The 224,184-nt window shown below is 69.5% G+C and carries 224 protein-coding genes, 1 tRNA gene and 1 riboswitch (2 of these 226 cut by a window edge); of the genes, 95 read left to right on the forward strand and 130 right to left on the reverse strand.

Features of this window, described 5'->3' with window-relative positions; translation table 11 throughout:
• Positions 1–3,128, reverse strand: the 5' portion of a protein-coding gene (locus WDU93_RS01385; protein ID WP_337316591.1) for a proline dehydrogenase family protein. 709 nt of this gene lie to the left of the window's left edge; the window shows 3,128 of its 3,837 coding nt (coding positions 1–3,128); the start codon lies at positions 3,126–3,128; its stop codon lies beyond the left edge, outside the window.
• Between the two features lie 70 nt (positions 3,129–3,198).
• On the opposite strand from WDU93_RS01385, the gene WDU93_RS01390 reads away from it, so the two are divergent.
• The 3 genes from WDU93_RS01390 to WDU93_RS01400 are packed head-to-tail and all read left to right on the forward strand — an operon-like array spanning position 3,199 to position 4,951.
• Positions 3,199–3,858 (forward strand): hypothetical protein, encoded by a 660-nt coding sequence (locus WDU93_RS01390; RefSeq protein ID WP_337316594.1) that lies wholly within the window; start codon positions 3,199–3,201, stop codon positions 3,856–3,858.
• Complete coding sequence (locus WDU93_RS01395; RefSeq protein WP_337316596.1) at positions 3,855–4,412, forward strand: hypothetical protein; 558 nt, start codon at positions 3,855–3,857, stop codon at positions 4,410–4,412. The genes WDU93_RS01390 and WDU93_RS01395 overlap by 4 nt, the downstream gene beginning before the upstream one ends.
• Complete coding sequence (locus WDU93_RS01400) at positions 4,412–4,951, forward strand: hypothetical protein (protein ID WP_337316598.1); 540 nt, start codon at positions 4,412–4,414, stop codon at positions 4,949–4,951. Before WDU93_RS01395 ends, WDU93_RS01400 begins: the two co-directional genes overlap by 1 nt.
• On the opposite strand, the gene WDU93_RS01405 is transcribed toward WDU93_RS01400, so the two are convergent.
• Both WDU93_RS01405 and WDU93_RS01410 read right to left on the reverse strand, forming a co-directional pair.
• Positions 4,846–6,276, reverse strand: a complete 1,431-nt coding sequence (locus WDU93_RS01405) for a hypothetical protein (RefSeq protein WP_337316600.1) — start codon at positions 6,274–6,276, stop codon at positions 4,846–4,848. The genes WDU93_RS01400 and WDU93_RS01405 overlap by 106 nt on opposite strands.
• Before the next feature lie 33 nt (positions 6,277–6,309).
• Positions 6,310–6,870, reverse strand: a complete 561-nt coding sequence (locus WDU93_RS01410; protein WP_337316602.1) for an acyl-CoA thioesterase — start codon at positions 6,868–6,870, stop codon at positions 6,310–6,312.
• A 119-nt stretch (positions 6,871–6,989) separates the two neighbouring features.
• Between WDU93_RS01410 and WDU93_RS01415 the strand changes: the two genes are divergently transcribed.
• Positions 6,990–7,496 (forward strand): GNAT family N-acetyltransferase, encoded by a 507-nt coding sequence (locus tag WDU93_RS01415; protein WP_337316603.1) that lies wholly within the window; start codon positions 6,990–6,992, stop codon positions 7,494–7,496.
• 232 nt (positions 7,497–7,728) lie between these two features.
• On the opposite strand, the gene WDU93_RS01420 is transcribed toward WDU93_RS01415, so the two are convergent.
• The 5 genes from WDU93_RS01420 to WDU93_RS01440 all read right to left on the reverse strand — a co-directional run bounded on the left by WDU93_RS01420 (position 7,729) and on the right by WDU93_RS01440 (position 12,736).
• Positions 7,729–8,217 (reverse strand): DUF695 domain-containing protein, encoded by a 489-nt coding sequence (locus tag WDU93_RS01420; RefSeq protein ID WP_337316605.1) that lies wholly within the window; start codon positions 8,215–8,217, stop codon positions 7,729–7,731.
• Positions 8,218–8,497: 280 nt separating this feature from the next.
• Complete coding sequence (gene pntB, locus WDU93_RS01425) at positions 8,498–9,898, reverse strand: Re/Si-specific NAD(P)(+) transhydrogenase subunit beta (protein WP_337316607.1); 1,401 nt, start codon at positions 9,896–9,898, stop codon at positions 8,498–8,500.
• Positions 9,895–11,436: a Re/Si-specific NAD(P)(+) transhydrogenase subunit alpha gene (locus tag WDU93_RS01430; protein WP_337316609.1), complete on the reverse strand. Its 1,542-nt coding sequence runs from the start codon at positions 11,434–11,436 to the stop codon at positions 9,895–9,897. Before WDU93_RS01430 ends, pntB begins: the two co-directional genes overlap by 4 nt.
• Before the next feature lie 165 nt (positions 11,437–11,601).
• Positions 11,602–12,111: a DUF695 domain-containing protein gene (locus WDU93_RS01435; RefSeq protein ID WP_337316611.1), complete on the reverse strand. Its 510-nt coding sequence runs from the start codon at positions 12,109–12,111 to the stop codon at positions 11,602–11,604.
• Positions 12,112–12,139: 28 nt separating this feature from the next.
• The gene (locus WDU93_RS01440; RefSeq protein ID WP_337316613.1) at positions 12,140–12,736 is read right to left on the reverse strand and encodes a TetR/AcrR family transcriptional regulator; all 597 of its coding nucleotides are present in this window, start codon (positions 12,734–12,736) and stop codon (positions 12,140–12,142) included.
• Between the two features lie 92 nt (positions 12,737–12,828).
• Here WDU93_RS01440 and WDU93_RS01445 point away from each other — a divergent pair, with 92 nt between their 5' ends.
• Positions 12,829–13,587, forward strand: coding sequence for an SDR family oxidoreductase (locus WDU93_RS01445; RefSeq protein WP_337316615.1), 759 nt, complete (start codon positions 12,829–12,831; stop codon positions 13,585–13,587).
• Positions 13,588–13,604: 17 nt separating this feature from the next.
• Positions 13,605–13,757: a hypothetical protein gene (locus WDU93_RS01450; protein ID WP_337316618.1), complete on the forward strand. Its 153-nt coding sequence runs from the start codon at positions 13,605–13,607 to the stop codon at positions 13,755–13,757.
• 91 nt (positions 13,758–13,848) lie between these two features.
• Here the strand turns inward: WDU93_RS01450 and WDU93_RS01455 are convergent, their stop codons facing one another.
• Genes WDU93_RS01455 through WDU93_RS01465 form a run of 3 tightly spaced genes read right to left on the reverse strand, consistent with a single transcriptional unit; the run spans position 13,849 to position 17,266 of the window.
• Positions 13,849–15,513: a cytochrome b/b6 domain-containing protein gene (locus WDU93_RS01455; protein ID WP_337316620.1), complete on the reverse strand. Its 1,665-nt coding sequence runs from the start codon at positions 15,511–15,513 to the stop codon at positions 13,849–13,851.
• Positions 15,514–15,519: 6 nt separating this feature from the next.
• Positions 15,520–16,488 (reverse strand): electron transfer flavoprotein subunit alpha/FixB family protein, encoded by a 969-nt coding sequence (locus WDU93_RS01460; RefSeq protein ID WP_337316622.1) that lies wholly within the window; start codon positions 16,486–16,488, stop codon positions 15,520–15,522.
• 1 nt (position 16,489) lies between these two features.
• Positions 16,490–17,266: an electron transfer flavoprotein subunit beta/FixA family protein gene (locus WDU93_RS01465; RefSeq protein ID WP_337316624.1), complete on the reverse strand. Its 777-nt coding sequence runs from the start codon at positions 17,264–17,266 to the stop codon at positions 16,490–16,492.
• A 114-nt stretch (positions 17,267–17,380) separates the two neighbouring features.
• Between WDU93_RS01465 and WDU93_RS01470 the strand changes: the two genes are divergently transcribed.
• Both WDU93_RS01470 and WDU93_RS01475 read left to right on the forward strand, forming a co-directional pair.
• A complete protein-coding gene (locus WDU93_RS01470; protein WP_337316626.1) occupies positions 17,381–17,917 on the forward strand; it encodes a MarR family winged helix-turn-helix transcriptional regulator in 537 nt (178 codons plus the stop codon).
• Positions 17,918–18,122: 205 nt separating this feature from the next.
• Entirely contained in the window at positions 18,123–18,566 is a 444-nt protein-coding gene (locus tag WDU93_RS01475) for a YdeI/OmpD-associated family protein (protein ID WP_337316628.1), read from the forward strand.
• Positions 18,567–18,826: 260 nt separating this feature from the next.
• Here WDU93_RS01475 and WDU93_RS01480 read toward each other — a convergent pair whose 3' ends face one another.
• The 6 genes from WDU93_RS01480 to WDU93_RS01505 all read right to left on the reverse strand — a co-directional run bounded on the left by WDU93_RS01480 (position 18,827) and on the right by WDU93_RS01505 (position 25,390).
• Positions 18,827–19,276, reverse strand: a complete 450-nt coding sequence (locus WDU93_RS01480; RefSeq protein ID WP_337316629.1) for a putative immunity protein — start codon at positions 19,274–19,276, stop codon at positions 18,827–18,829.
• A complete protein-coding gene (locus WDU93_RS01485) occupies positions 19,273–20,049 on the reverse strand; it encodes an enoyl-CoA hydratase-related protein (protein ID WP_337316631.1) in 777 nt (258 codons plus the stop codon). Before WDU93_RS01485 ends, WDU93_RS01480 begins: the two co-directional genes overlap by 4 nt.
• Before the next feature lie 224 nt (positions 20,050–20,273).
• On the reverse strand, positions 20,274–21,161 hold the full coding sequence (gene mmsB, locus WDU93_RS01490) for a 3-hydroxyisobutyrate dehydrogenase (protein ID WP_337316633.1): 888 nt from the start codon (positions 21,159–21,161) through the stop codon (positions 20,274–20,276).
• Entirely contained in the window at positions 21,158–22,372 is a 1,215-nt protein-coding gene (locus WDU93_RS01495) for an acyl-CoA dehydrogenase family protein (protein WP_337316635.1), read from the reverse strand. The genes mmsB and WDU93_RS01495 overlap by 4 nt, the downstream gene beginning before the upstream one ends.
• Positions 22,373–22,401: 29 nt before the next feature.
• Positions 22,402–23,922: a CoA-acylating methylmalonate-semialdehyde dehydrogenase gene (locus tag WDU93_RS01500; RefSeq protein ID WP_337316637.1), complete on the reverse strand. Its 1,521-nt coding sequence runs from the start codon at positions 23,920–23,922 to the stop codon at positions 22,402–22,404.
• Positions 23,923–24,211: 289 nt separating this feature from the next.
• The gene (locus tag WDU93_RS01505; protein ID WP_337316638.1) at positions 24,212–25,390 is read right to left on the reverse strand and encodes a thiolase family protein; all 1,179 of its coding nucleotides are present in this window, start codon (positions 25,388–25,390) and stop codon (positions 24,212–24,214) included.
• 122 nt (positions 25,391–25,512) lie between these two features.
• Between WDU93_RS01505 and WDU93_RS01510 the strand changes: the two genes are divergently transcribed.
• Positions 25,513–26,100, forward strand: coding sequence for an antibiotic biosynthesis monooxygenase (locus tag WDU93_RS01510; protein ID WP_337316640.1), 588 nt, complete (start codon positions 25,513–25,515; stop codon positions 26,098–26,100).
• Between the two features lie 21 nt (positions 26,101–26,121).
• On the opposite strand, the gene WDU93_RS01515 is transcribed toward WDU93_RS01510, so the two are convergent.
• The 9 genes from WDU93_RS01515 to WDU93_RS01555 all read right to left on the reverse strand — a co-directional run bounded on the left by WDU93_RS01515 (position 26,122) and on the right by WDU93_RS01555 (position 34,031).
• Entirely contained in the window at positions 26,122–27,252 is a 1,131-nt protein-coding gene (locus tag WDU93_RS01515; RefSeq protein WP_337316642.1) for a bifunctional 2-methylcitrate synthase/citrate synthase, read from the reverse strand.
• A gap of 2 nt (positions 27,253–27,254) precedes the next feature.
• Positions 27,255–28,157, reverse strand: coding sequence for a methylisocitrate lyase (prpB, locus tag WDU93_RS01520; RefSeq protein WP_337316644.1), 903 nt, complete (start codon positions 28,155–28,157; stop codon positions 27,255–27,257).
• Between the two features lie 10 nt (positions 28,158–28,167).
• Positions 28,168–29,700, reverse strand: a complete 1,533-nt coding sequence (locus WDU93_RS01525) for an MmgE/PrpD family protein (RefSeq protein WP_337316646.1) — start codon at positions 29,698–29,700, stop codon at positions 28,168–28,170.
• On the reverse strand, positions 29,697–30,377 hold the full coding sequence (locus WDU93_RS01530) for a GntR family transcriptional regulator (RefSeq protein WP_337316648.1): 681 nt from the start codon (positions 30,375–30,377) through the stop codon (positions 29,697–29,699). Before WDU93_RS01530 ends, WDU93_RS01525 begins: the two co-directional genes overlap by 4 nt.
• Positions 30,378–30,460: 83 nt before the next feature.
• The gene (locus WDU93_RS01535) at positions 30,461–31,303 is read right to left on the reverse strand and encodes a hypothetical protein (RefSeq protein ID WP_337316650.1); all 843 of its coding nucleotides are present in this window, start codon (positions 31,301–31,303) and stop codon (positions 30,461–30,463) included.
• On the reverse strand, positions 31,300–31,860 hold the full coding sequence (locus WDU93_RS01540) for a hypothetical protein (protein WP_337316652.1): 561 nt from the start codon (positions 31,858–31,860) through the stop codon (positions 31,300–31,302). Before WDU93_RS01540 ends, WDU93_RS01535 begins: the two co-directional genes overlap by 4 nt.
• A complete protein-coding gene (locus tag WDU93_RS01545) occupies positions 31,853–32,461 on the reverse strand; it encodes a hypothetical protein (protein ID WP_337316654.1) in 609 nt (202 codons plus the stop codon). Before WDU93_RS01545 ends, WDU93_RS01540 begins: the two co-directional genes overlap by 8 nt.
• Before the next feature lie 53 nt (positions 32,462–32,514).
• Positions 32,515–33,726, reverse strand: a complete 1,212-nt coding sequence (locus WDU93_RS01550; protein WP_337316656.1) for a hypothetical protein — start codon at positions 33,724–33,726, stop codon at positions 32,515–32,517.
• A complete protein-coding gene (locus WDU93_RS01555) occupies positions 33,723–34,031 on the reverse strand; it encodes a hypothetical protein (RefSeq protein ID WP_337316658.1) in 309 nt (102 codons plus the stop codon). The genes WDU93_RS01550 and WDU93_RS01555 overlap by 4 nt, the downstream gene beginning before the upstream one ends.
• A gap of 147 nt (positions 34,032–34,178) precedes the next feature.
• On the opposite strand from WDU93_RS01555, the gene WDU93_RS01560 reads away from it, so the two are divergent.
• Positions 34,179–34,526 (forward strand): PadR family transcriptional regulator, encoded by a 348-nt coding sequence (locus WDU93_RS01560; protein WP_337316660.1) that lies wholly within the window; start codon positions 34,179–34,181, stop codon positions 34,524–34,526.
• Position 34,527: 1 nt separating this feature from the next.
• The gene (locus WDU93_RS01565) at positions 34,528–34,896 is read left to right on the forward strand and encodes a DUF1048 domain-containing protein (protein WP_337316662.1); all 369 of its coding nucleotides are present in this window, start codon (positions 34,528–34,530) and stop codon (positions 34,894–34,896) included.
• Between the two features lie 82 nt (positions 34,897–34,978).
• Here the strand turns inward: WDU93_RS01565 and WDU93_RS01570 are convergent, their stop codons facing one another.
• On the reverse strand, positions 34,979–35,947 hold the full coding sequence (locus tag WDU93_RS01570) for an EamA family transporter (RefSeq protein WP_337316664.1): 969 nt from the start codon (positions 35,945–35,947) through the stop codon (positions 34,979–34,981).
• A 48-nt stretch (positions 35,948–35,995) separates the two neighbouring features.
• Here WDU93_RS01570 and WDU93_RS01575 point away from each other — a divergent pair, with 48 nt between their 5' ends.
• From WDU93_RS01575 to WDU93_RS01600, 6 genes are all read left to right on the forward strand, one after another.
• Complete coding sequence (locus WDU93_RS01575) at positions 35,996–36,532, forward strand: CGNR zinc finger domain-containing protein (RefSeq protein WP_337316666.1); 537 nt, start codon at positions 35,996–35,998, stop codon at positions 36,530–36,532.
• A 210-nt stretch (positions 36,533–36,742) separates the two neighbouring features.
• A complete protein-coding gene (locus WDU93_RS01580; protein ID WP_337316668.1) occupies positions 36,743–37,291 on the forward strand; it encodes an alternate-type signal peptide domain-containing protein in 549 nt (182 codons plus the stop codon).
• A 14-nt stretch (positions 37,292–37,305) separates the two neighbouring features.
• On the forward strand, positions 37,306–37,890 hold the full coding sequence (locus WDU93_RS01585) for a signal peptidase I (RefSeq protein WP_337316670.1): 585 nt from the start codon (positions 37,306–37,308) through the stop codon (positions 37,888–37,890).
• Between the two features lie 35 nt (positions 37,891–37,925).
• The gene (locus WDU93_RS01590; protein WP_337316672.1) at positions 37,926–38,549 is read left to right on the forward strand and encodes a hypothetical protein; all 624 of its coding nucleotides are present in this window, start codon (positions 37,926–37,928) and stop codon (positions 38,547–38,549) included.
• Positions 38,542–39,207, forward strand: coding sequence for a SipW-dependent-type signal peptide-containing protein (locus WDU93_RS01595; protein WP_337316674.1), 666 nt, complete (start codon positions 38,542–38,544; stop codon positions 39,205–39,207). Before WDU93_RS01590 ends, WDU93_RS01595 begins: the two co-directional genes overlap by 8 nt.
• Entirely contained in the window at positions 39,204–40,646 is a 1,443-nt protein-coding gene (locus WDU93_RS01600; protein WP_337316676.1) for a LamG-like jellyroll fold domain-containing protein, read from the forward strand. The genes WDU93_RS01595 and WDU93_RS01600 overlap by 4 nt, the downstream gene beginning before the upstream one ends.
• Positions 40,647–40,662: 16 nt before the next feature.
• Here the strand turns inward: WDU93_RS01600 and WDU93_RS01605 are convergent, their stop codons facing one another.
• A complete protein-coding gene (locus WDU93_RS01605) occupies positions 40,663–41,595 on the reverse strand; it encodes an AraC family transcriptional regulator (protein ID WP_337316678.1) in 933 nt (310 codons plus the stop codon).
• Positions 41,596–41,659: 64 nt separating this feature from the next.
• On the opposite strand from WDU93_RS01605, the gene WDU93_RS01610 reads away from it, so the two are divergent.
• Positions 41,660–42,358, forward strand: coding sequence for an alpha/beta hydrolase (locus tag WDU93_RS01610; RefSeq protein WP_337316680.1), 699 nt, complete (start codon positions 41,660–41,662; stop codon positions 42,356–42,358).
• Between the two features lie 88 nt (positions 42,359–42,446).
• Here WDU93_RS01610 and WDU93_RS01615 read toward each other — a convergent pair whose 3' ends face one another.
• A complete protein-coding gene (locus WDU93_RS01615; protein WP_337316682.1) occupies positions 42,447–42,809 on the reverse strand; it encodes a VOC family protein in 363 nt (120 codons plus the stop codon).
• A 197-nt stretch (positions 42,810–43,006) separates the two neighbouring features.
• On the opposite strand from WDU93_RS01615, the gene WDU93_RS01620 reads away from it, so the two are divergent.
• From WDU93_RS01620 to WDU93_RS01645, 6 genes are read left to right on the forward strand one after another with little or no spacing between them, the layout of a single operon-like run.
• Positions 43,007–43,582 (forward strand): glucose-6-phosphate isomerase family protein, encoded by a 576-nt coding sequence (locus WDU93_RS01620; RefSeq protein WP_337316684.1) that lies wholly within the window; start codon positions 43,007–43,009, stop codon positions 43,580–43,582.
• A 7-nt stretch (positions 43,583–43,589) separates the two neighbouring features.
• Entirely contained in the window at positions 43,590–45,080 is a 1,491-nt protein-coding gene (gene xylB, locus WDU93_RS01625; RefSeq protein ID WP_337316685.1) for a xylulokinase, read from the forward strand.
• Positions 45,080–46,030 (forward strand): phosphoglycerate dehydrogenase, encoded by a 951-nt coding sequence (locus WDU93_RS01630; protein WP_337316686.1) that lies wholly within the window; start codon positions 45,080–45,082, stop codon positions 46,028–46,030. Before xylB ends, WDU93_RS01630 begins: the two co-directional genes overlap by 1 nt.
• A 22-nt stretch (positions 46,031–46,052) precedes the next feature.
• Positions 46,053–46,973: a shikimate dehydrogenase family protein gene (locus tag WDU93_RS01635; RefSeq protein ID WP_337316688.1), complete on the forward strand. Its 921-nt coding sequence runs from the start codon at positions 46,053–46,055 to the stop codon at positions 46,971–46,973.
• On the forward strand, positions 46,973–47,935 hold the full coding sequence (locus WDU93_RS01640) for a phosphotriesterase family protein (protein WP_337316690.1): 963 nt from the start codon (positions 46,973–46,975) through the stop codon (positions 47,933–47,935). The genes WDU93_RS01635 and WDU93_RS01640 overlap by 1 nt, the downstream gene beginning before the upstream one ends.
• Before the next feature lie 53 nt (positions 47,936–47,988).
• Positions 47,989–48,285 (forward strand): putative quinol monooxygenase, encoded by a 297-nt coding sequence (locus WDU93_RS01645; protein WP_337316692.1) that lies wholly within the window; start codon positions 47,989–47,991, stop codon positions 48,283–48,285.
• Between the two features lie 280 nt (positions 48,286–48,565).
• On the opposite strand, the gene WDU93_RS01650 is transcribed toward WDU93_RS01645, so the two are convergent.
• The 5 genes from WDU93_RS01650 to WDU93_RS01670 form a co-directional block, all read right to left on the reverse strand.
• Complete coding sequence (locus WDU93_RS01650) at positions 48,566–48,730, reverse strand: hypothetical protein (RefSeq protein ID WP_337316694.1); 165 nt, start codon at positions 48,728–48,730, stop codon at positions 48,566–48,568.
• A 239-nt stretch (positions 48,731–48,969) separates the two neighbouring features.
• The gene (locus tag WDU93_RS01655) at positions 48,970–49,968 is read right to left on the reverse strand and encodes an ABC transporter substrate-binding protein (RefSeq protein WP_337316696.1); all 999 of its coding nucleotides are present in this window, start codon (positions 49,966–49,968) and stop codon (positions 48,970–48,972) included.
• A gap of 160 nt (positions 49,969–50,128) precedes the next feature.
• Entirely contained in the window at positions 50,129–51,169 is a 1,041-nt protein-coding gene (locus WDU93_RS01660; RefSeq protein WP_337316698.1) for an ABC transporter permease, read from the reverse strand.
• On the reverse strand, positions 51,169–52,671 hold the full coding sequence (locus WDU93_RS01665) for a sugar ABC transporter ATP-binding protein (protein WP_337316700.1): 1,503 nt from the start codon (positions 52,669–52,671) through the stop codon (positions 51,169–51,171). Before WDU93_RS01665 ends, WDU93_RS01660 begins: the two co-directional genes overlap by 1 nt.
• A 179-nt stretch (positions 52,672–52,850) precedes the next feature.
• A complete protein-coding gene (locus WDU93_RS01670; protein WP_337316702.1) occupies positions 52,851–53,720 on the reverse strand; it encodes a sugar phosphate isomerase/epimerase family protein in 870 nt (289 codons plus the stop codon).
• A 207-nt stretch (positions 53,721–53,927) separates the two neighbouring features.
• On the opposite strand from WDU93_RS01670, the gene WDU93_RS01675 reads away from it, so the two are divergent.
• Positions 53,928–54,926 (forward strand): LacI family DNA-binding transcriptional regulator, encoded by a 999-nt coding sequence (locus tag WDU93_RS01675; RefSeq protein ID WP_337316704.1) that lies wholly within the window; start codon positions 53,928–53,930, stop codon positions 54,924–54,926.
• Between the two features lie 28 nt (positions 54,927–54,954).
• Here the strand turns inward: WDU93_RS01675 and WDU93_RS01680 are convergent, their stop codons facing one another.
• Positions 54,955–55,914 (reverse strand): aldo/keto reductase, encoded by a 960-nt coding sequence (locus tag WDU93_RS01680; RefSeq protein ID WP_337316706.1) that lies wholly within the window; start codon positions 55,912–55,914, stop codon positions 54,955–54,957.
• On the reverse strand, positions 55,901–57,196 hold the full coding sequence (locus WDU93_RS01685; protein WP_337316708.1) for an L-fuconate dehydratase: 1,296 nt from the start codon (positions 57,194–57,196) through the stop codon (positions 55,901–55,903). Before WDU93_RS01685 ends, WDU93_RS01680 begins: the two co-directional genes overlap by 14 nt.
• Before the next feature lie 123 nt (positions 57,197–57,319).
• On the opposite strand from WDU93_RS01685, the gene WDU93_RS01690 reads away from it, so the two are divergent.
• Both WDU93_RS01690 and WDU93_RS01695 read left to right on the forward strand, forming a co-directional pair.
• On the forward strand, positions 57,320–58,180 hold the full coding sequence (locus tag WDU93_RS01690) for a fumarylacetoacetate hydrolase family protein (protein WP_337316710.1): 861 nt from the start codon (positions 57,320–57,322) through the stop codon (positions 58,178–58,180).
• Entirely contained in the window at positions 58,177–58,929 is a 753-nt protein-coding gene (locus WDU93_RS01695) for an SDR family NAD(P)-dependent oxidoreductase (protein ID WP_337316712.1), read from the forward strand. The genes WDU93_RS01690 and WDU93_RS01695 overlap by 4 nt, the downstream gene beginning before the upstream one ends.
• Positions 58,930–58,950: 21 nt before the next feature.
• Here WDU93_RS01695 and WDU93_RS01700 read toward each other — a convergent pair whose 3' ends face one another.
• Together WDU93_RS01700 and WDU93_RS01705 are read right to left on the reverse strand one after the other, a co-directional pair.
• Positions 58,951–60,483 carry an arylsulfatase gene (locus WDU93_RS01700; protein ID WP_337316714.1) on the reverse strand — a complete coding sequence of 511 codons (1,533 nt, stop codon included), beginning with the start codon at positions 60,481–60,483 and terminating at the stop codon, positions 58,951–58,953.
• Between the two features lie 18 nt (positions 60,484–60,501).
• A complete protein-coding gene (locus WDU93_RS01705) occupies positions 60,502–61,365 on the reverse strand; it encodes an amidohydrolase family protein (protein WP_337316716.1) in 864 nt (287 codons plus the stop codon).
• 46 nt (positions 61,366–61,411) lie between these two features.
• Here WDU93_RS01705 and WDU93_RS01710 point away from each other — a divergent pair, with 46 nt between their 5' ends.
• Positions 61,412–62,089, forward strand: a complete 678-nt coding sequence (locus tag WDU93_RS01710) for a FadR/GntR family transcriptional regulator (RefSeq protein ID WP_337316718.1) — start codon at positions 61,412–61,414, stop codon at positions 62,087–62,089.
• A gap of 12 nt (positions 62,090–62,101) precedes the next feature.
• Here WDU93_RS01710 and WDU93_RS01715 read toward each other — a convergent pair whose 3' ends face one another.
• Positions 62,102–62,758 (reverse strand): transaldolase family protein, encoded by a 657-nt coding sequence (locus WDU93_RS01715; protein ID WP_337316720.1) that lies wholly within the window; start codon positions 62,756–62,758, stop codon positions 62,102–62,104.
• Between the two features lie 90 nt (positions 62,759–62,848).
• Here WDU93_RS01715 and WDU93_RS01720 point away from each other — a divergent pair, with 90 nt between their 5' ends.
• The 5 genes from WDU93_RS01720 to WDU93_RS01740 are packed head-to-tail and all read left to right on the forward strand — an operon-like array spanning position 62,849 to position 66,708.
• Positions 62,849–63,793, forward strand: a complete 945-nt coding sequence (locus tag WDU93_RS01720) for a ribokinase (RefSeq protein WP_337316722.1) — start codon at positions 62,849–62,851, stop codon at positions 63,791–63,793.
• Between the two features lie 15 nt (positions 63,794–63,808).
• A complete protein-coding gene (gene rbsD, locus WDU93_RS01725) occupies positions 63,809–64,207 on the forward strand; it encodes a D-ribose pyranase (RefSeq protein WP_337316724.1) in 399 nt (132 codons plus the stop codon).
• Position 64,208: 1 nt separating this feature from the next.
• Positions 64,209–65,060: a GntR family transcriptional regulator gene (locus WDU93_RS01730; protein ID WP_337316726.1), complete on the forward strand. Its 852-nt coding sequence runs from the start codon at positions 64,209–64,211 to the stop codon at positions 65,058–65,060.
• Positions 65,061–65,092: 32 nt separating this feature from the next.
• The gene (cds1, locus tag WDU93_RS01735) at positions 65,093–66,151 is read left to right on the forward strand and encodes an L-cysteine desulfhydrase Cds1 (protein WP_337316728.1); all 1,059 of its coding nucleotides are present in this window, start codon (positions 65,093–65,095) and stop codon (positions 66,149–66,151) included.
• Positions 66,152–66,198: 47 nt separating this feature from the next.
• The gene (locus tag WDU93_RS01740) at positions 66,199–66,708 is read left to right on the forward strand and encodes a glycine cleavage system transcriptional repressor (RefSeq protein ID WP_337316730.1); all 510 of its coding nucleotides are present in this window, start codon (positions 66,199–66,201) and stop codon (positions 66,706–66,708) included.
• A gap of 396 nt (positions 66,709–67,104) precedes the next feature.
• On the opposite strand, the gene WDU93_RS01745 is transcribed toward WDU93_RS01740, so the two are convergent.
• The 4 genes from WDU93_RS01745 to rlmN all read right to left on the reverse strand — a co-directional run bounded on the left by WDU93_RS01745 (position 67,105) and on the right by rlmN (position 72,400).
• A complete protein-coding gene (locus WDU93_RS01745; protein WP_337316732.1) occupies positions 67,105–68,118 on the reverse strand; it encodes an aldo/keto reductase family protein in 1,014 nt (337 codons plus the stop codon).
• 48 nt (positions 68,119–68,166) lie between these two features.
• Positions 68,167–69,801, reverse strand: coding sequence for a DUF4407 domain-containing protein (locus WDU93_RS01750; RefSeq protein ID WP_337316733.1), 1,635 nt, complete (start codon positions 69,799–69,801; stop codon positions 68,167–68,169).
• Between the two features lie 72 nt (positions 69,802–69,873).
• Entirely contained in the window at positions 69,874–70,935 is a 1,062-nt protein-coding gene (locus WDU93_RS01755; protein WP_337316735.1) for an alpha/beta hydrolase, read from the reverse strand.
• 202 nt (positions 70,936–71,137) lie between these two features.
• Positions 71,138–72,400, reverse strand: a complete 1,263-nt coding sequence (rlmN, locus tag WDU93_RS01760) for a dual-specificity RNA methyltransferase RlmN (RefSeq protein ID WP_337316737.1) — start codon at positions 72,398–72,400, stop codon at positions 71,138–71,140.
• Between the two features lie 114 nt (positions 72,401–72,514).
• Between rlmN and WDU93_RS01765 the strand changes: the two genes are divergently transcribed.
• A complete protein-coding gene (locus tag WDU93_RS01765) occupies positions 72,515–73,150 on the forward strand; it encodes a bifunctional 4-hydroxy-2-oxoglutarate aldolase/2-dehydro-3-deoxy-phosphogluconate aldolase (protein ID WP_337316739.1) in 636 nt (211 codons plus the stop codon).
• A 29-nt stretch (positions 73,151–73,179) separates the two neighbouring features.
• Here the strand turns inward: WDU93_RS01765 and WDU93_RS01770 are convergent, their stop codons facing one another.
• Together WDU93_RS01770 and WDU93_RS01775 are read right to left on the reverse strand one after the other, a co-directional pair.
• Positions 73,180–74,010, reverse strand: a complete 831-nt coding sequence (locus tag WDU93_RS01770) for an SDR family oxidoreductase (protein ID WP_337316741.1) — start codon at positions 74,008–74,010, stop codon at positions 73,180–73,182.
• A 9-nt stretch (positions 74,011–74,019) separates the two neighbouring features.
• Entirely contained in the window at positions 74,020–74,781 is a 762-nt protein-coding gene (locus tag WDU93_RS01775; RefSeq protein ID WP_337316743.1) for an SDR family NAD(P)-dependent oxidoreductase, read from the reverse strand.
• Positions 74,782–74,911: 130 nt separating this feature from the next.
• Here WDU93_RS01775 and WDU93_RS01780 point away from each other — a divergent pair, with 130 nt between their 5' ends.
• On the forward strand, positions 74,912–75,274 hold the full coding sequence (locus WDU93_RS01780) for a DUF488 domain-containing protein (RefSeq protein WP_337316745.1): 363 nt from the start codon (positions 74,912–74,914) through the stop codon (positions 75,272–75,274).
• 10 nt (positions 75,275–75,284) lie between these two features.
• Here the strand turns inward: WDU93_RS01780 and WDU93_RS01785 are convergent, their stop codons facing one another.
• From WDU93_RS01785 to WDU93_RS01795, 3 genes are all read right to left on the reverse strand, one after another.
• Complete coding sequence (locus WDU93_RS01785) at positions 75,285–76,073, reverse strand: energy-coupling factor transporter transmembrane component T family protein (protein WP_337316747.1); 789 nt, start codon at positions 76,071–76,073, stop codon at positions 75,285–75,287.
• Positions 76,070–77,524 (reverse strand): ABC transporter ATP-binding protein, encoded by a 1,455-nt coding sequence (locus WDU93_RS01790; RefSeq protein ID WP_337316749.1) that lies wholly within the window; start codon positions 77,522–77,524, stop codon positions 76,070–76,072. Before WDU93_RS01790 ends, WDU93_RS01785 begins: the two co-directional genes overlap by 4 nt.
• Before the next feature lie 8 nt (positions 77,525–77,532).
• The gene (locus WDU93_RS01795) at positions 77,533–78,171 is read right to left on the reverse strand and encodes an ECF transporter S component (RefSeq protein ID WP_337316751.1); all 639 of its coding nucleotides are present in this window, start codon (positions 78,169–78,171) and stop codon (positions 77,533–77,535) included.
• A riboswitch (TPP riboswitch) is annotated at positions 78,162–78,273 on the reverse strand. (Overlaps the previous gene by 10 nt.)
• A 32-nt stretch (positions 78,274–78,305) precedes the next feature.
• Between WDU93_RS01795 and WDU93_RS01800 the strand changes: the two genes are divergently transcribed.
• A complete protein-coding gene (locus tag WDU93_RS01800; protein ID WP_337316752.1) occupies positions 78,306–80,030 on the forward strand; it encodes a D-alanyl-D-alanine carboxypeptidase family protein in 1,725 nt (574 codons plus the stop codon).
• Positions 80,031–80,119: 89 nt separating this feature from the next.
• On the opposite strand, the gene WDU93_RS01805 is transcribed toward WDU93_RS01800, so the two are convergent.
• Together WDU93_RS01805 and WDU93_RS01810 are read right to left on the reverse strand one after the other, a co-directional pair.
• Positions 80,120–82,273 carry an ABC transporter ATP-binding protein gene (locus WDU93_RS01805; RefSeq protein ID WP_337316754.1) on the reverse strand — a complete coding sequence of 718 codons (2,154 nt, stop codon included), beginning with the start codon at positions 82,271–82,273 and terminating at the stop codon, positions 80,120–80,122.
• Positions 82,270–83,997 carry an ABC transporter ATP-binding protein gene (locus WDU93_RS01810; protein ID WP_337316757.1) on the reverse strand — a complete coding sequence of 576 codons (1,728 nt, stop codon included), beginning with the start codon at positions 83,995–83,997 and terminating at the stop codon, positions 82,270–82,272. The genes WDU93_RS01805 and WDU93_RS01810 overlap by 4 nt, the downstream gene beginning before the upstream one ends.
• Before the next feature lie 219 nt (positions 83,998–84,216).
• On the opposite strand from WDU93_RS01810, the gene WDU93_RS01815 reads away from it, so the two are divergent.
• Entirely contained in the window at positions 84,217–85,395 is a 1,179-nt protein-coding gene (locus tag WDU93_RS01815) for a glycosyltransferase family 4 protein (RefSeq protein WP_337316759.1), read from the forward strand.
• A gap of 22 nt (positions 85,396–85,417) precedes the next feature.
• Here WDU93_RS01815 and WDU93_RS01820 read toward each other — a convergent pair whose 3' ends face one another.
• A complete protein-coding gene (locus WDU93_RS01820) occupies positions 85,418–86,482 on the reverse strand; it encodes an enoyl-CoA hydratase/isomerase family protein (protein WP_337316762.1) in 1,065 nt (354 codons plus the stop codon).
• 118 nt (positions 86,483–86,600) lie between these two features.
• On the opposite strand from WDU93_RS01820, the gene WDU93_RS01825 reads away from it, so the two are divergent.
• Entirely contained in the window at positions 86,601–89,132 is a 2,532-nt protein-coding gene (locus WDU93_RS01825) for an ABC transporter ATP-binding protein (RefSeq protein ID WP_337316764.1), read from the forward strand.
• Positions 89,133–89,201: 69 nt separating this feature from the next.
• On the opposite strand, the gene WDU93_RS01830 is transcribed toward WDU93_RS01825, so the two are convergent.
• The 11 genes from WDU93_RS01830 to hemE form a co-directional block, all read right to left on the reverse strand.
• Positions 89,202–89,654, reverse strand: coding sequence for a hypothetical protein (locus WDU93_RS01830; RefSeq protein WP_337316766.1), 453 nt, complete (start codon positions 89,652–89,654; stop codon positions 89,202–89,204).
• A gap of 91 nt (positions 89,655–89,745) precedes the next feature.
• Positions 89,746–91,068: a glutamate-1-semialdehyde 2,1-aminomutase gene (gene hemL, locus WDU93_RS01835; RefSeq protein ID WP_337316768.1), complete on the reverse strand. Its 1,323-nt coding sequence runs from the start codon at positions 91,066–91,068 to the stop codon at positions 89,746–89,748.
• 152 nt (positions 91,069–91,220) lie between these two features.
• Complete coding sequence (gene hemB, locus WDU93_RS01840) at positions 91,221–92,201, reverse strand: porphobilinogen synthase (RefSeq protein WP_337316770.1); 981 nt, start codon at positions 92,199–92,201, stop codon at positions 91,221–91,223.
• On the reverse strand, positions 92,198–92,995 hold the full coding sequence (locus tag WDU93_RS01845; RefSeq protein ID WP_337316772.1) for a uroporphyrinogen-III synthase: 798 nt from the start codon (positions 92,993–92,995) through the stop codon (positions 92,198–92,200). Before WDU93_RS01845 ends, hemB begins: the two co-directional genes overlap by 4 nt.
• 5 nt (positions 92,996–93,000) lie before the next feature.
• Positions 93,001–93,993, reverse strand: a complete 993-nt coding sequence (gene hemC, locus WDU93_RS01850; protein ID WP_337316774.1) for a hydroxymethylbilane synthase — start codon at positions 93,991–93,993, stop codon at positions 93,001–93,003.
• An 11-nt stretch (positions 93,994–94,004) separates the two neighbouring features.
• On the reverse strand, positions 94,005–94,682 hold the full coding sequence (hemQ, locus tag WDU93_RS01855) for a hydrogen peroxide-dependent heme synthase (RefSeq protein ID WP_337316776.1): 678 nt from the start codon (positions 94,680–94,682) through the stop codon (positions 94,005–94,007).
• 61 nt (positions 94,683–94,743) lie between these two features.
• Positions 94,744–95,037 (reverse strand): hypothetical protein, encoded by a 294-nt coding sequence (locus WDU93_RS01860; RefSeq protein ID WP_337316778.1) that lies wholly within the window; start codon positions 95,035–95,037, stop codon positions 94,744–94,746.
• Entirely contained in the window at positions 95,024–95,431 is a 408-nt protein-coding gene (locus tag WDU93_RS01865; RefSeq protein ID WP_337316780.1) for a phage holin family protein, read from the reverse strand. The genes WDU93_RS01860 and WDU93_RS01865 overlap by 14 nt, the downstream gene beginning before the upstream one ends.
• A 1-nt stretch (position 95,432) precedes the next feature.
• The gene (locus tag WDU93_RS01870) at positions 95,433–95,873 is read right to left on the reverse strand and encodes a hypothetical protein (protein WP_337316782.1); all 441 of its coding nucleotides are present in this window, start codon (positions 95,871–95,873) and stop codon (positions 95,433–95,435) included.
• Between the two features lie 95 nt (positions 95,874–95,968).
• The gene (locus tag WDU93_RS01875) at positions 95,969–97,459 is read right to left on the reverse strand and encodes a protoporphyrinogen/coproporphyrinogen oxidase (RefSeq protein WP_337316784.1); all 1,491 of its coding nucleotides are present in this window, start codon (positions 97,457–97,459) and stop codon (positions 95,969–95,971) included.
• Positions 97,459–98,472: a uroporphyrinogen decarboxylase gene (hemE, locus tag WDU93_RS01880; protein ID WP_337316786.1), complete on the reverse strand. Its 1,014-nt coding sequence runs from the start codon at positions 98,470–98,472 to the stop codon at positions 97,459–97,461. The genes WDU93_RS01875 and hemE overlap by 1 nt, the downstream gene beginning before the upstream one ends.
• A 132-nt stretch (positions 98,473–98,604) precedes the next feature.
• Here hemE and WDU93_RS01885 point away from each other — a divergent pair, with 132 nt between their 5' ends.
• From WDU93_RS01885 to WDU93_RS01895, 3 genes are all read left to right on the forward strand, one after another.
• A complete protein-coding gene (locus tag WDU93_RS01885; protein WP_337316788.1) occupies positions 98,605–99,897 on the forward strand; it encodes a glutamyl-tRNA reductase in 1,293 nt (430 codons plus the stop codon).
• A 170-nt stretch (positions 99,898–100,067) separates the two neighbouring features.
• Positions 100,068–100,655, forward strand: a complete 588-nt coding sequence (locus tag WDU93_RS01890) for an HhH-GPD-type base excision DNA repair protein (RefSeq protein WP_337316789.1) — start codon at positions 100,068–100,070, stop codon at positions 100,653–100,655.
• Positions 100,652–101,077, forward strand: a complete 426-nt coding sequence (locus WDU93_RS01895; protein ID WP_337316791.1) for a DUF1801 domain-containing protein — start codon at positions 100,652–100,654, stop codon at positions 101,075–101,077. The genes WDU93_RS01890 and WDU93_RS01895 overlap by 4 nt, the downstream gene beginning before the upstream one ends.
• On the opposite strand, the gene WDU93_RS01900 is transcribed toward WDU93_RS01895, so the two are convergent.
• The 4 genes from WDU93_RS01900 to WDU93_RS01915 all read right to left on the reverse strand — a co-directional run bounded on the left by WDU93_RS01900 (position 101,067) and on the right by WDU93_RS01915 (position 104,797).
• Positions 101,067–101,747: a hypothetical protein gene (locus WDU93_RS01900; RefSeq protein WP_337316793.1), complete on the reverse strand. Its 681-nt coding sequence runs from the start codon at positions 101,745–101,747 to the stop codon at positions 101,067–101,069. The genes WDU93_RS01895 and WDU93_RS01900 overlap by 11 nt on opposite strands.
• Before the next feature lie 385 nt (positions 101,748–102,132).
• On the reverse strand, positions 102,133–102,624 hold the full coding sequence (locus WDU93_RS01905) for an adenylyltransferase/cytidyltransferase family protein (RefSeq protein ID WP_337316795.1): 492 nt from the start codon (positions 102,622–102,624) through the stop codon (positions 102,133–102,135).
• Positions 102,621–104,006: a glycine--tRNA ligase gene (locus WDU93_RS01910; protein WP_337317272.1), complete on the reverse strand. Its 1,386-nt coding sequence runs from the start codon at positions 104,004–104,006 to the stop codon at positions 102,621–102,623. The genes WDU93_RS01905 and WDU93_RS01910 overlap by 4 nt, the downstream gene beginning before the upstream one ends.
• Before the next feature lie 101 nt (positions 104,007–104,107).
• A complete protein-coding gene (locus tag WDU93_RS01915) occupies positions 104,108–104,797 on the reverse strand; it encodes a GNAT family N-acetyltransferase (RefSeq protein ID WP_337316797.1) in 690 nt (229 codons plus the stop codon).
• Positions 104,798–104,863: 66 nt separating this feature from the next.
• Here WDU93_RS01915 and WDU93_RS01920 point away from each other — a divergent pair, with 66 nt between their 5' ends.
• Entirely contained in the window at positions 104,864–106,333 is a 1,470-nt protein-coding gene (locus WDU93_RS01920; protein WP_337316799.1) for a peptide MFS transporter, read from the forward strand.
• A gap of 64 nt (positions 106,334–106,397) precedes the next feature.
• Entirely contained in the window at positions 106,398–106,901 is a 504-nt protein-coding gene (locus WDU93_RS01925) for a hypothetical protein (RefSeq protein ID WP_337316800.1), read from the forward strand.
• Between the two features lie 29 nt (positions 106,902–106,930).
• On the opposite strand, the gene WDU93_RS01930 is transcribed toward WDU93_RS01925, so the two are convergent.
• Complete coding sequence (locus WDU93_RS01930; RefSeq protein WP_337316801.1) at positions 106,931–107,602, reverse strand: NADPH-dependent F420 reductase; 672 nt, start codon at positions 107,600–107,602, stop codon at positions 106,931–106,933.
• A gap of 85 nt (positions 107,603–107,687) precedes the next feature.
• On the opposite strand from WDU93_RS01930, the gene WDU93_RS01935 reads away from it, so the two are divergent.
• The gene (locus tag WDU93_RS01935; protein WP_337316803.1) at positions 107,688–108,128 is read left to right on the forward strand and encodes a MarR family winged helix-turn-helix transcriptional regulator; all 441 of its coding nucleotides are present in this window, start codon (positions 107,688–107,690) and stop codon (positions 108,126–108,128) included.
• Between the two features lie 67 nt (positions 108,129–108,195).
• On the opposite strand, the gene WDU93_RS01940 is transcribed toward WDU93_RS01935, so the two are convergent.
• The 3 genes from WDU93_RS01940 to WDU93_RS01950 form a co-directional block, all read right to left on the reverse strand.
• Complete coding sequence (locus WDU93_RS01940) at positions 108,196–109,149, reverse strand: serine hydrolase (RefSeq protein ID WP_337316805.1); 954 nt, start codon at positions 109,147–109,149, stop codon at positions 108,196–108,198.
• Positions 109,150–109,270: 121 nt separating this feature from the next.
• Positions 109,271–111,280 (reverse strand): M13 family metallopeptidase, encoded by a 2,010-nt coding sequence (locus tag WDU93_RS01945; RefSeq protein ID WP_337316807.1) that lies wholly within the window; start codon positions 111,278–111,280, stop codon positions 109,271–109,273.
• 38 nt (positions 111,281–111,318) lie between these two features.
• Positions 111,319–111,843, reverse strand: coding sequence for a DnaJ family domain-containing protein (locus WDU93_RS01950; protein ID WP_337316809.1), 525 nt, complete (start codon positions 111,841–111,843; stop codon positions 111,319–111,321).
• A gap of 76 nt (positions 111,844–111,919) precedes the next feature.
• Between WDU93_RS01950 and WDU93_RS01955 the strand changes: the two genes are divergently transcribed.
• Entirely contained in the window at positions 111,920–113,491 is a 1,572-nt protein-coding gene (locus WDU93_RS01955) for an HNH endonuclease signature motif containing protein (protein WP_337316811.1), read from the forward strand.
• Positions 113,492–113,526: 35 nt separating this feature from the next.
• The gene (locus tag WDU93_RS01960; RefSeq protein ID WP_337316812.1) at positions 113,527–114,876 is read left to right on the forward strand and encodes an MATE family efflux transporter; all 1,350 of its coding nucleotides are present in this window, start codon (positions 113,527–113,529) and stop codon (positions 114,874–114,876) included.
• Positions 114,877–114,885: 9 nt separating this feature from the next.
• Here WDU93_RS01960 and WDU93_RS01965 read toward each other — a convergent pair whose 3' ends face one another.
• Positions 114,886–115,590: a TrmH family RNA methyltransferase gene (locus tag WDU93_RS01965; protein WP_337316814.1), complete on the reverse strand. Its 705-nt coding sequence runs from the start codon at positions 115,588–115,590 to the stop codon at positions 114,886–114,888.
• A 63-nt stretch (positions 115,591–115,653) separates the two neighbouring features.
• Between WDU93_RS01965 and WDU93_RS01970 the strand changes: the two genes are divergently transcribed.
• The 6 genes from WDU93_RS01970 to WDU93_RS01995 are packed head-to-tail and all read left to right on the forward strand — an operon-like array spanning position 115,654 to position 119,490.
• Positions 115,654–116,922 (forward strand): Nramp family divalent metal transporter, encoded by a 1,269-nt coding sequence (locus tag WDU93_RS01970; RefSeq protein WP_420064028.1) that lies wholly within the window; start codon positions 115,654–115,656, stop codon positions 116,920–116,922.
• A 38-nt stretch (positions 116,923–116,960) separates the two neighbouring features.
• On the forward strand, positions 116,961–117,278 hold the full coding sequence (locus WDU93_RS01975) for a hypothetical protein (RefSeq protein ID WP_337316816.1): 318 nt from the start codon (positions 116,961–116,963) through the stop codon (positions 117,276–117,278).
• Positions 117,278–117,910 carry a metal-dependent transcriptional regulator gene (locus tag WDU93_RS01980; protein ID WP_337316817.1) on the forward strand — a complete coding sequence of 211 codons (633 nt, stop codon included), beginning with the start codon at positions 117,278–117,280 and terminating at the stop codon, positions 117,908–117,910. The genes WDU93_RS01975 and WDU93_RS01980 overlap by 1 nt, the downstream gene beginning before the upstream one ends.
• 59 nt (positions 117,911–117,969) lie before the next feature.
• A complete protein-coding gene (locus WDU93_RS01985) occupies positions 117,970–118,761 on the forward strand; it encodes an HAD-IIA family hydrolase (protein WP_337316819.1) in 792 nt (263 codons plus the stop codon).
• Between the two features lies 1 nt (position 118,762).
• Complete coding sequence (locus WDU93_RS01990) at positions 118,763–119,332, forward strand: YdeI/OmpD-associated family protein (protein WP_337316821.1); 570 nt, start codon at positions 118,763–118,765, stop codon at positions 119,330–119,332.
• Positions 119,329–119,490: a hypothetical protein gene (locus tag WDU93_RS01995; RefSeq protein WP_337316824.1), complete on the forward strand. Its 162-nt coding sequence runs from the start codon at positions 119,329–119,331 to the stop codon at positions 119,488–119,490. Before WDU93_RS01990 ends, WDU93_RS01995 begins: the two co-directional genes overlap by 4 nt.
• 24 nt (positions 119,491–119,514) lie before the next feature.
• Here the strand turns inward: WDU93_RS01995 and WDU93_RS02000 are convergent, their stop codons facing one another.
• Both WDU93_RS02000 and pyrE read right to left on the reverse strand, forming a co-directional pair.
• Positions 119,515–120,417: an ROK family protein gene (locus WDU93_RS02000; RefSeq protein WP_337316826.1), complete on the reverse strand. Its 903-nt coding sequence runs from the start codon at positions 120,415–120,417 to the stop codon at positions 119,515–119,517.
• On the reverse strand, positions 120,414–120,968 hold the full coding sequence (gene pyrE / locus WDU93_RS02005) for an orotate phosphoribosyltransferase (protein WP_337316827.1): 555 nt from the start codon (positions 120,966–120,968) through the stop codon (positions 120,414–120,416). The genes WDU93_RS02000 and pyrE overlap by 4 nt, the downstream gene beginning before the upstream one ends.
• A 75-nt stretch (positions 120,969–121,043) precedes the next feature.
• Between pyrE and WDU93_RS02010 the strand changes: the two genes are divergently transcribed.
• Complete coding sequence (locus tag WDU93_RS02010) at positions 121,044–121,580, forward strand: YbhB/YbcL family Raf kinase inhibitor-like protein (protein ID WP_337316829.1); 537 nt, start codon at positions 121,044–121,046, stop codon at positions 121,578–121,580.
• A gap of 9 nt (positions 121,581–121,589) precedes the next feature.
• Here WDU93_RS02010 and WDU93_RS02015 read toward each other — a convergent pair whose 3' ends face one another.
• Positions 121,590–122,330 (reverse strand): IclR family transcriptional regulator, encoded by a 741-nt coding sequence (locus WDU93_RS02015; RefSeq protein ID WP_337316831.1) that lies wholly within the window; start codon positions 122,328–122,330, stop codon positions 121,590–121,592.
• 59 nt (positions 122,331–122,389) lie between these two features.
• Between WDU93_RS02015 and WDU93_RS02020 the strand changes: the two genes are divergently transcribed.
• Genes WDU93_RS02020 through WDU93_RS02030 form a run of 3 tightly spaced genes read left to right on the forward strand, consistent with a single transcriptional unit; the run spans position 122,390 to position 126,282 of the window.
• A complete protein-coding gene (locus WDU93_RS02020; RefSeq protein ID WP_337316832.1) occupies positions 122,390–124,591 on the forward strand; it encodes a malate synthase G in 2,202 nt (733 codons plus the stop codon).
• Between the two features lie 9 nt (positions 124,592–124,600).
• Entirely contained in the window at positions 124,601–125,446 is an 846-nt protein-coding gene (locus WDU93_RS02025) for an exodeoxyribonuclease III (protein WP_337316833.1), read from the forward strand.
• A gap of 8 nt (positions 125,447–125,454) precedes the next feature.
• The gene (locus WDU93_RS02030; RefSeq protein ID WP_337316834.1) at positions 125,455–126,282 is read left to right on the forward strand and encodes an HAD family hydrolase; all 828 of its coding nucleotides are present in this window, start codon (positions 125,455–125,457) and stop codon (positions 126,280–126,282) included.
• A gap of 24 nt (positions 126,283–126,306) precedes the next feature.
• On the opposite strand, the gene WDU93_RS02035 is transcribed toward WDU93_RS02030, so the two are convergent.
• Together WDU93_RS02035 and WDU93_RS02040 are read right to left on the reverse strand one after the other, a co-directional pair.
• On the reverse strand, positions 126,307–126,738 hold the full coding sequence (locus WDU93_RS02035; RefSeq protein WP_420064029.1) for a VOC family protein: 432 nt from the start codon (positions 126,736–126,738) through the stop codon (positions 126,307–126,309).
• 31 nt (positions 126,739–126,769) lie between these two features.
• Positions 126,770–127,936: an MFS transporter gene (locus tag WDU93_RS02040; protein WP_337316837.1), complete on the reverse strand. Its 1,167-nt coding sequence runs from the start codon at positions 127,934–127,936 to the stop codon at positions 126,770–126,772.
• Between the two features lie 79 nt (positions 127,937–128,015).
• Between WDU93_RS02040 and WDU93_RS02045 the strand changes: the two genes are divergently transcribed.
• The 7 genes from WDU93_RS02045 to WDU93_RS02075 all read left to right on the forward strand — a co-directional run bounded on the left by WDU93_RS02045 (position 128,016) and on the right by WDU93_RS02075 (position 135,287).
• Positions 128,016–129,293: a sensor histidine kinase gene (locus WDU93_RS02045; RefSeq protein WP_337316839.1), complete on the forward strand. Its 1,278-nt coding sequence runs from the start codon at positions 128,016–128,018 to the stop codon at positions 129,291–129,293.
• Positions 129,290–129,967 (forward strand): response regulator transcription factor, encoded by a 678-nt coding sequence (locus tag WDU93_RS02050; protein ID WP_337316841.1) that lies wholly within the window; start codon positions 129,290–129,292, stop codon positions 129,965–129,967. Before WDU93_RS02045 ends, WDU93_RS02050 begins: the two co-directional genes overlap by 4 nt.
• A gap of 19 nt (positions 129,968–129,986) precedes the next feature.
• Positions 129,987–131,141 carry a benzoate/H(+) symporter BenE family transporter gene (locus tag WDU93_RS02055; protein WP_337316843.1) on the forward strand — a complete coding sequence of 385 codons (1,155 nt, stop codon included), beginning with the start codon at positions 129,987–129,989 and terminating at the stop codon, positions 131,139–131,141.
• A gap of 96 nt (positions 131,142–131,237) precedes the next feature.
• The gene (locus WDU93_RS02060) at positions 131,238–132,122 is read left to right on the forward strand and encodes an ABC transporter ATP-binding protein (RefSeq protein WP_337317276.1); all 885 of its coding nucleotides are present in this window, start codon (positions 131,238–131,240) and stop codon (positions 132,120–132,122) included.
• 2 nt (positions 132,123–132,124) lie between these two features.
• Entirely contained in the window at positions 132,125–133,207 is a 1,083-nt protein-coding gene (locus WDU93_RS02065; RefSeq protein ID WP_337316845.1) for an ABC transporter permease, read from the forward strand.
• Between the two features lie 99 nt (positions 133,208–133,306).
• Positions 133,307–133,894 carry a nitroreductase family protein gene (locus WDU93_RS02070; protein WP_337316847.1) on the forward strand — a complete coding sequence of 196 codons (588 nt, stop codon included), beginning with the start codon at positions 133,307–133,309 and terminating at the stop codon, positions 133,892–133,894.
• A gap of 34 nt (positions 133,895–133,928) precedes the next feature.
• The gene (locus WDU93_RS02075) at positions 133,929–135,287 is read left to right on the forward strand and encodes a glucose-6-phosphate dehydrogenase (protein ID WP_337316849.1); all 1,359 of its coding nucleotides are present in this window, start codon (positions 133,929–133,931) and stop codon (positions 135,285–135,287) included.
• Between the two features lie 6 nt (positions 135,288–135,293).
• Here the strand turns inward: WDU93_RS02075 and WDU93_RS02080 are convergent, their stop codons facing one another.
• The 3 genes from WDU93_RS02080 to coaBC form a co-directional block, all read right to left on the reverse strand.
• Positions 135,294–136,175 (reverse strand): hypothetical protein, encoded by an 882-nt coding sequence (locus WDU93_RS02080; RefSeq protein ID WP_337316851.1) that lies wholly within the window; start codon positions 136,173–136,175, stop codon positions 135,294–135,296.
• A 113-nt stretch (positions 136,176–136,288) separates the two neighbouring features.
• The gene (locus tag WDU93_RS02085) at positions 136,289–138,493 is read right to left on the reverse strand and encodes an ATP-dependent Clp protease ATP-binding subunit (protein ID WP_337316854.1); all 2,205 of its coding nucleotides are present in this window, start codon (positions 138,491–138,493) and stop codon (positions 136,289–136,291) included.
• Positions 138,494–138,592: 99 nt separating this feature from the next.
• Positions 138,593–139,834 carry a bifunctional phosphopantothenoylcysteine decarboxylase/phosphopantothenate--cysteine ligase CoaBC gene (coaBC, locus tag WDU93_RS02090; RefSeq protein ID WP_337316856.1) on the reverse strand — a complete coding sequence of 414 codons (1,242 nt, stop codon included), beginning with the start codon at positions 139,832–139,834 and terminating at the stop codon, positions 138,593–138,595.
• Positions 139,835–139,884: 50 nt separating this feature from the next.
• On the opposite strand from coaBC, the gene WDU93_RS02095 reads away from it, so the two are divergent.
• Positions 139,885–140,580: an NRDE family protein gene (locus tag WDU93_RS02095; RefSeq protein ID WP_337316858.1), complete on the forward strand. Its 696-nt coding sequence runs from the start codon at positions 139,885–139,887 to the stop codon at positions 140,578–140,580.
• A 37-nt stretch (positions 140,581–140,617) separates the two neighbouring features.
• On the opposite strand, the gene WDU93_RS02100 is transcribed toward WDU93_RS02095, so the two are convergent.
• Positions 140,618–141,790: a hypothetical protein gene (locus tag WDU93_RS02100; protein WP_337316860.1), complete on the reverse strand. Its 1,173-nt coding sequence runs from the start codon at positions 141,788–141,790 to the stop codon at positions 140,618–140,620.
• An 80-nt stretch (positions 141,791–141,870) separates the two neighbouring features.
• Complete coding sequence (locus tag WDU93_RS02105) at positions 141,871–142,836, reverse strand: GlxA family transcriptional regulator (RefSeq protein WP_337316861.1); 966 nt, start codon at positions 142,834–142,836, stop codon at positions 141,871–141,873.
• A 73-nt stretch (positions 142,837–142,909) separates the two neighbouring features.
• On the opposite strand from WDU93_RS02105, the gene WDU93_RS02110 reads away from it, so the two are divergent.
• Together WDU93_RS02110 and WDU93_RS02115 are read left to right on the forward strand one after the other, a co-directional pair.
• A complete protein-coding gene (locus WDU93_RS02110; RefSeq protein WP_337316862.1) occupies positions 142,910–143,041 on the forward strand; it encodes a hypothetical protein in 132 nt (43 codons plus the stop codon).
• Positions 143,038–143,451: a hypothetical protein gene (locus tag WDU93_RS02115; RefSeq protein WP_337316864.1), complete on the forward strand. Its 414-nt coding sequence runs from the start codon at positions 143,038–143,040 to the stop codon at positions 143,449–143,451. The genes WDU93_RS02110 and WDU93_RS02115 overlap by 4 nt, the downstream gene beginning before the upstream one ends.
• An 18-nt stretch (positions 143,452–143,469) precedes the next feature.
• Here WDU93_RS02115 and WDU93_RS02120 read toward each other — a convergent pair whose 3' ends face one another.
• Positions 143,470–144,687, reverse strand: coding sequence for a glycosyltransferase (locus WDU93_RS02120; RefSeq protein WP_337316866.1), 1,218 nt, complete (start codon positions 144,685–144,687; stop codon positions 143,470–143,472).
• Positions 144,688–144,824: 137 nt separating this feature from the next.
• On the opposite strand from WDU93_RS02120, the gene WDU93_RS02125 reads away from it, so the two are divergent.
• Complete coding sequence (locus tag WDU93_RS02125; RefSeq protein WP_337316868.1) at positions 144,825–145,403, forward strand: hypothetical protein; 579 nt, start codon at positions 144,825–144,827, stop codon at positions 145,401–145,403.
• A gap of 59 nt (positions 145,404–145,462) precedes the next feature.
• On the opposite strand, the gene WDU93_RS02130 is transcribed toward WDU93_RS02125, so the two are convergent.
• Positions 145,463–146,338: a formylglycine-generating enzyme family protein gene (locus WDU93_RS02130; protein ID WP_337316870.1), complete on the reverse strand. Its 876-nt coding sequence runs from the start codon at positions 146,336–146,338 to the stop codon at positions 145,463–145,465.
• Between the two features lie 123 nt (positions 146,339–146,461).
• Here WDU93_RS02130 and WDU93_RS02135 point away from each other — a divergent pair, with 123 nt between their 5' ends.
• Entirely contained in the window at positions 146,462–147,829 is a 1,368-nt protein-coding gene (locus tag WDU93_RS02135; protein ID WP_337316872.1) for a DUF2252 domain-containing protein, read from the forward strand.
• 3 nt (positions 147,830–147,832) lie between these two features.
• Here WDU93_RS02135 and WDU93_RS02140 read toward each other — a convergent pair whose 3' ends face one another.
• Positions 147,833–150,826, reverse strand: coding sequence for an alpha-mannosidase (locus tag WDU93_RS02140; RefSeq protein ID WP_337316874.1), 2,994 nt, complete (start codon positions 150,824–150,826; stop codon positions 147,833–147,835).
• 90 nt (positions 150,827–150,916) lie between these two features.
• On the opposite strand from WDU93_RS02140, the gene WDU93_RS02145 reads away from it, so the two are divergent.
• On the forward strand, positions 150,917–152,215 hold the full coding sequence (locus WDU93_RS02145) for a glycoside hydrolase 5 family protein (RefSeq protein ID WP_337316876.1): 1,299 nt from the start codon (positions 150,917–150,919) through the stop codon (positions 152,213–152,215).
• 49 nt (positions 152,216–152,264) lie between these two features.
• Here the strand turns inward: WDU93_RS02145 and WDU93_RS02150 are convergent, their stop codons facing one another.
• The 9 genes from WDU93_RS02150 to dnaK all read right to left on the reverse strand — a co-directional run bounded on the left by WDU93_RS02150 (position 152,265) and on the right by dnaK (position 162,921).
• Positions 152,265–153,296, reverse strand: a complete 1,032-nt coding sequence (locus tag WDU93_RS02150; protein WP_337316877.1) for a LacI family DNA-binding transcriptional regulator — start codon at positions 153,294–153,296, stop codon at positions 152,265–152,267.
• A 71-nt stretch (positions 153,297–153,367) separates the two neighbouring features.
• On the reverse strand, positions 153,368–154,693 hold the full coding sequence (locus tag WDU93_RS02155) for a sulfatase family protein (RefSeq protein WP_337316878.1): 1,326 nt from the start codon (positions 154,691–154,693) through the stop codon (positions 153,368–153,370).
• Between the two features lie 17 nt (positions 154,694–154,710).
• Complete coding sequence (locus tag WDU93_RS02160) at positions 154,711–156,342, reverse strand: fucose isomerase (protein ID WP_337316879.1); 1,632 nt, start codon at positions 156,340–156,342, stop codon at positions 154,711–154,713.
• A gap of 25 nt (positions 156,343–156,367) precedes the next feature.
• Entirely contained in the window at positions 156,368–157,852 is a 1,485-nt protein-coding gene (locus WDU93_RS02165; RefSeq protein ID WP_337316880.1) for an FGGY-family carbohydrate kinase, read from the reverse strand.
• A gap of 106 nt (positions 157,853–157,958) precedes the next feature.
• Positions 157,959–158,930 carry a LacI family DNA-binding transcriptional regulator gene (locus WDU93_RS02170; protein ID WP_337316881.1) on the reverse strand — a complete coding sequence of 324 codons (972 nt, stop codon included), beginning with the start codon at positions 158,928–158,930 and terminating at the stop codon, positions 157,959–157,961.
• A 67-nt stretch (positions 158,931–158,997) separates the two neighbouring features.
• Positions 158,998–159,474, reverse strand: a complete 477-nt coding sequence (locus WDU93_RS02175) for a heat shock protein transcriptional repressor HspR (protein WP_337316883.1) — start codon at positions 159,472–159,474, stop codon at positions 158,998–159,000.
• A 3-nt stretch (positions 159,475–159,477) separates the two neighbouring features.
• Positions 159,478–160,458 carry a DnaJ C-terminal domain-containing protein gene (locus WDU93_RS02180; protein ID WP_337316885.1) on the reverse strand — a complete coding sequence of 327 codons (981 nt, stop codon included), beginning with the start codon at positions 160,456–160,458 and terminating at the stop codon, positions 159,478–159,480.
• 7 nt (positions 160,459–160,465) lie between these two features.
• Positions 160,466–161,062, reverse strand: a complete 597-nt coding sequence (locus WDU93_RS02185) for a nucleotide exchange factor GrpE (RefSeq protein WP_337316887.1) — start codon at positions 161,060–161,062, stop codon at positions 160,466–160,468.
• A complete protein-coding gene (gene dnaK / locus WDU93_RS02190) occupies positions 161,062–162,921 on the reverse strand; it encodes a molecular chaperone DnaK (protein WP_337316888.1) in 1,860 nt (619 codons plus the stop codon). Before dnaK ends, WDU93_RS02185 begins: the two co-directional genes overlap by 1 nt.
• Positions 162,922–163,145: 224 nt before the next feature.
• Here dnaK and WDU93_RS02195 point away from each other — a divergent pair, with 224 nt between their 5' ends.
• From WDU93_RS02195 to WDU93_RS02210, 4 genes are all read left to right on the forward strand, one after another.
• Positions 163,146–163,685, forward strand: a complete 540-nt coding sequence (locus tag WDU93_RS02195; RefSeq protein WP_337316890.1) for a hypothetical protein — start codon at positions 163,146–163,148, stop codon at positions 163,683–163,685.
• A gap of 73 nt (positions 163,686–163,758) precedes the next feature.
• Positions 163,759–164,439, forward strand: coding sequence for a sirohydrochlorin chelatase (locus WDU93_RS02200; protein WP_337316892.1), 681 nt, complete (start codon positions 163,759–163,761; stop codon positions 164,437–164,439).
• A 123-nt stretch (positions 164,440–164,562) separates the two neighbouring features.
• On the forward strand, positions 164,563–165,537 hold the full coding sequence (locus WDU93_RS02205; protein WP_337316895.1) for an ornithine cyclodeaminase family protein: 975 nt from the start codon (positions 164,563–164,565) through the stop codon (positions 165,535–165,537).
• A gap of 8 nt (positions 165,538–165,545) precedes the next feature.
• Positions 165,546–165,917 (forward strand): RidA family protein, encoded by a 372-nt coding sequence (locus tag WDU93_RS02210; RefSeq protein ID WP_337316897.1) that lies wholly within the window; start codon positions 165,546–165,548, stop codon positions 165,915–165,917.
• Here WDU93_RS02210 and WDU93_RS02215 read toward each other — a convergent pair.
• The 11 genes from WDU93_RS02215 to WDU93_RS02265 form a co-directional block, all read right to left on the reverse strand.
• On the reverse strand, positions 165,875–167,287 hold the full coding sequence (locus WDU93_RS02215) for a M17 family metallopeptidase (protein ID WP_337316899.1): 1,413 nt from the start codon (positions 167,285–167,287) through the stop codon (positions 165,875–165,877). The two genes, WDU93_RS02210 and WDU93_RS02215, sit on opposite strands and share 43 nt — an antisense overlap.
• The gene (locus tag WDU93_RS02220) at positions 167,284–168,504 is read right to left on the reverse strand and encodes a metal-dependent hydrolase family protein (RefSeq protein ID WP_337316901.1); all 1,221 of its coding nucleotides are present in this window, start codon (positions 168,502–168,504) and stop codon (positions 167,284–167,286) included. The genes WDU93_RS02215 and WDU93_RS02220 overlap by 4 nt, the downstream gene beginning before the upstream one ends.
• Complete coding sequence (locus WDU93_RS02225; protein ID WP_337316903.1) at positions 168,501–168,965, reverse strand: GAF domain-containing protein; 465 nt, start codon at positions 168,963–168,965, stop codon at positions 168,501–168,503. Before WDU93_RS02225 ends, WDU93_RS02220 begins: the two co-directional genes overlap by 4 nt.
• A 13-nt stretch (positions 168,966–168,978) precedes the next feature.
• Complete coding sequence (locus tag WDU93_RS02230) at positions 168,979–170,463, reverse strand: helix-turn-helix domain-containing protein (protein WP_337316905.1); 1,485 nt, start codon at positions 170,461–170,463, stop codon at positions 168,979–168,981.
• Entirely contained in the window at positions 170,460–171,548 is a 1,089-nt protein-coding gene (locus tag WDU93_RS02235) for a DUF917 domain-containing protein (protein ID WP_337316907.1), read from the reverse strand. The genes WDU93_RS02230 and WDU93_RS02235 overlap by 4 nt, the downstream gene beginning before the upstream one ends.
• On the reverse strand, positions 171,545–172,852 hold the full coding sequence (locus WDU93_RS02240; protein WP_337316909.1) for a hydantoinase/oxoprolinase family protein: 1,308 nt from the start codon (positions 172,850–172,852) through the stop codon (positions 171,545–171,547). The genes WDU93_RS02235 and WDU93_RS02240 overlap by 4 nt, the downstream gene beginning before the upstream one ends.
• Positions 172,853–172,879: 27 nt before the next feature.
• Positions 172,880–173,890 carry an ABC transporter permease gene (locus WDU93_RS02245; protein WP_337316911.1) on the reverse strand — a complete coding sequence of 337 codons (1,011 nt, stop codon included), beginning with the start codon at positions 173,888–173,890 and terminating at the stop codon, positions 172,880–172,882.
• Positions 173,891–173,900: 10 nt separating this feature from the next.
• A complete protein-coding gene (locus WDU93_RS02250; protein WP_337316913.1) occupies positions 173,901–175,406 on the reverse strand; it encodes a sugar ABC transporter ATP-binding protein in 1,506 nt (501 codons plus the stop codon).
• A 72-nt stretch (positions 175,407–175,478) separates the two neighbouring features.
• Entirely contained in the window at positions 175,479–176,489 is a 1,011-nt protein-coding gene (locus WDU93_RS02255) for a sugar ABC transporter substrate-binding protein (RefSeq protein WP_337316916.1), read from the reverse strand.
• 43 nt (positions 176,490–176,532) lie between these two features.
• Positions 176,533–178,242, reverse strand: coding sequence for a hydantoinase B/oxoprolinase family protein (locus WDU93_RS02260; protein ID WP_337316918.1), 1,710 nt, complete (start codon positions 178,240–178,242; stop codon positions 176,533–176,535).
• Between the two features lie 2 nt (positions 178,243–178,244).
• A complete protein-coding gene (locus WDU93_RS02265; RefSeq protein ID WP_337316920.1) occupies positions 178,245–180,299 on the reverse strand; it encodes a hydantoinase/oxoprolinase family protein in 2,055 nt (684 codons plus the stop codon).
• Between the two features lie 292 nt (positions 180,300–180,591).
• Between WDU93_RS02265 and WDU93_RS02270 the strand changes: the two genes are divergently transcribed.
• The 14 genes from WDU93_RS02270 (at position 180,592) to WDU93_RS02335 (ending at position 194,802) form a co-directional block, all read left to right on the forward strand.
• The gene (locus WDU93_RS02270; protein WP_337316923.1) at positions 180,592–182,310 is read left to right on the forward strand and encodes a nitrite/sulfite reductase; all 1,719 of its coding nucleotides are present in this window, start codon (positions 180,592–180,594) and stop codon (positions 182,308–182,310) included.
• Positions 182,307–183,071, forward strand: a complete 765-nt coding sequence (locus WDU93_RS02275) for a phosphoadenylyl-sulfate reductase (protein WP_420064030.1) — start codon at positions 182,307–182,309, stop codon at positions 183,069–183,071. Before WDU93_RS02270 ends, WDU93_RS02275 begins: the two co-directional genes overlap by 4 nt.
• On the forward strand, positions 183,068–184,021 hold the full coding sequence (gene cysD, locus WDU93_RS02280) for a sulfate adenylyltransferase subunit CysD (RefSeq protein ID WP_337316924.1): 954 nt from the start codon (positions 183,068–183,070) through the stop codon (positions 184,019–184,021). Before WDU93_RS02275 ends, cysD begins: the two co-directional genes overlap by 4 nt.
• Entirely contained in the window at positions 184,021–185,310 is a 1,290-nt protein-coding gene (locus WDU93_RS02285) for a sulfate adenylyltransferase subunit 1 (protein ID WP_337316926.1), read from the forward strand. The genes cysD and WDU93_RS02285 overlap by 1 nt, the downstream gene beginning before the upstream one ends.
• 36 nt (positions 185,311–185,346) lie before the next feature.
• On the forward strand, positions 185,347–186,408 hold the full coding sequence (locus WDU93_RS02290) for an ABC transporter substrate-binding protein (protein ID WP_337316928.1): 1,062 nt from the start codon (positions 185,347–185,349) through the stop codon (positions 186,406–186,408).
• Complete coding sequence (locus WDU93_RS02295) at positions 186,408–187,268, forward strand: ABC transporter ATP-binding protein (RefSeq protein ID WP_337316930.1); 861 nt, start codon at positions 186,408–186,410, stop codon at positions 187,266–187,268. The genes WDU93_RS02290 and WDU93_RS02295 overlap by 1 nt, the downstream gene beginning before the upstream one ends.
• Positions 187,258–188,181, forward strand: a complete 924-nt coding sequence (locus WDU93_RS02300) for an ABC transporter permease (RefSeq protein ID WP_337316932.1) — start codon at positions 187,258–187,260, stop codon at positions 188,179–188,181. The genes WDU93_RS02295 and WDU93_RS02300 overlap by 11 nt, the downstream gene beginning before the upstream one ends.
• Positions 188,178–189,140 carry a uroporphyrinogen-III C-methyltransferase gene (gene cobA / locus WDU93_RS02305; RefSeq protein ID WP_337316934.1) on the forward strand — a complete coding sequence of 321 codons (963 nt, stop codon included), beginning with the start codon at positions 188,178–188,180 and terminating at the stop codon, positions 189,138–189,140. The genes WDU93_RS02300 and cobA overlap by 4 nt, the downstream gene beginning before the upstream one ends.
• A 49-nt stretch (positions 189,141–189,189) precedes the next feature.
• Positions 189,190–190,581 carry an FAD-dependent oxidoreductase gene (locus WDU93_RS02310; protein WP_337316937.1) on the forward strand — a complete coding sequence of 464 codons (1,392 nt, stop codon included), beginning with the start codon at positions 189,190–189,192 and terminating at the stop codon, positions 190,579–190,581.
• The gene (fdxA, locus tag WDU93_RS02315; RefSeq protein ID WP_337316939.1) at positions 190,578–190,907 is read left to right on the forward strand and encodes a ferredoxin; all 330 of its coding nucleotides are present in this window, start codon (positions 190,578–190,580) and stop codon (positions 190,905–190,907) included. The genes WDU93_RS02310 and fdxA overlap by 4 nt, the downstream gene beginning before the upstream one ends.
• Complete coding sequence (locus WDU93_RS02320; RefSeq protein ID WP_337316942.1) at positions 190,900–191,832, forward strand: NAD(P)/FAD-dependent oxidoreductase; 933 nt, start codon at positions 190,900–190,902, stop codon at positions 191,830–191,832. Before fdxA ends, WDU93_RS02320 begins: the two co-directional genes overlap by 8 nt.
• 64 nt (positions 191,833–191,896) lie before the next feature.
• Positions 191,897–192,448 (forward strand): hypothetical protein, encoded by a 552-nt coding sequence (locus WDU93_RS02325; protein WP_337316945.1) that lies wholly within the window; start codon positions 191,897–191,899, stop codon positions 192,446–192,448.
• 273 nt (positions 192,449–192,721) lie between these two features.
• On the forward strand, positions 192,722–193,183 hold the full coding sequence (locus WDU93_RS02330; protein WP_337316948.1) for a DUF3817 domain-containing protein: 462 nt from the start codon (positions 192,722–192,724) through the stop codon (positions 193,181–193,183).
• Positions 193,184–193,329: 146 nt separating this feature from the next.
• Positions 193,330–194,802 carry an NPCBM/NEW2 domain-containing protein gene (locus tag WDU93_RS02335; protein WP_337316951.1) on the forward strand — a complete coding sequence of 491 codons (1,473 nt, stop codon included), beginning with the start codon at positions 193,330–193,332 and terminating at the stop codon, positions 194,800–194,802.
• Positions 194,803–194,863: 61 nt separating this feature from the next.
• Here WDU93_RS02335 and WDU93_RS02340 read toward each other — a convergent pair whose 3' ends face one another.
• The gene (locus WDU93_RS02340) at positions 194,864–195,418 is read right to left on the reverse strand and encodes a MarR family winged helix-turn-helix transcriptional regulator (RefSeq protein WP_337316953.1); all 555 of its coding nucleotides are present in this window, start codon (positions 195,416–195,418) and stop codon (positions 194,864–194,866) included.
• A gap of 87 nt (positions 195,419–195,505) precedes the next feature.
• On the opposite strand from WDU93_RS02340, the gene WDU93_RS02345 reads away from it, so the two are divergent.
• Positions 195,506–196,159: a MarR family winged helix-turn-helix transcriptional regulator gene (locus tag WDU93_RS02345; RefSeq protein ID WP_337316955.1), complete on the forward strand. Its 654-nt coding sequence runs from the start codon at positions 195,506–195,508 to the stop codon at positions 196,157–196,159.
• 7 nt (positions 196,160–196,166) lie between these two features.
• Here the strand turns inward: WDU93_RS02345 and dcd are convergent, their stop codons facing one another.
• The 4 genes from dcd to WDU93_RS02365 form a co-directional block, all read right to left on the reverse strand.
• Complete coding sequence (dcd, locus tag WDU93_RS02350; protein ID WP_337316957.1) at positions 196,167–196,772, reverse strand: dCTP deaminase; 606 nt, start codon at positions 196,770–196,772, stop codon at positions 196,167–196,169.
• 9 nt (positions 196,773–196,781) lie between these two features.
• Positions 196,782–197,459, reverse strand: coding sequence for a GAP family protein (locus WDU93_RS02355; protein ID WP_337316959.1), 678 nt, complete (start codon positions 197,457–197,459; stop codon positions 196,782–196,784).
• Positions 197,460–197,561: 102 nt separating this feature from the next.
• On the reverse strand, positions 197,562–198,389 hold the full coding sequence (locus tag WDU93_RS02360; RefSeq protein ID WP_337316962.1) for an ABC transporter permease: 828 nt from the start codon (positions 198,387–198,389) through the stop codon (positions 197,562–197,564).
• A complete protein-coding gene (locus WDU93_RS02365; protein WP_337316964.1) occupies positions 198,386–199,300 on the reverse strand; it encodes an ABC transporter ATP-binding protein in 915 nt (304 codons plus the stop codon). The genes WDU93_RS02360 and WDU93_RS02365 overlap by 4 nt, the downstream gene beginning before the upstream one ends.
• A 127-nt stretch (positions 199,301–199,427) precedes the next feature.
• On the opposite strand from WDU93_RS02365, the gene WDU93_RS02370 reads away from it, so the two are divergent.
• Positions 199,428–199,501, forward strand: a tRNA-Gly gene (locus WDU93_RS02370).
• A 71-nt stretch (positions 199,502–199,572) separates the two neighbouring features.
• Here the strand turns inward: WDU93_RS02370 and WDU93_RS02375 are convergent.
• The 4 genes from WDU93_RS02375 to WDU93_RS02390 form a co-directional block, all read right to left on the reverse strand.
• Positions 199,573–200,214, reverse strand: coding sequence for an MIP/aquaporin family protein (locus WDU93_RS02375; RefSeq protein WP_337316967.1), 642 nt, complete (start codon positions 200,212–200,214; stop codon positions 199,573–199,575).
• 141 nt (positions 200,215–200,355) lie between these two features.
• Positions 200,356–200,724, reverse strand: a complete 369-nt coding sequence (locus WDU93_RS02380) for a nuclear transport factor 2 family protein (protein WP_337316971.1) — start codon at positions 200,722–200,724, stop codon at positions 200,356–200,358.
• Between the two features lie 39 nt (positions 200,725–200,763).
• Positions 200,764–202,191, reverse strand: coding sequence for an alpha-L-fucosidase (locus tag WDU93_RS02385; RefSeq protein ID WP_337316973.1), 1,428 nt, complete (start codon positions 202,189–202,191; stop codon positions 200,764–200,766).
• A gap of 8 nt (positions 202,192–202,199) precedes the next feature.
• Positions 202,200–203,402, reverse strand: a complete 1,203-nt coding sequence (locus WDU93_RS02390) for a MalY/PatB family protein (protein WP_337316975.1) — start codon at positions 203,400–203,402, stop codon at positions 202,200–202,202.
• A gap of 105 nt (positions 203,403–203,507) precedes the next feature.
• Between WDU93_RS02390 and WDU93_RS02395 the strand changes: the two genes are divergently transcribed.
• From WDU93_RS02395 to WDU93_RS02405, 3 genes are read left to right on the forward strand one after another with little or no spacing between them, the layout of a single operon-like run.
• Complete coding sequence (locus WDU93_RS02395) at positions 203,508–203,867, forward strand: YidH family protein (RefSeq protein WP_337316976.1); 360 nt, start codon at positions 203,508–203,510, stop codon at positions 203,865–203,867.
• Positions 203,864–204,202, forward strand: coding sequence for a DUF202 domain-containing protein (locus WDU93_RS02400; RefSeq protein ID WP_337316978.1), 339 nt, complete (start codon positions 203,864–203,866; stop codon positions 204,200–204,202). Before WDU93_RS02395 ends, WDU93_RS02400 begins: the two co-directional genes overlap by 4 nt.
• A 49-nt stretch (positions 204,203–204,251) precedes the next feature.
• Entirely contained in the window at positions 204,252–205,514 is a 1,263-nt protein-coding gene (locus WDU93_RS02405; protein WP_337316980.1) for a hypothetical protein, read from the forward strand.
• Here WDU93_RS02405 and corA read toward each other — a convergent pair.
• The 6 genes from corA to WDU93_RS02435 are packed head-to-tail and all read right to left on the reverse strand — an operon-like array spanning position 205,492 to position 211,392.
• On the reverse strand, positions 205,492–206,505 hold the full coding sequence (gene corA, locus WDU93_RS02410; protein WP_337316982.1) for a magnesium/cobalt transporter CorA: 1,014 nt from the start codon (positions 206,503–206,505) through the stop codon (positions 205,492–205,494). The two genes, WDU93_RS02405 and corA, sit on opposite strands and share 23 nt — an antisense overlap.
• Before the next feature lie 14 nt (positions 206,506–206,519).
• Positions 206,520–207,110 (reverse strand): copper resistance CopC family protein, encoded by a 591-nt coding sequence (locus WDU93_RS02415; RefSeq protein ID WP_337316983.1) that lies wholly within the window; start codon positions 207,108–207,110, stop codon positions 206,520–206,522.
• Positions 207,111–207,164: 54 nt separating this feature from the next.
• On the reverse strand, positions 207,165–207,761 hold the full coding sequence (locus WDU93_RS02420) for a hypothetical protein (RefSeq protein ID WP_337316986.1): 597 nt from the start codon (positions 207,759–207,761) through the stop codon (positions 207,165–207,167).
• A 34-nt stretch (positions 207,762–207,795) separates the two neighbouring features.
• Positions 207,796–208,707, reverse strand: a complete 912-nt coding sequence (locus tag WDU93_RS02425) for an EamA family transporter (protein WP_337316988.1) — start codon at positions 208,705–208,707, stop codon at positions 207,796–207,798.
• A complete protein-coding gene (locus WDU93_RS02430) occupies positions 208,704–209,981 on the reverse strand; it encodes a serine hydrolase domain-containing protein (protein ID WP_337316991.1) in 1,278 nt (425 codons plus the stop codon). Before WDU93_RS02430 ends, WDU93_RS02425 begins: the two co-directional genes overlap by 4 nt.
• A gap of 37 nt (positions 209,982–210,018) precedes the next feature.
• Positions 210,019–211,392 (reverse strand): ATP-dependent DNA helicase, encoded by a 1,374-nt coding sequence (locus WDU93_RS02435; RefSeq protein WP_420064031.1) that lies wholly within the window; start codon positions 211,390–211,392, stop codon positions 210,019–210,021.
• A gap of 68 nt (positions 211,393–211,460) precedes the next feature.
• Between WDU93_RS02435 and WDU93_RS02440 the strand changes: the two genes are divergently transcribed.
• Positions 211,461–212,528 (forward strand): hypothetical protein, encoded by a 1,068-nt coding sequence (locus tag WDU93_RS02440; protein ID WP_337316996.1) that lies wholly within the window; start codon positions 211,461–211,463, stop codon positions 212,526–212,528.
• A 19-nt stretch (positions 212,529–212,547) separates the two neighbouring features.
• Here the strand turns inward: WDU93_RS02440 and WDU93_RS02445 are convergent, their stop codons facing one another.
• The 9 genes from WDU93_RS02445 to WDU93_RS02485 form a co-directional block, all read right to left on the reverse strand.
• The gene (locus tag WDU93_RS02445; RefSeq protein ID WP_337316998.1) at positions 212,548–214,575 is read right to left on the reverse strand and encodes a bifunctional copper resistance protein CopD/cytochrome c oxidase assembly protein; all 2,028 of its coding nucleotides are present in this window, start codon (positions 214,573–214,575) and stop codon (positions 212,548–212,550) included.
• Positions 214,576–214,645: 70 nt separating this feature from the next.
• Positions 214,646–214,933: an HU family DNA-binding protein gene (locus tag WDU93_RS02450; protein ID WP_285638350.1), complete on the reverse strand. Its 288-nt coding sequence runs from the start codon at positions 214,931–214,933 to the stop codon at positions 214,646–214,648.
• Between the two features lie 285 nt (positions 214,934–215,218).
• The gene (locus tag WDU93_RS02455) at positions 215,219–216,043 is read right to left on the reverse strand and encodes a type IV toxin-antitoxin system AbiEi family antitoxin domain-containing protein (protein WP_337317004.1); all 825 of its coding nucleotides are present in this window, start codon (positions 216,041–216,043) and stop codon (positions 215,219–215,221) included.
• 244 nt (positions 216,044–216,287) lie between these two features.
• Entirely contained in the window at positions 216,288–216,593 is a 306-nt protein-coding gene (gene rpsN / locus WDU93_RS02460; protein WP_337317007.1) for a 30S ribosomal protein S14, read from the reverse strand.
• A gap of 2 nt (positions 216,594–216,595) precedes the next feature.
• Positions 216,596–216,766, reverse strand: coding sequence for a 50S ribosomal protein L33 (gene rpmG, locus WDU93_RS02465; RefSeq protein WP_337317011.1), 171 nt, complete (start codon positions 216,764–216,766; stop codon positions 216,596–216,598).
• The gene (gene rpmB / locus WDU93_RS02470; RefSeq protein WP_337317014.1) at positions 216,766–217,002 is read right to left on the reverse strand and encodes a 50S ribosomal protein L28; all 237 of its coding nucleotides are present in this window, start codon (positions 217,000–217,002) and stop codon (positions 216,766–216,768) included. Before rpmB ends, rpmG begins: the two co-directional genes overlap by 1 nt.
• Before the next feature lie 158 nt (positions 217,003–217,160).
• On the reverse strand, positions 217,161–218,000 hold the full coding sequence (locus WDU93_RS02475) for a carbohydrate ABC transporter permease (RefSeq protein WP_337317016.1): 840 nt from the start codon (positions 217,998–218,000) through the stop codon (positions 217,161–217,163).
• On the reverse strand, positions 217,997–218,929 hold the full coding sequence (locus WDU93_RS02480; protein ID WP_337317019.1) for a carbohydrate ABC transporter permease: 933 nt from the start codon (positions 218,927–218,929) through the stop codon (positions 217,997–217,999). The genes WDU93_RS02475 and WDU93_RS02480 overlap by 4 nt, the downstream gene beginning before the upstream one ends.
• Complete coding sequence (locus WDU93_RS02485) at positions 218,926–220,173, reverse strand: ABC transporter substrate-binding protein (protein ID WP_337317022.1); 1,248 nt, start codon at positions 220,171–220,173, stop codon at positions 218,926–218,928. The genes WDU93_RS02480 and WDU93_RS02485 overlap by 4 nt, the downstream gene beginning before the upstream one ends.
• A 212-nt stretch (positions 220,174–220,385) precedes the next feature.
• Here WDU93_RS02485 and WDU93_RS02490 point away from each other — a divergent pair, with 212 nt between their 5' ends.
• Both WDU93_RS02490 and WDU93_RS02495 read left to right on the forward strand, forming a co-directional pair.
• On the forward strand, positions 220,386–221,588 hold the full coding sequence (locus tag WDU93_RS02490; protein WP_337317025.1) for a Gfo/Idh/MocA family protein: 1,203 nt from the start codon (positions 220,386–220,388) through the stop codon (positions 221,586–221,588).
• Positions 221,578–222,585: a LacI family DNA-binding transcriptional regulator gene (locus tag WDU93_RS02495; RefSeq protein WP_337317027.1), complete on the forward strand. Its 1,008-nt coding sequence runs from the start codon at positions 221,578–221,580 to the stop codon at positions 222,583–222,585. The genes WDU93_RS02490 and WDU93_RS02495 overlap by 11 nt, the downstream gene beginning before the upstream one ends.
• Before the next feature lie 16 nt (positions 222,586–222,601).
• Here the strand turns inward: WDU93_RS02495 and WDU93_RS02500 are convergent, their stop codons facing one another.
• Positions 222,602–223,261, reverse strand: a complete 660-nt coding sequence (locus tag WDU93_RS02500) for a DNA-3-methyladenine glycosylase (protein ID WP_337317030.1) — start codon at positions 223,259–223,261, stop codon at positions 222,602–222,604.
• A 26-nt stretch (positions 223,262–223,287) separates the two neighbouring features.
• Positions 223,288–224,184: the 3' portion of an Ig-like domain-containing domain gene (locus tag WDU93_RS02505; RefSeq protein WP_337317032.1), read on the reverse strand. 456 nt of this gene lie beyond the right edge of the window; the window shows 897 of its 1,353 coding nt (coding positions 457–1,353); its start codon lies off the right edge, out of view — the gene reads right to left on this strand; it ends in the stop codon at positions 223,288–223,290.

Genomic DNA, 224,184 nt, shown 5'->3' on the forward strand with positions numbered 1-224,184 from the left:
CGCGACTGCCAGGTGCCGAGCCCGATGAGGTAGTTCGGCCCTCCGGCCTTGGTGCCAGGCCCGACCGATGATCGCTTCCAGCCACCGAACGGCTGGCGCTGCACGATCGCGCCGGTGATGCCGCGGTTCACGTAGAGGTTGCCCGCCTGCACGCGGTCGAGCCACAGCGCCAGGTCGTCGGGGTCTTGCGTGTGCAGGCCGGCCGTCAGACCATAGGCGACCTGGTTCTGCAACTCGATCGCGCGCGCCAGGGTCGGCGCATGCATGATGCCGAGCATGGGTCCGAAGAACTCTTCCAGGTGCGTGCGCGACCCGGGCTGCACACCGACTCGGATGCCCGGAGTCCATAGCCGCCCCGTGTCGTCGCCCGCGACGGGGGCCGGTGTGACCAGCCACTGCTCGTCGCCCTCGAGTTCGCGCAGCGCCCAGGCGAGCTTGCCCTGCGGCTTCTCGATCACCGGGCCGATCTCGGCCCGGGGGTCGTGCGGCCAGGCCACGTGCAGCGAACGCGTGGCATCCACCACCTGTCGCGCGAAGCGCTTGGACCGCCCCACCGGGCCGACGAGGATCGCGAGGGATGCCGCAGAGCACTTCTGACCCGCGTGCCCGAAGGCGCTGCGCACGAGATCAGTGACCGCGAGGTCGAGGTCGGCGGTCGGGGTGACGATGATGGCGTTCTTGCCGCTGGTCTCGGCCAGCAGCGGCAGATCCGGCCGCCAGGAGCGGAACAGCGCCGCCGTGTCCCAGGAGCCGGTGAGGATCACCCTGTCCACATCGGGATGGGTGATCAGTTGCCGACCGAGTTCGCCTTCCTCGATGTCGACGAGCGCGAGCACATCGCGGGGCACACCCGCCTGCCACAGCGCCTCGGCGATCACCGCCGCACAGCGGCGGGCTTGAGGTGCGGGCTTGAAGACGACCCCGGAGCCGGCGGCGAGCGCGGCGAGCACGCCTCCGGCCGGGATCGCCAGCGGGAAGTTCCACGGCGGGGCGATGACGGTGACACCGGCGGGGGTGAAGGTCGCGCCCGAGATCGCATCGAGTTCGCGGGCGGTCGCGGCGTAGTAGCGGGCGAAGTCGACGGCCTCGCTGACTTCGATGTCGGCCTCGGAGAAGACCTTTCCGGTCTCGATCGCGGCGACCTCGATGAGTTCGCCGCGGCGCGACTCCAGGGCCGCCGCGGCGCGGAGCAGCACCTCGGCGCGCTCGGCGGCGGGGCGCGCACCCCAGACGGATGCTGCCGTGCGCACACGCGTCACGACCTTGTCCAGCTGCGCCTCTTCGGTGACCGCCGCTTCGCGCAGGGCCGCCAGGCCCAGGGTCGAGCTTTCGGCGTCCGTGATCCGCGCGAACACCTCGCGCGCCCAGTCGCGGTTCGCCGGGAGCGAGGGGTCGCTGTCGGGGGCGTTCTCGAATCCGGGGGCACCGACCGGATCGGCACCGGCGGACGAGCCGCGAGTCAGCTGCGGTGCGGCCAGTTCCTGACGGGAGTAGACAGCGGTCTCGACGAGCCCGCCACCCTCGGCGTCGTCGGCACCGGCTGCGATGTCGAGCACGACCTGGGTGAGACCGTCCTCGTCGGCGACGGGCGCGGCAACCGGACGAACGGATTCGTGCAGGTCAGCAGTGCGGTCCTGCGTGCGCCGAGGCCCGGTGCGCAACGAGCAGTCGGTGCTGCGCACGAGCGCCCTGCGGAATCGCTGTTCCTCTCGGGTGAACAATGCCGGGTCGTCGGCCAGGTGAAACGCCGCCGAGAGGAAGTTCTCCGACGACGCGTTCTCCTCCAGCCGCCGCACGAGGTAACTGATGGCGACATCGAACTCGTCAGGGCGCACAACGGGCACGTAGAGCAGAACCTCGCCGACCTCGGCAGCGACGGCTTGCACCTGCCCCTGCGCCATGCCGAGCAGCATCTCGAACTCGATGCTCGGGGTCCCTGAGCCTGCGCCTCCCTGGGCCCCTGAGCCTGTCGAAGGGCGCACCCCGCGCTCACCGGCGAGCAGCCAGGCGTAGGCGATGTCGAACAGGTTGTGTCCGGCGACGCCGATCCGCACGGCCTCGATATTGCGCGGCTGCAGGGCCTCGTCCAGGCAGCGCAGGTAGTTGGCGTCGGTGTCGAGCTTCGTGGAGTAAGGAGCCTGCGGCCAGCCGTGCATGACGGCATCCACCTTCTCCATCGCGAGGTTCGCGCCCTTGACCAGGCGCACCTTGATCGGCGCGCCGCCGTACTCGACGCGCTCGCGCGCCCACGCGGTGAGCTCCTGCAGCGCGGGTAGCGCGTCGGGCAGGTAGGTCTGCAACACGATGCCGGCCTCGAGGTTCTTCAGTCGCGGATCCTCGAGGATGCGCGTGAACACCGCGATCGTCAGGTCGAGGTCCTTGTACTCCTCCATGTCGAGGTTGATGAACGTCTGCCGGGCCCCTGAGCCGGCACTCCCCTGGGCCCCTGAGCCGGCACTCCCCTGGGCCCCTGAGCTTGTCGAAGGGCCCGCGGCCGTCAGGTACAGCGGCAGCAGGCGCTCGACCGTGGCATCCACCACTTCGTCGAAACCCCACAGGTTGATGCGGCTGGTGACGGCCGAGACCTTCACCGAGACGTAGTCGACGTCGTCGCGTCGGATGAGGTCGTGGATGCCGTCGAGCCGGCGCTTCGCCTCGGCTTCGCCAAGGACGGCTTCGCCGAGCAGGTTGAGGTTCAGGCGTGCGCCTGTGGCACGGATGCGCTCGATCGCGGCGCCGAGCTTCTCGGGTCGTGCGTCGACGATCAGGTGATCGACCATCTCGCGCAGCACCCGCCGCGCGATCGGCACAGTCGGGGCGGGGAGCACGGGCGCAACGACGCCACCCACACGCACCACGCCACGCAAGTACCAGGGCAGGAAGTCCGGGGCGAGCGGGGCGACGCGCTGCAGATTGGATGCTGCCGCACTCAGGCTCTCCGGTCGCATCACGCCGTCGACGAAACCGAGCGTGAACGGCAGGCCCTTGGGGTCGCGCAGTACTCCCGACAGGCGCTCCGCGGCGGGGTCGACCTCGGCGGCGGCGGCCTCGTTCACCCAACGTCGGGCCAGCTCCACGGCGGCGTCGGCGAGGGAGGACCCGGTGGCGGCGGGCGGGTGCTCTGACATGGCATCCAGCCTAGGCATCCGGCCCCGCCGACGGGTGACCCTCGCCGCAGTCGCGCCCTATGCTGATGGCGTGTCCGCACCGCAGCCTCGTCGAAGCGGCGCTCTGCGTGCACTGAACTGGGCACGCCGCACGTTCGAACTGATCCCCACGCCGTGGCTGATCACGGCCAGCGGGGCAGTGCTCCTGGGTACGACGGCGGCGTTCGGCGGACTGGATGCCGTCGCTGAGCCGCCCCTGCCCGAGCTCGCGATCGGCGATGAATACAGCGGCGCGGACTTCACCTTCACCGTGCGCGCGATCGAACTGCGGGCTGACAACGGCACCACCTTCGTCTTCCCCGATGAGGAGAACGGCGAGCAGGTGCTCGCGGTGGTCGTCGAGGTTGTGAACGACTTCCCCGTTGCGCGCGCACTGAGCACGACGAGCAGACTCTCATCTACAGTCGACGGCATCGCTGTCGAAGGGCTCGATGCAAAGCCCGTCGTCACGCGCGTCGACGGCTCTGCGGCATCCATGCTGCAGCCGGATGTGCCAGCCGAACTGGTGCTGGCCTGGGTCGTTCCGCGGGGCGCGTACGAGGAGGGCGACACGGTGACCCTCAGCCTGCCCGACGCCACCCACTATGTGGGGACCAGCGTGGTCAGCGGCGACTACTGGTGGGATGTCACCGTCGGCGCCACCGTCACCGGCACGATCGTCGAGATCCCCGCACCGGAGGAGCTGCCGTGAGCGCGCGCGACACCGTGCTGCCGTGGGCTCTCACCGCGGTGCTGCTGGCCGGTGCGTGGGGGCTGAACGCGATCACCCTCGATGACGACGCCGCGTTCTCCGACCTCGTCACGCCGGGAACGATCGGCGAACCGGTGACCGCCGACAATCTCGAGATCGTCGTCACCGACGTGCACGCGGCGAGATCGGTGACGGATGCCCGCGGCTGGTCGGCCGAGGGCACCTGGGTCGTCGTCGACCTCGACGTCGCCGCCGTCGATACGCAGGATGGCGCGTCGATCCGGCTGGCCGAGCTGGTGATCGGCGGTCGCACGTTCACGGCCAGCGAGCGGCCGACCAGCGCGCTCCAGGCGATACCGGTCGTGACCGGCGTGCCGCGCTCGGGCAGCCTGGCGTTTGAGCTGCCCCCTGATGCGCTCACCGGCTCCGCGACGCTGCGGCTGGGCCAGACGACCTTCAACGCGCTGCGCCCCGTCGCGGAGATGACCATCGACCTCGACGGACTCGCCGTCGAGCAGCAGGTGCAGCTGGATGAGAACAGGTGGACGCGGTGATGACGATTCCCGAACCGCCGCGCGGCTGGTGGCACCGCAACCGCCTCGCGCTGCTCGTCGTGGCCGTGCTGCTCCCGGTGGTCGGCCTCGGCATCCCCCGCGTCGAGTGGCAGATCGGCTACAGCATGGCTGCCGAACAGACTCCCGTCGAGGTCGCCGACAAGGGCACGCTCGATCTCCACGACGCCACCTGGGGGCCGATCCGCAGTGGCGAGATCGACGATCTGACAGGTCTCGACATGCCGCCGGACACCCGGCTTCTCGCCGCGGCCATCCCCGTCGACCCCGCCGACGGCAGCAAGGTGTACTGCAATTCGCCGCGCCTGGTACAGCAGAGCACCGGACGAGAGTGGAAGCCGGTGCGCTCCGAGATCGGCATCCCCTACGTCGCAGAGGAGCGCGATCTCTGCGACAGCACGACCACCGAGCCGTATCAGATGGTGGTCGCGTTCGTCGTTCCCGACGACGTCTCGGGTCCGTTCTGGGTCGACGTGACCTCTGCCGAAGAGACGTTCGTCAGGTTCTCTATCGATCCCTGACCGGCGATCGTCTGCGCCTCGGCCATGGCGTCCACCTGCCCGGGGAGCAACCCGGCCGCGTCGGCCACCGCGCGCACCTCCGCCTCCTCGGCACTCATGCCTTCGGCATCCGCCGCGGCAGCCTGCCGCCGACGCAACCGGCCCAGCGTCGCATCGTAGGCGCCCGCGATCACGGCGATCCGGAGCGGTTCGATGACCAGCATCGGCGCAAGGGTGATCACACCGTAGGAGATCGCCCAGAACATCGGCTCCTGCGGGCCGATCAGCCGCGTGATGCCCCACCGCAGGTACGACTCCAACGCAGCGACGGCCACGAAGACCAGGGCGTAACTGGCTACGAGCACCGGTCCCGCCCGCCACATCAGCAGCAGCGCGCGGCCGATCGGCCGAAAACGAGAGCTGAGCTGGCCCCCGAGGTCCTTCAGTCGACGCATCAGGGGGTTCGGCACCACGGCGGCATGCTCGCGCAGACGGGTGAGCACCTGCAGTTCCACCTGCAGCTTCTCCGCCACGATGGCCTGCCCGTAGACGACGCCACCGATGGTCAGCCAGGCGAGCGGCGCTAGCAGGATGGGTCCGGCCTCGCCGATCACCCACCCGAGGGCATCCCACAGCCAGCGCAGCGGCGCGACGGCATCCAGGATGTTCTCGCGGACCTGTTCGAGGAAGTGCGTGCCCGCCCTCGTGTCCACCCAGCCCTGCACGCGATCGGTGATGTCGCCGATGACCATCACAGAGAAGAACACCCAGACGATCTCGAAATACGACGCGACCGGCGCCAACCAGCCGGCGAGGTTCTTCGACCATTTGGTCCATGCCCAGCGCGCCGCGAAGGAGGTGACGATGATCAGCGCCGTCCAGACGGTGAGGGGCACGTTGAGCACGCTGTCGACGTTGCTCACCTGCTCACCGTCGGCGAGCCAGACGATGTTGCTGCGCTCGCGCAGGGCGCGGGCGGAGTACGCGTTCACGTCTTCGCGCAGCAGACCTTGCGCCCAGTAGACGGCGACGAAGGGCAGGATGCCCGCCATCAGGGCGCTGGTGAAGCTGCGGCGCCGGTCGGCGGGCGAGTCCGGCAGCGGCGCGATCGCGCCCAGTTCGACAAGTCCATCGCGCAGCACGAGGAACATCGCCACCAGGCTGACCAGGCGCGCGAGGATCGCCAGCGGCAGGATCAGGAAGCCGACCGTTGCCGAGTAGGCGCCGACGAAACCGGCCAGCTGCAGAAACACGTAGTGCACGGCGACGCCGGCGAGATACCACGCCAACAGTGCCGGCCAGTGCCACCACAGGCTCCGGCCGGTCGACACCAGGATCGCCCGCACGCGCTCAGGGTACCGTGGCGGGCGCGCGGAGCATCACTCCCAGATGCTGGGAGCAGGGGCCTTTGTCGGCGGCAGCGCGGAGGCTCCTGCCCACTCGTGGATCCAGTCGTCGACGCCAGGGATGCCCTCGGGCCGGCCGACCGCGGCGAACAGCTCGTCGTGCGGCACGGTGCCCCCGGTGCGGCGCAGCATCCGCGCCCTCACGATCACGCGGGCGTACACCTCGCCGTCGATCACGACCCGGTGCTCCATGAAGAGGGCCTTATCGTCGTGCCCCGTGAAGCGAGATTCGATATCGAAGCGCTGCCACAGCTCCAGCGACTTGCGGAACGTGACCGTCTCGCTGGAGACGACGGCATACCAACCGTTCTTGTTCATCGCATCGAACAGTCCGGTGCGGATGAGCAGATCCCACCGGCCGAGGTCGAACAACGACAGGTAGCGGCCGTTGTTCATGTGCCGCAGGATGTCGATGTCGGTGGGCAGGGTGGTGAGCCGGATGCGCCCCACCTCGGTGGGCTCGAGGGTGTCTCCTCGGCGCACACGGCGTCGCGCCGACCAGATGGTGAGCAGGGTGCGCCAGATCACGTTCACGAGGACTGATAGTAGCCATCGACGATGGTTTGCCCAATTCGATTGGTGGTTCTCTACAGAAGCGTGGGTGGGTTACTGCTCGATTTCACCTGTTGCGCGAGCGCGCGTAGAGTCGCGGCATGAGCGCCGAAGCCCACCCCGACATCATCGTCCGTCCGGTCCGCGATGTGGATGCGGAGGCCCTGGGTCGTGTGCACGCGCAGACGTGGCACGAGACCTACGACCACCTGATCAGCAAGGCGGCGCTGGAGAAGATCTCCCCGCGGCGCATGGCGGAGCTGTGGACGCACTGGGCGTCGCAGGGCCCCGACTTCACGATGCGCGCAGCGCTGGTCGATGGCGAGATCGTCGGTTTCGCCGGCTCCGGCCCCGCCCGCGACAAGGATGCACCGGCATTCCGCGAGCTGTACTTCATCTACCTGCTCGACGCCTGGCACGGCACCGGCATCGGCCAGAAGCTGTTCGACGCCACCGTCGAGAAGGATCAGCCGCTGTACCTGTGGGTCGCCGAGGACAACCCCCGCGCTCACCGCTTCTACACGCGCAACGGCTTCGCCCTCGACGGCGCCAGCCACACCGAGCCGTTCCTGGGCGAGACCCTCACCGAAGTCCGCTTCGTGCGCTGACCCCGCCCTCGCCCTCCCCGGGCATGTCCCACTTTCTGCAGGGCATGTCCCACTTTTCGCAGACCGTGTCCCAATTTCTGCTGTCAAGACCTGCGCTTGACAGCAGAAATTGGGACACGGTTGTGCGTGGGGGGAATGCCGGGGCCGGTGGGGGTGGATGCCTCAGAAGGCGGATGCCGGTAGGTGCGGATGCCGGTAGGTGCGGATGCCGGTGCCAGTGGGGGCCGCGGAGTCAGCGGGCCCGGATGCCGGCGAGCTGCTGGGCGTTGGGGTAGACATCCTCGAAGTAGGTCAGCCAACCGGCATCCTCGTACTCGGTGAATCCGATGCCGGGGGCCCGCGCGCCGAGCCGGACGATCAGGCGATCGGTGAATGACGCCAGGCTGCTCTGCGAGGGCACATACAGCAGGATGTTCCGGTTGCCCTCGGTCGTCACCGTGGCCGCGTGCCGGTGCGGGAGTGTCTCGTCGGCGACCTCGAGCACCACACCCTCAATGCCCGTCAGCCGTTCGAGCTGCTCATCTGTGGGCAGCCCACTCTCGGTCTCGACCTCATACGGCACGTGCAGGGCGAAGCAGTACGGCAGTTTCTTGATCGGGGCGACATCATGCAGCGCCAGGTCGACGATGATCGCCGCGACGGAATCCTGTACCTCCGCCAGATAGACCCCGTAGTCGGGCTCCGCCGGCGGTTCGGGTTTCCTGCGTGAGAACAGTCCCATGCGCACGACCCTAACCGGGCAGCGCCATACACCTCACCCCGTCCACCGATATTCCGGCATCCTCTCCGCCCGCCCCTCTGTCTCGCCGCCGCCCGCCGCCCCGGCCGTCCGCCAGCCAGCCAGCCAGCCACAGCCCCGGCATGTCCCACTTTCTGCTGTTAAACCGGGTGGTTAGCTGCAGAAAGTGGGACATGGTCTGCAGAAGTTGGGACATGGTCTGCAGAAAGTGGGACATGCACAGGCCAGGCAGGCCAGGCAGGCGCGGCAGGCGGGGCAGGGATCAGAGGGCGCGGATGATGTCCTCCACACGCTGCTTGGCGTCGCCGAACAGCATCTGCGCGTTCTCGCGGAAGAACAGCGGATTCTGCACTCCCGCGTATCCGGCGGCCATCGACCGCTTGAACACGATGACGTTCTCCGCCTCCCAGGCCCGCACCACCGGCATCCCGGCGATGGGGCTGCCCGGATCCTCCGCCGCGGCCGGGTTGACCGTGTCATTGGCGCCGATCACAAGCACGACGGACGTGGATGCCAAATCATCGTTGATCTCGTCCATGCTGAGCACGATGTCGTAGGGCACCTTCGCCTCAGCCAGCAGCACGTTCATGTGGCCGGGCAGACGACCCGCGACCGGATGGATGCCGAAACGCACGTCCACCCCGCGCTCGGCCAGCTTCGACACGAGCTCGGCGACGGGGTACTGCGCCTGCGCGACGGCCATGCCGTAGCCGGGCACGATCACGACCGACTCGGCGTCACCGAGCAGCGAAGCGGCAGCATCCGCCGTGATCTCACGATGCTCACCCTGCTCCTCCTCGCCACCCGTCGAGGCGACGATGCCGAACCCGCCGGCGATCACCGACAGGAATGACCGGTTCATCGCCTTGCACATGATGTACGACAGGTACGCACCCGACGAGCCGACCAGCGCGCCCGTCACGATGAGCAGGTCGTTGTTCAGCAGGAAGCCGGCCGCGGCCGCCGCCCACCCCGAGTAGCTGTTGAGCATCGACACGACCACCGGCATGTCACCGCCGCCGATCGAGGCGACCAGGTGCCACCCCAGCGCGAACGCGAGCAGCGTCACCGCGACGAGCAGCCACAGCTGCTGGTCGATCACGAACCACACCGTCAGCACGACGAAAGCCACCAGTGCCAGTACGTTGAGGATGTTCTTGCCCGGCAGCACCAGAGGTCGCGACGAGATCTTCGCCGACAGCTTCAGGTACGCCACGATCGAGCCGGTGAAGGTCACCCCGCCGATGAAGATGCCGATGAACACCTCGGCGTTGTGGATGCCGACGAGCTGGGCGGGGATCGCCGGGTGGGCGAGGTAGCCGTTCCAGCCGACAAGGACTGCCGCGAGGCCGACGAAGCTGTGCAGCAGGGCGATGAGTTCGGGCATCCCGGTCATCTGCACGCGCCGGGCACGCCACAGACCGATCGCGGCACCCACGAGCACGGCGACCCCGAGCAGGATGAGTCCGGTCGTCGATCCGGCGCCGCCCCAGGCGTGCGCGATGGTCAGGGCGAGGGTCGCGCCAAGCGCGATGACCATGCCGGCGATGCCGTAGACGACACCCGCTCGCGCGGATTCGTGGCGGCTGAGCCCGGCGAGGCTGAGGATGAACAGCAGTGCGGCGACCGCGTACGCGGCCCCGGCGATGGCGTCGACGCTCACTTGTGGCCGCCCTTCGTGAACATGGCGAGCATTCGGCGGGTGACGGCGAAACCGCCGAAGATGTTGATGCTCGCCAGCAGCACCGCGACCGCGGCGAGCACCTGAACCACCGGGTTGTGGTCGGTGATCTGCAGCATCGCGCCGACGATGATGACGCCCGAGATGGCGTTGGTGACCGACATCAGCGGGGTGTGCAGGGCATGGTGCACCTTGCCGATGACGTAGAACCCGACGACCACCGACAGCATGAGCACCGTGAAGTGCTGCGGCAGCGGGGCCGGTGCAAACGCGTTGACGAGGAAGAGTGCCGCGATGCCCGCGACGATCAGCCCCACCTTGCGCCCGGTCGACATCCGGTGCGGTTCGGATGCCGCCACCGGCTCTGCCTTCACGGCGGCGGCGGGCGGCGCGGCCGAGACCTGCGCGGCGGGAGGCGGCCAGGTGACCTCTCCGTCACGGACAACGGTGACCGACCGTTGCACGATGTCATCGAAGTCGATCGTGAGCTCGCCGTCCTTGCCGGGGGTCAGCAGCGCGATGAGGTTGGCGACGTTGGTTCCGTATAGCTGCGAGGCCTGGGTGGGCAGGCGCGACGCGAGGTCGGTGTAGCCGAGAATGATCACGCCGTTCTCAGTGACCACGCGTTCACCGGCGACGGAGCCTTCGACGTTGCCGCCCTGCGCGGCCGCCATGTCGACGATCACGCTGCCCGGCTTCATCGTCGCGACGTCGGCAGCCGTGATGAGCCGGGGCGCGGCACGCCCCGGGATGAGCGCCGTGGTGATGATGATGTCGACCTCGGCCGCCTGCTCACTGTAGATCTCGGCGGCGCGGCGGTCGTAGTCGGCGCTGGTCGCCTTCGCGTAGCCGTCGGTCGATTTCTCAACCTCGACGTCAACGGGCAGGTACGTGCCGCCGATCGAGGAGACCTGGTCGGCGACCTCGGGGCGCGGGTCGGTGGCGCGCACGATCGCGCCGAGGCTGGATGCCGCGCCGATGGCGGCGAGACCTGCGACACCGGCTCCCGCGACGAGCACCTTCGCGGGGGGCACCTTTCCTGCTGCGGTCACCTGGCCTGTGAAGAAGCGTCCGAACTCATGGGCGGCTTCCACGACCGCGCGGTAGCCGGTGATGTTCGCCATCGAGCTGAGCACGTCCATCGACTGCGCCCGCGAGATGCGCGGCACGGCATCGAGGGCGATCGCGGTGATGCCGCGCTGGCCGAGCTTCTCGACGAGTTCCGGATGCAGAGCCGGCGCGAGCAGGGCGACGATGGTCGCTCCGTCGTGGAGTCGCGCGATTTCCGCATCCGTGGGGGCAGCGATCTTCACGACGATGTCGCTCGCCCACGCCTCCTCGGCGGGGACGATGCGCGCACCCGCCTCACGGTACTTCTCGTCGGGGAACGCCGCGCGGGCGCCGGCTCCGGATTCGACGACAACCTCGTAGCCGAGGGCTCGCAGAGTCTGCACGGTGGTCGGTGCGGCGGCGACACGCGCCTCGCCCGGCCCTTCCTGAACTATTCCGATCTGAGACACGGAAGTCCTTCCTTCCGACGGCGTCGTCGGCTTCGCTGGTCGCGCCGGGGGTGCACGACCGTAGGGCTCACCCTAGTGACCGCCAGCGAAAGATCCAGCCCAGATTATGATCTGTGACCGAGAAAGATCCGAGGTTCTTACGATCAACGGAAGTCGCGCCGCCGCTCAGCTGCGGCGGACGCCCTTCATCTGCTCGGCATCCGGATACAGGTCGTCAAGGTACGTGCGCCATTCGGCATCCGGATAGACGGCGTAGCCGAAGCCCTCAGCGACCGCAGGGCCGACCTGGGACGACAGCGCGTCGATGAACGGCGTGAGGCTGTCGGGCGACGGCACATAGAAGCAGAGCGTGCGCTTGCCGTTCGTAGTGACGTTGCCGACGAAGTGGTGCTCGAGTGTTGCACTCGCGACGTCCAGCGCCAGGCGCCCGCGCTCGGTGAGTTCGTCGAACTGCGCACTCGTCGGGAAGGCGTTCTCGGTCTCGACGTCGTACGGCAGGTGCAGACCGAAGAAGCAGGGCAACGCGCTGATCGGCGCCCGCGCGTGCACCGAAAGGTCGACCATGAGGGATGCCGGCCGCCCAGCGTCCGTGGTGACATACAGGCCGAATTGGGGCTCACCAGCGGCGCCCTCCGCGTTCTGCTGCGTGGGGCGCTTGCGCGAGAAGATGCCCATAACCCGACCCTAACGCGCCAGCGGATGCCTATGCGATGGGACTCCACGCGGCCAGCGCCACGTCGACGAGGTCGTCGAGTCGGGTCGCCCCGTCAACGGTGCGCGGCTCATGCAGGTGACGCGTGAGCTGCAGCTGCGCGAGGCCGTGCAGCAGGGCCCACAGCACCGTCGCGAGTTCGCATACCGGCTGCGCGGGCAGCAGGGAGGCGGACTGCGCGGCGTCCACGAGGTCGACCACGGCCGCAAAGCCCTCGTCGGCTGCCACGTCGATTGCGGGGTCGACCACGCCGAGTGGCGCGCTTCCGAAGACGAGCAGGTAGTGCTGCGGATGCTGCAGGGCGTAGTCGATGTACCCGCGGCACCCGGCACGCAGACGCTCGCGCGGCGTGGTTGCGGCGGCACCGGCGGTACGGATGGCTGCGCCGAGGTCAGTCAGAGTGCGCAGCGCGACAGCTTCGAGCAGCTCGGCCTTGCCATCGAAATGCCGATACGGGGCCGAGCGGGAGACGCCAGCGGCCGCCCCCACGGCACGGAGCGTGACCGCGTCAGGGCCTCCCGTTTCGAGCAGTCCATCGGCCGCAGCGAGAACCGCCGTGCGGGTGGGCTCCGGGTTGCGTGGCGACATGAGCACGAGTCTAGCGACGTGTGTTGACATTGTCATCTAACGGCGTATGCTGACGCTGTCAACAATCCGAACCGATCTACCGGGAGCATCGCATGGACCTGAATCTGACCGATCGTGTCGCCCTGATCACCGGCGGAGGAGGCGGCATCGGTACCGCTGTCGTCGCCCGCCTTGTCTCCGAGGGCGTGCGGGTCGTCGCCGCGACGCGCCGCGGCGCACCCATCACCGATGACGGTGTCCTCCACATCGCCGCCGACGTGTCGCACCCGCAGGGGTGCGCCGACGCAGTGGCCGCGACGATCGCCGCACACGGTCGCCTGGACATCGTCGTGAACAACGCGGGCGGCGGAGATCGCCTGACGCTCGATCCGTTCCCCGCCCTCGAGCCGGAGGACTGGGACGACGCGTTCGCGGTGAACTTCTTCGCGGCGGTACACACGACTCGGGCGGCGCTGCCCTGGCTGAGCGATCGCGCGGGCGTCGTGGTGAATGTGTCGTCGCTGGGCGCGCACCGCGTCGATGGCCCACCGCTCGCCTACAACGTAGCCAAGGCTGCGCTCACGGCGTTCGGGCAGGGTGTCGCGCCGGAACTCGCCGCACGCGGCATCCGCATCGTGACAGTGACACCGGGCCCGACTCGGAGCGCGATGTGGGATCGCTTCGCCGCCGCTTCCGGCGCTCCGGTCGAGGCCGTGCTCGCCGGCATCCCTGAGCGCATGGGCATGCTCACCGGGCGCATGATCGAGCCAGACGAGGTCGCCGACCTCGTCGCCTTCGCGGCGTCACCGCGCGCGGCATCCGTCGTCGGCGCCGATCTGGTGATCGACGGTGGCGCCCTGCGCGGAGCCTGAGCCCTGCTCGCCGGTGGTTGCTGCTGCCCGGCATCCGGCATCCGGCATCCGGCATCCGGCATCCGGCATCCGGCATCCGGCATCCGGCATCCGGCATCCGGCATCCGGCATCCGGCATCCGGCATCCGGCATCCGGCATCCGGCGCAGCATGTCCCAAAAGCTGCTGTAAAACAGCCCGGATAACCGCAGCTTTTGGGACATGCTCTGCGAAAAGTGGGACAAGCACAGCGAAGAGTGGGACATGCTGCCCCGCCCGGGTCTCAGCGGGCGGTGACCTGACCGAAGAGCTTCGCGATCGGGGCGATCACGAGCGGGCGGGCGGCCCACCAGCCGATCGCGATCACGACGAGGGATGCCACGAACACCCAGAACCCGGTCCAGCCGAGCACATCGGTCGAGGCATACATGTGGCCGAGGTTCGCGAGGAATCCGGTGAACACCACCAGGGCGACGTGCACGATGATGAACGCCACGAAGTAGAGCATCACCGGGAAGTGCACGGCCCGCGCCCACTCGATCGGGTACGCCTTCGACAGGCGCTCCGCCTTCTTCGGCCACAGCCCCGACATCCGGAAACCGGTGACGATCGCCAGCGGGGCGGCGAGGAAGACCGTCGCGAAGTACGCCAGCTGCTGCAGGCTGTTGTAGTTGTTCCAGCCGTTCTCGTGCGGCCAGTCCAGCGACACATACTGCAGGCCGGCCGAGATCGCGTTGGGGATGACCTCCCAGCTCGTCGGCACGATGCGCGCCCAGTGTCCGGTCGCGAACAGCAGCACGACGAAGATCACGCCGTTGATGATCCACAGCAGATCGAGCGCCTGGTGGAACCACAGCGTGAGGCTGATCTTGCCCTTGGCGTTGCCCTTCGGCGTCCAGAACGCCGTCGGACGCTTCTCGCTGCGCACGCGCAGACCGGAACGGATGATGAGGATCATCAGGAACATGTTGAAGAAGTGCTGCCAGCCGATCCAGGGCGCAAAGCCCGGCTCGACGTGCACGGCCGGCTCGTACTCGCCCGGGTAGGCCAGCAGGAAGTCCTGCAGTGCGGGCATGCTGAGCAGTGCGCGCACGAGGGCGACGACGGCGACCGCGATGACGCCCAGGCTCGCCGCGGCGAACAGACCGGCGATGCCCTGCACCCAGGTGGGGCGGGGGCGACCGGTCTGCTGGTCTCCGGCAGGCGGGTCGTGGCGCGGCGCGGTGCCGTTCCAGACCGTGCGGCGGAACGGCAGCGGCGTCGAGACGTCAGGACCCGGCCGCGAGACGACGGTCGTGCCGACGAGTTCCTCGGTGACCGCTCCCGCGGCATCCTCGACGACGATCGCGGCCGCGACCACCTCGGTCACCTCGGCCGGTGCGTTCGCCGATCCCGGAATGCCTTCGGCGGGGGCGGATGCGGCAGCCACGACCCCGGCCGGCGGCCACGGCTCGCCGCCATCGACGCGCGGGAGCCCGCGACGCAGCACGGCGCCGCCGCTGGCCAGTGCGGCGGGGACGGCGGATGCTGCCGGGGCGGAGACCTGGGCGGGTGCAGCGGCCGGAGCGGCCTCGACCGTCGCGGCAACAGCAGGCGCGGGCGCCTCGGCAGCGGCAGCGGCAGGACGGATGCTGTCGCTCGGCGGCCACGGGTCTCCCCCGGCCACCCGCGGCAGACCACGGCGCAACGACGACGCCGCCGCAGCGGCGGGCGCCGCGACCTGGGCCGGCGCGGCGGGCGTGGGCTGCGTGACGGATGCCGGCTCGGCCGGAGCCGTTGCTGCGGGGGCAACCGACTCACGAGCCGTGGTCGCCGGCGCGACAGCATCCGGGATGACCGCCTCGGCGACCTCGATCGTGACACCCTCGGGCCAGGGCTCGCCCCCGCGCACGCGCGGCAGGCCGCGGCGCACCGTGCGTGGTTCCCGAGCGTGGGGAGCGGCGGCCATCAGCGCTTACTTCTTCCGCGCGTCGAGCGCCTCGATGAGCTGCGGCACGACGGTGAACACGTCGCCGACGATGCCGAAGTCGGCGACGTCGAAGATCGGCGCGTCACCGTCCTTGTTGATCGCGACGATCGTCTTCGCCGTCTGCATACCGGCCCGGTGCTGGATTGCGCCCGAGATGCCGAGGGCGATGTACAGCTGCGGCGAGACGGAGACACCGGTCTGCCCGACCTGGTGGGCATAAGGGATGTAGCCGGCGTCGACCGCGGCACGGGAGGCGCCGACAGCGGCGCCGAGAGCATCGGCCAGCTGCTCGACGAGCGCGAACTGCTCCTTGGAGCCCAGCCCGCGGCCACCCGAGACGACGCGGGCGGCGCCGCGCAGCTCCGGCCGCGAAGAGGTCTTCTCGACCGCGGCGATCGCGCCGGCCGTCGCGGCGGCCGCACCCGATGCCGCGACCTCCAGAGCTTCGGTGACGAGCGGAGCCGCCTCGGCGCGGGCATCCACCGCACCCTGACGCACCGTGATGACCGGCGCACCGAAGGTGGGCGCCGAATCGGTGAGGTACGAACCGCCGTAGACGGAGTGGTGTGCGAGCACGCCCTCGTCGTCACGGCTGACGCCGATCGCGTCGACCGAGACGGCGAGCTTCTCCCGCACGGCCAGACGCCCGGCGACATCGCGGCCGACGATCGAGTTCGACACGAGCACGGCATCCGGTCGCACCTGGCGGTACGCGGCCTGCAGGGCGTCGACGAGGGGCACCGTCAGCGCACCGGCGTCGCCGGCGGCCGTCAGCACGACCTGAGCGCCGGCCGCGACAGCTGCCTCGGCAGCAGCATCCGACCCGCCCACGACCAGCGCAACAGGCGCGCCCACGGTCGAGGCGGCGCCGATCAGCGCGGCGGTCGACGAGGCGGCGTCGCCGGCGGGGTCGACGTCGACGAGCACGAGGATCGGGTTCTCGGGGTAGCCCATGTCACACCAGCCTGTTCTGCGCGAGGAACTCGACGAGCTGGGCGGCGGCATCGCCCTCGTCGGTGATCTTGACTCCGGCGGCCCGCGGCGGCTTCTCGGCCACCGTGGTCATCACCGTGTAGGCGGTGGTCGCCGGGTCGACGGTGACGCCGAGGTCGGCGAGGGTGAGCACCTCGAGGGGCTTCTTCTTCGCCGCCATGATGCCCTTGAAGTTGGGGAAGCGGGCCTCGGGGAGGGCCTCGGTGATGGAGATGACGGCGGGGAGCGACGCGGTGATGTCTTGCGTGCCGGCATCCGAGGTGCGCGTGCCGGTGATCTGGCCGTCGCCGATCTCGACGGCGCTGAGCGCAGTGGCCTGCGTGTAGCCCAGGTGCTCGGCGAGCATCGCCGGGATCATGCCGGCGGATCCGTCAGTGGAGAGGTTGCCGGTGATGACCAGGTCGGGCTCGCCCCGGCGGATGGCCGCGGCCAACACCTCGGCGGTGAGCCCCAGGTCGGCTCCGCGCAGCTGTTCGTCGGCGACGTGCACGGCGGAACCGGCACCGATCGCCAGGGCCTTGCGCACCGAGGCGGTCGATGACACCGGCGCCATCGACAGCACGACGACCTCAGTGCCGGCGTTCTTGTCGGCGTAGGACAGCGCCGTCTCGAGCGCCCGCTCGGTGATCTCATCGAGCACGACCTCGCCCGCACCGCGGTCGGCCAGGCCCGTCTGCAGATCGAGCTTGCGGTCACCGTAGGTGTCGGGGACTTCCTTCACCAGGACGTAGATCTTCATCGACATCTCCTCACGCCGTCTTGATTCTATCCAGGAGACGGTGAGACTGAGTCTCCGGTGCGCCGAACCTGCGATTCGCCGGGTTCGCGGGGTCGCTGGCGGTAGCGTAGACGCATGGCGTCGCCCCGTCCCCTGCCGATCGATCCGCTTGCCGAAGCCAAGCGGCAGTGGCTCGCGCACGGGTGGACGGATGCCGCGGACGGCATGGCGGTGGTCACCTCGGTGATGCGCGCCCAGCAGTTGCTGCTGGGACGAGTGGATGCCGCCCTGCGCCCGTTCGGCCTGTCGTTCGCGCGCTACGAGCTGCTGCGTCTGCTCGGTTTCAGCCGGTCAGGGCGGTTGCCACTGTCGAGTGTGGTGGCCCGCCTGCAGGTGCATGCGACGAGCGTGACCAGCACGGCTGAGCGGCTGGTGCGTGACGGGTATGTGATCCGCGAGCCGCATCCGCACGACGGCAGGGCCGCGATGCTCGTGCTCACGACGGCGGGCCGCACCCTGGTCGATCAGGCCACGGCGGCGCTGAACACCGAGGTGTTCACGGATCCGGGCATGAGTGCGGGGGATGCCGCCGAGCTCGTCGGCATCGTCGCGCGGATGCGCAAGAAGGCCGGCGATTTCGCCGATCCGCGGCCCCAGCCCGATCCGCTCTGATGCGCGGCTTGGGTCCCTGAGCCTGTCGAAGGGCCCTGGGTCCCTGAGCCCGTCGAAGGGCCCCTGGGTCCTGAGCCTGTCGAAGGGACCGCCGCGAGGATCGAGACCCGGGTAGTGCGCCGAAACCCGTGCTCACGACACCGGTCTCGACGCAGAACACCGGCTTCGAGACCGGATGCCGGTCTCGGCGCAGTAGTGTCAGCGCATGACTGAACTGCGCCTGCACACCACCCTCGAACCTATGGGCCCCGCCGGAGCGATCGTGCTGACCGATGAGCAGGTGCAAGCCCTGAGCACCGCGAAGGCCTTCCCTGTCGAGGTCGAGATCGGCGAGCGCACAGGACGGCTGCGCCTGGCACGCATGGGCGGCAAGAACCTCATCGGGTTCAGCAAGGCCGCCCGCGCCGAGATGGGCATCGAGCTCGGTGCGTCGTTCGACGTCGTCATCCGGCCGGATGCTGCCGAGCGGACGGTCGAGGTGCCCGAGGCGCTCTCGGCGGCGCTGGCCGCCGACTCCGACGCCCAGGCAGCGTTTGACGCGCTCTCGTACTCCCGACGCAAGGAGATCGCCCGCTCGATCGCGGAGGCGAAGCAGGATGCCACGCGCGAGCGTCGCCTGGCCAAGGCGCTGGAGGAGCTACGCGGCTGACCACCCTTCGACAGGCTCAGGGACCGCCCTTCGACAGGCTCAGGGACCGCCCTTCGACAGGCTCAGGGACCACCCTTCGACAAGCTCAGGGACCACCCTTCGACAAGCTCAGGGACCGCCCTTCGACACGCTCAGGGACCACCCTTCGACACGCTCAGGGACCACCCTTCGACAAGCTCAGGGACCACCCTTCGACAGGCTCAGGGACCGCCCTTCGACTCGGTCGCCTGCGGCGGCCTCGCTCAGGGACCACCGCCGGGTCAGTCTCCGTCGTAGACGTAGTGGTCGAAGCGGGCGGGCACCTGCATGCGCTGCCAGGCCAGTTCCTCGTCGCGGCGCGAGCGGTCACCGGGGAACGCCTTGGCCGTGTAGCGGGGCACCTGGCGGGCGTGTCCTGCCATGTGTGCGACGGCGGCCGCCTGGCCGCACACCCTGGCCGCGGCGATCGCCGACGGATCCTCCGCCGCGCGGGCCGCGGCATGGCAGGCGAATGCACGCTCGCGCACGTCACCGATGCCGAGCTCGCCGCGCATGAACGCCTGAGCAGCATCCAACGCCGCGCGCGGCCGCAGGTCATCCGGCCGCTCGGCGAGGAACAGCGGCAGGAGCCGCTCGGCGCACGCGACCGTCCATTCGACCAACTCCCGACGGTCTGCCTCCGGCAGAGTCAGGTCAGCATCGTCGGGCAGCACGTCGGTCATGGTGCTCATCGGTGCACGAAGTGGGGAGGGCGCTTCTCACGGAAAGCAGCCATCCCCTCCTTCTGGTCTGCGGTGTCGAACAGTTCGGCAAAGGCCACCTTCTCGGCGGCCAGTCCCTCGGCCAGAGGGGTCTCCATCGCGGCATCCAGCGTCGCCTTCGCGGCGTACACCGAGGGCAGCGACTTCGAGGCGATCGTCTCGGCGAGCGCGGTGGCCTCTGCGAGCAGGTCGGCGGCGGGCACGACGCGCGAGACCAGGCCGATGCGCTCCGCCTCGTCGGCACCGATGATGCGGCCAGAGAGCACCAGCTCGGCAGCCTTGTAGTAACCGACCGCGCGGATGAGACGCTGCGTTCCGCCCATCCCCGGAATCACCCCGAGGTTGATTTCGGGCTGGCCGAACTTCGCGCTGTCGGCGGAGAGGATGATGTCGCACATCATCGCCAGCTCGCATCCACCGCCCAGCGCATACCCGGCGACCGCAGCGATCACGGGCGTGCGCACGGCGGCGAATTCGCGCCACGCGCCGAAGTGGTCGGTGCTGAGCATCTCGGCGGAGGTCATGCCCTCCATCTCTTTGATGTCGGCTCCCGCGGCGAAGGCCTTCTCGGATCCGGTCACGACGATCGCGCCGACGCCCTCATCGACGTCGAAGGCGGATGCCGCAGCCGCGACCTCGTCTGCGACCTGGCCGTTCAAGGCGTTCAGCGCCTGCGGACGGTTCAGGGTGATCCACCCCACGCGCCCGCGCTGTTCGACGAGGATCGTCTCGTACTCCGTCATCGTTCCCCCTTCGGCCGCGACTATGCGACCTCTTCAGTATCTCAGCCCTCACCGACACCACTCCCCGTTTCTCCACACCCCACCCACCTCACCCACCGCCGGGTTTGGGGCGGATTCTCGCGTTCGGGGCGCACCAGCACCGCCCCAAGCGCAGGAATCCGCCCCAAACCCGGCAAGAGAGGAAGAGAGGAAGAGAGGAAGAGAGGAGGGAGGGAGGGTGGGGGCTAGACGGTGCCGGCGCGGATGTCGGCGATGATGCCCGAGAAGTCACGGGCGGCCCCGTCGCCGGCGGCGAACGCGGCGTACAACTCCTGCGCCAGGCGGCCCATCTTCGCGTCGGTGTCGGTCTGCTCGATCGCCTGCAGCGCGAGCCCGAGGTCCTTGGCCATCAGGGCCCCGGCGAAACCGGGCTGGTAGTCGCGATTGGCGGGACTCGTGGGCACAGGCCCCGGCACCGGACAGTTCGTCGTGATCGACCAGCACTGGCCGGATGCCTGCGACACGACGTCGAACAGGGCCTGATGCTCGAGCCCGAGGCGCTCCCCGAGCACGAAGGCCTCGGCGACAGCGATCTGCGACACCGCCAGCACCATGTTGTTGCACACCTTCGCGGCCTGACCGAGACCGGGCCCTCCGCAGTGCACGATGCGCTTGCCCATGGCTTCTAGCAGCGGCAGGGCGGCCTCGAAGTCAGCATCCGCACCCCCGACCATGAACGCGAGCGTGCCGTTCTCCGCCCCGACGACACCACCCGAGACGGGCGCGTCGATATTGCGATGGCCCGCCGCGATCGCCAGTTCGTGCGCGGTCCGCGCCTCATCGACGGCGATCGTCGACGACTCGATGAACAGCGTGCCCGGCGCCGCGGCGGCGAGCAGTTCATCCTGGTAGGCGGCGATGACGTGGCGTCCGGCCGGGAACATGGTGATCACGACCTCGGCCTCGCGGACGGCATCCGCTCCGCTCGCCGCGACCGGGATGCCCGCCGCCTGCGCGGCCGCAACAGCAGCCGGCACGAGGTCGAAGCCGTGCACCTCGTGCCCGGCGCGCACGAGGTTGCGGGCCATGGGCAGGCCCATGTGGCCGAGGCCGAGGAAGGCGATGCGGGTCATGATGCGCTCCGCATCGAGGCCGACCCGGCGGGTCGCAGCATCTCTCGTCCGACGATGAGTCGCATGATCTCGTTCGTCCCTTCCAGGATCTGGTGCACCCGCAGGTCGCGGACCACCTTCTCAATCCCGTAGTCCTGCAGGTACCCGTAGCCGCCGTGCAGCTGCAGCGCGCGGTTGGCGACATCAAAGCCGGCATCCGTGGCGAAGCGCTTGGCCATGGCGCAGCGCATCGTGGCATCCGGCGCCTTCTCGTCGACCGCCTGCGCCCCGTCGCGCACCATGAGGCGCGCAGCCTGCAGGTCGGTGCGCATGTCGGCGATCGTGAACAGGATCGACTGCTTCTCCGCGAGCGGCTCACCGAAGGCGACACGCTCGTGCACGTAGCGCACGGCCTGGTCGAGCGCCCACTGGGCACCGCCGATCGAGCATGCCGCGATGTTCAACCGGCCGCCGTTGAGCGCCGACATCGCGATGGCGAAGCCCTGGCCCTCCGAGCCGAGCATGGCGGATGCCGGCACCCGCACACCGTCGAGAATCACCTGACGGGTGGGCTGCGCATGCCAGCCCATCTTCTTCTCCGGCACGCCGAAGCTCAGCCCCGCCGCGTCGCCGGGAACGAGGAACGTCGAGACGCCCTTCGCTCCTCCGCCCACGCCGGTGCCGTCGACGCCGGTGCGCGCCATGACGACGTACACGCCCGCCTCGCCGGCTCCCGAGATGAACTGCTTCACGCCGGTGAGCACGTACTCGTCGCCGTCGCGCACCGCACTGGTCGCCAGTGCTGCGGCATCCGATCCTGCTCCCGGCTCGGTCAGGCAGTACCCGCCGAACGCGGCCATCATCGTCAGGTCGGGCAGCCACCGCTCGCGCTGAGCCTCGGTGCCGTAGGTGTCGATCATCCACGCGACCATGTTGTGGATGGAGATGTAGGCGGCGACCGCGGGATCGGCCTGCGCAAGCACCTCGAAGATCGCGACGGTGTCCACGCGGGACAGCCCGGTGCCGCCTTCGTCCTCGCGCACGTAGATGCCGCCGAGACCGAGCTCACCGGCTCGCTCCAGGGACTCGCGGGGGAAGAGGTGCTTCTCGTCGCGCTCGAGCGCGTACGGGGCCAGCTCGGCGTCGGCGAAGTCGCGGACCGCGCTGAGGATCGCCTCGCGCTCCTCGGCCGAGACGCTGGTGACGGGGGTGACGGGGGTGACTCTGGTCATCGGAGTTCTCGTTTTCCTTGTGGGAAGGGTCAGTGCATGGTGGGGATGACGAAGCTGGCACCCTCACTGGGTGCCTGAGCCTGCCGAAGGGTGCCTGAGGGCCAGCGGCTCGTCACGGTCTTCGTCTTCGTGTAGAAGCGGAACGCGTCGGCGCCGTGCTGGTTCAGGTCGCCGAAGCCGCTCTTCTTCCAGCCGCCGAACGTGTAGTACGCAATCGGCACGGGAATCGGCACGTTGACACCGACCATGCCAACCTGCACCCGGGTGATGAAGTCGCGGGCGGTGTCGCCGTCGCGGGTGAAGATCGCGACGCCGTTGCCGTACTCGTGATCGGATGCCATCGCCAGGGCCTCTTCGTAGTCGGCGGCGCGGGCGATCACGAGCACCGGACCGAAGATCTCCTCGCGGTAGATCGCCATGTCGGTGGTGACGTGGTCGAACAGGGTCGGGCCGAGGTAGAAGCCCTCTTCGTGGCCGGGCACGGTGAAGCCACGACCGTCCGCGAGCAGCACGGCGCCTTCGTCGACGCCCTGCTGGATATAGCCCTCGACGCGCTCGACCGCCGCGCGACTGACCAGTGGGCCGTAGTCGACGTCGTCGGCGAGCGACGGGCCGACCCGCAGCTGGGCCACCCGCTCACTGAGCTTGGCTGCGAGGGCATCCGCCGTCTCCTGCCCGACGGGCACGGCGACCGAGATCGCCATGCAGCGCTCGCCGGCCGAACCGTAGCCCGAGCCGATGAGCGCGTCGGCGACGCCGTCGAGGTCGGCGTCGGGCATGACGATCATATGGTTCTTCGCGCCGCCGAAGCACTGCGCGCGCTTGCCGTGCGCGGCCGCGGTCGAGTAGATGTACTCGGCGATGGGGGTGGATCCGACGAAGCCGACGGCGCGGATGCGGTCGTCGGTGAGCAGCGTGTCGACGGCCTCCTTATCGCCGTGCACGACGTTGAGCACGCCGGCCGGGAGCCCTGCCTCGATGAATAGCTCGGCCAGGCGCACCGGCACGGAGGGGTCTCGTTCGCTGGGCTTGAGCACCACGGCGTTGCCGGCGGCGAGCGCGGGCCCGGCCTTCCAGAGCGGGATCATGGCCGGGAAGTTGAACGGGGTGATCGCGGCGACGACGCCGAGCGGCTGCCGCAGCGAGTACACGTCGATGTCGGATCCGACGCCGGTGGAGAACTCGCCCTTGAGCAGGTGCGGTGCCCCGATGCAGAACTCGATGACCTCGATGCCGCGCTGGATGTCGCCCTTGGCGTCGTCGAAGGTCTTGCCGTGCTCGCGGGAGAGCAGACGTGCGAGGTCGTCCATGTCGCGGTGCACCAGGTCGACGAACCGCAGGAGCACACGCGCGCGCTTCTGCGGGTTGGTCGCCGCCCAGCCGGGCTGCGCCTCTTCGGCGACGTCGATGACGGCGCGCACCTCATCGGCTGTGGCGAGCGGCACGCGGGCCTGCACGGCTCCGGTGCTGGGGTCGAAGACATCCGCGAGTCGTCCGCCGGTGGGTTCCACCGGCGATCCGCCTACGAAATGGGGGACGATACGAGTCATTGTGTGACGCTCCTCTGTGCCTCCTTTGGCACAGTGACAAGGGTAATCGGGAATGCGACGATTTACTAGGGAGTCCTAGTAAATCGTCGTCGCGTTCCGATCAACAGTTTTCGGCATCCGTTCACCTGCTGGCCACCTGCGCCCCGTAGAACGGATGACGCGGGGAGACACGACCGGAAAACGGGCAGTCGTCAGGGGCCTCCGCAGGGTGCCGAGCCGGGCTCGCATCCCTCAGACCCCCGCCGAATCGGGTCGGCGGGGGTCTCTCTCTTCGCAGGGCGGATGCCGCTCAGAGCCGCTCGATGATGAGGGCGTTCGCCATGCCACCGCCCTCGCACATGGTCTGCAGGCCATAGCGGCCACCCGTCTCCTCGAGGTGCGTCAACAGGGTGCCGAGCAAGCGCGTGCCGGACGAGCCGAGCGCATGCCCCAGCGCGATCGCACCACCGCGCGGGTTGAGGCGTTCGGGATCGGCATCCAGGTCGTGCTGCCAGGCCAGCGGCACGGCGGCGAACGCTTCGTTGACCTCGTAGGCATCCATGTCGTCGATCGAGAGTCCGGCGCGAGAGAGGACCCGGCGTGTGGCGGGGATGGGGCCGGTGAGCATGAGCAGCGGATCGGAGCCGACGACGTCCATGGCCACGATGCGGGCACGCGGGGTGAGTCCGAGCGCCTCGGCGCGGGCGGCGCTCATGATCAGCGCCGCCGAGGCGCCATCGCTCAGCGGCGACGAGTTGCCGGGGGTGATCCGCCAGTCGAGTTCGGGAAAGCGCTCGGCGAGCGCGTCCGTGCGGAAGGATGCCGGCAGCCCGGCCAGCTTCTCGGCGGTGGTCCCCGCCCGCACGGTCTCATCGACCCGCGCCTCCGGCGCTTCGGCGACAGAAACGACCGTGCGGTCGAAGAAGCCGGCACCCCAGGCATCCGCCGCTCTCGCGTGCGACCGCGCGGCGTACGCGTCGAGGTCGTCGCGCGAGAGGTTCCAGCGCTGGGCGATGAGTTCGGCCGACACCCCCTGATTGACCAGGCCCTCCGGGTAGCGGGCGCGCATGCGCGGCGACATCGGTGAGGCGCCCGCCAGCGACGAGCCCAGCGGCACCCGACTCATCGACTCCACTCCCCCGGCGATCACGATGTCGTAGGCGCCGGCGGCGATGCCCTGCGCGGCAGCGTGCACGGCCTGCTGGCTCGAACCGCACTGCCGGTCGATGGTCGTGCCGGGCACGCCCTCGTCGAAGCCGGCCGCGAGAACGGCCTGGCGGGCGATGTTCATCGACTGCTCGCCGATCTGACTGACGCAGCCCCACAGCACATCCTCGATCTGCGTCGAGTCGAGGCCGTTGCGCTGCAGGATCTGCCGCAGCACGCCCGCTGCCAGGTCGACCGGATGCACCTCCGAGAGCATCCCGCCTGGTTTGCCCCGGCCGACGGGGGTGCGGATGACATCGACGATCACAGCTTCGTTGCTCATGCACCCGATTCTGCCCCGACCTGTCGCATCCGGGGCCCCTTCTGCTGATCTACACTCGTAGGCGGCCATCCGCCGCCCACCCCCCATCAGCTCAGACCCGAGCGCTGTATCGAGGACCCACCATGTCCGAATCCATCACCGTTTCCATTCGCCGCGAGGTCGACCCCGCGCGCATCGCCGAAGCCACCGCCTGGGTGCAGACCGGCGTGAACATGGCCCAGCGCCACCCCGGGTTCCTGGGGTCAGGGTGGGTGCGCGCCGGTGAGGACTCGAACGTCTGGCACATGCTCTACCGCTTCGCGAGCGAGGCCGACCTGGTCGCCTGGGAGCAGTCGCCGGAGCGCGAGTGGTGGCTGTCGATGGGTGAGGGCTTCGTGCGCAGCGAGCGCACCAAGCGGCGCAGCGGCATCGAGGGGTGGTTCGACGAGCCGACCACCGGCACGATCACCATCCCCAACCCCGACGGTGAGGGCACCACGAACGTCGCCGTCGTGCACACGCCGCCGCGCTGGAAGCAGGCCGTGTCGATCTGGCTCGGCTTCTTCCCGGTGAACCTCGCGTTCGCCTACGCCATCTCCCCCGTGCCCGGCTGGGATGCCGTGCCGCTGTGGCTGCGCACGCTCGGCACGACCGTGGTGCTCACGCCGATCATGACCTACTGGGTGCTGCCGTGGGTCACCCGAATGATCCGCCCCTGGCTCAACCGCTGAGACGTCGGGCGGTGCCGCCCGTCAGCCCTGCACGTGCCGCTCTTCGGGGCCGACATACGCCGACAGCGGGCGGATCAGCGCGTTCGCGCCGGCCTGCTCGATCACATGCGCCGTCCACCCGGTCACCCGGGCCGCCACGAACAGCGGCGTGAAGGTGAGGGTGTCGAAGCCGATGAGGTTGTAGGCCGGACCAGACGGGTAGTCGAGGTTCGGGTAGATGCCCTTGCGCGCGACGAACTCGCTCTCGAGCGCGTCGTACAGCGCGGCGACATCAGGCCGGTCGTAGTGGTCGACGAGAGTGTCGAGCGCGGCCTTCATGGTCGGCACACGCGAGTCGCCGCTCTTGTAGACGCGGTGACCGAAGCCCATGATCTTGCGCTTCTCGGCGAGTGCGGCATCCAGCCACGACACGACGTTCGACGCCTCACCGATCTCGTCGAAGATGTGCAGCACGGCCTCGTTCGCGCCACCGTGCAGTGGGCCCTTCAGCGCGCCGACCGCACCGACAACGGCCGAATACAGGTCACTGAGGGTCGAGGTGATCACACGGGCGGTGAACGTGGAGGCATTGAAGGAGTGCTCCGCGTACAGGATCATCGAGCGGTTGAACGCGTCGACAACGACGGCATCCGGCTCTTCGCCGAAGGTCATCCAGAGGAAGTTCGCCGAGTAGTCCAGGTCGTCGCGCGGGGCGATGAGCTCCTGACCGCGACGACGACGCTGCCCGTACGCGACGATCGCCGGAAGGGCGGCGAAGAGGCGGATGCTGCGCGTGAGGTTCTCCTCGGGGCTCGCGGTGTCGAGCACCGAAGAACCCGCCGCCGTGTCGCTCGCACCGATCACGCTGACGGCGGTGCGCACCTCGTCCATGGGGTGCGCGTCGAGCGGGATGAGGTCGATCGCGGCCTTGACGTTGTCGGCCAGGGCGCGGTGGGCGCGCTCGGTCTCGCGGAAGGATGCCAGCTGCGCGGCATCCGGCAGCTCACCGTTCCACAGCAGATAGGCGACGGCCTCGAACGGCTGGGTGGCCGCCAGCTCCTGCACGGGGTAACCGCGGTAGAGCAGCGAGTTCGTCTCGGGGTTCACCTTCGAGATCGCCGTCGTGTCGACGACGACCCCGGCCAGGCCCTTACGGATGTCGGGATCGGTCATACTCACTCCTTGTCAATCGTGAAGGTGAAGACGCCGGAGTCGAAGTGGTTGTACGACTCGTAGTCGATCAGATCGTAGAGGTCGGCGCGGTGCTGCATCTCGCCGAGCTTCGAGGTGAGGTGCCCCTCGTCGTTCAGAGTATCGAGTGCACGGCCCGCCGCGCCCATCGCGATGCGCAGCAGGGAGACCGGCCAGATCACCATCTTCACGCCCGCGTCGCACAGCTGGTCGACCGAGAAGAGGTCGCTCTTACCGAACTCGGTCATGTTCGCCAGGATCGGCACGTCCAGCGCGTTCGCGACCGCCTCGAACTCGGCCACGCTGGCCATCGCCTCGGGGAAGATCGCATCGGCACCCGCATCCACCAGCGCCTTGGCGCGATCGATCGCGGCATCCAAGCCCTCCACCGCCCGAATGTCGGTGCGCGCCATGAGGAGGAAGTTCGGGTCCCGCCGGGCGTCGGCGGCGGCGCGGATGCGCTTGATCGCGGTGTCCTCGTCGACGACGCTCTTGCCGTCGAGATGTCCGCAGCGCTTGGGGTTGACCTGGTCTTCGATGTGCAGACCGGCCAGGCCCGCGTCTTCGATCTCCTGCACGGTACGGGCGACGTTCATCGGCTCACCGAAGCCGGTGTCGGCGTCGACGATCGCCGGCAGGTCGGTCATCCGCGCGATCTGCTTGGCACGTCCGGCGACCTCGGTGAGCGTGGTCAGCCCGATGTCGGGCAGCCCGAGGTCGGCCGACAGCACGGCCCCCGAGATGTAGACGCCCTCGAAGCCCTTCTGTTCGATGAGCCGGGCGCTGAGCGGATTGAACGCACCGGGGAACCGCAGCAGCTCACCGCTGGCGAGCCGCTCGCGGAATAGCCGCCGCTTCTCGGCGGGGGTGACGGTGGAGTAGAGCATGGGCGGCTCCTCAGAACAGGCCTGGGCGGGCGGCGGCGTCGGTGGATGCCAGCACCCCGGGCGCCGCGATGATCGACAGCTCTTCGACCTCGGCGGCGGTGAGCTCGGGCAGGCGCTGGACGAGCGTGAGGAAGCGCTCGATCTCGGCGGGCTCGAGCACGGGTTCGGCCAGGATGCGGAACTTACGGATGTAGTCCTCGCGGGCGAAGGGCCGCGCACCGAGCGGGTGGGCGTCGGCGACCGCGATCTCGTCGGTGACGGTGGTGCCGTCGGCGAGGGTGATCTCCACCCGGCCGCCGAAGGCCTTCTCCGCCGGATCGGTGGAGTGGTAGCGACGGGTCCACTCCGCATCCTCCGCGGTGGTGACCTTGTGCCACAGCGCGACGGTGTCGGGGCGGGCGGCGCGCTCGGGCGCGTAGGAGTCGACGTGATGCCAGGCGCCGTCCTGCAGGGCGACGGTGAAGATGTACGGCACGGAGTGGTCGAGGGTCTCCCGCGACGCGGTGGGGTCGTACTTCTGGGGGTCGTTCGCGCCCGAACCGATCACGTTGTGGGTGTGGTGACTGGTGTGCAGCACGATCGAGACGATGTTCTCGGGGTCGCGCAGGGCCGGGTTCTCGGTGCCGAGGCGGCGGGCGAGGTCGATGATCGCCTGCGCCTGGTACTCGGCCGAGTGCTCCTTGGTGTAGGTGTCGAGGATGCCGCGCTTGGCCTCGCCGGCGGCGGGCAGCGGCACGTCGTACGAGGCATCCTTGCCGTCGAGCATCCACGCGATCACGCCGTCTTCACCTTCATAGATCGGCGAGGGCGAGGTCTGTCCGCGCATGGCGCGGTCGACGGCCTCGACCGCCATCTTGCCGGCGAACGCGGGGGCGTGCGCCTTCCACGTCGAGATCTCGCCCTTGCGGCTCTGCCGTGTGGCGGTGGTGGTGTGCAGCGCCTGGCCGACCGCCTGGTAGATGGTCTCGACGTCGAGGTCGAGCAGAGTGCCGATGCCGGCCGCGGCCGACGGGCCGAGGTGGGCGACGTGGTCGATCTTGTGCTTGTGCAGGCTGATCGCCTTGACCAGGTCGACCTGGATCTCGTATCCGGTGGCGATGCCGCGCACCAGCGCCTGGCCATCCTTGCCGGTGTGCTGGGCGACGGCGAGAATCGCAGGGATGTTGTCGCCGGGGTGCGAGTACTCGGCGGCGAGGAAGGTGTCGTGGTAGTCGAGTTCGCGCACGGCCACGCCGTTCGCCCAGGCCGCCCATTCGGGGCTGGTGCGCTCGTCGAGCGGGGCGCCGAAGACGGTCGCACCCTGTCCTCCGCGGGAGACGGGGTGGCTGAAGGCCTGCCCGCGGGCGGCGACGATGGGGGCGCGGGTGAGGGATGCCGCTGCGACCGACGCGTTGTCGATGATGCGGTTGATGATCATCTCCACGACCTCGGGCTCCACGGCCACGGGGTCGGCGGCGACCTCGGCGATCTTCCATGCGAGCTGCTCCTCGCGGGGCAGCGGCTCGGAGCTCGGGTAGACGCGGACGTGGTGGCTGACGGTCATGAGGAGTGTCCTTCGCTGTCGGTCGGGAGGTCGGTGAGGGAGTCGAGGATGCTGTCCAGCGCGTTATGCAGGTGCACATGGGTGGCGTGGGCGGCGAGGTCGGCGTCGCCGGATGCCAGGGCACGGGCGATCAGTCGGTGTTCGGCGGCGGATGCCGCGAGTCGCTCGGGCTTGTCGCGGGCCATGCGCCGCACACGCACGAGGTGCGTGCGCACGGTACGCAAGGCAGAGGCGATGTAGTCGTTGCCGACCGCGGCATCCAGTTCGGCGTCGAGCCGGGCGATGAGCGCGTAGTAGGCGTCACGGCCGGCAGCATCCTGCAGGTCGACGACGGCGAACTGGTCGGCGAGAGCGGCGAAGACGCTGCGGTCGCCGCGTGCGGCGGCCAGACGCGCGGACGTCTCTTCCAGCGCCCGGCGAATCTCGAACAACGCACGGATGTCGGCGGCGTCGAGGTCAGCGACCACGGTGACGCGGGGCGACTGCTGCACGACGAGGCCCTCGGCGGCGAGGCGGCGCAAGGCCTCACGCAGGGGGGTGCGGCTGATCCCGAGGCGCGCGGCCTGCTCTACCTCGGCGAGCACGAACCCGGCCGGAAGCGCGCCCGACTGTATGCCGTCGAGCAGTTCCGCGTACGCGCGATCACTTGCAGTGAGGCGTTCCGCGGCGATGCTCATGCCCTCAGTGTATACATAATCGACTCGGCGCTGCACCTCATCCGGCAGAATGACCCTTTAGGTATGCATTCAACCCGCCAGGCTCACGCTCCTTGCTGCGCGTGGGGATTCCAGGTGGACAGCTGTGCGGCGATGATCACGCCCCCGGCCGGCGTCCCCTGCGGGACGGGTTCGAAGACGAGACCTTCGTCGGCGAGATCAGCCAGCGTCACCGTCCGCAGCGACACGATGCGATCCTGATCGGCCTTGCTCAGCTGCGCCAGGACCTCTGACTGCAGCCGCTGGCCGATCGCATCCACTTCGGGCTGCATCTGCTCCGTCGCGATGTTGATCGCATTGTCGATCGCCACTCGCTCCTCCGGCTTCATCGCGCGCACGCTGAACACCACGACCACGCCCGCGACGGCGATCGCGGCGCCGGACAGCACGAACGGTGTGGCGGCGTTCGCCGGCCGCGAGAGCTGGAACGCGGTCGCGGCGAGCAGGGTGACGGCGACGGCGATCTGCATCCGGATCGCCGCCCAGTTCAACGGACGTGGCCCCGCGACGAGCAGAGCCAGGAGGTCTGCGGCCGCGGCCGTGATCACGAGAGCGATGAGGATGCCCACCGTCTGCGTGGGGTCGGTGCGAAATCCACTCGCGACGCCGGCCGCGAAAGCGCCCACCAAGACGGCGGCGAACAGCACGAACGTCAACCACCCGCCGTGCGGGCTCCGAGCGCCGTATCGCGCACGCATCCTCTGACGACAGGTGCGCCATGCCTGCGTCGCCGCATTCCCCGCATCCGTCCAGAGCGCGAGGCCGAGATCACGATGCCCGACCTCGGCGAAGACCACCCGTTCGACCTCCTTGGGGTCGACGTGTGCACGGTTCGGTGGAAGGGCAGAACGCACCCGCGCAGCCTGTGCTGCGTGCTCGTCCGTCACCGTGCATCCTCTTCGACGCCAAAGGTCGCGATGACCTGTTCGGCCAGCACCTGCACCACGGCCGCGGCCAGCGGCGGCAACGATGACAGCGTCGCCACCACGCACCGGCCATCGACCGACATGACGTACACGCTCGAGACCGTCTGCGGCAGGGCCACCTGATCGTCGCCGCCCGCGTCCTGCTCGTCAAGAATCGTGACCCGCCACCCGCGCACACCGTCGAGGTCGAAGGGCAACGCCTCGGCCGGCCACGGCGAGGCCACGAGCGACTCGGCCACCCCGACCGCGCCCGCCGCGGTCTCTGGCGCCGGGACACCATCGAGTGCGGCAATACCGAGCATGGCGTACAGCTCGGCCGGCGGGTCGCACAGCAGCAAGACCTGGCTGAGTTCTGTGTCGAGCCTGGCGCGCAGGGCAAGTGCGGATGCCCCGGCGACGGCCTCGCGCGCGGCCTCTGGAGCGGCCGCGATCTGCCGCTCGTACCAGGCGGCTGCGTCGCTGAGGCCCGGCACGACCTGCCACACCGCAGGGTTCGGCGCCATCACCAGCTCAGCCACGTCGCCACCTGACACTGGCCACGATCGCGTCGCACAGGAGCGCCATGGCTTGCTCGCCTTCGTCGGGCACAACCGCGTCGTCAACGCCGCGCAGGATCTGCGAGCGGAACATGAGCCCCACGGCCGGGTGTCCCGGAACCGGGAGCAGGTAGCCGGAGCCGGTGATCTGCACCTCGCCGCCCTCGATGGTCGCCTTCTCATCCATCGCCCACCGCAGGATCGTCCCACCCGCGTCGAGTGCGGCCGCGCCGCGATGCGCGATGAGTCCGGCCCCGAGATCCTGCAGCGACCCGCCGGCCGGCGCACGCAACCACGAGGCGACAAGGCTGACCGGGATGTAGTCCTCGGGCGCGACAGCGGCGGGCGCGAACATGCGCACCACGTCGGCGCGCGCCGCCTCGGCACGCGCCGTTGCCAGCATCTCCTCGATCCGGGAGCGCAGTACGGCACGTCGGTCGGCGGGAAGCTGATCCAGCGTCGCGTCGAGTTTCGGGCGCATGGTGCTGAACGAGGCATCCGTCGCCTCCCACCCAGCCGGCAGCAGCACGGCGAACGCAGGCATCCCTCCCGCCGCGTCGATGAGTTCGGCGCGCAATGACATGTCAGTCTCCCCGTGTGCCGGTGGCGGATGCCGTGAACGTCGAGCCTAACGGGCTACGCGAACTTCTCATTCGCGTCCTTGAGGATGCCGACGACATCGGTGTACACGTCGACCGTTCCGCCGAGCGCCTCCGCGAGGTTTGTCGGGTTCCCGGCGAGCGCGCGCCAGCCGTCGGCCCAGCCACCCACCCACTTGTTGCCCTGTGCGAGGAAGCTCGGTGTGTAGAGCATGCGCATGAGGTTCTGCGAGTTCAGGCCGTGCGCACCGTCGAAGATTCCCGGAACCTTGCCGCGCACGAAGTCATCAAGCTTGCCGCTGTACTGCGCGAAGTCGTCCCCGGCGATCCGGAACACCGCGGCGATCTTCGGGAACTTGCCGGGGTTGACGAAGGTGGCGAACTTCGCGAGCTTGCCGAAAGGGATGATGCCGACGGCGGCGAGCGCGACACTGCCCCAGTCGCCTCGACCCGCGCTGAGCTTCGCCAGCTCGCCCAGCAGGCTGAGCACGCCGGCGACGGCTGCGAGAACTCCGGCGAGCAGTGCCAGCGGGCCGGTGACGAAGAAGGCCACGACCAGCAGGGCGATGCCGACGTACATCAGCACCACGAGCATGCCCTCGACGAAGGGCATCGTGTTGTCCCAGAAGCCGTCCGAGACACCGTCCTCGTTCACTTTCTCGAGACCGTCGCATGCGCGGTCGTAGGCGTTCTCCCAGGTCTCTGCCGGGGCGTCATAGGCGCTCCAGTAGTACTCCCAGTTCTCGACGGCCGTGTCGAAGGCCGACTGCTCCGCCGCTGTCGTGGGCGCCGTGCCCGTCTGTTCGATGTCCTGACGCTCGTTGCGCTCCCATTCCTCCAGGTCGGAGGATGCTCCGCTGAGCGCCTGGGATGCCGAACGCACGTCTTCCCAGGTGCGCTCCGCGCCGCTGACCCGCCAGCCGGTGCTCGACTGCGCCGTGCTCAACGCGTGCCCATACGCGGCGAGCGCCTCGCCGCTGGGCAGGTAGCGATCAGCGGCCGTGGCGAGGTCGGCGTGCACTTCTTTCGCCTGATCGCGAATGGCTTCGAACGACTTTCCTTTGCCGACGGTTCCGTCCGCGAAGAGCTGCAGTGTGCGTGCCGCGCGCGCCATTTTCTCGCCGAGGCGCTCGATGTCGGCTGCGTGCCGGATGATCGCGTCGGGATTCCCAGCGATCTCGCGCACCTCGCGCCCGCCCGGAGTGTTCGGCATCGTCTCGCGGGAGTACAGATACGAGTTCTCGGTCATTGCTTCGGCTCCAGGCTGCGGGCAAGCTCCAGGTCGGCTTCCTGCCACCCCTCGCGCGCATCGTCGATGCGCTTCTTCATCTCTTCGAGGTCCTGCCGCAGCGTCTCGCGCTTGTCATCCCACGCTGACTCGAACTCATCTGCTGCCCTGCTCAGCCGGGAATCTCCCATCGGGCGGTCGATCGCATCGACCAGTCCGCCGGTGCGCGAGCCCGCCCCCGCCTCGTCGAACTCCGCGATGATGACGCGCAGAGACTCGCTCAGCTCGCTCATCGATTGCAGCGGGATGTCTACCCCATCCGTCATGCGCGATCCCCTCCTTCGGCCCTGCCGGTCAGCCTAGACGCCAGCCGAAAAGCCGGCGATGGGGAGAAAGACCCACCCCTTGCATTCTCAGTACTCAGCGTTACTATGTACTGGTAGTCATTGTCACTGAGTACTGAGGGGGTCCGTATGGGCAGACAGATGACCGAGATGCTCAAAGGCACGCTCGAGGGCATCGTGCTGGCACTGCTGGTGGGCGCGCCGGCCTACGGCTACGAGATCACCGCGCAGCTGCGTGAGCGCGGCTTCACCGAGATCGCGGAGGGCACCGTGTACGCCCTGCTCGTACGGATCGAGCAGAAGGGCCTCGTCGACGTCGAGAAGGTGCCGAGTGAGAAGGGGCCGCCGCGCAAGGTGTACTCACTGAACGCCCAGGGCCGGGTCGAGCTCGCCGAGTTCTGGAAGACCTGGGGCTTCCTCGCCGACCGCATCGGCGAACTGCACACCACAGACACCACCACCGAAGGAGAGAACTGACATGGCCGCCAAGTGGATCGAGGCCCTCACCGGCTCACTCGAGCAGAAGAAGCAGTACCGCGAGGCGAAGGCGCGCCTGGACGCGCTGCCCGAGCCGTACCTCACCGCCGCCAAGGCCGTCACCCGCTACCTCACGTACTACGGCGGGGTGACCGACGGCGAGACGACCGTGCATATGTTCGTCGACATCACCGACCTGTGGGAGCGCGCGGCCGTGGACGGCACCCCGATCGCCGGGATCGTGGGCGATGACCCGGTGGAGTTCGCCGAGACGTTCGCGCAGGCTTACGGCGGAAGCCGCTGGATCGACAAGGAGCGCGCCCGCCTCATCCAGGCCGTGGATGAGGCGACATCGAAGGAGCGACGATGAGCGGCATCCGTCTCCGCGGCATCGAGAAGCCCTTCCGCGATCTGCCCGCGCTGCGCGGCGTCGACCCAGGCACTGACCGCCGCTAGCCGATGCGAGCCGCGGGCACCGGTTCCACCACCGGATCCGCTGCCTGTGCGGGTTCGCCCAGCTTGACCAGCACGACGCCGGCCAGCACGAGCACTCCTCCGATCGCCTGCACGGCGTTCGGCAGCTGCCCGAGCAGCAGCCAGCCGAACAGCAGCGCGGCGACGACTTCCGCGAGTGCGACGAACGACGCCAGGCGGGAGCCCAGCATCCGCGTCGAAGCGATGCCGAGTGTGTAGGCGACGGCCGTGGCGATGACGCCCATCGCGAGCACGGGCACGAACCACGGCACGGTGCCGAAACGGTAGGCGACGTCGGCGGTCGTCCACGCCATCGGAAGGATGCCGGTGAGCCCGGCGACGGTGAAGCCCAGAGCCCCGAGCAGGAGGCCGAGGCCGGCAAGAGCGATCGGCGGCAGGCCGGTGTCGCTCCGGCCGGAGAGCACGAAGTAGGTGGCGGCGCCGATCATGGCGCCGAGCGCCCAGAGGATGCCCCCGAGGTCGACCCGGGCACCGGTGAGGATGTCGAGCATGAGCACGAGTCCGACGAAGGCGATGGCCGCGCCGAGGATGCTGCGCCCGGTCGGCTTCTCGCCCCGGCGCATCCACAACCACAGCACCACGGCGACCGGGGCCGTGTACTCGATGAGCAGCGCCAGGCCGACGTCCATCACCGCGACCGCCTGGAAGTAGAACAGCTGGGTGGCAGCCACGGCGAGCAGCCCGTAGACGGCGATCATGCCGAGGTTGCGGCGTACGAGACCCCACCGGCCGCGGAGCGCGATCAACGTCGGGACGAGCAGCACGAGTGCGGCGACCCAGACGCGGGCGGTGACGGCGGCGCCGGGCGTCCACCCTGCGTCGATGAGTCCGCGAGCCCAGGCGCCTGACATGCCGAACGAGAACGCGGCGGCGAGCGCGACGAGCAGCCCGGCACCGACCCGCGAATGCGGCCTGTCATGAGTCATAGCATCCATTACCGATGACACTAAGGCGCGGCAATGTAAGATGTCAACATGATCTTCACCAGTGACACGGAGGAGGCACTGACCTCGTCAGTCGCGCTCGCGAACACCGCCGAGGATCCCGACTCCCTCGCCACCCGCGCAGATCTCGATGCCTTCCTCCTGGCGCACCCCTATAGCGGGCGCCTCGACCGCGACGATGCCGAGCTCACGGCGCTGCGCGCTCTGCGGCCACGCCTGCGAGCAATGCTGCTCGCGCCGCGCGATGAGATGGCAACGCATGTCAACAGTGCGCTGGCCGACAGTGAGATCCAGCCCCGACTGGCGCGCCACGACGGCCTGGACTGGCACCTGCACGCGGTGACGGATGACCGCCCGCTCGCCGAGAGGATCCTCATCGAGACCGCGATGGCGCTTGTCGACGTGATCCGCATCGACGAGGGCAGCCGCCTCAGCGTGTGCGCCGACGCCGACTGCGAGGCGATCGCCCTCGACCTCTCCCGCAACCGCTCCAAGCGCTACTGCTCCACCACATGTGCGAACCGCAACGCCGTGGCCGCGTATCGGGCGCGTCGCGCGCAGGCCTGATCGCCGCGTCGCGCGCGTACCTGATGGCTCAGCGTCCCTGACGCCCTTCCCCTGTCCAGTATTCCGATATGCAGGAATTCTGGTTACACTTCGACTCGGGATACGGAGATCTGCCTCCGTGCTTGCGTGACCGGTATGGGAGCCGCACGCAGAGTCCGCGTCGTCATGCGCAGATCGATGTGTGTGCGCGCGAAAAATGGGAGGTCAGACATGAAGAAGTCAACCAAGGGCGCCATCGCCGCAGCCGCGGCCGCAGTCCTGCTGCTCGGCGGCGGCACCACGCTCGCCTACTGGACCGCGAGCGTCGACATCGCCGGCGGCACCATCACCGCGGGTGAACTCAAGCTGACCCCCGGCACCTGCACCGACTGGACCTACGCCGGTGGCACCGCCAACTCTGGCACGGTGACCAACTGGGTTCCCGGCGACGTGGTCACGAAGTCCTGCGACTACACCATCGTCGCCAAGGGCGACAACCTCGCCGCCAAGCTCACCGCGCCCGCCACCCTGACCCTCAATGGCACGGCACCGGCCACGGGCCAGGCGACCGTGGACACCACGTACACGGTCGGTACCGCGGCCATCGTGGACGGCGAGCTCGTCACCGACGGCGACGACGGCAAGAAGCTGACGGCGACGTTCACGGTCACCTTCCCGTACGGGGATGCGACGGCGATCAACGCCAACGCGACGCAGTCGTGGGCCGCGACCCTGAACAACCTCAACGTCACCCTGACGCAGCAGAACCCCAACCCGTGATCTGACGGGGTCTGATGCGCGCGGTCCTGACCTTCGTCGGTCGAACCCTGGCGTGGCTCGTGATCCTGGGGGCGGTCGCCGTCCTGCTGGTCGCCGTCGTGGTGCCCCGCGTGGCTGGCGCCACCCCCTACACGGTGCTCACCGGTTCGATGGCTCCGGCGTACCCGCCGGGGACGCTGGTGGTGGTCCGCCCTGTCGATCCGGGCGATCTGCAGATCGGTGACGTCGTCACCGTGCAGCTCGAGTCGGGCAAGGACACGGTCGTCACCCACCGCATCTCGGCGATCTCCTACGAGCTCGACGGCGATGTGGTGTTCGAGACCAAGGGCGACGCGAACGCCACCCCCGACGCAGAACTGCGCCTTCCGGTGCAGATCCGTGGCGAGGTCTGGTACGCGGTGCCGTACCTCGGCTATGTCTCGACCGCGCTCACGGGCGGACAGCGCCAATGGATCGTGACCGCGATCGCCGTGGGACTCATCGGGTACGCCGCATGGATGTTCTTCTCCGCCTGGCGCGGACGCCGCTCCGCACAGCCCGACGACGACGCGTCGCCCAGCGAACGTCAGAGTGAGCTGTCACCCCCGCGTTCACCCTGACGCACACCTCGATCGACATCGGAGGGAGGGAACTCATGTGTCGACGCCTGGTGGCCGCACTCGCCGTGATGCTGAGTGCCCTCACCCTGGTCTTCGCCGGCGCCACCGGCGCGAGCGCGGCCGACGGCATCTCCGTCAGCCGCGACGGACGCACCTGGGCATCCACACTGCCGAGCCCGCTCTTCGATGACTCGGTGCGCTGGGTGCCCGGCGACACCCGCGTCGCGCAGTTCTTCGTGCGCAACGACTCCGGAATGCCCTCCGAGATGCAGGTCGACTTCGTCAGCACGCGCATCGACGAACTCGTTCGGATCGGCGACCTTGAGGTATCGGCGCGAGTGGACGGCGGCCCGTGGGGCAGCGTCGACGCCGCGCAGACCGAGGAGCTCGCGGATGCCACGGTCGCCGCGGGCGGGGTCCGACCGGTCGAGGTGCGGGTGACGCTGCCGAGCGACTCCCCCAATCTCACCCAGATCCTGGATCTGGCGTTCGAGGTGCGCGTGACGCTCTCGCAGCAGGCGGGCGGGCTCATCCCGACTGGCGGCGACATCCGCCTCGCACTCCTCGTGGTCGCCGCAACCGTAGCCGCGACCGGCGCCATCCTGCTCGGCCTTGCGCGCCGCCGCGACCGCAGAACCCGCGAGGCACCCCATGGCTGAGCACGTCAGGCCCGCCCGGCGACGCCGGTCAGGGCGCACGCGGATGTGGCTCAGCCTGGGTCTTGCACTGGGCCTCGGCAGCGTCGGCACGATGGCGCTGTGGTCGACGACCGTGACGGCGGTGCCCGGCACCGTGACCGCCGGTCAGCTCGATGTGCTGGTGAACGGCGCCCTTTCCGGACAGGGCAACCGCGACGGCACGACGACGATGACGTGGAGCGTGACCAACCTGCTGCCCGGCGAAAGCCAGGCCTACGCCCTGCCCGTCTCCAACGGCGGGGTGAGTACCATCCCGCTGGATGTGCGCCTGAGCGCCTACACGTCCGGCGCGCTGGGCCCGGCGCTGCGCGTGCAGGTGTACCGCAGCGGCACCCCCACGAACACGGGCGGCTCGGCATCGACGCCGCTGGCCTCGCACTACCGCACCGGAACCTGCACCGGAACCGCAGCCGGTTCCGCCCAGGCCGTCGGAACGAGCGCGGCGACGGCGACCGTGGTCGATGCGACCAAGGTGCCGTTGACCGTCGGCGCGTCCACGACGTACTGCGTGATCGTGTCGGTGGATTCCGCGGCGACGACGTACAACACCGCCGCCTACCGCGACGCCAAGGCGACGCTGTCAATCATCGTCCGCGGCACGCAGAGGGGGGCGCCGTGATCCGCATCCCCGCCCTCCTGCGTTCGACCGTGCTCACCCTGGGCGCCATCCTCGGCACGCTCTGCATCCTCTGGACCGCAGCCCTCGTGCTGCTGGGCGTCACACCGCTCGTCCTGCTGAGCGGATCGATGGCCCCGGCCCTGAACCCCGGCGACGTCGCCTTCGCGCGCACCGTGCCGGCCTCAGAGGTCACCACCGGCGACGTGGTCAGCGTCGTCTCCGCGTCGGGTGTGCGGATCACCCATCGCGTCATCGACTCCGCGCCGGCGCGCTCCCCCTTGGGCGCCGGCGCGGTCCTTCACCTCCAGGGCGATGCCAACGACTCGCCCGACCCCGAGGCCTACACCGTGTCGAGCGTGCACGAGGTCGTCGCATCAGTGCCGCGACTCGGATATCTCCTGCACGCGGCGGGGTCACCGTGGGGCATCGCCGCGGGGCTTGCGCTGCTGCTCGCCTGCGTCGCGCTGGGGTGGCGAGCACCGGAGCGACACGCGGATGCCCGGCACGACGCGGCACCCCGCGCCGCCGACACCTCGCCCACTCGCCGCATCGCCGCAGGCCGCACGGCGGCGCGGCGGATGGCCGCTCTCCTCGCCCTCACCCTCGTGCCGCTCTTCGCGCTCGGCTCGACCGCTGCCCCACAGAACACGCTCGCGTACTTCTCCGACTCCCCCACGGCCAACAGCGTCGCCAGCGGCATCGACGCGGCGCCGTGGTTCACCTGCGCGCAGGCGATGGCGGTGTCAGCCACGACCACATCGCCATTCGCCTATTACCCGTTCACCGATGCCGTCGGCTCGACGCAGGCAGACGACGCGACCGGGGGCACGGATGCGGTGATGGGAGCGGCCGCCGCGAACTACACCTTCGGCGGGGCCCAGCCCTGCCGGCGCGACGGTGACACCGGAGTGCGGTTCGACGGGGCCGCTGGCTACGCGGCGGGCCCGAACGTCGCCGGCTACGCGTGGAATGTCTTCACTGTCTCGCTGTGGTTCCGCAATGACGCGACGGCCACGCCCAACCAGCGGGGGCTGATCGGGATGAGTAACCTGCCGACCGGGCTCGGCGGATTGAACGACCGCAAGATGTGGCTGGACTCCCAGGGGCGCGTGAAGTTCGGCGTGTTCACCACATCCCAGCAGACCATCACGTCACCGAACCGCTACGACGACGCGAAGTGGCATATGGCAACCGCGTCGCTGTCGACGGCAGGCATGAAGCTGTACGTCGACGGCGAGCTGGTGGTGTTCTTCGCGGGCGCCTCGGCGGGCTACCCGTACGGCACAGAACCGATGTACTGGACCGTGGGCAGCGTGAACGGCTGGGGCAGCGGCGGCGGGTACTGGAAGGGCAATATCAGCAAGGCCGGCATCTGGAAGCGCGCGCTCACCGATCAGGAGATCCGCGACATGTATCGCTCCGCGCTACCACTGAACTGACCACCCGGTCCCGCTCTTACGATCGCTCGCGCGCCTGCTTGCGCCAGGCCAGCGGCGGCAGGCCGAATCGTCGGCGGAAGGCCCGCGAGAACGCAGGTTCCGAGGTGTAGCCGACCGCGGTGGCAACCCGGCCGACCGGTGTCGCGGTCGATTCCAGCATCCGCGCCGCGCTCGCCATGCGCCGCTCAGTGAGGTACGCGGCGGGCGTCTGCCCGACGACCTCGGTGAATCGGTGCGCGAACGTCGACGGCGCTTGCCTGGTCAGCTCGGCGAGCTCGGCCACCGACCACGGGTACTCCAGGTTGCGGTGCATCGCCGAGAGCGCAGGGGCGAGGCGTTCATCCAGTACCGTCGCCAACCAGCCCGGCTCGACCTGATCGGATGCCGCCCACTGACGTAGCGCATGGACGAGGACGAGGTCGAGGATGCGGGAGGTCATGATCCACGACCCGGGGCGCCCGTTACCGATCTCGGCGAGGAGCAGGTCGAGACTGAGCTGCTGCCACTCGTTACCCTCCGCCGCGGCGGGAAGGTGCACGAGCGGCGGCAGCGCAGCGAGCAACGGCGCCGCGGTGTCATCCTCGACGTGGAAGGTGCCTGTCAGCCAGCTCGTGTGCCCTCCATGCTCGGCGGTCCCGTCATCCGGCGAGAGGGCGCGCGGCGGCTCTGCGGCATCCGGAGTGGCGATGCTGTGCGCGCTCTCCCGGCCGAGTAGCACGACGTCGGCGGGCTCGAGCCGGATCGGCTGCGCGGGCCCGTCGAGGTGCACGAGCAGTGGCGCGCTCACGGCGAAGTGCACGCGCGGCACCCCGGCCGGAAACGCGATGTGGAAGGGCGCAGGCGGGCCATACACGCGTGCCTGATCGCCACGAAGCCGCGCGTGCAGCAGGGCCTCGGACAGCACATCCATCTCTGCCCGCGGAGACGGTGAGTTTTGCAGGATCGGCATGTTTTTGTCGCCTTCGAGTCATGGTTTTTATCCCATCCGAATCCGTCGAATCGAGAGGAAACACATGGCAGACAAGCCCGCAATCGTTCTGGTCCACGGTTTCTGGGGTGGAGCAGCCCACTGGGCAGGCGTCATCCTCGAACTGCAGCGCCGCGGCTACACCGACATCCACGCGGTGGAGAACCCCCTGACGTCGCTCCAGAACGACGCCGCGCGCACGCAGCAGATGGTCAAGCAGATCGACGGCCCCGTGCTGCTCGTCGGTCACTCGTACGGTGGCGAGGTCATCACCGAGGCCGGCGACCTGCCCAACGTGGTCGGCCTGGTCTACGTCGCAGCTTTCGCCCCTGATGCCGGTGAGAGCGCCGGTCAGATCAGCCAGGAGCACCCGCCGGCAGCGTTCTCGAACATCGCCCCGGACTCCGACGGCTACCTGTGGATCGCGCAGGACAAGTTCAAGGAGAGCTTCGCGCAGGACCTGTCCGACGAGGACGCGTTCGCGATGGCGGTCACCCAGAAGGCGCCCGTCGGGTCGACCTTCGGCGACACCGTCAGCGCACCGGCGTGGAAGGTCAAGCCGGTCTGGTACCAGGTCTCCACGCAGGACCGCATGATCGACCCCGACAACGAGCGTCGCATGGCCGCGCGGATGAACCCGCGCAAGACCATCGAGCTCGACGCCAGCCACGCCTCGCTGGCCTCCCAGCCGGCGGCGATCGTCGACCTGATCGACACCGCCGTGGCCGACCTCGCGGCGGAGTGATCTGAAGCGATCTGAGGAGAGGGGGCCGTGGCGCATCAGCGTCACGGCCCCCTTTTTCGTGCCCCCAGAGACGTCGTAGGCGATCGCGTCAGCCCCCGACGACCCCCTCGAACAGTCCGATGTGGTTGCCGTCCGGATCGACGATCACGGCCCAGGCGCTTGTCTCGGTGATCGGCGCCTTGGCCCTCGCGACCGACCCGCCGGCGGCCTCGGCCGCCACGATGGTGTCATCGATGGAGTCGACTTCGACATAGGAGCGCGGCTGTTCGAAGCCGTCGTCGCGCGGAGCCAGGCCACCGCCCGAGATGTTGTTCGGGGCCTGCCACATCGGGTAGCCCTCGAAGCCGGGCATCTCGGCGATGTTCCACCCGAACAGCCCCGAGTAGAACGCCGTTGCCCTGGCCATGTCGCTGACCGGGATGTCGATATGCGTGATGTCGCCGTGTGCCATGTCGTAGATCCTCTCCGCGGCCCGCTGCGAGGGCCCTCGCGGACAGTCTGCGCCCTGGCTCCGACACAGACAAGACCTCGCGCCTGCCGCCCGGAAAATCATGTCGTGGCGCCTCCGGGGTCGAGCCGCTACACTACTTGTCATTACAGGTTCTCGGCGCCGCCGAGATGTGCACCGTCGCCCGCTGAGGAGCCCCGATGACCGCGTTCCACACCCCGCCGATCTCGCCCATGGCGATCGCCTTCGACGCCGAGCGGCTCACGCTCTCACCCGAGGGCCCGACGCTCACCCGTCGCATGTCCGACCTCGAGGGTCTCTTCCGCGACAGCGACGCCTGGGCGGCGGAATCCGCAGGCGAGAACCCTGTCGTGTACACGGTGACGAGCTCCCCCGTTCCCGAGATCGACCGCGAGCTGCCCCAGTCGATCACGACGATCATGCCGGGCGACACGTCAGGCGAGCTGTGGATGACCAAGGGCCACCAGCACCCCAACCACCAGGGCGAGATCTACCTGGCCCTGCAGGGCACCGGCGGACTGCTCATGTTCGACGGCGAGCGCACCGAGTGGATCGACATGCAGCCGGGCACCATCGGGTACATCCCGCCGGGCTGGGCACACCGTTCGGTGAACACCGGCGACGAGCCTTACTCCTTCCTCGCCGTGTACCCCGGCGGCGCCGGCCACGACTACGGCTGGGTGCTCGAGCACGGCATGGGATCGCGCGCTTACCGCACGGCCGGTGGCGTCGAGCTGCGCCCCTACTCCGAGTGAGCGTCGCATGATCATCGCGCACGATCTCGGCACCACAGGCAACAAGGCCTCGCTGCACCATGACGACGGACGGCTGGTCGCGGCCGTCACGGTCCCCTACCCCGCGCACTTCGCCGCGGGCGGCATCGCCGAGCAGAACCCGCAGGACTGGTGGAATGCCGTGGTGCAGGCCACCCGCGACCTCATGGCCCGCACCGCGACCGAACCGTCGGCCGTGGCAGGGCTGGTCGTCAGCGGACAGATGATGGGGGCCGTCCTTCTCGATGCCGACGGCGAGCCCGCTCGTCCGGCGATCATCTGGGCCGACACCCGCGCCGGTGAGCAGCAGCGCCGCCTGGAGGCAGCGCTCGGCGCCGAACACGCCTACCGGGTACTCGGACATCGCCTCAACCCCACCTACTCGGTGGAGAAGATCATGTGGGTGCGCGACAACGAGCCCGAGATCTGGGACCGTGTGCGTCGCGTCTGCGTGGCGAAGGACTTCATCGTGCTGCGCCTCACCGGGCGCCTCGCGACCGACCGCTCGGATGCGTCCGGCACGAACGCGTACGACCAGCAGCGCGGCACGTGGTCCGAAGAGGTGCTCGAGGCGGCGGGGCTCGACCCCGCCCTGTTCCCCGAGATCCTTGAGTCGACGGCCGTCGCGGGCACGCTCACGGCCGATGCCGCCGCCGCCCTGGGCCTGCAGGCCGGGGTGCGAGTGGTCATGGGCGGCGGGGACGGCCCGCTCGCCGCAGTCGGCTCGGGGATCGTCGCCCCCGAGGACGGCGCGTATGTGTCTCTGGGTACCTCGTCGTGGATCTCGTTCGCCGCGGATGCCCCGCTGCTCGACCCGGCGATGAGCACCTTCACGTTCGACAACGTCGTGCCCGGCTCCTACGTGCCGACCGCCACCATGCAGGCCGGCGGCGCCTCGGTGCAGTGGATCTCCGAGGCGCTCTCTCCGGATCCTGCGCGCCCCGAGACCGCGCGGCTCACCGCCGAGGCTGCCGGAGATCTCGACACCGAAGACCTGTACTTCCTGCCCTATCTGCTCGGCGAGCGCTCCCCGCTGTGGGATCCGGATGCCCGCGGCGCGTTCGTCGGCATCGGCCGGCACCACACGCGTGCGCACCTGACGCGCGCGGTGCTCGAGGGCGTCGCCTTCAACCTGCTCACCTGCATCCATGCCTTCCGCGATGCCGGCGCGACGATCGACCGGATCGACGCGGTCGGCGGTGGCGCGCAGAGCGATGCCTGGCTGAGCATCCTCGCCGATGTCTGGGGTGTGCCGGTGCGCCGGCGCACCATCGTCGAAGAGGCGAACAGCCTGGGTGCCGCTGTGACCGGAGCGGTCGGGCTGGGCCTGGCCGAGTTCGGTGCGGCGCGCGCGCTCAGTGAGGTGACCGCCGAGTTCACACCGGATGCCGCACGCCACGCCGTCTACGCCGAGCGGCACGGCCGCTTCACCGACGCGTACACGGCGCTCGCACCCTGGTTCGCGGGCCGGCCGCGCTGATGGGCGTCATCCTCGTCACCAGCCGATCGTTCTCAGACGGCGATCTCGATCTGCTCGCCCGCGCGCAGATCGCGGGGCACCGCATCCTGCGCGGCCCTGCACACCACGAGCTGCAGGAGATGCGACCGCTGCTGCACGGCGCCGACGCGTGGATCGCCGGCACCGGACCTGTCACGGCCGAGCACCTTGCCGCCGCTCCCCGCCTCAAGGTCATCGCCCGCTACGGCGTCGGCACCGAGGCTGTCGATCTGGAGGCAGCCGCGCAGCGCGGCATCCCAGTCACGAACACTCCCGGAGCCAACGCCGATGCGGTCGCCGACCACGCGGTGGGCCTGATGCTCGCCGCACTGCGGTTCATCCCCGACGGCGACCGGCGCGTGCGCGACGGTGACTGGGGCGTGCGGCGCGGCCGCGAGCTGGGTGCCGCGACCGTCGGCATCGTCGGCTTCGGACGCATCGGTCAGGGCGTCGCGCGGCGCCTCGGCGGCTTCGGGTCGCGCGTGCTCGCCGCCGACCCGTTCCTGCCCGAGGAGGCCGTGCGGGCCGCTGGCGCGGAGCCCGTCACCCTGGACGACCTGTTCACCAGGGCCGATGTGATCACCCTGCACGCTCCCGGCGGTCAGCGTCTCGTCGACGCCGCGCGCCTGGCGACGATGCGCCCCGGCACGGTGCTGGTGAACACCGCCAGGCCCGACCTCGTCGATGAGACCGCCCTTGCCCATGCCCTGCGCGACGGCATCCTTGCCGCCTACGCTGCGGACACTCTCGACGGCGACACCGCGGCGAGCGCCAGCCCGCTGCTGGCCGACGACCTCGCCGACCGGGTGACGGTGACCCCTCACCTGGGGGCGCAGACCACGCAGGCCGTCGACAACATGGGGCGGATGGCGCTCGACAATGCCATCGCCGTCCTCGCGGGCAACCCGCCCGTGCATCCCGTCACCCGCTGAGCCGCACGACCCAGGAGAGAACATGACCACCGCCGACTACATGGGCTTCGTGGGAGTGACGACCGCGTCATCCTCGATCATGAAGGTCTTCCCGCTGTGGGCAGACATCCTCGGGCTGCCCACCCGCACCCTCATCGGCCACGACCTGCCGATGGATGCCACCCCGGCGCAGTACCGGGCGATGGTCGAGCAGATCCGCGACGATCCGCACCACCGAGGCGCGCTGGTGACCACCCACAAGATGAACGTGTACGCCGCGGCATCCGATCTGTTCGACGAGCTCGACCCGTTCGCGGTCTCGTGCGCCGAGATCTCGTCGATCTCGCAGCGCGGCGACCGGCTCATCGGGCGCGCGAAGGACCCGCTCACCGTCGACCTCGCGCTGAACGACTTCCTGCCGGCCGACCATTTCGCCGACACCGGGGCCGAGGTGGTCATCCTCGGCGCTGGAGGGTCGGGCACGGCCCTCAGCTGGGCGCTCGCGGAGCGGGCGGATGCCCCGTCGCGGATCACGGTCACGGCACGCAAGGATGCCGATCTCGACACGCTGCGGGAGGTGCACCGTCAGCACGGCACGCCGGAGGGGCTGATCCGCTACGTGCGCACGGACTCTCCGGCCGAGGCGGATGCCCTGGTGGCCGCGGCACGGGCGGGCTCGCTCATCGTCAATGCCACGGGGCTCGGCAAGGACCGTCCCGGCTCGCCGTTGACCGACGAGGTGGTGTTCCCCGAGCGTGCGTACGTGTGGGAGTTCAACTACCGCGGTTCGCTGGAGTTCCTGCACCAGGCCGAGGCACAGCAGGCGTCGCGTGAGCTGACGGTGGTCGACGGGTGGCGCTACTTCATCCACGGCTGGTCGCAGGTCGTCGCCGACGTGTTCGAGCTGGAGCTGACGCCCGAGATCGTCGAGCAGCTCGCGGCGGCCGTGGAGTCGGTGCGCTGATGGATGCCGGGGTGGTGCGCACGGTACGTGGTGACGTCGCCCCGGGTTCGCTCGGGCGGGTGAACTACCACGAGCATCTGTTCCAGGTCACCCCACTGTTGCCCGGCGATGAGCTCGACGACGAGGCAGCATCCGGCCGCGAGGCGGGACTGCTGCGTGAGAGCGGGTTCGACGCCATGGTCGACGCGACCCCGTTCGGTCTCGGCCGCGATCCGGAGGGTGTGGCGCGGATCAGCGCGAGCACGGGACTCGCGGTGGTCGCGACGACGGGGCGGCACCGCGAGGCGCACTACGCCACCGATCATCCGACTCGCGCGAGTGATGCCGAGGCGCTCGCCGCACTGTTCACCACCGAGATCTCCGAGGGCATGGCGCGCTCGGATGCGGATCCCACCCGGCCGCGCGCACTCGGGCCCGATGGGCTGCCTGTGCGGGCGGGGATGCTCAAGGGTGGCGCCGATTACTGGCACATCAGCACGTTCGAGCGCACCACCCTCGAGGCGCTCGCCGCCGCGCATCGCGCCACCGGCGCGCCGATCATGGTGCACCTGGAGTTCTGCACGGCCGCCCATGAGGTGCTCGATCTGCTCGCCGCCGAGGGCGTCGCCGCGGAGCGGGTGGTGCTCGCGCACGCGGATCGGGATCCGGATGCCGGGTTGCATGCTTCCCTCGCCGGGCGGGGCGCGTACCTCGGGTACGACGGCTTCGCCCGGCCGCGCACCCGATCGGATGCCGAGCTGCTGGCCCTCACCGTGGCTGCGGTGGAGGCGGGAGCCGGCGAGCGGATCGTGCTCGGCGGTGATGTGGCCCGGCGCACGCGGTATGCGGCGTACGGCGGGATGCCCGGACTCGCGTATCTGGGAGAGCGGTACCTGCCGCGTGTGCGCGAGGCGCTGGGCGATGCGACCGTCGATGGGATGCTCGTCGCGAACCCCGCCCGTCTGCTGACTCTGGGCGTCTGAGCGCTCGGTCCCTTCTCGCTTTCCCGCCGCCGATTCGATCTGAGGAGCACACCATGACCGCACCGACCATCCTGCATGCCACGTTCACCGCGATCCCCGGCCAGGGTGACCGGGTGGCCGCGCTGCTCGCCGAGTTCGCCGAGGGGGTGCGCGCCGAGCCGGGCAATGTCGTCTTCGACGCCACCCGCCTGGTGGATGACCCCGACCGGTTCTTCGTCTACGAGGTGTACCGCGACGAGGAGGCCTTCCAGGCGCACCTGGCAGCCCCCGCCGGTGTGCCGTTCAACGCGGCACTGCAGGAGCTCATCGTCGAGCCTCACTCGCAGCTCACGTTCCTCCGCCGCATCTGACCGGTGGCGCGCTGCGCCACATCTGCGTGGCGGCGCCCTGCGCCACATCTGAGTGGTGGCGCCCTGCGCCATATCGGACTGGCGGCGCCCGCTGTAGCCGACGGCCGGGCGCTGAGCTATGCGTGGCAGCCCGGCCGGCGCCCCCAGCACCCATGTCCCAGCGCCCCCATGTCCCAATTTCTGCTGCTAAACCGACCGGTTAGCAGCAGTTATTGGGACATGCTCTGCGAAACTGGGACACGGCCTGCGGAATGTGGGACATCGCCGCCGGAAGCGCCTGTCAGCACCCCGCATCCGGCAGCCAGCACCCAGTCCCCGGCATCCGGCAGCCAGAACCCAGCACCCAGTCCGCGGCATCCGGCATCCGGCATCCGGCATCCAGCACCCGGCATCCGGCATCCGGCATCCGGCATCCGGCATCCAGCACCCGGCCTCGGGCATCCACCGCCGGTCATGCATCCGCCGGCACCCATCCCGGCACCCACCTCCGCGCCGCCGACCCATGTCCCAATTTCTGCTGTTAAACCGACCGGTTAGCAGCAGTTTTTGGGACATGCTCTGCGAAAACTGGGACATGCTCTGCGAAAAGTGGGACATGGATGCCCGGATGCCGGACGCCCGGACGCACAGCACAAAGAAAGGGACCCCCCACCCGAAGGTGAGGGGTCCCTGTCGATCAGCGGGTCATTCGTAGAGGACCGCGGCGATCTCCGGGTCGTCGATGTTGGTCTTGTCGTACCAGTACGAACCGGTGTCGTAGAACTCGTCGACCGACTCGCCCATGGCGGCGTCGTAGGCGGCCTGCACGACCTGCGCGCCGATGCCGATCGGGTCCTGGGTGATGGCGCCAGCCATGGTGCCGTCCTTGATCGCGTTGATCTGCGCTGCGCCCGAGTCGAAGCCGATGATGGTCAGCTTGCCCTTCTCGAGGCCGAGCTCGTTCACCGCGTTCACGACGCCGATGGCCGAACCCTCGTTGGTGCCGTAGATGCCCTTGAGGTCAGGGTGCGCGGCGATCATGGCCTTGGCGATGTCAGCCGACTTCAGGTGGTCGCCGTCACCGTACTGGATGTCGACGATCTTGATGTCGGGGTAGTCGGCCTCGATCTTCTCGACGAAGCCGTCACGACGCTCGACACCGGTGGAGTTGATCTGCGAGTGACCGACGATGCCGATCTCGCCCTCGCCGCCGATGAGCTCTGCCATGTGCTCGGCGGCCAGCGCGCCGGCGACCTTGCTGTCGGTGGCGGCCAGGCTCAGGCCGACCTCACCGTTGCAGGGGGCGTCGAAGTACACCACGGGGATGTCCTTGGCCTTGGCCTGCTCGAGCGGGGCGACACAGGCCTCGGGGTCGAGGGCTGCGTAGGCGATCGCGTCGGGGTCCTTGTCGATCGCGGTCTGCAGCATCTGCAGCTGTGCGTCGACCTCGGTCTCGGCGGCGGGGCCCTCGAAGGTGATCTCGACGCCGAGCTCGGCGGCGCGCTCCTCGGCACCCTGCTTGACGGCCTGCCAGAACTGGTGCTGGAAGCCCTTCGAGATCATGGCGATGTACATCTTGTCGCCGCTGCCCGAGTCACCGCTGCCGGAGTCGCCGGTGTCACCGGTGTTGCTCGAGCAGCCGGCGATGACGAGTGCCGCCGAGGCGACGAGTGCCGCGAATGCGGTCTTCTTGCCGAACTTCATGGAAACTCCATTGTTTTCTCTGTGTGCCGACGGGGCCGTCGACGTGGACATTCCTGGTGTGTGCTGTGCCGATGCGGACTGCTCCGCGGGGTCGGCCGTCGCGGGTCGACGGCGGCCGATCGGGTGGCGGTGGGCACGGGTCTGCCCGCCACCCGTGGTCTCACGTGTGCTGGCGGTTGCGCAGCGAGTCGAAGAAGACGGCGATGAGGATGACGATGCCGACCACGACGTTCTGCCACTCGGTCTGGATCGACATGATGCGCAGACCGTTGATGAGCACGCTCATGATCAGCGCACCGATCACGGTGCCGAGGATCGAGCCACGGCCACCGAGCAGCGAGGTGCCGCCGATGATCACGGCCGCGATGGCCTGCAGCTCGTAACCGACACCCAGCTGCGGCTGAGCCGAGTCGAGGCGGGAGGCGATCACGACGCCGGCGATGCCGGTGAAGGCGCCCGCGAGCATGTAGATGAGCACCTTCCAGCGGCGGGTGTTCACACCCGAGAGGCGGGTGGCCTCCTCGTTCGATCCGATCGCGAAGGTGTACCGGCCGAGGATCGTGCGGTTCAGGATCAGGTAGGCGATGACGGCCAGCACGATCGTGATCAGCACCGCGTTGGGCAGGCCGGGGATCAGCGTGCCGAGTGCGATCTGCTTGAAGTCCGGAGCGGACGACGAGAAGTAGATCGGCGCGACGCCCGAGATCACGAGGGCCAGGCCCTGGGCGACCATCATCATGCCCAGCGTGGCGATGAACGGCGGCAGTTTGAGGAATGCCACGTTCACACCGTTGATGAAGCCCATCAGCACACCGGTCGCGATGCCGCCCAGCACGCCGAGCCAGACCGGCAACCCCATCTTGGTGATGAAGATGCCTGTCATCACCGCCGCCAGCGTCATGCCGGTACCGATCGAGAGGTCGATGCCGCCGGTGATGATCACGAACGTCGTGCCGAGGGCGAGGATGCCGATGACCGCGGTCGAGAGCAGGATGCCGGAGATGTTGCTCCAGGTGAAGAAGTTGTTCCCGAAGATCGAGAAGAACGCCACCAGGATGACCAGGGTGCCGAACGCCAGCGACTGCTGGAGCTGGCGGCGGAGGAACCCGCCGACGTCGCGCTTGTCGGTGTTCTCGTTGACGGCCTGCTGGATGACGGTCGTCGTCGATCCGCTCGGTCCGTTCTGCGATGGCGTGCTCATCAGTCTTCCTCTCCGTGTGCGGCGAGCTGCATGATCTTCTCCTGGCTGGCTTCCTCGTTGCGCAGCGTTCCGGTGATCCGGCCGTTCGCGAACACGGCGATGCGGTTCGCGACGCGGAGGATCTCGGGCAGCTCCGACGAGATGACGATGATGGACTTGCCGGATGCCGCGAGCTGCTGCATCAGGCGGTAGATCTCTTCCTTGGCTCCGACGTCGATGCCACGGGTGGGCTCGTCGAAGATGAGGATGTCGCAGTCGCGCATCAGCCACCGGGCGATGACGACTTTCTGCTGGTTTCCTCCGGAGAGGAGCTTGACGATCTGGTTGACCGAGGGCGTCTTCACGCGCAGCTGCTGCACGTAGTCCTTGGTCTGGTTCTTGGCCTTGCGGTCACCCATCCAGCCGACCGCGTTGGCGTAGTTGCTGAGCGACGCCAGCACCGTGTTGAAGGTGACGTCCTGCTCGAGCATGAGCCCGAGGAGCTTGCGGTCCTCCGACAGGTAGCCGATGCCGCGGCGCACGGCGTCTTCGGGCTGGCGGATGCGACTGGGCTGGCCGGCGACGGTGATGGTGCCGCCGTCGCGGTGGTCGGCTCCGATGATCGCGCGGGCGGTCTCGGTGCGACCGGCCCCCATGAGCCCGGCGAAGCCGAGGATCTCACCCTGGTGCAGCTGGAAGGTCACGTCGCGCAGCAGCGCCTTGGTCGACAGCCCCTGCACATCGAGCACGACGGGGTCGGCGGCGTGTTCGCGGGCCGTGGGGCGGGCACCCTCGTCGATCGCCCGGCCGACCATCATCTCGATGATCTTGGGGATGCTGATCTCGTCGCGCTCGAGCGAGCCGATGTACGAGCCGTCGCGCAGCACGGTGACCCGGTCGGCGAGACGCTTGAGCTCGTCCATGCGGTGCGAGATGTAGACGATGCCGGTGCCGTTGGCCTTGAGCTGCTCGATGAGGCGGAACAGCGTCTCGACCTCACTGTCGGTGAGCGCCGAGGTGGGCTCGTCCATGATGAGCACCTTGGCGTTGAACGACAGCGCCTTGGCGATCTCGACCATCTGCTGCTCGGCGACGGTGAGCTCGCCGACGCTCTGGCGTGGGTCGAGTGCGATGCCCAGACGCGAGAGAAGCTCGGATGTCTGGCGGTTCAGGCGCCGCTCCGACAAGAACGGTCCGACCCGCGGTTCGCGGCCGACGTAGATGTTCTGAGCGACCGTGAGGTCGGGCATCATGTTCAGTTCTTGATGGATGATCGTGATGCCCAGCTGCTGCGCCTGCAGGGGGCTGGTCAGCTCGACCGGCTGCCCCTCGAAGTAGATGGTGCCCTCGTCCCTGGTGTAGATGCCGGAGAGGATCTTCATCAGTGTGGACTTGCCGGCACCGTTCTCGCCGACGAGCACGAGCACTTCACCCGAGCGCACCTCGAGGTGGACGTCCTTGAGCGCCTGCACGCCGGGGAACCCCTTGCTGATGCCCTCCACCCGAAGAATGGGTTCGCTCATGTTCACACCTGCTCCCTTGAAAGTCGTGTTGCGGATGCCGAATTTCCGACACCCGACATAAACATCGGATCAATTGTGCATCTGACCTGAGTCCGATGCAAGTTGTAACTAAATGTATCTAACGAGGGTCCGGAACGGAAGACCTGTAATAACAACTCGATCACATCCTCGCCGTGCCGTCAGTGCAGCCGAATCGAGTCGACGGCGACGAGCTTGTCCCGGATGAACGCGTTGGCGTGCGCGCCGAGTTCGTCGCCATCCGTCCAGAGGTTGCGCCAGATGCCGAGCATCCGGCTCAGGTCGGGAGCGACGACCGCCGACGAGAACGACTCGAACACGATCGGCCCGTCATAGCCGACCCGCCCGAGCGCCTTGAAGAAGGTGTCGAAGTCGACCGATCCCGTCCCCAGATATCCGCGATGGCTCTCACCGATGTGCACGTAGCGCAGCTGCGGTGCGGCGTCGAGCACCGGGGCGAACATGTCGGACTCCTCGATGTTCATGTGATACGTGTCCAGATGCACGCCGAGGTTGGGCCGATCCACCTCGGCGAGGTAGGCGATGGCCTGCTTCGCCGTGTTCAGCACGTTCGTCTCGTAGCGGTTGACGACCTCGAGCGCGACCTGCACCCCACGATCGGCCGCATGATCCGCGACCCGGCCGATCGCCGTCATGCTGCGACGCACCCCTTCGGCGGTGACCGGCTCCATGTACTTCTTCATGGCGCTGTAGATCACTCCGCAGAAGTGCGTTCCGCCCATGTCGGCCAGCACGTCGACGGCGCGGATCAGCAGCGCCTCGCCGGCGGCGACGACGTCGGGGTTATCGCTGGTGACGTCGGTGGCCTCGGAAAGCCCCAGGGATGCGCTGACGGCGAGGTCCCACTCGGCCAGTGCCGAGGTCGCGGCGGCGGTGTCGAAGGCGTAGGGATCCATCAGCGGGAACTCGATCAGATCGAAGCCCGCCGCCTTCGTGCGCTCGGCGGAACGGCGGATGCCGTCGGCATCGAACGTGCCCGTCCAGACGAGTCCGTGACAACCGATGTTCATGGGGAGCTCCTTCGCTCGTCAGCCGCAACACCAGGGGTTTGGCACGTTGCAAGTTTCGGGTGGCGCTTACAGTACTCCGCGCCGCAGACCCAGGCAAGAGGCCACGGATTGCCGCGCCTGCAACGTTATAAAACGGTGGATAACGTTATGAAGCGGACTATCCTGAACACGAAGGCCGCCGCCCACGGCCCTCAGCGAAGGAGCACCGTGCCCGCCAGCGTGAAAGACGTCGCCGCTGCCGCCGGCGTCTCGGCATCGACGGTGTCGAACTACCTGAACCACCCCGAGGTGCTCAGCGCACGCAGCACGGAGCGGGTACGGGCGGCGATCGAACGACTGGGCTATGTGCCCAACGAGTCGGCCCGGCAGTTGCGAGCAGGCGCGGGCAAGGCGATCGCGCTGATCCTCCTGGACGCCTGGCTGCCGTACTTCAGCGAGCTCTCCCGCGGCGTCGAGGACGTCACCCGCGAGGACGGCTGGTCGCTGTTCTTCAGCAACAGCGGGCGTGACGCCCAGCAGGAACAGCGCAACATCGACATGTTCGAGGCGCACCGCGCCCGCGGCATCATCATCTACCCCCTGGGCGAGGTGACCCCGCGGCTCGAGCAGCTCAATCGCCGCGGCATCCGATCGGTGATCGTCGGGCCGGCGCACGGTGCACCGTCGATCGGCTCGGTTCCCTTCGACGATCACGGCGGCGGGATGCTCGCAGGCAGACACCTGCTCGAGACGGGGCGGCGCCGCATCGTGTTCATCGGCGATCCGGCGGCCGCGCAGACCGCCGACCGTCTGGCCGGCCTGCGCGCGGCGACAGCCGGCACAGATGCCGAGGTGAGTGTGATCGAAGAGTCGGGCTTCACCATGACGACCGGGCTGCGGGCGGCGGAGCGCCTGTTGCAGGCGCCGCAGCGGCCAGATGCGGTGTTCGCCGCGAACGACATGGTCGCCATCGGCGTGCAGACGGCACTGCTCCGCGCCGGCATCTCCGTTCCCGACGACGTCGCGATCGTCGGGTTCGACGACGTGGTCGAGGCGCCTCAGGCCCTCGTGCCGCTCACCACCATCCGTCAGCCCGCGTACGAGATCGGTCGCACCGCGGCATCCACTCTGCTGCACCGACTCGAGCACCCTTCCGAACCGTTCCCGGCAGCCGCGCCCCCGTTCGCCGCCGAGCTCGTCGTGCGCGCCTCCACGGGCCGGGCCTGATCGGCTTGACCGGGCACAGCGGAGCCGTTCAGTCCGCGATGAGGTCGGCGTCGGCAAGGTCGCTCCACAGCGCCTCGGGAATGGGGAGCGCGGCGTACGCGGCGTTCTGTCGCAGCTGATCCGGCCGACTGCCCCCGACGACCACCGACTGCACCACCGATGCTCGCAGAGGGAACTGGATGGCAGCGGCGGGAAGCGGGACATCGTGGGCACGGCAGATCTCGGCGATGCGCACGAGCCGTTGCCACAGCGGCTCGGGCAGCGACCCGTACTCGTAGCGGCCGTCACGGCGCGGCTCGCTCTGGGCCAGCAGCCCGGAGTTGAACACGGATGCCGCGACCACGCCGGTGCCCCGCTCGGCGCAGGCGGGCAGCACCTGCTCGGCGGCCGGCTGCTCGAGCAGGGTGTACCTGCCGGCGACCATGATCGTGTCGAGGTCCGCGCTCCGCACGGCGCGGGCCAGAGCCTCGGTCACCATCGACCCGACACCGATCGCACCGACGATCCCCTCGGCGCGCACCTGCTCCAGCGCCGGAAGCGCTTCGGCGATCGCGAGCTCGAGATCGTGGCGCTCCGGGTCGTGCAGGTAGAGCAGGTCGATGTGCTCCAGCCCGAGGCGCTCCTGCGACTCGGCGATGCTGGCACGGATGCCCTCCTCGGAGAAGTCCCAGACGCGGCGCAGGTCATCGGGCACATGGAAGTCGTTGGCCGTGTCCAGGCCGCCGGCACTGTCAGGGTTGGGCCGCAGCAGACGGCCGGCCTTGGTCGAGACGACAAAGGCGTGGCGCGGCTTGGTCTGCAGAAAAGCCCCCAGCCGACGCTCCGACAACCCCAGCCCGTAGTGCGGGGCGGTGTCGAAGTAGCGGATGCCGGCATCCCACGCCGCCTCCAGTACTGCCCAGGCCTCTTCATCGCTGAGGGGGCGGAACAGGTTGCCGACGTTCGCGGCGCCGTAGCCCAGCGCGGGCAGCGGCTCAGGCCTCGACATGCCGACCCGTCCAGGTGTACGCCACGATGCTGTCGGCCTTCATCTCCATGCCGGTGCCGGGGGTGGCCGGCGGGAAGTAGGCGCCGTCGTGCACATCGGTGGGAGTGACGAAATGCTCGTGCAGGTGATCGACGTACTCGATCATGCGGCCCTCCCGCGCACCGCTGACGGCGACGAAGTCGAACATCGAGAGGTGCTGCACGGCTTCACAGAGCCCGACGCCGCCCGCGTGCGGGCACACCGGCACGCCGAACTTCGCGGCCAGCAGCAGATTGGCGATGTTCTCGTTCACCCCCGCCACGCGCACGGCGTCGATCTGCATCACGCTGATCGCCTCGGCCTGGAGTAGCTGCTTGAAGATCATCCGGTTCTGGGCATGCTCGCCTGTGGCGACACGGATCGGCGCGACGCCGCGGGCGATCTCGGCGTGACCGAGGATGTCGTCGGGGCTGGTGGGCTCTTCGATCCAGGCGGGGTGAAACTCGGCGAGGGCGTTGACCCAGTCGATCGCTTCGGCGACCTCCCAGCGCTGGTTGGCATCGATCGCGATCGGGAAGTCAGGTCCGCACACCTCGCGGGCCTTGCGGAACCGGCGGATGTCGTCCTCGAGATCAGCACCGACCTTGAGCTTGATCTGGCCGAATCCGTCAGCCATCGCCTCGCGCGCGAGGCGCTCGAGCTTCTCGTCCGAGTAGCCGAGCCAGCCCGGGCTCGTGGTGTAGGCCGGGTAGCCGGTCGCGAGCAGCTGCGCCTCGCGCTCTGTCCGCCCCGCCTCGGCCGCCCGCAGGATCTCGAGCGCGTCCTCACGGGTGAGGGCGTTGGTGAGGTAGCGGAAGTCGACGAGGTCGACGATCTGCTCGGGGGTCATCCGTGACAGCAGCTGCCACAGCGGCATCCCGGCGCGTTTGGCCTTGATGTCCCACAGCGCGTTGATCACCGCGCCGATGGCCATGTGCATGACGCCCTTCTCGGGGCCGAGCCAGCGCAGCTGCGAGTCGCCGATGAGCTCACGGAAGGTTCCACCCATGTCGTCGAGCAGGGGTTCGAGCTCCCGACCGACGAGGTGCCCGGCGAGCGCGTCGATGCCGGCGACCTGCACGTCGTTGCCCCGGCCGATCGTGAAGACGAACGAGTGCCCGGCGATCTCGTCGTCGGCATCCGTGCGCACGATGACGTACGAGGCCGAGTAGTCGGGGTCGGGGTTCATCGCGTCCGAACCGTCCAGGCTCAGCGAAGTGGGGAAGCGGATGTCGCTGGTCTCCAGCGCGACGATACGACTCAACGGATGCTCCTTCAGGTCGAGAATCTCAGGTCCCGAACCACTTGGAGTGTAAACATCGGATGTCTATACTGTCAACGACGACTGCCGGTCGGCAGCATCCGTCGCCTGACCAGGAGGAGCACCATGAAGTTCGCGCGTCTCGGCGAGTCCGGACAAGAGATTCCCGTCGTCATCACCGCGGAGGGCACCTACGACCTGCGCCCGGTGACCTCCGATGTCAACGGCGATTTCCTCGCCTCCGACCCTGTCGGCCGCACCCGGGCCGCGCTCGACGCCGGCACGCTCCCCGCCCTCCCCGGCGCCGACGACCTGCGCATCGGCGCCCCGATCGCCCGGCCGAGCGCCGTGATCTGCATCGGCCAGAACTACGCCGCGCACGCCCGGGAGTCGGGCGCCGAGCCGCCGGCCGTGCCGATCATCTTCCTGAAGACCCCGAACACGGTGGTCGGGCCGAACGACACCGTCACCATCCCCCGCGGCAGCGAGAAGACCGACTGGGAGGTCGAGCTCGGTGTCGTCATCGGCACCCGCACCGCCTACCTCGACTCAGCAGAGGAGGCTGCCGCGCACATCGCCGGCTACGTGGTCGCGAACGACGTCTCCGAGCGCGCTTTCCAGATGGAGGTCTCGGGCGGGCAGTGGTCGAAGGGCAAGATCGCCGCCGGCTTCAACCCGACCGGCCCCTGGCTGGTGACGCCCGACGAGGTGGACGTCGATGACCTGCGCCTGCGCAGCTGGGTCAACGATGAGCCCCGCCAGGACTCGAACACCTCCGACATGATCTTCGACGTCCACGCGATCGTGCACCACCTGTCGCAGTACGTCACGCTCGAGCCGGGCGATCTCATCCTCACCGGCACACCGCAGGGCGTCGCCTTCGGCGGCAAGTTCCCGTATCTGCGAGCCGGCGACGTCGTCGACGTCGAGATCGCAGGACTCGGCCACCAGCGACAGGAGTTCGTGGCGTGGGAGGCACAGCGGTGAGCGGGCAGCTGCAGGGTCTCGTCGCCATCGTCACCGGTGGCGCCTCCGGTATCGGCGCCGCGATCGCGCACCGCCTGTACGAGGAGGGCGCGCAGATCGCCGTGCTCGATCGCGACGTGTCCGGTGCCGACGAGCGCCACACGGCATTCACGGCGGATGTCTCCGACCGCGCCAGCGTCGATGCCGCCGTCGCCGCCGTCGGCGAGCGCTTCGGGCGCATCGACATCGTGATCAACAACGCCGGCGTCGGCGCGCAGGGCGACGTCACCGCGAACGACGATGACGAATGGGCCCGTGTGCTCTCGATCAACGTCACCGGGATTGCCAGGGTCACCGCGGCAGCTCTGCCGTGGCTGCGCCGCTCGCCGTCGGCAGCGGTGTGCAACACGGCATCCATCGCCTCCACCACCGGTCTGCCGCAGCGCGCCCTGTACTCGGCGTCGAAGGGCGCCGTCTCGGCCCTCACGCGCGCGATGGCGGCCGATCACCTCCGTGAGGGCATCCGCGTCAACGCCGTCAACCCCGGCACCGCCGACACCCCCTGGGTGGGGCGCCTGCTGGATTCGGCGGCCGACCCTGCGGCAGAGCGCGCGGCCCTCGAAGCTCGCCAGCCGCACGGCCGCCTGGTCTCGGCCGACGAGGTCGCCGGAGCAGTCGCCTATCTGGTGAGCCCCGCCTCGGGGTCGACGACGGGCACCTTCATCGAGGTCGACGGCGGCATGGCCGCGCTGCGCCTGCGCCCGGAGTAAGCCGCGAGGGCCGCGCGGCCCTCAGCGCACGCGCTCGTGCGGGGCATCCAGCAGCGGCTGCACCGGCCGCCCCGGCACGAGCGCGTCGCCGTCGACGAATCCCTCCGGCCGGCCGCGCAGGTCGTCGATGAGCAGCGCACGGCACGCGGCGAGCGCCTCGGCGGTCGCCGCGTCGCCCGCGCGGTTGCGCAACTCCTCGGGATCGGACTCGAGGTCGAAGAGCTGCTCGTGCCCCGAGGCCGACAACCACACGTACTTCCAGCGCCCGGTGCGGATCCACTGCATCGACTGACCGAGGATGACGTGCTCGCCGTGCAGGTGGGCGCCGGCCTCGGGGGCCGCGCGTCCGGTGCCGGTCCGTTCGACGACACCGGGCGGCGGGGGCGGCGCCGTCCATGACGCCGGAGCGCGGCGTTCGACCGAGGCGGCGAGGTCGCGTCCGTCGAGGGCGGCATCGGCCTCGATGCCCACGCAGCCCAGCAGCGTGGGCATGATGTCGCGCAGTTCGACGATCTCGTCGTTGCACTGGCCCGGCGCGATCGTCGGACCGGTCAGGATCATCGGCACCCGCGCCGATCCCTCGTACGGGTAGCCCTTGCGCCACATGTCGTGGTCGCCGAGCATGTCGCCGTGGTCGGAGGTGAATAGCACGTACGTGTCGTTGGCCACGCCGAACTCGGCGAGCATGTCGAGGAACCGGCTGATCTGCGCGTCGATGTGGCTGATGTGTCCGTAGTAGCCGGCGCGCGCCCGGTGCGTGGTGCGCTCGTCGTACCGCGCCACGGTGGCGTCCGGCAGCGCGTCGTTGCGCAGGTGCGCGAACTCCCCCACCCAGTCGCCCACCGGCGGCTCCTGCGTCGGAGCGTCAAGGTACTGCTCGAATGCCCACGCCGGAGGATCGTAGGGCGCGTGCGGGCGGTGGAAGGACAGATAGAGGAAGAACGGTCGGGTGGGGTCACGCCGGTACAGCCAGCTCTCGGCCTCGGTGACCACCCAGTTGGTCGGGTGCAGGCGCTCCGGCTTGTCCCAGGGCCTGGCGACCACCGAATTGCAGTTGATGCCGTTCTCGACGTAGTCGTCGACCGCGCTCGTGCCGGCCTGCTCGCGCAGCCAGGTGAGGTAGTCGTCGTAGAACCGGGGGTCGCGCCCGCGACGCCGGCTGTGGTGCAGGTAGCCGTCGTGCAGTACGACGTCGTCGAAGCCGAGCCGCGCCCGCTCGGGCGAGTAGTGCATCTTGCCGATCGCCTGGGTCTGGTAGCCGTGCGCGCCCAGGGTGCGGGGCAGAGTCTCGTCGATGTCGAAGTCGATGCCGTCGACATAGCCGACCCGGCGGTGGTGTTCCTGCGCGAGGCCGGTGAGCAGCGCCATCCGTGCCGGCACGCAGGTCGGCGTCGCCGAGTAGGCGTTGCGGAAGCGCACGCCGCGCGCAGCGAGTGCGTCGAGGTACGGCGTGCGCACGACCGGATGCCCGTCGGCCGAGAGGCAGTCGCCGCGCCATTGGTCGACGCAGATCAGCACGATGTTGGGACCGGGGGTGTCGCCGTGCGGGGTCATCTGCATGCTTCCTTCGATTCAGTGGATGCCGTAGGCGGTGCGTGCGTTCGACCAGAACAGCGCGTCGATGTCGAGCCCGCGGCCCTGCGCCCAGTCCATCACGGTGTGCAGCCAGCGCGCACGCTCACCCGCCTGGTAGCCGTCCGGCCCGATCGCCGAGACCGGCCAGTCACTCCCCCACAGCAGCCGCTCGGGACCGAAGGCCTCGGCCGCGGCATCCAGGAACGGCACGAGCTGCACCGCGTTCCACGCTCCCTGCGCCTCGGCAGGGAGCCCGGAGAGTTTGCACGAGACCTGCGGGTGCACGGCGAGGTCGTTCAGGTCGGAGCGCCAGCGGGGGCTGGGCGATTGCGGCTGTTCGGCCGTGCCGACGGCGGGTTTGCCGAGGTGGTCGAGCACGATGCGCAGGTCGGGGACGGCGGATGCCAGGGCCGTGACATCCGACAACTGATGCGCGCGGACGCACGCGTCGAAGGTGAAGCCCCGGGCGGCAACGGCCCGCGCGCCCTCGTGGAACGCCTCCGTGCGGGCGAAGCCGTCCGGCTCGGCCTGCAGCAGGTGGCGCACCCCGACCACGAGCGGCAGGTCGGCGAGCGCCGCGAGGTGCGCCTCGGTGGCCGCCCCCTCATCAAGGCGCGCCCCGGCCACGATGCCGACGACGCCGGCCGTCGCGGCGAGTGAGCCGACCCAGCGCACCTCGTCGAGCTGCTGCGCGGGCACCGGGTCGGCCTGAACGAAGATCGCGGCTCGCTCGGCGACGCCGTCCAGGCCGGCCAGGGACAGCTCGGCCGCACCGTAGCGGGCGTCGAGGGCTCCGTCGAGCCAGGTGTAGCTGAGGGTCTTCGGGTCCCAGAGGTGCAGGTGGGAGTCGAGAACGCGCATGACCCCATCCTGCCTCAGACATCCGATCACTGGATAGGATGTGCCCATGGCTGTCACCGATGAGGCGATCCAGAAGATCAAGGCGATGATCGTGTCGGGCGAGCTGGCGCCCGGTGACAGACTGCCGCCGGAGAAGGAGCTGGCCGAGCGGCTGGGCCTCTCTCGCAACTCGATGCGCGAGGCGGTCAAGGCCCTCGAGGTGATCCGCGTGCTGGATGTGCGCCGCGGCGACGGCACCTACGTCACGAGCCTCGAGCCGCGCCTGCTGCTGGAGGCGATCAGCTTCGTCGTCGACATGCACGACGATGACTCGCTGCTCGAACTGTTCGCCGTGCGGCGGATGCTGGAATCGCAGGCGACGGGCCTGGCGGCGGGAAATGCCAGCGCCGAGCAGGCCCAGGTGCTCATCGACGAGGTGGCCTCGGTCGAGCCGGGCGTCTCGATCGACGACCTCGTCGCGCACGACATGCGCTTCCACCGCGAGATCGTGCAGCTCACCGGCAACGCCTATCTGGCGAGCCTCATCGAGAGCCTGAACAGCCACACCATCCGCGCCCGGGTGTGGCGTGGCCTCACCGAACAGAATGCGATCGACCGCACCCTCTCCGAGCACCGGGCCATCGCTGAGGCGATCGCCGCGCACGACTCCGCACTGGCGACGTCGCTCGCGACCGCGCATGTCGCGGGCGTCGAGCGCTGGCTGCGGCACGCCGCGACGGCGTGACCGCGCGCGGGGTCAGGCGCCCAGGCGCACCATCGCCGCGTCGAACTCGGCCGCCGAGCTGTCACTGACCGGGTGGAAGAGCATCTGCTCGATCACGTCGGGCGCGGCGGTGAAGTAGGGCACACCGGCCTCACGCAGCGCGACGATGTCGTCAGCGCTGCGCAGGCTCGCGGCCAGCACGTTGGTGTCACTGTCGACGCACACCGCCTGCATGCGGGTGATCAGTGTGTCGCCGTCGAGTCCGGCATCGCGCAGCCGGCCGAGATAGGGGGCGATGTACTGCGCGCCGATGCTCGCTGCGGCCAGCGCCTGCGCGACGGAGTAGACCGCCGTCACCAGCACGGTGGCGCCGTCGCGCACGAGAGCGGATGCCGCCGCGAAGCCCTCGGCGGTGGCGGGCACCTTCACGGCGACCCGGTCGCCCAGCGTCCGGATGGTCTCGGCGTTGCGCAGGAAGGATGCCGCATCTCCGCCCCAGGTCTGGAAGAACACCTCCTGCGCGCCCTCCGCCACCCAGCGGGCGTAGAGCTCGGGGATCTCGGCCGCCGTCCGGCCGCCGCGTTCGAGGATCGTGGGATTGGTCGTCACACCGCGCACCACACCGGATGCCAGCAGCGCTCCGACCCGCTCGACGTCGGCGCTGTCCACGTACAACCGGGGCGCGGTCATGCGCTCTCCTCTCCTGAACCTGTCGTTACAGGATTCCTGCGGATAATGTAATGACAGCAGCCCGCCGAAGTCAAAGACGATCGGAGCACCATGACCACCGCTGAGTCCGCCGATCGATCCGGCGTCGTCATCGTCGGCAGTGTCACCGCCGACGTGACGACCTTCTCCCAGCGCCTGCCCGCCCGCGGCGAGACCATCCTCGGCGACCAGTTCACGCTGCTGCTGGGCGGCAAGGGCGCCAACCAGGCCGTGGCATCCGGACTCGCCGGCGCCGGCACGAGCTTCGTCGGCTGCGTGGGCGACGACCTCTTCCGCGACATGATCGTCACCGGCCTCACCGACGCCGGGGTCGACCTCACGCACTTGCGCACCGTTCCCGGCCCGACCGGTATCGCCCACATCCGCGTGGATGCCTCAGCGCAGAACGATATCGTCATGGTGCCGCTGGCCAACGCCCACCTGAGCACCGAGCAGATCGACGCCGCCCTGGCGGCGCTGGCCCCGACCACCTCGGTGCTGCTCACCCAGCTCGAGACCCCGGCAGCACTCACCCGCCACATCGCCACCCGCGGACGCGAGTACGGCATGACCGTCGTGCTCGATCCGGCGCCAGCCGCCCCGTTGGAGCCCGAGGTGTGGCGCACGATCGACATCGTCACCCCGAACGAGACCGAGGCCTCGCTGCTCACCGGCATCGAGGTCACCGATGTCGCCTCGGCCGAACGGGCAGGACAGTGGCTGCGTGACCAGGGCGTGGGCGCCGCCGTGATCACGCTCGCGGAGCGAGGCTCGGTCGTCATCACCGACGAGGGCACGACCGTCGTCCCGCCGATCCCCGTCGAGGCCGTCGACACCACCGCCGCCGGCGACGCCTACGCCGGCTACCTGGGCGCCGCGCTCGCGGCCGGACTCGACCTTGCCGCCGCTACGCGCCTGGCCAGCGCGGCCGGGGCGATCACGGTCACCCGCCAGGGTGCCTCCCCCAGCCTGCCGCGCCGCGACGAGGTCGATGCCCTCCTGGCATCCGCCTCCTGACCGATCGGAGATCCGATGCGCAAGACGAACACGACCATCAATCCCGCCCTCTCCCGCGTGATCAGCGAGACCGGGCACACCGACCTGCTCGTCGTGACGGATGCCGGGCTGCCGATCCCGCCGGGTTCCGAGCGCATCGATCTCGCCTACCGGCCCGGCGCGCCCGCCTTCTTCGACGTGCTCGACACCGTGCTGGCAGAGCTCGTCGTCGAGGGGGCGACGGTCTCGGCCGAGGTCGCCGAGCACAGCCCGCACGTGCTCGCCGCGCTGCGCGAGCGTCTGCCGGGCATCGAGATCGAGCTGGTGCCGCACGTCGAGTTCAAGGAGCGCACCCACGGGGCACGTGCCTTCGTGCGCTCGAGCGAGTTCACCCCGTACGCGAACGTGATCCTGCAGGCGGGAGTGGCGTACTGACATGGCCGACACCGTGACCACCAACGACACCGTATCCACCGACGACACCGCGCGCAGCATCGACCGCCGCTCCGCGGCACCCATGTACGACCAGCTGCGCCGGCTCATCATCGACACGATCGAGAACGACGGCCTGCAGCCGGGCGATCCGCTGCCCGGCGAGCACCGCCTGTGCGAGCAGTACGGCATCTCCCGCACCGTCGTGCGGCAGGCGCTGGCCCAGCTCGAGCACGAGGGGCTCGTGGAACGCGTGAAGGGCAAGGGCACTTTCGTCGCCCGCCCCCGCACCAGCGAGTCACTCGTGCACACCCTCATCGGCCTCTACGACGACGTCGAGCGCCGCGGCGGGCACGTGCACTCCGACGTGCTGCGCCATGCCGTCGAGGCGGCGAGCGATGAGGTCGCCCAGGCGCTCGAGGTGGAGCCCGGCTCGCCCGTCGTCGCGCTGGAGCGTCTGCGCCTCGTCGACGACGAGCCGTGGTCGCTGTCGACGACGTGGATGCCGGAAACGATCGGTGCCGTGACGCTCGACGCCGACCTCAGCGAGGCGTCGCTGTACCGCCTGCTCGCCGCGAACGGCGTCCGCGCCGCCAACGGTGTGCGCTCCGCCGAGGCCACGGTCGCCACGCACGACCAGGCCCAGCTGCTGGGGGTGAGCGCGGGATCGGCGCTGCTGCGGCTGCGCAGTGTGAGCCGCGACGCCGACGGGCGGCCCATCGAGTTCTTCATCGCCCACCACCGGGGCGACCGGTCGCGGTTCGAGTTCCAGCTGCGCGAGGAGCAATCGCAGGCCTCGCTGTTGCACGTCGACGAGCACGGCGATGTGACCTCGGCCGGCACGGCATCCGTCTGAGCTTCTCGCACCACGCCGCTACGCTCGAGAGCATGACCTCCTGGACCAGCACCGCCATCGCCCTGCTGGAGGCCGACGCCAACCGCAGCGCCGACACGCATCTGCATGTGTTCCCGCTGCCGGGCGAGTGGGGCATCGACCTGTATCTCAAGGATGAGTCGGTGCACCCGACCGGGTCGCTCAAGCACCGCCTGGCGCGCTCGCTGATCCTGTACGGCCTGGTGAACGGGCTGATCCATGAGGGCACGGCGCTCGTGGAGTCTTCAAGCGGGTCGACGGCCGTGTCGGAGGCGTACTTCGCCCGCATGCTGGGGCTGCCGTTCGTGACCGTGGTGCCGCGCTCGACCAGCCAGGAGAAGATCGACCTCATCGAGTTCTACGGCGGGCGCTGCCACTTCGTCGACTCTCCCTCCGAGATGGCACCCGAGGCGGCGCGCCTCGCCTCTGAGTGCGGTGGCCACTACCTCGACCAGTTCACCTACGCCGAGCGCGCCACCGACTGGCGCGGCAACAACAACATCGCCGACAGCGTGTTCAGTCAGCTCGCGCAGGAGCGGCATCCGATCCCCACCTGGATCGTCGTGGGGGCCGGCACCGGAGGCACCAGTGCCACGTTCGGGCGTTATGTGCGCTACCGCCGGCACGACACCCGGGTGGCCGTGGTCGACCCCGAGGGGTCGGCGTTCCACGGTGGGTGGTCGAACGGTGACCCCACCTTCGCGACGGGGATCGGCTCGCGGATCGAGGGCATCGGCCGCCCGCAGGTGGAGCCGTCGTTCGTGCCCGGCGTGATCGACGAGATGATCGCGGTGCCCGACGCTGCCTCGATCGCCGCGATGCGGCTGTTGAAGGACCGCACGCTGCACTGGGCGGGCGGTTCGACGGGCACGAACCTGTTCGGGGCGTTCGAGCTGATCGCCCGCATGCGGGATGCCGGCGAGACCGGCAGCGTGGTGACGCTGATCTGCGACAGCGGCCGCCGCTACCTCGACACGTACTACTCCGACGACTGGGTGACCGCGCAGGGCTGGGATCTCGCACCGCATCGGGCGCGCATGGAGCGGTTCCTCGGCGGAGGCGCCTGGAACTGACGGCGCGGATGCCGCACGGCACGCGGTCACCGGGCTACTCTGGCCGCATGACCACGCTCATCCTCACCGTCGCCGGAGCCGATCGGCCCGGGCTCGTCGCCGCCGTCGCCGATGTCGTGGACGCCCACGGCGGTAACTGGGAGAACAGTCAGCTCTCCGAGCTCGCCGGCACGTTCGCCGGTGTGATCGAGGTCTCGGTGCTGCCCGACCGGGTCGAGGAGCTGCAGGCGGCGCTCGGCGGTCTCGATGGCCTGCTCACGGTGGCCGTGTACACCGGTACCGGTGAGACGCCGGCCACCGGGGAGAGCTGGGTGACGCTGTCGGTGCTCGGCAACGATCGCGCCGGCATCGTGCGCGACATTTCGCGCGTGCTGAGCACGCATGCGCTGAGCATAGAGAGCATGAGCACCGAGACGCGTGATGCGGCGATGGCCGGCGGGCGGCTGTTCGAGTCGACGGTGACCGCGGCTGTTCCGGCATCCACCGATCTGGAGGCGCTGCGCGCCGACCTCGAGTTGCTCGCCACGGAGATCCAGGTCGACATCACCCTCGACTGACCCGCCCTGCGCGCCCCCGCCCCTGAGCGACCCCGCCCCTGCGCGCCCCCTGCGCGGTCGCTCGCCCCCTTGTCCCACTTTCCGCGCCCCGTGTCCCACTTACTGCAGAGCATGTCCCAATTTCTGCTGTGAACCGGTCGGTTTAACAGCAGAAATTGGGACACGCTTCGGGGTGCGCCGGGCGCAGGGCCGGATGCCGGTGGAGCCCGATGCCGGTAGAGCCGGATGCCGGTAGCGCCGGATGCCGGTAGGGCCGGCCCCAGGCGGGGCCGGTCCCCAGGCAGGGCGAGCTCAGAACAGGCAGGGCCGGCCCAGGCAGGGCCAGCCCCAGGCAGGGCCGGTCCCCAGGCAGGGCGAGCTCAGAACAGGCAGAGCCGGCCCCCAGGCAGGGCGTGCTCAGACCAGGCGGGTCTTCGGCGAGACGGTGTAGGTGTCTTCGGGGTCGGTGTTCGGCACCGAGCCGAGCGCGACGTCGATCGCATCCATCGTCTCGGGGTCGAGCACGACACCCGACGCCTTCACGGTGTCGGCGAGCTGCTCGGGGCGCGAGGCGCCCACCAGCGCAGCGGCCACGTTCGGGTTCTGCAGCACCCACGCGATCGCGAGCTGGGGCATCGTCAGCCCGGCATCCGCGGCGATCGGCTTCAGCCGCTGCACGGCAGTGAGGATGTCGTCGCGCAGCAGCCGCTTGATGAAGTCGGCCCCCGAGTGCGGATCGGTCGCACGCGAGCCCTCCGGCACGGGCTGGCCGGGCAGGTACTTGCCGCTGAGCACACCCTGCGCCATCGGCGACCAGACGATCTGCGAGATGCCGAGCTCTTCCGAGGTCGGCACGACCTTCTCTTCGATGACCCGCCACAGCATGGAGTACTGGGGCTGGTTCGAGATCAGCTGGAAGCCCAGCTCCTTCGAGAGGGCATGACCGGCGCGCAGCTGCTCTGCCGTCCACTCCGAGACACCGATGTACAGCGCCTTGCCCTGCCGGACGATATCGGCGAAGGCCTGCATGGTCTCTTCCAGCGGCGTCTCGTAGTCGTAGCGGTGCGCCTGGTAGAGGTCGACGTAGTCGGTACCGAGGCGCTCGAGCGAGCCGTTGATCGACTCCATGATGTGCTTGCGCGAGAGTCCGGTGTCGTTCGGGCCCTTCGGGCCGGTCGGGAAGTAGACCTTCGTGAAGATCTCCAGCCCCGCGCGGCGCTGACCGGCCAGGGCCTTGCCGAGCACGACCTCGGCGGCCGTGTTGGCGTACGTGTCTGCCGTGTCGAACGTGGTGATTCCGGCATCCAATGCGGCATGCACGGTCTTCACCGCGGCGTCGTCACCGACCTGCGAGGCGTGCGTCACCCAGTTGCCGTAGGTGATCTCCGAGACCTTGAGACCGCTGTTGCCGAGATAGCGATAGTTGACCATCCCTCAACGCTACTGCCCGCTGCAGACGCGCAGGCCGAACGGCGACGCTCAGACCGAGACGGTCTCGCGCACGTCCGCACGCGTGATCGGCACCGTCGGCGTGCTTTCTTCGGCCGTGGCGTCGCGCACCGGCTCCGCTGGCGCCGCCGGCGCTGTCACGAACGGGGCAGAGGATGCCCCCGCACTGGTCTCCGCGACGATCGCCGCACGGTCGCGATAGCCCTCGGCGGTGATCTTGTCGAGGTCGACCTGCTTGCGGATCGCAAGAGCCTTCTCGTACAGGCTCGGCTCGCCGTAGCTGGTGAGCACCTTCACCAGCACCGGTAGCAGCTCGATCATGAAGAACAGCGCGGCGATGAGAATGTGCGCCCACAGGATCGTGGCGTCCTTCTCGGCCAGGCGGTTCAGGCCCGCGATCTGGCTGAGCAGACCCACTGCTCCCGCGTTGCCCTGCGCCACGGCATCCGCCCTGGCGTTGTAGGCGGCCAGCGCCTGCTCGTACGTGTCCTTCGCGGCGGGCAGCTGATCCTGCGCCTGCTGGCGGTTCTGCGCCTCGGAGGCGGAGGTGTTCTCCTGCGCGGCGGTGCCGGCAGCCGACAGCTCGTCGTTCGCGGTGCGCAGCTGGGCCGCGAGCGCGTCGTACGTCTGCTGCGCCTGCGCCAGCTGCGCCTTGGCGGCCTCAGAGCTCGCGCCGTCGCCCGAGACGCCGGTGCAGCCGGGCACCTCGCCTGCGCCCTCCCCGGTGAGCTCACACTGGTACAGGGCGCGCGCGGAGTCGATCACCGTCTGCTGCTCGGCCATCTTGGCCGTGAGGTCGTCGACACTCGCCTGCGCGGCAGACTCGGTGGCCGACGACGAGTCGGTGCCGGCGACGATGCCCGTCGCGGCCTGGTTCTCGAGGGCGGCGACGCGTTCGGATGCCGCATCCAGGGCGATCTTCTCGGGACCGCTCTCGAGCGCCTCCTGATCGGTCTGCGACTGGGTGATGTTGGTGGATGCGACCTCGCGCGCGATGTCGTTGTGGAAGATCTGCAGCACGAGCGGCTCGGCGACGACGAAACCGATGATGGCGGCCATGATCACTCGCGGGATCGCCAGGCCGATCAGGCGCCAGATGCTCTTCGTCGAGGTCATCGTCGAGGTGAGGAACCGGTCGAGGTTGAAGATGATGAGCGCCCAGACGAGCGCAAGCGGCACGGCCACCCAGAGCGCGGCCTGCACGCCGGTGGTCAGGGCGAACAGCATCGAGATCGCCGAGACCAGTGCGGTGCCGGCCAGCACGAAGAACATCTGCACGAACCGCGGGGTCTCCCCCGGCACCCGGTCGAGCACGGGACCATCGGCGCCACCGAGGATGGCGAGGGTGCGGGCGCGCGAGCCGGGCGTGCGCGGGGCACGCTCACGGCGCGGCCGCCGGGGACGTCGCGGTCGCTCGGCCGCCACCGGCTCGGGTGCGGGAGCCGGCTCGGAGGCAGGCTCCGGTGCGGCAGCACTCGGCTCGGGCGTCTCGACGGGCACCTCACGGGTGGTGTCGTCGAGGTCGCCGTCGGGCCGCGCGGGGCCGGTCGGCTCGTAGGCACGGAGAAAGTCGAGGGGTTCCTCTTCGCCTGCGGGGCCGTCGGTCTCGAACGAGATGCGGCCCTGGGAATCCATGGATCCCGGGCGGTGAGCGGAGTAGGACATCAGACCAGGGTAGGAAACCCCGCCTGTGCGCCGGCCGCAAGGTGCCTGCGTGCGCTCTCAGGTTCAGCCCGGTCAGACGCCGATCAGCGCGCGCAGCTCACGGTTGAACGTCTCTGCCTCATCCAGGTGCGGGGCGTGGCCGGCATCCGCCAATGCCACCTCGCGATAGCTGCCGCCGTTGGCGGCGTACCGGTCGAGCACGGCGCGCGTCTGCGTGATCATCGGCTGCGCCGGCGCGACGTCGGCACCCGGCCAGCCGGGGATCGCGCCGATCGCGCCCAGGTGGTTGAGATCGAAGAACGAGGCATCCGAGACGATGGCGTCCTTCTCACCACGGATCCAGAGGATCGGCGGCTTGACGTCGAGGTCGACGATCCCCGAGAGGTTGAGGTGCTGCGGCGCCATCGTGTTGAGCACCCCGCGCGTGCCGGCGGCGAAGCCGGGCCAGTTCGGCGAGTCGACCGCGTCGCCGGGGTAGTTGTCGAGGCCCGTCGCGGTGGTGAGCATGGATGCCACCCAGGCATCTTCGTGCGCCTTCTGCAGTTCGGGCTTGGCGACGTAGGCGGTGCGGTAGACGGTGCGCGGCGAGGTCTGCTCGTCGCTGCCGGTGTCGCCGGATGCCAGACGGGCGACGAAGTCGGGGTTCGCACCCCCGCCACCTGTGCCTGCGCCGTCGTCATCGTTGCGGATGCCGTCGGCACCGTGCGTGCCGCCGAAGCCGTAGGGCGAGACGGGGGCCTCGAGCGTGACCGAGAGCACGCGCTCGGGTGCGTCGAGGAGCATCTGCAGCACGACGCCGCCACCCATGCTCCAACCGACGAGGTGCGCGGCGTCGACACCGAGGGCATCGAGCACGGCCCACACGTCATCGGCGAAGTCACTGAGGCCCCGCGACGCATCCACGGGCTTGATCTCGCTGTCGCCGAAGCCGCGCAGGTCGACCGCCAGCGCGCGCACCTCGGCCGGCAGCGCGAGCATCGAGGGCTGGTAGAAGGCCGCGGATGACACATTGCCGTGCACGAACACGACGACAGGACCCTGCGGATCGGTGGACGGACGCTCGAGGACGTTCGCGGTGTAGCGGGCGGTCTCGACGCGCTGGGCAGTGATGCCATCGAACAGGGCGGTGGTCATGTCGACTCCTTCGAGGATCCAGGTGCGGCGTCATCACCGCGGGACACACGGCACCGCTGCCGCAGACCACGCTCGCCATGCGCGCGGTGCGACATTCCCCGCGCGGTGCCGCGTGCCGTCCCCAGCACCGTCGCCGCTACCGATCGTAGAGCATTTTCCGACAAACCTGAAGGGTGATTCAGGTGTCTGCTCGCGGCGCCGTTCAGGCCATCGCGGCTGCTGCGGCCTCGTCCTCGGTGGTGGCGACCAGCTGACCGCAGGCCCCGTCGATCTCCTTGCCACGCGTGTCGCGCAGCGTGGTCGGGATGCCGGCGTCGTTGAGCCGGCGCACGAACTCGTCCTGCACGGCCTTGTCGGAGGCAGTCCAGATCGACCCCGGCGTCGGGTTCAGCGGGATCGGGTTCACATGCACCCAACCGCGTCCGCGGGAGTTGAGCTTGGATGCCAGCAGGTCGGCGCGCCACGGGTGATCGTTCATGTCCTTGATGAGCGCGTACTCAATCGAGACGCGGCGCCCGGTCTTGTCGAAGTATTCGCGTGCGGCGTCCAGCGCCTCGCCGACCTTCCAGCGAGAGTTGACCGGGATCAGCTCATCGCGCAGTTCATCATCAGGCGCGTGCAGCGACAGCGCGAAGGTGACCGGGATGTCCTCGTCCGCGAGCTTGCGGATCGCGGGCACGAGACCCACGGTCGAGACGGTGATGCCACGGGCGCTCATGCCCAGGCCCTCGGGCTGCGGGGCGACCATGATGCGCACGGCGTCCATCACGCGCTTGTAGTTGGCGAGCGGCTCGCCCATACCCATGAAGACGATGTTCGACACGCGCTCGGCCGAGTGGTCGTTCGCCTTCTTGCCACCGAGCTCACCGTCGGCGATGGCCCGGTTGGCGCGCACGATCTGCTCGATGATCTCGGCGGTGGACATGTTGCGGGTGAGTCCCGCCTGTCCGGTGGCGCAGAACGGGCAGTTCATGCCGCATCCGGCCTGGCTCGACACGCACAGCGTGATGCGGCCGGGGTAGCGCATGAGCACCGACTCGACGAGGGCGCCGTCGTGCAGCCGCCAGAGGAACTTGATCGTGTCGCCCTTGTCGGTCTCCAGACGCCGCACCTCGGTGAGCAGCGGCGGCAGCATGCCGGCGACGAGCTCCTCGCGCTGCGCGGCCGGCAGGTCGGTCATGTGCGCGGGGTCGGAGGTGTAGTGCGTGAAGTAGTGCGTGGCCAGCTGCTTGGCACGGAAGCCGGGCAGGCCGAGCTCCTTGACCTTCTCGACGCGCTCGGTCGGGGTGAGGTCGGCCAGGTGCACGGGCGGCTTGCCGCGCTTGGGGCTGGCGAACTGCAGCAGCGGGCGCCCCTCGGCGTCCTTCTTCTGCGTCCACCCCTCGGTGGCAGGGCGCACCTGGGGCGCCTTGGTGGCACGCACAGGCGTGGAGCGCGGACGCGAGGTCTCTTCGGGGGCGGGCATTCCTCCAGGGTACGCGGTGCCCGCCGGACAGCGCCTGAGCGTCGCCGGAATCTCGGACTTGTAATTACAGGTGGTTTCCGCGCACAATGGGGGCATCCGACCGAAGGAGCCGCTGTGACCGACCGCCTCTCCCGCGCCCGCACCACCGGCGTCCTTGCCGTCCTGCGCGCCCCCTCACCCGAGAGCGCCCTCGAGGCCGCCGAGGCGATCATCGCCGGCGGCATCACCGGCATCGAGGTCACCTACTCCACCCCCGACGCCCCCGCGGTCATCCGCGAGCTCATCCGGCGCCACGGCGACGACGCGTACATCGGCGCCGGCACGGTCACCACGGCCGCGCAGGCCACGGCGGCCGCAGATGCGGGAGCCGCGTTCCTGGTCAGCCCCGGCACCCTGCCCGACCTCACCCGGGCCATGCTCGGCACCGGGCGCGTGGTGATGACCGGCGCCCTGACGCCGACCGAGGTGATGACGGCGCTCGCCCTGAACGTCGACGTGGTGAAGATCTTCCCGGCCTCGCTGGGCGGACCGTCCTACCTCGGCGCGCTGCGCGGCCCGTTCCCGGATGCTCCGCTCATGCCGACCGGCGGCGTCAGCCCCGACAACCTGGCCGACTGGTTCGCCGCTGGAGCGGTGGCGGTCGGCGCGGGCGGGGACCTCGCGAACGGCGCCGCGATCGCGGCATCCAACTGGGCAGACCTCACCCGCCGCGCCGCACGCTTCCGCGCCGCACTCGACGCGCGCGCCTGACTCTCGTCAGTCCGGGAACCTGACTCTCGTCAGTCCAGGAAGATGTCGGGGAACAGGCGCTCGTCCGGCGTGCCGGGCACGGCGGCGTACTGCGAGAAGTCAGTCACGCCGGCCTGCTCGAGCACATCCTCGACGATGAGCTGCTGACCGGTGCGCTCGCGCGAGGGCGTGGTGAGCACGGCGTAGGCAGCGTCGGCGTAGATCTCCGGGGTGCGGCTGGCGGCCATCACGCGGTCGCCGCCGAGCAGGTTCTGCACGGCGGCGGTGGCGATGGTCGTGCGCGGCCACAGCGTGTTGGCGGCGATGCCCTGCTCGGCGAACTCGGCGGCAAGACCCAGGGTGACCATGGTCATGCCGAACTTCGCGAGCGAGTAGCCCGTGTGGGCGCCGAGCCACTTGGGGCTGGGGTTCAGCGGCGGGGCGAGCGAGATGATGTGCGGGTTCTCGGCCTCGAGCAGCTGCGGGATCGCGGCGCGCGAGAGCATGAAGGTGCCGCGCACATTGACGTCCTGCATGAGGTCGTACTTCTTCGCCGAGAGGTCGAGCGAGGGCGAGAGGTCGATCACGCTGGCGTTGTTGATGACGATGTCGATGCCACCGAACTCGCCCTGCGTCTTGAGCACGGCCTCGGTGATGTCGTCGTCTTCCCGCACGTCACCGACGATCGGGAGCGCCTGGCCGCCGGCGGCCCGGATCGCGTCGGCGGCGGTGTGGATGGTGCCCTCAAGCTTCGGATGCGGGGTGTCGGTTTTGGCGAGCATGGCGATGTTCGCGCCGTCGGCGGCCGCGCGCAGCGCGATCGCGAGCCCGATGCCGCGGCTACCACCGGACATGAGGATGGTCTTTCCTGCGAGGGACATGTTCTCTCCTTACTTCGGCGCCATGCGGATGGCGCCGTCGAGGCGGATGGTCTCACCGTTGAGGTAGCCGTTCTCGACGATCTGCATCACGAGGGAGGCGTACTCGTCGGGGCGGCCGAGGCGGGCGGGGTACGGCACCTGCTGGCCGAGCGAGGCCTGCGCGGCTTCGGGCAGCCCCGCCAGCATGGGGGTCTCCATGATGCCGGGGGCGATGGTGCACACGCGGATGCCGTAGCGGGCGAGCTCCCGCGCGATCGGCAGGGTCATCGCGTGCACGCCGCCCTTGGATGCCGAGTAGGCGGGCTGTCCGATCTGGCCGTCGAAGGCGGCGACGCTGGCGGTGTTGACGATGACGCCACGGTCACCGCTCTCGGTCGGCTCGTTCTGGCTGATCACGGCGGATGCCTGCGAGATGACGTTGAACGTGCCGATGAGGTTGATCCGGATGATGCGCTCGAAGCCGGCGAGGTCGGTGGGGTTGCCGTCGCGGTCGAGCACCTTGGCGGGCGGGGCGATGCCGGCGCAGTTGACCACCACGCGCAGTGGGGCGAGGGCCTGGGCGGTGGCGACGGCCGCCGCGACCTGCTCGGGGCTGGTGACGTCGGCGGGAGCGAAGGCGCCACCGAGTTCGGCGGCGATGCTCTCTCCGGCCGAGCCGGGCAGGTCGATGATCGTGACCTGGGCTCCGGCGGCGGCGAGACGCCGGGCTGTGGCCAAGCCCAGCCCGCTGGCGCCGCCGGTGACGAGGGCGCCCTGTCCGCTGATCTGCATCGTGTTCTCCTTTGAACGCCTGAGGCCGGACGTCGTTTTGCGACTGAGTCTCAGCATATGTGGTTTTCAGTTCCGCCCGTGCGCAGCATCCGCTCTTGGCCGCAGGCCCTACGAGGGGGATGCTGAAGAGATGGAACTGCGACGCAAACGAGCCTATGACACTGCCGAACGGTCCGACGGGTTCCGTGTGCTCGTCGATCGCCTCTGGCCACGCGGCGTATCGAAGGATCGGGCAGCGATCGACCTGTGGGCCAAGGACGTCGCGCCCACGACCGCGTTGCGCAAGGCCTGGCATGCCGCGCCGCCGGAGGACTGGAACGTGTACGCCGACCAGTACCGCGCACAGCTCGCGGGCGAGAGCGCGGATGCGCTGCACACGCTCGTCGACGAGCTGAAGCCGCATCCGGTCGTCACCCTCATCTACTCCAGCCGCAACACCGACCACGACAACGCGGTCGTGCTCGAAGAGGTCTTGGCGCCGCTGCTCGACTGAGCAGGCCCGCTCAGCCCGGGCCGAGGATGAAGTTCCACGTGCCGGCGAGCACCGCCGCGACGACCGCGGCGGCCGAGATCGCCAGGCCGATGGCGAGCAGCATCCATTCCCTGCCGCCGAAGCGCGACTCCCGCGCCCAGGTCCGCGCGCCCGGCGCCCCGAACCCCCGTGCCTCCATCGCCGTGGACAGTTTCGCGCCCCGCCTGATCGACAGCACGAGCAACGCGAACGCCATACCGAGGAACCGGCGCAGCCGGCCGCGATCGGCCACCCCTCGCGCGCGGCGCGCGAGTTCCAGGGCGCGCCAGTCGTCGAGGAACAGCCCCACCATGCGCAGGCCCGCGAGCCCACCGAGCACGAACCGCGCCGGCAGCCGCACGATCTGGGCGAGGCCATCCGCAAGGTCGGTGGGGTCGACAGTGACGAACAGCACGACCGATGGCAACGCGACGGCCAGCACCCGCAAGAAGGTCGCCGCGGCCAGCGTCAGTGACCCCTCACTGATGCGCACGACGAACCACTCGGCGTACACGGTGCCACTCGGTTCGCCGTACAGTGCGATCGTCAGGGCGGTCAGCGGCGCCGCCAGCCAGACCGGCCAGGTGCGCAGCCAGAACTCGCGCCAGCCGATGCCGGCGAAGCAGAACAGCACGCACTCGAGGGCGAGCGCGACGGCCGCCGAGACGACGTCGAGGCTGAGCACCAGCGGGATCGCGATGAGCGCACTCGCCCCGAGCTTCGCGACCGGGTTGACGCGGGCGAGGACCCCGGTGCGCGCATGACTCGCGAGCAGGGTCACGCGCCGGCTCCCAACACGTAACGCTCGGCATGCAGCGCGGTGACGACGTCGGCGTCGTGGGTGACGACGACGATGCCGGTGCCCGCGTCGCGCAGTTCGGCCAGCAGGGCGATCAGTTCTTGCCAGGTGCGCGCATCCTGCCCGAACGTGGGCTCGTCGAGCACGAGCATGCGCGGGCGAGTGGCCAGAGCGGATGCCACCGTCAGTCGCCGTTTCTCGCCGCCCGAGAGGGTGTACGGGTTGGCCTGTGCGAGCCGGTCGAGGCGCAGACGGGCGAGCAGGTCGTCGGTCCGGGCGGCGATCTCGCCCTCGTCCAGGCCGAGTGCCCGCGGCCCGATCGCGAGCTCGTCACGCACGGTCGTCGCGAGCAGCTGATGCTCCGGCTCCTGGAACACGGTGCCGATCCTCGGGAGGAGCTGGCGGGAGGCCCACCGGATGGGCGCGGGACCGGCACCGTCGCGGAGGGAGTCGGATGCCGTCACCTCGCCGCCCACAGGAGGGAGCAGACCGGCGAGCGTGAGCCCGAGAGTCGACTTGCCCGCACCGTTCGGGCCGGTCACGGCTAGCACCGAGCCGGCGTGCACGCGAAGTTCGATGCCGGCCGCGACGGTCTCGCCGCGCACGCGGGCCACGGCCAGGTCGCGCGCGGAGACGAGGGCAGGGCCGGGCGGTGACGCCGGTGCCGCCGGATGCCGCGGGGGGATGCCAGGCACCCAGACTCCCGCCTCGGCCAGCCACTCGCCTTGCTCGCGCAGCACGCGGTCGGGCGAACCGTCGGCGATCACCCCGCCCTCGCCGAGCACGATGACCCGGTCGATGAGGGGCAGCCAGGCGTCGATCCGGTGCTCGACCACGACGAGAGTCGCCGGCTGCACCTGCAGCATCCGCTCGACGGCGTCGCGCACCTCTGCCACCCCGCGCGGGTCGAGATTGGCGGTGGGTTCATCGAGCAGGAGCAGACCGGGGCGCATGGCGAGCGCGCCGGCCAAGGCGAGACGCTGCTTCTGGCCACCCGAGAGCGCCTTGGTCGGGCGGTCCAGGGGCACGTCGAGTCCGACGGCGTCGAGCGCCGCCTCCACACGCGGCCAGATCTCGTCGCGCGGCACGCCGAGGTTCTCACAGCCGAACGCGACGTCGTCGCCCACCCGGGCGAGGATGACCTGCGAGTCGGGATCCTGCAGCACGAGCCCCGCGCGTCCGCGTGTGCGGGCGGCCGGCATCCCGTCGATGAGCAGTTCGCCGACGCTCTCGCCCTCTTCGTCACCGCCGAGCACGCCGGCCAGGCCGTGCAACAGCGTCGACTTGCCCGCGCCGGATGCGCCGAGCAGCAGCACGCGCTCGCCCGGCTCGATTCGGGCGCTCACGTCGTGCAGGGCCCAGGCGATGCGACTGGCGTGCCGCCAGCCCCAGCCGCGGATCTCGACCGCGGCGGGGCCGACGGAGGTGCACATGGGGGTGGTCAGACCCGCGTCGCGCCGGCCCGCCCGGAGGCGAAGCGGTCGAGTGCCCCTGTCGCGGCCAGGCCACGGGCGAGCAGCCACGACAGCAGGCCCGCGATCACTGCGCCCGAGACGACCGTGCTGATCAGGTAGACGACGACGAAGGTCGTGTCGGCACCGGCGAACCAGAGGATGAGGTTGTTGATGCCGCCGGCCAGGGCCGCGCCCATGCCCGCGAGGATCGCGACGGGCAGGCTCCAGCGACGGTAGAAGAAGAGCAGGAAGACGAGCTCGGCCCCCAGGCCCTGCACGAGCCCGGCCTCGAGGGTGAGGAATCCGCCCCACTGGTTTCCGACCAGCGCCGAGACGACCGCGGCGAGCAGTTCGGTGTAGATCGCCGCGCCGGGCTTGCGGATGATCAGCGCGCCGAGCACGCCGGCGAAGAGCCAAGGGCCGTCCAGCAGGCCCTGGAGCCCCGGCAGCAGCGGTTCGAGCAGCAGCTTCGGACCCGGGTACAGCGTGTTCCAGGCCAGGAAGATCAGGCCGGCGGCGACGCCGAGCACACTGGCGACGACGATGTCGACGACCCGCCAGCGCAGAGTGCGCGGCGTGGCCTTCGCGACATCCGTGGAAGCGGACGTGGACGTGGACGTACTCATATGAACTCCTCCCTGCGCCGGCATGATCCGGATCAGGTTCGACGGTCGAAGCGCGAATCGCTCCCTCTCAGCCCGGCTCGCCGGACTCCCGTGGTTGTGCCTCGATCATAGCGAGGATTCGATAGCGTATGCGGGTGACCGTCGATGACCGCCCTTCACCTCCCGCGCCCGAGGATGTCGCGGGCGACGGTGCGGAAGCGGATGCCACCGACGCGCGCAACGAGACCCACGCGAAGCTCGCGGCCCTGTTCGGCCCGAAGTCGGCGAACGATCCGGTCACGCAGGCCGCCCGCGAGCGAGATGCGGTCGATGCGGCCGAGCCGGAGCCGGATGCGGCCGAGCCGGAGCCGGACGCTGCGGAGCCGGATGCCGTCGAGCCGGAGCCGGATGCACTGGAGCCGGATGCCGTCGAGCACGAAGCCGTCGAGCACACCGACGACAGCACGCGGGAGAACCCGATCATCGTGTCGGCCGAGCCGGCCGAACCCGCCGAACCCACCGAGCCGGAGACCCCCGCGAGCGAGTGGGCCGACGAGGCTCGCCCACCCACGGCGCTCACCTGGCTGGACGCCCAGACGGTGACGGCGGCCTCGGCCCTGCGCGAGGAATCCGACGATGACCTGCTCACCGATGCCCACCTCGTGCCCGGCTGGCTGCGCCCGCGGGCGATCGTGCCGCTCGGCGTGGTCGCGCTGTTGTGCGGCTCCTATGTCGGCGCGACCCTGCTCTGGCCCCTCGATGCCGTCGCACCCGTGGTGAAGGCCTCGACCGTCGAGCTCACCCCCGCCCCGGCCGCGGCGATCACCTGGCCGACGACCGGGAGCGCCGCCGTGGCGGTCTCTGGGCTGGACACCGTCGCCTCGACGACCGTGCCCACCGAGATCGCGAGCATCACGAAGGTCGCCTCGACCATGATGGTGCTCGACGAGCTGCCCCTGGAGCCGGGCGAGCAGGGCCCGGCGTACACGTTCGACTGGAGCGACTCGCGCGACTACTGGAGCTACCGCTGGTCGAACCAGTCGGCGCTCGACGTGCCCGTGGGCGGCTCGCTCAGCGAGTATCAGATGCTGCAGGGCGTGCTGCTCGGCTCGGCCAACAACTACATCGACCGCATGTCGGACGAGCTGTGGGGGTCCGATGCCGGCTTCGCCGAGGCGTCGAAGGCGTGGCTCGCCGAGAACGGCATCGAGGGCGTGAGCCTCGCCACCCCCTCGGGCTTCGACACCCGCAATGTCTCCACCCCGGCCGGGCTCATCGAGCTCGGCGAGGTCGCGATGCGCAATCCTGTCTTCGCTGAGATCGTGGGCACCGAGTCAGCGCAGATCCCTGGCGCGGGTGAGGTGACGAACTCGAACGACATGCTCGAGGATCCCGGTGTCGTCGGCATCAAGACCGGCACGCTCTCGGGATGGAATCTGCTCACCGCGAAGGATGTCGAGGTCGACGGCACGACCGTGCGGCTCTTCGCCGCCGTGCTCGGCCAGGACGGCGATGACGAGCGACTCGCCGCGACCCGCTCGCTGTTCACGCAGGTCGAGGAGCAGCTGGCGGCGCAGGAGCCGACCGTCCCCGCCGGCACCGTGGTCGGCACCGTGCGCACGGAGTGGGGTGCGAAAGCGAACCTCGTGACGGATGCCGATGCCGAGGTCGTGCTGTGGAACAGCGCCGCCGCGACATCGGAGAGCACGCTCGAACTCGGTGAGGACACCACCAAGGGTGCCGAAGTCGGCACGCTCACCCTCGCCGGGCCCGTGAATCAGGCCGAGACGACCGTGTCGCTGGATGCGGCGATCCCCGCACCCAGCGCCTGGTGGCGGCTGACCCACCCCCTGGAGCTGTTCGGCCTCGACGGCCGCTGAGCCCCTGCCCAGACGTCCCCTTACCGACGTCTCCGCGCAGACGAGAACGCCCGCCCCGGAGTCGGGGCGGGCGTTCTCGTCTGTGGGGGTCAGGCGCGGTCGTCGGCAGGTGCTGCCGCGTCAACCGTCTCGTCGGCCTCGCCCGAGGCGACCACCGGCATACCGCCGGTCATCAGCTCTTCGGCATCCAGATCGGTCGCGGCCTGCTCGAACTGCGACTGATACAGGCGCCAGTACGCGCCCTGCGCGGCGATCAGCTCGTCGTGCGTGCCCTTCTCGACGATGTCACCGTGCTCCATCACCAGGATGAGGTCGGCGTCGCGGATGGTCGACAGGCGGTGCGCGATCACGAACGAGGTACGTCCCTGGCGCAGGGCCGCCATCGCGTGCTGCAGCAACAGCTCGGTGCGCGTATCGACCGCGCTGGTGGCCTCATCGAGGATGAGGATCGACGGCTGCGCGACGAACGCGCGTGCAATCGTGACGAGCTGACGCTCACCGGCAGAGACGTTGGAGGCATCCTCGTCGAGCACGGTGTCGTAGCCGTCGGGCAGCGAGTGCACGAAACGGTCGACGTAGGTCGCCTTGGCGGCGGCCATGAGCTCGTCTTCGGTGGCCGACTCCTTGCCGTAGCGGATGTTGTCGCGAATCGTGCCGGCGAACAGCCACGGGTCCTGCAGCACCATGCCGGTACGGGCGCGCAGATCGGCGCGCTCCATCTGCGAGATGTCCTGACCGTCGAGCAGGATGCGCCCGGCGTCGAGCTCGTAGAACCGCATGATGAGGTTCACCAGGGTCGTCTTGCCCGCACCCGTCGGGCCGACGATCGCGACCGTCTGCCCGGGTTCGACGCGGAACGACAGGTCGGTGATCAGCGGACGCTCCGGGGTGTACGAGAACGCGACGTGCTCGAACTCGATGACGCCTTCGCCGCCGGTGACGGTCGGGGCATCCTCGGCATCCGGCTCCTGCTCGTCGGCATCCAGCAGCTGGAAGACGCGCTCGGCCGAGGCCGTGCCCGACTGCACCACCGCTGCCATCCCGCCCAGCTCGCTCAGCGGCTGGGTGAACTGCTGCGAGTACTGGATGAAGGCCTGCACGTCGCCGAGACGCAGGTTGCCGCTGGCGACCATGAGTCCGCCGAGCACGGCGATGCCGACGTAGGTGAGGCTGCCGACGAAGGTCATCGCGGGCATGATGATGCCCGAGAGGAACTGCGCCTTGAAGCTCGCCTGGTAGAGCTCTTCGTTCTCGACCTGGAAGCGGTCGAGGGCGTCCTGCTCGCGACCGAACACCTTCACCAGTGCGTGACCAGAGAAGGCCTCCTCGACGCGGGCGTTGAGGCGGCCGACCTTGCGCCACTGCGTGCCGAAGGCCTTCTGCGAGCGCGGACCGATGATGCCGAAGATGACCGCCATCAGCGGCAGCGCCACCAGGGCGACGAGCGCGAGCTGCCACGAGATCGAGAACATCATGATCAGCACGCCGATCACGGTCAGCACCGAGGTCAGCGCACCCGAGAGCGACTGCTGCATGGTCTGCGTGATGTTGTCGATGTCGTTCGTGACGCGGGAGATCAGCTCGCCGCGCTGCACCTTGTCGAAGTACGACAGCGGCAGGCGGTTGATCTTCGCCTCGACGTCTTCACGCAGACGCCACATGGTGCGCACCATGATGACGTTGATGACGTATCCCTGGATCCAGCTGAGGAACGCCGAGACCACGTAGATCGCGAGCACCGCGACGATGATCCAGCGGAGCCGCTCGAAGTCGACACCGGTGCCGACCGAGAAGTTCTGCATGGCGCCGACCATGTTGGCGAAGTCGTCCTGACCGGCGGCGCGCAGCGCGTCGACGACCTCCTGCTGCGACATGCCCTGCGGGAATCCGGGGAAGTCCCCCATCCCGGTGCCAAGCACGTGCGAGATGAAGCCCTCGTAGACGATGTTGGTCGCCTCACCGAGCACCTTCGGTGCGGCCACGGCCAGCACGACGCCGATGGCGCCGAAGATCGACACGAGCACGAACCAGACCGCCGAGGGCTTGAGCAGCCCGATCATGCGGGCGAAGCTCACACCGAAGTTGTCGGCCTTGCCGGGGGCTGCCGAGTCCCAGCCGCCGCCGGCCTGACGGGCCTGCTCGGCGAGTTCGGCCTCGTACGCCTCATCGATGGTGACATCGACCGCGGTGGCCTCTGCGGGCAGCGGCGTCGCCGCGGCACGACTGTTCTCAGGACTGGTCATGCGTCCACCCCCAGCTGCGACTCGACGATCTCGCGGTACGTGCTGCAGGTCTCGAGCAGCTCCTCATGGGTACCCACGCCGACCATGGCGCCGTCTTCGAGAACGACGATGCGGTCGGCGTCGGTGATGGTCGACACCCGCTGGGCGACGACGATCTTGGTCACCTCGGGCAGCTCACGCCACAGGGCCTGCCGCAGGCGCGCGTCGGTGGTGAGGTCGAGCGCCGAGAAGGAGTCGTCGAAGACGAGCACCTGCGGCTGGTGCACGATCGCCCGCGCGATGGCGAGGCGCTGACGCTGACCGCCGGAGACGTTCGTACCGCCCTGGGCGATGCGGGACTCGAGCCCGTCGGGCATCTCCTCGACGAAGTCGCGGCCCTGCGCGATCTCGAGCGCCTTCCAGAGCTCTTCGTCGGTGGCATCCTCGCGGCCGTAGCGCAGGTTGGATGCCACGGTGCCGGTGAACAGGAACGGACGCTGCGGCACGAGACCGATGCTCTTCCACAGCGCCTCGACGTCGGCTTCGCGCACATCGGTGCCGCCGACGTACACGGCGCCGCCGGTGACGTCGAACAGACGAGGGATGAGTGAGACCAGTGTGGTCTTGCCCGAACCGGTCGACCCGATGATCGCGACGGTCTCACCCGGCTGCGCGCCGAAGCTGATGCCCGAGAGCACCGGAGCCTCGGCACCGGGGTAGGTGAACTCGACGTCGTCGAAGGCCACCGCACCCGGGGCGGGGAAGTCGGTCACGCCGTCTGCGGGGCGGGTCATGCTCGTGGGGGCGTCGAGCACCTCACCGATGCGCTCGGCCGAGACGGCGGCGCGCGGGATCATCATCGCCATGAAGCTCGACATGATCACGCCCATCATGATCTGGCCGATGTACTGCATGAAGGCGAACAGCGTGCCGATCTCGACCGTGCCGTTGTTGACCTCGATGCCGCCGAACCAGATCACGGCGACGACGGTGACGTTGAGGATCAGCATGAACAGCGGGAACAGCAGCACGAACAGCGAGCCGATCTTGCGTCCGACGATCATGATGTCGGTGTTCGCGCCGCGGAACCGCTCTTCTTCGATGCGCTCGCGCACGAAGGCGCGCACGACGCGCACACCCGTGAGCTGCTCGCGCATGATGCGGTTCACGGCGTCGAGTTTGCGCTGGTTGAGCCGGAACAGCGGCACCATGCGGCCGATGATGAGGACCGCGACGACGAGCAGCACCGGCACCGAGACGGCGATCAGCCAGCTCAGGCCCAGGTCGGTCTGCACGGCCATGATGATGCCGCCGATGGCCAGCAGCGGCGCGGTGACGAACATCGTCGCGCCCATCATGGCCAGCATCTGCACCTGCTGCACGTCGTTGGTGTTGCGGGTGATCAGCGAACCGGCGCCGAACTGCGACACCTCCCGCTCAGAGAAGCTGTTGACCCGCTGGAACACGTCGGCGCGAATGTCGCGACCGGTCGACATCGCCGCACGCGCGGCGAAGTAGGTCGCGATGACCGAGGCGACGATCTGCCCGAGCGAGACGGCGAGCATGAGCATGCCGTGCGACCAGATGTAGCCGGTGTCGGCGCGCGCCACACCCTGATCGATGATGTCGGCGTTCAGGCGCGGCAGGTAGAGGGCAGCCATCGCACTGGCGAACTGGAACACCAGCACGCCGAGCAGCAGCCACCGATATCGGCGCATGTATCGAAGGAGGATTTTTCCCAGCACAGGTGGACGTCCTAGTAGGTTTTTGAGGGTCACCGAAGAGTGGCCACATGACAGGGTGCCACGATCTGCCGACATCCGCTCGGGTGCATCCGCTCCCCTTCGCTCACAGCGAAAGCCCTCCCTTCGACGGCTGGATTTGCTGCACCGGATCGAACAACGCAGCGCCGGGGCGCACAGGGCGCCGCCGTAGACTCGCAGGGGCAGGATCGAAGGGACCTCATGCGCGACGACAAGGCTGCGACGCCGGCCGTACTGCTGGTGTGCGACTACTCCCTGAAGTACCTGGGAGGGGCGCAGACGGCCTTCGTCCGGCAGGCGCAGGCCCTGGCCGCCGACGGCGTGCGCACGGTCGTGCTCGCTCCCGACGCCGATGAGCTGGCGGATGCCGCGGAATCCGGCATCATCACCGTCACTCCCCCACGCCGCGGCACCATCCCCGTGCTGGATCTACCCCTGCTCGGCCGTGCCCGCGACCTCGAGCCGCTCGTCGCGGCGACCGTGCGCCGCCACCAGGTCGACACCATCGTCGTGCACTCCGAGTTCGCCCTGGCCGCCGCCGCGATCGCGGTGGGCCGGCGACTCGGCATCCCGGTACTGCACACCGTGCACACGTTCTTCTGGCGTGCGCCGGCACCTCTCGCCCCGTTCGCGCCCGCGGTCTCGCGTGTGCATCGCTCCCTCACCGGGATCGCCGATGGCGGCCGATACCGGGGCAGCCACGCCCTCAACAACGCCCTGCGCACGATGACGTTGCGCATCGCCGAACGCGCCGACATCGTGCTCTCTCCCTCCCGCCATCAGGCTCAGGCGCTGCGCGATGCCGGGGCGGGCCGAGTGGAGGCCTTCTCGAACGTCGCGCAGCCGCTCGCGGTGACCGCCGCACCCGAGGGCGGACCGCTGCGTCTGCTCTGGGTGGCCCGCTTCGCTCCCGAGAAGCGCGTCGAGGTGGCGCTGGAGGCGATGCGGCTGGTCGAGGCGCGGCTCGGCTCTGGCCGCGTGCACCTCGACGTCGCGGGGGGCACGCAGCGGCCGGTCGCCGGTGTGACGTTCCACGGTTCGGTTCCCGGCACGCGTGTGGCCGAGCTGATGGATGCCGCCGACGCGGCCCTCATCACCTCACTCGGCTTCGACAACCAGCCGATGGTGGCGTTGGAGGCGTTCTCGCACGGACGCCCGGTGATCGTCAGCGACCCGGTGCTGGCCGGGGAGTTCGGCGATGCCGCGATCGGCACCCCCGGGACGGATGCGGCGGCGCTGGCCGAGCTGATCGTGCAGCTCGAGGCGGACCGTTCGCTGCTGCAGCATCCGCGTGAGGCGGCCGTCGCCTACGCGCGCGAACGTCAGCCCGCCGCGCACGTCGCCCGCCTCCGCGAGCTCGCCGACTCCGCCCGCCCCTGAGCCGCTGCGGTGTGAGGGGTCCTCAGGCCCCGAACAGTGCGGGCTGGGGCACGTAAGCGCGGGCATCGGCGCCGGGATCGGATGCCAGCTCCGCGACGGTCGCCGGCTGCCAGTGCGGGTTACGGTCCTTGTCGACCAGCTGTGCGCGGATGCCCTCGACGAGGTCGGGGTGATGGTGGGCGAACCACAGCACCCGGCGGTACTCCCCTTCGAGCGCCTCGCGCACACCCGACATCTCGCGCGCCTCGCGCACGGCGTCGAGCGTGACCGCCAGGGCGGTCGGCGAGAGCTCCCGCAGGGTGGCCGCTGCAGCTGCGGCATCCGGCTCGGGGCGCGCATCGAGCCGCTCGAGGATCTCGGCGACCGTGTCGGCCGAGAAGGCGTCGTCGATCCAGGGCCGCGCCGCGGGCAGCGCAGAGGGCTCGGGGGTCTCGTCGAACAGCAGCACCATCTCGTTCGGCGTGGCTGGGTCGGCACGGTAGGCCAGCGCGTCGGCGAGCCCGTGCAGGCTATCGGACGGCACGAAGTGGTCGGCGAAGCCGAGGTAGATGGCATCCGCACCGCTCATCGTCGCGCCGGTCAGCCCGAAGTACTCCCCCATCCGGCCGGGCGCACGCCCCAGCAGCCAGGTGCCGCCGACGTCAGGCGTGAAGCCGATGCGCGTCTCCGGCATCGCCAGCTTCGACCGCTCGGTGACGATGCGCACGGAGGCGTGACCGGCCAGGCCGATGCCGCCACCCATGGTGATGCCGTCGGCGAAGACGACGACCGGCTTGGGGTACGCGGCGATCGCCGCGTTCATGGCGTACTCGGCACCGAAGAACGTCGCGGTCTGATCGGCGTTGCCGCTCGTGATCTGCTCGTAAAGAGCCCGCACATCGCCGCCGGCGCACAGGCCCCGCTCGCCCGTGCCGTCGATGAGCACCGCGAGCACGTCGGGATCATCTCGCCAGAGATCGAGGGCGGCGGTGATCGCCTGGATCATGCCGAGGTCAAGCGCGCCGATCGCCTCGGGCCGGTTCAGGGTGATCCTGCCCAGCGTGTGTTCGGTGCGGACGAGGACGCGGGATGCTGCGGAGTCGGTCACGATCGCCAGGCTACCCGCCACCCCGCTGGATCCACCGCGCGCCGGTGCCCGAAAATACCTCGAATCGGGGGATTTTCCGTGAAGATAGAGGGGACTCCCCAGATCAGAGAGGTCTCGCATGCCCGAAGGACAGGTGCTCGAGTTCACCAGGGTGACGAAGCGTTTCGGCGACGTCACCGCTGTGTCCGACCTGTCGGCACGCGTTGAGCCCGGGGTCGTGACTGGCTTCCTTGGCCCCAACGGTGCCGGCAAGACGACGTCGTTGCGGATGCTGCTCGGGCAGATCCGCCCGACGCTGGGAACGGCCACGATCGGCGGCAAGGCGTACTCCGAGCTGCGGCATCCGCTGCGTACCGTGGGCTCGGTGCTGGAAGACACCGTCTACCGACCGCGCCGCACGGCCACCCGTCATCTGACGATCCAGGCCAAGGCCAACGGCATCCCCACCTCTCGGGTGGACGAAGTGCTGCGGCTGGTGGGGCTGCAGAACGATGCCGAGACGCGCATCGGCGGCTTCTCACTCGGTATGCGTCAGCGGCTCAGCGTGGCGACGGCCCTGCTCGGCGACCCGGGTGCGCTCGTGCTCGACGAGCCGGCGAACGGGCTCGACCCTGAGGGCATCCGGTGGATGCGCATGCTCATGCGTCGCCTGGCCGATGAGGGCCGCACGGTGCTGGTCTCCTCGCATGTGCTGAGCGAGATCGAGCAGGTCGCCGACAACGTCGTGGTGCTCTCGCGCGGTCACGCCGAGTACACCGGGAGCATCGAGGACCTCGTCGATCCGACCACCGGTTCTGTGGTCGTCGACGCCGAGGATCGTTCGGGGCTCGCCGCCGCCCTCAGCGCCGCCGGCCTCATGTACGACGTTCTGCGCTCGGGACTGACCGTGCGCGGCGCGGATGCGGCGCAGGTCGGCGCGATCGCCGCGAGCGCCGGCATCGCTCTGACCACGCTGCTGCAGCGCGGCCCCAGCCTCGAAGAGGTGTTCCTCGACCTGGTCTACGGTCGTCGCTCGGCCAGCCCGCGCCTGAACGAGGTCGCGAACCCCGTGGCTCATGCCGAGCACGCCGAGACGACGAGCGCACCGGCCGCCGCCGAGGGCGGCACGGAGGCTGGCTCCGATGAGGCGGCCGACACCGCGGCCGTGGCGCTGGGTGATGCTGCTCTGCTGGCTGGCGGTGTCGCGACCGTCGGTGGCGCGGGTGTGATCGCGGCAGGCACCGCCGAGGCGCTGGGGGACGCGCCGGCAGACGCGCCGGCAGACGACGCACCGGCGGATGACGCTGGCGCGGCCGAGGCGTCGCCGGCGGAGGATGCCGCCGACGAGGCGATCGGCACGGGCGACTCCGCTGAGCCGAGCGAGGACGCGGAGGCTCCTGCCGCTGCGGACGACGCCACTGCGGACGACGCCGGTGCGGACGCTGCCGACAGCGCGTCGCACGACGCCGCGGACGCCCCAGAAGCGACACCCACCGAGGACGCTCCCACCACGGCAGACACCACCCCGGCCCCGGCGGAGGGTGTCGACCTCGCGGATCCCGCGACAGTGACGCTCGACACCGTCACGACCGAGGCCGTGGCGATCCCGGTGATCTCCCACGACGACGACATCGATGACGTGGTCGACGACGTCGCCGATGACTCCGCCCAGCCGGCTTGGGCTCCCGTCTCGGTGGGCGGATTCGACACCCCGCGATCCGCGTACGAGGCAGCCCCGGAGGGCGATTCCGCGGGAGACCCCGAGACCAAGGCTGTCGAGCCCGAGCCCGAACCCGAGCCGGAGGCCGTCGAGACCGACGAGCCCGAGCCCGAGGCTGCTGAGCCTGCCGCCGAAACAGGCGGCGAGGGCGAGGGCGAAACCCACGACGACGCGGCACGCACCGATGACTCCGATGACGGCGCGGGGGTGCTGCCGCTCGCCACGATGGCAGTCTCCCTTGCTCCCGAAGAGGAGCGGGTGTCGTTCACTGAGCTGATCACCGGCATCCCTGCCTCCACCGACGCCGCCCACGCCGCAGATGCAGATGCAGATGCAGATGCAGATGAGGCTCCCGCAGCCGACGACAACTCCGACGAGGCTGTCGTCGAGCCGGGAACCGGCACGGGCGTCGCTGTCTTCTCTCCGCTGCTCGCTGGGCAGGGCGATGAGGATGCCGACGGTTCCGACGATGACGAGGAGCAGTCCGATCCTCGTCTTGCGGCGATGCGCACCTCGCTCTCGGCCGCCGCGCGCTCGTTCTTCGAGGGCCCTGCTCCCGACTACCCCTACGCGCAGGTGGATGAGCAGGAGTCCCGTACCTGGAGCGTCGCCTCGACCGGCGTGATCGACACGGTGCCGCAGTCGGATGCCGAGCAGACGGATGCCGAGCAGGAGCACCCGCACGACAACAACGCGGACCAGTCCAGCGACGAGCACTCGGGTGACCACGAGCACTCTGAGCACCACGAGCATCACGAGACGCGCGCGGAGCTGCGCCGTGACCACCACGAGCACGGGCACCACCACGACCACGGGCACCACGAGCACGACCACGAGCACGACGAGCACGGGCACCACGAGCACGGGCACCACGAGCACGAGCACCACGAGCACGGGCACCACGAGCACGAGCACGGGCACGAGCACCACGAGCACGAGCACCGCGACTGAGTCGCGCTACCCGCTGCGCTCCGCGCCCCTCATCGATGACCGCCCTTCACCGGGGCGGTCATCGTCGTTTCAGGCCGATGCCGGGCGCGGGCGGATCACGGGCCGCTGACGGCCCTTCTGCACCGGAATCGCGCCGGTCGCGGCGATCTCGACCACGTCAGCCGGTTCTTCACTCACCTCGAGTCGCAGCGCCTGCGTGAGCGCAAGCCCATGACGGGTGGTGAGGATCAGCCGCTGGTAGTCGTCGTCCACGAGGTCGATCACGACACTCGGCTTGCGACGACGGATCAGCACGAAATCGGTGGTTCCCGCCGACTTCCACGTGCCGGCGGCGAGGATGCCGGGGATGTGGGTGCCAGGGCCGGGTACGCCGCGCAACCACGTCCATGCATCGTCGGTGAGCTGCACCTTGGTGATGTGCTCACGCGCGATGCGCAGGTTGTCGCGGTGGAATGTGGTGGCGCGCTCGATCGGTGAGAGCACGACTTCGAGCCGCGACTGATCGAGCAGCAGGGTCACCATGGCATTAGTCTGCCAGCGCCCTCCGACAAGCCGGGTGCGACTTGCCCACAGGAGCCAGAGCGTTCTCTGTGAGGATTCCGCCAGTCGACGCTCAGGGCTGGGCGCAGGCCGCCGCAGCAGCCGCGGCCGGTAGCGCGGCCTCGATCGCCGCGAGCTCTTCCTCGCCGTGCGCGACGGTGAGGAACCAGGCCTCGAAAACGCTGGGCGGCAGGGCGATGCCCTGCTCCCGCATGGCGTGGAAGAAGGGTGCGTAGCGGAACGACTCCTGAGCCTGCGCCTCGGCATAGGTGCGCGGGGCATCGGGCGCGAAAACCACGCCGAACAGGTTGCCCGCGCGCGGCACGGCGTGCACGACGCCGGCGTCAGTCAGCGCGGCATCCAGCGCCGTGGCGAGGCGGTCGGCGGCGGCATCCACCGCGTCGTACACTTCGGGCGTCGCCAGGCGCAGGGTGGCCAGGCCGGCCGCGACCGACAGCGGGTTCCCCGACAGGGTCCCCGCCTGGTAGACGGGTCCAGTCGGGGCGAGCAGGTCCATGACCTCGGCGCGGCCGCCGAGCGCGGCCAGCGGCATCCCTCCGCCGACGACCTTGCCGAAGGTGATGATGTCGGGCTGGTACTCCTCGCCCGCCTCCTGCTGCAGACCCCAGAACCCCGCGGGATGCACGCGGAATCCGGTGAGCACCTCGTCGAGGATCATCAGGGCGCCGTGCGCGTGCGCGGTCTCGGCGATGAGCCGGTTGAAGCCCGGCAGCGGAGCGACCACGCCCATGTTCGCCGAGGCGGCCTCGACGATGACGGCAGCGATGCGGTCGCCATGTTCGGCGAAGACGGCAGCGAGGGCATCCGGGTCGTTGTAGTCGATGACGAGCGTCTGCGCGGCGATCGGCGCCGGGACGCCGGCCGAGCCTGGTAGCGCGAGGGTCGCGACGCCAGACCCGGCGGCGGCAAGCAGGCCGTCGGAGTGGCCGTGGTAGTGGCCCGCGAACTTCACCAGCAGATCGCGGCCGGTGGCGCCACGGGCGAGACGGATCGCGGTCATCGTGGCCTCGGTCCCGGTCGAGACCAGGCGCACCCGCTCGACGGGGCGCGCATCGCCGTGCCGTACCCGGTCGGCGATGAGCTCAGCCAGTTCGACCTCACCCTCGGTAGGGGCGCCGAACGAGAGGCCGCGGGTGGCAGCATCCTGCACCGCGGCGACGACGTCGGGCTGCGCGTGTCCGAGCAGCGCCGGTCCCCAGGAGGCGACGAGATCGATGTACTCCTGACCGGCGGCATCCGTCACGCGGGCGCCGCTGGCGGATGCGAGAAAGCGCGGTGTCCCCCCGACCGAACCGTAGGCCCGTACGGGCGAGTTCACTCCGCCGGGGATCACCCGGCGGGCGGTGTCGAACAGGTCGTCATTGCGGTCGGTCACGGTGTCTCCTGTTGGTTCGGGAGTAGATCTGTGGCATCCGGCGCTTCCCCCACAACCATGTCCCACTTTCTGCTGTTAAACCGCCGGTTTGGCAGCAGATTTTGGGACATGCTCTGCGAAAAGTGGGACACGGGGATGCCGGGAGGGGCCCGTCAGCCCTTCAGCCAGCGGGCGGCCTCAGCAGCCCAGTAGGTGAGCACGGCGTCGGCGCCGGCACGGCGGATCGACAGCAGCGACTCCAGCACGGCGGCACGCCGGTCGATCCAACCGTTCGCGGCAGCGGCCTCGACCATCGCGTACTCACCGGAGACCTGGTATGCCCAGACCGGAATCTCGACGGCGTCGCGCACCTCGCGCAGCACATCGAGGAAGGCCATCGCCGGCTTCACCATGACGATGTCGGCGCCCTCATCCTGATCGACCAGTGCCTCGCGCACGCCCTCGCGGCGGTTGCCGGGGTCGAGCTGGTAGGTGCGGCGATCGCCCTGCAGCTGCGAGTCCACCGCCTCACGGAACGGGCCGTAGAACGCGCTCGCGTACTTGGCCGCGTAGGCCAGCAGCAGCGTGTCGGTGAAGCCCTCGGCATCCAGCGCATCGCGGATCACCGCGACCTGGCCGTCCATCATGCCCGAGAGCCCGAGCAGCTGCGATCCGGCGCGCGCCTGCGCGAGCGCCATCGACGCATAGCGCTCCAGCGTCGCATCGTTGTCGACCGACCCATCGGGGGCGAGCACGCCGCAGTGCCCGTGGTCGGTGAACTCATCCAGGCACAGATCGGTCTGCACGACCAGCGCATCGCCCACCTCGGCGACGAGCGCCTCAGTGGCCACATTCAGGATGCCCTGCGGATCATCCGCACCAGAACCGGTGGCATCGCGCACGGCGGGAACGCCGAACAGCATCACACCGCCCACGCCCGCCTCAGCCGCCTCGGCAGCCGCGGCCCGCAGCGAATCCATGGAGTGCTGCACGATCCCGGGCATCGACCCGATCGGCTGCGGCGCGGTCAGACCCTCCCGCACGAACATCGGGAGCACCAGTTGGCGCGCCTCGAGCGAGGTCTCACGCACGAGATTGCGTACGGGCGCGGACTGCCGCAGCCGCCGCAGGCGGGTGTCAGGAAAACGACTCACGGCGCGAACTCGTCGGCCGCGTGCGGCAGCGTGAAGTGCGAGACCGCATCGATCAGGGCATCCACCGTCTGCTTGTCGGCCACCACCCACACCGGCAGGCCGGCGTTGCGGGCGTCCTTCGCGGTGCGCGGCCCGATCGCCGCCAGCAGCGTCGTGTCGGGGATGGTCGGGAACTGCTCGCGCACCTGCTGCGCGACCGACCCGCTGGTGATGAGGATCGCGTTGATGCGGCCGTTCTCGACATCCCGCCGGATGCGCTCCGTCACCGGCACACCCACCGTGCGATACGCCACCACACTGTCGACGTGATGCCCCGCATCGATCAGCGACTGGGTGAGCACGGGTTTGGCGATCTCGCTGCGCAGGGTGAGGATGCGACGCGGCTCGGGCTCGAGCTCGATCAGCTGCTTGGCCATACCCGCCGCCGAATTGTCCTGCTCGGGCACGAGGGCGACCTCGTAGCCGACCGCCTGCAGGGCGGCAGCCGTCGTCTCGCCGACTGCCGCAACCTTCGTCGTGCGGGGGATCTCGACCCGGTGCGCGAAGAGCACATCGACGGTCGTGGCGCTGGTGATGGTCAACCAGTCGTACTCACCGGCGGCCAGGCGCTCCAGCGCCGCATCCAGCGAGGGCTGGTCGGTCGTCGGAGCGAAGTTGATCAGCGGGGCGACCACCGGCACGGCGCCCTGCGAACGCAGGCTCGCGGCCACGCCGTCACCCCAGGGGCCGCCACGGGGCACGAGTACGCGCCACCCGTCCAACGGCTTGGCCGGTTTCGTTTCGGAAGCAGTCATCAGCATCACTCTCGCGGGAGGAGGTCGGCCGCCCCCAGTTCGAGCAGCCGATGAGCAGCAGACCTGCCGATACGAACTGCGGTGGGCATCGGGTCTGCATCATCGGCAGCATCCGCGCCATTGCCGCTGCCGTTGCGTCGAATATACTCCCCGTTCAGCGCTTCGGTGACGTCGATGCCGATCCGGCGGTCGCCCTCGGGCTGATATACCACCGCGCGAACGCGCACCTCGTCGCCGGTGACCTCGGCATGAGCAGCCATCGGCGCCTGGCATCCGGCGTCGAGTCCCGCGAGGATCTCGCGCTCGATCGTCACCGCGATGCGCGTGGGCAGATCATCCAGCTGCGCAAGCCCGGCGAGCAGCCAGTCGGGTGCATCCGTCGTCGTCTCGACCGCAAGCGCACCCTGACCGGGAGCCGTCGGCCACTCGCCGAGCCCGAGCTCCTCACGGTGCAGGGGGGTGTCCGCGCCCAGCCGCGACAGCCCGGCCGCGGCGAGGATCACGGCGTCCAGCTCACCCGAGGCGACCCGCGCCAGACGCGAGTCGACGTTGCCGCGGATGTCGACGACCTCGGCGTGCGGGGCACGGCGGTGCACCTGGGCGATCCGGCGCGGGGCGCCTGTGCCGACGGTCGCCCCGGTGTGCAGCTCATGAAGCGGCGTGCCCCCGCGGGTGATCACCACATCGCGCGGATCCTCGCGGCGCGGAGTGGCGGCGATGACCAGCCCCTCGGGTTGAGCGGTGGGCAGATCCTTCAACGAATGCACGAGGAAGTCGCACTCCCCCGCCAGCAGCGCTTCGCGCAGGCGGGTTGCGAAGACGCCCTGCCCACCGATCTGCGACAGGGATGCCCGATTCGTGTCACCCTCCGACGTGATCGGCACGAGCTCGACCGGGTGGCCGAGCACCGCCGACAGGGCGTCGGCGACCTGGCCGGACTGCGCCTGTGCCAGCGCACTGCGACGCGTGCCGAGACGGATCGGAGTGCTCGTCGACATGACCGGCTGAGTCACTGCAGTACGTCGGCGATCTCGTCGAAACGCAGGCGACGTCCCGTGTAGAACGGCACTTCTTCCTTCACGTATCGGCGAGCGTCGGTGTACCGCAGGTCACGCATGAGGTCGACGAGTTCGGTGACGTCATCGGCCTCGAGCGGCAGCAGCCATTCGTAGTCGCCCAGTGCGAACGCGGCGACCGTGTTCGCGAGCACACCGGTAAACGCCGCACCCTTGCGACCGTGGTCGGCGAGCATCGCCCGGCGCTCTGCCTCGTCGATCAGGTACCACTCGGGGGTGCGGACGAACGGGTACAGGCACAGCCACTGCTTGGGCTCGATGCCGCGCAGGAATCCTGGCACGTGCGAACGGTTGAACTCGGCGTCACGGTGCACGCCCATGACGTTCCACACCGGCAGCAGGGTGCGCAGCAGTTCGGTGCGACGCAGCCGGCGCAGCGCCTTCTGCAGGTCTTCAGCGGTCTCGCCGTGCAGCCACACCATGAGGTCGGCGTCGGCCTTGAGCCCCGAGACGTCGTAGAACCCACGCACAGCAACTCCGGCGTCTTCGATGTAGCCGACGATGTTCTCGAGTTCCGTGGCGTCGGTGTCGACGATCGGAACGTCGGGGTTTCGTCGCCAGACGGCGAAGAGGGTGTATCCGGATGGGTTCTCTGCGACAGGCTCGGACATACACCCAGTCTGCCCCTTCCGCCGGAAGAGGGCGAACCGAGAGACGCTCTGTGCGGCGACGTCAGCGCGAGATGGCGCGGGCGATCGCCCAGACCGCGCCGCCGATGGTCGCCGCGGCGGCGACCACGATGACACCGGTGGTCAGCGGGTTGCTGCGGCTGAAGGCCCTCGCCTTGCGGATGCCGCGCTGCGAGGCCCGCTCGATGCGACGAGGGAAGTTACCTCGGATCTCGATCGCCGCCAGCGCCGCCTTGAGCTCGGCGCGCGCCGACTCCACAGGGTCGGTGATCCCCGCCGGAACGACCGTGCTCGGCACCGACGGCGTGGGCAGCGGTTTCTGCTCAGGATTCGTCATGGCCAGCACTCCTCACGATACGGATGTCTTCGGCGACGGCCTCGACCGGATTCTTGCTCTCGACGATCTTGCGCACCTTGAGGATGCCCAAGAGCGCGAAGATCAACACGATCACGACCAGCAGACCGAACACTGCCAACGCCGACAGCCAGACGGGCCACCAGGAAGACAGCCCGGCGATCGCGAAGACGAGGATTACGGGCACGGCCCAGAACAGGAAGAACAGCGCCAGCACGAACCAAGCGCCGCCGATTCCGGCATCCTTCGAGTTGCGCTTGACCCACGCCTTCGCGGCTTCGACCTCGGCGGTGATCAGATTGCGAATCAGGCCCGGCAGGTCGCCGAGCAGGGTCAGCAGACTGTCATCAAGCCGATCGCGGCTCGCGCGGCGCATGTCAGCTGCCGCTCTTCTTGGGCGCGGGCTTCTGTGCCGCAGGCTTCGTGGTGGCAGGCTTCGTGGCGGCCGGCTTCTTCGTCGTCGCGGCGGGCTTCTTCGCCGCCTTCTCTGCCGCCTTCGCCGTGGCCTCGGCCGCGTCGGCGACGTCTTCAGCCGCATCCTTGCTGGCGTCGATCGCCGAGTCGAGACGCTGACCCGGCGTGCCGGAATCGGATGCCGCGCGCACGATCTTCACGGCGCCGCCCCAGATCGCGCCGGGGATGGCCATGGCCTGCTCCTTGGCGAAGTCCTGCACCTTGTGCACCTGCGCCTGGACGGGGTCGAGGTTCCAGACCTTCAGCCACTGCGTCTTGATCTGCTCGTAACGCTCGCGCCCTGCTCGCGACCCGAGCACGTAGCCCACGCCGAGTCCGATGACGAGTCCGACTTTGCCCTTCATGTGGGCCCCCTCACGTTGCGTGTCTGGCTACCAGCGTAACGGCATATGCCGATTTCGGTATCTAGAGTTCGTCCGGACCGGCAGAGTGTGACGACTCAGTCCCAGAGCAGTGCGTGCCGCAGCCGGTCGCCCTCGGCGATGGCGTCCGGCACGACCTGGGCAAGACCGGTTCCGGCGACCCACGCGCCGACGACGGCGAGGCCGTCGACCTTCGCGACCGCGGCTCGCGCGGCCCGGCGGCGGTCTGCGGCGCCGATCACCGACGAGGGCTGGGCCTGTGTGTAGCGCGCGCGATACGCCGCGCGCAACTGGTGCGGCTCCAGACGGACGCCGAGCATGGCGGATGCCTCGGCGAGGGCGAGCGCCGCTGCCGCGTCGTCATCGAGAGCGGCGGTTGCGGCCACCTCTCCCTGCGTGCCGAAGGAGACCCGGACGACATGACGGCCACCGGCGGCCGCACGCAACCACGGCCACTTGGCCGTCGAGTGCGTGAGCGCCTTGGCGATGCGGCTGCCTGGCACCGTCAGCACGCCCGAGCCGCGCGGCGCCGCGTCGAGCGCGGGGGCGTCGAGCACGAGAGTGACCAGTTCGATCTCGGGAGCAGTGCCCGCCCCGCCCGGGCCGCCGACGTGGCCGTCGAGCAGTTGGTGGGCGACCGGCTCGGGCGTCGCGACGATCACGGCCGTGGCGGTGAACTCCTCGGTCACGAGCTCTGCGGCATCCTGCTCCGCGGCATCCTGCTCGGGCAGCGTCTCGGCCGTGACGACCCAGCCGTCGCCGTCGCGGGTGAGGCGTGTGGCCCGCACGTCGGTGCGGACGTCGACGCCATAGGTGGCGAGGTCGGCGCGGAGGGCGTCGATCAGCACGCCCATACCGCCGACGAGTCCCTGCACTGCCGACCCAGGGGCCTTGCCCTCGCGCGCCTGCTGCTGTTCGTCGCGCAGGGCCGCCACCCCACCCGAGAGTGAGCCTGCACGGGTGAGCGCGGCGTTGAGCCCGGGGGCGGCGGCATCCATGTCGACATCATCGGGGTGCGCCGAGTACACGCCAGCGGTGACCGGGGCGACCAAGCGGTCGCGCACGCGCGCTCCCATCCGGGAGGCGACGAGCTTGCCGAGGCTCTGCGCGTTGCCGATTGTGAGCACCGGACGCACCCGGTCGAGATAGGCGCGCCAGGCACCCGACCAGCCGATGATGCGGCGAACGTCGGGCTGGAACGGGTTGGCGGGGATGCCCAGGATGCCGCCGACGGGCAGCGGAGCGTCGGGTGTGCCGGGGATGCCGGTGAGCCACGCGCCGCCACCGGCCGGTGAGACGACGGCGTCGCCGACGCCCAGCGCGTCGATCAGCTCGCGCACATGACCGCCGCGGGTCGCGAAGCTCTCGGCTCCGGCATCCACCCGGATGCCGTCGAGTTCGACCGTACGAATGCTGCCGCCGAGCTCATCGCCCGCCTCGAGAAGGGTGACGGGCATGCCGACCTTCGCGCACTCGCGGGCGGCGACGAGCCCCCCGATGCCGCCGCCGATCACGATGACGCGCTGTCTCGCTGCGCGGGCGGCGAGGTCTGCGGGGGGCTCGATCATCAGCGCTCTCCGTGTGCGAGCTCGACGATGCGGGTCAGCTGATCCGGGTCGGTCTCGGGCGGAACCCCGTGGCCGAGGTTGAGGATGTGGCCCTTGGCGCCCCGACCGCGCGCGATCACGTCGCGCACGTGCGCCTCGAGCACCGGCCACGGCGCCTGCAGCAGCGCCGGGTCGATGTTGCCCTGTACCGCGGTGTCGGGTCCGACGATGCGGATGGCCTCGTCCAGCGGCATCCGCCAGTCGACGCCCACGGCCGATGCGATCCCATCGAGTTTCATGTCGGCGAGGAAGGGGCCGGTGCCGACGCCGAAGTGGATGCTGGGCAGCCCGATTCCGTCGAGCGCGGCCTTCGAGTGCGGCGCGATGTGGGTGCGGTAATCGGCGGCACTGAGCGAGCCGGCCCACGAGTCGAACAGCTGCACGACCGAGGCGCCGGCGTCGCGCTGGATCTCGAGGAAGCGTCGCGAGACGCGGGAGAGCCAGCCGGCGAGCTTCGCCCACGACTCGGGGTCGGCGTGCATCATGGCCCGGGCGCGCAGGTGCTCCTTCGACGGACCGCCTTCGACGAGGTAGGCGGCGAGAGTGAACGGAGCGCCGGCGAAGCCGATTAGCGGGGTGTCGCCGAGCTCTGCGACCGTGAGCCGCACAGCCTCGGCGATCGCGGTGCCGTCGAGGTCTGCGGGATCGATCGCGGTGATCCGGTCGACGTCGGATGCCGTGCGCACCGGGTGCGCGAACACGGGCCCGCGGCCGGGTTCGATCTCGACTTCGACGCCGGCCAGGCGCAGCGGGATGACGATGTCGCTGAAGAACACCGCGGCGTCGACCCTGTGTCGGCGCACCGGCTGCAGGGTGATCTCGGCCGCGAGGTCGGGGGTGAGACAGGCATCCAGCATCCGCGTTCCCACCCGCAGTTCCCGGTACTCGGGCAGCGAACGACCCGCCTGACGCATGAACCAGACGGGGGTGCGCTCAGGGGTCTCACCGGCAAGCACGCGCAACAGATCACTCATGCCTTCCATCCTCCCATCGGGCACCTATGCGCTGCCTTTGCGCAGGGATGCCGGTCGCGGGAAACTGACCGGCATGTCGGAGTAAGGCACCCCTCAGATGCCGTCTCCGGCGAGGCGACGTAGAATCGTCAGGTGCTGCTCTGCGTCACGGCGAGTCACAAGACCGCCCCCTTCGACCTGCTCGAACGCCTCAGCCGCAACCCCGAAACCGTCGCCCCTTCGCTGATCGAGGCCGGAGCGCAGGGGGCCGTCGTACTCGCCACCTGCAACCGCTTCGAGGCCTACGTCGAGACCGATGACGCCGATGATCTCGGCTCGGATGCGGTGTTGGAGGCCGTCGCGCAGGCCACGGGCATCCCCGCAGACGACTTCGACGGCTCCTACGCCGTCGTGAGCGGCGCCCATGTCGCCGAGCACTTGTTCGCCGTAGCATCCGGACTCGAATCCGTCGTCTCCGGCGAGGGCGAGATCGCCGGTCAGGTGCGCAACGCGCTGAAGTCGGCCCGCCACGACGGCACCACCTCTCCCGAACTCGAGCGTCTGTTCCAGCGCGCCAGCCAGGCCCAGCGCAAGGTGAAGAACGTCACTGCCCTGCAGCGCGCCGGCCGCTCTCTTGTGCGGCTCTCGCTGGAACTCGCCGACAGTCGCATCGCCGACTGGTCGGCCGAGCGGGTGCTCCTCGTCGGCACCGGCGCCTACGCCGCCGTGACCCTGGCGACACTCCGCGAACGCGGCGCCGTCGACATCTCGGTGTTCTCCCCCTCGGGGCGTGCTGCGGCATTCGCGGCGAAGTACGGCGTGCGTGCCGTGAGCGCCGACGACTACGCAACCGTCGCCCGTCGATCCTCGCTGCTGATCACCTGCACCTCGGCGACCGAGCCGGTGCTGGGCGCGGCGCAGCTGGAGCGCCCTGCCGCGCAGGCGGCCGTCGGATGCCCCGTCGGGCACGGGTCATCGCAGCTGGTGATCGACCTCGGGATGCCGCGCAACGTCGACCCCGCTGTCGCGCACCTTGAGGGCGTCGCACTGCTCGACCTGGAGACCATCCGCCTGCACGCACCGCTCGAAGAGCTGCAGGCGACGGATGCCGCCCGCGACGTCGTCCGCGCCGCCGCAGAGGACTTCCACATTGCTGGTGCGCGCCAGAGCGTGACGCCCGCCGTGGTTGCGCTGCGCACCCACATCTTCGGTCTGCTCGAGGCCGAGATCGACCGTGCCCGCCGCCGCGGCGATGAAGACGGACTGGTCGAGCAGGCCATGCGCCACCTCGCCGGTGTGCTGCTGCACACCCCCACCACGCGCGCGCATGAGCTGGCCGCCGAGGGTCGCGGGGATGACTTCCTGGCCGCCCTGCAGACCCTGTACGGGCTCACGCCGGATGCCGGCTCGGATGCCGGAGAGTCCTTCGGCAGCGCCACGGCCTGAGGTCTTGGGTTCGCGCACCTGCGCATGGCGCCTGGAGCCCCCAGGCCGCGCGCTTCGCGCGGCTTTGTACGCTTCACGCGGATGAATCTGCAGCATCCGTCCGCGCGAAGCGCACAATCCCGCGCCAAAGTCACGCCGCACCCGCGCACGCCGGATGCCACACTGGAGGCATGGCCCTTCACATCACCGGAGACACCGCCGCCGACGAACTGCTCACCGACAACCCGCTCGCGCTCATGATCGGGATGCTGCTGGACCAGCAGGTTCCCATGGAGACCGCGTTCGCCGGTCCGCTGAAGATCGAGGAGCGCACCGGCGCCACCACGGCCGCCGCAATCGCGAACATGGACCCGGAGAAGTTCCTCGAGGCGTTCAAGCAGAGCCCCGCCGTGCACAGGTTCCCCGGCTCGATGGCCACCCGCGTGCAGGAGCTGTGCCAGACCATCGTCGACGATTGGGGCGGCGATGCCTCCGCCATCTGGACGCAGGGTGACCCCGACGGCGCCGAAGTGCTCAAGCGCCTAAAGGCCCTGCCCGGCTTCGGCGAGCAGAAGGCGAAGATCTTCCTGGCTCTGCTGGGCAAGCAGTACGGGTTCACCGGCGCGGGGTGGCGTGAAGCATCCGCTCCCTACGGCGGCGACGACACGTATCTCAGCGTCGCCGACATCGTCTCACCCGACTCGCTGGCGAAGGTACGCGCGAACAAGAAGGCCATGAAGGCGGCCGCGAAGGCAGGCAAGAGCGGCATCCCGCAGTGAAGCCCACGGGCGATGACGTCGCCGGGCTGATCGCGCGTGCCACACCGGCGATCCGTCGGAGGGATGCCGAGACGCTGACCGCGCTCATGCAGGAGATCTCCGGCCGTGAGCCCGTGACCTGGGGCACGATCATCGGCTTCGGTCAGTGCCACTACGTCTACCCCACGGGCACCGAGGGCGACACTGCCCTGCTCGGGTTCGCGCCACGCAAGGCCGCCACCACGATCTACCTGCTCGATGGCGCCGACGCGCACCGCGATGAACTCGCGAAGCTCGGCCCGCACACGAGCAGCGTCAGCTGCGTCTACATCAAGGATCTCGAGCAGATCGATCTCGACGTACTGCGCGGCATTCTCGAACGCTCCCTCGCCTGGGCTGAGGCCGGCGGCAGCGAAGGGATGCGGCTCACCGTCACCGGCTGAGATCGCCGTTGTTCGACGAGTACACCGCGGTGGTCGCACCGCGTTCGGTGTGGCTCGCGAGGACAATCGCGAGGACGCCCAGAGCTCCCATGGCCCCGGCCCGCAGCAGGTCGTCGGCGAGGGCGACCCCGTACATCAGCGTGGGATCGATGAACGGCGCGAAGAGCATGCCCGTGACGAGTAGCCTGCCGAAGATGGCCACCAGGAGCGCCCAGAGCGGTGCCCATTGCCAGGGTGCGGGAACCACTCTGGCGCGGCCGATCTGCGAGACGGCGATAATCCCCAGCGCCAGCGTGACGACATGGACTGTCGCCGAGACGACTTGAAGCGCGACCAGATCTCCGACGGCCGGCATTCCGGTATCCGGCAGCGGCACCAGCTGCGGCAGGTATGGGCCCGCGAGCACCCACACTCCCCACCCGATCAGGGCGACTGTGCCCAGAGGGCGTCGGGCAGTGACGCTGCCCTCCCGTCCGATTCCGATCGCGAAGACCGCCGTCGCAGCGGCGAACAGCGCATCTCCGGCTTGCGTCCACGTCGGCATCATCGCCGCACCCAGAGCCAGACTGATGAGGGCCGAGGCAAACAGCAATGAGCCGCCGACAAGCCAGGTCTGTCTGCGCGAGCGAGCGGCATTCATCTCAGAACCCGCTGTACTGACGTCGACCATGTCGTCATGGTATCGACAAAGGCCAACGACCCGTCTCTTGCGAAACGCGAAGATTCTGCGCTTCTTTCATGACAGATTGCTCACAAGAGCGTCGAACCCTACGTGAAACTGGAAGGGAAGTCATCCGCACACACGCGCAAGGAAGCATCATGGAACGCAACGACAGCACCGACCTCTTCGACGCCGACGCCAACCTGCACATCGGCCGCCCCGTCTGGTTCGAGCGTCACCCCTCGCAGGCCGAGGGCGAAGACTTCTGATCTCGCCTCGTCTCGCCGAGACCCCGTCTTAACACCGAGACCCCGGTCTATCGCCGCCCGTAGCACGGGGTGTGGGCGACAGGCCGGGGTCTCGGCGTATGTCAGGCGTGTGTCACACGCAGCGCTCAGACGCGCGCGACGCGCTCGGCCTCGCGGGCGGCGACGATCTTACGCAGCCCCGAGCTCGAGAATCGGTGGTCACGGCTATTGAAGTACAGCTCGATGCCTGCTTCTTCGCAGTAGGCCCGACCGGTGAAGTCGCGGTCCTCGTACTCGTCACCCACGATGCGCACGTCGAGCTTGAAGGCGCGCAGGATGTCTTCGAGGTCCTGCTCGGTCGAGTACGGCACGATCTCATCGACGTACTGGCATCCGCGCAGCTGGATGTACCGCTCGACGACGGTCTGCGTGGGAGCGTTCTTCTCGGGACGGTCGAGTGTCGGGTCCATCTGCAGGCCGCAGATCAGATAGTCGCACTGGCGCTTGGCCTCTTCGAGCATCATGATGTGTCCTGCGTGCAGCAGGTCGAACGTCGAGAACGTGATGCCGATCCGGGGACCGGGGTTGTAGTCGGGGTTCTTCTTGACGGTGCCGTCCGCCTGAGGTGTTCCGGTCATGCGCCGCGCAGCCTTTCTGCCAGGTAGGTCTCGAGGTCGTCGAGGGGGACACGCTCCTGCGCCATCGTGTCGCGGTCACGCACGGTGACCGCGCGGTCCTCGAGCGAGTCGAAGTCGACCGTGACGCAGAACGGGGTACCGATCTCGTCCTGTCGACGGTAGCGGCGCCCGATCGCGCCCGCGTCGTCGAAGTCGATGGTCCAGCGGCCGCGCAGGGTGTCGGCGACCTCGCGCGCGAGCGGCGAGAGCTTCTCGTTGCGCGACAGCGGCAGCACGGCGACCTTGACCGGCGCGAGACGCGGGTCAAGCTTGAGCACCGTGCGGGTGTCGGTGCCACCCTTGGCGTTGGGCACCTCTTCTTCGCGGTACGCGTCGACGAGGAACGCCATCATCGAGCGAGTGAGGCCGAACGAGGGCTCGATGACGTAGGGCGTGTAGCGCTCGCCGGATGCCTGGTCGAAGTAGGTCAGGCTCTGGCCGGAGGCCTCACTGTGGCTGGAGAGGTCGTAGTCGGTGCGGTTGGCGACGCCCATCAGCTCGCCCCACTCCTTGCCGGGGAAGCCGAAGCGGTACTCGACGTCGATCGTGCCGGCCGAGTAGTGCGCGCGGTCTTCTGCGGGCACGTCGTACTGGCGCATGTTCTCGGGGTCGATGCCGAGGTCGATGAACCAGTTCCAGCAGGCCTCGACCCAGTGCTCGAACCACTCCTGCGCCTCAGCGGGGGCGGTGAAGTACTCGATCTCCATCTGCTCGAACTCGCGGGTGCGGAAGATGAAGTTGCCGGGGGTGATCTCGTTGCGGAACGCCTTGCCGACCTGGCCGATGCCGAACGGCGGCTTCTTGCGGCTGGCGGTGAGTACGTTCGAGAAGTTCACGAAGATGCCCTGCGCGGTCTCCGGACGCAGGTAGTGCAGGCCCGACTCGTCGTCGACGACGCCGAGGTAGGTCTTGACCAGACCCGAGAACGACTTCGGCTCGGTGTACTGGCCCTTGGTGCCGCAGTTGGGGCACGGGATGTCGGCGAGGCCGTTCTCGGCCGTGCGGCCCTTACGCGCCTCGAAGTCCTCGATGAGGTTGTCGGCGCGGAAGCGCTTGTGGCAGTGCAGGCACTCCACGAGCGGGTCGGTGAAGGTGGCGACGTGGCCGGATGCCTCCCAGACGCGCTTGGGCAGGATGATCGACGAGTCCAGGCCCACCATGTCGCCGCGCCCGCGCACGAACGTCTGCCACCACTGGCGACGGATGTTCTCCTTCAGCTCGGTGCCGAGGGGGCCGTAGTCCCAGGCGGAACGCGAACCGCCGTAGATCTCACCCGCTTGGAACACGAACCCGCGGTGGCGGGCGAGGGCGATGACCTTGTCAAGACGGGACTGTTCGGCCACGGTGGCTCCAATGGTCGGATGCTGCGGGGAAACGCCCGTGATGACGGGCACGTCAATCCTACCGTCGCGCTCCACACGGCAAATCGGTTCCCCGGGCCTGATCACTCGGTGAAGAGGTATCCGCGTTCGGTGTCGAAACCGGCGATCCGGCGCCCCTGGGCGAGCTGCTGCTCGATGTCGGCGCGCAGTCGCAGGCGCCACTCATGTGCTGCCGCCGGGTCGCTCACTCGCATCGCCTCGACGTCGGACGGGATGGCGACCGTCGCGACGACGGCGTCGGATGCCGGGGGCTTGGCGATGTCGGCGAGCGCCCACTCGACGTCGAGCCGGTCGCTCTCGTCACCGGCATCCCCGCCACCGAAGATGCCGTACACGTTCACGGCGTAACCGGTGACGCGCGCGCCGAGCACGGTGAGGAAGAAGTGCGCGTTGCGGGCCACGAGCGGGTCAAAGGTCCAGGTGATGCGGCCGACCTCACGCGAGAACGCCCACTGGCGCTGGTGTTCCTTGAGCTCTCGTCCCCAGCCGCGGCCGCGGTACTCGGGCACGAGGGCGGTGATGTGCGAGTGCATCGCGCGGCGGCCCGGTTCGCCGAAGAAGGCGATGGATGCCCCGACCATCCGCTCTTCGCCGTCTTCGTCGTCGAACAGGCCGACCACGTAGTTGCCCGACTGCTGCAGCGCGCGCAGCGTGCCGGCGTCGATCACCCGCTCCGGGCCACGAATCGAATCGAGCAGGCCCTGGGCGGTGATGATGAGTTCAACGGTGTCGAGATCACGGATGGTTCGCACGATCCCAGTCTGCCCTGCTTGGACGCTCGTGCGCGATGTTCCACGCACCAGGCGTACCGTTGAGGGATGTCGTCCCCCGAAATCACCTCGGACAAGCCTGCTCACGACACCCGGTTCTTCGGCCAGCCGAGGGCGCTGGCGAACCTCTTCGGGGTCGAGATGTGGGAGCGGTTCAGCTTCTACGGCATGCAGGGCATCCTGCTCATCTACTTGTACTACTCGGTCGCCGAGGGCGGCCTCGGCATTCCGGAGGCGGTCGCCGGCGGCATCGTCGGCGCCTACGGCGGCGCCGTCTACCTCTCGACCATCCTCGGCGCGTGGCTCGCCGACCGGGTGCTCGGCTCGGAGCGAGTGCTGTTCGGCAGCGCGATCGTCATCGTCATCGGCCACCTCTCCCTGGCACTCCTACCCGGGCTCTGGGGCGTCGGCGTGGGTCTCGTGCTCATCGCGCTCGGCTCGGGCGGGCTCAAAGCCAACGCCACGGGTATCGTCGGCACGCTGTACACGGCAGATGATCCCCGTCGGGATGCCGGATTCTCGCTGTTCTACCTGGGCATCAACCTGGGCGCCTTCTTCGGTCCGATCCTCACGGGTCTGCTGCAGGAGAACTATGGGTTCCACTGGGGCTTCGGCCTGGCCGCCGTCGGCATGACCCTGGGCCTCATCCAGTACTGGTTCGGTCGCAAGAACCTGCCCGCCGAGGCCAACGCGGTACCGAACCCGCTGCCGCGCAGCAGCTACCGCACCGCGATCCTCATCGCCATCGGCTCCGTGCTCGCGCTCGTCGCGTTGGTGCTGGTCGGCGTGATCCGCGCCGACAATCTGTCGAGCATCGTGATCATCGCGACCCTTGCGGCGGCGATCGCCTACTTCACGCTGATCCTGTCGAGCCGGCGGATCACCTCGACCGAGCGGTCGCGGGTCTGGGCGTTCCTGCCGCTGTTCATCGCGAGCGTGGCGTTCTGGGCGCTGTACCAGCAGCAGTTCACCGTGCTGACGGTGTACTCCGACCTGCGCCTGGACCGGCACATCTTCGGGTGGGAGATGCCGGTGTCGTGGGTGCAGTCCATCAATCCGATCTTCATCATCGTGCTCTCCGGCGTGTTCGCCGCGCTGTGGACGCGCCTGGGCAATCGCCAGCCCTCCACCCCGGCGAAGTTCGCCCTCGGCACGGCGATCATGGGTGCGGCGTTCTTGCTGTTCATCCCGTTCGCGGGCGGCGGCGAGAATTCGACGCCGCTGCTGGCGATCGTCGGCATCCTCTTCGTCTTCACTGTCGCCGAGTTGCTGCTCTCTCCCATCGGCCTGTCGGCGGCGACCAAGCTCGCCCCGTCGCTGTTCCAGACCCAGATGGTGGCGTTGTTCTTCCTGTCGGTCGCGCTGGGCACGGCGATCTCGGGCTGGCTCGTGCAGTTCTACGACCCGTCGAACGAGGTGCCGTACTTCGCGATCCTCGGCGGCATCGCGATCGTCGTCGGCCTGGCACTCGGCGTCGCCGCGAAGCCGGTGTTGGCGCTCATGAAGGGCGCCCACTGACCCGGCCCGCTACTCTGAGCGCACACGCTCGTCTGCGGTGACGGGCAGGGCGAAGGGGGACGCCATGCGCACACGGATCCGGCGGTGGTCGGCTGTCGCCGGCGTCGCGACGCTCACGGTGCTGGTGAGCGGATGCCAGACACCGGGTCTCGTGGGCTTCCCGGACGGAGTCATGACCATGTGCGCCGCCCGCGACCCTGGGGAAGAAGTCGCTTTCGGCACGGTGTTCTCCATCCCACCCACCGGTCACGTGGTCATCGAGCAGGTCGAGACCAAGGACACCGGCGTCGAGATCATCGACGTCGTGGCCGTCCCGCCCGCGGTGGACGGCAGCCTCCTCGGCTCAGCCGATATGCCGCTCGACCCCGACCTGTGGGCGCAACGCACCGAACTCGAGGGCGCCGAGTACGACGGCGAGCAGACGGTGAACGTGATCATCATCGCGAGCCGTACGGGCGAGGCCGACGGCACGATCTCCGACCTGCGCATCGCTTACACGCTCGATGGCCAGCTGTTCGCCGACACGTCCTCGGCGACCTTTGAGATCCGCGACACCTGCGAGGGCTAGACGCCGGCGAGGGCGCGATGCCGGCGAGGTCAGTGGGCGCCGACGACGACCGCTTCCGGAACGGCGACGTCGGCATCCGCCAGTGCACGTCGCATCTCCTCGGCGTCGAAACTGCCGAAGAAGATCGGGGTGCCCGCTTCGAACACCGCGCCGACGGCGAGCGGACCGGCGAACACCGGCTCGAACCCGATCCGGTCGACGAGCTCCGTGACGGCAGCGACGGCCTCGGCGTCGTCGCCGGCGATGGCCAGCGCGCGGCGCCCGTCGGTGCTGCCACGGCGGGCGTCGTCTTCGATCTCGTGGTAGCCGATGTGGTTCAGCGTCTTCACCACGCGGGATCCGGAGAGATGAGCGGCGACGATCTCGCTCGTCCGGCGCGGGTCCTCGGAGACCTCCGCGAGCGAGCCGTCGACCTCGGCCCAGTGGTTCATCACGTCGACGACGATCTTGCCCTCCAGCATCGCGGGGTCCAGCGTGCGGTACTTGTTCAGCGGCACGGCCACCACGACGAGGTCAGCGTCGGCGACGGCATCCTGCGCGGTGTGCGCCGCGGCGCCCGGCGTGATGATCTCGGCGATGAGGGCGATGTCCTCAGCGGAACCGGAGGCGGCGACGTTCACGGCGAGCCCGGCATCCAGTGCGGCACGGGCGACAGCGGTGCCGACCCTGCCGACCCCGAGAACGGCGATCTTCGTGAGCATGCGCTCCTCCAAATGGTTGATACATCAACGATGTTGATATCACGATGATATCGCGTTTAGATGACATGTCAACTACACTGGCGGCATGGACACCGCGGCACCCCTCGCTCTTGACGCCTGGGACTCGTACCAGCGCATGCGCGCACGGTTGAGCGCCCGCATCGCGCGCGAGCTCACCGCGGCATCTGGGCTCTCCGAAGCTGACTACGAGATCCTCGGCGCCCTCACTCACGAAGACCGCCCCGTGCGCCCCGTCACCCTCGGGCAGTGCCTGGGCTGGGAGAAGAGCCGCCTGTCGCACCAGCTGCGCCGCATGGAGCAGCGCGCGCTCATCGTCCGCACCTCGTGCGTCGAAGACGGCCGGGGGCAGGAAGTCACCCTCAGCGCCGCCGGGCGCGACGCCTACCGCACGGCCAAGACCGCCTACGACGACGCCGTATGCCGCTACGTGACGCAGAGGCTCAGCGACGAGCAGCTCGTGCAGCTGCGTGGCATCGCCGAGACCGTGCTGCCGCACCTCGACTGACACGCGCTCAGCGGATGAGTGTGCGGCCGTCCGGGTCACCCTCGCCGATGCGGCGTCGCGTCGTGCATCAGTACACGTACTCCATGAGGTCGACGCCGAGCACGCGGAACGCGTCGTGCACGCGCAGCCGGTGCATGATCGACAGGTCGTCGAAGCAGACGGTCATGGCATAGGCGATGCCGGCGCGCGGCCCGGCGAGCACACCGGCCTCGGCGCGCACGCCACGACCGCGACCGGTCTTGTTGATGAACAGCAGCCCGTGGTCGTCGTAGTCATGCGAGAACGGGTCGAGTCCGGTCGAGGATGCCGTGAGCGAGAGGTCTTGGTTGAGGCTCAGCCACTCCGACACTTGAGCACTCACCGCCGGGTCGATCACGGCGGAGTTCACGAGCGCCGAGAACAGCGTGGCGAACTCTCGGGTCGTGCCGACCGCGACATGCGGGGCGTCGTCGAGTCCGCGGCGATCGCGGAAGTGATCGAGCAGCGCCGACCGAGGCATCCCCAGCGCCACCGTGCGCGCGCGGAGCTGGTCGTGACCGACGGCGTCGAGCAGCAGGTTCGCGGCGTTCGGATCGCCGGCGGCCGCGGCGAGCACCGCCGCGTCGATGTACGGCAGGGCGGGCACGCGCAGACTGCGCCACAGGCCGGCACCCGAGACAAGCTCGGCATCCGGGCGGTCGACGATGCCGAAGCGGTCGAGCCGCCCCGCCTCCATCGCCGCAGCGACCTCGACCAGCAGCGGCACGATGCCGAGACCCGCGACGGGCAGCGAGAGATAGTCATCGCCGACGAGCACCTGGCGACCCGAGTCCAGGTCGACCACATGCACCGACACCTGCGCCCCCGCCTCGGCGAGTTCTTCGAGCGTGCGCTCAGCCGTCAGGAACGACCTACGCCCGATCGCCGCCCGCCTCGGGGCACGCCTCGCACCCCGTCGAGCGCGACGCAGCGCAGCGCGGGATGTGCCTTCGAGCGGCTCGGGAGCCGCACCGAAGGATTCAGATGCCGGGGGTGAGCCCACACGGAGTCCTTAGGGGAGGATATGGCGGCCGATTCGATCGCCCGCCCCAGACGGGCGACAACGGACACCACCGCCAGCCTACCCTGCAGGCCGGATGGGCTCCGCTGCCGCCCGCGCAGGGTCACCAGATCGTGACGCGCTCCGCCGCGGGCAGGTGCAGCGCATCCGATTCCTGCACGTCGAACGCGTCGTAGAACGCGTCGACGTTGCGCACGATCTGGTTGCAGCGGAACTCGTTCGGCGAGTGCGGGTCGATCGTCAGCAGGCGGATGGTCTCGGCCTCGCGGCTCTTCTGCTGCCAGACCTGCGCCCAGCTCAGCAGCAGGCGCTGCACGCCGGTGTAGCCGTCGATGACGGGTGCCGGATCCTGGGTCCCTGAGCCTGCACCCTCCTGGGTCCCTGAGCCTGTCGAAGGGGCGAGCGACAGCGCGTAGGCCTTCAGCGCGATGCCGAGACCGCCGAGGTCACCGATGTTCTCACCGATCGTGAGTGCACCGTTGACGTGGTGCTCGGCGTCGAGCCCCACCGGCACGAGCGCGTCGTACTGCGCGATGAGCTTGCCGGTGCGCTCCTCGAACGCCGCGCGATCGGCATCCGTCCACCAGTCCTCGAGCTTGCCAGTGCCGTCGTAACGGCTGCCCTGGTCGTCGAAGCCATGACCGATCTCGTGGCCGATCACCGCACCGATGCCACCGTAGTTCGCCGCGGCGTCGCGCTCGGCGTCGAAGAACGGGTACTGCAAGATCGCGGCCGGGAAGACGATCTCGTTCATCAGCGGGTTGTAGTACGCGTTGACCGTCTGCGGCGACATGAACCACTCGTCGCGGTCGATCGGTCCGCCGACCTTCGAGACCTGGCGGTCGTGCTCGAACACCGTCGCCCGGCGGGCATTGCCCACGAGGTCGTCGGCGGCGATCTGCACGCCGTCATAGTCGCGCCAGACATCGGGATGACCGATCTTCGGCCGGAACGTGTCGAGCTTGTCGAGCGCTTTCTGGCGCGTCTCGGGGCTCATCCACTCGAGCGTCTCGATGCTCTGCCGGTACGCCTCGATGAGGTTGGCGACGAGCTCGTCCATCGCGGCCTTGGCTGCGGGCGGGAAGTGCCGCTCGACGTAGATCTTGCCGACGGCGTCGCCGAGCGCACCCTCGACCAGCGAGACCCCGCGCTTCCACCGCTCACGGATCGACGGGGTGCCCGACAGCTCGGTGCCGTAGAAGGAGAAGTTCTCGTCGACGAGGTCGTCGGTGAGGTAGGGCGCGAGGCCATGCACGACCTTGGCACGCAGCCAGTTCCTCCAGTCGTCGAGGCGATCGGCGGTGAGCAGCGAGCCGAGGCCCTCGAAGAAGCTCGGCTGGTAGACCACGAGCTCATCGAAGGCCGACGGGTTGGCGACAGCGACCCGCTCGCGCCACGGGGCGAGGTCGACGCCGACGAGTTGCTGGAACTCGTCCCACGTCTTGAGGTTGTAGGTCTTCACGGCATCGCGACTGGCGACGTTGTCCCAGTGGTGCCCCGCGATCTCGTGCTCGAGAGCGAAGGCGCTGTCGGCGACGGCGGCGGCATCCGCGACACCGCCCAGCGTCAGCAGGCGCTCGAGATGGGCGCGGTAGGCATCGCGGGTGGCGGCGAAGTTCTCGAGACGGTAGTAGCTCTCGTCGGGCAGGGACAGCCCGGCCTGCACCGCGAAGGGCACGTAGCGCTCGGGGTTGCCGGGGTCGGGCTCGATGAAGACGCCGATCAGGGCGGCGATGCCGTCGCGGTCCATGTCACCGACGGTGGCAAGGAAGGAGGGGATGCTGTCGATCGCGTCGACCTTCGCGAGCTGCTCGGCCAGCGGCGCGAGGCCGAGTTCGGCGATGCGCTCGGTGTCCATGAAGCTCGTGAACGCGTCGCCGACCTTGCGCGCGAGGGTGCCCTCTTCGGCATCCTGCGACTCCTCGATGATCGCGCGGACGTCTTTCTCGGCCTGCTCGGCGAGGAGGTGGAACGAACCCCAACGGGCCTTGTCAGCGGGGATCTCGGCCTTCTCGAGCCACTCTCCGTTGACGTGGCGATAAAGGTCGTCCTGCGGACGGATGTCGGAGCTGAATTCTTCTGTGGCCAGGCCTGCGGGCAGAACATCTGTCATGCGTCCACCCTAGACGGGGCTGCAGACGTGAGAGCGGGTCAACGCCTGCGGCGCCACCAGCGAGTGCGCGCGGGCTGCGCGTGCGCCGGATCGGCCGGCGCGGTGAGAGCGGCGGATGCGGCGGTGGCGGCGGCATCCCTGCGCTCCTGCCATCTCACGACCTCGGCATCGACGTCACGCGTCTTGGTGACGACGGGCGGGCCACCGCGCAGCTGCCGCCGCGCGTCGATCACGCGCAGGTTGAAGTCGTCGAGCACCGCGCGCACGTCTTCTTCACGATTCAGCGCATCGAGCTCATCATCGAGTCGGCGATCCTCGTCGCGCAGCATGAGCGCCGGCGGACCGAGACCGGTGAGGTTCTCGGTCTCGATCTTGCGACGGATCCACCAGTCGGGATCGTGGTGCGTGCCGAGCCCCTCGATGGGCTTGCCTGCGCCGGGCAGATCGTCGAACTCTCCACGGCGGATCGCGATCTGGATCGCAGTCTCGATGTACTCCGCCTTGTTCTGCGCGTTCAGGCTCGCGGGCATGCGCGGCTCTTCCGGTACGGGCTGGTCGGGCATGTTCTGCCTCCCCTCACTGTGCACAATCTTATCCCCAACCCTTCCGAATGTCGTACATATGTACTAAACTCGGATCATGGAACACATCGACCCCTTCGACTTCGAGCAGCGTGAGGCGCTGCTCGAATCCTGGGTCGACGTGCGGTCACGCATCGCCGCTTTGGAGGCAGAGGCGGCCGCACTGCTGGGTGAACGGCTGACGCTGATGGATGCTGAGGTCGCCGAGGCTCCGCGCCACCGCGACGCGATCTGGCGGTCGACGGTCGCCGAGTACGCAGCGGCCGGGCGCATCTCGAAGGGATCAATGGAGTACGCCTTCGGCGACGCCCTGCATCTGCGCGACCTGCCCGCTGTCGCCGCCTCGTTCGCTGCCGGGCGGGTGACCGCCGCGCACGTGCGTGAGATTGTGCGGGCGGCGGATGTCGTGTGCGAGGCCATCGTGAACGCCGTGGTCACACCCGAGACCCTCGGCCTCTACGAGGAAGCTGTGCTCGTCGTGGCGGAGTCCGACTCCCCCGCACGTACGCGTGCGCACGCCAGGCAGACGGCGACCGTACTCGCCGAGCAGACCGTCCGAGAGCGCCAAGAGCGCGCGTGCGGCGAACGCTCGGTGACGATCCGCTCGGTGGGCGACGGGCTGGTGCTGCTGTCGGCGGTGCTGCCGGAGTATCTCGCCGTCGCGATCCATGATCGCCTCACCCAGCTCGCGCGCACGGTCGTCGCCGCGCGCACCGACGCATCGGTCGCCTCGCAGGGCCAGGCTCCGACTCACGATGAGGCGGACGCACAGACGATCTTCGGCCCGAGCGACACGTTCACCCGCGATCCGTTCTCCGACGATGACGCCCTCTTCGCGGAAGAGCCGTTCGTGTTCATCGACGGAACCTTCGTCTCGAGCCGCGAGCTTCCCTCGTTGCAGCTGCGCGACATCACGCCGGAAGCGGGGCACGCCGGCGACCCGCTGGCGGCGGTTCCCGTCAGCAGTCAGGGCGAGATCGGCGGCGAGATCGGCGGGGGCGTCAGCGCCGACATCAGCGCCGAGAGCCAGGGCGACGTCGCGGCAGACACCCGCACGATGGATCAGCTTCGTGCCGACCTGTTCGCCGATCTGCTGCTGACATCAGACCCGTCGGCCGTCCAGGGGCACGCTCTCGATGGCATCCGCGCCCGCATTCAGGTCACGGTGTCGGCGACAACCCTCGCCGACCTCGATGACCAGCCCGCGCACCTCGACGGGCACGGCCCGCTGCACCCCGACATCGCGCGGCGACTCGCCGGACGCCACTCCGGGTGGACGCGGCTGTTCCTGAACCCCGCCGGACAGGTCACCTCGACCGACACCTACACGCCGACCGAGCCCATGAAGCGTCACTTGCGGGCACGCGACGAACATTGCCGCTTCACCGGATGCCAGGCTCCCGCCACCCGGTGCGACATCGATCACCAGCACGATCATGCTCGGGGCGGGCCGACGAGTCTCGACAATCTCGCCCACCTCTGCCGGGCGCATCACATGCTCAAACATCCCGACGTTCCGGCCGCGCATCGCTGGCTCGCCGCACAGGCGCCCGACGGCACCATCACCTGGCGCAGTCCGCTCGGCCGCACCTACGACGATCACCCGCCCCGCCGCGTCATGTTCGTCTAGGCCCGCCTGTCCGGACCACGCTCTAGGCTCGACCCGTGCCCTCCCCGTCTGCGACTCCCGCTCCCGGCGCGCCGTCAGGCCTCACGCTCAACCGCGAGATCCTGCGCCTGGCCGTGCCCGCCCTGGGCGCGCTCGTGGCCGAGCCGCTGTTCCTCATCGTCGATGCCGCTCTCGTCGGGCACCTCGGCACGACGCCCCTGGCCGGGCTCGGCATCGCCAGCGCTGTCCTGCAGACGATCGTCGGCCTCATGGTCTTCCTCGCCTACTCGACCACCCCCGCCGTGGCCCGCCGTTTCGGCGCGGGCAAGACCGGCGATGCGATCTCCGTCGGCATCGATGGCATGTGGCTCGCGCTCGGACTCGGCGCCGTCCTCGCCGCCACCGGAGCCGTCGCCACCCCGGCGATCGTCGCACTGTTCGGCGCCACCGACGCGGTCGCGTTCGAGGCCCGCACCTACCTCATGATCTCGATGTGGGGCCTGCCGGCCATGCTCATCGTCTTCGCCGCGACCGGCCTGCTCCGCGGACTGCAAGACACCGTCACCCCCCTCTGGATCGCGGGTGCCGGCTTCGCGGCCAACGCCCTGCTGAACTGGGTGTTCATCTACGGCTTCGGCTGGGGCATCGCCGGCTCCGCCTTCGGCACGGTCACCGCGCAGTGGGGCATGGTCGCCGCCTATGCCGTCGTCATCCGCCGCCTTGCCCGCCGCCACGGCGCCTCCCTGCGCGCCCAGCGGGAAGGGCTCCGCAGCAGCGCCCGCTCCGGCGGTTGGCTGTTCCTGCGCACCGTGAGCCTGCGCGTCGCCCTGCTCGCCACGGTCGTCGTCGCCACAGGCCTCGGCACCGAAGAGCTCGCCGGCTGGCAGATCGCCTTCACGATCTTCTCCACCGCCGCCTTCGCCCTCGATGCCCTGGCGATCGCCGCCCAGGCGCTCATCGGCAAGAGCCTCGGCGCCGACGACCGACCGCAGGTGCGCCGCGTGCTGCAGCGGACGGTCGCCTGGGGCGGCTGGTTCGGCGTCATCGTCGGAGGGATCATCGCCGCCCTCTCCGGCGTGATCGGGATCATCTTCACCGGCGACGCCGAGATCGCCGCACTCGTGCAGCCCGCCCTGCTCGTCCTCGCCGTCGCCCAGCCGATCGCGGGCGTCGTCTTCGTGCTCGACGGCGTGCTCATGGGCGCCGACGATGCCCGCTACCTGGCCATCGCCGGGGTGCTGAACCTCGTGCCGTTCCTGCCCGCGCTCTGGCTCGTGAGCACCTCAGGCGTCACGGGCTCGTGGGGTCTGCTGTGGCTGGCCGTCGCGTTCTTCGGCGTCTACCTGCTCGCTCGCCTCGGCACCCTCGGCTGGCGTGTGCGCACCGACACGTGGATGCACCACTGAGCCACGTGCTCAGGCGTAGCGGCGGCACCATTCGTACATCACCACGGCGGCGGCCGCGCTCGCGTTGATCGAGCGCGTCGAGCCGTACTGGGTGATCTCGATGTGTCCGGATGCCGCCTCCAGCGCCTCCGCCGAGAGCCCCGGCCCCTCCTGCCCGAACAGCAGCACGCACTGCTCCGGCAGGTCGGCCTTGTCGACGGGCACGGCGTCGCCGACGTTGTCGACGGCGATGATCGGGATGCCGGCCTCGGCGGCCCACGCGGCGAAGCCGGCGACATCCTCGTGGTGCACGACGTGCTGGTAGCGGTCGGTCACCATGGCGCCCCGCTTGTTCCAGCGCCGCCGCCCGATGATGTGCACGGTATCGGCGAGGAACGCGTTGGCGCTGCGCACGATCGAGCCGATGTTCATGTCGTGCTGCCAGTTCTCGATCGCGACATGGAACGGATGCCGCTGGGTGTCGAGGTCGGCGACGATCGCCTCCATCCGCCAGTAGCGGTAGCGGTCGATGACATTGCGGGTGTCGCCGCGCTCGAGCAGCTCCGGGTCGTACCAGGGGTCGGTCGGCCACTCCGCGCGTCCGCCCGGCCACGGACCCGCCCCGTACCCCGGCTGGCTCGCTGACCCGGCGCCGTCGGCGCTCGCTGAGCCCACGCCCTCCTGGGTCGCTGAGCCCACACCCTCCTGGGTCGCTGAGCCTGTCGAAGCGTCCATCCGGCCAGGCTATCCCGCCGCATCCCGTTTTCGGCGCACCTAAACCTCCGCTAATCTTTCGGTATGCCGAAATCGATGACGATCGCGGGAGCTGACCGCCTTCGTCCGCTGCGCCAGCGGACGCGCGGCCTCTGGCTGCTCGGCCCCGCCCTCGTCGCCGGAGTGGCCTATCTCGACCCCGGCAACGTCGCCAGCAACATGACCGCCGGCGCCCGCTACGGCTACCTGCTGGTCTGGGTCGTCGTCGCCGGCAACATCATGGCCTGGCTGATCCAGTACCTCTCCGCCAAGCTCGGCGTCGTCACCGGCCAGAGCCTGCCCGAAGTGCTGGGCTCCCGCATCCGCAACCGCTGGGCGCGCCGCGCCTACTGGGTGCAGGCCGAACTCGTCGCGATGGCCACCGACGTGGCCGAGGTGATCGGCGGCGCCGTCGCCCTGCAGCTGCTGTTCGGCATCCCCCTGCTGCTCGGCGGCGCCATCACCGGCGCCGTCTCGATCACCCTGCTCATGGTGCAGTCGCGCCGGGGTCCGCGCCCGTTCGAGCTCGTCATCATCAGCCTCATGGCGATCATCGTCATCGGCTTCGTCGCCGGCCTGTTCGTCGCCCCACCCGACCCTGCGGGCGTCGCCTCCGGACTACTGCCGCGCTTCACCGACAGCGGGTCGGTACTGCTGGCCGCCTCGATCCTCGGCGCGACGATCATGCCGCACGCCATCTACGCTCACAGCGCCCTCTCCCGCGACCGCTTCGGCGACCCGCGCGACCCCAATCCGCCCAGCATCCGCACCCTGCTCACCGCCACCCGCTGGGACGTGACGACCGCCATGGTGATCGCCGGCTCGGTGAACCTCGCGATCCTGCTGCTGGCGGCGGCCAACCTCGCCGGGGTGGAAGGCACCGACTCCCTGGAAGGCGCGCACACCGCTCTCGCCGAGGGCCTCGGCCCGGTGATCGCCACCCTGTTCGCCGTCGGCCTGCTGGCCTCCGGCCTCGCCTCCACCTCGGTCGGCGCCTACGCCGGTGCCGAGATCATGCACGGCCTGTTGCGGGTACGCATCCCGCTGCTCGCGCGGCGCCTGGTCACCCTCATCCCGGCGCTCGCCATCCTCGCCGCGGGCGTCGACCCCACCCTCGCCCTCGTGCTCAGCCAGGTGGTGCTCTCGTTCGGCATCCCGTTCGCGCTCATCCCACTCGTCACTCTCACCGCACAGCGCCGCACGCTGCGCGAGCACGCCAATCGCCCCCTGACGACGGCCCTCGGCATCCTGTTCTCGGCCCTGCTCATCGCCCTGAACGCGACATTGCTCTGGCTCGTGCTCACCGGGGCGTGACACCAGGAGCCACCCGGGCCCGCGGGTAGGCTCGACTCATGGCCAAGACTCCCGTCCGCGATGATTCCCAGGCGCGGCGCGCCATGCGCCTGTGCACCTGGATCGCCCTCGGATGCGCGGCCCTCGGCGTCGTGCTCATCGCCTGGCCGAACCTGCTGCCGCTGGGCAGCCCCTGGGTGCAGGTGGCGCTGGGCATCCTCACCCTCATCTTCGCGTTCCGCGCGCGGGCGATCGGCACGCGCGGCGTGAACGACTACGACGGCCGGCTCTCCCTGCTGGCCGCGCTCGCCGGATTCGCGATCCTCTTCTTCGCCGGCGGCGCCGTGTTCGCCATCCTTGCCGGGAGCGCGGGCTGATGGACTCCCCCGCGGCCGACGACTACCTGAAGACGGTGTACACCCACACCGAATGGCAGGACGCGCCGATCACCCCCTCGCAGCTGGCGGCAAAGCTCGGCATCGCCCCATCGAGCGTCACCGAGATGGTCAAGAAGCTCGCCGCAGCGGGCCTCGTCTCGCACGTGCCGTACGGCGCCGTGCGGCTGACGGATGCCGGCACCGCCCGCGCCCTCGCGATGGTGCGCCGCCACCGGCTCATCGAGACCTGGCTGGTGCGCGAGTTCGACTACGCCTGGGACGAGGTGCACGACGAGGCCGAGGTGCTCGAGCACACCATCAGCGATCGGTTGCTCGAGGGCATCGACGCCCGCCTCGGACGCCCCCGGTTCGACCCGCACGGCGACGCCATCCCGGATGCCGCTGGGCACGTCGCGCGCGAGGCGTTCGTTCTGCTCGCCGATGCCCCCGCTGGACACCGTGGGCGGGTGCTGCGCGTCGACGACCGCGACCCGGAGCTGCTGCGCGCCCTGGAGACCGCCGGCGTCGGCGTCGGCCGCGAACTCCGCGTGACCGACACGGCCGTCCTGCTCGACGGGACGGATGCCGCGCTCCCCGACGGCGCCGACGAGGTGATCTGGCTCACCGCCTGAATCTCACCGCCTGAATATCGCCTCTGCGCGCGTTCATCTGCGCCGCCTAGGCTGATGCCATGGCACATCGTGAAGAGATCGAATGCTGGCTCACCGACATGGACGGCGTGCTCGTGCACGAGAACGACGCCATCCCCGGGGCCGCCGACCTGCTCGCCGGCTGGGAGGCTGCGGGCCTGCCATACCTGGTACTCACGAACAACTCGATCTTCACCGCGCGCGACCTCTCGGCCCGCCTGCGCGCCAGCGGCCTGCACGTGCCTGAGGAGCGCATCTGGACCTCGGCGCTGGCGACGGCCGACTTCCTTGCCCAGCAGGTTCCCGGCGGCTCGGCCTTCGTGATCGGTGAGGCCGGCATCCTCACCGCCCTGCACGACGCGGGCTTCATCATGACCGAGACCGAGCCCGATTTCGTGGTCGTCGGTGAGACGCGCAACTACTCGTTCGAGGCGATCACCAAGGCCATCCGGCTGATCGACGCGGGCGCGCGCTTCATCGTCACCAACCCGGATGCCACCGGGCCCAGCGCCGACGGCCCGCTGCCGGCGACCGGGGCGATCGCTGCCCTGATCACCAAGGCCACCGGCAAGGAGCCGTACGTGGTCGGCAAGCCGAACCCGATGATGTTCCGCTCGGCGCTGAACAAGATCGGCGCGCACTCGAAGAAGACCGGCATGATCGGCGACCGGATGGACACCGACATCGTCGCCGGCATCGAGGCGGGCCTGCACACCGTCCTCGTGCTCACCGGCATCAGCGACCGCGCCGAGATCGAGAAGTACCCGTTCCGCCCCGACGAGGTCGTCGACTCCGTGGCCGACCTCGTGTCCGACGCCTCGCCCGAAGGCTGACATGGGCGCCCTCGACGACGGCGAGCGCATCAGGGCGGCGGATGCCGCGGCCTGGCGCGCCTGGCTCGACGAGCATCACACGCGCCCGAACGGCGTCTGGTTGCTCAGCGTCCGCGGCAACGCGGCCGCCGGCGTCGGTTATGAGGATGCCGTGCAGCAGGCGCTCTGCTTCGGCTGGATCGACGGCCCCGTGCGCACCTTCGACGATGAGACCGTGGGTCAGTGGTTCTCACCCCGGCGCCCGGGCAGCGGCTGGGCCGCGACGAACAAGGCGCGTCTCGTGCTGCTCGAAGAGCAGGGTCTGCTGGCGCCCGCCGGCATCCGCGCCGTCGAGGTCGCCAAGGCGAACGGATCGTGGACGATGCTCGACGGTCCCGAGGCCGGCATCGAGCCCGACGAGCTGACCGCCGCGCTGGATGCGAACCCCGCGGCTCGGGCGGCGTGGGATGCGTTCCCACCCTCAGCGCGCAAGCTCGGACTCACCCACATCGCGACGGCGAAGCGCCCAGAGACGCGCACCGCGCGCATCGTGAAGATCGTGGCGGATGCCGCAGAAGGAAGACGACCATGAGTCAGAACGACATCCTGTTCATGGTGCTGATCGGCATCGGCATCACCAGCCTCACCCTCGTGGCCGTGCAGTTCCTGCGCCGCCCCAAGCGGGACAACCGTGGCGAATGGTACGAGGGCCCGTGGGATGACGACGACCGTCCCCGCGGTGCGCCGTAACCCGCACACCGCGCGAGGTGCGAGTCAGCGCAGCACGAGCGCCGCGGCGCCGATGAGCGGCCCCTCATCGCCCAGACCCGAGCGCACCACGCGCGTGGCCTGCGAGTAGGCGTGCACGGCGGATGCCGTCAGCGCCTGCTGCACCAGATCGATGTAGTCGTCCGAGACGCGCGAGAACCCGCCACCGATGGCGACGACGTCGAGGTCGACGAGCGTGGCGGCATCCGCAAGCGCCTCACCGACGGCACGCGCCGACCGCTCGATCGCGGCCCGGGCGATCGGATCACCGGCTGCGGCATCCCGCGCGAGGTCTTCTCCCGTCGCCCCCGTCCAGCCCTGCGCCTGCGCCCAGGCGGCGCTGGCCGGCCCCGACGCGATCTCCTCGAGGGTCAGGCCGCCCTCGCGGCGCACCTGTCCCAGGTGGCCGGCGTTGCCGGTGGCTCCCGGCGCATACGCGCCCGCGAAGGTGAATCCCCCGCCGACACCGGTCGAGACGACGATGGAGAGCGCGGCCTTCGACCCGCGGGCGGCCCCGAGCCAGGCTTCGGCGAGCGCGAGTGCGCCGCCGTCGTGTCCGAGCACTGCCGTGACCTCGCGACCGACGACGGTGGATGCCGCACGCGCGACCGCATCCGCCAGCCGGTAGCCGCGCGCACGCGGCATGTTGACCGGGGTGATCGCACCGGCCGCGCGGTCGATGGGCCCGGCACTGCCGACCCCGGCTCCGACGAGCTCGCCACCCTCCGGCAGCGCGGCGAGCGCGTGCGCGACGGCCTCATCGATAGCGGCGTCGAGCGACGCGGCATCCGCCGTGCGTCCGGTCGGGCGTCGCGTACGGCTGCCGTCGACGATCGCGCCGTCCTCGGCGACGAGCGCCGCCTCGAGCTTGGTGCCCCCGATGTCGACCGCGAGCGCGTAGCGCGTCACTGCGCGTCCAGCCCCAGATCGTCGAGGTCGAAAGCGGCGAGCCACTGCAGACCCTCTGCCTCGATCGCGGCCTGGGCGCCAGTCTTGCGGTCGACGATCACGGCGACGGCGACGACCTCCGCGCCCTCGCGGCGCAGCACCTCGACGGCCTTCAGCGCCGACTGACCGGTGGTGGAGGTGTCTTCGAGCACGACGACGCGCTTGCCAGCGACGTCAGCGCCTTCGATCTGGCGGCCGCGGCCGTGGTCCTTGGGCTCCTTGCGTACGACGAACGCATCGAGCGGCCGCTCAGTGGCGACCGAGGCGTGCATGACCGAGTTCGCGATCGGATCGGCGCCGAGCGTGAGGCCGCCGACGGCCACGACGTCGAGATCACCGATGAGATCGAGCATGACCCGCCCGATCGCCGGCGCGGCCCGGTGGTCGAGCGTGAGCTTGCGCATGTCGACGTAGTAGCTGGCCTTCTTGCCGCTGGAAAGCGTGAAGTCGCCGTGGAACACCGCCTCTGCGGTGATGAGGTCGAGCAGGTTCTGGCGGTCGGTGGCAGTCACGGCATCCAGTGTATTCGGGCTGGTCGTGGCGTGACGGCTCGCCTATCGTGGCGATGACGGATGCCGGGAGGCCACATGTTCTCGTACGACCCCTATGCCGAACTCGACGCGTTGCGCCCCGTGCCCCCGCTGATGCTCACCAGTCCCGACTTCGAGGGCGGCGGCCTGCTGCCCCGCTTCGCGTGGTCGGCGGCGCGCGGCGGCGAGGACCGCGCACCGGCGCTCGAATGGTCGACGCCCCCGGCGGGCACCCGCAGCTTCGCGATCTCGTGCTTCGACCCCGACGCCCCGACCGGCTCAGGCTACTGGCACTGGGCGGCGTTCGACCTGCCCGTCGACGTGCGCGCGCTGCCTTCCGGCGACGGCACGACGGCGATGCTGCCTGCCGGCGCAAAGGTCATGCCGAACGAGGTCAGGTCCCAGCGCTTCGTAGGCGCCGCCCCGCCCGCAGGCACCGGCGTGCACCGCTACTTCTTCGTCGTCGACGCCCTCGACGTCGAGACACTGGGGCTCGACGGCACCGAGACGCCGGCGATCCTCGGGTTCAACCGGCACTTCCACACGCTCGCCCGCGGCGTGCTCATGGGACTGGCAGATCCGGCCGACGGCTGAGTCGAGCGATCACGCCTCGGCGAGCCGGGCCGCCGCAGCCTGCAGGGCTTCGACGACCTCGGGCACGATCGCATCCGTGATGCGCGCGGCCGGACCCGAGATCGACACCGCCGTCGGCGAGGGCAGCCCGGGCACCACCACCGCGATGCAGCGCACCCCGACCTCCTGCTCGCTGTCGTCGACGGCGAAGCCGCGGTGCCGTGACGCGCGCAGATCGGCAACGAATGCGTCGGGATCGGTCAAGGTCGACGGCGTGAACGACGGCAGCCCGGTGCGCGCGACGAGGGAGCGCACATGCGGCTCGGCCATGGCCGACAGCATCGCCTTGCCCACCCCGGTGGAGTGCGGCAGCACCCGACGGCCGACCTCGGTGAACATGCGCATCCGCTGGCGTGAGGGCACCTGCGCCACGTACAGCACGAGGTCGCCGTCGAGCACCGCGAGATTCGCCGTCTCGTGGAAGGCATCCTCCAGTTCGCGCAGCACCGGCATTGCGGCATCCGCCAGCGGCGGCACGGCGACCCGGCCCAGGCCGATCAGCCCCGCCCCCAGCGCATAGCGACGGTCCTCCAGCCGGCGCACGTAGCCGCGCCGCTGCAGGGTGCCCAGCAGCCGGTGCGCGGTGGGCACAGCGAGGCCGCAGCGGTCGGCGAGAGCGGCGAGCGTGTCCTCACCCTCGGATGCGGCGAGCGCCTCGAGCAGATCGAAGGCGCGGGCGACGGACTGCACGTCTCCGGTGGGGTTCGTCATGACTTCCACGATACGGAATTGCGACTCCGCAGTGCGAAGTTCTTTCTTACAGTGGCGACATGACCCCCGCCACTGTCGCCACTGCCACCCGACACGACCTCACGGTCGCCGAGCCGATCGCGGCCTTCGCCGAGGAGTCCCTGCTCGCCGCCGGTCTCGACGTCGAGGCCTTCTGGCAGGGCGTGAGCGCAATCGTGCACGACCTCGGTCCGCGAGGCGCCGCCCTGCTGCGCCGCCGCGACGAACTGCAGGAACGCATCGACGCGTACCACCACGCCTCCCCCGGCCTGCCGGACCCGGCCGAGTACCGCCGTTTCCTCCGTGACATCGGCTATCTCGCCCCCGAACCCGAGCCGTTCACGATCACGACGAGCGGGGTCGACCCCGAGATCGCGCGCACGGCCGGTCCGCAGCTGGTGGTGCCGCTGCTGAACGCCCGCTTCGCGCTCAACGCCGCCAACGCCCGCTGGGGTTCGCTGTACGACGCCCTGTACGGCACCGACGCGATCGACCAGAGCGGCGACCTCGCCCCCGGCGACGGTTACAACCGGGCCCGCGGCGACGAGGCCATCCGCCGCGGTCGCGAGCTGCTCGACACCATCGCGCCGCTCACCGACGGTTCCCACGCGGCATCCACCGGCTACACCGTCGACGACGAGGGGCTGGCCGTGGCGACCGCATCCGGCATCCGCCGCCTCGCCGACCCGGCCGCCTTCGTCGGGTTCGCGGGCGACCCGTCAGCCCCGACGGCCATCCTGCTGCGCCATCATGGCCTGCACATCGAGATCGTGATCGACCGTGCAGGCCGAATCGGGCAGACGGATGCCGCCGGCATTCAGGACCTGCTCGTCGAGTCGGCGATCACCACGATCATGGACCTCGAGGACTCCGTCGCCGCGGTGGATGCCGACGACAAGGCCCTCGGCTACCGCAACTGGCGCGCCCTCATGGACGGCACCCTCACCGAGCAGGTCACCAAGGGCGGGCGCACGTTCACCCGGCGCCTCGCCGATGACCGCACCTACCGCACACCCGCCGGCGGTGAGCTCACCCTGCCCGGACGCTCGGTGCTGTTCGTGCGCAACGTCGGCCATCTCATGCGCACCGACGCGGTGCTCGACCGCGACGGCGAGTGGATCTTCGAGGGCATCCTCGACGCGATCATGACCGCGCTCGGCTCCCTGCCCGACCTGACCGGACGCGGCGCGAACTCGCGCACCGGGTCGATGTACATCGTCAAGCCGAAGATGCACGGTCCCGACGAGGTCGCCTTCGCGGTGGAGCTGTTCGGTCGCGTCGAGCAGCTTCTCGGCCTGCCCGAGCGCACCCTGAAGATCGGCATCATGGACGAGGAGCGTCGCACCTCGGCCAACCTCGCCGCCAGTATCGCCGCGGCATCCGACCGGGTGGTGTTCATCAATACCGGCTTCCTCGACCGCACCGGCGACGAGATCCACACCTCGCGCCTGGCCGGCCCGTTCCTGCCCAAGGCCGCGATCAAGACGCAGCCGTTCATGCAGGCCTACGAAGACCGCAACGTCGCGATCGGCGTCGCCAGCGGCCTCGACGGCCGAGCCCAGATCGGCAAGGGCATGTGGGCGATGCCCGACCTCATGCACGACATGCTCGAGCAGAAGATCGCCCACGTGCGCACCGGCGCGTCGACCGCCTGGGTGCCCTCACCCACGGCAGCAACCCTGCATACCCTGCACTACCACCAGCTCGACGCCTTCGCGCAGCGGCAGGGGGCGACCGCCGCTGATGACACGAGCCTGAACACCCTGCTCGTGCCGCCGCTCGCGCCTGCCGGCGCCCTCACCGCTGAGGTCGTGGCCACCGAGCTCGACAACAACGTGCAGTCGATCCTCGGCTACGTGGTGCGCTGGATCGATCAGGGCGTCGGATGCTCGAAGGTGCCCGACATCCACGGCGTCGCCCTCATGGAAGACCGCGCCACGTTGCGCATCGCCAGCCAGCTGCTCGCGAACTGGCTGGAGCACGGCGTGATCACCGAGGCCGAGGTCGATGCGAGCCTGCACCGTCTTGCGGCCGTCGTCGATGCCCAGAACGCCGGCGATCCGCACTACGAACCGCTCGCGCATGATGCGGCATCCGCCCCCGGCATCGCGTTCACCGCCGCCCGCCGGCTGATCCTCGAGGGCGGCGTGCAGCCGAACGGCTACACCGAACCACTGCTGCACGCTCTGCGGCGGGCGAAGAAGCACGAGCAGCGCGCCGGTGAGGTCGGTGGCCGCCCGTAGGCTGGATGCATGCGTCTGGCCACCTGGAACATCAACTCGATCCGCACCCGCGTGGGGCGGGCCGTCGACTTCGCCGTGCGTGAAGACATCGACGTGCTCGCGCTGCAGGAGATCAAGTGCAAGCCGGAGCAGTTCCCGTACGCGCCGTTCGAAGAGGCCGGCTACCACGTCGAGGTGCATGGGCTGAACCAGTGGAACGGCGTCGCGATCGCCAGCCGTGAGCCGATGACCGACGTCGCGACGTCGTTCGCCGGCATGCCCGGTTTCGCCAAGGGGCATGAGGGGCCGGATGCTCCGCTCGAGGCCCGCGCGCTCGGCGCGACCGTGAACGGTGTGCGGGTGTGGAGCCTGTACGTGCCCAACGGGCGCTCGCTCGATGACCCGCACCTGGCCTACAAGCTGCACTGGCTCGACGCCCTGCGCACGGCTACGGCGGCCGAGATCGCCGCGAAGCCGGCGCAGCCGCTCGCCCTCGTCGGCGACTTCAACATCATCCCGTTCGACCACGACAACGGCGACCCCGACATCGTGGTGGGTCGCTCCACGCACGTCTCCCCCGCCGAGCGCGAGGCGTTCTTCGCCCTGGAGTCGGCCGGTGTCAGTGACGTCGTCCGCCCGCTGCTGCCCGAGGGGTTCACCTACTGGGACTACCAGCGGTTGAAGTTCCCCCGCAACGAGGGCATCCGCATCGACTTCATCCTCGGTTCACAGCCGCTCGCCGATGCCGTTACGGGGGCATCCATCCACCGCGAGGAGCGCAAGGGCGAACAGCCCAGCGATCACGTGCCGGTGGTCGTCGACCTCGACCTCGGCGGCGCGGATGACGATGATGATCTGCCGATGATCTTCGCCTGAGCGCCGTCATGGCTGTGCGGCTGATCGCGACCGACCTGGACGGCACGCTGCTCGACCGCTCGGCCGCCGACGGGTCGGGTGTGGTCACGCCGCGCACCCGGCGCGCGTTGGACGCCGCCCGCGCGGCCGGCATCGCGACGATTCCGGTGACCGCACGGCAGCCGATCGGCCTGCGGCCCATCGCCGAGCAGGCGGGCTTTGACGACTGGGCGCTGTGCGGCAACGGCGCCTACGGCGTGCACCTGACGACCGGCGAGCGCTTGTTCGCCGACGAGCTTCCCGCCGCGGTGCAGCAGGAGCTCGCCGCCGCCCTGCAGGCCGTGCTGCCCGACCTCGTGTTCGCCAGCGTGCAGGATGCCGGTGAGCGCTTCGTCGTGCAGGAGGGCTACGCCGACCTGGCAGCTTTCGCCGATCACAAGCGCGACCCGCGCCTCATGGGCGGCGTGCCTCTGGCCGAGGTGGTGTCGGCGCCGAGCCTGAAGCTCGTGATCCGGCATCCGTCGCTGCCCATCCCGGAGATCTACGCGGCGGTGCAGGCGGCGGGGGTGACCGGTTTCGCGGCGACCATGTCGGGGGCGCCGTTCGTCGAGGTGATGGCCGAGGGCGTGTCGAAGGCGACCGGGCTGGCGCAGGTGTGCGCGCGGCTCGGGGTCGACCGCGCAGAGGTGCTCGCCTTCGGTGACGCCCTCAACGACCTCGAGATGCTGCAGTGGGCGGGGCGCGGCGTCGCGGTCGCCAACGCGGTCGATGTCGTCAAAGACGTCGCCGATGAGATCGCACCGGCCAACGTCGACGACGGCGTGGCGCAGGTGATCGAGGTGCTGCTCGGGCTCTGAGCCCCGCCCAGAGCCCGCAGTCTCTCAGTTCTGGTCGCCCAGGAAGGCCTCGGGGCCCTGCTCGGCCGCGGCCGGGTCCATGTAGAGGAACTCGAGCACGTTGCCGTCCGGGTCTTCCAGGTCGCGCGAGTACATGAATCCGAGGTCCTGCGGCTCGCGCGGCTCGGAACCGCCGGCGGCGAGACCCTTCGCGAGCACGTCATCGACGTCGTCGCGCGAATCGCGGCTGAGCGCGACGAGCACCTGCGCGGCCGCCTTCGCGTCGACCACGGTCTTGTCGGTGAACGTGCCGAAGTATTCACGCGTGAGCACCATGAAGAACACGTCTTCGCTCCACACGACACAGGCGGCGTTCTCGTCGGTGAACAGCGGGTTGATCTCACAGCCGAGCGCCTCGTAGAAGGCCTTGCTGCGGTCGAGGTCGGTGGTGGGGAGATTCACGAAGATCTTGGTCACCACGACAGCATGCGCACCCGTGGGGCCGGTGTCAATCCCGCGCGGCGGGTCGCCGCAGACCGATCAGGGCGAGCGCCGCGGCACCGGCCGTGAGCGCGGCCACGGCCCCGAGTCCGGCCGCGACGACGGATGCTGTCGCCACCGCCCCCGCCACGAGCGGACCGCCCGCGTCGCCGAGCTCGCGCCCGAGCTCCGCACTGCCCATCGTGCGCCCCATCCGGTCGGCCGGCGTCGAGGCTGCCAGGTGCGAGAACGCGACCGGCGTCGCGGCTCCCACCCCGGCACCGACCAGCACCGCCGTCGCGACAAGGGCGAGCGGATGCGGCCACCCCGCGGCGATCGCGATGCCGGCGGCGATGAGCAGCAGCCCACCCACCGCACCGCGGCGCACCGAGAACCGGCCCCGATCGTGCGCCGCCCCGACCAGGGGCTGCACGACGCTCGAGAGCACCGCGAGCACGGTCACCAGGGCCATGCTGCCCACGGTGTCGAGCCCCATCTGGCGCCCGAGCAGCGGCAGGAAGCCCACCGCGACGGCGAGCGCCCCGGTCGTGGCCGCCAGCACGAGCATCGGCACGAGGAATCCGGGAGCGGTGAGCTCACGGCCGAGATCGACCAGCGTCACCCGCTTACGCGGCAGCACCGGCACGGCCGGCACCGCGAACGCCACCCAGGCGGCCGCGAGAAGACCCACGACGGCGAGCGCCCAGAACAGCGCCGGCATCCCGCCCCAGACCACCAGCACGGCACCCAGCAGCGGACCGAGGGCGTACCCGAGGCTCTTCCACGACCCGTAGCGGCCGAAGTAGCGGCCCCGCGACGAGTCGTCGGTGAGCCGGGCGACCGCGGCCGATGAGGCGGGCGAGAAGGCGGATGCCGCCGCGCCCTGCCCGAACCGGGCGACGATGAGCCCCACCGTGCCCGGCACGAGTGCACCGAGCACCGAGAAGGCGGCAAAGCCGAGCAGACCGGCGATGATCACGGGACGCACGCCGATGCGGTCACTGAGCGCCCCGAACAGCGGCTTGAGCACCACCTCGGCGAGGTCGTACAGCGCGAGCGTGAAGCCGAACGCGAGCAGCGTCCAGCCGATGTCCTCGGTCTCCGCGCCCAGCGCGGCGGCGATGCCGTGCGCGCCGAAGGCGGTCGTGAAGCCGGCGAGATACAGCGGGGCGAGGCGAGGGCGCGATGCGGTCACGATTGATTCTCCCGCATCCGTCCCCCGCATCCGCCCTAGGGGGGATGCCCGCGGCGACCTGCCGCCCTAGCGTGGAGGGATGCCGATCACGTCCGACTTCACGCGCACCCCGACGCCGCGAGAGCTGCGCGCCGACCTCATCCTCGCCGTCGTCGTGCTCGTGGGCGCGGTCATCAGCGCCGGGCTGTCGACGATCTCGCAGATCTACGGCGATGAGCAGGCCGCCGTGTGGGCCGCGCCGCTGCTGATCCTCGCCGTCTCGGCACCCCTCGCGGTGCGGCGCCGCTGGCCCGCCGCGGTGGCCGTGATCATCGCGGTCGCCTACTTCTTCGGGGTCACGTTCCGCGTGCCGGAGCTGTACGCGGGCAACATCGCCATGTTCATCGCGCTGTACACGGTGGGCGCATGGATGAACGACCGCCGCGCGGCCATGCTCGTGCGGGTCGGCATCATCACCGGCATGTTCATCTGGCTGCTCATCGCGATGTACCGCGACGCGATCACCGAGGCCGACAAGGCCGACCTCTCGGCCGGGCTGATGTCGCCGTACCTGGCTTACATGATGCTGCAGCTGCTGCTCAACGTGCTCTACTTCGCCGGCGCCTACTACTTCGGTGAACGCTCCTGGCAGGCCGCCGCCCAGCGCCACGTGCTGCAGCAGCGCACCCTCGACCTCGAACGCGAACGCGAGGTCACGGCCGCGCAGGCCGTCGCCCTCGACCGCGTGCGCATCGCCCGGGAGCTGCACGACGTCGTCGCCCACCACGTGTCGGTGATGGGCGTGCAGGCGGGCGCGGCACGCCTGGTGGTGGATACCGACCCGCAGCGGGCCAAGAGCATCCTGGCGGGTATCGAGCACTCCTCACGCGAGGCGATCAGCGACTTCCGGAACATCCTCGAGACGTTGCGCGCGCCCGGCGACGACAGCCTCGACGGCCGCACACCCGGCCAACCATCGACCGTCACCCTCCCTGACATCGCCCAGCTCGCGGAGGCCTCCACCGCGGCCGGCCTGCCGACCGGGTACTCCGTGATCGGCGATCCCGTCCCCGTGCCGGGCCTCGTCGCCGTGAATCTGTACCGCATCGCGCAGGAGTCCCTGACGAACGCCCGCCGTCATGCCGGCCCTGGCGCCACCGCCGATGTGCGGGTGCGCTACGAGCAGGATGCTGTCGAGCTCGACGTCGTCAATACCGGCCGCACCGTTCTCGCGCCTCGCGCCGGGCTCGGTCAGCTGGGCATGCGCGAACGCGCGGCGGCCTCCGGCGGCACGATCGACCTCGGGCCGCGACCGCAGGGCGGATTCCGGGTGCGGGCGCAGGTGCCGCTCGCGGCGATGACGGGGGGCCGCGCATGAGCATCCGCATTCTGCTGGTCGACGACCACGCTCTGCTGCGCACCGGGTTCCGGCTGATCCTCGAGACCCAACCCGACCTCGAGATCATCGGCGAGGCGGCAACCGGCGCTGAGGCGGTGACGCTCGCCGCGGCCCTGCGCCCCGATGTGATCACCATGGACGTGCAGATGCCCGACATGGACGGTCTGGAGGCGACCCGCCGCATCCTGTCCTCCCCCGGCGCCACCGCAGCGATCGCGATCGTGACGACCTTCGACCGCGACGACTACCTCTTCGCCGCGCTGGATGCCGGCGCGAGCGGATTTCTGCTGAAGAACGCCGGGCCCGAAGAGCTCATCGCCGCGGTGCGCGCCCTTGCCGCCGGCGACGGGATGCTGGCTCCGGAGGTGACCCGACGGGTGCTGCAGCGGTTCGCCGTCCCCGCACATCCGCCCGCCGATCCCACCGCACCTTCCCCGCGGACCCTGCCGATCACGCTCGCCGAGCCGTTCACCGAACGCGAGGCCGAGGTGCTCGCGCTCATGGCCGACGCCCGCAGCAACGCCGAGATCGCGCACGCGCTGTTCATCGGGGAGGCGACCGTGAAGACCCACGTCTCGCGCATCCTGCAAAAGCTCGGAGCCCGCGACCGCGTGCAGGCCGCCGTGCTCGCGCATCGTCACGGGCTGGCCTGAGCCGCCCTAGCATGGGGCCATGCACCGCCCCATCCTCGCCGGCATCGTCACGGCGCTCGTCGGCTTCACGAGCTCGTTCGCGGTGGTGCTCACGGGACTCGGCGCGGTCGGTGCCACTCCCGCGCAGGCAGCGAGTGGTCTGCTCGCGCTGAGCATCACGATGGGCGCGGCCTGCATCGTGCTCGCGGTGCGGTACCGGATGCCGATTACCGTGGCCTGGTCGACGCCGGGCGCCGCCCTGCTGGCCAGCACCGGTGCGATCGAGGGCGGCTGGTCGGCGGCCACCGGCGCATTTCTGGTGACGGCTGGGCTGATCCTGCTCACGGCGCTCGTGCCTCGCCTGGGCGCGCTCATCGCCGCCATCCCGCCGTCGATCGCGCAGGCCATGCTCGCCGGCGTGCTGCTGCCGCTGTGCCTGGCGCCGATCACCGGCAGCGTCGAGAACCCCTGGGGCGTCGTGCCCGTCGTGCTCACCTGGCTGGTCATGGCCAGGCTCGCGCCGCGCTGGGCCGTGCCGGCCGCCTTCGTCACGGCGACGATCGTCGTCGTCATCGGGCTCGTCCAGCAGGGGGCTCCGGTGGATCCCGGCCTGTTCGTCCCCCGCCTCGAGTTCGTGGCACCCACCTTCACGGTCGGTGCTCTGGTGGGCATCGCCCTGCCGCTGTTCATCGTCACCATGGCCTCGCAGAACGTGCCGGGCATCGCGATCATGCGCAGCTTCGGCTACGAGGTGCCCTGGCGGCCGTCGATGCTCGTCACCGGCATCGGCACGGCTCTCGGCGCTCCCGCCGGTGGGCACGCCATCAATCTCGCCGCGATCAGCGCGGCCCTCGCCGCCGCGCCCGACGCCGACCCCGACCCGCAGCGCCGCTGGGTGGCCGGCGCCTCCACCGGCGTCTCCTACCTCGTGCTCGGGGCCTTCTCGGCCCTGTTCGCGGCACTCGTCCTGCTCGCCCCCGCCGCCGTCATCCCCGCCGTCGCCGGCCTCGCGCTGTTCGCCGCGTTCGGCTCGGCCGTGCAGCAGGCGATCGACGATCCCGGCGAGCGGATGCCGGCCGTCGTGACCTTCCTCGTCGCGGCATCCGGCATCTCGCTGCTCGGCGTCAGCGCCGCGTTCTGGGCGCTGATCGCCGGCCTGATCGTACGGCTGGCGCTGCGCGCCGGACGCCGCTGAGCGCCCCTCCCCCGCGCGGCTGATCCTGCACGATCCGCCCTGCGGGGGATGTCCGCTCTCGCGCACGACCGTAGCGTGAGGGTCATGACCACAGGACTGCTGCAGTTGACCGGCCTCACCAAGAGCTACGGGTCGCGCCGCGTGCTCGATGACGTGAGCTTCGACGTCGCCCCCGGCCGGATGACCGGCTTCGTCGGCGGCAATGGCGCCGGCAAGACCACGACCATGCGAATCGTGCTGGGGGTGCTGGCCGCCGACGGCGGCACCGTGACGCTGTCCGGCGCACCCCTCACCCGCACCGACCGCAGCCGGTTCGGGTACATGCCCGAAGAGCGCGGCCTGTACCCCAAGATGCGGGTGCTCGAGCAGGTCGTCTACCTCGCCCGACTGCACGGGCTCGAGAAGGCGGATGCCACCGAGCGCGCGACCGCGCTGCTGACTGAACTCGGCCTCGCCGAGCGGCTGAACGACACCATCGAGTCGCTGTCCCTGGGTAACCAGCAGCGCGCGCAGGTCGCCGCAGCCCTCGTGCACGACCCGCAGGTGCTCATCCTCGATGAGCCGTTCTCCGGACTCGACCCGCTCGCCGTCGACGTGGTGGCCGCTGTCCTGCAGGACCGCGCCGCGAAGGGCGCCGCGATCCTCTTCTCCTCGCACCAGCTCGAACTCGTCGAACGCCTCTGCGACGACCTCGTCATCCTCGCCGGCGGCACGATCCGGGCATCCGGTTCGACCGAGGCGCTGCGCGCCGAGCATGCCGGCGCCCGCTACGAACTCGTCTCCAGCGGCGACATCGGCTGGCTGCGCACGACACCGGGGATCGAGGTGGTCGACTTCGAGGGCGGTTACGCGCTCTTCGACGCGCACGGCGCCGAGACAGCGCAGCGTGTGCTGCGCGAGGCGGTCGAACGCGGCGACGTGGCCCGGTTCGCCCCTCAGCATCCCTCCCTCGCCCAGATCTTCAAGGAGGTCATCCAGTGAACATGCCCACTCCCGTGCGCGAAAGCAGCGGCATCTGGCTCGTCGCCGAACGTGAGATCACCTCGAAGCTGCGCAGCAAGGCCTTCGTGATCTCCAGCGGCATCCTCATCCTGCTCGCCCTGGTCGGGGTGCTGCTCGGCGGCTTCGCCAGCGCGAACCCCGAGGCGACGCCGATCGCGGCGACCTCCGACACCGCAGCGGTCGTCTCGGCACTGCCGGATGTCGCCGTCACCGAGGTCACAGGCCGCGCCGAGGCCGAACAGCTGGTGCGTGACGGAGAAGTGGATGCGGCCGTGGTGGCATCCGATTCCGCGACCGGCTACGCCCTGATCGCCCTGGACTCGCCGCCGCAGAGCGTGCTGATGGCGCTCTCGCAGCTGCCGGAGGTCGTCATCCTGGAACCGGCAGGCACCGACCCGCTGCTGCGCTACTTCATCGCCATCGGCTTCGGCCTGGTGTTCATGATGGCTGCGGCCACCTTCGGCGGCACGATCGCGCAGAGCGTCGTCGAAGAGAAGCAGACCCGCGTGGTCGAGCTGCTCATCTCGACCATCCCGGCCCGCGCGCTGCTGGCGGGCAAGGTGATCGGCAACACGATCCTCGCCATGGGGCAGATCATCGCGCTGGCCGCGGTCGCCATCCTCGGCCTGATGATCACCGGGCAGAACACGATGCTGCAGGTGCTGGGCGGGCCGATCGTCTGGTTCGCGGTGTTCTTCTTGTTCGGGTTCGTGCTGTTGGCCTCGCTGTTCGCCGCCGCAGCGTCCATGGTCTCGCGCCAGGAGGATGTCGGATCGACCACCATGCCGATCACGATGCTCGTGATGGCGCCGTACATTCTCGTGATCGTCTTCAACGACAATCCGCTGGTGCTGACGATCATGTCTTACGTGCCGTTCTCGGCCCCCGTGGGCATGCCGATGCGCCTGTTCGTCGGCGAGGCGCAGTGGTGGGAGCCGATCCTGTCGCTGGCGATCCTGCTGGCCAGCTGTGTCGCGGCGGTCTGGGTGGGGGCGAAGATCTACGAGAACTCGCTGCTGCGCATGGGCGGACGGGTGGGGCTCGCCGAGGCGCTGCGCGGCTGAGTAATCTCCCCTTCGGGGGGAATGTGGGGGCGTGGCGGCGCGTTTTGCCCTCTGGACGATGGGGTCCGCATCACCCGTCCCCCGTGAAAGGCATCGTCCGTGAGCACCCCGATCCTCGACCGCACCGCCCCCACCGAGCACCCCGTGCTCGAGATCCTCGCCGACCGGTGGAGCCCCCGCGCGTTCGACGCGGCCAGCCCGATCGACGAAGACAAGCTGGCCTCGGCACTCGAGGCGGCCCGCTGGTCGCCGTCGGCGAACAACAGCCAGCCGTGGCGGTTCATCGTCGCCCGCCGGGGCAGCGAGCTGCACGCCGGCATCCAGGATGCCCTGATGGGCTTCAACCAGGTGTGGGCGGGCAACGCGGCCGTGCTGATCGTCGCGGTTGCCGAGACCGTGAACGCCGAGGGCAAGCCGTACACGCACGCCATATACGACCTTGGTCAGGCCGTCGCGCACCTCAGCGTGCAGGCACACCACGACGGCCTGGTGGTGCACCAGATGGCCGGGTTCCACCCGGAGCAGGTGCGTGAGCTGGTCGGCCTGGATGCGCGATTCGCCCCGACGACGGTGATCGCCCTCGGCGAGCTCGGTGACCTCGCCTCGCTTCCCGAGCCGCTGCAGCAGCGCGAGACCGCACCCCGCACGCGCCGCCCGCTGAGCGAGACGGTCATCGCCAACGCCTGACGAGATCGGCCCCAGGTGGAATAGCCTCGCTGCTATGTCCACCACGACGCTGTTCATCCTCGGCGCCTCCGGCGACCTCACCTCGCGCCTGCTGCTGCCCGCCCTCGCCGAGGTGGTGGCGAAGCATCCGGAACGGCACCTGGCGCTGCGCGGCGCCGGTGCCGAGCAGTGGGATGCCGCACGCTGGCAGAGCATGGTCACCGCGGCGTTCGCCGATCACCCCGAGGCGCTCGCCCGGGTGCGGCTCGACGACTACGTCGCCGTCGATGTGACGGATGCCGCGGCGATGACCGCTCTGGTGACGGGCCTCGTGCCCGACACGGTGCTGTACTTCGCGCTGCCGCCGGATGTCACCCGCGCCGCGGTCGACGCGATGGCGGGCTTGACGCTGCCGGAGCACACCTGCCTGGCGCTGGAGAAGCCATTCGGGCAAGACGAAGAGAGCGCCCGCGAGCTCAACGGCAAGCTCACCGCGCTGGTGCCCGAGCAGCAGATCTTCCGCATCGACCACTTCTTGGGCCGGTCGATGCTGCTGAACCTGCTGGGTGTGCGGCTGGCGAACCGCATCTGGGAGCCGGTGTGGTCGGCAGAGCACATTGAGCGTGTGCTGATCCGCTTCGATGAGAGCCTGGGGCTCGAGAACCGGGCACGCTACTACGACCGGGCGGGCGCCATGGTCGACATGATCCAGAGCCACCTGCTGCAGGTGCTGGGTCTGCTCGCGATGGATCCGCCGGCGACGCTGGACGAGCGTGATCTGCGGGATGCCAAGGCCACCGTGCTGCGTGCGACCAGGGTGTACGGCGATGATCCCGAAGCCTGGTCGCGGCGCGCTCGGTACACGGCCGGTCGGGTCGGCGAGCGCGAGCTGCCGTCGTACGTCGACGAGCAGGGAGTGGATGCCGCCCGGCACACCGAGACGCTGGCCGAGGTGACGTTCGAGGTCGCGAACGACCGGTGGGCCGGGGTGCCGTTCGTGCTGCGCTCGGGCAAGGGGCTGGCGCAGAAGCGGTCAGAGGTCGTGATCACGTTCCGGCAGGTGCGGCACCTGCCGCCGGGGCTGGTCGGGCATCCGACCGACGGTGGCCGCCTCACATTCTCGCTGGGCCCGGACGAGCTGTCGCTGCGCCTGCATGTCACGGGCGGCGAGGATCCGTTCGCGCTGCGCGACGAGGATCTCGTCGCCGATCTCGGCGAGGGCCAGCAGCGGTCCTACGAAGAGGTGATCGAGGAGATCCTCGACGGCCAGGTGGCACTGTCGGTGCGCGCCGATGAGGCCGAGGAGTGCTGGCGGATCATCCAGCCCGTGCGCGACGCCTGGGCGCGTGACGCCGTGCCGCTGGAAGAGTACGAGGCGGGCACAACCGGTCCTGCCGGCTGGCCCGCCTCGTAGAAACCCCTACTCTCGCCGACCGACTGGCGGCAGGCTCGGTGTCGCCGCTGGTCTGGCGAGCTCCTGCAGGCCCGGATGATCTCGCACACCGTCGAGCCCGTGCGTCTGCAACACAGCGACGACGGCAGCCACCGGAGTTGCCGGCCCGCTCAGCAACAAGGGCTCCGTCGAACCGAACTGGCAGACCAGGGCGTTCGATGCAACGTCGGGGTAGAGCGCAGAGATCGCCCCGTACTCGAACGTGAGCCACTCTCCATTCACGTATGTGACGATGCGATGGTTCGTGACGTACGCCGTGGTCTGCTGCCATTCGCGCCACTGCGGAGCGGCCTCCTTTGCGGCGCGAGAGCGCGCGCTGGCATTCGCAATCGCAGACACAGCGAACGCACCGACGACGAATGCCGGACTACCCACGGCGACCATCCCCGATGTCGTGTAGCCGACATCCTTCCCGTAATAGCGCGCATAAGTGAGCGGAAGGCAGGCGAAGAAGCGCTCTCCTTCGTATGGCACAACATCCCACTGCTGCTGCGATTCAGGCACCTGCCGATTGAGCACTTGTCCGCGAAGGCGCCGTGCGTACTCCCACCACGCGGCCGCATCCGTGGCGGCGTCGAGCTGACGGCGCTCAAACGCCGTGAAGCGACCCTTCGCCCGCTGCGAGCGTCGAAAGGTGCGCCGCATCTGCACGATTGACCGGATGAGCAAGACCACGGGTGCGACGACAGCCACGACCAGAGCGACACCAATGCTCAACGTCAGCCATACGATGGCGTCGCCACGCGCCTCCGCGCGCACACTGTCGAGCCACTCCACCACGAGCATCACGACGACGTACGTCAGCGGCGCGGCAAGGAGGAGGGCGATCCAGTGCACGTGTCGACGCATGGACTTCATCCTGGCAAGAACATCCCCCAGGCGAACGGCGTCTCACGAAATTGTGGATAACCACCGCGAAACCGCCCCGGCCCCTGCGATGCGCGGGACCGGGGCGGCTCGAATTACTCGACGATTTCCGCTTCGATCACGTCGTCGTCGCCGGGGTCGACCTCGATCACGGGCGTCTCGCTCGTGAGCACGAGGCCGGAACCGTCGACGGCGACATCCACCTTGACCGTGTCGCCGTCCTTCACGCCGCCCGAGAGCAGCGCGGTGGCGAGGCGGTTCTGCACCTCGGTCTGGATCAGGCGACGCAGCGGACGCGCACCGAACACCGGGTCGTAACCGCGCTCGGCCAGCCACGACCGCGCATCAGGGGTGACCGCGAGCGTGAGCCGACGATCGTGCAGGCGCTTCTGCAGCTGGTCGACCGAGAGCTCCACGATCTGCGCCAGGTCGTCTTCGCTGAGCGCGGAGAACATGACGATGTCGTCGAGCCGGTTGAGGAACTCGGGGCGGAAAGCCTGGCGCACAAGCGCCATGACCGCCTCGCGCTTCTCTTCCAGCGAGAGCGTCGGGTCGATGAGGATGGGCGAGCCGATGTTGCTGGTGAGGATGAGGATGACGTTCGAGAAGTCGACCGTCCGCCCCTGGCCGTCGGTCAGGCGGCCGTCGTCGAGCACCTGCAGCAGGATGTCGAACACCTCGGGGTGCGCCTTCTCGACCTCATCCAGCAGCACCACGGAGTACGGACGGCGACGCACGGCCTCGGTCAGCTGACCACCCTGCTCGTAGCCGACGTATCCGGGAGGGGCACCGACCAGCCGTGACACCGAGTGCTTCTCGCCGTACTCCGACATGTCGATGCGCACCATGGCGTGCTCGTCATCGAAGAGGAACTCCGCCAGCGCCTTGGCCAGCTCGGTCTTGCCGACACCCGTGGGGCCGAGGAACAAGAACGATCCGGTGGGGCGGCCGGGGTCGCTGATGCCGGCGCGCGAGCGGCGCACCGCATCCGACACCGCGTGCACGGCATCCTTCTGACCGATCAGACGCTTGCCCAGCTCGCTCTCGAGGTGCAGCAGCTTCTCGCTCTCACCCTGCATGAGGCGGCCGACCGGGATGCCGGTCCACGCCGCGATCACGCCTGCGATGTCTTCGTCGGTGACGAGCTCGTTGACCATGCGACCCTCGTCCGAGACGTGCTCTTCGGCCTGCTCGGCCTCGGCGATGTCGCGTTCCAGGCGCTTGATGGTCTCGTACTCGAGCTTGGAGGCCTTCGTGTAGTCGGCCTGCCGCATGGCGAGGTCACGCTGCGTGATGGCGTCATCGAGCTGCTTCTTCAGCTCACCGACCCGGTTGAGCCCCTGACGCTCCCGCGCCCACCGCTCCTCGAGCCCGGCGAGCTCGCGCTCCATGCCGGTGAGCTGTTCGCGCAGGTTCTTCAGCCGCTCCTTGGAAGCGGCATCCTTCTCCTTCTTCAGCGCGAGCTCTTCGAGCTTCATCCGGTCGACCTGACGCTTGAGCTGGTCGATCTCGACGGGAGAGGAGTCGATCTCCATCTTCAGTCGCGACATGGCCTCATCGATGAGGTCGATCGCCTTGTCCGGCAGCTGACGGCTGGGAAGGTAGCGGTTCGACAGGGCGGCCGCGGCGACGAGCGCGCTGTCCGAGATGGTCACCCCGTGGTGTGCTTCGTAGCGCCCCTTGAGTCCGCGCAGGATCGCAATGGTGTCTTCGACCGTCGGCTCGCCGACGTACACCTGCTGGAAGCGGCGCTCGAGCGCGGCATCCTTCTCGATGAACTCGCGGTATTCGTTGAGCGTGGTGGCGCCGATCAGGCGCAGCTCACCGCGGGCGAGCATGGGCTTGAGCATGTTGGAGGCCGCCACCGAGCCTTCGCCGCCGCCAGCGCCCATGAGCACGTGCAGCTCGTCGATGAAGGTGATGATGCGCCCGTCGGATTCGGTGATCTCCTTGAGCACGCTCTTCAGGCGCTCTTCGAACTGGCCGCGGTACATCGCACCGGCGACGAGGGCGGAGATATCGAGCGAGATGAGCTCTTTGTCCTTGAGGGATTCTGCGACGTCTCCCGCGACGATGCGCTGAGCCAGGCCCTCCACGACGGCGGTCTTTCCGACGCCGGGCTCGCCGATGAGCACCGGGTTGTTCTTGGTGCGCCGGGTGAGCACCTGGCTCACACGACGGATCTCACTGTCCCGGCCGATCACCGGGTCGAGCTTGCCTTCGCGGGCACGCTCGGTGAGGTTGATGCCGAACTGCTCGAGAGCGCTCTGCTGCTGGTCTTCCTGTGCGGGGGTGGTCATCGATCCTCCTGGGGTCTCCTTCAAAGTTGAGTGTAATTGACTCAACTTTATCAGAGCAGGGGTGTGAGCAGAAGGGGTCGGCCCATATTTTCCCGCTGATCAGCCCTGACGGGCCTGACGGGCCTGACGCACGGCATCCCACAGCGCCTGCGCGACCTCGCGCTTCGTCCCCTCGGCAGCAGCGACGACCCGACCAGCCGCACCGATGACCTCGACGGCGTTGTCGAGCGCCTCGAACCCGCGCTCGTCGTCGACGAGGTTCACCGCCAGCAGGTCGACCCCCTTACGCTCCCGCTTGCGCCGTGCACGATCACGGCGCTGCTCGGGGTCGATCGCGGTCTCGGCGGCGAAGGCGACGATCGTCTGCCCGTCGGGCGCCGCTCCCTCCGCGCGCGCGGCGGCGAGACCGGCGACGACATCCTCGTTCTCGACCAGCTCGATGCGTTCGAGCAGGCCACTCTCCTTGGTGAGCTTCTGATCCGACACCGTTGCCGGACGGTAGTCGGCCACCGCGGCAGCCATGACCACGACGTCGGTGCGCGCGGCGGCCGCCCGCATCGCCTCGGCCAGCTGCGCGGCGGTGCCGACCGCGCGGATACCGATCCCGGCCTGTTCTGCCGCGGCGAGCACATCGGAGCCGATGTTGGCCGCGACGAGCTCGACGACGGCGCCACGGAAGGCCGCCTCGACGGCGATCGCGACACCCTGCCGACCACTGGAGCGATTGCCGAGGTAGCGCACGGGGTCGATCGGCTCGCGGGTGCCGCCCGCCGAGACCACGACGCGCAGGCCGGCGAGATCCTGCGGCCGGCCGGCGGATGTCAGCGTGCCCAGCACGAGCTCGTGCAGCTGTTCGGGTTCGAGCACGCGGCCGGGCCCCGTATCGCCGCCCGTGAGTTCGCCGTCCGCGGGGCCGGCGATGATCACGCCGCGCTCGCGCAGGGCGGCGATGTTCGCCTGGGTGGCCGGATGACGCCACATCTCGGTATGCATCGCCGGCGCGACAATCACGGGGGCCACGGTGGCGAGCAGGGTCGTGCCGAGCAGATCGTCGGCAAGTCCTGCCGCCATCTTGGCGATGGTGTTGGCGGTGGCGGGGGCGACGATCACCAGGTCGGCGGACTGGCCGAGGGCGACGTGGCGCACGCGGGCGACGTCCTCATGCACGCTCGTGGTGACCGGATGCCGGCTGATCGCCTCCCAGGTGGGCTGGCCGACGAAGCGCAGGGCGTCCTCTGTGGGGATCACCGTGACCTCGTGCCCTCCCTTCACCAGCAGGCGCACGAGCTGCACCGTCTTGTAGGCGGCGATGCCACCCGTGACTCCGACGACGATGTTCACCCTCTGATTCTGCCCCACCGCGCGCCCCTGCCCGACCTAGACTCGAGCACGTGTGCACGGTCGTGATCGATGTGAACCAGCCCACGCGCCTGCTCGCGGTGCGTGACGAAGACCCGCAGCGCGCGTGGGATGACCTGGGCGCCTGGTGGCCCGAGGACTATCCCGGGGTGATCGGCATCCGCGACCGCCGCGCGGGCGGTGCCTGGATGGCGGTCGATCCCGTGACGCGGCGCCTGGCCGTGCTGCTCAACCGCGCCGATGTGCTGGATCTGTCCGAGGAGCAGGTGCACTCGCGCGGCTCGCTCGCACTGGAGTCGGTCGCGGGTCGCTCGCCGCAGGCGCCGCTCGCGATGCATGGCTTCAATCTGCTCGAGGTCGCCCCGGATGCCGCGCGGGTGCTGTCCTGGGATGGCGCCGAGCTGCGCGAGACCGTCGTACCCGACGGCGTGCACATGATCGCCCACGACGACCTCGACGATCCGCAGACGGCGCGCATCGCGGCCTGGCTGCCGGCGTTCCGTGCCGCCGCGGGCAGCGACCATGCGAGCGCCACCGAGCTCAGCCGCTGGGTGGACGTGCTGGCCGAGAGCGCTGATCTCGACAAGGACGACGACCGGGCGATCATCCGTGACAACCACGTGCACGGCTACCCGACGATGTCGCTGCTGTACGTCGTCGCCGAGGTCTCCGAGAACTCAGCCCAGGCCCGTTCGCATGTGCTCGATCGCCCGGCGCACTGGGACTGACAGCCCATCGACATGGTGGCAGTCCGCGCCGCGGTACTCACGCATCGCGGTCCTTACGGAGCTCCCCCGTCCCTTCCGTCTGACGCTTCTCGCGACTGCGGTCGTTCCTGATGGTTCGCTTCTTCGCTTTGCGGCGCGCCCTCTTTCGGCGTTGCCGCTTTCGCTCCTTGGCCCGCGAGCGCGCATCGTTGCGAGCAAGGAGCGCGCGATTCAGCCCGCGCGTGGTCGCCATCCGCTCGATGAAAGTGGTCCACGGCATCCACCGGCGCCGCCAGAGGTCGCGCCCCAGGATCGCCACGTGGGCCGCGGTAAAAAGCATGAGCGCCGCGGCAAGGGCAGGCAGCCCGGCTAGTAGAAATGCGCACGCCAACGCGGCTGAAGCGCTGAGTCCAAAGAAGCCAACTGCTCCCCGGACAACACAGCGGAACCGCGTCGATAGTGAGACGTCTGCAGTCGCTCGCCAGCCTAAGGTCGCGACAATCGGGCCGTAGCTCGCCAGCACAGAGATGAGGAGGACCATTAGCCACACCTCTGGTTGCAACCCACTCGCGACGATGGCCAACAACGCCACTACCACCCACGCCGCACCCGGGATAAGCCAGAGCGCGACCTCGGAAGAGAACCACACGCGCCGGGTGAACTCGTTCACCGAACGGTCCCGCCCGGGCGAGTCAAACGACATTCCATGCCTCTGAGCGCGGGTCACTCGTTCGTCGTAAGCGCGTTCGATTGAGATGAGTTTCTGCTTGAGCGGAACCGTGAAGCCAACAAGGTGCCCGCTGAGCATCACGACCCATGCAGTGACAAGTGCCATCGCCACTTCGAACCATCGTCCGTGTGCAACACCGACAGGAATGGTCATCGCGGCCATGAACGCGACGGTAAATACGCCCACCGCGGCACCAGACAGGACGGTGACCCGCATGCGCTCGTTGCTTGGGTGCACCCGAACAGCCCCAAAACTTGTAGCGACAGCCATCGTCACAAGCACTGCCACGATCACGCCTACCGGCGCATAGAAGCCATCAAGAATCGGAGTTAGTACACTCGCAAGCTGATCGATGGCGGGCAGCAAACGATCGAATCGACCATTGACGAGCACAAAAGCGAACGTGAATGGCAACAATGCTAAGACGGCGATGATGACAGGATCCGCAATCCATATCCACCACTTGTCAGTTGTGGACAGCTCTTCCCGTGCCTTAGACATGTGCGCCCCCTCGCATTCGACACGGACACTAGCGGCACCCCCGGACACGCTGCTTTCTGTGAGCCCCAGAGCGCACCCGCTCAGGCCGTCATCGGCTCGGCGCACGAGAAGCGCGCCCGGTAGGCCGTGGGCGTGACACCCAGCATCCGGGCGAAGTTCTGCCGCAGCACCGCACCGGAGCCGAAGCCGCACTCCTGCGCGATCTGCTCGAGCCCCAGGTCGGTCTGCTCCAGCATCCGCTGCGCCTGGATGAGGCGCTGGCGGGCCAGCCACGACGCGGGCGTCGTCCCGAACTCGGCCTTGAACCGGCGGGCGAACGTGCGCGGCGACATGTGTGCGCGGACCGCGAGGTCATCGACCGTCAGGTCGTCACGCAGGTTCTCGATCGCCCAGGCCGAGAGCGCGGCAAGCGACGCGGTGGATGCCGCTGGCAGCGGGCGATCGATGAACTGCGCCTGCCCGCCGTCACGCTGCGGCGGCACGACCATGCGCTTGGCGATGCGGTTGGTCAGCTCGGCGCCGAGCTCGATCCGCAGCAGGTGCAGACACGCATCCAGCCCCGCGGCCGTGCCGGCACTGGTGATGATGCGTTCGTCCTGCACGAACAGCACGTCGGGGTCGAGGTCGATCAGCGGATACATCTCGGCCATGATCGACGCGTAGCGCCAGTGGGTGGTCGCGCGCCGGCCGTCGAGCACGCCGGCGCCTGCGAGGATGAACGCCCCGCTGCACACGCTCAGCACCCAGGCGCCACGGGCGACGGCATCCTGCGCCACGGCGATCAGCCGCGGGTCGATCGAACCCCACCTCTCGCGCGGCACGGGGCAGAACACCACGAGGTCAGCCTCGTAGGCGAACGACAGATCGTCCTCGACGTTGAGCGTCACGCCCACCGACGAGCGCATCGGCCCCGGATCCGGTGCCACGACGCGGAAGTCGAAGTTCGGCACGCCGTCGTCGGAGCGGTCGAGCGCGAACGCCTCGCAGGCGATGCCGAACTCGAACGGCGTGAAGCCGTCGTCGATGACGCAGGCGACTGTTCTCATATGGCAGTTTTACACCGAATGATGTCCGTCCTGCCACTTTTGGCGAAAAGCAGGCGAGCGTAGTGTTTCTGCCATGTTCATCGTCATCGCCATCGCCGCTCTCAGCCTCTGGGGACTCGTCGCCACCGTCATCGAACTCCGCCGCGACGGGTACCGCCGCGTCCCCACCGATCCGGAACGGGCTGCCCTACACTCGTCGCCATGAGCGACCAGACGCAGCCGTCGAGCCCTCCGCTACCGCACCAGCAGGAGCACCAGCCCGGGCAACTGCCCGCCTATCCGGCATCCGCACCGAGCGCACGGCGCACGGGCAGCTCCTTCGGCTGGATCGCCCTCATCGTCGGCGCGCTCCTCGTGCTGAACGGCATCGCTGTACCGGCCCTGCTCACGCTGGGCATCATCGATCCGTTCGGGGCGAATTTCGCGCTCGTCACTATCCTTCAGGGGGTGCTGACTCTCGCTCTGGCGACGACGGCACTGGTCCTGGGCATCGTCGGCATCCGCCGCGACGCGTCACCGGTACCCGGCGCCATTGCGATCGGCATCGCCGGTTCTACCCTCGCCACCGTCTTGGCAACCTGGGCCATCAACGCCGCGCTCTCGCTCGTCTACTGAGCGGGCAGCGAGAAGTGCCTACGCGGGCAGCTTCTCGTCGCGGTACAGCGCCTCGAAGGTGTCGAGGGTGCGGTTGATGTCGTGCACCGCCACGCCGTCGAGCGAGGCCTGCTGCATCCGCTCATACTCCTCAGGCGAGGCCGTGAGCACGCGGGTGAGCTTGTCGGCAAGGTCGTCGACATCGCCCGGCTCGAACAGGTAGCCGTTCTCACCGTCGTGCACAAGGTGCGGCAGGGCGACGGCATTGGCGCCGACGACGGGCAACGCCGAGGCCATGGCCTCCATGGTCGCGATCGACTGCAGCTCGGCGATCGACGCGATCGTGAAGACGGATGCCCGCGAGTACAGCTCACGCAGCTCGTCGTCGCTCACCCGGCCGTGGAAGGTGACCCGGTCCTGCACGCCCAGTTCGGTGGCCAGGTGCTCGAGGTTCTTGCGCTGGTCTCCCCCGCCGACGATGTCGAAGTGCACGTCGAGGGCCGGGTCGAGCTTGGTGAGTGCCTTCAGCACAACATCCACGTGCTTCTCGGCCGTGAGGCGCCCGACGAAGATGATGCGGTTGCGCTCACGCGGACCGATCACCGGGCTGTAGTTGCGGCGGTCGATGCCGCAGCTGATCGGTACGACACCGTCGATGTCGATCGTTCGCTCGAGGAAGTCGGCGGCCTTGCGGGTGGGCGTGGTCACCGCGCGCGCCATGTCGAACGTGCGCTTGGCATCATCCCAGGCGAGCTTGAGCACGATGCGGTCCACCCAGGCCGGCATGGTCGTGTGATCGAGGATGTTCTCGGCCATCACGTGGTTGGTGGCGATGACCGGGATGCCGCGCTCACGGGCGATCCGGGCCAGCCCCCGCCCGATCACGATGTGCGACTGGATGTGCACGACATCCGGCTGCACCGCGTCGAGCACCTGACGGGCATAGTGCTTCGAGCGCCACGGCCAGATGAAGCGCAGCCAGTCGTGCGGCAACCAGCGCACGGCCGGCAGGCGGTGCATCGTCATCGGCTCACCCTCGATGACCTCGGTGTGCGGAGCCGACCGGCGGTAGGCCGTGTTCGGCGAGGAGACGTGCACATCGTGACCACGCTGCACGAGGCCGGCGGCGAGGCGCTCGGCAAACCGTGCGGCGCCGTTGATGTCGGGGGCGAAGGTGTCGGCGCCGATGAGGATGGTCAGCGGGCGCCCGTCAGGAGCAGGCGCATCGGCGATCGGACGATCGTCGGAGGATGTCACGGAGAGCTGCCTATCTTTCGCAGTCAGGTCGTTCGCACGCGGGCCGAGATCGGGCCCACGTCGGGCGCCCCAACTCTACCTGAGCGGCCTGTTGCTGCCTGAGAGGCGAGCCGAGCAGCACCCAGTACCGTGGGGGCATGCGCCTGACATCCGCCGCAGACCCCGCCCTGTGGATCCCGGTCACCGAGTCTTTCGGCTGGAAGGGACGACGCCACCGCAAGGCGGCGATCCGGATGCTGCTCACCCAGGGCGGCGCCGGAGCACCCGCCCGACCGGGTTCGCGCTTCGCGGCGTGGGCGGCGAGCCAGGCGGCTCCGCTGGCGATGCGGAAGGCCGACGGCCGCGTGCTCGCGTGGACGTGGAAGGCTGAGCCGGAGCTCGTCGTGGCGATGGCCACCGCCCAGGAGCTCACACCCCAGCTGCGCACTGCGCGGGCGATGATGCCGATCGAGTACGACGACACCGAGACGTTCACCACGGCGCTGGGGGTGGGCGAGAAGTTGTCGATGCCGATCCCGCCCGACCCGAAGGGTCTGCCGTTTGCGACCTACACCTGGGATACCGGCACCCACCTGATCACGCTGAATGCCGTGTGCAGCGACCGCGAACGCTTCGGCACGCTCGATGGCGCGCTTGATGATCTGGCGCGCAGCATCCGCATCGCCGACGACCTCACCTCGGGTGAGTCGACCGTGCTGCGCCTGCCGCCTGCGTGATCACTTCCGGTCCCTGGGCGAGGAGCGCAGCGACGAGACGAAGGGCGCTCAGGAACCCGTCACGCGTCGCGGACGCAGCGGAAGCCGATGTGCGTGGTGGCGCTGTCGTCGGACTGCGGCGAGCGCGCCGCGGGGCGGAAGCGCAGGCAGTAGTCGGGTGAGCACAGGTGCGAACCGCCCTTGAGCACCCGGCGCCCGTCGGCGGTGGGCGCGCCGAGCAGGTTCTCGCGGCCACCGGCATCCACCGCCATCGCCGCGGGGTCGACGTGACGGGCTGTGTAGGGCGAGCTCGTCCACTCCCAGACGTTGCCGATCATGTCGTAGAGCCCGTAGGCGTTCGGCGGATAGGTGCCGACCGGAGACGTGCCCCCCACCCCCTCGTTGCCGAAGGGGAAGCGGCCGAGCCAGGTGTTCGCGAGATAGGCGCCGCCGGGATAGGGCTTGCCGCCCCACGCGAACTCGGCGGTCGACCCCGCCCGCGAGGCGAACTCGTGCTCGGCCTCGGTGGGCAGCCGCTTGCCTGCCCAGCTGGCGTAGGCTGTGGCATCCTCGTACGCCACGTGCACGACCGGATGCAGCAGGCGATCCGCGATGCTGGAGTCCGGGCCGAGGGGATGCCGCCACGACGCCCCCTCCTGCCAACGCCACCACTGTCGCCAGTCGCGCAGGTCGACCGGGCCGCCGGTGGGGGTGAACACCATGGAGCCGGGGGCGGGTAGTTCATCGGCCGGCACCCCGGGGAACAGCGCCGGGTCGAGGGGGCGCTCAGCGACCGTGACGTAGCCGGTGGCGCCGACGAAGCGTGTGTAGTCGGCGTTGGTGACGGGTGTCTCGTCGATCCAGAACGGCGCGACGGTGCGTTCGTGCACGGGTTGCTCATCCGGGTAGAAGGCGTCAGAGCCCATCCGGAAGCGCCCTCCCTCGAGCAGGATCACGGGGTGACCTCGCCGCCTGCGCCGCTGCCTGTGCTCATCCTTCTGTTCTATCGCATGCGGCTGCTCGCGGATGCTGCGCTGTGACTGGTGCTGCTGTGCGCACCGGACTGTCACAATGTCGGCATGAACACCGAGTGGTCCCCGTTGCCCACGCGCGACGAGCTGCTGAAGGCCGGCAAGGCGGCGCGCCAGCGCACCCCGCGGCGCCGGCTGGCTGAGCTCGCATCCGGCCCGCGGGACCCGCTCGGCATCATCGCCGCGCAGAACACCACGCGCACGCCGGAGTTGGTGCCGCTGCGCACTCAGCGCATGGCGGCCAGCGCCTTCGCGTTCTATCGCGGCACAGCGGCACTGATGGCCGCGGATCTCGCGGACGCCCCGCACAGCGGCATCCTCGTCGCCTCCTGCGGCGATGCGCACGTGTCGAACTTCGGCTTCTATGCCTCGCAGCAGCGCAGCCTGATGTTCGACCTGAACGACTTCGACGAGGCCGCGTGGGCACCGTGGGAGTGGGATGTCAAACGTCTGGCTGCGAGCATCGTGATCGGCGGCCGCGCCACCGGACGCAGCGCGAAGCTGATCGACAAAGCCGTCCGCGCCGCCCTCACCACGTACACGACCGGCATCGCCACCGCGAGCGCGCTGAGCCCCACCGACCGCTACTTCACCCACTTCGACGTCGAGGCGTCGCAGAGCATGTTCGACAAGGCGTCCCGCAAGGCGGTGCGCGCCTCGATCCGGCAGGCGCAGCGCCGCACCGGCGAGCGCGCGGTGCGCAAGCTGACGGCGGCGGATGCCGATGGCCGCCGCCTGTTCCAGCGCGAGGCACCCACCATGACCGACGTCGAGCCGGTGGTGCGGGGCGCCGTGGAGGACCTCATCGGCCAGTACTGCCGCAGCACGAGCGCCGACATCGCGCTGCTGTTGGATCACTACACGATCAGCGATGTCGTGCGCCGCGTCGTAGGCGTGGGCAGCGTCGGCACCCGCTGTTACCTCGTACTGTTCCAGGACGGCGACGACAACACGGTGCTGCTGCAGCCCAAGCAGGCCGCGCGCAGCGTGCTCGTCGAGTATGGCCGCATCCCCCAACCGGACCGCCTCGCTACCCTGATCGAGACGGAAGGCGAGGGCGCGCGGGTGGTCGATCTGCAACGCGTGCTGCAGGGTCTGTCGGATCCGTTCCTCGGGTATCTGCGCGGACCGAACACCGACTACTACGTGCGACAGTTCCACGATATGAAGGGCAGCGTCGAGATCGAGGAGCTCGACGACACCCCGTTCGTGACCTACGCCAGAGCCTGCGCGGCCGTGGTGGCGAGGGCGCACAGCCAATCGGTGACGGCGACCGAGGTGGCCGGATACATCGGCCGTGGACGTCGGGTGACCGCGTCGCTGTTGGAGTGGGCGCACGACTACGCCGACATCTCGCGTGCCGACTACGACGCGTTCGTCGCCGCGCAGCAGACGGAGGCCGCGCCCACTCCGTGAGGGTCAGCGCGCGATGCGCAGGGTGCGCACCTCGAACGGCCGCAGGGCGAGGTCGGTGCCGGTGCGGGCGTCGTCCAGGTCGTCCTCGATGAGCGAGACCTCACGCACGTCCCGGTGGTCGAAGTCGATCTCGAGCGTGCCGGCGGCACGGCGCCCGAGCGCCTCGTAGAGCCGCACGATCACATCGCCCGAGCCGTCGTCGGCGAGCTTGACGCCGGAGACGACGATGCCGTCGCCATGCACAGCCACGAGCGGAGCGACCTCGTGCGCACCCCGCAGCACGGTGGCGGGCGTGTTCAGCTCGATGCCGGCGCGGGTCGCCTCGGCAGGGCCGGCGCCGATCACCAGACCCGTGGCGATCACGTGACGGCCGTGGTCGGTGTCGGGGTCGGGGAAGCGCGGCGCGCGCAGCAGCGACAGGCGCACGGTCGTCGTGACCGCGTCGTCGTCAGCATCGCGGGTGGTGTCGTAGCCGTAGATCGAGTCGTTGATCAGTGCGACGCCGAAGCCTTCCTCACGGACGAGCACGAAGCGATGCATCGAGGTCTCGAACTTCGCTGCCTCCCAGCTGGTGTTCACGTGGGTCACGCGCGCCTGATAGCCGAACTGGGTCTCGGCCTCGGTGTGCGCGGCCTGGATGTCGAGCGGGAAGGCGAGCTTGAGCAGCTTCTCTGTCTCGTGCCAGTCGATGTCGTTGACGATGTGCAGTGTCCGCTCCCCCGGTGCGAGGGTGAGGGTCTGCCGGATCGTCGATTCCGAGAACGCGCGCTCGATGATGACCTCTGCGGCACCGGCATCCGTGATCCGTGCGTCGATCGCCGTGACGTCCCGCAGGTCGGTGACCCGGTTGCGGTAGTACTTGTCGATGTCCCACGCGTCCCACATGTTCGGGAAGTCCTGGTGCAGCTGCAGCAGGTTGGCGACCTTTCCGGGGGCGACGGCGTCGCGGCCGGTGGCGAGGTCGACGGCCGAGTCGATCAGGCCGTCGGTCGTGAGGTGCACGCGCACGAGATCGTTGGCGAGGATGAAGCCCGCCCCGTCGGCATCCAGCGTGACGGCACCCTCGGCCGGGGCGGCGACGGCCGCACCGAGCGGTGCGGGCCCCGCGACGGATGCCGGAGTGAACACGAGCTCAAGGTCGCCGTCGCCGGCGAGGGAACGGCGGGCGGCATCCGAGATGGCGCGGGCGCGGGCGATGACGTCTTCCAACGCGGTGACCGCCTCGCGGTGCACCCAGGCGATCGAGGTGCCGGGAAGGATGTCGTGGAACTCGTGAAGCAGCACGATCTGCCACAGCTCGTCGATCTCAGCCTGGGGGTAGTCCGCGCCGGTGCGCACGGCATCGGTTGCCGCCCACAGCTCGGCCTCGACCAGGGCGTGCTCTGCCCACCGATGGCGTGATTTGGTGCCGTGCTGGCTGGTGAGGGTGCCGCGGTGCAGTTCGAGGTAGAGCTCGCCGACCCAGACGGCGGGGTGCGCGATCTCGGCTCTGGCCTTGTCGAAGAAGTCGTCGGGGTGCTCCCACTCGACGCGCGCGCTGCCTTCGAGGTTGGCCAGGCGGGCGGCCTTGCCGGTCATCTCGCGCGTGGTGCCGCCGCCGCCGTCGCCCCAGCCGACCGGGGCGATCGAGCGGGACGAGACTCGGTTCTCCTTGAACTGGCGCGCCGCCTTGGCGACTTCCGAACCGCTGAGCTGCGAGTTGTAGGTGTCCATCGAGGGGAAGTGCGTGAACATGCGCGAGCCGTCGATGCCCTCCCACAGGAAGGTGTGGTGCGGGAAGACGTTCTGCTGGTTCCACGAGATCTTCTGTGTGAAGAACCACTCGAAGCCGGCCCGTCGCATGAGCTGCGGCAGCGCGGGCGAGTAGCCGAAGCTGTCGGGGAGCCACACGCCCTTCGAGCGGATGCCGAACTCGCTCTCGAAGAAGCGCTGGCCGTAGGCGAACTGGCGCACCAGCGACTCACCGCTCGGCATCACGGTGTCGGACTCGACCCACATACCGCCCAGCGGCAGGAAGCGGCCCTCGGCGACGGCGGCCTTGATGCGGTCGTAGACCTCGGGGCGGTGCTGCTTGACCCAGGCGTACTGCTGCGCGCTGGACATGCCGTAGCGGAAGTCGGGCACCTCGTCGATCAGCGTGGTCATCGACGACGTGGTGCGGGCGACCTTGCGGATCGTCTCGCGGACCGGCCACAGCCAGGCGGAGTCGATGTGGGCGTGGCCGATAGCCGAGATGCGGTGGGCACTGGCCTCGGCCGGGGCGGCCAGCACGGCGGCTAGGCGGGCACGGGCATCGGATGCCGTCGCGGAGATGTGCTGCAGGTCGAGCACGTCGAGGGCGTCGTCCATGGCCTGCAGGATCGACATGCGGCGCGGCGAGGTGGGTGGCAGCTCAGCCTGCAGTTCGAAGAGCACCTCGAGGTCGAGGGAGAGCTCGAAGACCTCCTCGTCGAACACGACGAGGTCCATCCGGCGGGTGCGGTACAGCGGCTCGGGCGAGGAGGTGAGGATGTCGCCCTCCTGCGTCGGCAGGAAGGGGTGGTAGTCGAGCAGGACCGGGTTCGAGGCGGCCTCGAGGTAGAGCTCGACCTGCTCGTCGCCGTCGGCCTGTGGCACGATCAGCACCCACTGGTTGCGCGGGTTGATGCTCTTGATCGGCGTGCCGTCGGGGCGGTACACGAGAGCCTCGCACTGGAAGCCGGTCATGTTGACGTCGAAGCCGAGGTCGATGAGCGCCTCGACGCGGCGGCCGGCCCACTCCCCTGGCACGGCTCCGGTGACCTTGAACCAGGTGGTGCCCCAGGCCGGCCCCCACATCTGACCGACCGTGGTCGGTTCGAAGTCGAGGGCGAGCCCGGCCTCCGGGGCAATCGGCTCACCGGGTAGCTGATGCACCTCGATCGTCAGCGGCACGGACTCCGCGTGGATGGCGGGGCGGATGCGCTCGGTGAGGACGCGCGAGACGCGGCCGAGCGTGAGCGAAGTGTCATCGTGCATGGGGGGAGCTCCTGGGATCAGCATCGAGATCGAGGACTAAAGCGCTATAGTTCATTCTACCGTCGGGCCCCTTGACCGGAAAGTGACACGATGTCGATGACTGCTATCGGCCCTGCTCCCCTGCGCTTCGGCGCGAACTACACCCCCCGCACCGACTGGATGCACGCGTGGATGTCGCTCGACCTCGACGAGGTGCGCCGCGACTTCACGACGCTGGCTGGGCTCGGGCTCGACCACGTGCGCCTCTTCCCGCTGTGGACCGTGCTGCAGCCGAACCGCACGCTCATCCGCGAGCAGGCTGTCGCCGATGTGCGGGCGGTCGTCGACGTGGCCGCATCGGTGGGGTTGGATGCCACGGTCGACGTCATCCAGGGACACCTGTCGAGCTTCGACTTCCTCCCCTCGTGGCTGTTCACCTGGCACGACAAGAACATGTTCACCCACCCCGATGCACTGAGCGGTCAGGTCGCCCTGGTCACCCGGCTCGGCGAGGCGCTCGCCGACGCCCCCAACTTCCTCGGCTTCACGACGGGCAACGAGACCAACCAGTTCTCGGCGAAGAACCACCCGTCGCCGTGGCCGGTCACGGCCGACGAGGCGGCGAACTGGATCACCACGCTGCTCGATGCCGCACAGGCGGCAGCGCCCGCGCAGCAGCATGTGCACAGCGAGTACGACGCCGCCTGGTACATGGACGGCCACGGCTTCACCCCCGCGCACGCGTCCCGCCTCGGCGCCATGACGACCGTGCACTCGTGGATCTTCAACGGCACCGCTCAGCGGTACGGCGGGCGCTCGGTGGCATCCGACCGGCACGCGGAGTACATGATCGAACTCTCCCGCGCGTTCGCGAACGACCCGGGCCGCGCCGTCTGGCTGCAGGAGGTCGGTGCTCCGTCGAACTGCCTCACCCCCGAAGAGGCCCCCGGCTTCCTCGAGGCGACCGTGCGCTGGGCCGCGCGCACCGAGAACCTCTGGGGCGTGACCTGGTGGTGCTCACACGACGTGAGCCGTCAGCTCGCCGACTTCCCCGAGTTGGAGTACAGCCTGGGATTGATCGACGCCGAGGGCGAGGTCAAGCCCATCGGGCGCCGCTTCGCCGAGATCATCCCCGAGCTGCGCGCCCGGCAGGAGCCGCCAGCCCGCACGACCGCGATCGTGATCGAGGTCGACGCCGACGAGATCCCCGTCAGCCGCGGGGCGATGAGCCCCGGTGGCGCGATCTTCCAGGCATGGGTCGATCTGTGCACGGCGGGTATGGATCCGGCGTTCGTGACCTCGATCGACGCCGAGCGGCCCGAGGTGCTGACGGCGCGCGGCATCACCGAACTCGTGCGCCCCGTGCTGGGCGAGGCGCGGGACTACACCTCGCAGAACACCGTCGTCTGAACCCACCGCCCGCTCAGCAGGCGATTCAGCAGGCCCTTCAGCCCGCCCTTCAGCTGGCCGTGCGCGGCGCTGCCGTGCTCTCGCGCACCGTGAGTTGGGGCGGGATGCCGGGGCGATCGGGGAGTATGTCACCGCTGTCGATCTGCTCGAGCAGGAAATTCGCGGCATCCTCGCCGAGACGGAACGTGTCGCGCGTGATCGCCGTGATCGAGGGATGCACGAGGCCGGCGACAGTGGAATCGTCGAACGATGCCACCGACAGGTCATCAGGAACCGCCACGCGCATCTCCTGCGCGACGCGGCATCCGGCGATCGCCATCATGTCGTTGTCGAACACGACCGCGGTCGGGCGCTCGCGGCGGCTGAGGATGCTGCGCATGGTCGTCGTCGCGGATGCCGGTGAGAAGTCGGTGGGGATGACCTCGCCGGTCACCCCGCGCTCAGCCAGGGCCGTGAGCACATCCGTGCGCAGCTGCGTGTGCTGGAACTCGGCAGGCCCGGAGACGTAGACGATCGAGCGGTGGCCGAGCGCCGTGAGGTAGTCGAAGAGGGAGTGCGCGACCCGGCTGTCGTCGAGCCAGATCGTTGCGGGGCCATCGGGCTCGGAGATATGACTGCCGATCACGACAGCGGGCAGGCCGAGGTCGGTGAGCACCCGCAGCCGTGGGTCGTCATCGCGCGGGTCGATCACGATGACGCCATCGACCTGGTTGGCGCTGCTCCACCGACGATAGGTGGCCATCTCCTCGTCGATCGATGACACGAGCACCAGCTGCAGGGCGATCCGCTGCGTCGTGAGGGCCGACTGCGCGCCCGCGACGAGATCGGTGAAGAACGCCTCGGTGCTGAGCGCACGAGCGGTGCGGTTCACGGCGAAGCCGACCACGCCGGCGCGCGAACCGACCAGAGCGCGCGCCGCCGAACTCGGCACCCACTGGTGCTCCTCGGCGATCTCGAGAATGCGGGCCCTGGTGGCCTCGCTGACCCCCGGCCGACCGTTCAACGCGAAGGAGACCGCCCCCGGCGAGACGCCCGCCAGGCGCGCGATGTCGGTGATCGTCACGCGCTTCGCTCTGGCCATGCGCCCACTGTATCGAGCGGGTCGGCGGCGCCGTCACGCCCAGGCGGCGCCGTCACGCCCAGGCTCCGCCGTCACGCCCAGGCTGCGCCGTCCCAGGCGAACGAGGCGGCCCAGGCCGAGAGCTCCGCCTGCAACGCCGCCGCGACGTCCGGATGCGCGGCCGACAGGTCGGTGTGCTCACCGGGGTCGGCATCGAGGTCGACGAGGATGCTGCTGCCGAGCACATACGGGCCGCCAAGGTACTCGCGCGCGGAGGTGACGAGCTTCCATCGCCCACGGCGGGCAGCGAGTTGCGGACCATACTCCCAGAACAGGGTGCGCTCGGCGTCGGCATCCACATCAGCCTCCACATCAGCATCGGCATCCGCCCTCTGCCACACCGCCAGCCGGCTCTCACCGTCGGCCTCGGCCGCGCCGGACAGGCCCAGCGCTTCGAGCACGGTGGGCACGACGTCCATCATCTGACCAGGCACGTCCGAGACCGCGCCGGCGGGCAGGCGCCCCGGCCAGGTCACGATGGCGGGCACGCGGATGCCACCGTCGAACAGCGACCCCTTGCTGCCTCGCAGCCCGCCGGTCGACCCGCCCCGGTAGGCGATCTCCTCACCGTCGAGCCAGTTGCGGCTCTCGGTCGACGGGCCGTTGTCTGAGGAGAAGAACACGAGGGTGTCGTCGGCGATCCCGTGCGCGTCGAGCGCGTCGAGGATGCGACCAACGCCGTCATCCATCGCGGCGATCATCGCGGCCATGATGCGGCGCTCGGGCGGCAGCTCGGGAAAGCGGTCGAGGTATTCGGCCGGTGCGTGCATCGGATAGTGCGGCGCATTGAACGGCACGTAGCAGAGGAACGGTTCGGCGGCGTGGGCGTGGATGAAGTCGACGGCCTGCTCGGCGATGACTTCGGTGAGGTAGCGTCCGTTCCGCCAGGCCTCGGCGTCGTCATCCCAGAGGTCGTGCACCGGGTCACCGGCACCCCAGTAGAAGATGTGCGAGTAGTAGTCGACGCATCCGGCGAGGAATCCGACGTGCCGGTCGAAGCCGCGGTCGAGCGGGCGGTACCCGGGCCCGGTGCCGAGATGCCACTTGCCGAAGATGCCGGTCGCATAGCCGGCATCCCGCAGGTGCGAGGCAAGCGTCGGCTGATCGGGCAGGCCGGATGTGCCGCGCGCTCCCCCGAGGATCTCCTGCACGCCGGCGTGCACGGGGTGCCGTCCGGTCAGCAGGGCCGCCCGCGAGGGCGAGCACACCGGGGAGTTCGCGTACCAGTTCGTCAACCGCACACCGCGCGCGGCCAACGCGTCGAGGTGCGGCGTGCGCACATCATCGCCCCCGAAGCATCCGACGTCGCCGTAGCCCAGGTCGTCGGCGTAGATGATGACGATGCGCGCGGGGCTCATGCCACCATTCTGTCCGGTCAGATCCGCACGTCGCCGGCGAGGTTGACCCGGATGCCCATGCCGTCGAGCATCGCGGCCTTCGCGACGAGGGCGCGATCGGCGGTCTCGCCGTCGGGCGCATAGACGAGCTGCGCGTGGTTGGCCTTGTGCCTGGCCATGAACTGGTCGCGGTTCTGCCCGTGCAGCACGACGTGCGCGATCGGCCACTCCGGGTTGGTGGCATCCTTGCGGCGCTGCGTCTCTTCGGCCGGCAGCTCGACGACCGAGCCGCGGAAGAGGTCGGCCTGCAGCACGCCGTCGGCGATGTAGATGCGCGAGAGCACGACCTCGCCGGGCGTGGAGACGCCGTTGATCGTGGCCCCGCCGGCCGGGAAGAACACGTGCCCCTGACGCCAGCCCTCGGCGTTCTGCCAGCCGCCGAGGTGCGAGGCAGGCACCGAGCCCGAGATCTCGTACACCCACACGAACTGGCCGTCGTAGTCCTCGCCCCAGCGCACGTCGTGCAGGGTGTTGTCGGGCACGAGACCCATCGCCCGCCACACCCGGTCGGTCACCAGCGCGTCGACGGCGACGCCCTCGTCGGCCTCGTTGAAGTGCGGGAACGCCCGGCCCTCGTGCAGCACGCGCGAGCCGTCGCGGCTGGTCACCGGCGGGCGCTCGGTGGAGTTGAGGATGCCCTCGGCCAGATCAGACGCCGGAACGAGGTCCTTCAGGCCCTGCTGGTACTGGATGCCGACGGCGTCGAGCCCGAAGTCGTCGGCGATGCGGAGCGCGGCGATGTACATCTTCAGCTGCCACTGCACCTGCTCGCGCGTGAGCTCGGTGGCGGCATCCTCGCCGTAGACGAACGTCATCCCGTGGTCGATGAGCCAGTCGTAGGCCGCGTCGGCCTCGGCATCCGTCACCTGCAGCATCTCGGCGTACAGCGCCGACTGGGACAGTCGCTCCTTGTAGATGCCGGTGGGGTTGAGCAGTTCGTCATCGAAGATGGCGTTGTACATGCCCATGCAGCCCTCGTCGAAGACGCCGATGATGGCCTTGTCGGCGCGAAGCTGTTCGGCCAGCGCCGCACCGAGCTGCTTCTCGGGGCTGTCGGGCAGGGCAGGCAGGGCGCGCACATGGCTGGCGTCGTGCGTGATGGCGCCGGTCTCGGTCCACTCGCGGATGCCGTCGCGGAACCAGTCGTCGGTGAAGTCGACCGACCAGATCGTGGCGTAGTCCTTGCCCATCTTCGTCAGGCCGGCGTTCAGGCCGAGCAGGCCCACCAGGCCCGGCCATTCCCCGGCGAAGTTGGCGACCGTGAGGATCGGGCCCTGGTGCGTGCGGAGGCCGGCGAGCACGTGGTGCGAGTACTGCCAGACGGCCTCGGCGACGATGAGCGGCGCGTCGGTCGGGATGCCCTTGAACACCTCGATGCCCATGCGCTGACTGGAGATGAAGCCGTGCCCGGTCGCGGGGTCGACGTCGTTGGCCCGGATGACGGTCCACCCCAGGTCTTCGAGCACCCGGGTGACGCCGGCCTCGAGCTCGACCTGGGTGGGCCAGCCGGCGGTGTTGGCCGATTCGCGCAGGTCGCCGGACGCGATGAGGTAGGCGGTCTGCGGGGCGGTTTCAGGGCGGGCGGCGGGGGCGGGAAGGGTGTAGGTCATGGTCTCTGCTCCGTGGATCGAGGGGTCAGGCGCCGCGCTGGTCGGCGGCGAGTTCGTGGACGACGTCGGCCGTGCCGGCGTACAACCGCAGGTAGCGGTCGAAGAGCGTGTCGTAGCCGGCGGCGAGGCCGGGGTCGGGTGTGATCGTCTCGGCGATGGGGTTCCAGTCCTCGATCCGGGGCGCGGTGTCCGGCGCGACGGCGGTGGCGGCGAGGAAGGCGGCGCCGTAGCTGGCCCCGATCGTCTTCTCCGGCACCTCTTGCACGAGCCCGGTGACATCCGACACGACCTGCAGCCAGAGGCGCCCCTGGGTGCCGCCGCCGACGGCGACGATGCGGTCGATGCGGGCGCCGGCTGCGCGCATGGTGTCGACGTTGTGCCGCACGCCCAGGGCCGTCGCCTCGAGAGCGGCGCGGTACAGGTCGCCTCGGCCGTGCTGCAGGGTGAGGCCGGCGATGACGCCGCGGGCATCCGGGTCCTGGATGGGGGTGCGCTCCCCCGCGAAGTACGGCAGCATCAGCAGGCCGCGCGCGCCGGGGCCGGACTGCGCTGCCTCGGCGAGCAGGTGCGGGTAGTCGTCGCCGGTGAGGTCTTTCAGCCAGGCGGTGAGGGCACCGGAGGTGGAGAGGCCGCCGGCGAGGTTGCGGGAGCCGGCGAACGCTCCGGCGGTGGTCCACATCGACGCGGTGCGCAGCGTCTCGGTGCCGGTGGCGATGAGGAACATCGTGGTGCCGTACATGAGCATGAGGTCGCCGTCGCCGTGCGCCCCGACGCTGACGGCCTCGGTCCACGCGTCGATCGTGCCGGTGATCACCGGCGTGCCGACGGGCAGGCCAGTGGCGGCAGCGGCCTCGGCGGTGACGGTGCCGGCGATCTCGTCGGCCCAGGCCAGCGGTGGCTGCTCGATGGATGCCGCATAACGCTGCCACCACGGATCATGCCAGCGCTCGTGCTCGATGTCGTACAGCGGCGAGACCTGGCTGGCGGACTGATGGTCGAGCACATAGGCGCCGGTGAGGTGGCGCACCAGCCACGATGCGGGCATGAACAGGCGTGCGGCGCGAGCCCAGACCTCGGGTTCCTCCTCGGCGACCCACGAGATCTTCGGGCCGCCCGCCTGCGAGGTGAGCACCGAGCCGCCGATGCGCGTGATCTCGTCTTCGCCGAGTTCGGCGGTCATCCGTGTCACCTGCGCGGTGGCGCGGGTGTCGACCCCGTAGAGGATCGCGGAGCGCACCGGCTCGTCGTGCTCATCGGCGAGCAGGATGCACGGTCCCATGCCGCTGACCCCGACCCCGACGATCTGCGCCGCCGGTTCGGCGGCGAGCAGCTCACGCGTGATCGCGACGAACTCGTCCCACCACACGCGACCGTCCATCTCGACCCAGCCGGTGTGGGGTCGATCGACCTCGTGCGCGCGGGTTGCCGAGGCGAGGATCTTTCCGTCGTCGGTCACGAGCACGCCCTTGCTGCTCGACGTGCCGATGTCCACCCCGAGGGTGCAGCGCATGAGTCCTCCTTGACCGGGCCCGATCAGGCTCCTCGTCCAGGGTACGTGAAATCGGTTTCACGACACAAGATGCGGAGCCGCGGCGCGCGCCGGGTGACGATCCCGGTCAGTCGGCGGCGGGCTGCAGGTCGCCGCGGAGCACGACCGTGCGCGGCGGCTGGTCGTCGCCGCGGATGCGGTCGAGCAGCATCCGCGCGGCGGTGACGCCCATCTGGCGGGCGGGCAGACGCACCACGGTCACCGCGCTCGGACGAAGGGTCGTGTACGGCAGCGAGCCGACGACGGCGACGCCGATGCGCGGCGGGGCGACGCCGTGTTCGCTGAGCACCTGGATGGCGCCGACGCCGATCAGATTGTTGCCGGCGACGATCGCGTCGGGCGGCTCGGGGAGCGCGAGGAGCTCTTCCATGACACGCCTGCCTCCGTCGACGCGGAACGAGGCGAAACGCAGCAGGTGCTCTGGTACCGCGACGCCGGCGTCACGGTGCGCGATGCGCCACCCTTCGGCGCGTTCTGCCGAGGTCTCGATGTCGGCTGGGCCGCCGATGTAGGCCACGCGGCGGTGCGTGCGCAGCAGGTGGGCTGTGGCCTGGCGGCCGGCTTCACGGTTGGCCATGACGACCTCGTCGATGTCGTGGCCTGCGCTGCGGTCGACGGCGACGACGGGGCGGCCGGCCGTGAGCACCTCGGCGAGGTCGGTCTGGGCGGATGCCGCGGCGAGGATGACCCCCGACATCCGCTCGGCCATCGCGATGCGCAGATAGGTGGATTCCTTCTCGGGCTGTGCGTCGGAGTTGCACAGCACCACTGAATAGCCGCTCTCGCTGGCCGCATCCTCCACACCGCGCGCCATCTCGGTGAAGTAGGGGTTCTCGATGTCGGGGATGACGAGCGCGATGACCTCAGAGCTCTGTCGGCGCAGGGTGCGCGCGGCGCGGTTCGGGGTGAAGCTCAGTCGCTCCGCCGCGTCGCGTACGGCCGCGACCTTGTCGTCTGACACCTTGGTGCCGTTGAAGACGCGCGACACCGTGGCCGGCGACACCCCGGCGAGCGCCGCGACGTCGTAGATGGTGGCCATGGTGCCCCACTGTAACCGATTTCAGCGGGGCGGCCGGGGGTGGATGTGGACGGCCCTGAGCCTCAGATCAGTCGGCGTCCGGCTCCGGAGCGGCTGCCGGCGCCGCCGCGGGCGGCTCGCCGTCGGCATCCGCACCACCGCGCGGGTGCCACAGCACGACCTCGGTCGCGCGGCGCACGCGCCGACCCGAGGGAACGGTGATCACCTGCCCGGATGATCCGGCGGCGAACACCCGCATCCCTGGCCGCGATGAGCGCTCTGAGCGCAGCGCGCCCTCGAGCTCGGCGACCTTGGCGCGCAGCATCCGCACCTCGTTCTCCATCGCGATCACACGCGCGATGGCGGGCAAGCTCACACCCTCACTCGAGAGCTGGGCGACCTCGCGCAGCTGCTCGATGTCACGCACCGAGTAGCGGCGCGAGCCGCCGCGAGTACGACCGGGGACGACAAGGCCGATCCGGTCGTACTGGCGCAGCGTCTGCGGGTGCATGCCCGCCAGGTCGGCGGCCACGGCGATGGCGAAGACGGGGGACTCCGCATCCATGGCTCAGCCTCGCGCCTTGGACATCAAGTCCGCGCGCGGGTTCTCCTTCGACTCGACGGCGGCGAAGTGCTCCAGCGCCTCGCGCGCCTTCTCGTCGAGGTGCGACGGCACGGCCACCTGCAGCTCGGCGAGCAGATCACCGCTGCCCTTGCTGGTGGTGATGCCGCGCCCCTTGACCCGCAGGACGCGACCCGACGGGGTGCCGGGCGCTACGCGCAGACGCACCGGGTCGCCACCCAGGGTGGGCACCTCGATGGTCGCGCCGAGCGCAGCTTCGGTGAAGGTCACCGGCACGACGAGCCGCAGGTTGCGGCCCTCGCGGGTGAACACCGGATGCGGCCGCACGGCGATCTGCACGACGATGTCGCCGTTCTCTCCGCCGTCCGGCGAAGGGCGACCACGGCCGCGCAGCTTGATCTTCTGCCCGTCGGCGACGCCGGCGGGGATCTTCACCTTGAACGGCTTGCCGTCCTCGGCCTGCAGTGTGATCGTCTCACCCTTGGCCGCGGTGATGAAGTCGAGCGTGGTGCGCGCGGTGACATCGGCGCCCCGCTGCGGGCCGCCGTAGCCGCGGAATCCGCCGCTGGTCTGCCCGAAACGTCCGGAGCCGAAGCCTCCGCCGCCACCCTGCGTGAACATCGAGAAGATGTCGTCGAAGTCGGGCTCCTGGCCGCGACCCTGCCCGAAGCGGCTGAAGACATCCTCGAACCCGCCCGTGGAACCGCTGCCCGCCGTGAAGCGAGCACCGGAACCCATGGCGCGGATCTCGTCGTACTCGGTGCGCTGCTCAGGATCGCTGAGCACGCTGTATGCCTCGCTGATCTCCTTGAACTTCGCCTCGGCCGCGGCATCACCCGGATTGGCATCCGGGTGATACTTGCGGGCGAGCTTGCGGTACGTCTTCTTCAGGTCGGCATCCGAGACCTCTTTCGAGACCCCGAGCGTCTTGTAGAAATCCTTGTCGAACCAGTCTTGGCTAGCCATGCATCACCTACTCCGCGGGGACGGCGACGACGACCTTCGCGGGACGCAGCTCGACATCGCCGAGGCGGTAACCCACCTCGACCACCTCGAGCACCGTGGTCTTGTCGACGCCGGGAGTCGGCTGCTGGAAGATGGCCTCGTGGCGCTGCGGGTCGAATTCCTCGCCCTTCTCGCCGTACGAGACCACGCCGAGCCGGTCCACGACCGCGCGCACCTTGTCGGCGATCACGGCGAAGGGGGTGCCCTCGACCAGATCACCGTGCTGGGCAGCGCGGTCGAGGTCGTCGAGCACGGGGATCAGGCCCTTGGCAGCCTCACCCTTCGCGCGCTCGATCTCGACCTGACGCTGCTCTTCGGTGCGGCGGCGGTAGTTGGCGTACTCGGCCTGGAGGCGCTTGAGATCGTTCAGCAGGGCGGACTCGGCATCAGCGATCGCCGCATCGGCGTTCGCTGCGTCGTCGCTCTGCGCGGCACCGAGGATGTCGTCCACGGTGAGCTCTTCTCCCGAGGTGCCCTCCTGCGGCGCGGGGCCGGATGCCGCAGCATCCGACCCCTCACCGTCAGGCTGAACCTCGTCGTTTGCGTCGAAGTTCTTGTCTGTCATTACTTCTTCTCTTCGTCCTCGTCCACGATCTCGGCGTCGACGACGTCCTCATCGGAACCGCCGGTCTCGGCCGCGGCCTCTTCGGCAGCGCCCTCGGCCGCAGCGTCAGCCTGAGCGGAGGCGTAGATAGCCTCACCCAGCTTGGTCTGCGAGGCGTTCAGCTTGTCGAGGGCCGACTTCACGGCATCCTCGTCGTCGCCGGCGAGAGCGGTCTTCAGCGCCTCAACATCCGCCATGACCTCGGTCTTGACGTCTTCGGGGAGCTTGTCCTCGTTCTCCTTGACGAGCTTGTCGATGGAGTACGACAGGGTCTCGGCCTGGTTGCGGACCTCGGCGGCCTCACGGCGCTTCTTGTCCTCGGAGGCGTGCTCCTCAGCCTCGCGCACCATGCGGTCGATGTCTTCCTTCGACAGCGACGAGCCGCCGGTGATGGTCATCGACTGCTCCTTGCCGGTGCCCTTGTCCTTGGCGGACACGTGCACGATGCCGTTCGCGTCGATGTCGAAGGTGACCTCGATCTGCGGCAGGCCGCGGGGAGCGGGGGCGATGCCGGTGAGCTCGAAGGTGCCCAGCGGCTTGTTGTCGCGGGTGAACTCGCGCTCACCCTGGAAGACCTGGATTGCGACGGACGGCTGGTTGTCGTCGGCCGTGGTGAAGGTCTCGCTGCGCTTGGTCGGGATGGCCGTGTTGCGCTCGATGAGCTTGGTCATCATGCCGCCCTTGGTCTCGATGCCGAGGCTGAGGGGGGTGACGTCGATGAGCAGCACGTCCTTGCGCTCACCCTTGAGGACGCCGGCCTGCAGGGCGGCGCCGACGGCGACGACCTCGTCCGGGTTGACGCCCTTGTTGGGCTCCTTGCCGGTCTCCTTCTTCACGAGCTCGGCGACGGCGGGCATACGGGTCGAACCACCCACGAGCACGACGTGGTCGATGTCGCCGACCTTGATGCCGGCCTCGCGGATGACATCCTCGAAGGGCTTCTTGGTGCGGTCGAGCAGGTCCTTGGTGAGGTCCTCGAACTTCGCACGGGTGATCGTCTCGGACAGCGAGACGGGGCCGTTCTCGGTCAGCGAGAGGTAGGGCAGGTTGATCGAGGTGCTGGTCGAAGAGGAGAGCTCCTTCTTCGCCTGCTCCGCGGCCTCCTTCAGACGCTGCAGGGCGATCTTGTCACCCGAGACGTCGACGCCCGTGGTCTCCTTGAACTGCTTGATGAGGTACTCGACCAGGCGCTGGTCCCAGTCGTCACCACCGAGGCGGTTGTCACCGGCGGTGGCGCGCACCTGGATGGTCGAGAAGTCGTCGTCCTTGCCCACCTCGAGGAGGGAGACGTCGAAGGTTCCACCACCGAGGTCGAAGACGAGGATGAGCTCGTCTTCCTTGCCCTTGTCCAGGCCGTAGGCCAGAGCGGCAGCGGTGGGCTCGTTGATGATGCGCAGGACGTTGAGGCCGGAGATCTCGCCGGCCTCCTTGGTGGCCTGACGCTCGGCGTCGTTGAAGTACGCGGGGACGGTGATGACCGCGTCGGTCACGGTGTCGCCCAGGTACGCCTCGGCGTCGCGCTTGAGCTTCATGAGGATGCGCGAGGAGATCTCCTGCGGCGTCCACTTCTTGCCGTCGACGTCGAAGCTCCAGTCAGTGCCCATGTGGCGCTTGACCGACGAGATCGTCCGGTCGACGTTGGTGACGGCCTGGCGCTTGGCGGTCTCACCGACGAGCACCTCCCCGTCCTTGGTGTAGGCGACCACCGAGGGGGTGGTGCGGAAGCCTTCCGCGTTCGCGATGACCTTGGGCTCGCCACCCTCGAGGACGGCGACGACAGAGTTCGTGGTTCCGAGGTCGATACCGACAGCACGTGCCATGTGTTCTCTCCTTGTGTTGACGTGATGTTGATCAGGAAATTCGTGATGCGGCCACAAACCTGAGCCGCAATGACTCAAGGATACGACGAGCACCCCACCGCTGTCAAGAAAGTTGATAGCAGGTCGCTCAAGTTTGAGTTATCCACAGGCTGTGGACAGAGTCGGATGCCGTCTGCCTAGGCTCACGGGGCATGAGAAGAGATATTCATCGCCCCTCGCTGACCGTGACTGCGCTTGCCGCCGCCGCTCTCGCCTCTGCCCTCGCGCTGGGCGGATGTGCTGGTGCGGACTCGCCTTCCTTGCGTTTCGCCGACGGCGACACGGTGCCCGCCGACGCGGAGGTCTCCTGGGCCAGCGACCTCGAGACGGACGACGCGTGGACGAAAGAGCCCCAAGGCCCGATGACCTATGCCAGCGCCGACGGCGCGTGCGAGGTCTCCTATTGGCAGGGTGATACCTGGCTCTACGTTGGCGGTAACGATCTCGAGACCACTCAGATCATCGCGACCGAGGAAGCCGCGGGTGCTCCGAGCATCTCGGATGATCTTGAGCTCAATCCGCTGTCCTTCCAGAGCCGCTCGGGTGTTCCGACAGACATGCTTGTCTTGTCCGGCACACACGAGAACATGCACATGCGCATGGCCATTCGCGGGATCACCACGGCGGAGACCGTGTTGTTCGTCGGGGTGACCTGCTCCAATGACACCGCAGGCACTGTCCTCGACGAGGTGCTGTCCAAGAGCGAGATCCACATCGAGCCCTGAGCTCATCCGTCACGGGGTGTCACCGGGCGTCACCGACACCCTCTCCCGCCCGCTCGCGCTTTAGAGTCGCCTCATGCCTCGCCCCACGCTGCTCGCCGTCTCGCATGGCACCGCCGATGCGGCCGGGGCCGGGGCGATCGCCGCACTCGTCGAGCGAGTCGCCGCGGCACTGCCCGACGTGGCGGTGATCGAAGCGTTCGTGGACGTGCAGCAGCCGGATGCCGCCGAGCTCGCCCCCACGATCGACGGCCCCCTGGTGATCGTGCCGCTGCTGCTGTCGCGCGGCTTCCACGTGCACCACGACCTGCATGGCATTGCGAAGACCAGGCGCGACACGGCCGTCACGGCCCCGCTCGGCCCCGACCCGCGCCTGGCCGAGGTGCTCGCCGCCAGGACAGACGCGGTGGCCGCCCCCGACTCCCCCGTCATCCTCGCGGTGGCAGGGTCCCGCGACCCGTCGTCGCTGACCGATGCGGAGGCGATGGCCGCTCTGCTGCGCGCCCGCAGCGGACGGGTTGTCGAGCTCGCCTACCTCGCCGCGCGCGAGCCCGACCTCCCGACGGCGCTCGCGCAGCATCCGGATGCCGCGATCGCGACCTATCTGCTCGCGCAGGGCTACTTCTTCGACCTCGCCGTGCGACAGGCGGGCGGGCGCGCGATCAGCGCCCCGTTGCTGGACGGCGGTCCGGTGCCCGACGCGCTGGTCGACCTCGTCGTCACGCGCTACCGCGACGGGGAATCCCAGCTCGCTTAGTCGCTGTCCCGGCGGACCCCGGCGGGCAGCTCGCCCGATGCGCGCCTCGCGATGAATGCAGGATGCCCGCAGGGGGCGCCGACCGCGCAGACATAATCGACGCGGTCGGCGAGAGGGCACAGGATGGGCGACACCGCGAAGAGTCACATCGCGATGCTGGACGCGAGGGGACTTCGGGCAGCGCTCGACGTCCGCGCTGCCGTCGCGGCCATCGAGGCCGCGCTGCAGGCTGGGCTCGACCCTGACGACGACCTCCCGCGCCTGTCGGTGCCGCTGCAATCCGGGGAGTTCCTCCTCATGCCGTCCGAACAGCGCGCCGCCACCGGCCTCAAGGTGATCACGGTGGCGCCCTCCAACCCCGAGCAGGACCTCCCCCGCATCCAGGGCCTCTACCTGCTGTTCGACCGCGCGACCCTCACCCTGCGGACGCTGCTGGACGGGGCTGCGCTGACCACCCTCCGCACCCCGGCCGTCACGATGGCCGCGATCCGTCCCGCGCTGGAGCGGCGCACCGATCCCCTGCATATCGTCGTGTTCGGCACCGGACCGCAGGCGGTTGCCCATGTCGACGCCGCGCGGGCCGTCCTCGCCGGCACACGCGACATTGCGACGGTCACGTATGTGAGCCGGTCCGGCCGGGCGCCGGCATCCGCTCCCACCGCTCTCACGCTCCGCGCAGACGGCACCGACGTCGAGGCCGCCCTCGCCCGCGCGGGTCTGGTGATGTGCGCGACGACGGCTCGCACGCCGCTGTTCGACTCCTCGTTGGTGGGGCCACAGACCGTGGTCGCCGCCGTGGGCTCCCACGAACCGGATGCGCGTGAACTCGACGCCGCGCTCCTCGCCCGCGCGCAGGTCATCGTCGAGAGCCGCGCCACTGCTCTGCGGGAATGCGGCGACGTCGTGCTGGCCGTCGCCGAGGGCGCCCTCGATCCTGACGACCTCGTTCCCCTGCGAGCCGTCGTGGCCGGGCAGGTGGCGCCGGCCTCCGACCGGCCGATCGTGTTCAAGAGCGCGGGCATGTCATGGGAAGACCTCGTGCTCGCCGAGGCCGCATCCGCATCCGCATCCGCATCCACACCCACGTCCACCATCTGAGGAGAATCATGGACATCGATCTCATCGCCCCGCTCGGCGTCGACGGCCGCCCGTTCAGTGCGGCGGCCCGATCCGGCGGCTGGGTGCTTCCGGCCGGTCAGGCGGGCGAGCGCGCAGACGGCACCGTGCCGGAGTCGTTCGCCGAGGAGGTCGCCCTGGCGCTGGACAACCTCAGCGCCGTGCTGGAATCGGCCGGCAGCGACCTCGCCCACGTCCTGCGGATCGAAGTGATCTTGCGCGACATGGCCGACTTCCCCGTGATGAACGAGGTGTACCTCGCCCGGATCGCGCCGCCGCGGCCGCCGCGCTTCACGATCGGCGCTGGACTCGCCCCCGGTTACCGCGTCGAGTTCGTGGCGACGGCCGTCGTACGCGACTGAGCGATCAGTTCGGCGAGGAGCCGCACACCGTAACCCGTGCCCCCAGCCGCACCGCCCGCATCAGCGGTCGGCCGGAAGGCGGGGCCCGCCATGTCGACGTGCGCCCAGGGGATGCCGCCCACGAACCGGCTGAGCAGGAGGGCTGCCGACGACACGCGTGCCGAGGCGACCCCGGGGAAGTTCTTGTAGTCGGCGACGTCCGAGCGGATCTGCGCCTCGAGTTCCGGTTGCAGCGGCATCCGCCACACGCGGTCACCGCTGCGCGCCCCCGCCTGCTCCACACGCGCAGCGAGAGCGTCATCGTTCGCGACGAGAGCGCCGAAGTCGTCGCCGAGGGCGTGCTGGGCGGCGTAGGTGAGGGATGCGATGTCGATGATCGTCTCCGGTCCGAACTCTGCGGCCCGACTCAGCGCATCGGCGAGGATCACCCGCCCCTCGAAGTCGGTGTCGAGGATCTCCAACGTCGCCCCGTCACGCAACCGCACGACGTCACCTGGTCTCACCGATCCCGGCCCCGGCAGGTTCTCCACGAGGGGGATGACGCCCACGACGCTCCGACCGCGAGCAAGAGTCGGCAGCAGGGACAGCGCCCCCACCACGGCCGCGGCACCGGCCATGTCGGATTTCATCGCCATCTGCGCGGGCGCCGGCTTCAGGGACAGCCCTCCGGAGTCAAAGGTCACGCCCTTGCCGACGAGGGCCAGCTCTGGTGGGCCCTCACCGGCTTCGACCTCCAGCAGCGCGGGTGGGTTTGTCGAGCCCTGTCCGATCGCGACGATCCCGCCGTACCCGCCGTCGCGCAGCTCGTCGGAGCGGACGATCCGCACGCGGAGTCCTCGCGACCGCAGGAGCCCGGCTGCACGCTCGGCGAAGGCACACGGGGTGAGTACGGACGGCGGCAGATTCACGAGGTCGCGTGCGAGGTTGACGGCAGCTCCGAGCGCCTCCCCGCGCGCCCATCCTTCGCGCTCGAGGTCCGCGGCACCGTGAGCGCGCGGGATGGCCGCATGCGTTCCGGATGTGTAACTCTCGGCCCCCGTCATCCGAAACCGGTACCCGCCCCAGGCGATGCCCTCCGCGACTGCCGCCACCTCCGCCGTCGATGAAGCTCCGAACGAGGCAAGGTCGACATCCATCACCAGGTCTTCGACGGCGTGGAAGCTGCGAGCCACGGTGGCGGCGGCGCGGCGGAGCGCGGTCGTCCCCCTCTGCGAGCGCCGACCGAGGCCGGCCAGCGCCACGACCTCGTCGCCGTGCTGCTCCACCCGGCTCTGCCCGAGCGCACCCGTGAAACCCGCCGCCGCGCGAGCATCCCACGCCCCTGGCCGTGCGTCGTCTTCAGCGACGCCCCGCACCACGACGCGGTTCATGACGCAAGAACCGGGACGCCGTCCAGCACGACGCGCGGCCGCCGGTCTTCTCGCCACAGCAGTGTCGGGTCGTCGAACGGGTTCCCGTCGAACACCAGAACGTCGGCAGCGGCTCCCGGCCGGATGCGACCCAGCCGGTCATCCTGCACGAGGTCGGCGTTCACCGAGGTGAGCGAACGCAGCAGCGCAAGCGTCCCCGACACGTCGTGCTGCAGTCTGAGCCCTGCGAGCTGCTCGGTCTCAAGCTCGCCCATCAGATCGGAGCCGAACCCGACGCGCACGCCCCGTTCCGCCGCCAGCGCGATCACGACGCGGCCATGTTCCAGCACCTCGGCGTTCTTCGCCAGTCCCACGCTCGTGAGACCGACCTGCTCCCCCAGGCGCGACATGGCGTCATAGGCAGCCAGGGTCGGCACGAGATATGCACCGGCATCGGCCATCAGCTGCGCCGTCGCGGCATCCATGAGGTTGCCGTGCTCGATCGAACGCACGCCGGCTGCGAGCGCATGCTGGATCGCGGCGGGTGAGTAGGCGTGTGCGGCCACGTAGACACCCCGACGGGTCGCCTCCTCGACGACGACCGCGAGTTCGTCATGCGAGTACTGCGGGATGCGCAGCGGATCGGTCGGCGAGATCACGCCACCGGATGCCATCACCTTGATCACCGACGCCCCGCCGCGCAGCCGCTCGCGCGCGGCCACACGGAGGGCGTCGACGCCGTCAACGATCTCGAGTCCTGGCCCGGAATGGAAGCAGAGCGTCTCGTCCGCGCGCACCGGATCGCCGTGCCCGCCGGACTGGCTCAGTGCCGGCCCCGAGTAGAAATAGCGTGGCGCGGTGAACAGCCCCTCAGCGATGGCGCGGTGCAGTCCGGCATCTCCCCCGGCGACATCACGCACCGTGGTGAACCCGCGACGCAGCGCAGACCCGAGTCGCCGCCTGGCCACATGGGCGATGTAGCTCAGCTGGGTGGTCTCATTCCGGATCAGGTCGAGCGACAGCGCGTAGGCGTGCAGGTGGGCATCGATGAAACCGGGGGTGACCAGGCCACCGCGGGCATCCCAGTCGGGCACGTCGGCGGGCGCTTCGGCGCCGTCGGGCTGGATGATGCCGTCGATGATCACCAGATCGCGCTCGTGGAGCGCCTCAGAGACACCGTCGAAGATGAGACCGTTTCGGATGCGGAGTGAGCCGCCGCGACGGAGAAACGCCGTCATCGTCCGGCGCCGAACGCGTCGTCACGCGCCGCCACGACATCCGGGGTGAGCTGCGCGGTGATGGTCATCGCGAGGTCCGCGGCATCGGCGGGCAGGCTGCCGTCGGGGCCGAGGAAGTTGACCGACCCGATGGTGGCGCCCTCGTGCACGACGGGGGTGTTCACGATTGCACCGCACCCCAGTGACTCGATCGTCGCCCAGTCGAAGAAGAAGGAGCGCACCGTCTCCCGGTCCGCCCCGACGAAGGGCGTCTGCGCCGCGACAACCTGTTCTGCCCACAACGGCGAGGTCTGCGAGGGGTCCAGCCGCTTGCGCCCACCGACCGGGTAGACATCGGGGTGCGTGGTGGCCACGCGCGCGACCTCTGCCCCGTCGGGGGTGATCACCGTCACGGTCACCAAGATGCTGCCGAGTTGTGCGCGGGCGGCGTCGACGGCGTCGTCGAAGGCGGTGAGAATCATGGGAGTCCAATCGTCAGTGTTCGGGGTGTGCGCGTGCCCTCTCGAGCACGCTGAAGAGCAGATGGATGCCGAGCAGGCGCTCGGGGTCGCCCAGAGGAACGCCGAGCTCGCTCGCGCGGCGGAGCCGCAGCTGCAGGGTGTTGCGGTGGATCCCCAGCCTCGCGGCCGCCCCGCTGACCGAGCTGGCGCAGTCGAGGTAGGTGACCACGGTGGTGATCAGCTCCTCGGTGTTCTGTTCGGCGAACAGGGCCGGCATCGCGGCGCGGGCGACCTCGGCCGCCTCGGCCGGGGCGAGCAGGCGCCGCAGCAGCGCGGTGGTCAGCTTCTCGAAGGGCAGCGGGGTGCCTGTGTCCGGGGCGACACGGGCGGCGAGACGGGCCCGTCGCAACAGCACCTCCGTGGAGAGGTCGGCACGGGCGCCGGGCTCCGCTTTCGCGTCGGACCGGTCTGTTCCTTCGGTCTCGTCGTCCGTCACGGCGGCGAGGCCGATCGCGATGCCCAGGGCACCGAGTTCGAGAGCCGAGAGGCGTGCGCGCAACTCCGCGGCCGCCGCGGCACCGGCCCGCAGCGGCACCACCGCGACCCACCCGACATCCGTGCGCGCCAGTGGCACCCGCGGAAAGCGCGCATGCCATCGGGTGCCGACCACGGGAGCCAGCGCGGTGGCAACGTCAGCGCCGCCATCGACCAAGCGCAGCGCGACCGCCGCACGCGGCCCTCCCGCGCCGAGGTCGGGTGGCGTGGGGGCATCGTCAAGACCGACGAGGGCGGCGAACGACAGCAGGGGAGCCGCCCGACGCAGCTCGCGCAGCTCATCCGCCAGAAGGAACGCGTGCACGCTGGCGGCCGCGCGCGCGAGGGCACGCTCGGTGAACTCTTGCTCCTGACGGGGCACGCCCGCCACGAGCTCCCGCGCGGCATCCGCGGTGACGAGCCGCTGACGCACGTCGACGGCATCCGCTCGCCGACGCCCGACGCTCTGCGCCACGACGCCATCGATGACGACGCCGACTTCTCCGCCGCCGAGTTCATGCGAGACGACCTGGAGCGTCTCCGTGAGGCTCCCCGCTCGCAGCACCCGTTCGTGGAGCACGTTGAGGCGCGCGAGCACGCCGGCTTCGCGGGCTCCGAGACTGCGGGCGAGGGCAATGGCCGTGCGATCGATCGCCCGCGCCGTCGTGAAGAGCGAGACGCCGAAGCGACGAGCCAGCTCCACCACCGAGTCGGACAGCAGCTGGTCCGAGACGATCAACGCCACCGCGTGCCGCTCCCACGCATAGCGCAGCGCCACCGAGACCACCCAGCCGCCGAGCGCGAAGTCCTGGCCGAGCAGCACCACCGCATCCGGTCCGACCGAGAGGATCTGCTCCACCTCGGTCACCAGTGCGACGTCGCTGACGAACTGCTCATGGGGCGGCACGAAATGCGCGGTGAGCGAGGCCGAGTCCGCGGCGAGCAGGTCGTTCAGGCTGACGCCGCGGCGTCCCTCGCGCATCATGCCGCACTCCCTCGTCCACGGATCGCACCCTGGATCGCGAGCGGCTCGACGAGGGCACGGCCCTCGGCCGAGTACCACTGCGGCGAGGCGGGGAATGACAGCAGATCGAGCCGGTTCCCCACCCACAGATCATCGAGGCCTGCCACCCCGGTATCCTCCGGCAGCACCAGCGTGATGACATCGGGCAGGATCGCTTGCACGGCCCCGTCGACCAGGAGCATGAGGATCTCGTTCTGAATCTCGATGCGCACGATCCGGTCGAGGGCGGCATCCACGAGGGTGACGCTCGATGGACGATCCGGGATACCCGGCACCGATGGCCGCGACAACCCCTCGACCTCGATCACGGTGCCGCGGATGACCTTGCGCAGGCCGAGCAACCCGGTGAGGTCGGCATACTTCGAGACCGTCGGTCGGGGCGCGTCGAGCACCTGACCGATCTCGATCAGGCGGCTGACGCTGCCGGCGATGCCGTAGCGCCCGAGTTCGGCGGCCGTGACCGGATACGAGGCCGTGGCCGCCCAGCCACCCAGCTCTGCCGCGAGCGCACGCACCAGACGCTCCGCGCGCACGGGTGACTCGACCTCCAGCACCGCTGTCTCGCCCGTCGGACCGGTGAGCCCGATGGGGCCCGCGCTGAGCCCCGCGAGTGCGAGTGTGGTGTGCTGCAGCAGGGGGAAGACCCGGCCCATCGGATCGGCGTCGACCACGGGTCGTCCGGTCCGAAGCGCAAGGTAGACCGGCACGAGCGCGTTCACGCTCGCCGCGGCCAGCGGGTAGACCCCCCGTACGGGGACACCCAGCCGACCCTGCAGCCGTGCGAGAGCGCTCTCGAGCTCATCGCCCATCGGCATCATCTCGGAGAACATCAGCCCCTTATTGACGTACCCGATGGAGCAGGTGACGTCATCCGGATCCAGCTCGTCTGCCGTGATGAGCTCGGGCGCTCGCCCGGAGGTGGCCATGAGGTCCAGAAGCAGGTCGCGATAGTGCAGGCATGTCGCATGATCCACGGTGCACGCGACGAACATCGCACCGGTGCACAGGTGCTGGATGTCGCGTTCCGTGAGGCGGCGGATGCTCATGCCGCCCCCCTCATCGTCGCGCGGCGCCCGCTGTGGCGCCCCGGCGTGGCGGCGACCGTGCGCACCCGGATGCGCACGACCTGCGCCTCGTCGTAGGAGGTCGCGAGAACGCGCGATTCGGTGACACGCACGTCGTCGGGGGCAGCGCCGGCGGCGACGAGCGCGGCGCGGGCGATCTGGGCGCCCTCGCGCAGAGCCTTGGCGACATCGTTCGCGGTGACGATCCGAGCGATGCCGTTGTGCCAGTGCGACAGGGGCGCCGTCGACGCGCCGAGGGCGACCAGGGCGTGGCCGGTGATCAGGGCGGGTTCCAACCCGAAGGCGCCCAGCGCGCCCTCGCACCCTTCCGCCGCAACCGCGACGGGGGCCTCCGTGGAGCCGGAGATCAGGAGATCCGTGAGCGGGACCACCTGCGCGAAGTTGGATGCCAGTACGGCCCTCCCGGCGGGCAGAGGGGGGCGGGCCACCGCGGGGAGCATCCCCTCCGTGAACTCACCGATCAGCACCGCATCGGGCAGCGCCAGGACGAGACGCCCGCTGGAGCGCCCGGCCAACGTCGCGGCCCCGCGAACGGCGGCGGCGATTCCCGATCGGACGGAGTGCACCGGCGTCACCGACAGCCGCGCGAGCGAGCTGCAGCCCCCATCATTGCGACTGACGAACACCCGGGCATCGTCTCCGGCGACCCGCGCGACCGCGTCGGCGAGGATGCCGCTGAGTTGCTCACCCTGGCGCAGAAGCAGGGCGTTCACGACGGCGGTATGTTCCCGCACGAGGATGCTGTCGCTGAAGAAGGTGTGCGACTCGGTCACGCTCGCCACGGGGGCGGCGGCGCGCAGCAGTTCGGCGGCACGGCGTTCGTGCACCGGATTGCACGGCGCACCGGCCGCCGAGAGGATCAGATGCGCCCCGGCGGGCACGGTTGCCGCGAGCTGCAGCAGCGCCTCCTCATCGAGGGGCACGAGTTCATCCCCGAGGGCGGTATGCCCACCGCGGATCTGTGCGGTGTCGACACGCAGCCCATCCTGCTCCCAGCCATGGCGCCGCGGAACCACAGGGATTCTCGGCTCGATGAGCACGGCGACCACGTCGGCGCTGTCGTCCGGGGTGAGCACCTCGCTCACGTCGACGATCACCGACGAGATCTCCTCGCCGAGACGAGTGCGCACGCGGCGCAGGACGCGCGCCACCGCATCGCCCAGGTCGTCGAGGCCGACTGTGGGTTCTGCCGCCTCGATGACATCACTGTCGACGAGGGCGGCGGCACGGACGCTGTTCGCGCCCACGTGCACACCGATACGCATGAGATCGCCTTTCGGGAGCGGGTGTTCCTATGCTCTCCCGCGGCGGGACGATCGCGAAAGCCATGCATCGGCGGCGACGGCCACGAAGATCAGCACACCGGTGACGACCTGCTGGTAGGTCGTGTCCCAGTGCAGCAGATTGAAGCCGTTGCCGATGACGGTGAGGATGATGACGCCGACGACCGTGCGCCAGACGGCACCGGCGCCACCGAGGATGCTGGTGCCGCCGATGACGACCGCCGCGATCGCGGTGAGCTCCATGCCGGTGCCGAGCGACGGCTGAGCAGAGCCGGCCCGCGAGGCGAGCACCATGCCGGCCGCGGCCGCACACACGCCGTTGATCGCGAACACGGAGATGTGGATGAGCGGGGTGCGTACGCCGCTCAGCCGCGCTGCCTCTTCATTGCCACCGACCGCGTAGATGCGGCGACCGTAGGTGGTTCCCCAGAGCACGAAGCCGAGCACGATCGCAACGATGATGAACAGCAGCGTGCCGCCGGTGAGGCCTCCGACCGCGGGGAGCGCCCAGAACCGGAACGCCTCGAGCTGGTCCGGCGCCACCGCGAGGATCATGCCGCCGGTGAGCACGATGGCAAGGCCCCGATAGATGATGCTCATCGCCAGCGACCCGATGAAGGAGTTGACCTTGGTGATGACGATCATCGTGCCGGTGACCGTGCCGAGCGCGGCGCCGACGAGCAAAGCACCGATGAAGCCGGGCACGACACCGAGCTTCTGGGTGAGGAACACACCGGCGATCGCGGAGACGGCAAGGGTGGCCGAGGCCGACAGGTCGAAGACGCCGGAGACGATGCAGAGCGTCGCCCCGACGGCGAGCAGACCGATCACGGCGGCCTGATCGAGCAGGTTGACGATGTTCTGCCCGGTGAGGAACGTATTGGTGGCGAGGCTGAGGAACACGACGATGGCGAGCAGTCCGCCGAGGATGCCGAAGTCCTTGAAGTTGATACGGCGCCCCCGGCGGGGTGCCGTTGCCCGCGCCGGGGCGGGATCCACGGTGGTCAGTTGGGTGGTCACGAGACGTCTCCTAAAGGAATGCGGCGGACAGGATGTCCTCGCGGTCGGCGGGGCTGACGAACTCGGCGACGATGCCGCCGTGCCGCATGACGAGGATGCGATGTGACAGCGCCATCACCTCCTCGAGTTCGGAGCTGACCACGATGACGGCAGTGCCGGCCGCGGCCAGATCGAGGATGAGGTTGTGGATGTTGACCTTGGCGCCGATGTCGACGCCTCGGGTGGGTTCATCGATGAGCAGCACCTCGGGCGGCGAGACGAGCCATTTCGCGAACAGGGCTTTCTGCTGGTTGCCGCCGGAGAGCGCGCCGATCGGCACGTTGCGGACGCTGCCGCGCACGTCGACGGCGACCACGGCTCGCTCGACGGCCTCCCGTTCGACGCGGCGGCGGACGACACCGCCGATCTGACGCTGGCCGAGCGAGGGGAGGGCGATGTTCTCGGCCGAATCCCGCCCGAGCACCAGGCCGTCGTCCTTGCGCGACTCCGGCACCAGCGCCAGCCGCCGCTGGATCATGCGGCGAATCGCCGGTCGACGCACCGGCTCGCCCTTCACGCGCACGCTCCCGGAGGTGAGCCGGTCGGCGCCGAAGATCGCACGCAGGGTCTCGGAGCGGCCACTGCCGACGAGCCCGGCAAGGCCGACGATCTCGCCGGAGCGCACCTCGAGCGACACATCAGCGATGCGCCGGTTGGTGAGCCCTGTTGCTTGCAGCACCACCGGGGCATCCACCGCGAAAGGCTCAGGGCGCCGCGCGAGCGACGCCACGTCACGGCCGACCATGAGGCGCACGAGCGACTCCGGGGTGTGCCCGGCGGCGTCCTCCGTCACGATGAGGTTGCCGTCGCGCAGCACGGTGATCCGGTCCGCGAGCCCGAGGATCTCTTCGAGGAAGTGAGAGACGATGATGATCGTCACTCCGGAGGCCGCGAGCGCACGGATGACGGCGAGCAGCTGTTCGGTCTCGGTTTCGCCGAGTGCCGCCGTGGGTTCGTCAAGGCACAACACGCGAGAACCGCGGGCGATGGCCTTGAGGATCTCCACCTGCTGGGCGGTTCCCAGCGGGAGATCGCCGACGATGGCATCGGGGTCGAGGTCGAAGCCCGTCTCTGCGCAGAGCCGGGCGAACTCGTCGCGGTCCCTGCCGGGCACGGCCACGCCGCCGGCATGGGCCCAGCGGCCGAGGAACACGTTCTCGAGAACCGTGCGCTGCGGCAGAAGCGCCAGCTCCTGTGCGATGAGCGAGACGCCGCGAGCGATGGAGTCACGCGGGCTGCCGAGCCGGGCGCGTTCACCGTCGAAGGCGATGGAGCCGGTATCGGTGCTGATCGCACCGCCGAGGATCTTCAGCAGGGTCGACTTGCCGGCGCCGTTCTCGCCGAGCAGGCCATGGATCTCGCCGGGCGAGATCTCCAGGGTGATGTCGCGGAGCACCGAGATGCCGCCGTACGACTTGCCGACCGCCTCCAGCTGGATGCTCGGTGTCGCCGTGAGTGTGCCGGGCGCAGGTGTCATGCCCCCTCCTTTGGGGTGCGGTGACGCGCGGACCGGCCGACGGAGGTTGCGCTCCGCCGACCGGTGGCCGCGTCAGTCGTCGTAGGTGGCGGTGAATCCCTCGAGATTCGCCTTGATCCCGATGCCCTCGCCCGGGGCGAGCTCGGCCTCGTTGTTGGCCATCGTGACCTTCTCGCCGTTGTGGTGCTTGATGCCCAGCTCGGCGGCGGTGAAGCCGTTCTTGTAGACATCGAGCGCGTAGGTGGCGAACCAGCTGCCGTCCATCACAGCGGCGACAGCTTGGCGGGACGATCCGTTGCCGACGAACTTCACGTCGCTGGCGTCACCGGCGACGAGCTTGGCACCGCCGATCGCCTGCGCGGAGCCGATCACGACGTCGACGTCGGGGTCAGCGGTGATGATGTCCTGATAGGCGGCCTGGCCGGTGTCGGCGGTGTAGCCGCCCTCGACCTGAGCGACGACCTCGGCTCCGCCCGCGGTGAGGGTGTCGACGACGGCCTTCGTGCGCGCGTTGTCGAGCGGGAGCGAGCGGAAACCCTCCATGTAGGCGACCTTGCACGGGTCGGCGCCCGCGTCCTCACAGGCGAGCAGACCCATCTTTCCCAGCGCCTCACCGTTGAGGATCGGCGGGTCGACGATCGAGATCGCCCCCTCGATCTGCGGATCGACCGTGGAGAAGTCCGCGCCCACCGGGGTGAACTCGACGACGACGGTGATCCCGGCGGCGACGGCGTCTTCGAGCGGCTTCTGCACGACGAGGTTGTCATTGGCCTGGATGACGATGATGTCGAACTGCTTCGAGGTCACCGCGTCGTTGATCTGCTGCGCCTGCACCTGGCCGTCGAAGTTCGAGTCGACGAACGTTGCCGTCGCCCCGTTCTCTTCGGCGGCAGCCTCGACGCCGGAGAAGACGCCCTGGGCGAACGAGTTCGCGGCGGCGAAGCCGAAGAACCCGATGCTGAGCGCCTCGTCTCCCGAGTCGGACGAGGGTGCGGTGCCGGATGAGGCCGAGGATCCGCATCCGGTGAGGAGCGTGGCTGCGGCGATGGTCACCGCGGCCAGGGTGAGGTACTTCTTCTTCATGGGGGGTACCACGCTTTCGAGTGAGATGTGACTATCGGGGTGGTCAGGAAAGGTCGACGTGGCTGTAGTCGGCCGCGGCGCGTTCGCGGCTGAGGTAGCCGTTCTCGATGTCGTGGCGGACGGCCTCAGGGTCACGCAGCGCGGCGTCGCCGTACCCGCCACCGCCGCCGACGGCGAGGCGGATGACGGTGCCCTTGGTCGCCCGGTGGGCATTGACCTTGAGCATGTGCTCCTCCTCGGGCGTGCCCGGGTTGATCACCACGTCGGGGCCCGTGGCGTCGTTGCCACCGAACAGACCCCAGGCGGGCGTCTTCGAGCGCTCGAACCAGAGGCTGAACACGCCGTCGGCGAGGAACTCGTACTCACGCAGCACGCCGTTGCCTCCGCGCCAGCGTCCCGCGCCACCCGAGTCCTGACGGATCGAGTACTCGCGGATGCGGAACGGCCACTTGGTCTCGACCATCTCGATCGGGAAATCCTGCAGGGATCCGTTGACGTTGTTGATCAGCGCCGATTCACCGTCGGAGCCGTCCCATGCACCCCAACCGCCGAGGGTCGCCTCCATCGACACCCAGTCCCGCCCGACGCGCGGGTCGAAGCCGGCGCTGGTGATGATCATCGAGTCGCCGTGGCTGGCCGCCGCCACCCGATCGGGCAGAGCCGGCGCGAGGGCGCGCGAGACCATGTCGATCAGCATGCCGAGGTGGGAGAAGTAGAACTGGCAGGCGGCGGGCACGACAGCGCCGAGCACCGAGCCTTCCCTGACCTTCACCGTGAGCGGGCGGAACGATCCTCCGTTGGAGCTGGTCTCCGGGCTGATGAGGATCTTGTAGCCGACGCGCAGCGCGGAGATCGCCTGCGCGACACCGCAGTTGACCGGGCCCTTGGCCTGGTCGGCCGACTCCGTGACGTCGAACTCGATCTGGTTGCCCGAGACGGTGACCGTGAGCTTGATCGGGATCGGGGTGTCCAGGTCGATGCCGTCGTTGTCGAGGAATCCCTCGGCGTGATAGACCCCGTCGGGGATGTGGCGCACCCGCTCGAGCTCGAGTTCCTCGGTCTGGCGGAAGATCTCGTCACGGGCGGCTTCGAGCACGTCGAGGCCGTACTTGCGCACGAGCTCCTCCATGCGGATGGAACCCATCCGCAGCGCGGCGATCATGGCGTGCATGTCGCCGATGGTCTGGTACGGGAATCGGGTGTTCGTCTGGATGAGCTCGACGACATCGGTCTCGATCCCGTCGTTGACGAGCTTGACCGGACCCATCCGGAAGCCCTCCTGGAAGATGTCGGTGGAGTCCATGGACGCACCCACGTCCTTCGCTCCGACATCCATCCAGTGCGCACGGGTCGCCGAGAACCCGACGAGCACACCGTCAACGAACACGGGCGCGAAGATCGTCACGTCGTTGAGGTGGGTGCCGCCGATGTACGCGTCGTTGAGGATCCAGACGTCACCGTCGCGCCAGACGTCGCGGCCGTACTTGGCCTCGACCGCGAGCGAGCAGGTCTCGATGTTGCCGAGGAACAGCGGCAGACCCGCCGACTGGCCGAGCACCTGATGCTTGTTGTCCAGCAGCGCGACGACGCAGTCACCGCCTTCGTAGATGATCATCGAGTATGCGGAGCGGATGAGCGTCGCGTTCATGTCTTCCGCGGCGCTGTTGAGGGCGTTGCGGATGATCTCGACGGTGACGGGGTCGACAGCGACCTCGGCCTTCTCGGCCGTCTCGTCCAGGATTGTGGATGCCATGATCAGGACTCCTTTTCGATCTCGAGGTTGGTGATCAGCAGTGCGCCGTGCTCTTCGACCAGCACGGAGAATCCGGGCGGGACGACCGTGGTCGCGGTGGGCTCGATGATGATCGCCGGGCTGAGCAGGGTGTGGCCGGCGCGCAGCGCATCACGCTCGGTCACGATGGTGTCGAGCTCTTCGCCACCGAAGACGACCTTGCGGATCTCGTGCGCGAAGTCCTCCGACTCGGCGGCGGGGATCGTGAAGGTCTGCGCGCCGGAGAGGGCACCGACGACCCGCGTGCGCAGGGTGACGATCTCGATGGGCGCGCCCAGGGTGGAGTGTCCGTAGCGGGCGTCGTAGGCGTGCGCGAACCGCTCGCCGAGGCGCTCGAGGAAGTCCGCTTCGAGCGGCTCGTCCGCGCTGTCCAGCGGCACGGTGAGGAAGTACTCCTGGCCGAGATAGCGCACGTCCACGGAGTGCTGCGCGTAGCGCGCGTCGGCGGGAACGCCTTCGGACTGCAGCGACGCGAGGCCCGAGGTCTCCACCTCGCGCAGCACGCGTGCCATGTCGGCGGTGTCCAGGTCGACGTCGAGGAAGTAGTACGGCTCGGTGAAGTCGCGGCGGATGTCGCCCTGCAGCATCCCCCAGGCCGAGAAGGCGCCGGGGAAGCGCGGCACGATCGTCTCGCGGATGCCGAGTTCCTTGGCCAGGAAGACCGCATGCATCGGGCCGGCGCCGCCGAACGCGACGAGCGAGAAGTCGCGAGGCTCGATGCCGCGCGAGATGGTGATGGTGCGGATGGCCTGCGCCATCTGCGAGTTCGCGACATCGCAGATGCCCTCCGCCATCTGGATGGCGCCGAAGCCGAGCTGGCCGCCCAGTTCCTCGAGCGCCTGGACGGCCGCCTCACGGTCGAGACTCATCTTGCCGCCGGCGAAGTTCTTCGCATCCACCCGCCCGAGCACGAAGTTCGCGTCGGTGACGGTCGGCTCGGTGCCGCCGCGTCCGTAGCAGGCAGGTCCCGGCTGGGCTCCGGCCGAGCGCGGTCCGACGCGAAGGCCGCCAGCCTCCACCCAGGCCACCGACCCGCCGCCGGCGCCGATGGTGTGGATGTTGACGATGCTCATCAGCATCGGCAGGCCCTCGAGGACCGCCTCCGTCGAGACATCCGGCACGCCGTCGACGACGAGCGAGACGTCGAAGGACGTGCCGCCCATGTCCACGCCGATGAGGTTGGGGTTGCGCACGACCTTCGCCAGCGCCTCGCCGCCGATCGCACCGCCCACCGGGCCCGAGAGCAGCGTCTGCAGCGGCCTCTCACGCGCAGAGGCCGCGGTGAGCACACCGCCGGAGGACTGCATGATGTGCAGCGGCGCGTCGACGTCGCGCGCGGCCAGCTGCTTCTCCAGCTCCACGAGGTACGCCCGCACCACGGGGCCGGTGTACGCCTCGATCACCGCCGACGAGGTGCGCTCGTACTCGCGCCATTCCTTGGCGGATTCATGCGAGAGCGACACCGTGAAGTCGTCGCCGAGAACCTCGCGCAGGATCTCGCGGGTGCGCAGCTCGTGCGCGGGGTTGCGGTAGCTGAACAGGTACGCGACGGCGACAGCGCCGTAGCCCTCCTTCTTCGCGCGCTCGCCGGCTGCGCGGATGGCCGCCTCGTCGAGGGCGACCAGTTCGGTGCCGTCGTACTGCAGTCGCCCGCCGATGCCGACGACGTCGCGACGCTCGATCAGCGGCTCGGGCTTGCGGTACTGCGCGTCGTACAGACGGTGCCGCGGTCCGCGGGCAATGTGATAGACGTCCTGCACTCCATCGGTCGCCAGCAGCAGCACCGGCACGCCGCGACGCTCCAGAAACGCGTTCAGGCCCTGCGTCGTGCCGTGCACGATGAAGTCGATGTCCGACAGGTCATCGATGACCGACTCCAGCCCCTCCAGCACACCGGTGCTGAGATGCCCCGGGGTCGTGGACGCCTTGGTGGCGTGGAACTGCCCCGTCGTCTCGTCAAACGTCACGATGTCCGTGAATGTCCCGCCGATGTCCATCGACACCCTGTAGCTCGTCACGTTCGGCCTCCTCGCCGTGTTGGGATGTGTCGTGAATGCTAGGTCGGCTCCCCGCGACGCAATGTGCATAACGACCTGCTGACGCCGCTGACATCAGGCATTGCGCCCTGCCCCCGCTGCGGGGCGCCGAAATTCGCATGCACACGAACCACTGTTCGCACCAGCCCCCACGCGTCATATTTCGCGTTGCGTGACGTCATGTTTCGTTCGGCGACGCTTCGTGTCACACGGGGTTCTTGAACCGTGTCCACCCTGCCTAGCGTGATCCCCAACCACTCACCGAGGGGGAACCATGACCATTCAGCAGCCGGCGACCGTCCGCGGCGCACGCACGCGCACCGCACGCACGCCGACCAAGCCGCACGGCCAGTGGCTCGTCGACGGCACCGAGCCGCTGAACGCCAACGAGCAGTTCAAGCTCGACGACAACGGGCTGAACGTGCGCGAGCGCATCGAGCAGGTCTACGCCAAGGGCGGGTTCGCCTCGATCGACCCGACCGACCTGCACGGACGCTTCCGCTGGTGGGGGCTGTACACGCAGCGCAAGCCCGGCATCGACGGCGGCCGCACCGCCCAGCTCGAACCGCACGAACTCGAAGACGAGTACTTCATGCTGCGGGTGCGCATCGACGGCGGCCAGCTCACGACCGCGCAGCTGCGCGTGATCGGTGAGATCTCCACGGAGTTCGCCCGCGACTCCGCCGACCTCACCGACCGCCAGAACGTGCAGCTGCACTGGGTGCAGGTCGAGGACGTGCCCGAGATCTGGCGCCGGCTCGAGGCCGTCGGGCTCTCGACGACCGAGGCCTGCGGCGACGTGCCGCGCGTGATCCTCGGCTCGCCGGTCGCCGGCATCGCCGCCGACGAGATCATCGACCCCACCCCGCAGATCCAGGAGATCGCCGAGCGCTTCATCGGCGACGAGTCGCTGGCCAACCTGCCCCGCAAGTACAAGACGGCCATCACCGGACACCCGAGCCAGGATGTCGTGCACGAGATCAACGACTGCGCGTTCGTCGCCGTCGAGCATCCCGAACTCGGTATCGGCTACGACCTGTGGGTCGGCGGGGCGCTCTCGGTCGTGCCGCGTCTGGGCGAGCGCCTGGGCGTCTTCGTCGCCCCTGACCGGGTCGCCGAGGTGTGGCACGGCGTGACGAAGGTGTTCCGCGACTATGGCTACCGCCGCCTGCGCAACAAGGCACGGCTGAAGTTCCTGCTCGCCGACTGGGGCATCGAGCGCTTCCGCGAGGTGCTCGAGACCGAGTACCTCGACGCTCCGCTGCCCGACGGCCCCGCCGCCCCGAAGCCGACCTCGATCGGCGACCACGTGGGCGTGCACCCGCAGAAGGACGGCCGCTTCTTCGTCGGCGCTGCCCCTCTCGTGGGTCGCGTCTCGGGCAGCACGCTCACGGCGCTCGCAGACCTCGCCGAGGCGCACGGTTCTGAGCGCATCCGCACCACGCCGTATCAGAAGCTGCTCGTGCTCGACGTGCCGGACGACCGCGTCGAAAGCCTCATCGCTGGTCTTGACGAGATCGGCCTGTCGGCCCGCCCGAGCCTGTTCCGCCGCGGCACGATCGCCTGCACGGGCATCGAGTACTGCAAGCTCGCGATCGTCGAGACCAAGGCGAATGCGGCGGATGCCATCCGTCAGCTCGAGGAGCGTCTGGGCGCCCTGGAGCCTGAGATCGGCCGCCCGATCACGCTGCACGTGAACGGATGCCCGAACTCCTGCGCCCGCATCCAGATCGCCGACATCGGCTTGAAGGGCCAGCTCGTCTCGATCGACGGCGAGCAGGTGCCCGGCTACCAGATGCACCTCGGCGGTGGCCTGGCCGGCGTCGACCGTGAGGACGCAGGGCTCGGACGCACCGTGCGCGGGTTGAAGGTGGCTGCCGACGGCATCGCCGACTACGCCGAGCGGGTCATCCGCCGCTACCTCGCCGACCGCGAGGGTGGCGAGAGCTTCGCGCAGTGGGCGCACCGTGCCGACGAGGAGGCCCTGCTGTGAGCGCGCCTGGGACCCACCCTTCGACAAGCTCAGGGACCCACCCTTCGACGCGCCGCAGCGCGGACGAGCTGCGCGCGCTGGCCGAGCGCGGCGCCCGCGAGCTGCGCAGCCGTGCTGCCGATGAGGCCAGCCCTGCCGACGTCGTCGCCTGGGTCGCCGCGAACGTCGGCGTGCGTCAGGCCGCCGTCGCCTGCTCGATGGCGGATGCCGCGCTCCCCCACCTCGTCGCCGAGCACCTTCCCGGTGTCGACGTGCTGTTCCTCGAAACGGGCTACCACTTCGCCGAGACCACCTTCACGCGCGGCGAGGTCGCCGAGCGGCTCGATGTGCGCATCGTCGACGTCACGCCCGTCCAGACCGTGCGCGAGCAGGATGCCGAGTTCGGCAAGGACCTCTTCGCCCGCGACCCGGCCCTGTGCTGCGCGCGCCGCAAGGTCGAACCGCTGCAGCGGGCACTGCGCGACTACGAGGTGTGGTTCACCGGTGTGCGCCGCGATGAGAGCCCGACCCGCACCGACACCCCGCTGATCACCTGGGACGAGCGCAACGGTCTCATCAAGGTCAATCCGGTGGCGGCGTGGAGCTTCGACGACCTCATCGACTACGCGGGCACGCACGACGTGCCCGTCAACCCGCTCATCGCGAACGGGTACCCCTCGATCGGCTGCGCGCCGTGCACCAAGCCCGTCGCTGCGGGCGAAGACCCCCGATCCGGCCGCTGGGCCGGTCTGGCGAAGACGGAATGCGGGCTGCACCTATGACTACCGACGCTTCGGCCCTTCATCTCGCTGCGCTCGCTCAGGGACCGGGTGGCGCAAAGGGCCTGTCCACGCTCGATCTGCTCGAGGCGGAGGGCATCCACATCATCCGCGAGGTGGTCGCCGAGTTCGAGCGCCCCGTGCTGCTGTTCTCGGGCGGCAAGGACTCCGTGGTCGTGCTGCACCTGGCCACCAAGGCATTCGCGCCCGGCCGGGTGCCGTTCCCGGTGTTGCACGTGGACACCGGCCACAACTTCCCCGAGGTGATCGCGTTCCGCGACGAGACGGTCGCCCGTCTGGGCCTGACGCTCGAGGTCGCGCGTGTGCAGGACTACATCGACGACGGCCGCCTCGCCGAGCGCCCCGACGGCACCCGCAACCCGCTGCAGACCCAGCCGCTGCTCGACGCGATCGCGGCCGGCAAGCACGACGCGGTCTTCGGCGGCGCGCGCCGCGACGAGGACAAGGCCCGCGCCAAGGAGCGCATCCTCTCGCTGCGCGATGAGTTCGGCCAGTGGGACCCGCGCAACCAGCGCCCCGAGCTGTGGAGCCTGTACAACGGCCGCCACCTCCCCGGACAGCACGTGCGCGCCTTCCCCATCTCGAACTGGACCGAACTGGACGTGTGGAGCTACATCGAGCGCGAGAACATCGCGCTGCCGCCGCTGTACTACGCGCACGAGCGCGAGGTGTTCCGCCGCGACGGCATGTGGTGGGCGCAGGGCGAGTTCTCGCAGCCGCGCGCCGGCGAAGAGCTCGTCACCCGCACGGTGCGCTACCGCACGGTGGGCGACATGAGCTGCACGGGCGCCGTGGAATCGGATGCCGCGGATGTGGCATCCGTCGTCGCCGAGGTCGCCCGCTCCACCCTCACCGAACGCGGCGCCACCCGCGCGGACGACCGCATCAGCGAGGCCGCCATGGAGGACCGCAAGAAGGACGGATACTTCTGATGAGCTCCCTGTTCCGTTTCGCGACGGCCGGTTCGGTCGACGACGGCAAGTCGACCCTCGTCGGCCGCCTGCTGCATGACGCCAAGGCGATCCTCGCCGACCAGCTCGACCAGGTCGCCGCGACCACCCGCGCCCGCGGGTTCGCGCACGGCGAGTTCGACTTCGCCCTTCTCACCGACGGCCTGCGTGCCGAGCGCGAGCAGGGCATCACGATCGACGTCGCCTACCGCTACTTCGCCACCGACCGGCGCAGCTTCATCCTCGCCGACTGCCCCGGGCACGTGCAGTACACGCGCAACATGGTCACCGGCTCGGCCACCGCAGACGCGGTGATCGTGCTCGTCGACGCGCGCAAGGGTGTCGTCGAGCAGACCCGCCGCCACCTGGCTGTCGTCTCGCTGCTGCGCGTGCCGCACGTGATTATCGCGGTGAACAAGATCGACCTCACCGGCTTCGACGAGGAACGCTTCGTCGAGATCGAGCTGGAGGCGCTGCGCGTGGCATCCGAACTCGGCATCGGCCACCTGCACGTGCTCCCGGTGTCGGCGCTGGAGGGCGATAACATCGTCGAGCGTTCCGTCCGCACCCCCTGGTACGCAGGCCCCACCCTGATCGAGTTGCTCGAGACGCTGCCCGGTCACGACGATGCGGATGCCGAAGAGGCCGACTTCCGCCTGCCGGTGCAGCTGGTGCTGCGCCCGCAGGGCGGGCTCGCGCCGACGATCGACCCGGCAGAGGCCGAGCGCTACCGCGACTTCCGCGGGTTCGCCGGTCGGGTCGCCTCCGGGCGGGTGCGGGTCGGTGACGCGGTCGAGGTCGTGCCCGGCGGGCATCGCACCACGGTCACGGGCATCCACATCGCCGGCGTCGAGGCAGATGCCGCGTCAGCCGCGCAGTCGGTCACCCTGACCCTCGCCGATGAGCTCGACGCCGCCCGCGGCGCCGTGATCGTCGCATCGGGCTCGGCACCGGAAGGGCGTCGTGAGGCCGAGGTGGACGTGTTCCAGCTCGACGCGCGTGCCATCACGCCGGGCGCGCGCGTGCTGGTCAAGCACGGCACCGCCACCGTGCAGGCGCAGGTCGCCGAGGTGCTCTCCCGCCGCGATCTCGAGACGCTCGGCCACGAGCCGGCGTCGACCCTCGCCACGAACGAGATCGGCCGCGTGCGCCTGCGCTTCGCCGCCGAGCTTCCCCTCGAGCCCTACGCGCGCAACCGCGCCGGCGGCTCACTCCTGGTCATCCATCCGGCGGACGGCGCGACACTCGCCGCGGCCACCGTCATCGCGTAACACCCACATCGAACACCACCTGAAGGAGGCGACACCGTGAAGATCACCCGCAGATCAACTGCACTCACTGCCCTGGGACTGGGCGCCATGATGCTGGCCGGCTGCGCCTCGGCATCCGCGACCGGCGGCGACGGCGAAGCCCTCGAACAGGTGCGCCTCGGCTACTTCGCCAACGTCACGCACGCCCCGGCGCTGGTGGGCGTCTCGGAGGGACTTTTCGAGGAGGCCCTCGGCGACATCGACCTCGAGACGACGGTCTTCAACGCCGGCCCGGCCGCGGTCGAAGCCCTCTCGGCCGGCGCGATCGATGTGGCCTACATCGGCCCGAACCCGTCGATCAACACGTTCATCCAGTCCGGCGGCGAGTCGGCGCGCGTGATCGCCGGGGCGACCTCGGGCGGCGCAGCCCTCGTAGTACGTGACGGCATCGACACCCCGGCCGATCTGGAGGGGGCGAACATCGCCACCCCGCAGCTGGGCAACACGCAGGATGTCGCGCTGCGCAACTGGCTGTCGGAGGAAGGCTTCGAGACCTCGATCTCGGGCGGTGGCGATGTCACCGTGACCCCGACGGAGAACGCGCAGACGCTCGCGCTGTTCCAGAAGGGTGAGCTCGACGGTGCCTGGCTGCCGGAGCCCTGGGTTTCCCGGCTGGTCCTGGAGGCGGGCGCGCACGTGCTCGTCGACGAGGCGGAGCTGTGGCCGAACGGTGAATTCCCGACGACCGTCGTGCTGGTGCGCGCCGAGTTCGCGGAGCAGCATCCGGATGCCGTGGAGGATCTGCTCGACGGACACATCGCCGCCATCACCTGGCTCGACGAGCACACCGACGAGGCGCCGACGGTGATCAACGACGCGCTCGAGGAAGCGACCGGCAAGCGTCTCGACGATGCCGTGCTCGCGCGGGCCTTGGAGAACGTGACGTTCACGGTCGATCCGCATGCCGAGACCTTCCAGGCCCTGGTCGAGCACGGTCTGGCGGCGGGCACGCAGAAGGACGGCTCGATCGACGGCCTGTTCGACCTGCGCACACTCAACGCCCTGCTCGAAGCAGACGGCGCCGACCCGGTCTCGGCCGGCGGTCTCGGGGAGGACTGATGACCACGCCCGCGGGGACGACCGCGCCGCTCGGCACCACCGGCACGCGCTTGACGCCCAGTTTCGACGGTGTCACGCCGCTGGCAGCGCCGGTGGTCGCGGGCGACCCCGCGGTGCGGATCAGCCACGTCTCCAAGCGCTTCGGCGCCGGTCCCGTCATCCTCGACGACATCTCGCTCGACATCGCACCCGGTGAGTTCGTGTGCCTGCTGGGCGCCTCCGGGTGTGGAAAGTCGACGCTGCTGAACCTCATCGCCGGCCTCGAACCGGTCACGGCGGGCGAGATCGACACGCCAGCCACCGGCTCGCTCCCGCTCTCGCAGGGGTCAGCGGTGATGTTCCAGGAGTCGGCGCTCATGCCGTGGCTCACCGCGCGCAAGAACGTCGAACTGGCGCTGCGGCTGCGCGGCATCCCCCGGCGGGAGCGTCGCGAGGAGGCCCTGCGCCTGCTCGCCACGGTGAACCTGACGGATGCTGCCGACAAGCGACCGCACGAGCTCTCCGGCGGCATGCGGCAGCGCGTGGCGCTGGCGCGGGCGCTCGCCCAGGACCGGCCCGTGCTGCTGATGGACGAGCCGTTCGCCGCGCTGGATGCCATCACCCGCGATCTGCTGCATGAAGAGCTCGAACGCGTCTGGCGAGCGACCGGCCGCACGATCGTGTTCGTCACCCATAACGTGCGTGAGGCGGCCCGGCTCGGGCAGCGCGTGGTCCTGCTCTCCAGCCGGCCCGGCAGGATCGCCGGCGAGTGGCGCATCACCGCGACCTCCGGCCGTCGCATCGAATCGCCGGAAGTGGCGGCCCTGGCCACCGAGATCACCGCCGAGCTGCGGAAGGAGATCCGCCGTAATGCCTCGTGACACTGTGACATCTGCCGCGCCGAAGGGTGGGTCCCTGAGCCTGTCGAAGGGCGACGACCTCCGTACCCTCTCCACGGGTCTGGACAGGCTGCAGTCCGACGACCGCGCCGCCGGCGCGCGCTGGCGCGACGTGCTGGCCAAGGTGCTGCCGCCCGTGATCCTGCTGGTCGTTCTGCTCGCCGCCTGGCAGCTGTATGTCGTGATCGCCGACCCGCGCCCCGACCTCGCCCCCGGACCGCTGCAGGTCGCCGGCGCCCTCGGCGACGCGTGGGAGTCCGGCCGCCTGCAGGAGGCGGTGAGCACCAGCCTCGAGCGGGGAGTGATCGGATTCCTCATCGCGATCGTCGTCGGCACGCCCATCGGCCTGCTGCTGGCCGAGTGGCGCACGCTGCGCCGCGCCGCCGGCCCCCTCATCTCGGGCCTGCAGGTGCTGCCGTCGGTGGCCTGGGTACCGGCCGCGATCCTCTGGTTCGGCCTCAGCGACGCCACCGTCTACTTCGTCATCCTCATGGGCGCGATCCCGTCGATCGTGAACGGTCTGCTCTCCGGCATCGACCAGGTGCCGCCGCAGCTGCGCCGCGTGGGCACGGTGCTCGGCGCGAGCCGCTGGCAGCTGGCGACCGTCGTCGTGCTGCCCGCGGCCCTGCCCGGCTACGTCGCCGGCCTCAAGCAGGGCTGGGCGTTCTCGTGGCGCTCGCTCATGGCCGCCGAGATTATCGCCGTGGGCGGCTCGATCGGCTTCGGCCTCGGCTCGATGCTGCAGCAGTCGCGCGAGCTGTCCGACCTCGCCAGCGTGCTGGGCACGATCCTGCTGATCCTCGCGATCGGCATCCTCATCGAACTGGTCCTGTTCGGACCGCTGGAGCGGCGGATGCTGCGCAGCCGCGGACTCGCCCTGGGAGGCACCCGATGATCGGAACCGTCACTCTCGTCGGAGCAGGCCCCGGCGACGCCGGCCTGCTCACCCTGCGCGGGCTGCGGGCACTTCAGCAGGCCGACGTGATCGTCGCCGACCGTCTCGGCGCACGTGCCGTGCTCGACCAGCTCGCCGCCGACGGAGTCGAGCTCACCGCCGAGGTGGTCGATGTCGGCAAGCTGCCTGGACACCACCCCGTGCCGCAGGACGGCATCAATGCGCTGCTCGCACACCTGGCGACCGAGGGCAAGGACGTCGTGCGCCTCAAGGGCGGCGACCCGTTCATCTTCGGTCGCGGCCGTGAGGAGCAGCTGTTCTGCGAGGAGGCCGGCGTGCCGGTGCAGGTGGTGCCGGGCGTGACCAGCGCCGTCTCGGTGCCGGCGGTGGCGGGCATCCCGCTCACCCATCGCGGAGTGGCGGCGTCGTTCACCGTGGTGAGCGCGCATGACCAGATCTCGCAGGTCGCGGGCGGACGTGAGCACACGGTCGTGCTGCTCATGGGCGTGGGCACCCTCGCCCACTCGGCGCATGTGCTCGCCGCCGGTTCGCGGGGGCTGGACTGCCCCGTCGCGATCATCGAAGACGGCTATGGACCCGGCGAGCGCGTCACCGTCGGCACGCTCGCTACGATCGCGCACCTCGCCGCGAGTCGTCAGGTGCGCTCCCCCGCCGTGGTCGTCGTCGGCGACGTGGTGCGACTGAGCCCGCACGCGACGGATGCGTTGCCCGTGTCCGTCGCAGGACGTCCTTCGTCTCGCTTCGCTCGCTCAGGAACCGATCATGCCTCGGTCCCTGAGCGAGGAGCGCAGCGACGAGACGAAGGGCGCCCGCGCTGGGCCGAGGCCCTCGACGCCGGGCTCGCCGTCGACACCGGGCTCATCCAAGCCGTCGAGTCGGCCCTGGAGCCGGTCGCCGCCGAACGCAGCATCCGCTCGCTCTTCTCCCGCACCCGCTGACTCTCCCCTCTCGCCCGCTCTTGCCCCCGAGGCTTCCGAAAGGCTCCCCATGACTGCTCCCTCCACGCTGCGCGTCGCGATCGTCGGCGCGGGCCCGGCCGGCATCTACGCCGGCAATCTGCTCGCCCAGGCCGTGCGTCAGGACGACACCACGATCTCCTCGGTGGAGATCGACCTGTTCGAGTCGCTGCCCGCGCCCTACGGCCTGATCCGGTACGGCGTCGCGCCCGACCACCCCCGCATCAAGGGCATCGTGAACTCGCTGCACGAGATGCTCGACGCGCTCCCCGAGGGTGAGTCCACGCGTCGCACCATCCGCTTCATCGGCAATGTCGAGGTCGGGCGTGACATCGCGCTGGACGAGCTGCGCGAGCGGTACCACGCCGTCATCCTCGCCACGGGGGCGATCCGTGACGCGGCGCTCGACATCCCCGGCGTCGACCTGCCTGGCTCGTACGGCGCGGCCGACTTCGTGTCGTGGTTCGACGGGCATCCGGATGTCGCGCGCACCTGGCCGCTGGAGGCGTCACAGGTCGCCGTGATCGGCAACGGCAACGTGGCCCTCGATGTGGCGCGCGTGCTGGCCAAGCACGCGGTCGATCTGCGCAGCACCGAGGTGCCCGACAACGTGCTCGAGGGACTGGAAGCGTCGGCAGTGACCGATGTGCACGTGTTCGGCCGCCGCGGACCCGCCGACATCAAGTTCACGCCGATCGAGCTGCGTGAGCTCGGCGAGGTGCGCGACGTCGACATCGTGCTGCACGATGAGGACTTCGAGGGCGTGGATGCTTCGGCAGCATCCACCAACCAGCTGAAGGTCATGCTGCGCACGCTGAACAGCTGGCGCGGGCGGCCGGCCGGCACGGCATCCCGTCGCCTGCACCTGCACTTCTGGCACGCGCCGGTCGAGATCATCGGCGACGACGCCGTGCAGGCCATCCGCTTCGCACGCACGACGACGGATGCCGACGGCGGGCTTGCCGTGACCGACGAGGTGCGCGAGTACCCCGTGCAGGCCGTGTACCGGGCCGTCGGCTACTACGGCACGCAGGTGGTCGGCGCACCCTTCGACGCCGCGCGCGGTGTGGTGCCGAACGCCGAGGGCCGGGTCGACGACGAGGCCGGGCTGTATGCGACAGGGTGGATCAAGCGGGGGCCGGTGGGCCTGATCGGACACACCAAGTCGGATGCGCTTGAGACGATCACCCACCTGGTGGCTGACGCCGAGGCGGGGCTGCTGTCGGCTCCCGAGGATGCCAGTGACGTGCTCGACCTGCTAGATGAGCGCGAGACGGCGTACACGACCTGGGATGGCTGGCAGGCGCTGGATGCCCATGAGCGTGCGCTCGGCGAGAGCCACGTGCACACGCGCGAACGGGTCAAGGTCGTGCCGCGCGACGAGCAGGTCGCGATCTCACGAGATGGGGCGTTCGTGTCATGACCTACGTCATCGCGCTGCCGTGCGTCGACGTGAAGGATCGCGCCTGCATCGACGAATGTCCGGTGGACTGCATCTACGAGGGTGAGCGGTCGCTGTACATCCACCCCGACGAGTGCGTCGACTGCGGCGCCTGCGAGCCCGTGTGCCCGGTCGAGGCGATCTACTACGAGGACGACCTGCCGGAAGAGTGGGCCGACTACTACACCGCCAACGTCGACTTCTTCAGTGAGATCGGGTCACCCGGTGGCGCGGCGAAGGTGGGCGTGTACGCGTTCGACCATCCGCTGGTGGCGGCGCTGCCCCCGCAGGGAGGCGAGCATGAGTGAGGCATCCGAGCCTTATGACGTGCTCATCATCGGTGGCGGGCCGGCTGGCCTGTCGGCGGCGCTGAACCTCGGCCGCTCGCTCGTGCGGGTGCTGGTGGTGGATGCCGATCGGCCCCGCAACGCCGCGACGCTGAACTCGCACGGCTTCCTCACCCGCGACGGTGTGCCGCCGCATGAGCTGCGCCGACTGGCGCGCGAGGAGCTCGCCGCGTATCCCAACGTCGAGGTGCGCACCCGGGTGCGGGTGGCGTCGCTGTCGAAGACGGATGCCGGTTTCATCGCGGGCATCGGGCGGCGTGAGGCGACCGAGCAGGTGACGGCGCGCACGGTGCTGTTGGCGACCGGGTTGCGCGAGACGCTGCCGGAGGTGCCGAACCTGCGCGGGTTCTACGGCATGAGCTTGTTCAGCTGCGCCGCGTGTGATGCGTGGGAGCTGCGGGGCCGGCGACTGGCGCTGATCGGCGAGTCGGCCGATCTGCCGGATCGCGCGCGGCTGATCGCCCGCTGGACCGAGAGTCTCACGGTCTTCACGAACGGCGCCGAGGTGATCTCGACGACCGAGGAGGCCGAGCTCGCCGCAGCGTCGGTGAGTGTGCTGCGGCATCCGATCTCCGAGCTCGTGGGCGACCGCGGGCGGCTGGAGGCGGTGCGGCTGACGGACGGCACCGAGGTGGCGGTGGATGGCGGGTTCGTGCGTCCGCTGTGGGAGACGGAGCTGTCGTTCCTGGACGGCATCCACCCGGCGCTCGACCGCGTGGGGAACCTGCGCACCGACCGATCTGGCCGCACCGATGTGCCGGGGCTGTACGCGGCAGGCGATGCCGCCGCCCCTGGCCCGCAGCAGCTGATCGTCGCGGCCGGCGCCGGGGCGCGGGTGGCTGCGGTGATCGTGCATGACACGATCGGGGTCGCGACCGCGCACTAGTCCGGTGCCTGCGTGCGCCGCGCGGGGCGCGTGTCGCCGCGACGGCCCGGTCTATGCTGACCGCATGACGGGGGCACGGGGGCTAATGGCAGGGGCACGGGGGCTGAGGGCGGCGGTCATGCTGGGCGTCGTCGCGCTCGCGCTGTCGGGGTGCGTGTACGCGCAGATCCCGGCGGATGACGGCGCGGGGCCTGATCCTGTGGACGGCGGGTCGCCGTCGGCGGAGCCGCTGGAGGGCGGCCTGCCAGAGGAGCTGACGTTCGCCGCGGGTCAGGAGCTTCCCGATGGGGCGTACATCCAGTGGGGCGATGGGTTCATCGCCGATGAGGGGTGGGAGATCCGCGAGCCTGACAACGGCCACGGCGAGTGGATGTATGGCACGACGGACGGGCGGTGCACCGCACGGTTCTGGCAGGGCCTGATCCGTGACTCCGAGGTGGCGGATGAGGGGGTCCGTGACGACGAGAAGGGTTCGGATCTGCTGCTCGCGAGCGTGCTGGATCTGAGCGAGGCGGAGCTGGCGGCGGCGGTGATGCACGATCGACATCGAGGCGGCATCCGGATGCCGACCAGGGATGCCCGCCGACGTGACCGGAGAGGACGTAGATCAGCGTGACGGCATCCCGCTCGATGGGCAGCAGCTCGCCGGCCGCCAGCGTCTCGCGCCGTGACCGCGCGAGCTGCAGATCGATACTGCTCAGCACGCGTTCCAGAGCCTGGGGGTCGACGATGGCCATGCCATCGGCAACAGCGCGGGCGGCACCCGCATTCCCCGAGATCCACCTTTCGATGGATCTCGGTCCATAGCGGGCTGCCCTAGCGTGAGAGGTACCCGCACTGTGTGACCTCCCCGAAAAGTGACCTCCCGAAGAGAGACGAAGAGAGACCCGTGTTCCGCACCCCCGCCCGTCTGTTCCGCGTGCTCGCGATCGCCGAAGCCATCACCTGGACCCTGCTGATCAGCGCCCTCATCGCCCGCGCCGTCGGCGCCACCCCGCTGCTGGTCACGATCGCCGGCGGCATCCACGGATTCGTGTTCCTCTCTTACGGCGCCACCGCCGTGCTCCTCGCCTTCCACCAGCGCTGGCACGTCGGCGTCGCGATCACCGCCATCGCCAGCGCGATCGTCCCGTACGCCACCATCCCCGCCGAGATCTGGCTGCACCGCACCGGTCGCCTCGACGGCGCATGGCGCCTCACCGAAACCGACGACCCGCGCGACCACACCTGGTACGACCGCACCATGCGCTGGTTCCTGCTGCGCCCGTGGATGCTGGCGCTGCTCATCCTTGCCGCCGTCGCCGCGATCTTCGTCGTGCTGCTGCTCGTCGGCCCTCCCGGCGGCAAGTAGGCCCGGCGGCAAGGAAGCCCGAGCTCCCCGTGCGCCGGGGTCTTCAGCTCACGACGACGGGGTTCTTCTCGTACACCTCGTCCATGCGCGGTTGCGCGTCGACGGCGTAGCACTCGACCGCCACGGCGGCGGGTCAGTACAGCTGGGTGACCGGCTACGACTCCTCGACCGGCCCGCGGGTGACCTCGCGCACCCCGATCGGCGAGGTTCACGAGACCACGCGGTTCGAGCAGATCATCGATGCCGGCACCTGCGGCGACACCTTCGTGGGTCTCGACCGTGTGGGCAGCGGCGTGGCCGACTTCATCCTGGATGACTTCCTCGTCGAGGATCTCGGCGCATCGGACGCGATCCCTGCCTGCGCGCAGCTGAGCGGCAAGCTCAGCGGTGACGTGGTGCAGCAGAACACGCCGTCGACCTTCACGACGACGTTCGTCTCGGACGAGTCGGCACCGATCGCCGACGTCTCGGTGAAGCTCAGCCTGCCCGAGGGATGGAAGGCCGAGGCCGTCACCGCAGCGACCGCAGCCACCCTCGCCCCGCAGGGCACGCTGGCGACGCAGTGGCGCATCACGGCTCCGGCATCCGCCGATGGCGTGTACGACATCACCGCGACGGCGACCTACACGACCACGGTCGACCCGATCGGCGAGCGCACGGTTCGCACCGTCACCCAGGTGAAGACGCTGCCGAAGCCGCCGACGACGACCGTCTTCGCCAGCGATCACGATTGGGTGAGCGCGACCAACGGCTGGGGTCCTGTCGAGCGCGACATGGCCAACGGGCCGCAGGCCGCCGGCGACGGTGGACCGCTGGCGCTCAACGGGCAGGTCTTCGCGAAGGGTCTGGGCGCCCACGCCCCGAGCAACGTGAAGTACTTCCTGGGCGGTCAGTGCACGGCGTTCACCGCGAGCGTGGGTCTGGATGACAAGCAGACCACGCGCGGCTCGGTGGTCTTCACGGTGCGGGTAGACGGTCGTACCGTCGCCACCTCGCCGGTGATGCGGCCGACGACGCCGACCTACGCGCTGAACGCGAACGTCACGGGTGGTCAGTTCGTCGAGCTCATCGTCACCGACGGCGGAGACGACAACGGCAACGACCACGCTGACTGGGCGAACGCGAAGTTCACCTGCTCCGAGACGACCAACTCCGGTGAGCCGACGGCTCCGAAGGGCACGGCGTTCGTGAGCGACCTGCCGTTCCTGAACGAGAGCAACGGCTGGGGCCCGGTCGAGCGCGACATGTCCAACGGTGAGAACGCGGCCGGTGACGGCACGCCGATCACGATCGGCGGCGTCGTGTACGCCAAGGGTCTGGGCACGCACGCCGACTCATCGGTCGAGATCTACCTCGGCGGTCAGTGCACCACGTTCACCACCGTGCTCGGCCTCGATGACTCGAAGGACGAGAAGGGCGAGGGCAACGTGATCTACCAGGTGTACGGCGACGGCCAGCTGCTGCACACCTCGGCACCTATCCTGTGGGACAACCCCGGCACCCCGCTCACCGTCGATGTCACAGACGTCGACGAACTGCGGCTCGTGGTCGGCACCAACGGTGTCAACTACCGCGATCACGCAAACTGGGCCGACGCGAAGGTGACCTGCGCCGGCTGATGTGAGATCAGCGAGGGGGCGGATGCTGCGGCATCCGCCCCCTTTCGCGTGCGTCGCGGGTTCAGCCCCAGTTGTCGGCGAGCTTGGTGAGCAGGCGGGCGAGTTCGGCGCGCTCTTCGGCGGTGAAGGCCTCGAGCGCGGAGGAGAGCACCTGGCGGCGTTCGCCACGCACGCCGGAGAACAGGCGGGTGCCGTCGTCGGTGAGGGCGATGCGGGTGCGGCGCGCGTCATCGGGGTCGGCCTCGCGGCGCACCCAGCCGCGATCGACCCCCTGTTGCACCAGACGAGAGGCGCGCGGCTGATCGACGCCGATCGCGGCGGCGAGATCGCTGACGCCGAGCGGGCCGGATGCCGCGGCGAGCGCCTCGATCATGCGGATGACGGCGGGCGCGCCATGGCGGGCACCGTCGGCGAAGAAGGGGCCGCGCCCGCGGCCGAAGGGGCCACCCGAACCCGGCGGACCGAAGCCGCGCGGGCCGCGATCGTGCCCGTGCGGATGCTCGTTGTCATGCGGATGCTCGTGGTCATGCTCGTGGTGATGCGGCCACGGGCCGCGGCGACCGCGCAGACGAGCGAGCGCTGCTGCGATGGCGTCGGCGGAGTCGTCGGAAGTCACGCCTCGACTTTACATGTGACTTGACATGCATTCAAAGTGCATGTCACACTGCATGTACATGCAACATGACAAGTAAAGGACACGCTGATGAACACCGACTCCACTCCTGAGAACACCCGCCCCTTCGGCTCCTGGGTCACCGCGGTCGACCGCCTGCTCGAGGCCGAGTTCGCCACCCTCTTCGCCGACGAGGGCGTCACCCGCCGCGACTGGCGCCTGCTGAACCGCATCGACGGAACCGTGCCCAGCCCGCGACTGCCGCGCAGCCCGAAGCTGCGCACCCTGCAGCTGCACGGCTGGATCGAGCGCACCGCCGACGGTTGGGCGCTCACAGACGCCGGCCGCCTGGCCAAGGAACGCCTCGGCGCCGCCGTCGAAGAGATCCGCGCGCGCGTGGCATCCGCCGTCTCCCCCGAGGAGTACCAGGCCATGACCGCGTCACTCGAGAAGATCGCCCGCGAGTTCGGCTGGCAGGAGGGGCAGAAGCTCCCCCGCCCGCAGCGCGGCCCGCGGGGCATCCACCGGCATGGTCACCACGGTCATGGTCACCACGGTCAGGACCATCACGACCACCCCCACGGCCACGACCACCACCACGGCCACGACGGACATCACCCCTTCGGTCCGCGACACGGCTGGGGTCCGCGCGGCTTCGGCCGCGGACGCCCGGCGTTCGCGCACGACGACCGGCATCCCGCGACCGATGCGCCGTGCGGGCATCACGCGCGCGACGCGCGCTGAGCGACCCTCAGCCGCCCACGGCACCGGCGTCGGTGGTCCCGACGTCGGTGCGGTGGAAGTTCTGGAACGAGCGCGAGGCCGTAGGCCCACGCTGCCCCTGGTAGCGGTTGCCGTACGGACCGGAACCGTAGGGGTTCTCGGCCGGCGAGGTGAGACGGAAGAAGCACAGCTGGCCGATCTTCATGCCGGGCCAGAGCTTGATCGGCAGGGTCGCGACGTTCGCGAGCTCGAGGGTGACGTGACCCGTGAACCCCGGGTCGATGAACCCGGCGGTCGAGTGCGTGATGAGGCCCAGGCGGCCGAGCGACGACTTGCCCTCCAGCCGTGCGGCGGTGTCGTCGGGCAGCGTCACCTGCTCGAAGGTGGCACCGAGTGCGAACTCCCCGGGGTGCAGGATGAACGGCTCGTCGGGTGCGACCTCGATCAGCCGGGTCAGCTCGGGCTGATCCTCCGACGGGTCGATGAACGGGTACTTGTGGTTGTCGAACAGCCGGAAGTACCGGTCCAGGCGCACGTCGACGCTCGAGGGCTGCACCATGTCGGGGTCATGCGGCGCGAGGCCGATCCGACCAGAGGCGAGTTCTGCTTTGATGTCGCGGTCGCTGAGAAGCACACCCATACCCTACGGCCAGATCGAGCCGATCCCCGAGCCGATGGCGTTGACGCCGAGGATGAGGAACAGCACGGCCATGATCACGTGGTTCTCGCGGGTGAGCCACGCGCGCAGGGATGCCAGGGGGCCGGCCAGCCGGTCGCCGGCGATCTGCATGCCCAGCACCGGGATGATCACGCTCGATGCCCCCAACGCCGTGAACACCCCCACCGCGACAGCGGCGGCCGTGCCGCCCAGCTCCGCCGAGCCGACGACGACGCTCGCGCTGGCCGTCAACGTGAGGTTCTTCGGGTTGGCGACAGCGAGCGCCAATCCCAGTCGCAGTGAGCGCCCGAAGCCGTAGGAGTCGATCTTCTGCATCCAGCCGGGTAGCTCTGGCACGTCACCCCGATGCGGACGCTGCTGCCATTGCCGCGCCGAGATCCACACCAGCAGCAGGCCGAGGGCCACCTGGATCACGCCGATCACGGGCCGCGGGCCGGTGTCGCCGGCCTCGGGAAGCAGCCCCGACAGCAGTGAGAGGACGGTGAAGCCGATGAGGATGCCGATGACCCAGCCGACGAGAAAGCCCAGGCTGCTCGTGCGTGCCCTCGGGCCGAGCAGGGTGAGGATGACGGCGATGAGCGGCACCGGGCTGATCGCCACACCGACCGCATACGGCAGCAGCGCTCCGATGACTTCACCCATCGCGACCTCGATTCCCCCGTTGCGCTGATTCTGTCCAGGGCGGGGAGGATGCGCAAGGCCCGCCCCGCCGGGATGGCGGAGCGGGCCGTGTCATGCGGTCGATCAGGCGTCGCGTGTGCGCAGCACCGCCCAGGCGGCGAGCAGCCCGCCGACCACCCACGCGGCGAGCGTGAGGTAGGCGGTGTTGGCATCGACCGGAGCCTGCTCACTGGGCAGGATCGCGAACTGTGCGGCCGCCATCGGCAGGTAGTTTCCGGCATCCAGCACCCACTTCCACGCCTCGCCCGCCATCGCGAACATCTGCACGACGATCGGCAGCACGAACAGCAGGCCGACCACGGCGGCGATCGCTCCGGCGCCGGAGCGGAGCACGAAACCGAGGGCGACACCGATGAGGGCGAAGGCCGCCATCGACGCCGAGGCGACGAGGATCGGCAGGTACGTGCCGTCAAACGATGCCCAGTCGATCGCCCCGGCGGTGTCGGCGAAGATCGGCGAGACGACGACGGCCGCGGCGAAGAAGATCGCCAGCGAGGTGAAGAACAGCACGAGGGCCATCACGACGGCCTTCGCGGCGAGCACGACCCCGCGCGCGGGCACCGCGGTGAGGGTCGAGCGGATCATGCCGGTCGAGTACTCACCGGTCACCGAGATGACGCCGAGGATGCCGGCGAGCAGCATCGTGAACTGGATCGGCATGATCACGGCCGTGATGCCGGTGAACCCGGGCACCTTGCCGACGGCGAGCGCGATGAGCACGGCGATGCCGATGGTGAGGGCGGCGGTGATGGCGACCGACCACCAGGTGGAGCGGACGGTGGCGAGCTTGATCCACTCGCTGCGCAGCACGCGAGCGAACGAGAGTCGGTAGCCGGATGCGGGGGCGGTGAGGGGCGCGGCCTGTGCGGCGGGCGCGGTCTGCGTGGTCATGCTGCGACCTCCATGCTGCGATATTCGACGGCATCGCCGGTGAGCGCCAGGTAGGCATCTTCGAGCGAGCCGGTGGTGGGGGTGAGTTCGTGCAGGGGGATGCCGCGGTCGGCGGCGATGTCGCCGATGCGGGATGCGTCGAGGCCGATGATCTGCAGGGATTCGGGGCCGGTGCTCACGATCTCGGTGGCCGGGCCTGCGACGGCGACGGCGAGGTCGGCGACGCGAGGGGTGCGTACCCGCACGGTGGCGGTGGTCCACGAGCGCACGAGCTCGTCGAGCGGTGCGTCGGCGAGCACCTGGCCGCGGCCGAGCACGATCACGTGGTCGGCGGTCTGCGCCATCTCGCTCATCAGGTGGCTGGAGAGCAGCACCGTGCGACCTTCGGATGCGGCGTAGCGCACGAACTGGCGCACCCAGAGCACGCCCTCGGGGTCGAGGCCGTTGACGGGCTCGTCGAGGATGAGCGTGTGCGGGTCGCCGAGCAGGGCTGCGGCGATGCCGAGGCGCTGTCCCATGCCGAGTGAGAACTTGCCGGCGCGCTTGCGGGCGACCGAGCCGATGCCGGCGAGGTCGATGACCTCGTCGACGCGGGAGTTCGGGATGCCGTGCGTGGCGGCCATGGCGCGCAGGTGGTCGCGGGCGGAGCGCCCGGTGTGCACGGCCTTGGCGTCGAGCAGCACGCCCACCTCGGTGAGCGGCGCCTTCATGGTGCCGTAGCTCTGGCCGTTCACGGTGACGCTGCCGTCCGTGGGCTTGTCGAGGCCGACGATCATGCGCATGGTCGTGGACTTTCCGGCGCCGTTCGGGCCGAGGAAGCCGGTGACCGAACCGGGCTTGACCGTGAACGACACGTCGTCGACGGCCTTTTTGTCGCCGAACCTCTTGGTGAGACCTTCTGCTGTGATCATGTCTTCGACGCTACGGATGCGGCCCTGTCGCGCGCGTCAGTCTGAGGGATGACCCGGGTCAGCCGCTGTGCGGATCCTGAGGCGACCGCGGTTGTGGGGTAGGCTGACGGTGCTCCTTCGGGAGTGCGGGGCTGTAGTTCAATGGCAGAACTTCTGCTTCCCAAGCAGATAGCGCGGGTTCGATTCCCGTCAGCCCCTCCACTTCACCCGCCGGCCCGCACACGACAGAGCGCCGGACCCCCGCAGGGACCCGGCGCTCATACGTCAGTAGGTCAGGCGACCTTGGTCGAGTCGTCGGCCTTGAGCACGCGGAACATGACCGCAGCGAGCGCGGCACCCACGATCGGAGCCAGCACGTACAGCCACAGGTTGCTCCACGCGAACTGGCCGCTGATCGACAGGCCCAGCGCGACGGCCGGGTTGAAGCCACCGCCCGAGATCGCGCCGACGGTGGTCGCGCCGACGAACACGGCGCCACCGATGGCCAGGCCGTAGAACGAGTTGCCGTCGTTGTCCTTCGAGGTGGCGACGTTCAGCACGACCCACACCAGCACGAACGTGAACAGCGCCTCGACGAGGAACGCCGGGCCCACCTCGATCTCGGTCGCCGACTCGGCGACCGGCCACAGCGCCAGGCTCACGAGGGCCGCAAGCGCGCCACCCACCAGCTGCGCCACGATGTAGACGACCAGGTCGGTGACGCTCATCCCGCCGCGCAGGAACACACCCACCGAGACGGCGGGGTTGAGGTGACCGCCCGAGATGTGCCCGGTCGAGTAGACGAGCACCGCCAGAGCGAGGCCGATGGCCAGAGGCGTCAGCGGGCTGCCGCTGTTCACCGCCCCGATGATGCTGATGACGAAGAGGAAGGTGCCGAGCGCTTCGGTGAGAGCCTTGCGCGCAATGCCGGTCATGATGGAGTTCCGTTCTGATTGATGAGGCGCGACACGTCGTCGCACCGAACGCGAACCTCTGGCATCGCCTGTCGCGCGTCCGAACTCTAGCGCGTGCGCGCCCCGCCATCGCGGAGCCACGCTGCAGGACGACGCACGATATTACGCGCCGCGCGTACCCTCGGGCGCGTCCTGCTCGAGGTCGGTCCACACCTCGACGAGTTCGACGATCAGCCCGTCGCGAAGGTGGGCGAAACTCGCACATGCGAAGTGCTGCACGCCGGCCTCCGACCGCCCCGACACCAGCGCCCGGGAGGCCGCAGCGTCACCTGAGCCGACCAGGTCTTCCACGATCAGTCGTCCGAACCCCGGGTAGCCTGCGTTGAACGTCACCCACGCGTCGCGATCGAACACCTCGCCCGTGTGCACCAGGCGGCACGTGAAGTCCGGATGAAGGAACGCGCTGAGATCTTCCCAGCGACGCTCGTCAATCGCGGTCATCAGTCCAGAAAGCGCGTCGGTGGCATCCATGGAGGCGACCATAGCGGCCCTCACCGACACGGGCCGCCGTCACCACGTCCCGGTGCCCGCGAACACCCGTACCTGCGACAGGGCCAGGGGGCCGCGCGATCCGGTGATCTCGATCTGCACCTCGCGCACGCCGTGGGCCGGGGTGTCGACGATGCGCTGCGCGCCCACACTCGCCCCGGCATGCTCGGCCAGCAGCGACCCCTGCGCGTCGCGCAGCCGCACGACGAAGCCGTCGATCTGCTGCCCCTCGGCAATGTCCTCGCGCAGCCCAACGCCGGCAAGGGCGGCATCCGCGGCGAACCGCAGCCGCACAGTCGGTGCGGGATCCGCCTGCTCCGGCCGCCACACGCCACCCACGCCGGGAGCGGCCGCCAGCGGTGACGACGAGTACGTGACCGTCGCCGCCAGGGCGAGGTCGGTCTCGTCGAGCGACCGGATGCGGGCGCCGAGCTCGGCCAGCATCCGCCGGTCCGCGTCGGCGATGCGTCCGCTCGCCGCCGGCGGCACGTTCAACAGAAACGTCGCGTTGCCCCCGACGCTGCGCCGGTAGATCTCGAACAGCTCCGCCGCGGAGCGCACCAGGGCATCCTCCGCCGCATGATGAAACCACCCCGGCCTCGTCGACGTGTTCACCTCGGCCGGGTACCAGGCCAGCGGCTCGTCGGAGCCGAGAATCGCAGACCGCCCGCCCAGATCGTCGTCATCGCTGCGCACGCTCCGCGAGAACTGCCCGTCGTCGACCCGCTGCGATCGCGACTCGGTGAGCTCCGCCTCGCGCAGCGACGCCGGCACCACACTCCACTCCTCTGCCCTGGTGTGCCCTACCTCATTGCCGCACCAGCGCACATCAGGTCCGCAAACGCTGATCACCGCGTCAGGCTGCAGCCGCCGGATCACCTCGTAGTAGCGATCCCAGTCGTAGTACTGCCGGCGCCCGTCGGCGCCCTCGCCGTTCGCGCCGTCGAGCCAGACCGCGAACACCGGCCCGTAGCCGGTGAGCAGCTCGGTCAGCTGCGCGACGAAGAAGTCGTCGTAGGCGCGGCCCGCACCATAGCTCGCCTCGGTGCGATCCCACGGCGACAGATACACCCCGAAACCGAGGCCCTCCGCGCGGCATGCGTCCGCCACCTCACGCACGAGGTCGCCGTCCCCGCCGCGCCAGGGGCTCGCGGCGACCGTATGCGCCGACTGCGCGCTCGGCCACAGCGCGAAACCGTCATGATGCTTGCAGGTGAGGATCACCCCCGTCATCCCCGCCGCCGCTAGGTCGCGCACCCACTCCCGCGCATCCACCTCGGCCGGATCGAACAGCGCCGGATCCTCCCGGCCCAGCCCCCACTCGCGGTCGGTCATCGTGTTCATGCCGAAGTGGAGGAACCCGTAGAACTCCCGCAGCTGCCAGGCGAGCTGCCGCGCGGACGGCCGCACCGCGGCGGCCTCGGCAAGACGGTCGGATGCCCGGCTCATGCGCGCCCCTAAGCGGATCCGGCGGACGCTGCGGATGGGAGGCCGCGCAGCGCCGCCCCCATCTGCTCCACCGCCGCCCGCAGGATCGGGCGCGGGGTGGCGAACACGAATCTCGTGAAGCCTGCGCCGGCCCTCCCGCACGCCGAACCGTCGGTCATCGCGACCCCCGCGTGCTCGCGGAACCACTCCCCCAGGTCGCCGGTCAGCCCGGTGTCGCGGAAGTCCAGGAACGCGATGTAGGTGCCCTCCGGCACCGTCATCCGCACCCCGGGCAGATGCTCGGCGACGAGCTCTGCCAGCAGCCGGCGGTTGCCGTCGAGATACGCCACGACGTCGGCAAGCCAGTCCGCACCCTCGCTGTACGCCGCCACCTGAGCGACGGAGCCGATCGTCGCGGTGCCATGCCCCGCCCAGCCGCCGTCGGCTCGCCACGCCTCGCGCGACTCGTCGTTCGAGAGGATCAGCTGCGCGCACTTGAAGCCGGCCAGGTTCCACGCCTTCGACGCCGAGGTCGCCGTCACCGTGTGCGCGGCGGCCGCATCCGACACCGAGGCGTACGGCACGTGCTGCGCCGGGGCGAACACGAGCGGGGCGTGGATCTCATCCGCGAACACCCGACCGCCGGCATCCGTCACCACCTCCGCGATCCGCAGCAGCTCATCGCGCGCGAGCACCGTTCCCAACGGGTTGTGCGGGTTGCACAGCACGAGCATCTCGGCTCCGTCGGCGAACGCCGCGGCCACCGCATCCAGATCCATCGTCCAGCGTCCGTCGGCGAGGATGCTCGGCACCTCGATCACCCGCCGTCCGTGCCGCTGCGGCACCGTGAGGAAGGGCATGTACGCCGGCGTCGGCACGATGATCGCAGCACCCGGCGCGGTGAAGCGCTCGATCACGAACTCGAACGCGGCGATCACGTCAGGCACCAGCTGCACGTCGTCCGACGCGACGTCCCAGCCGTACTGCTCGGCCTGCCAGCGCGCCGTCGCGGCCTGCAGCCGGGCGGTCAGCCACGGCGCCGGATAGCCCGTGAACCCGGCATCCATCGCGTCTCGCACCGCACGGGTGATCTGCGGCGCGACCCCGAAATCCGCCTCGGCGACGAACGCCCCGATCGCGTCGGGATACAGCGTCCACTTCAGACTTCCCGCCGCCCGCAGGTCGGCTGCGGTGATCGCGTCGAACGGATGCGGATCCTCGTCGAAGCTCATGGCTCCATTCTGGCGCGGGCTGACGGCCCCGGCGCCGCCCGGGCCACGTCGCTACGATGAGAACGTGACCTCGATGCCCGCGCTCCGTTCCGTGTTGGCTCGATCGTGAACGGCCGCCGGTTCCCGCAGCGGGTCTTCCGCGAGGGCGACGAGCCCGATCCCCGCTTCAGCCTCGCCAACGAGCGCACCTTCCTCGCCTGGCTGCGCACCGCCCTGGCGATGTACGCCGCGGCCTTCGCGCTGGAGGCGCTGGCACTGCCCGAGGCGACGGGGTGGCGCATCGCCGCGGCCAGCGTGTTCCTCGCGCTCGGCACCCTTGCCGCCCTGCAGGCGTGGTTCGGATGGATGTCGACCGAGCGCGCCATGCGGCGCGGCAAGCCCCTGCCTGGGCTGCCGATCGGCGCCGCTCTCGTCGTGGGCGTCATCGTCGCCGTTGCCCTCGTGGCCATCGGAGTCTTCGTGTGAGCAGTTCCGAGCTGTTCGACCCCGGTTTGCAGCCGGAGCGGACTCTGCTCGCCTGGCGCCGCACCTGCCTGTCGTTCGCGGTGGGCAGCCTGGTCGCGGCCCGCTTCACCGTCGAGCTCGTCGGGGTGTTCGCGATCGTGCTCGGCATTCTCGGGGCCGGCCTGTCGGTAGCCGCCTATTTCGTCGCGGCGCGCGGATACCACCGGGTGAATGACGCGCTCGGGCGGGGCGAGGCGGCCCTCCCCTACGGCGCCTGGCCGATGCTGCTGGCCACCGCGGCGACGCTCGCCCTCGGCGCCGCCTGCGCGCTGTTCCTCGTGTTCGGCGTGGCCTGACGGCCGCAGATCGTGACCACCGCGCGCCGGCTCGCGTAATCTCTGCTCCGTGAGCACCACCACCCTGAAGACCCTCGGCAGCGCGCCGGCCATCAACCGCGGCGCCGACCAGTGGTTCCGCGAACTCGGCCTGCCGACGTTCGTACCGTTGCGCCGCTGGTTCACCGATCTGCCGCGGCGCGTCGCCCCGCTCATCCTGTGGGTCACGATCATCAGCCTGCTGCTGCGGGATGCCCTGGACGAGACGATCGCGGCCAGCGTGGAGCTGCTGGGAGAGGTCGACGGATGGCTGGTGTCGCTCTCGGTCGTGGTGATCGTGCTGATCAGCGCCGCCCTGGCCTGGGCCGGCTACGGCATCCTGCGCGCGGTGCTGCGGCGGGTCCCGCGGGTGGCGGGGAACGTCATCGCCGGCCTCATCATCGTGGCCTGCCTGGCCGCCGTCATCATCGTCGGCTACGCCACCGACCCTCGCGCCACCGTCAGCCCCGTCGTCGGCGCGCTCGGCATCCTGCTGCTGTGCGCACTCGTGACCGGGATGGGCGGCGGCGCCCTCGTCTCCTGGGCGGCGCGCCTCGCCGTGCGCAACGCCTCGGCGGTGAGCAACATGGCATCCATCGCCCTGCCGGTGATCCTCATGCTCGTCGTGTTCGCGTTCTTCTCGGCCGAGGTGTGGCAGATGGCGACCGCGCTCACCCCGTTGTCGCTCGCGCTCGTCGGTCTCTTCGTCGGCGGCCTGGCCGTCGCGGTCGTGCTGCGGGTCTGTGCCTCCGAGATCGACGAGATGAAGCAGACCCTCTCTCGCGAAGAGCGTGCAGCGATGCTCGTCGACAGCCCTGCCGCGAACCGCGAGCTCGTCAGCGACGCGACGCAGCCGCTCGGGCTGGCACAGCGCGGCAACATCCTGTTGGTGATGGCGGTGGCGCAGCTGCTGCAGGCCCTCTTCTTCGCCGGCCTGCTGTGGACCCTCCTGGTCGCGCTCGGCGCGGTCGCTGTGCCGCCCGGTGTCATCGGCCTGTGGCTCGGCGCCGGCAGCCCCGAGCAGCCGATGACCATCGAGTACGTCAGCGTCGGGGGCGTGACCCTGCCCCTCACCTACAACCTGTTCAAGGCCGCAGCGCTGCTCTCGCTGATCGCCACGCTGCCGTTCGTGTTCTCGGCCGTCAGCGAGCAGCGCTACCGGGAGCGGTTCTTCGACCCGATCATGGCCGACATGCGCCGCGCCATCGTGGTGCGCGATGCGCTCACCGCTCCGCACAAGCCCCGCCGATCGCGCGGCCGCGGCGACGAGGTCAGAACCAGCCCTTCCGCTTGAACACGGCGTACAGGCCGGCGCCGACGGCGACCATCAGCCCGAGCGCCATCGGGTAGCCCCACACCCAGTGCAGCTCAGGCATGTGATCGAAGTTCATGCCGTAGATGCTGCCCACGAGGGTCGGAGCGAAGATGATGGCCGCCCAGCCCGAGATCTTCTTGACCTCTTCGTTCTGCCGGATGCCGAGCTCGGTCATCCGCCGCATCTCCTCGTTCTGGCGGCGGCCGACGATCGTCGCCTCGACCGTGAGCGCGTTATCGAGGATGCTGCGGAACGAGCTCGCGCGCTCGGCGATGCGGATGGTGTGGTCCTGCACGTCACGCAGGCGGCGCATGAGCTCGCGATCGACCGGATGCTGCTCGCCACCGCGCAGCACCTCGACCATCGCGGTGAGCGGGGCCACCGCCCGCTGGAAGTCGATCACCTCGCGGGCGAGGTCGTAGATGCGCTGGGTGGCATCGACATCCTCCTCGAAGAGCTGCGTCTCGATCTCGTCGATGTCGTTCTCCAGGCCCGCGAGCACGGGGGCGTACTCATCCACGACCTCATCGACAATGGCGTACAGCACGGCCTCCGGCCCGAGGGCGAGCAGCTCGGGGTCATGTTCGAGCCGCTCGCGCACCCGGGCCAGATCCGGCCGTTCCGCATGTCTCACCGTGACGACGAAGTCGGGGCCGACGAAGATGTGCACCTCGCCGAACTCCACGCGCTCCTGGGCATCCACGTACCGGGCCGGGCGCAGTACGACAAACAGTCCCTCGCCGTAGCGCTCAATTTTGGGGCGCTGGTGACCGGCGAGGGCGTCTTCCACCGCGAGCTCGTGCAGTCCGAACTCCTGGGCGACCGCCTGCAGTTCGGGTTCGGTGGGCCGGTACAGGCCGATCCAGCCCATGCCGCCCCGGCTCCGCATGAGCCGGAAGGTCTCATCCAGGCTGCGCGGATTCTCGGTGCGGACACCATCGACGTAGATGCCGTTGTCGATGATCGTCATGGGCGAACTTTATCTCAGGCCTTGCGCTTGCGCGCGAGCATGACCCACACCACGACACCGACGAGGGCGAGCACACCGACGAGGCCGATCAGCGCACCAGGCAGGTAGTCGGCAGCGCCCTCTTCGGGCGTCGCGCTGGGGGTCGGTTCAGCCGACGCATCGGCCGACGGCGCCGCAGTCGACTGCTCCGGTTCGGCGCTCGGGGTGGCCGCCGCCTCCGGGGCGTCGACGCGGAAGGAGTAGTCGCCCGACGTGGGGTGACCATCGCTCGAGACGACCTGCCAGGTGACGCTGTAGGCGCCGTTCGGCACGCCGGTCTTCAGCGGCACGCTGACCGTGTCGGCCTGCACGGTGGGGGCACCGTCGACCCAGTCGGTGCCGCTCTCATCGGTGACGACGATCGCGGTTCCCGAACTCGCCTCGTCGATCGAGAGCAGGTTGCTCGAGAAGGTCAGGGTCAGCTGCTCGGGGGCCTCGGTGAGCACGGCGTCGGCGGCAGGATCGGCCGAGACGAGCTCGTCGTGCGCCGAGGCGGGAGCGGCGGCAAACAGGACGGCGGCGGTCGCGACGGCGGCGCCGGCCAGCAGGGTACGGATACGGGACATGGGTTACCTCTTTCGGATGCCGCAGACGCGGCGGTGTCTGGTCTGTGATGGGGGTCAGATCAGACGAAGAGGAGGCCCACGTCGCCGCAGGGCGGAGAGCAGCGGGTCACGGCGCAGCGGCGCCCGCGTGATCGCCCAGCGTCGGCGCACACCCACCGGAGACGGCGCCGGCACGGGCACGATGATGAGGCGACGGGCCCAGGCCACCAGTTCGGCCGCGAGCACCGACAGCGCCTGCACGGTCCGCTCGCCACGGTGCAGCAGCGCGATCGTGCACACCGCCGCCGCGACATGAGCGAGCCACATCCCGGCATCCTCGGGCACGAACGCCGCAGCTCCCGTCGCCGGCAGCAGGATCGGGGCACCGTGGTCATGCGCGGTCGGGCCGGCCTGCGGCGTGATCGTGCCGAGCACGAAGAGCACGTGAAAGAGCGCCTGCGACAGCAGCACGGACGCGCTCAGCCGCAGCAGCGACAGGCGCCTGCCGGCCAGCAGCGTGCAGACCATGACCGAGAGCACCCACGGCACGGCGACGCCCAGCATCCCTGGCATCGCACCGCCCACCCAGACGTGCGACGCGAGCGCGACGAACGTCGCGATCGAGGCGGCGAGCGACCCACGGATCAGGTGGGCCCTGCGGGTGGGGCGCATCTGTCCATCCTCCCACGCGCCTCTGGGGGCTCCGTCAGGAGACCGGCGTCGGAACGGGGGTGGTCGGGGTGCCGAGCGCGGGTCCGTCGGGGCGATCGCGACCCGCCCACACGGCACCGGCACTGGCGATCACGACCAGCGCGATGCCGATCACCTCCAGCACGCTGAGGTGCTGTCCGAGCAGCAGGAACCCGGCGAGACTCGCCGTCGCCGGCCCGAGACTCATCAGCACCCCGAACACAGCGGGGGCCAGTCGCCGCAGGGCGATCAGTTCGAGGGCGTACGGGATGGTCGACGAGAGCACGGCGACGGCAGCGCCGAGCGCGACGAGTTCCAGACGCAGCAGCGACGCCCCGGCATCCACGATGCCGAAGGGCAGCGACAGCACCGCCCCGAAGATCATCGCCAGCGCCAGCCCGTCCAACCGCTCGAACTCCTGCCCCACGCGCGCGGAGGCGAGGATGTAGCCGGCCCAGCTCGCCGCGGCGCCGAGGGCGAACAGCACGCCGGTCACGGTGAGGCGGTCCCAGCCACCGCCACCGAGGGCCAGGATGCCGAGCAGCGCCAGCCCTGCCCATAGCCACGCCGCCCGCGAGCGGGCGACGGCCACGGCGAGCGCGAGCGGCCCGAGCACCTCGATCGTGACCGTCACGCCGAGGGGGAGTTCACGCAGGGCGAGGTAGAACAGCCCGTTCATCAGCGCCAGCACACCGCCGAGCATCAGCGCGGCGCGCCACGCGTGTGCCGAATGCCCGCGCAGGGACGGGCGCGCGATGAGCGTGAGGATGAGCGCCGAGAAGACCAGGCGCAGCATGACCATGCCCAGCGGCCCCATCTGCGGGAACAGCAGCACCGCGAGCGAGGCGCCGACCTCCTGACAGATCAGTCCGACCGCGACGAGCCCGACCGCGACGCTGCGCGAGCCGGATGCCACAGCCGCACTCACTCCGCGGGGGGAGCGACGCAGGTCTTGGTCTCGGCGATCTTCGCCTGGTACTGCTCAGCCGTGAACGGCAGACCGAACTCGGGGACGGTCTGCCCCTCGGCGGCGGGTGCCTTCGAGGCGATCGCCGCAAGCTGCCAGGCGAGGTAGGTGGCGGTGCTGCCCGATGACGAGTTGTTCATGCTGACCGCGACCGTGAAGCCGGTCGCCGGGTCGGAGAAGGCAGCCGTCGAGTAGCCGAGGATCGACCCCTGCTGGCCGATCATCGATCCGACGAGGTACGCGCCTCCGGTGGTCTGATACCAGGAGGCCGACTTGTCGGAGATGGGCAGCGGCTCCGCGTAACGGGCGGGCTTGGCCCCCTCCGGCCGCAGTGCCTGGCGCGCCTCGGCCTGCACATAACGGCCGAGCTCTTCGATCGTCGTCGTCACGCCCGAATCGGTGAACCCGGCACTGGCCGACATCGTGGTCGCCTCGACCGGGGCCGTGCAGTTGTACCCGCCCTCGAGCTTGGGCAGATAGTTGCCGGCCATCGCCGGCGACGGAGCCGGGTCGGCGGCCTCATCGCCGGGCAGCTCGGTCGCCTCCAGGCCCAGCGGCTGGGTGACGTACTCGGCGATCAGCTCACTGGCCGTCTTGCCCGAGGCACGCTCCAGGGCCATGCCGAGCATGAGGTAGCCGGCATCCGAGTCGCGGTACACGCCGACCTCGCTGCGCTTCTCGCCGAGGCCGAAGCTGGCCAGCTGCAGCGGAGCCCACACCCGGCCGGGGGTGTTCATCAGGTATGGCTGCACCGTGGCCTTCGACGACCCGATACCGGCGGTGCCGTTGCACAGGTCGAGCAGGGTGACGTCCTCCATGTCGGCGACGCCGGGCACATAGTCGGGCACCGCACCGTCGAGCGGGATGAGCTTCTCGTCGGCCATGCCGTACAGCACATCGCAGGTCATCTGCCTGGTCACCGTCGCCGCACGGAACGACATGTCGGTGGTGACCTTCTGGTCGCCGGCGGCGCCCTGGGTACCCGTGGCCGACACCCAGGTGCCGCTCCACGGCACCCACACGCCCACGACGGCACCGGGGGTGCCGCTGACCTCGAGCGCCTGATCGACGGCGGCCTGCAGCTGAGCGACGGTGTCGCCCGGCAGCTCGCCCTCGGCCTGAGCCGGCGGCGTGTAGGTGAGCGTCTCATCGCCAGAGCATCCGGTCAGGGCGAGCGTGAGCACGACGGCGGCACCGATGGCGGCGCGCAGACGGCGCGACGAACGTAGCTGCATGCTTGGAGTCTAGAGGCCGGATGCTGAGAGGCGGCCTTTACGAGGTGGCCTGGCGGGCCTCCCACGCCTCACGCATGAAGCGGCGCACGTCTTCGTCGACGAGGATGTCGCGGGGCCGGAGCGGCCGCGACAGGTAGAGCCCGTCGATCGAGGTGAGCCGTGACAGCGCCACATAGGTCTGCCCGGGAGCGAAAGCCCCTGAGCCCAGATCGATGACCGCGCGGTCGTACGTCTTGCCCTGCGACTTGTGGATGGTCACGGCCCACGCCAGGCGCAACGGGAACTGGGTGAACTCGGCCACCACCTCGCGCGAGAGCGTCTTCGTGCCGGGGTTGTAGGCGTAGCGGTACCGCTCCCAGACCGCCGGTTCGACGTCGAACTCGTCCCCGTCGACATCCACGCGCACCGTGCCGCCGAGGATGCGCGTCACCGTGCCGATCGAGCCGTTCACCCACCGTGGGGGTTCACCGCCCATCCCGGTGTCATTGCGCAGGAACATCACCTGCGCGCCCACCTTGAGCTTGAGTTCGGCGTCGGCGGGATAGTTCGCCTCGCCGCGTCCGAAGTCGCCGCTCACCTCGGCCGTCGCGGTCTGCGCCTTGCCCGGCAGCGCCTCGAGGTGGCGCCGGTTGATGCCGTTGACGATGTCGTTGCGGGTGGCGAGCGTGATGATCGGCACCTCGCCCGGTTCCGGCTCCGGCGGGGTACGGGCACCGTGCGCGTTGAGCACCTCGGCGATGTCGGCCGTCACCCGTCCGTAGCGCACCGCGTTGAGCATCGCCTTGAACCCGTCATCGGACTGACGGTGGATCTGCACCAGCTCCCGCACGTGCAGCGGCGCGCCGGGCAGATCGATGTCGAGCAGCCCACCGTCCGCGGTGGAGAGGCCCCCGGTCCACACCTTGGCGTCGAAGAACCAGAACGAGCGGTAGTGATCCCGGATGTAGCGCAGCTCATCGCCGCGCGGCGGCACAGGAGCCAGCTGGTACGGATCGCCGAACATCACCACCTGCACGCCGCCGAAGGGCTGCGAGCGCCGCCCCCTGGCCTGGCGCAGCGACCGGTCGATGGCATCCATCAGGTCGGCGTTGACCATCGATATCTCGTCGATCACGAGGGTCTCGATCGCGTTGAGGATGCGGCGGGTGGCATCCGACTGCTCGATCTCCTGCTCGGCGATCAGCCCGATCGGCAGACGGAACAGCGAATGGATCGTCTGGCCCTCGACGTTCAGCGCCGCCACCCCGGTGGGGGCGCAGATCGCGATCTGCTTCTTGGTGTTCCACGCGAAGTGCTGCAGCAGGGTCGACTTGCCCGTGCCGGCACGCCCCGTGATGAACACGTGCTCCGACGTGCCCTCGATCAGCTCGAACAGCTCCTGCTGTTCGGCCGAGAGGGTGGGGGAAGACACGCCCCCCATGCTAAGCCGCGCGGTGCACGCTCGGCGTCGTCCCAGGGGCGCGCTCCTAGACTGGCGCCATGCCGGAGGCACAGCGGGGGAATCGACGTCAGGCGCGCCTGTCGTCGGATCTGACGATCCTCGCCGTCATCGGCATCCTGCTCGCCGCCGCCCTCACCGCCGGCGGCCAAGCCGTGTACCAGCAGTTCTACGGCCCCTCCGCCTTCGTCGGCCGCTACCTCGAGCTGCTCTCGGACGGTCGCGCGGCCGACGCGCTGCAGATCCCCGGCGTCGCAGTCGACAGCGCCGTGCTCGAGCAGACCGGCCTGGACCCCACGGCATCCGAGGCGCTGCTGCGCCACGCCGCGCTCGCCCCGCTCGACGACGTCGAGATCATCGGCGAGAAGCAGGACGGCGATGTCGTGACGGTCACCGCCGACTACAGCGCCGGTGGTGTGAGCGGCACCACGAGCTTCCTGGTCGTACAGGACGGCTGGATGGGTGTCGTGCCCAACTGGCGCTTCGCCGCCAGCCCGCTCGCCGAGATCGACCTCACCCTCCGCGGTGCGGATCAATTCTCGGTGAACGGTTTCGAGATCGATCGCCGGCAGGTGTCGGTCGACGGGATGGATGCCAAGGCCGACGACCCGCTGCCGCTGCTGGTGTTCACCCCAGGGGTGTACTCGGTGACCGTCGACACGGCCATCTCGAGCACGCCGGGCCTCAGCGTGCTGGCCGACTCACCGCTCGCCCGCACCCCGGTGCAGGTGCAGGCGGAGCCGACGGCGGAGTTCATCAAGGTCGTGCAGGATCGCGTCACCGAGTTCCTCACCGCCTGCGCCACGCAGGAGGTGCTGCAGCCGACCGCCTGCCCGTTCGGGTACGAGGTGCAGAACCGGGTGGTCTCGACCCCGAAGTGGTCGATCGAGCGGCATCCGAAAGTCTCGGTCGTGCCCGACGGCGAGCACTGGGCTATCCCCGCGACCACCGCGGTGGCGCGCATCCAGGTCGACATCATGTCGCTGTTCGACGGTCACGTCGACAAGGTCACCGAGGATGTGCCGTTCCGCGTCGATGGGACGATCACGATCCTCGCCGACGGTTCGGCGTCGATCATGGTCGGCTCCCCCGACGCCGACCTGGACTGATTCCTCGGTCGATCCTGGCTCAGCCGTTCGAGCGGCGGTCGCGCTCGGCGAGCGCCGCGAGCTGGGCGTTGTACTCCGCAAGCTCGGCGTCGCCGGTGCGGTCGGCGTGCCGATCGCGGCGCTTCTGCAGGCGGGCATCCGACCGCGACCACTGGATCGCCACGGTGATCGCGAGGATCAGCGTGGGAATCTCGCCGATGGACCAGGCGATGCCGCCGCCGATGTACTGGTCTTCCATGGGCGTCGGCCCCCAGGTGCGACCCATGGAGCCGAACCATTCGGCGACCATCAGACCCTCCTGCATCATCAGCGCCATGCCGAAGAACGCATGCATCGCCATCACCGCGATGAGGGTGATGAGCCGGCCCGGGTAGGGCAGGCGGTAGGGCACCGGGTCGATGCCCACGAGTGACATGACGAACAGGTAGCCCGAGATGAGGAAGTGGATGATCATCCACTCGTGCCCCAGGTGGTCGTACATCGACCAGCGCACGAGGTCGGTGAAGTAGAACGCCCACAGCGAGACGATGAAGATCGCCGCTGCGACGAACGGCTGGGTGAGGATGCGGGATGCCGGCGAGTGCACGGCCCACATGATCCACTCGCGCCCGCCACGGGTGCCGTCAGTGCGCTTGTGGATCGCGCGCAGCGCGAGCGTGATCGGTGCCGACGACACCAGCAGCAGCGGGATCGCCATGGAGAGCATCATGTGCCCGAGCATGTGGATCGAGAAGAGGTACTCCTGGTACGCGTTGATCGGCCCGCAGGTCACCCAGATCAGCAGCAGGATGCCGGCGACCCAGAAGATCGTGCGGTAGATCGGCCAGGCATCGCCCCGAGCCCGCAGACGGCGGACGCCGGCGAGGTAGAAGAACAGGCCCAGAGCACCGGCGACCAGCCACAGGATGTCGATGTCGAAGCTGGTGAACCAGCGGTCGAGCGTGAACTCCGGCGGCAACGGCTGCGTGGTGAGGCGCTCGGCCGGGGTCTGTGCGGCCGGAGCCTCGTCGCCGACCGGCGGAGGTGTGCGGGCGAGCGCGGCGGCCGCCCCCGATGCCAAGCCCATCAGGGCCAGTTCGCCGAGGACGAGAGCCCAGAACGAGCGGGCGGCGTGCGGACCGTCAAGGTGCGGGATGAGACGCAGGCGGTACCAGAGGCCGAACAGGCCGAGCCCCACCAGCAGCGCCGCCTTGGCCAGCATGATCAGGCCGTAGGGGCTCCACAGGGCGTTCCAGTCGCCGAGGGCGACGGCGCCGCGGGCGATACCGGAGACGGCGACGACGGCGAACGCCGCGAGCGCGAGCGAGGAGTATCGCGAGACGAGGGCGCGCAGGTCTGTGGCATCCGTGCCGCGCTTCTTCGCCGACGTGCGGAGGGCGGTGGACTGGCGCAGGAGCACAAGCAGGAGCAGACCTCCGAGCCAGACGGCGGCACCGACCGTGTGCAGCAGGATGGCGTTGACCGCGAGGGTGTGACCGGAGAGGTCACCGTTGTGGCCCTGCGTGGCCATGGGGATGAGGGATGCCGCGGCGAGGATCGCGGTGAGCAGCGTGCCCGTCCAGTTGCGCCAGGCGAAGGCCATCACGGTGACGACGGCACCCATGAGCGTGGTGATCAACCAGGCCTGACCGAGCGGGATCTCGAGCAGGAAGGAGCCGAACTGCTCGCCGAAGGCCTGACCGGAGCTGAGCTTCGGGTTGAAAGCGGCCATGAAGGTGAGGAACGCGGTCAGACCCGAGCTGACAGTGAACACGGCGGCGCCGACGGATGCCGTGTCGACGGAGAGGTCGAAGGGGCGAGAGCCACTGCGGAGGGCGAACAGGGCCAGCACGAGCGAGCCGAGCATGGCCGCCGCGCCGAGGTTGCTGATGAGCTTGGCGGTCGGCAGCCCCCACAGCACGACGGGGCCCGGATCGACCAGCAACGGGGCCTGCGCTCCCCCGCCGACGGCGAGGGCGACGACGAGGGCAGCCAGGGCAGCGACGATGAGGATCGACAGGCCTGCGATGCGGTAGCCACGAGGGGCAGGGACAGCAGGCACGTTCACCCCTCCAGCCTAGGCGGGGAAAGACGAAGGGCCGCTCCCCCGAAGGAGAACGGCCCTGAGTCTGGGTGCCTTACTTGACGGCAGCCTTCAGCTTCGAACCAGCGGTCACCTTGACGCGCTTGCCGGCCGGGATCTTGATCTCGGCGCCGGTCTGCGGGTTGCGGCCGGTGCGAGCGGCGGTCGCGACCTGCTCGAAGGAGATCCAGCCCGGGATCGAGACCTTGCTGCCCTTGGCAACAGCGTCGGAGACGGTGCCGAAGAGCGAGTCGAGGACGCGCGAGACGGTGGCCTGGCTCTCGCCGGTGGCGGAAGCGATGCTCGCGACGAGCTCGGTCTTGGTGATGGACTTGTCAGCCATGTCATCCTCCAGCGACGAGGGTCCCGTCGCATCGTGTTGATTTCGGCGGATGCCCGCCGTTGGTCGAGTGACCGCCTCGAATGTATCAACGCCCACCCCCATTTCCGCGTCATTTCGCGGGTTTTGGGGGTTTTTGGTGGCGTGTCGCTTCACTTTCGTCACATCTGTCACAGATTTCGGGGCGTTTCGGGGCTCGTCGCGCAGTCTTGGGAGGAGTCCTCAGTGTCGGGAGGAGGATTCGGGGGCCAGCATCCTCCCCAGCCGGAGATCTCCTCCCACCAGAAGTCAGTCGGGAAGGTGCAGTCGCTGCGCGACGGCGTCCATGATCATGCCCTGCACATCGGGCCAGTGGTTGATCAGCTGGTCGTACCCGATTCTGATCACGTGGTAGCCGTGGAGCTTCAGCAGGGCGTCGTGGCGGATGTCCTTCGTTCGCTGCGCGCCCACGTGGTGAGCTCCATCGATCTGCACGACCAGGCGCTCACCGATCAGGAAGTCCACACGGTGGCCGAACAACCAGATCTGCGGCAAGATGCGCACGTTCATCCAGCTCAGGCGAGTGAAGAAGATGGTCTCCGTACCTGCATCCGCGAACGGCCGCGCCTCATCGACCAGGGCCCGCGCCGCGGGCGGGAGTGGCGCCCGACTCAAGGCGTCGAGACTGACCAGACCCTTCTTCACGGCAGACTCCCACGTCGCCAGTGCTGCCTCGTGGGGCTGGCATCCGGCCATCAGTACGAGGGCGTTCTCCAGCGAGTCCTCGCATAACTCCGGATCCCGCGGGAAGATCGGCAGGTTCCAATGCACCACCCCGCGCGTTGCGGCGGCGTGTCCGGAATGCGGGCGCGCAGCCACATGCGGCTCGGAGTGCTCGAGCACCCAGAGCCCCCGACGGGCGGCGAGCGTCACGCAGCTGAGCACGACTCCCCGACGTGCGGCCGCGACGAGCATGGCATCCGCGTCGTGCAACGCCACCCAGCCACGGCAGATGGACGAGATCTGTCCCCGCTCCCGCTCGCGCCGAAGAGTGTGTGCACTCACGCCGAGTCGTGTGAGAGTGCGCACACGGGCGACTCCCCCGTGCCTGCGAAGCGTGGCGATGGCATCCATCGCTCCACTCTGCGGTGTGCGCAGCGCGCGCGACGCACCCCTACGCGGGTTCTGTGGACAAGGCCCCGAGAAGGCCGACCTGTGCAGAGACAAGCTTGGGGAGGAGTTCTCTGTCATGGGAGGAGGATGCTGCGCCCAGGCTCCTCCCGACACAGAGAACTCCTCCCCAAAGCGGGTGCGGGCGCGCGCGGCGCGCATGCAAAAGGGGCGGAGTTCCGAAGAACCCCGCCCCTGAAGGCGATGCTTACCAGCTCGACTTGGTCACGCCGGGCAGCTCACCACGGTGTGCCATGTCACGGAAGCGGACACGCGAGATGCCGAACTTCGTGAGGACACCGCGGGGGCGGCCGTCGATGACGTCGCGCGAACGCACGCGCACCGGCGACGCGTTGCGGGGCAGCTTCTGCAGGCCGACGCGGGCAGCCTCACGGGCCTCGTCGGTCGCGTTCGGGTCGACCAGGGTCTTCTTCAGCTCAGCGCGACGCGCTGCGTAGCGCTCCACGATGACCTTGCGCTGCTCGTTACGAGCGATCTTGCTCTTCTTCGCCATGTTTAGCGCTCCTCACGGAAATCGACGTGCTGACGGATAACCGGGTCATACTTCTTCAGCACGAGGCGGTCCGGGGTGTTACGACGGTTCTTCTTGGTCACATAGGTGTAACCGGTGCCCGCCGTCGAACGGAGCTTGATGATCGGACGAACGTCCTGAGCCTTCTTGGCCATTAGAGCTTCACACCCTTCGCCTGGAGGTCCTTGACCACGCTCTCGATACCGCGCACGTCGATCACCTTGATGCCCTTGGCGGACACGTTCAGGGTGATCTTACGGCCGAGCGACGGCACGAAATAGGTCTTCTTCTGCACGTTCGGGTCGAAGCGACGCTTCGTCCGGCGGTGCGAGTGCGAGACGTTGTGACCGAAGCCGGGAACAGCTCCAGTCACCTGGCACACTGCTGCCATGATGATGACTCCTTCATTACCGTGAGGCCGGACGGCCCCACCCAAGATCCCTTGTCTGCGTGCCGTCGCCTGTCATCCGGAGGGAATCGGGGAGCGGCAGCACACGAACTGCGCACAGGAGAGCGCGCAGACAAAGAACGAGTCTATCACGCGCGCCGTCACTTCTCGTACCCGGCCACCATGCCCTTGATGAAGTAGCGCTGCAAGACGAGATAGACCAGCAGCACAGGCAGCACCGAGAGCAGGGATGCCGCGGCCGCCGCCCCCAGATCGCTGGACGAGGTCGCGAAGAACGAGCTGATCGCGGGCGCGATGGTACGCATCTCGGGACTGCGCATGAGGTACACGCTCATCGCGTACTCGTTCCACACCGCCACCCCGGTGAGGATGATGACCGTCGCGGTCACGGGCTTGAGCATCGGGAAGACCACCCGAAAGAGCAGCTGCAACCCTCGTGCCCCGTCGACAGACGCAGCCTCTTCGATCTCCACCGGCAACGCTCGCATGAACGCTGTGTAGAGGAAGATCGCCAGCGGCAGCTGCAGCGCCGTCATCACCAGGATCGTCCCGATGTGCGTGTTCACCAGCCCGAGCTTGCTCATCATCGAATACAGCGGCACGAGGATCGACAGCGGCGGCACCATGATCAGCCCGATCACGCCCGCCAGCACCAGCGTGTTGCCCACCGTCGCGCGGCGTGCGAGCGGGTAGGCGGCGAGCGCACCGAGCACGCAGACGAGCAGGGTGGTGCCGATGGTGACGATCGCGCTGTTGCCGATCGCGCGCAGGATGCCGCCGTCCTCGATCGCCGTGACGAAGTTCTGCCAGTACCAGTCCGTCGGCGGCAGCCACTGCGATGACAGGTCACTGCGCGCCTTCACCGAGGTGGTCAGAGTGATGTAGAACGGCAGCAGCTGCAGCAGCACGGCGGCGAGGACGCCGGCTCCGATGGCCACGCGCGGGAGCCAGGCGCTGCGCTGTGCGGTCTGGGTGCTCACAGCTTGTCCAGCCGTCGACGGTTCAGGGCGGTGTTCAACACGAGGGTGAGCATGGCGATGAGGGCGAACAGCACGACGCCCATCGCGGCGGCGTAACCGGCGCTCTGGTTCCCGAAGTACATCTTGGCGATGAGGGTCGAGACCGAGTTCGTGGAATAGCCGGGGCCGCCCCCGGTGAGCACCTGGACCACATCGAACAGCTTCAGACCGCCGATGAGGTTGAGCACGACGCTGGTGGCGAAGGCCGGCTGCAGCATGGGCAGCGTGATGTTCCAGAAGATCTGAGCGTCGGAGGCGCCGTCGAGCCGGGCAGCCTCGGCGTACATGGGCGGGATCGACTGCAGCCCGGCTAGGTAGATGACCATCGAGATGCCGACGAACTGCAGCGAGTTCACCAGCACGATCACGAGGATGGCCATGCCGGAGTCGCTCAGCCACGCGGTGCGTTCACCGCCGAGCGCGATGGCGAGGTCGTTGAGCCCGCCGGAGTTGTAGGCGAAGAAGAGGTAGTACATCGTGCCCATCACCACGGGCGAGACGAGCACGGGCAGGTAGATGATCGCTCTGGCGACGTTGCGCCCCCGCACCGCACGATCCAGCGCGAGGGCGAGGCCGAGACCGACTACCTGCTGCAGCAGCGTCGAGCCGACACCGTAGATGAGCGTGTTGATCAGGGCGGTGTGGAAGTTCGGGTCCTCCAGCAGGCGCAGATAGTTCTCGCCGCCGACGACCTCACTGTGGGCGCTGTAGCCGTTCCAGTTGGTCAGGGACAGCAGGATGCCGTTGACCAGCGGCCACAGCATGAAGACGCCCAGCACGAGAAGTGCGGGCAGGTACAGCAGATTGAGACTTCGGCCTGCGAAGCGGGGAACGGCCCCCCGGGTTCCCCGCTTCGCGTGCGGCCCCGTCGCCTGTGCGGCGACGGTCATCGCAGAGAGTCGTAACTCGACTTCATCTGCGCCGTTGCCTCCTCCGGGGACATCTGTCCAGTGAGAACACCATCGGTGGTGGTGACCATCGTGTCCCAGATGCCGTTGGGCAGGTACACGCGGTCGAAGTACGGCTGGAGCGGCAGGTCACCGGGCTGCACGAACTCCTCGTAGCTCGCGGTCAGAATGCCGAGATCGCTGTCGGCGTCGGTCAGACCAGGAACGCCACCGATCGCCGAAGCGAGCTTGGAGAGGTTCTCCGGCTGGGCGAGGTAGTCGAGGTAGTCGAGCGCCTGCTCCTTGTTCGGCGAGTCCTTGTCGACGCCGTAGGCGCGTCCCTCACCGCCGACCAGGAACGGGTCGCCGCTCTCGGACGGGATCGGCATGTAGCCGAGGTCGGCGTCGGGGTTGAAGCCGAGCGCCGTGGCGACGAGGTAGTTCTGCACGAAGATGAACGCCGTGTCGCCCTCAGCGAGCGCGCGGCCCAGGTCGTCGGTGGTCGCCGAGGAGTAGTCGGGGTTGATCAGCCCGTCCTGCTGCCAGGTCTGCACGTGTCCGAGCATCCGCGCGTACCCGTCCTCATCGAACGTGCCGTCGGCGAACCCGTCGAGGGTGGCCTGGTCGAAGTCGCCGGATGCCATGAAGTCGGCGATGTTGCCGGCGAACCAGTTGTCCTTGCCCGAGGACGACAGCGGGGTGACCCCCGCGGTCTTCAGCGCGCGCATGGCCTTCTCGAAGGCAGCCCAGTCGGTGAGCGTGGCGGGGTCGATGCCCGCGTCTTCCAGCACCGTGCGGTTGTAGACGATGCCGGCCACGTCGGTGTCGATGGGCAGGGCGTAGAAGTGCCCCTCGGCATCCTTCATCGCCGGCGCCAGCGCCTCATTGAAGTTCTTCGCCCACGGCTGCGTGTCGAGCGGCTCGAGGAACTCGGCGTAGCGCAGCAGCGACCAACCGTGCGTGGCCCAGATGTCGGGCTTGTCGTCCGACGCGAGGCGCACCTTGATGTCGGCCTCGTAGGTCTCGGTCGACGGCACCAACTCGATGTCGATGTCGGGGTTGTCGGCCAGGTAGGCGTCAGTGATCTCTTCGAGCACCTTCAGCGACGGGTCGGTCGCACCGAAGTTCGTCTGCATCTCGAGAGTGACGGTGTCGCCATCTGTGCCATCGGTCGCAGCGGGACTGCAGGCGCTGAGCGCGAGCGCGCCCACCGCGAAGACGGCCAGGCCGGCTATGCGTTTCGTCATGTTTTCTAACCTCACTGTCGTAAGACATCATCGTCTTCGATATTCAGCATGGCGCTTAATGGCCTCTCCGTGATACGTTACCCGCGTAGATCGCTGGGGGACAAGATCCCGGAACCTTTTTCTTAGGGGGCAAGGGTTCCGGGATCACTCCGGTGTTTGACACCCGTAGACATGTTTGACACCCGTAGACAGCCGATGGAAGACTGCCGAATATGGCCTTCACTGTGGGAGTTGTCGGCGCAGGCCAGTTCTCCGGCCAGTTCGCCGCCCTATTTCAGCACCACCCCGGTGTCTCGGCTGTCCACGTCACGGACGTGATCTCAGACCGCGCAGATGACCTCGTACAGGCCAGCGGCCTCGCGGGCACCTTCGCCAGCTTCGAGGACATGATCGCCTCTCCCCAGATCGACGCCGTCGCGATCTTCACCCAGCGCTGGACCCACGGTCCGCTGGTGGTGCGGGCACTCCGCGCCGGCAAGCACGTGTACTCGGCCGTGCCGATGGCGATCAGCGTCGACGAGATCGGCGCGATCATCGAGGCCGTCCGCGAGACCGGGCTGACCTACATGATGGGTGAGACCAGCTACTACAACCCGGCCACGGTCTTCGCCCGCCAGAAGGTCGCCGAGGGCGCGTTCGGTCGCCTGTTCTACGGCGAGGGCGACTACGTGCACGACATGGACCTCGGCTTCTACGAGGCCTACCAGTTCTCGGGCGGCGAGGGCTGGAAGTCAACGGCGAGCTACCCACCCCTGCTCTACCCCACGCATTCGATCGGCGGGGTACTGGGCGCCTGGCCCACCCATGCCACCGCCGTCTCGGCCGTGGGAACGGTCGACCAGCGCGGCGACGGCGTGTTCGACCGCGCGGTGAGCCAGTTCGACAACGACTTCTCGAACGCGACCGCGCTGTTCGAGCTCGACGGCGGCGGTTCGATGCGCGTGAACGAGTTCCGCCGCGTCGGCTACCCCTCGCATCTGCGCGAGTCGCGGTTCCGTTGGTTCGGCACCGAGGGGTCGTTCGAGCAGTTGGCGCTGACCAGCGTCTGGCAGACCAAGGAGGGCGTGGAGGACATCTCCGACCTCATCGACACGCACGCCTCGATCTCGGCCGACGACCCGACGCTGGCGAACGTGGCGCCCGCGCTGCGCGACGCCTTCATCTCGGGGTACGCGAAGATCCACGATCTCGAGCGGATCCCCGAGGAGCTGCGCCCGCTGCACAACGGGCACGAGGGAAGCCACCACTTCCTCGTCGACGATTTCGTGCGCGCGGTCACCGATGAAGTACTGCCCCCTGTGAACGCCTGGCAGGCCGCAAGATTTACGCTTCCGGGTGTCATCGCGCATGAATCGGCGCGTCGCGGCGGAGAACGGCTTACGATTCCCGACATGGGTGAACCCAATGATCGATGAACACCGCAGCCGTTCGGTGACCAGAGCAGACGTCGCGCGCTACGCCGGCGTCAGCACCGCCGTGGTGAGCTACGTGCTCAACAACGGCCCCAAACCCGTGGCCGTGCTGACCAAGGAACGCGTGCTCGATGCCGTGCGCGTACTGGGCTACCGCCCGAACGCGGCCGCACGCGCACTGTCGAAGGGCTCGGCCGACATGTTCGGTCTGGTCGTGCACGACAACCGCAGCCCGTTCTTCGCCGAGCTGTGCCACACGCTCGACCAGCGAGGCACGCAGGCCGGACGTTCGCTGCTGATCGTGAACTCCGACCGCACGCAGGCCGACACGGCAGAGCAGTTGCGCGATCTCGCCTCCCGGCAGATCAGCGGTCTGATCATCTCGGTCGCGCTCACCGCGAGCGAGCAGGCCCTGGTGGAGTCCTTGCGCCTGCCGACAGTCGTGATCGGCCCGTTCGGCGAGACCGACGCCCTGCCGGCCGTGAGCGTCGATCTGGCCGCAGGCACCCGTGCCGCCGTGGAGCACCTGATCGAGCACGGCTACCAGGACATCGCCTTCGTGGGCAGCGCGGCGCGCTATGACGCCCGTGAGCGCGGCTGGGCTGACGCACTCAGCGCCGCGCAGCTCAAGCGCGGTTTGCTCATCCACACCTCGTTCACGTACGAGGGCGGCTACGCCGCCGGCGTGCGCCTGGCCGAGGCCTCGCCGCGGCCCCGAGCCGTGTTCGCGGCATCCGATCAGATCGCGATCGGCATGCTCGCCGCCCTGCGCGAGCGCGGGGTGCGCGTGCCGGAGGACATCGCCGTGGCCTCGTTCGATGGCATCACCGCCGCCGACTACGTGTGGCCGCGTCTGACGACCGCCGTGCAGCCGCTGGATCAGATCGCCGATGCGGCGATCAGCGTCCTGCTCAACCCCACGCCAGACCCGGGGCTGCGCGAGTTCGTGCCGGAACTGCGCGTGCGCGAGTCGTGCGGATGCACACCGGGCCGCGACTGACGCACGCCTGACCCGCTCATTGGCGGGCCGCGGCCGCCTCGGCTGCGCCCCTCCCCCAGCGGAAGGGCGACACCGTCGGGTCGCCAGGGATCCAGAACCGCCACGGGAACGCCGCGGTGCCCGCCTCACCGGCGACGCCGACGCGCGGACCGCTGGCGACGCCTGCGATCGGCTCGCCCAGCCACAGCTCGGCACGGGCGCCGTGCCACGGCTCGCCGGTGACCGCATCGATGCCGTCGTGACGCGGATGCCGCAGGCCAGACACCTGGCCGAGACGGCCGGGTCCGCGCGCCAGATCACGCCCGTGGCGTCCGGAGCGGGCGATCGCGGCATCCGTCCCGCTGACGACCTCGGCCGCACGCAGCAGCACACCGCCGGCGCTGCCGTCGTGGCCGCACACGACGTTCACGCAGGAATGGATGCCATGGCTGAGGTACACGTACAGGTGCCCTGCCTCACCCCACATCGTGGCGTTGCGCGCGGTCTGGCCCATGCGGGCGTGCGAACCGGGGTCGGGACGATCACCGGTGCCGAGGCCGTGGTAGGCCTCGACCTCCGTGATGCGCAAGCGCACCTCTTCGTCATCGACGACCGTGCGCAGCTCCGCGCCGAGCAGCCGCGGGGCGACCTCGACGGGCAGGGCGTCGAGATCGGCGCGGGTCGCGCGGCGAAGCATCCGTTCGGTCGACACGGGCCGCGCGCTTACGGGCTCGGGGGCAGGCTGCACCACGACACGTCGAAACCTTCGAGGGTGACCATCGTCGAACCGTCGGACAGGTCGATCAGTTGGGTGTGCAGCGTGGTCGGCAGGGGCAGCAGCAGGTCGTCGTAGTCGTTGCTCGGCAGATCGGGCGCGACTGTGATCGCGGCGTACTGGCCGCTCGGCGAGGCGCACACCTGCAGGATGGCGTCGGTGCCGCTCACCTCGGCAATGGGTTCGGCCTTGCCGTCTTCGTCGACCCGGATGACGGCCTGGCCCGTGGGCATGCCCGCCTCCGTGCGCTGCACGACGTGGCGCAGGGTGCCGTCGGGCAGCGGAACGATGGTCGTCGCGGGGCCGTAGTCGGGGTCGGATGCCTCGAGCGGCTGCGTCTCGCCGTTGGTGAGGTCGAGCTCGACGTACGAGGCGTCGTTGAGTTCGACGATCGCCGTGTAGGTGCCGCGATTGATGCCGAGGATGCTCGCCGCCAGCCCCATCGACTGCACACCGGCGTCGCCGGTGGGGTCTTCGACGGAGAGCGCGCCGTCGAAGTCGATGAACAGCAGCGAGGAGGAGTCGGGAACGAACTGCCAGTCGGCGACGCTGGCATCCTTGTCGGCGACCTGCACCACGCGCGGTTCGGCCTCGCCACTGAGCGGTTGAGTCACCAGCACGCTCGCACGTCCCGTGGTGTCGGTGAGCTCACGGTCGGAGTAGCTGTAGCCGACGAGGCCGCCGCGGTCGGAGACCTGCACGCTGGAGATGTAGCCCTCTCCGGGCAGGGTGAGCTCGCGCACCCCGCTACCGTCTCGGCGCATCACGAGCAGGCGGGAGCCCGCGCCGTCCGCCTCTTCGACGGCGACCACGAGCAGCTCGGGGGTCGCGCGGAAGTCGCTGAT

This window comes from Microbacterium istanbulense (assembly GCF_037204145.1).
In the GTDB taxonomy this organism is placed as follows: Bacteria; Actinomycetota; Actinomycetes; order Actinomycetales; family Microbacteriaceae; genus Microbacterium; species Microbacterium istanbulense.

Excerpts from the sequence above, each read along its gene's own strand:
- WDU93_RS01400 (WP_337316598.1), top strand. The coding sequence starts at position 4,412 with ATGACGATTCCCGAACCGCCGCGCGGCTGGTGGCACCGCAACCGCCTC.
- WDU93_RS01415 (WP_337316603.1), top strand. The coding sequence starts at position 6,990 with ATGAGCGCCGAAGCCCACCCCGACATCATCGTCCGTCCGGTCCGCGAT.
- WDU93_RS01420 (WP_337316605.1), bottom strand. The coding sequence starts at position 8,217 with ATGGGACTGTTCTCACGCAGGAAACCCGAACCGCCGGCGGAGCCCGAC.
- WDU93_RS01435 (WP_337316611.1), bottom strand. The coding sequence starts at position 12,111 with ATGGGCATCTTCTCGCGCAAGCGCCCCACGCAGCAGAACGCGGAGGGC.
- WDU93_RS01440 (WP_337316613.1), bottom strand. The coding sequence starts at position 12,736 with ATGTCGCCACGCAACCCGGAGCCCACCCGCACGGCGGTTCTCGCTGCG.
- WDU93_RS01445 (WP_337316615.1), top strand. The coding sequence starts at position 12,829 with ATGGACCTGAATCTGACCGATCGTGTCGCCCTGATCACCGGCGGAGGA.
- WDU93_RS01455 (WP_337316620.1), bottom strand. The coding sequence starts at position 15,513 with ATGGCCGCCGCTCCCCACGCTCGGGAACCACGCACGGTGCGCCGCGGC.
- WDU93_RS01460 (WP_337316622.1), bottom strand. The coding sequence starts at position 16,488 with ATGGGCTACCCCGAGAACCCGATCCTCGTGCTCGTCGACGTCGACCCC.
- WDU93_RS01465 (WP_337316624.1), bottom strand. The coding sequence starts at position 17,266 with ATGAAGATCTACGTCCTGGTGAAGGAAGTCCCCGACACCTACGGTGAC.
- WDU93_RS01470 (WP_337316626.1), top strand. The coding sequence starts at position 17,381 with ATGGCGTCGCCCCGTCCCCTGCCGATCGATCCGCTTGCCGAAGCCAAG.
- WDU93_RS01475 (WP_337316628.1), top strand. The coding sequence starts at position 18,123 with ATGACTGAACTGCGCCTGCACACCACCCTCGAACCTATGGGCCCCGCC.
- WDU93_RS01480 (WP_337316629.1), bottom strand. The coding sequence starts at position 19,276 with ATGAGCACCATGACCGACGTGCTGCCCGACGATGCTGACCTGACTCTG.
- WDU93_RS01485 (WP_337316631.1), bottom strand. The coding sequence starts at position 20,049 with ATGACGGAGTACGAGACGATCCTCGTCGAACAGCGCGGGCGCGTGGGG.
- mmsB (WP_337316633.1), bottom strand. The coding sequence starts at position 21,161 with ATGACCCGCATCGCCTTCCTCGGCCTCGGCCACATGGGCCTGCCCATG.
- WDU93_RS01495 (WP_337316635.1), bottom strand. The coding sequence starts at position 22,372 with ATGACCAGAGTCACCCCCGTCACCCCCGTCACCAGCGTCTCGGCCGAG.
- WDU93_RS01500 (WP_337316637.1), bottom strand. The coding sequence starts at position 23,922 with ATGACTCGTATCGTCCCCCATTTCGTAGGCGGATCGCCGGTGGAACCC.
- WDU93_RS01505 (WP_337316638.1), bottom strand. The coding sequence starts at position 25,390 with ATGAGCAACGAAGCTGTGATCGTCGATGTCATCCGCACCCCCGTCGGC.
- WDU93_RS01510 (WP_337316640.1), top strand. The coding sequence starts at position 25,513 with ATGTCCGAATCCATCACCGTTTCCATTCGCCGCGAGGTCGACCCCGCG.
- WDU93_RS01515 (WP_337316642.1), bottom strand. The coding sequence starts at position 27,252 with ATGACCGATCCCGACATCCGTAAGGGCCTGGCCGGGGTCGTCGTCGAC.
- prpB (WP_337316644.1), bottom strand. The coding sequence starts at position 28,157 with ATGCTCTACTCCACCGTCACCCCCGCCGAGAAGCGGCGGCTATTCCGC.
- WDU93_RS01525 (WP_337316646.1), bottom strand. The coding sequence starts at position 29,700 with ATGACCGTCAGCCACCACGTCCGCGTCTACCCGAGCTCCGAGCCGCTG.
- WDU93_RS01530 (WP_337316648.1), bottom strand. The coding sequence starts at position 30,377 with ATGAGCATCGCCGCGGAACGCCTCACTGCAAGTGATCGCGCGTACGCG.
- WDU93_RS01545 (WP_337316654.1), bottom strand. The coding sequence starts at position 32,461 with ATGTCATTGCGCGCCGAACTCATCGACGCGGCGGGAGGGATGCCTGCG.
- WDU93_RS01550 (WP_337316656.1), bottom strand. The coding sequence starts at position 33,726 with ATGACCGAGAACTCGTATCTGTACTCCCGCGAGACGATGCCGAACACT.
- WDU93_RS01555 (WP_337316658.1), bottom strand. The coding sequence starts at position 34,031 with ATGACGGATGGGGTAGACATCCCGCTGCAATCGATGAGCGAGCTGAGC.
- WDU93_RS01560 (WP_337316660.1), top strand. The coding sequence starts at position 34,179 with ATGGGCAGACAGATGACCGAGATGCTCAAAGGCACGCTCGAGGGCATC.
- WDU93_RS01565 (WP_337316662.1), top strand. The coding sequence starts at position 34,528 with ATGGCCGCCAAGTGGATCGAGGCCCTCACCGGCTCACTCGAGCAGAAG.
- WDU93_RS01570 (WP_337316664.1), bottom strand. The coding sequence starts at position 35,947 with ATGACTCATGACAGGCCGCATTCGCGGGTCGGTGCCGGGCTGCTCGTC.
- WDU93_RS01575 (WP_337316666.1), top strand. The coding sequence starts at position 35,996 with ATGATCTTCACCAGTGACACGGAGGAGGCACTGACCTCGTCAGTCGCG.
- WDU93_RS01580 (WP_337316668.1), top strand. The coding sequence starts at position 36,743 with ATGAAGAAGTCAACCAAGGGCGCCATCGCCGCAGCCGCGGCCGCAGTC.
- WDU93_RS01585 (WP_337316670.1), top strand. The coding sequence starts at position 37,306 with ATGCGCGCGGTCCTGACCTTCGTCGGTCGAACCCTGGCGTGGCTCGTG.
- WDU93_RS01590 (WP_337316672.1), top strand. The coding sequence starts at position 37,926 with ATGTGTCGACGCCTGGTGGCCGCACTCGCCGTGATGCTGAGTGCCCTC.
- WDU93_RS01595 (WP_337316674.1), top strand. The coding sequence starts at position 38,542 with ATGGCTGAGCACGTCAGGCCCGCCCGGCGACGCCGGTCAGGGCGCACG.
- WDU93_RS01605 (WP_337316678.1), bottom strand. The coding sequence starts at position 41,595 with ATGCCGATCCTGCAAAACTCACCGTCTCCGCGGGCAGAGATGGATGTG.
- WDU93_RS01610 (WP_337316680.1), top strand. The coding sequence starts at position 41,660 with ATGGCAGACAAGCCCGCAATCGTTCTGGTCCACGGTTTCTGGGGTGGA.
- WDU93_RS01615 (WP_337316682.1), bottom strand. The coding sequence starts at position 42,809 with ATGGCACACGGCGACATCACGCATATCGACATCCCGGTCAGCGACATG.
- WDU93_RS01620 (WP_337316684.1), top strand. The coding sequence starts at position 43,007 with ATGACCGCGTTCCACACCCCGCCGATCTCGCCCATGGCGATCGCCTTC.
- xylB (WP_337316685.1), top strand. The coding sequence starts at position 43,590 with ATGATCATCGCGCACGATCTCGGCACCACAGGCAACAAGGCCTCGCTG.
- WDU93_RS01630 (WP_337316686.1), top strand. The coding sequence starts at position 45,080 with ATGGGCGTCATCCTCGTCACCAGCCGATCGTTCTCAGACGGCGATCTC.
- WDU93_RS01635 (WP_337316688.1), top strand. The coding sequence starts at position 46,053 with ATGACCACCGCCGACTACATGGGCTTCGTGGGAGTGACGACCGCGTCA.
- WDU93_RS01640 (WP_337316690.1), top strand. The coding sequence starts at position 46,973 with ATGGATGCCGGGGTGGTGCGCACGGTACGTGGTGACGTCGCCCCGGGT.
- WDU93_RS01645 (WP_337316692.1), top strand. The coding sequence starts at position 47,989 with ATGACCGCACCGACCATCCTGCATGCCACGTTCACCGCGATCCCCGGC.
- WDU93_RS01655 (WP_337316696.1), bottom strand. The coding sequence starts at position 49,968 with ATGAAGTTCGGCAAGAAGACCGCATTCGCGGCACTCGTCGCCTCGGCG.
- WDU93_RS01660 (WP_337316698.1), bottom strand. The coding sequence starts at position 51,169 with ATGAGCACGCCATCGCAGAACGGACCGAGCGGATCGACGACGACCGTC.
- WDU93_RS01665 (WP_337316700.1), bottom strand. The coding sequence starts at position 52,671 with ATGAGCGAACCCATTCTTCGGGTGGAGGGCATCAGCAAGGGGTTCCCC.
- WDU93_RS01670 (WP_337316702.1), bottom strand. The coding sequence starts at position 53,720 with ATGAACATCGGTTGTCACGGACTCGTCTGGACGGGCACGTTCGATGCC.
- WDU93_RS01680 (WP_337316706.1), bottom strand. The coding sequence starts at position 55,914 with ATGTCGAGGCCTGAGCCGCTGCCCGCGCTGGGCTACGGCGCCGCGAAC.
- WDU93_RS01690 (WP_337316710.1), top strand. The coding sequence starts at position 57,320 with ATGAAGTTCGCGCGTCTCGGCGAGTCCGGACAAGAGATTCCCGTCGTC.
- WDU93_RS01700 (WP_337316714.1), bottom strand. The coding sequence starts at position 60,483 with ATGACCCCGCACGGCGACACCCCCGGTCCCAACATCGTGCTGATCTGC.
- WDU93_RS01705 (WP_337316716.1), bottom strand. The coding sequence starts at position 61,365 with ATGCGCGTTCTCGACTCCCACCTGCACCTCTGGGACCCGAAGACCCTC.
- WDU93_RS01710 (WP_337316718.1), top strand. The coding sequence starts at position 61,412 with ATGGCTGTCACCGATGAGGCGATCCAGAAGATCAAGGCGATGATCGTG.
- WDU93_RS01715 (WP_337316720.1), bottom strand. The coding sequence starts at position 62,758 with ATGACCGCGCCCCGGTTGTACGTGGACAGCGCCGACGTCGAGCGGGTC.
- WDU93_RS01720 (WP_337316722.1), top strand. The coding sequence starts at position 62,849 with ATGACCACCGCTGAGTCCGCCGATCGATCCGGCGTCGTCATCGTCGGC.
- rbsD (WP_337316724.1), top strand. The coding sequence starts at position 63,809 with ATGCGCAAGACGAACACGACCATCAATCCCGCCCTCTCCCGCGTGATC.
- WDU93_RS01730 (WP_337316726.1), top strand. The coding sequence starts at position 64,209 with ATGGCCGACACCGTGACCACCAACGACACCGTATCCACCGACGACACC.
- cds1 (WP_337316728.1), top strand. The coding sequence starts at position 65,093 with ATGACCTCCTGGACCAGCACCGCCATCGCCCTGCTGGAGGCCGACGCC.
- WDU93_RS01740 (WP_337316730.1), top strand. The coding sequence starts at position 66,199 with ATGACCACGCTCATCCTCACCGTCGCCGGAGCCGATCGGCCCGGGCTC.
- WDU93_RS01745 (WP_337316732.1), bottom strand. The coding sequence starts at position 68,118 with ATGGTCAACTATCGCTATCTCGGCAACAGCGGTCTCAAGGTCTCGGAG.
- WDU93_RS01750 (WP_337316733.1), bottom strand. The coding sequence starts at position 69,801 with ATGTCCTACTCCGCTCACCGCCCGGGATCCATGGATTCCCAGGGCCGC.
- WDU93_RS01755 (WP_337316735.1), bottom strand. The coding sequence starts at position 70,935 with ATGACCACCGCCCTGTTCGATGGCATCACTGCCCAGCGCGTCGAGACC.
- rlmN (WP_337316737.1), bottom strand. The coding sequence starts at position 72,400 with ATGCCCGCCCCCGAAGAGACCTCGCGTCCGCGCTCCACGCCTGTGCGT.
- WDU93_RS01770 (WP_337316741.1), bottom strand. The coding sequence starts at position 74,010 with ATGTCCCTCGCAGGAAAGACCATCCTCATGTCCGGTGGTAGCCGCGGC.
- WDU93_RS01775 (WP_337316743.1), bottom strand. The coding sequence starts at position 74,781 with ATGCAGATCAGCGGACAGGGCGCCCTCGTCACCGGCGGCGCCAGCGGG.
- WDU93_RS01780 (WP_337316745.1), top strand. The coding sequence starts at position 74,912 with ATGGAACTGCGACGCAAACGAGCCTATGACACTGCCGAACGGTCCGAC.
- WDU93_RS01790 (WP_337316749.1), bottom strand. The coding sequence starts at position 77,524 with ATGTGCACCTCCGTCGGCCCCGCCGCGGTCGAGATCCGCGGCTGGGGC.
- WDU93_RS01795 (WP_337316751.1), bottom strand. The coding sequence starts at position 78,171 with ATGAGTACGTCCACGTCCACGTCCGCTTCCACGGATGTCGCGAAGGCC.
- WDU93_RS01805 (WP_337316754.1), bottom strand. The coding sequence starts at position 82,273 with ATGACCAGTCCTGAGAACAGTCGTGCCGCGGCGACGCCGCTGCCCGCA.
- WDU93_RS01815 (WP_337316759.1), top strand. The coding sequence starts at position 84,217 with ATGCGCGACGACAAGGCTGCGACGCCGGCCGTACTGCTGGTGTGCGAC.
- WDU93_RS01825 (WP_337316764.1), top strand. The coding sequence starts at position 86,601 with ATGCCCGAAGGACAGGTGCTCGAGTTCACCAGGGTGACGAAGCGTTTC.
- WDU93_RS01830 (WP_337316766.1), bottom strand. The coding sequence starts at position 89,654 with ATGGTGACCCTGCTGCTCGATCAGTCGCGGCTCGAAGTCGTGCTCTCA.
- WDU93_RS01845 (WP_337316772.1), bottom strand. The coding sequence starts at position 92,995 with ATGACTGCTTCCGAAACGAAACCGGCCAAGCCGTTGGACGGGTGGCGC.
- hemC (WP_337316774.1), bottom strand. The coding sequence starts at position 93,993 with ATGTCGACGAGCACTCCGATCCGTCTCGGCACGCGTCGCAGTGCGCTG.
- hemQ (WP_337316776.1), bottom strand. The coding sequence starts at position 94,682 with ATGTCCGAGCCTGTCGCAGAGAACCCATCCGGATACACCCTCTTCGCC.
- WDU93_RS01860 (WP_337316778.1), bottom strand. The coding sequence starts at position 95,037 with ATGACGAATCCTGAGCAGAAACCGCTGCCCACGCCGTCGGTGCCGAGC.
- WDU93_RS01865 (WP_337316780.1), bottom strand. The coding sequence starts at position 95,431 with ATGCGCCGCGCGAGCCGCGATCGGCTTGATGACAGTCTGCTGACCCTG.
- WDU93_RS01870 (WP_337316782.1), bottom strand. The coding sequence starts at position 95,873 with ATGAAGGGCAAAGTCGGACTCGTCATCGGACTCGGCGTGGGCTACGTG.
- WDU93_RS01875 (WP_337316784.1), bottom strand. The coding sequence starts at position 97,459 with ATGATCGAGCCCCCCGCAGACCTCGCCGCCCGCGCAGCGAGACAGCGC.
- hemE (WP_337316786.1), bottom strand. The coding sequence starts at position 98,472 with ATGAGTGATCTGTTGCGCGTGCTTGCCGGTGAGACCCCTGAGCGCACC.
- WDU93_RS01890 (WP_337316789.1), top strand. The coding sequence starts at position 100,068 with ATGGCCCTTCACATCACCGGAGACACCGCCGCCGACGAACTGCTCACC.
- WDU93_RS01900 (WP_337316793.1), bottom strand. The coding sequence starts at position 101,747 with ATGGTCGACGTCAGTACAGCGGGTTCTGAGATGAATGCCGCTCGCTCG.
- WDU93_RS01905 (WP_337316795.1), bottom strand. The coding sequence starts at position 102,624 with ATGACCGGAACACCTCAGGCGGACGGCACCGTCAAGAAGAACCCCGAC.
- WDU93_RS01920 (WP_337316799.1), top strand. The coding sequence starts at position 104,864 with ATGTCGTCCCCCGAAATCACCTCGGACAAGCCTGCTCACGACACCCGG.
- WDU93_RS01925 (WP_337316800.1), top strand. The coding sequence starts at position 106,398 with ATGCGCACACGGATCCGGCGGTGGTCGGCTGTCGCCGGCGTCGCGACG.
- WDU93_RS01930 (WP_337316801.1), bottom strand. The coding sequence starts at position 107,602 with ATGCTCACGAAGATCGCCGTTCTCGGGGTCGGCAGGGTCGGCACCGCT.
- WDU93_RS01935 (WP_337316803.1), top strand. The coding sequence starts at position 107,688 with ATGGACACCGCGGCACCCCTCGCTCTTGACGCCTGGGACTCGTACCAG.
- WDU93_RS01945 (WP_337316807.1), bottom strand. The coding sequence starts at position 111,280 with ATGACAGATGTTCTGCCCGCAGGCCTGGCCACAGAAGAATTCAGCTCC.
- WDU93_RS01950 (WP_337316809.1), bottom strand. The coding sequence starts at position 111,843 with ATGCCCGACCAGCCCGTACCGGAAGAGCCGCGCATGCCCGCGAGCCTG.
- WDU93_RS01955 (WP_337316811.1), top strand. The coding sequence starts at position 111,920 with ATGGAACACATCGACCCCTTCGACTTCGAGCAGCGTGAGGCGCTGCTC.
- WDU93_RS01965 (WP_337316814.1), bottom strand. The coding sequence starts at position 115,590 with ATGGACGCTTCGACAGGCTCAGCGACCCAGGAGGGTGTGGGCTCAGCG.
- WDU93_RS01970 (WP_420064028.1), top strand. The coding sequence starts at position 115,654 with ATGCCGAAATCGATGACGATCGCGGGAGCTGACCGCCTTCGTCCGCTG.
- WDU93_RS01975 (WP_337316816.1), top strand. The coding sequence starts at position 116,961 with ATGGCCAAGACTCCCGTCCGCGATGATTCCCAGGCGCGGCGCGCCATG.
- WDU93_RS01980 (WP_337316817.1), top strand. The coding sequence starts at position 117,278 with ATGGACTCCCCCGCGGCCGACGACTACCTGAAGACGGTGTACACCCAC.
- WDU93_RS01985 (WP_337316819.1), top strand. The coding sequence starts at position 117,970 with ATGGCACATCGTGAAGAGATCGAATGCTGGCTCACCGACATGGACGGC.
- WDU93_RS01990 (WP_337316821.1), top strand. The coding sequence starts at position 118,763 with ATGGGCGCCCTCGACGACGGCGAGCGCATCAGGGCGGCGGATGCCGCG.
- WDU93_RS01995 (WP_337316824.1), top strand. The coding sequence starts at position 119,329 with ATGAGTCAGAACGACATCCTGTTCATGGTGCTGATCGGCATCGGCATC.
- WDU93_RS02010 (WP_337316829.1), top strand. The coding sequence starts at position 121,044 with ATGTTCTCGTACGACCCCTATGCCGAACTCGACGCGTTGCGCCCCGTG.
- WDU93_RS02015 (WP_337316831.1), bottom strand. The coding sequence starts at position 122,330 with ATGACGAACCCCACCGGAGACGTGCAGTCCGTCGCCCGCGCCTTCGAT.
- WDU93_RS02020 (WP_337316832.1), top strand. The coding sequence starts at position 122,390 with ATGACCCCCGCCACTGTCGCCACTGCCACCCGACACGACCTCACGGTC.
- WDU93_RS02025 (WP_337316833.1), top strand. The coding sequence starts at position 124,601 with ATGCGTCTGGCCACCTGGAACATCAACTCGATCCGCACCCGCGTGGGG.
- WDU93_RS02030 (WP_337316834.1), top strand. The coding sequence starts at position 125,455 with ATGGCTGTGCGGCTGATCGCGACCGACCTGGACGGCACGCTGCTCGAC.
- WDU93_RS02045 (WP_337316839.1), top strand. The coding sequence starts at position 128,016 with ATGCCGATCACGTCCGACTTCACGCGCACCCCGACGCCGCGAGAGCTG.
- WDU93_RS02050 (WP_337316841.1), top strand. The coding sequence starts at position 129,290 with ATGAGCATCCGCATTCTGCTGGTCGACGACCACGCTCTGCTGCGCACC.
- WDU93_RS02055 (WP_337316843.1), top strand. The coding sequence starts at position 129,987 with ATGCACCGCCCCATCCTCGCCGGCATCGTCACGGCGCTCGTCGGCTTC.
- WDU93_RS02065 (WP_337316845.1), top strand. The coding sequence starts at position 132,125 with ATGCCCACTCCCGTGCGCGAAAGCAGCGGCATCTGGCTCGTCGCCGAA.
- WDU93_RS02075 (WP_337316849.1), top strand. The coding sequence starts at position 133,929 with ATGTCCACCACGACGCTGTTCATCCTCGGCGCCTCCGGCGACCTCACC.
- WDU93_RS02080 (WP_337316851.1), bottom strand. The coding sequence starts at position 136,175 with ATGCGTCGACACGTGCACTGGATCGCCCTCCTCCTTGCCGCGCCGCTG.
- WDU93_RS02085 (WP_337316854.1), bottom strand. The coding sequence starts at position 138,493 with ATGACCACCCCCGCACAGGAAGACCAGCAGCAGAGCGCTCTCGAGCAG.
- WDU93_RS02100 (WP_337316860.1), bottom strand. The coding sequence starts at position 141,790 with ATGTCTAAGGCACGGGAAGAGCTGTCCACAACTGACAAGTGGTGGATA.
- WDU93_RS02105 (WP_337316861.1), bottom strand. The coding sequence starts at position 142,836 with ATGAGAACAGTCGCCTGCGTCATCGACGACGGCTTCACGCCGTTCGAG.
- WDU93_RS02110 (WP_337316862.1), top strand. The coding sequence starts at position 142,910 with ATGTTCATCGTCATCGCCATCGCCGCTCTCAGCCTCTGGGGACTCGTC.
- WDU93_RS02115 (WP_337316864.1), top strand. The coding sequence starts at position 143,038 with ATGAGCGACCAGACGCAGCCGTCGAGCCCTCCGCTACCGCACCAGCAG.
- WDU93_RS02125 (WP_337316868.1), top strand. The coding sequence starts at position 144,825 with ATGCGCCTGACATCCGCCGCAGACCCCGCCCTGTGGATCCCGGTCACC.
- WDU93_RS02135 (WP_337316872.1), top strand. The coding sequence starts at position 146,462 with ATGAACACCGAGTGGTCCCCGTTGCCCACGCGCGACGAGCTGCTGAAG.
- WDU93_RS02140 (WP_337316874.1), bottom strand. The coding sequence starts at position 150,826 with ATGCACGATGACACTTCGCTCACGCTCGGCCGCGTCTCGCGCGTCCTC.
- WDU93_RS02145 (WP_337316876.1), top strand. The coding sequence starts at position 150,917 with ATGTCGATGACTGCTATCGGCCCTGCTCCCCTGCGCTTCGGCGCGAAC.
- WDU93_RS02150 (WP_337316877.1), bottom strand. The coding sequence starts at position 153,296 with ATGGCCAGAGCGAAGCGCGTGACGATCACCGACATCGCGCGCCTGGCG.
- WDU93_RS02155 (WP_337316878.1), bottom strand. The coding sequence starts at position 154,693 with ATGAGCCCCGCGCGCATCGTCATCATCTACGCCGACGACCTGGGCTAC.
- WDU93_RS02160 (WP_337316879.1), bottom strand. The coding sequence starts at position 156,342 with ATGACCTACACCCTTCCCGCCCCCGCCGCCCGCCCTGAAACCGCCCCG.
- WDU93_RS02165 (WP_337316880.1), bottom strand. The coding sequence starts at position 157,852 with ATGCGCTGCACCCTCGGGGTGGACATCGGCACGTCGAGCAGCAAGGGC.
- WDU93_RS02170 (WP_337316881.1), bottom strand. The coding sequence starts at position 158,930 with ATGGCCACCATCTACGACGTCGCGGCGCTCGCCGGGGTGTCGCCGGCC.
- WDU93_RS02175 (WP_337316883.1), bottom strand. The coding sequence starts at position 159,474 with ATGGATGCGGAGTCCCCCGTCTTCGCCATCGCCGTGGCCGCCGACCTG.
- WDU93_RS02180 (WP_337316885.1), bottom strand. The coding sequence starts at position 160,458 with ATGGCTAGCCAAGACTGGTTCGACAAGGATTTCTACAAGACGCTCGGG.
- WDU93_RS02185 (WP_337316887.1), bottom strand. The coding sequence starts at position 161,062 with ATGACAGACAAGAACTTCGACGCAAACGACGAGGTTCAGCCTGACGGT.
- dnaK (WP_337316888.1), bottom strand. The coding sequence starts at position 162,921 with ATGGCACGTGCTGTCGGTATCGACCTCGGAACCACGAACTCTGTCGTC.
- WDU93_RS02200 (WP_337316892.1), top strand. The coding sequence starts at position 163,759 with ATGCCTCGCCCCACGCTGCTCGCCGTCTCGCATGGCACCGCCGATGCG.
- WDU93_RS02205 (WP_337316895.1), top strand. The coding sequence starts at position 164,563 with ATGGGCGACACCGCGAAGAGTCACATCGCGATGCTGGACGCGAGGGGA.
- WDU93_RS02210 (WP_337316897.1), top strand. The coding sequence starts at position 165,546 with ATGGACATCGATCTCATCGCCCCGCTCGGCGTCGACGGCCGCCCGTTC.
- WDU93_RS02215 (WP_337316899.1), bottom strand. The coding sequence starts at position 167,287 with ATGAACCGCGTCGTGGTGCGGGGCGTCGCTGAAGACGACGCACGGCCA.
- WDU93_RS02220 (WP_337316901.1), bottom strand. The coding sequence starts at position 168,504 with ATGACGGCGTTTCTCCGTCGCGGCGGCTCACTCCGCATCCGAAACGGT.
- WDU93_RS02225 (WP_337316903.1), bottom strand. The coding sequence starts at position 168,965 with ATGATTCTCACCGCCTTCGACGACGCCGTCGACGCCGCCCGCGCACAA.
- WDU93_RS02230 (WP_337316905.1), bottom strand. The coding sequence starts at position 170,463 with ATGATGCGCGAGGGACGCCGCGGCGTCAGCCTGAACGACCTGCTCGCC.
- WDU93_RS02235 (WP_337316907.1), bottom strand. The coding sequence starts at position 171,548 with ATGAGCATCCGCCGCCTCACGGAACGCGACATCCAGCACCTGTGCACC.
- WDU93_RS02240 (WP_337316909.1), bottom strand. The coding sequence starts at position 172,852 with ATGCGTATCGGTGTGCACGTGGGCGCGAACAGCGTCCGTGCCGCCGCC.
- WDU93_RS02250 (WP_337316913.1), bottom strand. The coding sequence starts at position 175,406 with ATGACACCTGCGCCCGGCACACTCACGGCGACACCGAGCATCCAGCTG.
- WDU93_RS02255 (WP_337316916.1), bottom strand. The coding sequence starts at position 176,489 with ATGAAGAAGAAGTACCTCACCCTGGCCGCGGTGACCATCGCCGCAGCC.
- WDU93_RS02260 (WP_337316918.1), bottom strand. The coding sequence starts at position 178,242 with ATGGCATCCACAATCCTGGACGAGACGGCCGAGAAGGCCGAGGTCGCT.
- WDU93_RS02270 (WP_337316923.1), top strand. The coding sequence starts at position 180,592 with ATGACCATTCAGCAGCCGGCGACCGTCCGCGGCGCACGCACGCGCACC.
- cysD (WP_337316924.1), top strand. The coding sequence starts at position 183,068 with ATGACTACCGACGCTTCGGCCCTTCATCTCGCTGCGCTCGCTCAGGGA.
- WDU93_RS02285 (WP_337316926.1), top strand. The coding sequence starts at position 184,021 with ATGAGCTCCCTGTTCCGTTTCGCGACGGCCGGTTCGGTCGACGACGGC.
- WDU93_RS02295 (WP_337316930.1), top strand. The coding sequence starts at position 186,408 with ATGACCACGCCCGCGGGGACGACCGCGCCGCTCGGCACCACCGGCACG.
- WDU93_RS02300 (WP_337316932.1), top strand. The coding sequence starts at position 187,258 with ATGCCTCGTGACACTGTGACATCTGCCGCGCCGAAGGGTGGGTCCCTG.
- cobA (WP_337316934.1), top strand. The coding sequence starts at position 188,178 with ATGATCGGAACCGTCACTCTCGTCGGAGCAGGCCCCGGCGACGCCGGC.
- WDU93_RS02310 (WP_337316937.1), top strand. The coding sequence starts at position 189,190 with ATGACTGCTCCCTCCACGCTGCGCGTCGCGATCGTCGGCGCGGGCCCG.
- fdxA (WP_337316939.1), top strand. The coding sequence starts at position 190,578 with ATGACCTACGTCATCGCGCTGCCGTGCGTCGACGTGAAGGATCGCGCC.
- WDU93_RS02320 (WP_337316942.1), top strand. The coding sequence starts at position 190,900 with ATGAGTGAGGCATCCGAGCCTTATGACGTGCTCATCATCGGTGGCGGG.
- WDU93_RS02325 (WP_337316945.1), top strand. The coding sequence starts at position 191,897 with ATGACGGGGGCACGGGGGCTAATGGCAGGGGCACGGGGGCTGAGGGCG.
- WDU93_RS02345 (WP_337316955.1), top strand. The coding sequence starts at position 195,506 with ATGAACACCGACTCCACTCCTGAGAACACCCGCCCCTTCGGCTCCTGG.
- WDU93_RS02355 (WP_337316959.1), bottom strand. The coding sequence starts at position 197,459 with ATGGGTGAAGTCATCGGAGCGCTGCTGCCGTATGCGGTCGGTGTGGCG.
- WDU93_RS02360 (WP_337316962.1), bottom strand. The coding sequence starts at position 198,389 with ATGACCACGCAGACCGCGCCCGCCGCACAGGCCGCGCCCCTCACCGCC.
- WDU93_RS02365 (WP_337316964.1), bottom strand. The coding sequence starts at position 199,300 with ATGATCACAGCAGAAGGTCTCACCAAGAGGTTCGGCGACAAAAAGGCC.
- WDU93_RS02375 (WP_337316967.1), bottom strand. The coding sequence starts at position 200,214 with ATGACCGGCATTGCGCGCAAGGCTCTCACCGAAGCGCTCGGCACCTTC.
- WDU93_RS02380 (WP_337316971.1), bottom strand. The coding sequence starts at position 200,724 with ATGGATGCCACCGACGCGCTTTCTGGACTGATGACCGCGATTGACGAG.
- WDU93_RS02385 (WP_337316973.1), bottom strand. The coding sequence starts at position 202,191 with ATGAGCCGGGCATCCGACCGTCTTGCCGAGGCCGCCGCGGTGCGGCCG.
- WDU93_RS02390 (WP_337316975.1), bottom strand. The coding sequence starts at position 203,402 with ATGAGCTTCGACGAGGATCCGCATCCGTTCGACGCGATCACCGCAGCC.
- corA (WP_337316982.1), bottom strand. The coding sequence starts at position 206,505 with ATGACGATCATCGACAACGGCATCTACGTCGATGGTGTCCGCACCGAG.
- WDU93_RS02415 (WP_337316983.1), bottom strand. The coding sequence starts at position 207,110 with ATGTCCCGTATCCGTACCCTGCTGGCCGGCGCCGCCGTCGCGACCGCC.
- WDU93_RS02420 (WP_337316986.1), bottom strand. The coding sequence starts at position 207,761 with ATGCGCCCCACCCGCAGGGCCCACCTGATCCGTGGGTCGCTCGCCGCC.
- WDU93_RS02430 (WP_337316991.1), bottom strand. The coding sequence starts at position 209,981 with ATGCAGCTACGTTCGTCGCGCCGTCTGCGCGCCGCCATCGGTGCCGCC.
- WDU93_RS02440 (WP_337316996.1), top strand. The coding sequence starts at position 211,461 with ATGCCGGAGGCACAGCGGGGGAATCGACGTCAGGCGCGCCTGTCGTCG.
- WDU93_RS02450 (WP_285638350.1), bottom strand. The coding sequence starts at position 214,933 with ATGGCTGACAAGTCCATCACCAAGACCGAGCTCGTCGCGAGCATCGCT.
- WDU93_RS02455 (WP_337317004.1), bottom strand. The coding sequence starts at position 216,043 with ATGGATGCCATCGCCACGCTTCGCAGGCACGGGGGAGTCGCCCGTGTG.
- rpsN (WP_337317007.1), bottom strand. The coding sequence starts at position 216,593 with ATGGCGAAGAAGAGCAAGATCGCTCGTAACGAGCAGCGCAAGGTCATC.
- rpmG (WP_337317011.1), bottom strand. The coding sequence starts at position 216,766 with ATGGCCAAGAAGGCTCAGGACGTTCGTCCGATCATCAAGCTCCGTTCG.
- rpmB (WP_337317014.1), bottom strand. The coding sequence starts at position 217,002 with ATGGCAGCAGTGTGCCAGGTGACTGGAGCTGTTCCCGGCTTCGGTCAC.
- WDU93_RS02480 (WP_337317019.1), bottom strand. The coding sequence starts at position 218,929 with ATGACCGTCGCCGCACAGGCGACGGGGCCGCACGCGAAGCGGGGAACC.
- WDU93_RS02485 (WP_337317022.1), bottom strand. The coding sequence starts at position 220,173 with ATGACGAAACGCATAGCCGGCCTGGCCGTCTTCGCGGTGGGCGCGCTC.
- WDU93_RS02490 (WP_337317025.1), top strand. The coding sequence starts at position 220,386 with ATGGCCTTCACTGTGGGAGTTGTCGGCGCAGGCCAGTTCTCCGGCCAG.
- WDU93_RS02495 (WP_337317027.1), top strand. The coding sequence starts at position 221,578 with ATGATCGATGAACACCGCAGCCGTTCGGTGACCAGAGCAGACGTCGCG.
- WDU93_RS02500 (WP_337317030.1), bottom strand. The coding sequence starts at position 223,261 with ATGCTTCGCCGCGCGACCCGCGCCGATCTCGACGCCCTGCCCGTCGAG.